The organism is Acidilobus aceticus (genome assembly GCF_055392325.1).
Window position 1 is genome coordinate 228,057 of record NZ_AP042407.1, and the last position, 221,420, is coordinate 449,476.

The 221,420-nt window shown below is 52.6% G+C and carries 243 protein-coding genes and 12 tRNA genes (2 of these 255 cut by a window edge); 103 read left to right on the forward strand and 152 right to left on the reverse strand.

The genetic code is table 11. The features are described 5' to 3' along the window. Together ACZ5OO_RS01145 and ACZ5OO_RS01150 are read right to left on the reverse strand one after the other, a co-directional pair. On the reverse strand, positions 1 to 82 hold the 5' portion of the coding sequence (locus tag ACZ5OO_RS01145) for a 50S ribosomal protein L37e (protein WP_464078541.1). Its footprint begins 77 nt before the window's first position; only the first 82 of its 159 coding nucleotides appear in the window; the start codon lies at positions 80 to 82; its stop codon lies beyond the left edge, outside the window. Positions 83 to 126: 44 nt separating this feature from the next. Continuing rightward, a complete protein-coding gene (locus tag ACZ5OO_RS01150; protein WP_013266838.1) occupies positions 127 to 363 on the reverse strand; it encodes an LSm family protein in 237 nt (78 codons plus the stop codon). Positions 364 to 504: 141 nt separating this feature from the next. Here ACZ5OO_RS01150 and ACZ5OO_RS01155 point away from each other — a divergent pair. Beyond that, positions 505 to 580: transfer RNA gene (locus ACZ5OO_RS01155), tRNA-Arg, on the forward strand. 13 nt (positions 581 to 593) lie between these two features. Here the strand turns inward: ACZ5OO_RS01155 and ACZ5OO_RS01160 are convergent. The 3 genes from ACZ5OO_RS01160 to ACZ5OO_RS01170 are packed head-to-tail and all read right to left on the reverse strand — an operon-like array spanning position 594 to position 5,424. Next, positions 594 to 2,768 carry a DEAD/DEAH box helicase gene (locus ACZ5OO_RS01160; protein WP_464078333.1) on the reverse strand — a complete coding sequence of 725 codons (2,175 nt, stop codon included), beginning with the start codon at positions 2,766 to 2,768 and terminating at the stop codon, positions 594 to 596. A gap of 11 nt (positions 2,769 to 2,779) precedes the next feature. After that, positions 2,780 to 4,867 carry a minichromosome maintenance protein MCM gene (gene mcm, locus ACZ5OO_RS01165; protein WP_013266840.1) on the reverse strand — a complete coding sequence of 696 codons (2,088 nt, stop codon included), beginning with the start codon at positions 4,865 to 4,867 and terminating at the stop codon, positions 2,780 to 2,782. Beyond that, positions 4,864 to 5,424, reverse strand: a complete 561-nt coding sequence (locus ACZ5OO_RS01170) for a DNA replication complex GINS family protein (RefSeq protein WP_013266841.1) — start codon at positions 5,422 to 5,424, stop codon at positions 4,864 to 4,866. The genes mcm and ACZ5OO_RS01170 overlap by 4 nt, the downstream gene beginning before the upstream one ends. A gap of 125 nt (positions 5,425 to 5,549) precedes the next feature. Here ACZ5OO_RS01170 and ACZ5OO_RS01175 point away from each other — a divergent pair, with 125 nt between their 5' ends. After that, a complete protein-coding gene (locus ACZ5OO_RS01175; RefSeq protein WP_013266842.1) occupies positions 5,550 to 6,539 on the forward strand; it encodes a replication factor C small subunit in 990 nt (329 codons plus the stop codon). Then, complete coding sequence (locus ACZ5OO_RS01180) at positions 6,536 to 7,990, forward strand: replication factor C large subunit (protein ID WP_013266843.1); 1,455 nt, start codon at positions 6,536 to 6,538, stop codon at positions 7,988 to 7,990. Before ACZ5OO_RS01175 ends, ACZ5OO_RS01180 begins: the two co-directional genes overlap by 4 nt. 4 nt (positions 7,991 to 7,994) lie before the next feature. Here the strand turns inward: ACZ5OO_RS01180 and ACZ5OO_RS01185 are convergent, their stop codons facing one another. Then, positions 7,995 to 9,515: a class I adenylate-forming enzyme family protein gene (locus tag ACZ5OO_RS01185; protein WP_464078334.1), complete on the reverse strand. Its 1,521-nt coding sequence runs from the start codon at positions 9,513 to 9,515 to the stop codon at positions 7,995 to 7,997. A 119-nt stretch (positions 9,516 to 9,634) separates the two neighbouring features. On the opposite strand from ACZ5OO_RS01185, the gene ACZ5OO_RS01190 reads away from it, so the two are divergent. Next, positions 9,635 to 10,900: a mandelate racemase/muconate lactonizing enzyme family protein gene (locus ACZ5OO_RS01190; RefSeq protein ID WP_464078335.1), complete on the forward strand. Its 1,266-nt coding sequence runs from the start codon at positions 9,635 to 9,637 to the stop codon at positions 10,898 to 10,900. 211 nt (positions 10,901 to 11,111) lie between these two features. Here the strand turns inward: ACZ5OO_RS01190 and ACZ5OO_RS01195 are convergent. Continuing rightward, a tRNA-His gene (locus ACZ5OO_RS01195) sits at positions 11,112 to 11,185 on the reverse strand. A 289-nt stretch (positions 11,186 to 11,474) separates the two neighbouring features. Between ACZ5OO_RS01195 and ACZ5OO_RS01200 the strand changes: the two genes are divergently transcribed. From ACZ5OO_RS01200 to ACZ5OO_RS01220, 5 genes are all read left to right on the forward strand, one after another. Next, positions 11,475 to 12,854, forward strand: a complete 1,380-nt coding sequence (locus ACZ5OO_RS01200; RefSeq protein ID WP_464078542.1) for an RtcB family protein — start codon at positions 11,475 to 11,477, stop codon at positions 12,852 to 12,854. Positions 12,855 to 12,958: 104 nt separating this feature from the next. Further along, on the forward strand, positions 12,959 to 13,330 hold the full coding sequence (locus ACZ5OO_RS01205) for a PadR family transcriptional regulator (RefSeq protein WP_148217154.1): 372 nt from the start codon (positions 12,959 to 12,961) through the stop codon (positions 13,328 to 13,330). A gap of 35 nt (positions 13,331 to 13,365) precedes the next feature. Beyond that, on the forward strand, positions 13,366 to 14,652 hold the full coding sequence (locus ACZ5OO_RS01210) for a M20 family metallopeptidase (protein WP_464078336.1): 1,287 nt from the start codon (positions 13,366 to 13,368) through the stop codon (positions 14,650 to 14,652). A 202-nt stretch (positions 14,653 to 14,854) separates the two neighbouring features. After that, positions 14,855 to 15,442, forward strand: coding sequence for a peroxiredoxin (locus ACZ5OO_RS01215; RefSeq protein WP_013266849.1), 588 nt, complete (start codon positions 14,855 to 14,857; stop codon positions 15,440 to 15,442). Positions 15,443 to 15,593: 151 nt separating this feature from the next. Beyond that, positions 15,594 to 16,508, forward strand: coding sequence for an Mrp/NBP35 family ATP-binding protein (locus ACZ5OO_RS01220; protein WP_048812997.1), 915 nt, complete (start codon positions 15,594 to 15,596; stop codon positions 16,506 to 16,508). Between the two features lie 51 nt (positions 16,509 to 16,559). Here the strand turns inward: ACZ5OO_RS01220 and ACZ5OO_RS01225 are convergent, their stop codons facing one another. From ACZ5OO_RS01225 to ACZ5OO_RS01235, 3 genes are read right to left on the reverse strand one after another with little or no spacing between them, the layout of a single operon-like run. After that, positions 16,560 to 16,787, reverse strand: a complete 228-nt coding sequence (locus ACZ5OO_RS01225) for a 50S ribosomal protein L23 (RefSeq protein ID WP_048812998.1) — start codon at positions 16,785 to 16,787, stop codon at positions 16,560 to 16,562. 35 nt (positions 16,788 to 16,822) lie between these two features. Beyond that, complete coding sequence (gene rpl4p, locus ACZ5OO_RS01230; RefSeq protein ID WP_013266852.1) at positions 16,823 to 17,653, reverse strand: 50S ribosomal protein L4; 831 nt, start codon at positions 17,651 to 17,653, stop codon at positions 16,823 to 16,825. A gap of 4 nt (positions 17,654 to 17,657) precedes the next feature. Then, entirely contained in the window at positions 17,658 to 18,647 is a 990-nt protein-coding gene (locus ACZ5OO_RS01235; RefSeq protein WP_464078337.1) for a 50S ribosomal protein L3, read from the reverse strand. A gap of 205 nt (positions 18,648 to 18,852) precedes the next feature. Here ACZ5OO_RS01235 and ACZ5OO_RS01240 point away from each other — a divergent pair, with 205 nt between their 5' ends. From ACZ5OO_RS01240 to ACZ5OO_RS01260, 5 genes are all read left to right on the forward strand, one after another. Further along, complete coding sequence (locus ACZ5OO_RS01240) at positions 18,853 to 19,518, forward strand: HAD family hydrolase (RefSeq protein ID WP_464078338.1); 666 nt, start codon at positions 18,853 to 18,855, stop codon at positions 19,516 to 19,518. Between the two features lie 74 nt (positions 19,519 to 19,592). Continuing rightward, the gene (locus ACZ5OO_RS01245) at positions 19,593 to 19,970 is read left to right on the forward strand and encodes a hypothetical protein (RefSeq protein ID WP_464078339.1); all 378 of its coding nucleotides are present in this window, start codon (positions 19,593 to 19,595) and stop codon (positions 19,968 to 19,970) included. 76 nt (positions 19,971 to 20,046) lie between these two features. Next, complete coding sequence (locus ACZ5OO_RS01250; RefSeq protein WP_464078340.1) at positions 20,047 to 20,595, forward strand: macro domain-containing protein; 549 nt, start codon at positions 20,047 to 20,049, stop codon at positions 20,593 to 20,595. A 117-nt stretch (positions 20,596 to 20,712) separates the two neighbouring features. Next, the gene (locus ACZ5OO_RS01255; protein ID WP_013266857.1) at positions 20,713 to 21,534 is read left to right on the forward strand and encodes an ABC transporter ATP-binding protein; all 822 of its coding nucleotides are present in this window, start codon (positions 20,713 to 20,715) and stop codon (positions 21,532 to 21,534) included. A 2-nt stretch (positions 21,535 to 21,536) separates the two neighbouring features. Continuing rightward, entirely contained in the window at positions 21,537 to 23,165 is a 1,629-nt protein-coding gene (locus ACZ5OO_RS01260; protein ID WP_464078341.1) for an ABC transporter permease subunit, read from the forward strand. Here ACZ5OO_RS01260 and ACZ5OO_RS01265 read toward each other — a convergent pair. Next, positions 23,162 to 24,088 carry a zinc-binding dehydrogenase gene (locus ACZ5OO_RS01265; RefSeq protein WP_013266859.1) on the reverse strand — a complete coding sequence of 309 codons (927 nt, stop codon included), beginning with the start codon at positions 24,086 to 24,088 and terminating at the stop codon, positions 23,162 to 23,164. The genes ACZ5OO_RS01260 and ACZ5OO_RS01265 overlap by 4 nt on opposite strands. 107 nt (positions 24,089 to 24,195) lie before the next feature. On the opposite strand from ACZ5OO_RS01265, the gene ACZ5OO_RS01270 reads away from it, so the two are divergent. The 3 genes from ACZ5OO_RS01270 to ACZ5OO_RS01280 all read left to right on the forward strand — a co-directional run bounded on the left by ACZ5OO_RS01270 (position 24,196) and on the right by ACZ5OO_RS01280 (position 25,682). Next, a tRNA-Met gene (locus tag ACZ5OO_RS01270) sits at positions 24,196 to 24,269 on the forward strand. Between the two features lie 98 nt (positions 24,270 to 24,367). Then, on the forward strand, positions 24,368 to 25,225 hold the full coding sequence (locus ACZ5OO_RS01275) for an NAD(P)-dependent oxidoreductase (RefSeq protein ID WP_013266860.1): 858 nt from the start codon (positions 24,368 to 24,370) through the stop codon (positions 25,223 to 25,225). Between the two features lie 73 nt (positions 25,226 to 25,298). Further along, positions 25,299 to 25,682 carry a RidA family protein gene (locus ACZ5OO_RS01280; RefSeq protein ID WP_464078342.1) on the forward strand — a complete coding sequence of 128 codons (384 nt, stop codon included), beginning with the start codon at positions 25,299 to 25,301 and terminating at the stop codon, positions 25,680 to 25,682. 4 nt (positions 25,683 to 25,686) lie between these two features. On the opposite strand, the gene ACZ5OO_RS01285 is transcribed toward ACZ5OO_RS01280, so the two are convergent. The 4 genes from ACZ5OO_RS01285 to amrA are packed head-to-tail and all read right to left on the reverse strand — an operon-like array spanning position 25,687 to position 27,864. Next, positions 25,687 to 26,430: a DUF357 domain-containing protein gene (locus ACZ5OO_RS01285; protein WP_083774052.1), complete on the reverse strand. Its 744-nt coding sequence runs from the start codon at positions 26,428 to 26,430 to the stop codon at positions 25,687 to 25,689. 5 nt (positions 26,431 to 26,435) lie between these two features. Beyond that, positions 26,436 to 26,954, reverse strand: coding sequence for a transcription elongation factor Spt5 (locus ACZ5OO_RS01290; protein ID WP_013266863.1), 519 nt, complete (start codon positions 26,952 to 26,954; stop codon positions 26,436 to 26,438). 9 nt (positions 26,955 to 26,963) lie between these two features. Further along, positions 26,964 to 27,143 (reverse strand): protein translocase SEC61 complex subunit gamma, encoded by a 180-nt coding sequence (locus tag ACZ5OO_RS01295; protein WP_013266864.1) that lies wholly within the window; start codon positions 27,141 to 27,143, stop codon positions 26,964 to 26,966. Between the two features lie 34 nt (positions 27,144 to 27,177). Further along, the gene (amrA, locus tag ACZ5OO_RS01300; RefSeq protein WP_148217155.1) at positions 27,178 to 27,864 is read right to left on the reverse strand and encodes an AmmeMemoRadiSam system protein A; all 687 of its coding nucleotides are present in this window, start codon (positions 27,862 to 27,864) and stop codon (positions 27,178 to 27,180) included. A 153-nt stretch (positions 27,865 to 28,017) separates the two neighbouring features. Here amrA and ACZ5OO_RS01305 point away from each other — a divergent pair, with 153 nt between their 5' ends. Continuing rightward, on the forward strand, positions 28,018 to 28,275 hold the full coding sequence (locus ACZ5OO_RS01305) for a hypothetical protein (protein WP_148217156.1): 258 nt from the start codon (positions 28,018 to 28,020) through the stop codon (positions 28,273 to 28,275). Here ACZ5OO_RS01305 and ACZ5OO_RS01310 read toward each other — a convergent pair. After that, positions 28,247 to 29,056 carry an endonuclease V gene (locus ACZ5OO_RS01310; RefSeq protein ID WP_013266867.1) on the reverse strand — a complete coding sequence of 270 codons (810 nt, stop codon included), beginning with the start codon at positions 29,054 to 29,056 and terminating at the stop codon, positions 28,247 to 28,249. The two genes, ACZ5OO_RS01305 and ACZ5OO_RS01310, sit on opposite strands and share 29 nt — an antisense overlap. Next, positions 29,043 to 29,666 (reverse strand): Ntn hydrolase family protein, encoded by a 624-nt coding sequence (locus ACZ5OO_RS01315; protein WP_013266868.1) that lies wholly within the window; start codon positions 29,664 to 29,666, stop codon positions 29,043 to 29,045. Before ACZ5OO_RS01315 ends, ACZ5OO_RS01310 begins: the two co-directional genes overlap by 14 nt. Before the next feature lie 134 nt (positions 29,667 to 29,800). Here ACZ5OO_RS01315 and ACZ5OO_RS01320 point away from each other — a divergent pair, with 134 nt between their 5' ends. Together ACZ5OO_RS01320 and ACZ5OO_RS01325 are read left to right on the forward strand one after the other, a co-directional pair. Next, the gene (locus ACZ5OO_RS01320) at positions 29,801 to 30,601 is read left to right on the forward strand and encodes a hypothetical protein (RefSeq protein ID WP_013266869.1); all 801 of its coding nucleotides are present in this window, start codon (positions 29,801 to 29,803) and stop codon (positions 30,599 to 30,601) included. Positions 30,602 to 30,660: 59 nt separating this feature from the next. Continuing rightward, on the forward strand, positions 30,661 to 31,818 hold the full coding sequence (locus tag ACZ5OO_RS01325; protein WP_013266870.1) for an ATP-binding protein: 1,158 nt from the start codon (positions 30,661 to 30,663) through the stop codon (positions 31,816 to 31,818). A 3-nt stretch (positions 31,819 to 31,821) separates the two neighbouring features. Here ACZ5OO_RS01325 and ACZ5OO_RS01330 read toward each other — a convergent pair whose 3' ends face one another. From ACZ5OO_RS01330 to ACZ5OO_RS01350, 5 genes are read right to left on the reverse strand one after another with little or no spacing between them, the layout of a single operon-like run. Continuing rightward, positions 31,822 to 32,700 carry a class I SAM-dependent methyltransferase gene (locus tag ACZ5OO_RS01330; protein ID WP_013266871.1) on the reverse strand — a complete coding sequence of 293 codons (879 nt, stop codon included), beginning with the start codon at positions 32,698 to 32,700 and terminating at the stop codon, positions 31,822 to 31,824. Then, positions 32,700 to 34,256, reverse strand: a complete 1,557-nt coding sequence (locus ACZ5OO_RS01335; protein WP_464078343.1) for a helicase HerA domain-containing protein — start codon at positions 34,254 to 34,256, stop codon at positions 32,700 to 32,702. The genes ACZ5OO_RS01330 and ACZ5OO_RS01335 overlap by 1 nt, the downstream gene beginning before the upstream one ends. A gap of 13 nt (positions 34,257 to 34,269) precedes the next feature. Further along, positions 34,270 to 35,478: a DNA double-strand break repair nuclease NurA gene (locus ACZ5OO_RS01340; RefSeq protein WP_013266873.1), complete on the reverse strand. Its 1,209-nt coding sequence runs from the start codon at positions 35,476 to 35,478 to the stop codon at positions 34,270 to 34,272. A gap of 1 nt (position 35,479) precedes the next feature. After that, on the reverse strand, positions 35,480 to 38,218 hold the full coding sequence (locus tag ACZ5OO_RS01345) for an AAA family ATPase (protein WP_013266874.1): 2,739 nt from the start codon (positions 38,216 to 38,218) through the stop codon (positions 35,480 to 35,482). Further along, entirely contained in the window at positions 38,215 to 39,447 is a 1,233-nt protein-coding gene (locus ACZ5OO_RS01350) for a metallophosphoesterase family protein (RefSeq protein WP_013266875.1), read from the reverse strand. The genes ACZ5OO_RS01345 and ACZ5OO_RS01350 overlap by 4 nt, the downstream gene beginning before the upstream one ends. A gap of 175 nt (positions 39,448 to 39,622) precedes the next feature. On the opposite strand from ACZ5OO_RS01350, the gene ACZ5OO_RS01355 reads away from it, so the two are divergent. Further along, a complete protein-coding gene (locus ACZ5OO_RS01355; protein ID WP_148217157.1) occupies positions 39,623 to 40,318 on the forward strand; it encodes an orotidine 5'-phosphate decarboxylase / HUMPS family protein in 696 nt (231 codons plus the stop codon). A gap of 1 nt (position 40,319) precedes the next feature. Beyond that, complete coding sequence (locus ACZ5OO_RS01360) at positions 40,320 to 40,616, forward strand: hypothetical protein (protein ID WP_013266877.1); 297 nt, start codon at positions 40,320 to 40,322, stop codon at positions 40,614 to 40,616. Here ACZ5OO_RS01360 and ACZ5OO_RS01365 read toward each other — a convergent pair. Both ACZ5OO_RS01365 and ACZ5OO_RS01370 read right to left on the reverse strand, forming a co-directional pair. After that, positions 40,585 to 41,493, reverse strand: a complete 909-nt coding sequence (locus ACZ5OO_RS01365; protein WP_013266878.1) for an MBL fold metallo-hydrolase — start codon at positions 41,491 to 41,493, stop codon at positions 40,585 to 40,587. The genes ACZ5OO_RS01360 and ACZ5OO_RS01365 overlap by 32 nt on opposite strands. A 145-nt stretch (positions 41,494 to 41,638) precedes the next feature. After that, on the reverse strand, positions 41,639 to 42,127 hold the full coding sequence (locus ACZ5OO_RS01370) for an OB-fold nucleic acid binding domain-containing protein (RefSeq protein WP_013266879.1): 489 nt from the start codon (positions 42,125 to 42,127) through the stop codon (positions 41,639 to 41,641). 242 nt (positions 42,128 to 42,369) lie between these two features. Between ACZ5OO_RS01370 and ACZ5OO_RS01375 the strand changes: the two genes are divergently transcribed. Then, on the forward strand, positions 42,370 to 42,939 hold the full coding sequence (locus ACZ5OO_RS01375; protein ID WP_013266880.1) for a ParB N-terminal domain-containing protein: 570 nt from the start codon (positions 42,370 to 42,372) through the stop codon (positions 42,937 to 42,939). Between the two features lie 16 nt (positions 42,940 to 42,955). On the opposite strand, the gene ACZ5OO_RS01380 is transcribed toward ACZ5OO_RS01375, so the two are convergent. The 12 genes from ACZ5OO_RS01380 to ACZ5OO_RS01435 form a co-directional block, all read right to left on the reverse strand. Continuing rightward, entirely contained in the window at positions 42,956 to 43,390 is a 435-nt protein-coding gene (locus ACZ5OO_RS01380) for a CBS domain-containing protein (RefSeq protein WP_148217158.1), read from the reverse strand. Between the two features lie 90 nt (positions 43,391 to 43,480). Further along, positions 43,481 to 44,005 (reverse strand): Mut7-C RNAse domain-containing protein, encoded by a 525-nt coding sequence (locus ACZ5OO_RS01385; protein WP_013266882.1) that lies wholly within the window; start codon positions 44,003 to 44,005, stop codon positions 43,481 to 43,483. 89 nt (positions 44,006 to 44,094) lie between these two features. After that, complete coding sequence (locus tag ACZ5OO_RS01390; protein WP_013266883.1) at positions 44,095 to 44,778, reverse strand: phosphatase PAP2 family protein; 684 nt, start codon at positions 44,776 to 44,778, stop codon at positions 44,095 to 44,097. A gap of 74 nt (positions 44,779 to 44,852) precedes the next feature. After that, positions 44,853 to 45,758: a dihydroorotate dehydrogenase PyrD gene (gene pyrD, locus ACZ5OO_RS01395; protein WP_013266884.1), complete on the reverse strand. Its 906-nt coding sequence runs from the start codon at positions 45,756 to 45,758 to the stop codon at positions 44,853 to 44,855. After that, positions 45,748 to 47,085 (reverse strand): dihydroorotase, encoded by a 1,338-nt coding sequence (pyrC, locus tag ACZ5OO_RS01400; protein ID WP_013266885.1) that lies wholly within the window; start codon positions 47,083 to 47,085, stop codon positions 45,748 to 45,750. Before pyrC ends, pyrD begins: the two co-directional genes overlap by 11 nt. Next, entirely contained in the window at positions 47,013 to 47,510 is a 498-nt protein-coding gene (pyrI, locus tag ACZ5OO_RS01405) for an aspartate carbamoyltransferase regulatory subunit (RefSeq protein WP_048812819.1), read from the reverse strand. Before pyrI ends, pyrC begins: the two co-directional genes overlap by 73 nt. Then, complete coding sequence (gene pyrB / locus ACZ5OO_RS01410) at positions 47,507 to 48,442, reverse strand: aspartate carbamoyltransferase (protein ID WP_048812820.1); 936 nt, start codon at positions 48,440 to 48,442, stop codon at positions 47,507 to 47,509. The genes pyrI and pyrB overlap by 4 nt, the downstream gene beginning before the upstream one ends. Positions 48,443 to 48,634: 192 nt before the next feature. Then, entirely contained in the window at positions 48,635 to 49,237 is a 603-nt protein-coding gene (locus ACZ5OO_RS01415) for an orotate phosphoribosyltransferase (protein ID WP_013266888.1), read from the reverse strand. After that, positions 49,234 to 49,917, reverse strand: coding sequence for an orotidine-5'-phosphate decarboxylase (pyrF, locus tag ACZ5OO_RS01420; protein ID WP_013266889.1), 684 nt, complete (start codon positions 49,915 to 49,917; stop codon positions 49,234 to 49,236). The genes ACZ5OO_RS01415 and pyrF overlap by 4 nt, the downstream gene beginning before the upstream one ends. A 32-nt stretch (positions 49,918 to 49,949) precedes the next feature. Next, positions 49,950 to 50,918, reverse strand: a complete 969-nt coding sequence (locus ACZ5OO_RS01425; RefSeq protein WP_464078344.1) for an NAD-dependent epimerase/dehydratase family protein — start codon at positions 50,916 to 50,918, stop codon at positions 49,950 to 49,952. 43 nt (positions 50,919 to 50,961) lie between these two features. Then, positions 50,962 to 52,074 carry an o-succinylbenzoate synthase gene (menC, locus tag ACZ5OO_RS01430; protein WP_013266891.1) on the reverse strand — a complete coding sequence of 371 codons (1,113 nt, stop codon included), beginning with the start codon at positions 52,072 to 52,074 and terminating at the stop codon, positions 50,962 to 50,964. Beyond that, a complete protein-coding gene (locus ACZ5OO_RS01435; protein WP_464078345.1) occupies positions 52,065 to 52,913 on the reverse strand; it encodes a hypothetical protein in 849 nt (282 codons plus the stop codon). Before ACZ5OO_RS01435 ends, menC begins: the two co-directional genes overlap by 10 nt. A 125-nt stretch (positions 52,914 to 53,038) precedes the next feature. On the opposite strand from ACZ5OO_RS01435, the gene ACZ5OO_RS01440 reads away from it, so the two are divergent. Both ACZ5OO_RS01440 and mfnA read left to right on the forward strand, forming a co-directional pair. Further along, on the forward strand, positions 53,039 to 54,028 hold the full coding sequence (locus ACZ5OO_RS01440) for an aldo/keto reductase (RefSeq protein ID WP_013266893.1): 990 nt from the start codon (positions 53,039 to 53,041) through the stop codon (positions 54,026 to 54,028). 130 nt (positions 54,029 to 54,158) lie between these two features. Continuing rightward, on the forward strand, positions 54,159 to 55,274 hold the full coding sequence (mfnA, locus tag ACZ5OO_RS01445; protein ID WP_013266894.1) for a tyrosine decarboxylase MfnA: 1,116 nt from the start codon (positions 54,159 to 54,161) through the stop codon (positions 55,272 to 55,274). Between the two features lie 6 nt (positions 55,275 to 55,280). Here mfnA and ACZ5OO_RS01450 read toward each other — a convergent pair whose 3' ends face one another. Beyond that, positions 55,281 to 56,621: an NAD(P)-dependent malic enzyme gene (locus tag ACZ5OO_RS01450; RefSeq protein ID WP_013266895.1), complete on the reverse strand. Its 1,341-nt coding sequence runs from the start codon at positions 56,619 to 56,621 to the stop codon at positions 55,281 to 55,283. A 103-nt stretch (positions 56,622 to 56,724) separates the two neighbouring features. Continuing rightward, a complete protein-coding gene (locus ACZ5OO_RS01455; RefSeq protein WP_464078346.1) occupies positions 56,725 to 58,371 on the reverse strand; it encodes a cytosine permease in 1,647 nt (548 codons plus the stop codon). A 905-nt stretch (positions 58,372 to 59,276) separates the two neighbouring features. On the opposite strand from ACZ5OO_RS01455, the gene ACZ5OO_RS01460 reads away from it, so the two are divergent. From ACZ5OO_RS01460 to glcV, 5 genes are all read left to right on the forward strand, one after another. Further along, on the forward strand, positions 59,277 to 59,651 hold the full coding sequence (locus tag ACZ5OO_RS01460) for a cupin domain-containing protein (RefSeq protein WP_013266897.1): 375 nt from the start codon (positions 59,277 to 59,279) through the stop codon (positions 59,649 to 59,651). Between the two features lie 241 nt (positions 59,652 to 59,892). Beyond that, positions 59,893 to 61,491 (forward strand): glucose ABC transporter substrate-binding protein GlcS, encoded by a 1,599-nt coding sequence (gene glcS, locus ACZ5OO_RS01465; protein WP_013266898.1) that lies wholly within the window; start codon positions 59,893 to 59,895, stop codon positions 61,489 to 61,491. 189 nt (positions 61,492 to 61,680) lie between these two features. Then, complete coding sequence (glcT, locus tag ACZ5OO_RS01470) at positions 61,681 to 62,517, forward strand: glucose ABC transporter permease GlcT (RefSeq protein ID WP_238523591.1); 837 nt, start codon at positions 61,681 to 61,683, stop codon at positions 62,515 to 62,517. A gap of 4 nt (positions 62,518 to 62,521) precedes the next feature. Beyond that, positions 62,522 to 63,373 (forward strand): glucose ABC transporter permease GlcU, encoded by an 852-nt coding sequence (glcU, locus tag ACZ5OO_RS01475; protein WP_464078347.1) that lies wholly within the window; start codon positions 62,522 to 62,524, stop codon positions 63,371 to 63,373. Positions 63,374 to 63,376: 3 nt separating this feature from the next. After that, positions 63,377 to 64,492, forward strand: coding sequence for a glucose ABC transporter ATP-binding protein GlcV (gene glcV / locus ACZ5OO_RS01480; RefSeq protein ID WP_464078348.1), 1,116 nt, complete (start codon positions 63,377 to 63,379; stop codon positions 64,490 to 64,492). Between the two features lie 116 nt (positions 64,493 to 64,608). Here glcV and ACZ5OO_RS01485 read toward each other — a convergent pair whose 3' ends face one another. Continuing rightward, on the reverse strand, positions 64,609 to 65,448 hold the full coding sequence (locus ACZ5OO_RS01485) for a KaiC domain-containing protein (RefSeq protein ID WP_464078349.1): 840 nt from the start codon (positions 65,446 to 65,448) through the stop codon (positions 64,609 to 64,611). A gap of 21 nt (positions 65,449 to 65,469) precedes the next feature. After that, the gene (locus ACZ5OO_RS01490; RefSeq protein ID WP_464078350.1) at positions 65,470 to 65,892 is read right to left on the reverse strand and encodes an ASCH domain-containing protein; all 423 of its coding nucleotides are present in this window, start codon (positions 65,890 to 65,892) and stop codon (positions 65,470 to 65,472) included. Between the two features lie 426 nt (positions 65,893 to 66,318). On the opposite strand from ACZ5OO_RS01490, the gene ACZ5OO_RS01495 reads away from it, so the two are divergent. Further along, on the forward strand, positions 66,319 to 69,603 hold the full coding sequence (locus tag ACZ5OO_RS01495; protein ID WP_464078351.1) for a S53 family peptidase: 3,285 nt from the start codon (positions 66,319 to 66,321) through the stop codon (positions 69,601 to 69,603). Between the two features lie 58 nt (positions 69,604 to 69,661). Here the strand turns inward: ACZ5OO_RS01495 and ACZ5OO_RS01500 are convergent, their stop codons facing one another. After that, positions 69,662 to 70,285, reverse strand: a complete 624-nt coding sequence (locus tag ACZ5OO_RS01500) for a hypothetical protein (protein ID WP_464078352.1) — start codon at positions 70,283 to 70,285, stop codon at positions 69,662 to 69,664. Beyond that, a complete protein-coding gene (trxA, locus tag ACZ5OO_RS01505) occupies positions 70,285 to 70,734 on the reverse strand; it encodes a thioredoxin (protein WP_464078353.1) in 450 nt (149 codons plus the stop codon). The genes ACZ5OO_RS01500 and trxA overlap by 1 nt, the downstream gene beginning before the upstream one ends. 230 nt (positions 70,735 to 70,964) lie before the next feature. Between trxA and speD (ACZ5OO_RS01510) the strand changes: the two genes are divergently transcribed. Continuing rightward, positions 70,965 to 71,414, forward strand: coding sequence for an adenosylmethionine decarboxylase (gene speD, locus ACZ5OO_RS01510; RefSeq protein ID WP_013266907.1), 450 nt, complete (start codon positions 70,965 to 70,967; stop codon positions 71,412 to 71,414). Between the two features lie 75 nt (positions 71,415 to 71,489). Here the strand turns inward: speD (ACZ5OO_RS01510) and ACZ5OO_RS01515 are convergent, their stop codons facing one another. From ACZ5OO_RS01515 to ACZ5OO_RS01530, 4 genes are read right to left on the reverse strand one after another with little or no spacing between them, the layout of a single operon-like run. After that, positions 71,490 to 72,224: an MBL fold metallo-hydrolase gene (locus ACZ5OO_RS01515; protein ID WP_083774056.1), complete on the reverse strand. Its 735-nt coding sequence runs from the start codon at positions 72,222 to 72,224 to the stop codon at positions 71,490 to 71,492. A 58-nt stretch (positions 72,225 to 72,282) separates the two neighbouring features. Then, entirely contained in the window at positions 72,283 to 72,642 is a 360-nt protein-coding gene (gene pth2 / locus ACZ5OO_RS01520) for a peptidyl-tRNA hydrolase Pth2 (RefSeq protein WP_013266909.1), read from the reverse strand. 8 nt (positions 72,643 to 72,650) lie between these two features. Then, positions 72,651 to 73,502, reverse strand: coding sequence for a hypothetical protein (locus tag ACZ5OO_RS01525; protein ID WP_013266910.1), 852 nt, complete (start codon positions 73,500 to 73,502; stop codon positions 72,651 to 72,653). After that, entirely contained in the window at positions 73,489 to 74,313 is an 825-nt protein-coding gene (locus ACZ5OO_RS01530; protein WP_048812825.1) for an S-methyl-5'-thioadenosine phosphorylase, read from the reverse strand. The genes ACZ5OO_RS01525 and ACZ5OO_RS01530 overlap by 14 nt, the downstream gene beginning before the upstream one ends. A gap of 73 nt (positions 74,314 to 74,386) precedes the next feature. Here ACZ5OO_RS01530 and ACZ5OO_RS01535 point away from each other — a divergent pair, with 73 nt between their 5' ends. Together ACZ5OO_RS01535 and ACZ5OO_RS01540 are read left to right on the forward strand one after the other, a co-directional pair. Then, the gene (locus tag ACZ5OO_RS01535; RefSeq protein WP_013266912.1) at positions 74,387 to 74,863 is read left to right on the forward strand and encodes a MogA/MoaB family molybdenum cofactor biosynthesis protein; all 477 of its coding nucleotides are present in this window, start codon (positions 74,387 to 74,389) and stop codon (positions 74,861 to 74,863) included. Between the two features lie 165 nt (positions 74,864 to 75,028). Further along, a complete protein-coding gene (locus ACZ5OO_RS01540) occupies positions 75,029 to 76,069 on the forward strand; it encodes a hypothetical protein (RefSeq protein WP_464078354.1) in 1,041 nt (346 codons plus the stop codon). 21 nt (positions 76,070 to 76,090) lie between these two features. On the opposite strand, the gene ACZ5OO_RS01545 is transcribed toward ACZ5OO_RS01540, so the two are convergent. Next, positions 76,091 to 78,067: an AMP-binding protein gene (locus tag ACZ5OO_RS01545; RefSeq protein ID WP_464078355.1), complete on the reverse strand. Its 1,977-nt coding sequence runs from the start codon at positions 78,065 to 78,067 to the stop codon at positions 76,091 to 76,093. 237 nt (positions 78,068 to 78,304) lie between these two features. On the opposite strand from ACZ5OO_RS01545, the gene ACZ5OO_RS01550 reads away from it, so the two are divergent. From ACZ5OO_RS01550 to ACZ5OO_RS01560, 3 genes are all read left to right on the forward strand, one after another. Continuing rightward, positions 78,305 to 79,306, forward strand: coding sequence for a pyridoxal-phosphate dependent enzyme (locus tag ACZ5OO_RS01550; RefSeq protein ID WP_464078356.1), 1,002 nt, complete (start codon positions 78,305 to 78,307; stop codon positions 79,304 to 79,306). 64 nt (positions 79,307 to 79,370) lie between these two features. Then, positions 79,371 to 79,883, forward strand: coding sequence for a DUF2258 domain-containing protein (locus ACZ5OO_RS01555; RefSeq protein WP_013266916.1), 513 nt, complete (start codon positions 79,371 to 79,373; stop codon positions 79,881 to 79,883). Positions 79,884 to 80,005: 122 nt separating this feature from the next. Beyond that, on the forward strand, positions 80,006 to 80,380 hold the full coding sequence (locus tag ACZ5OO_RS01560) for a NifB/NifX family molybdenum-iron cluster-binding protein (RefSeq protein WP_464078357.1): 375 nt from the start codon (positions 80,006 to 80,008) through the stop codon (positions 80,378 to 80,380). 40 nt (positions 80,381 to 80,420) lie between these two features. Here ACZ5OO_RS01560 and speD (ACZ5OO_RS01565) read toward each other — a convergent pair whose 3' ends face one another. Then, positions 80,421 to 80,804, reverse strand: a complete 384-nt coding sequence (gene speD, locus ACZ5OO_RS01565) for an adenosylmethionine decarboxylase (protein ID WP_013266918.1) — start codon at positions 80,802 to 80,804, stop codon at positions 80,421 to 80,423. A 90-nt stretch (positions 80,805 to 80,894) separates the two neighbouring features. On the opposite strand from speD (ACZ5OO_RS01565), the gene ACZ5OO_RS01570 reads away from it, so the two are divergent. Then, positions 80,895 to 81,092 (forward strand): hypothetical protein, encoded by a 198-nt coding sequence (locus ACZ5OO_RS01570; RefSeq protein WP_420805098.1) that lies wholly within the window; start codon positions 80,895 to 80,897, stop codon positions 81,090 to 81,092. Between the two features lie 24 nt (positions 81,093 to 81,116). Here the strand turns inward: ACZ5OO_RS01570 and rpsB are convergent, their stop codons facing one another. From rpsB to ACZ5OO_RS01625, 11 genes are all read right to left on the reverse strand, one after another. Beyond that, on the reverse strand, positions 81,117 to 81,836 hold the full coding sequence (rpsB, locus tag ACZ5OO_RS01575; protein ID WP_013266920.1) for a 30S ribosomal protein S2: 720 nt from the start codon (positions 81,834 to 81,836) through the stop codon (positions 81,117 to 81,119). Continuing rightward, the gene (locus ACZ5OO_RS01580; RefSeq protein ID WP_048812829.1) at positions 81,833 to 82,072 is read right to left on the reverse strand and encodes a DNA-directed RNA polymerase subunit N; all 240 of its coding nucleotides are present in this window, start codon (positions 82,070 to 82,072) and stop codon (positions 81,833 to 81,835) included. Before ACZ5OO_RS01580 ends, rpsB begins: the two co-directional genes overlap by 4 nt. A gap of 7 nt (positions 82,073 to 82,079) precedes the next feature. Continuing rightward, positions 82,080 to 82,571 (reverse strand): 30S ribosomal protein S9, encoded by a 492-nt coding sequence (locus ACZ5OO_RS01585; protein WP_048813007.1) that lies wholly within the window; start codon positions 82,569 to 82,571, stop codon positions 82,080 to 82,082. 8 nt (positions 82,572 to 82,579) lie between these two features. Next, positions 82,580 to 83,035 (reverse strand): 50S ribosomal protein L13, encoded by a 456-nt coding sequence (rplM, locus tag ACZ5OO_RS01590; protein WP_148217163.1) that lies wholly within the window; start codon positions 83,033 to 83,035, stop codon positions 82,580 to 82,582. An 11-nt stretch (positions 83,036 to 83,046) separates the two neighbouring features. Then, entirely contained in the window at positions 83,047 to 83,403 is a 357-nt protein-coding gene (locus ACZ5OO_RS01595; protein WP_013266924.1) for a 50S ribosomal protein L18e, read from the reverse strand. Continuing rightward, positions 83,400 to 84,263, reverse strand: coding sequence for a DNA-directed RNA polymerase subunit D (locus ACZ5OO_RS01600; protein WP_013266925.1), 864 nt, complete (start codon positions 84,261 to 84,263; stop codon positions 83,400 to 83,402). Before ACZ5OO_RS01600 ends, ACZ5OO_RS01595 begins: the two co-directional genes overlap by 4 nt. 209 nt (positions 84,264 to 84,472) lie before the next feature. Next, entirely contained in the window at positions 84,473 to 84,868 is a 396-nt protein-coding gene (locus tag ACZ5OO_RS01605) for a 30S ribosomal protein S11 (protein WP_013266926.1), read from the reverse strand. Further along, on the reverse strand, positions 84,849 to 85,382 hold the full coding sequence (locus ACZ5OO_RS01610) for a 30S ribosomal protein S4 (protein WP_013266927.1): 534 nt from the start codon (positions 85,380 to 85,382) through the stop codon (positions 84,849 to 84,851). The genes ACZ5OO_RS01605 and ACZ5OO_RS01610 overlap by 20 nt, the downstream gene beginning before the upstream one ends. Next, positions 85,360 to 85,881, reverse strand: a complete 522-nt coding sequence (locus ACZ5OO_RS01615) for a 30S ribosomal protein S13 (protein ID WP_013266928.1) — start codon at positions 85,879 to 85,881, stop codon at positions 85,360 to 85,362. The genes ACZ5OO_RS01610 and ACZ5OO_RS01615 overlap by 23 nt, the downstream gene beginning before the upstream one ends. A gap of 12 nt (positions 85,882 to 85,893) precedes the next feature. After that, positions 85,894 to 86,277, reverse strand: coding sequence for a 50S ribosomal protein L7Ae (rpl7ae, locus tag ACZ5OO_RS01620; protein ID WP_013266929.1), 384 nt, complete (start codon positions 86,275 to 86,277; stop codon positions 85,894 to 85,896). Between the two features lie 201 nt (positions 86,278 to 86,478). Beyond that, positions 86,479 to 88,701 carry a sodium-translocating pyrophosphatase gene (locus ACZ5OO_RS01625; RefSeq protein ID WP_464078358.1) on the reverse strand — a complete coding sequence of 741 codons (2,223 nt, stop codon included), beginning with the start codon at positions 88,699 to 88,701 and terminating at the stop codon, positions 86,479 to 86,481. A 309-nt stretch (positions 88,702 to 89,010) separates the two neighbouring features. Between ACZ5OO_RS01625 and ACZ5OO_RS01630 the strand changes: the two genes are divergently transcribed. After that, entirely contained in the window at positions 89,011 to 89,757 is a 747-nt protein-coding gene (locus ACZ5OO_RS01630) for a hypothetical protein (RefSeq protein WP_148217164.1), read from the forward strand. A 66-nt stretch (positions 89,758 to 89,823) separates the two neighbouring features. Then, positions 89,824 to 90,804 (forward strand): aldo/keto reductase, encoded by a 981-nt coding sequence (locus tag ACZ5OO_RS01635; protein ID WP_013266932.1) that lies wholly within the window; start codon positions 89,824 to 89,826, stop codon positions 90,802 to 90,804. Between the two features lies 1 nt (position 90,805). Here the strand turns inward: ACZ5OO_RS01635 and ACZ5OO_RS01640 are convergent. From ACZ5OO_RS01640 to ACZ5OO_RS01655, 4 genes are all read right to left on the reverse strand, one after another. Beyond that, a tRNA-Ala gene (locus ACZ5OO_RS01640) sits at positions 90,806 to 90,878 on the reverse strand. A gap of 177 nt (positions 90,879 to 91,055) precedes the next feature. Beyond that, positions 91,056 to 91,523, reverse strand: coding sequence for a hypothetical protein (locus ACZ5OO_RS01645; protein ID WP_013266933.1), 468 nt, complete (start codon positions 91,521 to 91,523; stop codon positions 91,056 to 91,058). 5 nt (positions 91,524 to 91,528) lie between these two features. After that, positions 91,529 to 91,948 carry a hypothetical protein gene (locus ACZ5OO_RS01650; protein ID WP_013266934.1) on the reverse strand — a complete coding sequence of 140 codons (420 nt, stop codon included), beginning with the start codon at positions 91,946 to 91,948 and terminating at the stop codon, positions 91,529 to 91,531. Further along, entirely contained in the window at positions 91,949 to 92,203 is a 255-nt protein-coding gene (locus tag ACZ5OO_RS01655) for a hypothetical protein (protein WP_013266935.1), read from the reverse strand. Positions 92,204 to 92,528: 325 nt separating this feature from the next. Here ACZ5OO_RS01655 and ACZ5OO_RS01660 point away from each other — a divergent pair, with 325 nt between their 5' ends. Beyond that, on the forward strand, positions 92,529 to 93,431 hold the full coding sequence (locus tag ACZ5OO_RS01660) for a protoheme IX farnesyltransferase (RefSeq protein WP_048812833.1): 903 nt from the start codon (positions 92,529 to 92,531) through the stop codon (positions 93,429 to 93,431). Here the strand turns inward: ACZ5OO_RS01660 and moaA are convergent. Then, positions 93,346 to 94,470 (reverse strand): GTP 3',8-cyclase MoaA, encoded by a 1,125-nt coding sequence (gene moaA, locus ACZ5OO_RS01665; RefSeq protein ID WP_148217166.1) that lies wholly within the window; start codon positions 94,468 to 94,470, stop codon positions 93,346 to 93,348. The two genes, ACZ5OO_RS01660 and moaA, sit on opposite strands and share 86 nt — an antisense overlap. A 91-nt stretch (positions 94,471 to 94,561) precedes the next feature. On the opposite strand from moaA, the gene ACZ5OO_RS01670 reads away from it, so the two are divergent. The 5 genes from ACZ5OO_RS01670 to ACZ5OO_RS01690 are packed head-to-tail and all read left to right on the forward strand — an operon-like array spanning position 94,562 to position 99,424. After that, complete coding sequence (locus ACZ5OO_RS01670; RefSeq protein WP_464078359.1) at positions 94,562 to 95,512, forward strand: hypothetical protein; 951 nt, start codon at positions 94,562 to 94,564, stop codon at positions 95,510 to 95,512. Between the two features lie 6 nt (positions 95,513 to 95,518). Next, a complete protein-coding gene (locus tag ACZ5OO_RS01675) occupies positions 95,519 to 96,838 on the forward strand; it encodes a glycerate kinase type-2 family protein (RefSeq protein ID WP_464078360.1) in 1,320 nt (439 codons plus the stop codon). Next, on the forward strand, positions 96,828 to 97,976 hold the full coding sequence (locus ACZ5OO_RS01680; protein WP_464078361.1) for a PUA domain-containing protein: 1,149 nt from the start codon (positions 96,828 to 96,830) through the stop codon (positions 97,974 to 97,976). Before ACZ5OO_RS01675 ends, ACZ5OO_RS01680 begins: the two co-directional genes overlap by 11 nt. Next, complete coding sequence (locus ACZ5OO_RS01685; protein WP_464078362.1) at positions 97,969 to 98,787, forward strand: class I SAM-dependent methyltransferase; 819 nt, start codon at positions 97,969 to 97,971, stop codon at positions 98,785 to 98,787. The genes ACZ5OO_RS01680 and ACZ5OO_RS01685 overlap by 8 nt, the downstream gene beginning before the upstream one ends. Next, positions 98,771 to 99,424, forward strand: coding sequence for a tRNA(Phe) 7-((3-amino-3-carboxypropyl)-4-demethylwyosine(37)-N(4))-methyltransferase (locus tag ACZ5OO_RS01690; RefSeq protein WP_464078363.1), 654 nt, complete (start codon positions 98,771 to 98,773; stop codon positions 99,422 to 99,424). The genes ACZ5OO_RS01685 and ACZ5OO_RS01690 overlap by 17 nt, the downstream gene beginning before the upstream one ends. Here the strand turns inward: ACZ5OO_RS01690 and ACZ5OO_RS01695 are convergent. Beyond that, the gene (locus ACZ5OO_RS01695; protein ID WP_013266941.1) at positions 99,321 to 100,346 is read right to left on the reverse strand and encodes a DNA primase large subunit; all 1,026 of its coding nucleotides are present in this window, start codon (positions 100,344 to 100,346) and stop codon (positions 99,321 to 99,323) included. The genes ACZ5OO_RS01690 and ACZ5OO_RS01695 overlap by 104 nt on opposite strands. Before the next feature lie 71 nt (positions 100,347 to 100,417). Here ACZ5OO_RS01695 and ACZ5OO_RS01700 point away from each other — a divergent pair, with 71 nt between their 5' ends. Beyond that, positions 100,418 to 101,806, forward strand: a complete 1,389-nt coding sequence (locus ACZ5OO_RS01700) for an MmgE/PrpD family protein (protein WP_464078364.1) — start codon at positions 100,418 to 100,420, stop codon at positions 101,804 to 101,806. Between the two features lie 53 nt (positions 101,807 to 101,859). On the opposite strand, the gene ACZ5OO_RS01705 is transcribed toward ACZ5OO_RS01700, so the two are convergent. After that, a complete protein-coding gene (locus ACZ5OO_RS01705; protein WP_464078365.1) occupies positions 101,860 to 103,101 on the reverse strand; it encodes a hypothetical protein in 1,242 nt (413 codons plus the stop codon). A 25-nt stretch (positions 103,102 to 103,126) separates the two neighbouring features. Between ACZ5OO_RS01705 and ACZ5OO_RS01710 the strand changes: the two genes are divergently transcribed. After that, positions 103,127 to 103,585, forward strand: coding sequence for a DUF120 domain-containing protein (locus ACZ5OO_RS01710; protein ID WP_013266944.1), 459 nt, complete (start codon positions 103,127 to 103,129; stop codon positions 103,583 to 103,585). Positions 103,586 to 103,861: 276 nt separating this feature from the next. Here the strand turns inward: ACZ5OO_RS01710 and ACZ5OO_RS01715 are convergent, their stop codons facing one another. Together ACZ5OO_RS01715 and ACZ5OO_RS01720 are read right to left on the reverse strand one after the other, a co-directional pair. Continuing rightward, positions 103,862 to 105,247 (reverse strand): FAD-dependent oxidoreductase, encoded by a 1,386-nt coding sequence (locus ACZ5OO_RS01715; protein WP_464078366.1) that lies wholly within the window; start codon positions 105,245 to 105,247, stop codon positions 103,862 to 103,864. An 84-nt stretch (positions 105,248 to 105,331) separates the two neighbouring features. Next, the gene (locus ACZ5OO_RS01720) at positions 105,332 to 105,718 is read right to left on the reverse strand and encodes a hypothetical protein (protein WP_464078367.1); all 387 of its coding nucleotides are present in this window, start codon (positions 105,716 to 105,718) and stop codon (positions 105,332 to 105,334) included. Positions 105,719 to 105,735: 17 nt separating this feature from the next. On the opposite strand from ACZ5OO_RS01720, the gene ACZ5OO_RS01725 reads away from it, so the two are divergent. Further along, complete coding sequence (locus tag ACZ5OO_RS01725) at positions 105,736 to 106,566, forward strand: D-aminoacyl-tRNA deacylase (RefSeq protein ID WP_013266947.1); 831 nt, start codon at positions 105,736 to 105,738, stop codon at positions 106,564 to 106,566. Between the two features lie 5 nt (positions 106,567 to 106,571). On the opposite strand, the gene ACZ5OO_RS01730 is transcribed toward ACZ5OO_RS01725, so the two are convergent. Then, a tRNA-Gln gene (locus ACZ5OO_RS01730) sits at positions 106,572 to 106,663 on the reverse strand. 156 nt (positions 106,664 to 106,819) lie between these two features. After that, a complete protein-coding gene (locus ACZ5OO_RS01735; RefSeq protein ID WP_464078368.1) occupies positions 106,820 to 108,838 on the reverse strand; it encodes a 3-hydroxyacyl-CoA dehydrogenase/enoyl-CoA hydratase family protein in 2,019 nt (672 codons plus the stop codon). Positions 108,839 to 108,951: 113 nt separating this feature from the next. Between ACZ5OO_RS01735 and ACZ5OO_RS01740 the strand changes: the two genes are divergently transcribed. Then, positions 108,952 to 109,218 carry a hypothetical protein gene (locus tag ACZ5OO_RS01740; RefSeq protein WP_013266949.1) on the forward strand — a complete coding sequence of 89 codons (267 nt, stop codon included), beginning with the start codon at positions 108,952 to 108,954 and terminating at the stop codon, positions 109,216 to 109,218. Positions 109,219 to 109,285: 67 nt separating this feature from the next. On the opposite strand, the gene ACZ5OO_RS01745 is transcribed toward ACZ5OO_RS01740, so the two are convergent. The 3 genes from ACZ5OO_RS01745 to ACZ5OO_RS01755 all read right to left on the reverse strand — a co-directional run bounded on the left by ACZ5OO_RS01745 (position 109,286) and on the right by ACZ5OO_RS01755 (position 110,466). Beyond that, positions 109,286 to 109,471 carry a chromatin protein Cren7 gene (locus tag ACZ5OO_RS01745; protein WP_013266950.1) on the reverse strand — a complete coding sequence of 62 codons (186 nt, stop codon included), beginning with the start codon at positions 109,469 to 109,471 and terminating at the stop codon, positions 109,286 to 109,288. A gap of 196 nt (positions 109,472 to 109,667) precedes the next feature. Beyond that, positions 109,668 to 110,225 carry a hypothetical protein gene (locus tag ACZ5OO_RS01750; RefSeq protein ID WP_148217169.1) on the reverse strand — a complete coding sequence of 186 codons (558 nt, stop codon included), beginning with the start codon at positions 110,223 to 110,225 and terminating at the stop codon, positions 109,668 to 109,670. 138 nt (positions 110,226 to 110,363) lie between these two features. Continuing rightward, positions 110,364 to 110,466 (reverse strand) — tRNA-Lys (locus tag ACZ5OO_RS01755). A 201-nt stretch (positions 110,467 to 110,667) separates the two neighbouring features. Here ACZ5OO_RS01755 and ACZ5OO_RS01760 point away from each other — a divergent pair. From ACZ5OO_RS01760 to hmgA, 4 genes are read left to right on the forward strand one after another with little or no spacing between them, the layout of a single operon-like run. Then, the gene (locus tag ACZ5OO_RS01760; RefSeq protein ID WP_464078369.1) at positions 110,668 to 111,660 is read left to right on the forward strand and encodes a hydroxymethylglutaryl-CoA synthase; all 993 of its coding nucleotides are present in this window, start codon (positions 110,668 to 110,670) and stop codon (positions 111,658 to 111,660) included. An 11-nt stretch (positions 111,661 to 111,671) separates the two neighbouring features. Next, positions 111,672 to 112,817 (forward strand): thiolase family protein, encoded by a 1,146-nt coding sequence (locus tag ACZ5OO_RS01765; protein WP_464078370.1) that lies wholly within the window; start codon positions 111,672 to 111,674, stop codon positions 112,815 to 112,817. 1 nt (position 112,818) lies between these two features. Next, positions 112,819 to 113,238, forward strand: a complete 420-nt coding sequence (locus tag ACZ5OO_RS01770; RefSeq protein ID WP_013266954.1) for a Zn-ribbon domain-containing OB-fold protein — start codon at positions 112,819 to 112,821, stop codon at positions 113,236 to 113,238. Next, positions 113,231 to 114,481: a hydroxymethylglutaryl-CoA reductase (NADPH) gene (gene hmgA / locus ACZ5OO_RS01775; protein ID WP_464078371.1), complete on the forward strand. Its 1,251-nt coding sequence runs from the start codon at positions 113,231 to 113,233 to the stop codon at positions 114,479 to 114,481. Before ACZ5OO_RS01770 ends, hmgA begins: the two co-directional genes overlap by 8 nt. Here the strand turns inward: hmgA and ACZ5OO_RS01780 are convergent. Beyond that, a complete protein-coding gene (locus ACZ5OO_RS01780; RefSeq protein WP_464078372.1) occupies positions 114,478 to 115,356 on the reverse strand; it encodes an NAD(P)-dependent oxidoreductase in 879 nt (292 codons plus the stop codon). The genes hmgA and ACZ5OO_RS01780 overlap by 4 nt on opposite strands. A 60-nt stretch (positions 115,357 to 115,416) precedes the next feature. After that, positions 115,417 to 115,926, reverse strand: a complete 510-nt coding sequence (locus tag ACZ5OO_RS01785; protein ID WP_013266957.1) for a hypothetical protein — start codon at positions 115,924 to 115,926, stop codon at positions 115,417 to 115,419. A gap of 73 nt (positions 115,927 to 115,999) precedes the next feature. On the opposite strand from ACZ5OO_RS01785, the gene ACZ5OO_RS01790 reads away from it, so the two are divergent. After that, positions 116,000 to 116,362: a hypothetical protein gene (locus ACZ5OO_RS01790; protein WP_148217171.1), complete on the forward strand. Its 363-nt coding sequence runs from the start codon at positions 116,000 to 116,002 to the stop codon at positions 116,360 to 116,362. A gap of 386 nt (positions 116,363 to 116,748) precedes the next feature. After that, positions 116,749 to 117,987 (forward strand): acyl-CoA dehydrogenase family protein, encoded by a 1,239-nt coding sequence (locus tag ACZ5OO_RS01795; protein ID WP_464078373.1) that lies wholly within the window; start codon positions 116,749 to 116,751, stop codon positions 117,985 to 117,987. Here ACZ5OO_RS01795 and ACZ5OO_RS01800 read toward each other — a convergent pair. Beyond that, positions 117,984 to 119,099, reverse strand: coding sequence for an iron-containing alcohol dehydrogenase (locus ACZ5OO_RS01800; protein WP_464078374.1), 1,116 nt, complete (start codon positions 119,097 to 119,099; stop codon positions 117,984 to 117,986). The two genes, ACZ5OO_RS01795 and ACZ5OO_RS01800, sit on opposite strands and share 4 nt — an antisense overlap. Before the next feature lie 108 nt (positions 119,100 to 119,207). On the opposite strand from ACZ5OO_RS01800, the gene ACZ5OO_RS01805 reads away from it, so the two are divergent. The 3 genes from ACZ5OO_RS01805 (at position 119,208) to ACZ5OO_RS01815 (ending at position 120,597) form a co-directional block, all read left to right on the forward strand. After that, positions 119,208 to 119,286: transfer RNA gene (locus ACZ5OO_RS01805), tRNA-Gly, on the forward strand. Between the two features lie 125 nt (positions 119,287 to 119,411). Further along, positions 119,412 to 119,774, forward strand: coding sequence for a hypothetical protein (locus tag ACZ5OO_RS01810; RefSeq protein WP_464078375.1), 363 nt, complete (start codon positions 119,412 to 119,414; stop codon positions 119,772 to 119,774). A gap of 55 nt (positions 119,775 to 119,829) precedes the next feature. Continuing rightward, the gene (locus ACZ5OO_RS01815) at positions 119,830 to 120,597 is read left to right on the forward strand and encodes a phosphoglycerol geranylgeranyltransferase (RefSeq protein ID WP_013266962.1); all 768 of its coding nucleotides are present in this window, start codon (positions 119,830 to 119,832) and stop codon (positions 120,595 to 120,597) included. Here ACZ5OO_RS01815 and ACZ5OO_RS01820 read toward each other — a convergent pair. Continuing rightward, positions 120,563 to 120,847 (reverse strand): MazG nucleotide pyrophosphohydrolase domain-containing protein, encoded by a 285-nt coding sequence (locus ACZ5OO_RS01820; protein WP_013266963.1) that lies wholly within the window; start codon positions 120,845 to 120,847, stop codon positions 120,563 to 120,565. The genes ACZ5OO_RS01815 and ACZ5OO_RS01820 overlap by 35 nt on opposite strands. Before the next feature lie 57 nt (positions 120,848 to 120,904). Between ACZ5OO_RS01820 and ACZ5OO_RS01825 the strand changes: the two genes are divergently transcribed. Then, the gene (locus tag ACZ5OO_RS01825) at positions 120,905 to 121,093 is read left to right on the forward strand and encodes a preprotein translocase subunit Sec61beta (protein WP_013266964.1); all 189 of its coding nucleotides are present in this window, start codon (positions 120,905 to 120,907) and stop codon (positions 121,091 to 121,093) included. A 2-nt stretch (positions 121,094 to 121,095) separates the two neighbouring features. On the opposite strand, the gene ACZ5OO_RS01830 is transcribed toward ACZ5OO_RS01825, so the two are convergent. Continuing rightward, a complete protein-coding gene (locus tag ACZ5OO_RS01830) occupies positions 121,096 to 121,515 on the reverse strand; it encodes a hypothetical protein (protein WP_464078376.1) in 420 nt (139 codons plus the stop codon). 16 nt (positions 121,516 to 121,531) lie between these two features. After that, positions 121,532 to 122,254, reverse strand: coding sequence for a ribose 5-phosphate isomerase A (gene rpiA, locus ACZ5OO_RS01835; RefSeq protein WP_464078377.1), 723 nt, complete (start codon positions 122,252 to 122,254; stop codon positions 121,532 to 121,534). Positions 122,255 to 122,381: 127 nt separating this feature from the next. On the opposite strand from rpiA, the gene ACZ5OO_RS01840 reads away from it, so the two are divergent. Then, entirely contained in the window at positions 122,382 to 123,257 is an 876-nt protein-coding gene (locus ACZ5OO_RS01840) for a TatD family hydrolase (protein WP_464078378.1), read from the forward strand. Here ACZ5OO_RS01840 and ACZ5OO_RS01845 read toward each other — a convergent pair. The 7 genes from ACZ5OO_RS01845 to ACZ5OO_RS01875 form a co-directional block, all read right to left on the reverse strand. Beyond that, complete coding sequence (locus tag ACZ5OO_RS01845) at positions 123,254 to 124,615, reverse strand: vWA domain-containing protein (protein WP_048813012.1); 1,362 nt, start codon at positions 124,613 to 124,615, stop codon at positions 123,254 to 123,256. The two genes, ACZ5OO_RS01840 and ACZ5OO_RS01845, sit on opposite strands and share 4 nt — an antisense overlap. A gap of 12 nt (positions 124,616 to 124,627) precedes the next feature. Further along, on the reverse strand, positions 124,628 to 125,779 hold the full coding sequence (locus ACZ5OO_RS01850; RefSeq protein ID WP_013266969.1) for an AAA family ATPase: 1,152 nt from the start codon (positions 125,777 to 125,779) through the stop codon (positions 124,628 to 124,630). A gap of 155 nt (positions 125,780 to 125,934) precedes the next feature. Next, positions 125,935 to 126,852, reverse strand: coding sequence for a pyruvate synthase subunit PorB (porB, locus tag ACZ5OO_RS01855; RefSeq protein WP_013266970.1), 918 nt, complete (start codon positions 126,850 to 126,852; stop codon positions 125,935 to 125,937). Further along, positions 126,852 to 128,054: a transketolase C-terminal domain-containing protein gene (locus ACZ5OO_RS01860; protein WP_013266971.1), complete on the reverse strand. Its 1,203-nt coding sequence runs from the start codon at positions 128,052 to 128,054 to the stop codon at positions 126,852 to 126,854. Before ACZ5OO_RS01860 ends, porB begins: the two co-directional genes overlap by 1 nt. Continuing rightward, positions 128,051 to 128,314, reverse strand: a complete 264-nt coding sequence (locus tag ACZ5OO_RS01865) for a 4Fe-4S binding protein (RefSeq protein WP_013266972.1) — start codon at positions 128,312 to 128,314, stop codon at positions 128,051 to 128,053. The genes ACZ5OO_RS01860 and ACZ5OO_RS01865 overlap by 4 nt, the downstream gene beginning before the upstream one ends. Positions 128,315 to 128,458: 144 nt before the next feature. Continuing rightward, entirely contained in the window at positions 128,459 to 129,010 is a 552-nt protein-coding gene (locus tag ACZ5OO_RS01870) for a 2-oxoacid:acceptor oxidoreductase family protein (RefSeq protein ID WP_464078379.1), read from the reverse strand. A 405-nt stretch (positions 129,011 to 129,415) separates the two neighbouring features. After that, complete coding sequence (locus tag ACZ5OO_RS01875) at positions 129,416 to 130,729, reverse strand: TiaS agmantine-binding domain-containing protein (RefSeq protein ID WP_464078380.1); 1,314 nt, start codon at positions 130,727 to 130,729, stop codon at positions 129,416 to 129,418. 362 nt (positions 130,730 to 131,091) lie between these two features. Between ACZ5OO_RS01875 and ACZ5OO_RS01880 the strand changes: the two genes are divergently transcribed. The 3 genes from ACZ5OO_RS01880 (at position 131,092) to ACZ5OO_RS01890 (ending at position 135,199) form a co-directional block, all read left to right on the forward strand. Beyond that, entirely contained in the window at positions 131,092 to 132,462 is a 1,371-nt protein-coding gene (locus ACZ5OO_RS01880) for an MFS transporter (protein ID WP_464078381.1), read from the forward strand. Between the two features lie 93 nt (positions 132,463 to 132,555). Next, the gene (locus ACZ5OO_RS01885) at positions 132,556 to 132,978 is read left to right on the forward strand and encodes a hypothetical protein (protein ID WP_464078382.1); all 423 of its coding nucleotides are present in this window, start codon (positions 132,556 to 132,558) and stop codon (positions 132,976 to 132,978) included. Continuing rightward, a complete protein-coding gene (locus tag ACZ5OO_RS01890; protein WP_464078383.1) occupies positions 132,941 to 135,199 on the forward strand; it encodes a DEAD/DEAH box helicase in 2,259 nt (752 codons plus the stop codon). The genes ACZ5OO_RS01885 and ACZ5OO_RS01890 overlap by 38 nt, the downstream gene beginning before the upstream one ends. 2 nt (positions 135,200 to 135,201) lie before the next feature. Here ACZ5OO_RS01890 and ACZ5OO_RS01895 read toward each other — a convergent pair whose 3' ends face one another. Next, positions 135,202 to 136,533: an MFS transporter gene (locus tag ACZ5OO_RS01895; protein ID WP_464078384.1), complete on the reverse strand. Its 1,332-nt coding sequence runs from the start codon at positions 136,531 to 136,533 to the stop codon at positions 135,202 to 135,204. A gap of 283 nt (positions 136,534 to 136,816) precedes the next feature. On the opposite strand from ACZ5OO_RS01895, the gene cdd reads away from it, so the two are divergent. Then, on the forward strand, positions 136,817 to 137,236 hold the full coding sequence (gene cdd, locus ACZ5OO_RS01900; RefSeq protein WP_013266979.1) for a cytidine deaminase: 420 nt from the start codon (positions 136,817 to 136,819) through the stop codon (positions 137,234 to 137,236). On the opposite strand, the gene ACZ5OO_RS01905 is transcribed toward cdd, so the two are convergent. The 4 genes from ACZ5OO_RS01905 to ACZ5OO_RS01920 all read right to left on the reverse strand — a co-directional run bounded on the left by ACZ5OO_RS01905 (position 137,227) and on the right by ACZ5OO_RS01920 (position 140,563). Further along, the gene (locus ACZ5OO_RS01905; RefSeq protein WP_464078385.1) at positions 137,227 to 138,615 is read right to left on the reverse strand and encodes a dihydrolipoyl dehydrogenase; all 1,389 of its coding nucleotides are present in this window, start codon (positions 138,613 to 138,615) and stop codon (positions 137,227 to 137,229) included. The genes cdd and ACZ5OO_RS01905 overlap by 10 nt on opposite strands. Before the next feature lie 349 nt (positions 138,616 to 138,964). Continuing rightward, positions 138,965 to 139,038, reverse strand: a tRNA-Ile gene (locus tag ACZ5OO_RS01910). Positions 139,039 to 139,072: 34 nt separating this feature from the next. After that, complete coding sequence (locus ACZ5OO_RS01915) at positions 139,073 to 140,143, reverse strand: geranylgeranyl reductase family protein (protein WP_464078386.1); 1,071 nt, start codon at positions 140,141 to 140,143, stop codon at positions 139,073 to 139,075. A 171-nt stretch (positions 140,144 to 140,314) separates the two neighbouring features. Beyond that, positions 140,315 to 140,563 (reverse strand): Lrp/AsnC ligand binding domain-containing protein, encoded by a 249-nt coding sequence (locus ACZ5OO_RS01920; protein ID WP_013266982.1) that lies wholly within the window; start codon positions 140,561 to 140,563, stop codon positions 140,315 to 140,317. Between the two features lie 219 nt (positions 140,564 to 140,782). Here ACZ5OO_RS01920 and prs point away from each other — a divergent pair, with 219 nt between their 5' ends. Continuing rightward, positions 140,783 to 141,679 (forward strand): ribose-phosphate diphosphokinase, encoded by an 897-nt coding sequence (gene prs, locus ACZ5OO_RS01925; RefSeq protein ID WP_464078387.1) that lies wholly within the window; start codon positions 140,783 to 140,785, stop codon positions 141,677 to 141,679. Here the strand turns inward: prs and ACZ5OO_RS01930 are convergent. After that, positions 141,676 to 142,338 carry a phosphoribosyltransferase family protein gene (locus ACZ5OO_RS01930; protein ID WP_464078388.1) on the reverse strand — a complete coding sequence of 221 codons (663 nt, stop codon included), beginning with the start codon at positions 142,336 to 142,338 and terminating at the stop codon, positions 141,676 to 141,678. The genes prs and ACZ5OO_RS01930 overlap by 4 nt on opposite strands. A 121-nt stretch (positions 142,339 to 142,459) precedes the next feature. Here ACZ5OO_RS01930 and ACZ5OO_RS01935 point away from each other — a divergent pair, with 121 nt between their 5' ends. Genes ACZ5OO_RS01935 through ACZ5OO_RS01950 form a run of 4 tightly spaced genes read left to right on the forward strand, consistent with a single transcriptional unit; the run spans position 142,460 to position 145,507 of the window. Then, on the forward strand, positions 142,460 to 143,041 hold the full coding sequence (locus tag ACZ5OO_RS01935; RefSeq protein WP_464078389.1) for a DNA-directed RNA polymerase: 582 nt from the start codon (positions 142,460 to 142,462) through the stop codon (positions 143,039 to 143,041). After that, positions 143,038 to 143,406 (forward strand): methionine--tRNA ligase subunit beta, encoded by a 369-nt coding sequence (gene metG / locus ACZ5OO_RS01940; RefSeq protein WP_464078390.1) that lies wholly within the window; start codon positions 143,038 to 143,040, stop codon positions 143,404 to 143,406. Before ACZ5OO_RS01935 ends, metG begins: the two co-directional genes overlap by 4 nt. Positions 143,407 to 143,448: 42 nt before the next feature. Further along, positions 143,449 to 143,913 carry an RNA-binding protein gene (locus tag ACZ5OO_RS01945; protein WP_464078391.1) on the forward strand — a complete coding sequence of 155 codons (465 nt, stop codon included), beginning with the start codon at positions 143,449 to 143,451 and terminating at the stop codon, positions 143,911 to 143,913. Beyond that, complete coding sequence (locus ACZ5OO_RS01950) at positions 143,882 to 145,507, forward strand: DEAD/DEAH box helicase (protein WP_464078392.1); 1,626 nt, start codon at positions 143,882 to 143,884, stop codon at positions 145,505 to 145,507. The genes ACZ5OO_RS01945 and ACZ5OO_RS01950 overlap by 32 nt, the downstream gene beginning before the upstream one ends. Positions 145,508 to 145,511: 4 nt before the next feature. On the opposite strand, the gene sucD is transcribed toward ACZ5OO_RS01950, so the two are convergent. Both sucD and sucC read right to left on the reverse strand, forming a co-directional pair. Beyond that, positions 145,512 to 146,393: a succinate--CoA ligase subunit alpha gene (gene sucD / locus ACZ5OO_RS01955; RefSeq protein WP_013266989.1), complete on the reverse strand. Its 882-nt coding sequence runs from the start codon at positions 146,391 to 146,393 to the stop codon at positions 145,512 to 145,514. A 10-nt stretch (positions 146,394 to 146,403) separates the two neighbouring features. Next, a complete protein-coding gene (gene sucC / locus ACZ5OO_RS01960) occupies positions 146,404 to 147,540 on the reverse strand; it encodes an ADP-forming succinate--CoA ligase subunit beta (protein WP_048812840.1) in 1,137 nt (378 codons plus the stop codon). A 275-nt stretch (positions 147,541 to 147,815) separates the two neighbouring features. On the opposite strand from sucC, the gene ACZ5OO_RS01965 reads away from it, so the two are divergent. Both ACZ5OO_RS01965 and ACZ5OO_RS01970 read left to right on the forward strand, forming a co-directional pair. After that, positions 147,816 to 149,861 (forward strand): glycoside hydrolase family 13 protein, encoded by a 2,046-nt coding sequence (locus ACZ5OO_RS01965; RefSeq protein ID WP_158303794.1) that lies wholly within the window; start codon positions 147,816 to 147,818, stop codon positions 149,859 to 149,861. 85 nt (positions 149,862 to 149,946) lie between these two features. Next, positions 149,947 to 151,542: a glycogen/starch/alpha-glucan phosphorylase gene (locus tag ACZ5OO_RS01970; protein ID WP_013266992.1), complete on the forward strand. Its 1,596-nt coding sequence runs from the start codon at positions 149,947 to 149,949 to the stop codon at positions 151,540 to 151,542. Here the strand turns inward: ACZ5OO_RS01970 and ACZ5OO_RS01975 are convergent. Next, complete coding sequence (locus ACZ5OO_RS01975; protein WP_013266993.1) at positions 151,529 to 152,359, reverse strand: ABC transporter substrate-binding protein; 831 nt, start codon at positions 152,357 to 152,359, stop codon at positions 151,529 to 151,531. The two genes, ACZ5OO_RS01970 and ACZ5OO_RS01975, sit on opposite strands and share 14 nt — an antisense overlap. A gap of 138 nt (positions 152,360 to 152,497) precedes the next feature. Between ACZ5OO_RS01975 and ACZ5OO_RS01980 the strand changes: the two genes are divergently transcribed. The 6 genes from ACZ5OO_RS01980 to ACZ5OO_RS02005 all read left to right on the forward strand — a co-directional run bounded on the left by ACZ5OO_RS01980 (position 152,498) and on the right by ACZ5OO_RS02005 (position 157,068). Beyond that, the gene (locus tag ACZ5OO_RS01980; protein WP_464078393.1) at positions 152,498 to 154,198 is read left to right on the forward strand and encodes a methylmalonyl-CoA mutase family protein; all 1,701 of its coding nucleotides are present in this window, start codon (positions 152,498 to 152,500) and stop codon (positions 154,196 to 154,198) included. Beyond that, positions 154,176 to 154,619: a cobalamin B12-binding domain-containing protein gene (locus tag ACZ5OO_RS01985; protein ID WP_013266995.1), complete on the forward strand. Its 444-nt coding sequence runs from the start codon at positions 154,176 to 154,178 to the stop codon at positions 154,617 to 154,619. The genes ACZ5OO_RS01980 and ACZ5OO_RS01985 overlap by 23 nt, the downstream gene beginning before the upstream one ends. Before the next feature lie 16 nt (positions 154,620 to 154,635). Continuing rightward, a complete protein-coding gene (gene meaB, locus ACZ5OO_RS01990; RefSeq protein WP_048813013.1) occupies positions 154,636 to 155,625 on the forward strand; it encodes a methylmalonyl Co-A mutase-associated GTPase MeaB in 990 nt (329 codons plus the stop codon). Positions 155,626 to 155,754: 129 nt separating this feature from the next. Next, positions 155,755 to 156,138: a hypothetical protein gene (locus ACZ5OO_RS01995; RefSeq protein ID WP_148217177.1), complete on the forward strand. Its 384-nt coding sequence runs from the start codon at positions 155,755 to 155,757 to the stop codon at positions 156,136 to 156,138. 231 nt (positions 156,139 to 156,369) lie between these two features. Continuing rightward, entirely contained in the window at positions 156,370 to 156,621 is a 252-nt protein-coding gene (locus tag ACZ5OO_RS02000; protein WP_013266998.1) for a 30S ribosomal protein S28e, read from the forward strand. Positions 156,622 to 156,675: 54 nt separating this feature from the next. Then, entirely contained in the window at positions 156,676 to 157,068 is a 393-nt protein-coding gene (locus ACZ5OO_RS02005) for an Rpp14/Pop5 family protein (protein ID WP_158303795.1), read from the forward strand. Between the two features lie 52 nt (positions 157,069 to 157,120). Here the strand turns inward: ACZ5OO_RS02005 and ACZ5OO_RS02010 are convergent, their stop codons facing one another. After that, positions 157,121 to 158,344: a redox-regulated ATPase YchF gene (locus ACZ5OO_RS02010; protein ID WP_013267000.1), complete on the reverse strand. Its 1,224-nt coding sequence runs from the start codon at positions 158,342 to 158,344 to the stop codon at positions 157,121 to 157,123. A gap of 126 nt (positions 158,345 to 158,470) precedes the next feature. Continuing rightward, positions 158,471 to 158,953 carry a hypothetical protein gene (locus ACZ5OO_RS02015; RefSeq protein WP_013267001.1) on the reverse strand — a complete coding sequence of 161 codons (483 nt, stop codon included), beginning with the start codon at positions 158,951 to 158,953 and terminating at the stop codon, positions 158,471 to 158,473. A 305-nt stretch (positions 158,954 to 159,258) separates the two neighbouring features. On the opposite strand from ACZ5OO_RS02015, the gene ACZ5OO_RS02020 reads away from it, so the two are divergent. From ACZ5OO_RS02020 to ACZ5OO_RS02030, 3 genes are all read left to right on the forward strand, one after another. After that, positions 159,259 to 160,362 carry a glycosyltransferase family 39 protein gene (locus tag ACZ5OO_RS02020; protein ID WP_464078394.1) on the forward strand — a complete coding sequence of 368 codons (1,104 nt, stop codon included), beginning with the start codon at positions 159,259 to 159,261 and terminating at the stop codon, positions 160,360 to 160,362. A 73-nt stretch (positions 160,363 to 160,435) separates the two neighbouring features. Next, the gene (locus ACZ5OO_RS02025) at positions 160,436 to 160,852 is read left to right on the forward strand and encodes a hypothetical protein (RefSeq protein ID WP_048812843.1); all 417 of its coding nucleotides are present in this window, start codon (positions 160,436 to 160,438) and stop codon (positions 160,850 to 160,852) included. 704 nt (positions 160,853 to 161,556) lie between these two features. Continuing rightward, entirely contained in the window at positions 161,557 to 162,090 is a 534-nt protein-coding gene (locus tag ACZ5OO_RS02030; RefSeq protein ID WP_013267005.1) for a hypothetical protein, read from the forward strand. Here ACZ5OO_RS02030 and ACZ5OO_RS02035 read toward each other — a convergent pair. From ACZ5OO_RS02035 to ACZ5OO_RS02050, 4 genes are read right to left on the reverse strand one after another with little or no spacing between them, the layout of a single operon-like run. After that, the gene (locus tag ACZ5OO_RS02035; protein ID WP_464078395.1) at positions 162,076 to 162,414 is read right to left on the reverse strand and encodes a hypothetical protein; all 339 of its coding nucleotides are present in this window, start codon (positions 162,412 to 162,414) and stop codon (positions 162,076 to 162,078) included. The two genes, ACZ5OO_RS02030 and ACZ5OO_RS02035, sit on opposite strands and share 15 nt — an antisense overlap. Next, the gene (locus ACZ5OO_RS02040; protein WP_013267007.1) at positions 162,380 to 162,604 is read right to left on the reverse strand and encodes a hypothetical protein; all 225 of its coding nucleotides are present in this window, start codon (positions 162,602 to 162,604) and stop codon (positions 162,380 to 162,382) included. Before ACZ5OO_RS02040 ends, ACZ5OO_RS02035 begins: the two co-directional genes overlap by 35 nt. Positions 162,605 to 162,634: 30 nt before the next feature. Continuing rightward, positions 162,635 to 163,873, reverse strand: coding sequence for a bifunctional sugar-1-phosphate nucleotidylyltransferase/acetyltransferase (gene glmU, locus ACZ5OO_RS02045; protein WP_464078396.1), 1,239 nt, complete (start codon positions 163,871 to 163,873; stop codon positions 162,635 to 162,637). A gap of 6 nt (positions 163,874 to 163,879) precedes the next feature. Beyond that, positions 163,880 to 164,776, reverse strand: coding sequence for an MBL fold metallo-hydrolase (locus tag ACZ5OO_RS02050; RefSeq protein ID WP_464078397.1), 897 nt, complete (start codon positions 164,774 to 164,776; stop codon positions 163,880 to 163,882). 149 nt (positions 164,777 to 164,925) lie between these two features. Here ACZ5OO_RS02050 and ndk point away from each other — a divergent pair, with 149 nt between their 5' ends. Further along, positions 164,926 to 165,351: a nucleoside-diphosphate kinase gene (ndk, locus tag ACZ5OO_RS02055; protein ID WP_013267010.1), complete on the forward strand. Its 426-nt coding sequence runs from the start codon at positions 164,926 to 164,928 to the stop codon at positions 165,349 to 165,351. Positions 165,352 to 165,478: 127 nt separating this feature from the next. Here the strand turns inward: ndk and infB are convergent, their stop codons facing one another. The 10 genes from infB to ACZ5OO_RS02105 all read right to left on the reverse strand — a co-directional run bounded on the left by infB (position 165,479) and on the right by ACZ5OO_RS02105 (position 174,435). Next, positions 165,479 to 167,308, reverse strand: coding sequence for a translation initiation factor IF-2 (infB, locus tag ACZ5OO_RS02060; protein WP_013267011.1), 1,830 nt, complete (start codon positions 167,306 to 167,308; stop codon positions 165,479 to 165,481). Positions 167,309 to 167,436: 128 nt separating this feature from the next. After that, positions 167,437 to 168,147, reverse strand: coding sequence for a nucleotidyltransferase family protein (locus tag ACZ5OO_RS02065; RefSeq protein WP_464078398.1), 711 nt, complete (start codon positions 168,145 to 168,147; stop codon positions 167,437 to 167,439). Positions 168,148 to 168,178: 31 nt separating this feature from the next. Continuing rightward, positions 168,179 to 168,250 (reverse strand) — tRNA-Phe (locus ACZ5OO_RS02070). Between the two features lie 93 nt (positions 168,251 to 168,343). Beyond that, positions 168,344 to 168,760 (reverse strand): PIN domain-containing protein, encoded by a 417-nt coding sequence (locus ACZ5OO_RS02075; protein WP_013267013.1) that lies wholly within the window; start codon positions 168,758 to 168,760, stop codon positions 168,344 to 168,346. Continuing rightward, positions 168,757 to 170,031: a translation initiation factor IF-2 subunit gamma gene (locus tag ACZ5OO_RS02080; protein ID WP_013267014.1), complete on the reverse strand. Its 1,275-nt coding sequence runs from the start codon at positions 170,029 to 170,031 to the stop codon at positions 168,757 to 168,759. Before ACZ5OO_RS02080 ends, ACZ5OO_RS02075 begins: the two co-directional genes overlap by 4 nt. Before the next feature lie 107 nt (positions 170,032 to 170,138). Next, complete coding sequence (locus ACZ5OO_RS02085) at positions 170,139 to 170,870, reverse strand: 30S ribosomal protein S6e (RefSeq protein WP_148217179.1); 732 nt, start codon at positions 170,868 to 170,870, stop codon at positions 170,139 to 170,141. 80 nt (positions 170,871 to 170,950) lie between these two features. Next, positions 170,951 to 172,234 carry an alkaline phosphatase family protein gene (locus ACZ5OO_RS02090; protein WP_013267016.1) on the reverse strand — a complete coding sequence of 428 codons (1,284 nt, stop codon included), beginning with the start codon at positions 172,232 to 172,234 and terminating at the stop codon, positions 170,951 to 170,953. A gap of 105 nt (positions 172,235 to 172,339) precedes the next feature. Then, positions 172,340 to 172,627 carry a KEOPS complex subunit Pcc1 gene (locus ACZ5OO_RS02095; RefSeq protein ID WP_083774070.1) on the reverse strand — a complete coding sequence of 96 codons (288 nt, stop codon included), beginning with the start codon at positions 172,625 to 172,627 and terminating at the stop codon, positions 172,340 to 172,342. Further along, on the reverse strand, positions 172,603 to 173,889 hold the full coding sequence (locus ACZ5OO_RS02100) for a hypothetical protein (protein WP_013267018.1): 1,287 nt from the start codon (positions 173,887 to 173,889) through the stop codon (positions 172,603 to 172,605). The genes ACZ5OO_RS02095 and ACZ5OO_RS02100 overlap by 25 nt, the downstream gene beginning before the upstream one ends. 87 nt (positions 173,890 to 173,976) lie before the next feature. Beyond that, positions 173,977 to 174,435, reverse strand: a complete 459-nt coding sequence (locus ACZ5OO_RS02105) for a 30S ribosomal protein S15 (RefSeq protein WP_013267019.1) — start codon at positions 174,433 to 174,435, stop codon at positions 173,977 to 173,979. A gap of 115 nt (positions 174,436 to 174,550) precedes the next feature. Here ACZ5OO_RS02105 and ACZ5OO_RS02110 point away from each other — a divergent pair, with 115 nt between their 5' ends. Beyond that, positions 174,551 to 175,222, forward strand: a complete 672-nt coding sequence (locus tag ACZ5OO_RS02110; protein WP_013267020.1) for a 30S ribosomal protein S3ae — start codon at positions 174,551 to 174,553, stop codon at positions 175,220 to 175,222. Positions 175,223 to 175,313: 91 nt separating this feature from the next. Here ACZ5OO_RS02110 and ACZ5OO_RS02115 read toward each other — a convergent pair whose 3' ends face one another. From ACZ5OO_RS02115 to ACZ5OO_RS02140, 6 genes are all read right to left on the reverse strand, one after another. Beyond that, on the reverse strand, positions 175,314 to 175,604 hold the full coding sequence (locus ACZ5OO_RS02115) for a transcription elongation factor, S-II like-protein (protein WP_013267021.1): 291 nt from the start codon (positions 175,602 to 175,604) through the stop codon (positions 175,314 to 175,316). A 116-nt stretch (positions 175,605 to 175,720) separates the two neighbouring features. Continuing rightward, complete coding sequence (gene amrS / locus ACZ5OO_RS02120) at positions 175,721 to 176,809, reverse strand: AmmeMemoRadiSam system radical SAM enzyme (RefSeq protein ID WP_013267022.1); 1,089 nt, start codon at positions 176,807 to 176,809, stop codon at positions 175,721 to 175,723. Continuing rightward, positions 176,809 to 177,684 (reverse strand): hypothetical protein, encoded by an 876-nt coding sequence (locus ACZ5OO_RS02125; protein ID WP_048812846.1) that lies wholly within the window; start codon positions 177,682 to 177,684, stop codon positions 176,809 to 176,811. Before ACZ5OO_RS02125 ends, amrS begins: the two co-directional genes overlap by 1 nt. 147 nt (positions 177,685 to 177,831) lie before the next feature. Further along, complete coding sequence (locus tag ACZ5OO_RS02130) at positions 177,832 to 178,464, reverse strand: translin family protein (protein ID WP_013267024.1); 633 nt, start codon at positions 178,462 to 178,464, stop codon at positions 177,832 to 177,834. Positions 178,465 to 178,506: 42 nt separating this feature from the next. Continuing rightward, positions 178,507 to 178,599: transfer RNA gene (locus ACZ5OO_RS02135), tRNA-Ile, on the reverse strand. A gap of 44 nt (positions 178,600 to 178,643) precedes the next feature. Then, positions 178,644 to 179,264 carry a hypothetical protein gene (locus ACZ5OO_RS02140; protein WP_464078399.1) on the reverse strand — a complete coding sequence of 207 codons (621 nt, stop codon included), beginning with the start codon at positions 179,262 to 179,264 and terminating at the stop codon, positions 178,644 to 178,646. A gap of 119 nt (positions 179,265 to 179,383) precedes the next feature. Here ACZ5OO_RS02140 and ACZ5OO_RS02145 point away from each other — a divergent pair, with 119 nt between their 5' ends. Continuing rightward, entirely contained in the window at positions 179,384 to 179,557 is a 174-nt protein-coding gene (locus tag ACZ5OO_RS02145) for a 50S ribosomal protein L40e (protein WP_013267026.1), read from the forward strand. A 177-nt stretch (positions 179,558 to 179,734) separates the two neighbouring features. Here the strand turns inward: ACZ5OO_RS02145 and ACZ5OO_RS02150 are convergent, their stop codons facing one another. Then, positions 179,735 to 180,022 (reverse strand): 30S ribosomal protein S26e, encoded by a 288-nt coding sequence (locus tag ACZ5OO_RS02150; protein ID WP_013267027.1) that lies wholly within the window; start codon positions 180,020 to 180,022, stop codon positions 179,735 to 179,737. A gap of 232 nt (positions 180,023 to 180,254) precedes the next feature. Here ACZ5OO_RS02150 and rpl18a point away from each other — a divergent pair, with 232 nt between their 5' ends. The 3 genes from rpl18a to ftsY are packed head-to-tail and all read left to right on the forward strand — an operon-like array spanning position 180,255 to position 181,901. Continuing rightward, positions 180,255 to 180,521 (forward strand): 50S ribosomal protein L18Ae, encoded by a 267-nt coding sequence (gene rpl18a / locus ACZ5OO_RS02155; protein ID WP_013267028.1) that lies wholly within the window; start codon positions 180,255 to 180,257, stop codon positions 180,519 to 180,521. A 3-nt stretch (positions 180,522 to 180,524) separates the two neighbouring features. After that, the gene (gene pfdA, locus ACZ5OO_RS02160) at positions 180,525 to 180,980 is read left to right on the forward strand and encodes a prefoldin subunit alpha (protein ID WP_083774072.1); all 456 of its coding nucleotides are present in this window, start codon (positions 180,525 to 180,527) and stop codon (positions 180,978 to 180,980) included. Between the two features lie 6 nt (positions 180,981 to 180,986). After that, positions 180,987 to 181,901 carry a signal recognition particle-docking protein FtsY gene (ftsY, locus tag ACZ5OO_RS02165; protein ID WP_013267030.1) on the forward strand — a complete coding sequence of 305 codons (915 nt, stop codon included), beginning with the start codon at positions 180,987 to 180,989 and terminating at the stop codon, positions 181,899 to 181,901. On the opposite strand, the gene ACZ5OO_RS02170 is transcribed toward ftsY, so the two are convergent. From ACZ5OO_RS02170 to ACZ5OO_RS02190, 5 genes are all read right to left on the reverse strand, one after another. Further along, positions 181,898 to 182,737, reverse strand: coding sequence for a CBS domain-containing protein (locus ACZ5OO_RS02170; protein ID WP_048812847.1), 840 nt, complete (start codon positions 182,735 to 182,737; stop codon positions 181,898 to 181,900). The two genes, ftsY and ACZ5OO_RS02170, sit on opposite strands and share 4 nt — an antisense overlap. Positions 182,738 to 182,766: 29 nt before the next feature. Beyond that, positions 182,767 to 183,747, reverse strand: coding sequence for a CBS domain-containing protein (locus ACZ5OO_RS02175; protein WP_238523595.1), 981 nt, complete (start codon positions 183,745 to 183,747; stop codon positions 182,767 to 182,769). A 7-nt stretch (positions 183,748 to 183,754) separates the two neighbouring features. Next, positions 183,755 to 184,603: a CBS domain-containing protein gene (locus ACZ5OO_RS02180; protein ID WP_464078400.1), complete on the reverse strand. Its 849-nt coding sequence runs from the start codon at positions 184,601 to 184,603 to the stop codon at positions 183,755 to 183,757. 143 nt (positions 184,604 to 184,746) lie between these two features. Continuing rightward, entirely contained in the window at positions 184,747 to 185,592 is an 846-nt protein-coding gene (locus ACZ5OO_RS02185; RefSeq protein ID WP_013267034.1) for a hypothetical protein, read from the reverse strand. A gap of 80 nt (positions 185,593 to 185,672) precedes the next feature. Further along, the gene (locus ACZ5OO_RS02190) at positions 185,673 to 185,873 is read right to left on the reverse strand and encodes a hypothetical protein (RefSeq protein ID WP_158303796.1); all 201 of its coding nucleotides are present in this window, start codon (positions 185,871 to 185,873) and stop codon (positions 185,673 to 185,675) included. 216 nt (positions 185,874 to 186,089) lie between these two features. Between ACZ5OO_RS02190 and spt4 the strand changes: the two genes are divergently transcribed. Both spt4 and ACZ5OO_RS02200 read left to right on the forward strand, forming a co-directional pair. Further along, on the forward strand, positions 186,090 to 186,320 hold the full coding sequence (gene spt4, locus ACZ5OO_RS02195) for a transcription elongation factor subunit Spt4 (protein WP_202965443.1): 231 nt from the start codon (positions 186,090 to 186,092) through the stop codon (positions 186,318 to 186,320). Between the two features lie 79 nt (positions 186,321 to 186,399). Then, positions 186,400 to 186,870: a GTP-dependent dephospho-CoA kinase family protein gene (locus ACZ5OO_RS02200; protein WP_013267037.1), complete on the forward strand. Its 471-nt coding sequence runs from the start codon at positions 186,400 to 186,402 to the stop codon at positions 186,868 to 186,870. Between the two features lie 53 nt (positions 186,871 to 186,923). Here the strand turns inward: ACZ5OO_RS02200 and ACZ5OO_RS02205 are convergent, their stop codons facing one another. Then, positions 186,924 to 187,121 (reverse strand): hypothetical protein, encoded by a 198-nt coding sequence (locus tag ACZ5OO_RS02205; RefSeq protein ID WP_048813017.1) that lies wholly within the window; start codon positions 187,119 to 187,121, stop codon positions 186,924 to 186,926. Positions 187,122 to 187,339: 218 nt separating this feature from the next. Then, a tRNA-Pro gene (locus tag ACZ5OO_RS02210) sits at positions 187,340 to 187,445 on the reverse strand. A gap of 377 nt (positions 187,446 to 187,822) precedes the next feature. On the opposite strand from ACZ5OO_RS02210, the gene ACZ5OO_RS02215 reads away from it, so the two are divergent. Beyond that, entirely contained in the window at positions 187,823 to 188,164 is a 342-nt protein-coding gene (locus ACZ5OO_RS02215; RefSeq protein ID WP_013267039.1) for a hypothetical protein, read from the forward strand. Positions 188,165 to 188,177: 13 nt separating this feature from the next. On the opposite strand, the gene ACZ5OO_RS02220 is transcribed toward ACZ5OO_RS02215, so the two are convergent. From ACZ5OO_RS02220 to thpR, 3 genes are read right to left on the reverse strand one after another with little or no spacing between them, the layout of a single operon-like run. After that, complete coding sequence (locus ACZ5OO_RS02220; RefSeq protein WP_013267040.1) at positions 188,178 to 188,882, reverse strand: serine/threonine protein kinase; 705 nt, start codon at positions 188,880 to 188,882, stop codon at positions 188,178 to 188,180. Between the two features lie 47 nt (positions 188,883 to 188,929). Beyond that, positions 188,930 to 190,303 (reverse strand): CCA tRNA nucleotidyltransferase, encoded by a 1,374-nt coding sequence (gene cca, locus ACZ5OO_RS02225; protein WP_464078401.1) that lies wholly within the window; start codon positions 190,301 to 190,303, stop codon positions 188,930 to 188,932. Further along, positions 190,300 to 190,881: an RNA 2',3'-cyclic phosphodiesterase gene (gene thpR, locus ACZ5OO_RS02230; RefSeq protein WP_202965444.1), complete on the reverse strand. Its 582-nt coding sequence runs from the start codon at positions 190,879 to 190,881 to the stop codon at positions 190,300 to 190,302. Before thpR ends, cca begins: the two co-directional genes overlap by 4 nt. A gap of 56 nt (positions 190,882 to 190,937) precedes the next feature. Between thpR and ACZ5OO_RS02235 the strand changes: the two genes are divergently transcribed. From ACZ5OO_RS02235 to ACZ5OO_RS02245, 3 genes are read left to right on the forward strand one after another with little or no spacing between them, the layout of a single operon-like run. Then, positions 190,938 to 191,312, forward strand: coding sequence for a DNA-binding protein (locus tag ACZ5OO_RS02235; RefSeq protein ID WP_013267043.1), 375 nt, complete (start codon positions 190,938 to 190,940; stop codon positions 191,310 to 191,312). Between the two features lie 10 nt (positions 191,313 to 191,322). Then, positions 191,323 to 191,478, forward strand: coding sequence for a 50S ribosomal protein L39e (locus ACZ5OO_RS02240; RefSeq protein WP_013267044.1), 156 nt, complete (start codon positions 191,323 to 191,325; stop codon positions 191,476 to 191,478). 11 nt (positions 191,479 to 191,489) lie between these two features. Then, positions 191,490 to 191,810: a 50S ribosomal protein L31e gene (locus ACZ5OO_RS02245; RefSeq protein WP_464078402.1), complete on the forward strand. Its 321-nt coding sequence runs from the start codon at positions 191,490 to 191,492 to the stop codon at positions 191,808 to 191,810. 59 nt (positions 191,811 to 191,869) lie between these two features. Here ACZ5OO_RS02245 and ACZ5OO_RS02250 read toward each other — a convergent pair whose 3' ends face one another. The 3 genes from ACZ5OO_RS02250 to priX form a co-directional block, all read right to left on the reverse strand. After that, positions 191,870 to 192,550 carry a translation initiation factor IF-6 gene (locus ACZ5OO_RS02250; RefSeq protein WP_013267046.1) on the reverse strand — a complete coding sequence of 227 codons (681 nt, stop codon included), beginning with the start codon at positions 192,548 to 192,550 and terminating at the stop codon, positions 191,870 to 191,872. Between the two features lie 76 nt (positions 192,551 to 192,626). After that, positions 192,627 to 192,737: transfer RNA gene (locus ACZ5OO_RS02255), tRNA-Gln, on the reverse strand. Between the two features lie 154 nt (positions 192,738 to 192,891). Beyond that, positions 192,892 to 193,374: a DNA primase noncatalytic subunit PriX gene (gene priX, locus ACZ5OO_RS02260; protein WP_464078403.1), complete on the reverse strand. Its 483-nt coding sequence runs from the start codon at positions 193,372 to 193,374 to the stop codon at positions 192,892 to 192,894. A gap of 514 nt (positions 193,375 to 193,888) precedes the next feature. Between priX and thyX the strand changes: the two genes are divergently transcribed. Beyond that, positions 193,889 to 194,890, forward strand: coding sequence for an FAD-dependent thymidylate synthase (gene thyX / locus ACZ5OO_RS02265; protein WP_013267048.1), 1,002 nt, complete (start codon positions 193,889 to 193,891; stop codon positions 194,888 to 194,890). On the opposite strand, the gene ACZ5OO_RS02270 is transcribed toward thyX, so the two are convergent. The 3 genes from ACZ5OO_RS02270 to ACZ5OO_RS02280 form a co-directional block, all read right to left on the reverse strand. Continuing rightward, the gene (locus tag ACZ5OO_RS02270; protein ID WP_048812849.1) at positions 194,801 to 195,469 is read right to left on the reverse strand and encodes an RNase P subunit p30 family protein; all 669 of its coding nucleotides are present in this window, start codon (positions 195,467 to 195,469) and stop codon (positions 194,801 to 194,803) included. The two genes, thyX and ACZ5OO_RS02270, sit on opposite strands and share 90 nt — an antisense overlap. Beyond that, positions 195,466 to 195,894 (reverse strand): RNA-binding domain-containing protein, encoded by a 429-nt coding sequence (locus ACZ5OO_RS02275; RefSeq protein WP_083774077.1) that lies wholly within the window; start codon positions 195,892 to 195,894, stop codon positions 195,466 to 195,468. The genes ACZ5OO_RS02270 and ACZ5OO_RS02275 overlap by 4 nt, the downstream gene beginning before the upstream one ends. Before the next feature lie 68 nt (positions 195,895 to 195,962). Further along, the gene (locus ACZ5OO_RS02280; RefSeq protein WP_048813019.1) at positions 195,963 to 196,625 is read right to left on the reverse strand and encodes a 50S ribosomal protein L15e; all 663 of its coding nucleotides are present in this window, start codon (positions 196,623 to 196,625) and stop codon (positions 195,963 to 195,965) included. Positions 196,626 to 196,824: 199 nt separating this feature from the next. On the opposite strand from ACZ5OO_RS02280, the gene ACZ5OO_RS02285 reads away from it, so the two are divergent. After that, the gene (locus tag ACZ5OO_RS02285; RefSeq protein WP_464078404.1) at positions 196,825 to 197,115 is read left to right on the forward strand and encodes a hypothetical protein; all 291 of its coding nucleotides are present in this window, start codon (positions 196,825 to 196,827) and stop codon (positions 197,113 to 197,115) included. On the opposite strand, the gene ACZ5OO_RS02290 is transcribed toward ACZ5OO_RS02285, so the two are convergent. From ACZ5OO_RS02290 to ACZ5OO_RS02345, 12 genes are all read right to left on the reverse strand, one after another. Next, entirely contained in the window at positions 197,116 to 197,391 is a 276-nt protein-coding gene (locus ACZ5OO_RS02290) for a KEOPS complex subunit Pcc1 (protein WP_464078543.1), read from the reverse strand. 22 nt (positions 197,392 to 197,413) lie between these two features. Continuing rightward, entirely contained in the window at positions 197,414 to 198,001 is a 588-nt protein-coding gene (locus tag ACZ5OO_RS02295; RefSeq protein WP_013267052.1) for a Brix domain-containing protein, read from the reverse strand. A gap of 7 nt (positions 198,002 to 198,008) precedes the next feature. Continuing rightward, the gene (locus tag ACZ5OO_RS02300; protein ID WP_048812851.1) at positions 198,009 to 198,281 is read right to left on the reverse strand and encodes a 50S ribosomal protein L37ae; all 273 of its coding nucleotides are present in this window, start codon (positions 198,279 to 198,281) and stop codon (positions 198,009 to 198,011) included. A 6-nt stretch (positions 198,282 to 198,287) separates the two neighbouring features. Beyond that, complete coding sequence (rrp42, locus tag ACZ5OO_RS02305) at positions 198,288 to 199,130, reverse strand: exosome complex protein Rrp42 (RefSeq protein ID WP_464078405.1); 843 nt, start codon at positions 199,128 to 199,130, stop codon at positions 198,288 to 198,290. After that, complete coding sequence (gene rrp41 / locus ACZ5OO_RS02310; RefSeq protein ID WP_464078406.1) at positions 199,127 to 199,855, reverse strand: exosome complex exonuclease Rrp41; 729 nt, start codon at positions 199,853 to 199,855, stop codon at positions 199,127 to 199,129. Before rrp41 ends, rrp42 begins: the two co-directional genes overlap by 4 nt. 4 nt (positions 199,856 to 199,859) lie before the next feature. Next, positions 199,860 to 200,564 (reverse strand): exosome complex RNA-binding protein Rrp4, encoded by a 705-nt coding sequence (gene rrp4 / locus ACZ5OO_RS02315; RefSeq protein WP_013267056.1) that lies wholly within the window; start codon positions 200,562 to 200,564, stop codon positions 199,860 to 199,862. Then, positions 200,561 to 201,265 (reverse strand): ribosome assembly factor SBDS, encoded by a 705-nt coding sequence (locus tag ACZ5OO_RS02320; RefSeq protein WP_013267057.1) that lies wholly within the window; start codon positions 201,263 to 201,265, stop codon positions 200,561 to 200,563. The genes rrp4 and ACZ5OO_RS02320 overlap by 4 nt, the downstream gene beginning before the upstream one ends. Positions 201,266 to 201,365: 100 nt before the next feature. Further along, the gene (gene psmA / locus ACZ5OO_RS02325) at positions 201,366 to 202,139 is read right to left on the reverse strand and encodes an archaeal proteasome endopeptidase complex subunit alpha (protein WP_013267058.1); all 774 of its coding nucleotides are present in this window, start codon (positions 202,137 to 202,139) and stop codon (positions 201,366 to 201,368) included. Positions 202,140 to 202,352: 213 nt separating this feature from the next. After that, complete coding sequence (locus ACZ5OO_RS02330) at positions 202,353 to 202,544, reverse strand: 50S ribosomal protein L24e (protein WP_013267059.1); 192 nt, start codon at positions 202,542 to 202,544, stop codon at positions 202,353 to 202,355. Between the two features lie 41 nt (positions 202,545 to 202,585). Then, complete coding sequence (locus ACZ5OO_RS02335; RefSeq protein ID WP_013267060.1) at positions 202,586 to 203,407, reverse strand: cation diffusion facilitator family transporter; 822 nt, start codon at positions 203,405 to 203,407, stop codon at positions 202,586 to 202,588. Between the two features lie 123 nt (positions 203,408 to 203,530). After that, positions 203,531 to 204,730: a cytochrome ubiquinol oxidase subunit I gene (locus ACZ5OO_RS02340; RefSeq protein ID WP_013267061.1), complete on the reverse strand. Its 1,200-nt coding sequence runs from the start codon at positions 204,728 to 204,730 to the stop codon at positions 203,531 to 203,533. An 8-nt stretch (positions 204,731 to 204,738) separates the two neighbouring features. Then, entirely contained in the window at positions 204,739 to 206,427 is a 1,689-nt protein-coding gene (locus ACZ5OO_RS02345; protein ID WP_238523597.1) for a cytochrome ubiquinol oxidase subunit I, read from the reverse strand. A gap of 480 nt (positions 206,428 to 206,907) precedes the next feature. On the opposite strand from ACZ5OO_RS02345, the gene ACZ5OO_RS02350 reads away from it, so the two are divergent. Further along, a complete protein-coding gene (locus ACZ5OO_RS02350; RefSeq protein WP_013267063.1) occupies positions 206,908 to 207,390 on the forward strand; it encodes a hypothetical protein in 483 nt (160 codons plus the stop codon). A 57-nt stretch (positions 207,391 to 207,447) separates the two neighbouring features. On the opposite strand, the gene ACZ5OO_RS02355 is transcribed toward ACZ5OO_RS02350, so the two are convergent. Further along, positions 207,448 to 207,780 (reverse strand): hypothetical protein, encoded by a 333-nt coding sequence (locus ACZ5OO_RS02355; protein WP_013267064.1) that lies wholly within the window; start codon positions 207,778 to 207,780, stop codon positions 207,448 to 207,450. 149 nt (positions 207,781 to 207,929) lie between these two features. On the opposite strand from ACZ5OO_RS02355, the gene leuS reads away from it, so the two are divergent. From leuS to ACZ5OO_RS02375, 4 genes are all read left to right on the forward strand, one after another. Beyond that, the gene (gene leuS, locus ACZ5OO_RS02360) at positions 207,930 to 210,827 is read left to right on the forward strand and encodes a leucine--tRNA ligase (protein ID WP_420805099.1); all 2,898 of its coding nucleotides are present in this window, start codon (positions 207,930 to 207,932) and stop codon (positions 210,825 to 210,827) included. Positions 210,828 to 210,897: 70 nt separating this feature from the next. Further along, positions 210,898 to 211,431 carry an HD domain-containing protein gene (locus tag ACZ5OO_RS02365; RefSeq protein ID WP_013267066.1) on the forward strand — a complete coding sequence of 178 codons (534 nt, stop codon included), beginning with the start codon at positions 210,898 to 210,900 and terminating at the stop codon, positions 211,429 to 211,431. Positions 211,432 to 211,553: 122 nt separating this feature from the next. After that, complete coding sequence (locus ACZ5OO_RS02370; RefSeq protein WP_083774081.1) at positions 211,554 to 212,684, forward strand: DUF763 domain-containing protein; 1,131 nt, start codon at positions 211,554 to 211,556, stop codon at positions 212,682 to 212,684. Beyond that, entirely contained in the window at positions 212,681 to 213,274 is a 594-nt protein-coding gene (locus ACZ5OO_RS02375; protein WP_013267068.1) for a metallophosphoesterase family protein, read from the forward strand. Before ACZ5OO_RS02370 ends, ACZ5OO_RS02375 begins: the two co-directional genes overlap by 4 nt. Positions 213,275 to 213,279: 5 nt before the next feature. Here ACZ5OO_RS02375 and ACZ5OO_RS02380 read toward each other — a convergent pair whose 3' ends face one another. Beyond that, positions 213,280 to 213,690 (reverse strand): secondary thiamine-phosphate synthase enzyme YjbQ, encoded by a 411-nt coding sequence (locus tag ACZ5OO_RS02380; RefSeq protein ID WP_013267069.1) that lies wholly within the window; start codon positions 213,688 to 213,690, stop codon positions 213,280 to 213,282. 101 nt (positions 213,691 to 213,791) lie between these two features. Between ACZ5OO_RS02380 and ACZ5OO_RS02385 the strand changes: the two genes are divergently transcribed. Next, positions 213,792 to 214,409 carry a dihydrofolate reductase family protein gene (locus tag ACZ5OO_RS02385; RefSeq protein WP_464078407.1) on the forward strand — a complete coding sequence of 206 codons (618 nt, stop codon included), beginning with the start codon at positions 213,792 to 213,794 and terminating at the stop codon, positions 214,407 to 214,409. A gap of 91 nt (positions 214,410 to 214,500) precedes the next feature. Here the strand turns inward: ACZ5OO_RS02385 and tes are convergent, their stop codons facing one another. From tes to ACZ5OO_RS02405, 4 genes are all read right to left on the reverse strand, one after another. Beyond that, positions 214,501 to 216,276, reverse strand: a complete 1,776-nt coding sequence (gene tes / locus ACZ5OO_RS02390) for a tetraether lipid synthase Tes (protein ID WP_013267071.1) — start codon at positions 216,274 to 216,276, stop codon at positions 214,501 to 214,503. A 200-nt stretch (positions 216,277 to 216,476) separates the two neighbouring features. Further along, complete coding sequence (locus ACZ5OO_RS02395) at positions 216,477 to 216,902, reverse strand: thioredoxin family protein (protein WP_013267072.1); 426 nt, start codon at positions 216,900 to 216,902, stop codon at positions 216,477 to 216,479. A 51-nt stretch (positions 216,903 to 216,953) separates the two neighbouring features. Then, positions 216,954 to 218,366 (reverse strand): phosphohexomutase domain-containing protein, encoded by a 1,413-nt coding sequence (locus ACZ5OO_RS02400; RefSeq protein ID WP_464078408.1) that lies wholly within the window; start codon positions 218,364 to 218,366, stop codon positions 216,954 to 216,956. A gap of 291 nt (positions 218,367 to 218,657) precedes the next feature. Further along, positions 218,658 to 218,909, reverse strand: coding sequence for a hypothetical protein (locus ACZ5OO_RS02405; protein WP_048813020.1), 252 nt, complete (start codon positions 218,907 to 218,909; stop codon positions 218,658 to 218,660). A 177-nt stretch (positions 218,910 to 219,086) separates the two neighbouring features. Between ACZ5OO_RS02405 and ACZ5OO_RS02410 the strand changes: the two genes are divergently transcribed. Together ACZ5OO_RS02410 and ACZ5OO_RS02415 are read left to right on the forward strand one after the other, a co-directional pair. Continuing rightward, on the forward strand, positions 219,087 to 220,295 hold the full coding sequence (locus ACZ5OO_RS02410) for a nicotinate phosphoribosyltransferase (protein ID WP_013267075.1): 1,209 nt from the start codon (positions 219,087 to 219,089) through the stop codon (positions 220,293 to 220,295). 15 nt (positions 220,296 to 220,310) lie between these two features. Beyond that, a protein-coding gene (locus ACZ5OO_RS02415; RefSeq protein WP_013267076.1) for a hypothetical protein crosses the window boundary here: on the forward strand, positions 220,311 to 221,420 show its 5' portion. 375 nt of this gene lie beyond the right edge of the window; the window shows 1,110 of its 1,485 coding nt (coding positions 1–1,110); the start codon lies at positions 220,311 to 220,313; its stop codon lies off the right edge, out of view.

Consider the following 221,420-nt stretch of genomic DNA (forward strand, 5'->3'; position numbering starts at 1 on the left):
AGGCGGCGCAGTAGCCCTTAGCTACGTTAAACGCCCTCCTCCCGCACCTCCTGCACACTATGTGCGTGTACCCCCTTCCCATCTTGCCAAACGAGGCCGTTCCCTTGACCACTGCCAATCACCTTTTCACTTAACCGGGCTTATGGCTACTATGCTGTCGCCCCTGACTAGCACCGTGCCGAGGCTTCTCGAGCCCCTCTCTGTAAGCTCCTCCGCGTTCTCAAGCACCAGGTTCAGGTGCTGGTCAAAGCTCTTCAGCACTCCCTTGACGCCCTCGCCTCCCTTGAGCTTGACGTAGACGCTGGCGTTCAGGTACTCATTCATTACCTTGAAAGTGTTCGTCCTCTCTGCCTGATTTGCCATGTACTTTCACCTGCAGTGGCTGGGCCCCAAGGAGTTAAAAGCGTGCGTGAGGTTATGTGATATAAGGGCGGTCGACCTCCATTATAAGGAGGGCTTTCCAACAACCCTTATTTTAACCCGCCCTAGATACAGGGAACTGAAGGGCCCGTAGCCCAGCCAGGATCAGGGCGCCAGCCTGCGGAGCTGGAGGTCCCGGGTTCAAGTCCCGGCGGGCCCGTAGCCCGCTTAAACTAGGCCGCGAACCTGTCAAGGCCTACGCCCTCGTGGCCTCTTCCCTTGATTGAGGCGGCCTCCTCCTTCCTCCCGAAGAACTCAAGTATAGAGGCCACGGTCGCGGGGCCTATGCCTGGAATCCTCAACAGCTCCTGAGGGCTTGCGGTTGCCAGGGACTCGAGGGTCTTGAAGCCGGCGTTATAGAGCCTCCTAGCCCTGACCCTCCCGACGCCGGGTATCTCCACGAGCTGCAGCAGCTCGGGCTTGACGCCCTCCTCTATGCGCTTTGACAGAAGCCTCAGCTTCTCTGAGACCTCCTCAGGGAGCCCTGCCGCGGGGGCCACCTCGGCCAGAGAGCTGGCTATCCACTTCGCCGTGTCGATTATCGAGGCGACGTCGCCTGGACCAACATCATAGGTCTCAGCAATTTTGTCGTCTGGAACCTCCTCTATCCAGTCGAGGAGGGCCAGAGTGGTCTTGAGAGCTGCCACGCTGTCCGGGTCGTCCCAGTCAACTATGTCTATTAAGGTTGGCACCCTGTCTACCGCCATGTCCATTATCTTCTCGCTCTCGGAGCTCCTGACGGGTAGCAGGTTCATGTCAGGCATGGAGGAGATTATATAGATGAGGCCCTCGGTTGTGAACTTGCCGTTAAACCTCTTTGCAAGCTTAACTAGCTTGGGCACGCTCGCTGGGTCGAGGTAAGTCCTTGAGACCACGTAGCCCAGGTGAGTAGCCTTAAGCTTCCCGTTAGTTTCCTCTACGAGACCCCAGGCTACTAGGTCGTCAAGCGATATCCTGAGGATCTGGCTCAGCTTCTCCTCGCCCCTCTGCACGTAGTAAAGGGTCTTCCTGTGCAGCTCCAGCAGTGACCCGAAGTCGTTGGCTATGCCTGAGGCCACGGCACCAAGGGCTGAGTGCCTGACCCCCCTGACACCGTAAAGCCTGCTCTCGAGCCTCTCCGGCTTAGCCTTTATGTACTCCTCCATGAGCTCCCTGACGCTCCTTGGCCTTGAGGCCACTATGATTGCCTCGCCGTAGGGGTCAAGGCCTGGCCTGCCCGCCCTGCCGGCGAACTGCTTATACTCAAAGACCTTTATGTCGCGTGGAACGCCGTAACTTTCGTCATACCTCTCCACCTCAGCAATGACCACCCTCCTGGCGGGGAGGTTAACCCCGGCCGCCAGCGTTGGCGTGGCAAATATGGCAGCTAAGGCCCCATCCCTGAACGCGTCCTCTATTAAAGTCCTCTGCTCGTTTGAAAGCCCGGCATGATGATATGAGACCCCTGACATTATGAGCTCCGCTATCTCCTCCCTGAGGAGCCTGGGACCTTCCGTCGCCAGTATCTTAGCGGCATACTCCCTGGCCTTTCCCTGGTTGAACTTGAGGAGGTTCCTTGGAAGCCTGGCGGCCATCTTGGCCAGCTGGACGGCCCTTCTCCTTGACTGGACGAAGACGAGCGTCTGGCCGCCCTGCCTGCTCTCGTCAACCACAAGGTTTATGCTGGGGTTGGCGCTCACTTCCTCCACCTTCCTCTTACTGCCATCTGAAAAGTGTATGACGCCGTCCTTGTAGACTCCCTCGTTCAGGGGCACCGGCCTCCAGTTGCACTTCACCAGCTTAGCCCCTATCCAGTTGGCTATCTCGTCGACATTTGATACCGTGGCGCTCAGCGCCACGACCTGGACACCCCTTGACCTATAGAGGACCTTGGAGAGGAGGGTCTCGATTATCGGCCCCCTCTTTTCATCATCCACATAGTGTATCTCATCAACAACTAGCGAGCCCATCTTATCAATAATGGAGGGGCTGTTCCTTATGATGGAGTCCAGCTTCTCGTAGGTGGTTATTATAACGTCGTTCCTGTTTACAATAATCTCGTCGTTCACGTTTAAGTCCCCTATGCTTATGCCCACCTTAAGGTTCAGCTTCGTGAGGGCCTCCCTGAACTCCCTGTACTTCTCAGTAGCTATGCTCCTCAGGGGCGCGGTGTAGAAGGACTTCGCGCCCTTTAGGGCCGCGGAGGCCAGGGCCACCATAGCTATGAAGGTCTTCCCCGAGGCCGTGGGTGATGAGACCAGGAGGCTCCGGCCGTCCTCAACGCCTGCCTCAATGGCAGCCCTTTGTGGTGGGTAGAGCTCCTTGTAGCCCAGTATTTGCATCAGCCTCTCGGCGACCTTTGCTGACAAAGTCCCTCACGTTAAACCTCCTTGTAGCAGTTGGACCTAATTTCTGCTATCTGGCCCTGCCTGTTCATGGCCCTTATGGTCTCCTCGACCTTGTCTGGCGCGGCCTTCGTCTGCGACGTGACCTCCTTTATTATATCGTCGAGCTTAACGCAGGGCCTGCCGTCCTCCCTGAGCCTCTTTATGGTGTCAACTATGACGGTCATGAGCTTCCTGGTGTGGAAGCTGGCGCCAGTCGCTATCATTGAGTAATCTATGAAGCCGGACTCCACGTCAAGGCCCACGCTGCCTAGGAACGACAGCATAAGCCTCACGGCCTCCTCGGCATCCTCGGCGTCTACCCTGTCCTTGAGCGCCATCCTGGCATGGGCCTCCGAGAGCCTCACGAGGGCCTCAAGCTGCCTTGCAGTGACCGGCACGGGCGTCTGGCCCTCGTTGCCGTACTTTGAGGCGGAGGACCTCATCGTGACGAAGAACGACTCTATTATAGACTTTGCCTCCTCGGTCAGCTTAGGCCTTGAGTACCTCTTGGCATATATTATGTACTTCTTAAGTAGCTGCGGGTCTATCTCAGGCACATACTTGGAATAGTCGCTGTGAACGTCCAGTATGTACCTCGCCAGCCTCCTGTCATGCTCCATGGCCATAACGTCCTTTACTACAAATATCAGGTCGAACCTTGAGAGCACGGTGGGCGGCAGGTTGACGTTGTCTATGAAGCTCCTCTGGGGATCGTAAAGCCCATACTTGGGGTTGCCAGCTGCAAGGACGGCGGCCCTGGCGTTTAGCCTGGCCACTATGCCTGCCTTTGATATGCTCACCGACTGCTGCTCCATGGCCTCATGTATCGAGGCCCTGTCCTCAGGCCTCATCTTATCAAACTCGTCTATCACGGCAAGGCCCCCGTCGGCTAACACCATGGCGCCCGCCTCCAGGAAGTACTCACTGGTCTTCGGATCCTTCAGGACTGCGGCGGTCAGCCCAGCGGCCGTCGAGCCCTTGCCGCTGGTGTAGACGGACCTGGGGGCTATCCTGGCCGCCGACTGCAGGAGCTGGCTCTTGGCGACTCCTGGGTCTCCGACAAACAGTACATGTATGTCGCCCCTTATCCTGGTGCCGTCAGGAGCTACCTTGGGCACCCCTCCGAAGAGCTGGAGCGCTATGGCCTCCTTGAGGTCCCAGTGGCCATATATTGTGGGCGCTACGCTCGCTATGATCTTCTCCCTTATCCAGGGGTCCTTGGAGAGCTCAAGTATCTTCTCCTCGTCGTCCCTAGTTATAGCTACCTCTTCGAGCACCTTCTCGGAGACCCTGAGGCTGTTGGCCTCTATCTTCAGCTCAAAGTAAGGCGCCTTGTCGTTTCCCGCTGCAGGGCTGGGCCTCACTATGCCTACCACGGTGACCAGGTCCCCTGGCCTAGCCATGTCAACTAGGTCCTCCGTAAGCTCCACCGTCACGCTCCTTGGCATCTGACCTCCTGGGACGTCCTCGGGCCTCTCCTGGAGCGTTATCTCCTGCCAGTCTACATAGACAGACTTGTCACGCAGGAGCACGAACCTGCCGCCGGCCTCCCCGCAGACCGGGCACTGAAGAGGCCTATCTATCTTATCCTCGAGGTACTCGTCCTCCTCATAGGGCCACTGGAACTCAGCGTTGCAGCCCTCCTTTTCGTGCCGGTAGACTGCCTTGATCATCTTGCTCCTGACGGGCCTCATCCTGGTTATTATGCCCTCCACCTGAATCAGCTTGTTCATATACTGGGTCTTGATGTCCCTGATCTTGGTGGTCTCGTAAAGCCCCTGCACCCTCACGTGGAGCTTCCCTTTACGCTTGGCAAACTCCGCGTCCTCGCCGGTCACAAGCTCCAGGAGGGCCTCGTCGAACTCCTTCAGCACCTTCTGCGGCTCATCTATGAGCATGTTGGCAAGGTCCGTGTTGTACCTGTAAAGGTCCTGAAAGTCAACGAGCAGGCTGCCCAGGTCAAGGTTTATCATCCTGTGCAGCCTGTCCATGTACTTCAGGCCCTCGACGCTTCTGAAGTTCCTGATAAAGTCCTTAAACTTCTCCCCTATGCTCAGCTGCTCCTGCTCAGCGGCGCTCAACCGCTGCTCACCCCCATGAGGGACTGAATGTAGTTCTTCCACGAGTTGAAGGCGTTCTTGAGCTGCGTGTAGATGAGCACCTCCTCAGGAGTCATGTTGGGGACCTCCTCGTCTCCCATATCAGTTTGGGCGAGCCTCACTATCTTGGAGAGCCTCAGCTGGGAGAGCTCTATCACGTTCTTTTCGCTGACGTCCTTGTCATTTATCAGCATGTGCGAAGGCGACCTCTTTATAGCCTCATCAAGGGACCTTATGAACTCGCCAACCGCAACGTAGAAGTCGGATGGCAGCTGGGCAAGGTGAGAGCCGCTGGCGGACCTCCTCTCCTTGTAGTGGTAGTTGTTTATGTAGTTAACGTCTACCTCCTCCTTAGGTTTGGCGTAGCCCTCCTTCGAGAGCACCTCAGCTATCCACCTGGGCACCTCGACCTCGTCCCCCTTCTTCGCCTGAAGGGGGCCGTCAGGCAGGGGTATGGTGCAGTCGTTCAATATCATGACCTTTATCGGCCTCAGCATGCCATCAAGGCTCAGCAGCTGCAGCCTCTCCTCAAGCTTCACAGTGTCGCCCTAACCTAACTCTGCCGGCGAGAACCAATAAGGCCAGAGGGCCCCCGCTCAGGGCTTGACTGCAAGCCACCTTATTAGCCCAGGCCACAACAATAGTTAACGCGGGGCTCAATAGCTTGAGCACAGCCATAGAGGAGCTTCTGTGGACTGAGAAGTACAGGCCTAGGAGCCTGAAGGAGATAGTGAACCAGAAGGAGATAGTTGAAAGGCTCTCCAAGTTCGTCGCGGAGAAGAACATGCCCCACCTGCTCTTCGCCGGCCCGCCGGGCACCGGGAAGACCACCGCGGCCCATGCGCTAGCGCATGACCTCTACGGCGACAACTACACTCAGTACATGCTGGAGCTGAACGCCAGCGACGAGAGGGGAATAGACACTATAAGGGAGAAGGTAAAGGAGTTCGCCAGGAGCAAGACCCCGCCAGACATACCGTTCAAGATAGTGCTCCTTGACGAGGCTGACAACATGACAGCTGACGCGCAGCAGGCCCTCAGGAGGCTCATGGAACTCTACAGCGCCAACACAAGGTTCATACTCGCCGCCAACTTCCCGTCAAAGATAATAGATCCCATACAGAGCAGGTGCGCATTCTTCAGGTTCACCCCGCTCGGCAAGGATGATGTGGTGGGAAGGCTCAGGTATATAGCGGAAAAGGAGAACGTCAAATACGACGAAGACGCGCTGGAGGCCATCTACGACATATCTGAGGGTGACATGAGGAAGGCAATAAACATACTTCAGACGGCGGCCTCCTTAGGCAAGGTCGACGTTGACTCCGTATATAAAGTAGTTGGTATGGCGAGGCCTAAGGACATAAGGGAGATGGTCGAGGAGGCGCTTAAGGGCGACTTCACGGGCGCCAGGGAGCTCCTCAGGAAGGTGATGATAGAGTACGGCCTCAGCGGCGAGGACGTCGTTAGGCAGATACACCGTGAGCTTTTCAGCAACGACCTCAAGATACCCGAGGAGCTCAGGGTTATGATAGCTGACTACCTCGGGGAAATTCACTACAGGATAGTAGAGGGGAGCGATGACGACATACAGCTCAGCGCGTTCCTGGCTTGGCTGGCAATGATGAGCAAGCGGGTGGGGGCCGCAACGACATGAGCCTTCAGCAGCGAATTCCATGGATAATAAAGTACAGGCCCAAGAGCGTCAACGATGTAGTAGACCAGGAGGAGGCTAAGAGCCAGTTCCTCACCTGGCTCGAGGCGTGGCTCAAGGGGAGGCCCCCAGAGAAGAGGGCGGCCCTGCTTTATGGCCCCCCGGGCGTCGGAAAGACTAGCCTTGTTGAGGCGGCGGCGCATGACTATAAGCTTGAGGTGCTGGAGCTGAACGCCAGCGACTACAGGAGGGCCGAGGACATAAGGAGAACTGTTGGCGTTGCCGCCTTCAGGAGGCCCCTGACCGGGAGACTAATGATAATACTCATGGACGAGGTTGATGGCATAAGCGCCAAGGGGGACGCCGGAGGCCTTGACGAGCTTCTAAGGATAATACCAAACGCGCAGAACCCCATAGTGCTTACCGCGAACGACCCGTGGAAGGACCAGCTCAGGCCCCTAAGGGAAGTGACGCTCATGATAGAGTTCAAGAACCTCTCCACTGGCAACGTAGTATCGCTTCTCCAGAACATATGCGACAGGGAGCACATAGAGTGTGACCGCGAGGCGCTGAGGTACATAGCCGACAAGAACGCGGGGGACGTGAGGGCCTGCGTCAACGACCTTGAGGCTGTCGCAGAGGGCTATGGGAAGGTCACTATGGAGCTTGCCAGGGCCCTCGTCAGGGGGAGGGACAAGAGCATCGACCTCTGGAGGACCCTTAATGACGTCTTTTATGCCAAGGCCGGGTGGATGGCCAAGAAGGCCGTGACCAACTCTGAGGAGGACTATGAGACCATTATGGCCTGGCTTAACGACAACATTCAAAATAAGTACGGGGACCCGGAGGATGCATTCAGGGCCTGGGACGCCCTCTCGAGGGCAAGCCTCTTCCTCTCCAGGGCTAAGGCCGGCAACTGGGACTTCCTCTCGTATGTCTTTGACCTGATGGGGCCGGGCGTCGCGATGGCGAGACAGGTGGAGCAGTCGCCCCTGAGGAACAGGTATCAGTACCCATCGAGGATAACGCTTATGGCTAAGCTTAAGGACATCAGGAGCGTTAGGGACTCCATAGCAGAGAGGTTAGCCTCAAGGCTCCACATATCAACGTCTACGTTTAAGGAGGACGTCCTACCTTACCTCTTCATAATATTTAGGCAGGGGGACCTGAACATGGCCGGAGGCCTCGTGGTGGGCTACGGCCTAACAGAGTCCGAAGTGCAGTACCTGGCTGGCCCCAGGAGCAGGGACGTGCTGAAGTCAGCCGATGCGGTCCGCGAAGCTCTCAGGAAGGGCTCTGAGGTAAAGGCAGCCGAGGGGAAGGGGCCCCAGGGCCAGCCAAGGCAGGCCGAGAGAGGCAGTAAAGGCCAGCTGACGCTTGACATGTTTGGGTTGGGTTCAAGTTCCCCCAGACCCTCGGACGATAAAGGCAAGAGGGGAAGGACCCGTAAGTGAGCCCTTATAGCTTATCTACAAAGTATATCTTATGCAACTTCTTGTAGAACGCCACTTGACTGTTAACAAAGTCCAGAAGGTCCTTCTCCGTGACGCTTGCGCCGGGCCTGAGAACGACCTTGGCCACAGGCTTCTCGCCAACCGCTGGGTCCCTCTCTCCATAGACATATGCCTGCTGGACGTCTGGGTGCCTCATGAGAACCGCCTCAAGATCTCTTGGAAATATAGGGTAAGCCTTATACTTTATCATCCTTTTCCTCACGCCCCCGAAGTAAAGCAGCCCCCTCTCGTCAATGCTCATAAGGTCCCCTGTCCTTAGCCACCCGTTGTAGAACGCTTTGCTCGTCTCCTCAGGGTCCTCGTAGGCCTCCATCAGCCATGGCGCCTTGGCCAGCAGCTCCCCTGTCTCTCCTGGGCCCTTCTCCTCGGTCGGGTTGTCGGGGTTCACTATCATTATGTCAACGCCTGCTATGGGGGCGCCCACGGTACCTTTGACCTCCCCGACAGTGGTAGGCTGATAGGTGAGGACCCAGGACTCCGTCATTCCGTAGAACTGCACGAGCGGAGCGCCGAAGGCGCTGCGGAAACCCTCCTGAGTCTCAGGCCTTAGGGGAGCGCCGCCCGAGAGCCCGAGCCTCACGCCAGGGGGAGCGCCGCGACTCTTCGCAGCCTCTACCAAGGAGTCATGCATTGTGGGGGCTCCCGATATGAAGTTTATGCCGTAAATCCTTATGGCCTCTAGCGCTGCAACGTCGCTCCACCTCTGCATAAGGACAACGGAGCCCCTGAGGTAAAGGGGCGTCAGCGTGCTGACCTGAAGGCCCAGCACGTGGGTCATAGGCGCCACTACGATGGACACTGGCCTGAAGTCCAGCTTCATCGAGTCGGCCAGGGCCTTGACCGCTGTTGAGAGGGCGCGGTGAGTGTGATAGACCTGCATTGTACGTCCTGCGATGCCTGCGTAATACATCACTAAAGATCTTGAGCTGGACTTCACGTCATCGCCGTAGATCTCGTCACTCCTTATAACGTCGCTCATGGTGTGCACTTTGACCTCGCCCTCCTTAGGCTGCCCATCAACTACAAGCACCTCTTCGACGCCTGCCCTGGCCATAGTCTTCTGCTCCCTTTCATAGAATTGTTGCGAGACCACACCAACCTTAATTCCCCTGCCCCTCAGCTGCTCATAAAGGTCTTCAGATATAGTCAAGGGGTCGACTAGCACAGAAATGGCGCTAGACCTCCATATCCCGAGCAGGCCCGCTAAAGCCTCTATCCTATTATTCGCCGCGAAGAGCACCTGATCCCCTTCATTAACGCCAAGCGACCTCAGAAAGCCTGCGACCTTAGCTGAGGCTCTCCTGAGGGCCCCCCACGTGTAGCAGGAGCCCGTCTCAAGCTGCAGGGCGGCGCACTCGCCCTCGTGGCCTCTCCACACATTGTCAAGGAGCGAGTGTATAGGCTCCTCTACAGGCTCCAGCTCGGGAAGGCCTCCCTCAAAGAGCCTTATCCATATCTTTTCCACTTAAATCCCACCAAAGTAAGAAAGCTGTGGCTCTTAAATCCCTGTAGCCCTTGGCTATCTAGTATCTGCTATGCGTATATACTGCCCTTTTCTAGACTAATACCGCGGGGCATCCTAATTTGAAAGAGCTCAGGATAACAAAGGTAACCTCGTTTACTGTGCAGGCAAACTTTGAGTGGACCTTTGTAAGGGTCTACTCCGGGGACCTTTACGGCACCGGGGAGGCGGGCCCTACGCCTGGCGCCTCGGCGATAGCTAATACGCTCGGCAGCGTAATAGTTGGCGAGGACGCATTTAAAGTAAACAGGATCCTCCAGAAACTTAGGTGGGCCACGCTCTACGCCGGCACGTCAGCATATCACATAATATCAGCCATAGATATGGCCATCTACGACCTAATTGGCAAGTACCTCAACCTGCCGGTCTATGCCCTGCTTGGCGGCGATAGGACAGAGATACCAGTGTACGTGGATGCTCACGGAGGCAAGGGCCTTGAGGCCATGAACTCAGCGCTCATGCCTGTTGAGCCCCCATGGATTTCGCAGGCCAATGTGGAGAAGGGCAGGATAAAGGAGCCAAGCCCGGTTCACGGCAGGCTCACCGCTGAGGCGTGGACTTCAGACTACACTCCTGAGGCTTACGCGTCAAGAGCAAGAGAGCTGAAGGCGGAGGGCTGGAAGGCCATAAAGTTTGACCTGGACGTGCCGACGCCCCACTCAGACCCTGTCAGACTAAGGAGCGGAAGGCTCAGCCAAGCCGAGGTACAGTACCTTGCGGCGCTGGCCGAGGCCGTCAGGGACGCCGTGGGTTACGACGTAGATATCATGTTTGACCTTCACTGGCGTTACGACCTCAACACGGGCATCGCCCTGTGCAGGGCTCTTGAAAGCGTTAAGCCCAGGTGGGTCGAGGACCCGACGCCGGCGGTCACCACGTTAACTAACCTTGACGAGCTAAGGATGATCACCTCCCGCTGCAACGTCCCCATAGAGGTTGGGGAGAACCTCTACACGTACTACCAGTTCAAGGACCTTCTCGGCACAGGGGTCAGCGTGTGGGCCCCTGACCCAGCTAAAGCCGGAGGTATAACGGAGCTGCGGAGGATAGAGGAGCTGGCGTCGCTCTATGATATAGAGGTCTCACCTCATAACATAGGCTCCCCCATAGCAACTATGGCCGCGGCCCACGCAGCGTCCGTTAGTAACACCTTTGGGGCTCTTGAGTTTCATGGACATGACTTGCCGTTCTGGAACGACCTAGTCAAGAGCAAGAAGAGGATAATAGATGCCAGTAGGAGCGCCATAGTTTTGACTGACGAGCCGGGCCTCGGTGTAGAACTCGACGAGGAAGTCGCCGCAAGGCTGTGGCCTGGGTTCGAGCTCTAGCGGCCAAGGCGGCGATTGAGTTAGTCTTTTTTATTTCTTGAGCCTTAGATCATTATGGGCGGCGCATGAGGACCCTGGCATGTCCTGAGGTGATGAGGATTACGAACCCCCGACCTGACGCCGCCCATAAGGTGAAATCAACCTACATGGCAGTATTGCACTCTACCATTATTATGATAATAAATTAAAAGCACTATGCTAAGGGCGAAGGGGCCCGGGCCGGGATTTGAACCCGGGACCTCCGGGTCCACAGCCCGGCGCTCTAGCCAGCTGAGCTACCCGGGCCACAGGGCCCACGCCCTCAGCTCATCGGCACGCTGCCTCAGGCCGGGCCCCTCCACGCCTACCTGTGACTGTTGACTCTATTTACCCTTTTCCTCCTATGACGAGCTATCCCCCACTAGGTGCAGCGCGAAGGCTATACAGCATGAACTTACTATGTCCTGAATTCCAAACAGCTAGGCTAAAAGGGCCCTCGTCACCTCTGATCCTGGGTGAAGACTAGTTGCCAGAGGTGCCCTTGAAGAGGGTTGACAAGAACACATGGATCATCGACAAGGGCTTCAAGGGCTGCATGAGGGTCCCAGCGATAATATACGCTGATGACCTGCTCGTCCAGAAGATGCAGCAGGACCTCACGCTGGTTCAGGCAGCTAACGTGGCCTGCCTCCAGGGGATACAGCAGTACAGCATAGTAATGCCTGACGGCCACCAGGGCTACGGCTTCCCCATAGGCGGCGTCGCCGCTATGGACATTGAGGAGAATGGTGTCATAAGCCCTGGGGGAGTAGGCTATGACATAAACTGCGGGGTCCGCCTCATAAGGACTGACCTCACAGTTAACGACGTTAAGCCCAAGATAAAGGACCTCATAAATGCCATCTATGAGAACGTGCCGAGCGGGCTGGGCAGCACTGGCAAGCTGAAGCTCAGCTTCCAGGAGCTTAACAGGGTCCTCGACGAGGGGGTTAGGTGGGCCGTCGAGAAGGGCTATGGCTGGGATGAGGACATAGAGAGAATTGAGGAGCGCGGCAGCTGGAAGCTTGCCGACTCAAGCAAGGTGAGTGACACTGCCAGGAGAAGGGGCGCCAGCGAGCTTGGCACCCTGGGAAGTGGGAATCACTTCCTCGAGGTCCAGGTGGTTGACAAGGTGTATGATGAGAGGCTGGCCAAGGCCTTCGGCCTCTTCGAAGGACAGGTGACAGTAATGATACACACCGGCAGCAGGGGGCTCGGCCACCAGATAGCGAGCGACTACCTGCAGATCATGGAGAGGGCCATGAGGAAGTACGGCACGATGCCGCCGGACAGGGAGCTGGCCAGCATACCATACAATACGCCCGAGGCCCAGGACTACGTCAAGGCTATGGCGGCTGGGGCTAACTATGCCTGGACCAACAGGCAGATAATAACTCACTGGGTCAGGGAGAGCTTCCAGCAGGTGTTTAAGGTCGACCCGGAGAAGCTCGGGATGCACCTGGTCTACGACGTGGCCCACAACATAGCTAAGATAGAGGAGTACGACATAAACGGAAAGAGGAGGAAGGTAGTGGTGCACAGGAAGGGCGCCACGAGGGCGTTCCCGCCGGGGAGCCCTGAGATACCGAGCATATACAGGGATTATGGGCAGCCCGTGCTGATACCTGGCAGCATGGGCACCGCGAGCTACGTGCTAGCCGGCGTTGAGACTGGAGTGAAGACCTGGTTCACTGCACCCCACGGGGCTGGGAGGTGGATGAGCAGATCTGGGGCTAAGAGGGAGAAGACCTACAGGGAGGTAGTTCAAGAGATGGAGAGCAAGGGCATATACCTCAAGGCAAGCAACGTGGCCACGGTAATAGAGGAGATGCCTGAAGCCTACAAGGATGTTGACAGGGTCGCGCAGGTGGCCCACGACGTCGGCATTGGAAGGCTCGTGGCCAGGCTTCGGCCCCTGGGCGTCACCAAGGGCTGACAAACGCCTTTTGAGCATCTACATGTTAAGGAACCAGGCCTGTATGGTGTACTGTATTTTACTTTCTCCTCTAACAGCTACCTGAAAAGAGCCCGGTGCTGGACATGAAAGGGGGTCTGCTGAGGGGGCTCGCCACATTTATGATATTAGCTGAGCTCGCCGAGAGGCCGAAGTGTGGCTACGAAATAGGCAAGGATATATCGCAGAAGGTGGGAGGCAAGCTTCCTCCTGGCTACGTATACGTGATGCTCAGCATGCTGGAGAAAAAAGGCCTCGTGGAGAGCAGCCCCATAGGCGAGAGGAAGAAGGAGTACAGGATAACGGAGAAGGGAATAGACTTCCTCATAGAACATGAGCAACACATAGATAAAGTAATAGCGCTGCTGAGGGAGGTAGAGGGCGTTGCCAGGTCGCTGAGGTACTCAAGGCTGCAGAAAAGCGGTGGGCTGCGCGAGGGCGAGCCTAGCCAAAGCTAATTAACCTCATATGCAGTTGAAGCCTGGGGCTATATATGAACGTAGAAAGCCTTAGCATGAGGTTAGCTAAGCTAACCTCTGACATGATAAGAATTGACACCTCCAACCCTCCTGGCCACACGAGGGAGTTCGTGAACTTCCTTGTAGACTACCTGCAGCTTCAGGGCTTCAGCCCTGATACTGTTGAGATAGCTGAAGGCAAGCCAAACCTAATAGTTAAGGTTGGCTCGGGGTCGCCGACGCTGATACTCAACGGTCACATGGACGTGGTGCCTGCCGGCGACAAGGGGAAGTGGACCAAGGCCGACCCCTTCTCCGGGGAGATCAAGGACGACAAGGTTTACGGGAGGGGCGCCACTGACATGAAGGGCGGACTGGCTGTAATAGTAGCACTATTCTCTGATGTGGCAAAACTTATAGAGGACAGGGGAGCGGGCTCCCTTACGTTAGTGGCCAGCGCTGACGAAGAGGTTGGAGGCGCCAATGGACTGGGGGCCCTCGTCTCCAGAAAAGTTGTCACGGGGGACGCAGCGATAATAGCTGAGCCGTCAGGCGTCGAGACGATCTCCATAGGAGAGAAGGGGCTCTGTCAAATATCGCTGACAGTTAAGGGCAGGTCCGCCCATGGCAGCATGCCCATCCTTGGCGATAACGCCATAACAAAGTCGCTTGACGTCATAGAGCTGCTTTCACAGGCCATAGACTCCTACAATTCTAAGATAGAGCCGCCTAAGGATCTTGAGGAAATGCTTGAGAGCTCTATAGACGTCCTGGTTGAGGAGGCCAGCAAGTCACAAGTTAAGATATCAAGGAGCGAGGCGGAGTACGTGCTTAAGAAGATAACCTTCAACCCAGGCGTCATGCACTGCGGCACAAAGATCAATGTAGTGCCCGACAGGTGTGACGTTGAAATAGATACAAGGCTGCCGCTTGGGGTCAAGGGCGGCGGCGAGCGCACGGCCTGTGAGCTCCTGCTCGAGGACATAAGAAGCATACTCCTGGAAAACCTGCCGCCTGACAGCTTTGAGCTCGGAATTCTTAACAGCAGCGAGCCTAACTACACGGATCCTAACAGCGGCATAGTTAAGGTAATCTCTAATTCTATTGAAAGGGTCCTTGGCGTTAAGCCTAAGTACCGCATAGAGACAGGCGCCACCGACGGCCGCTATTTGAGGTATGTCGGCGTGCCTGTGGCGATCTACGGCCCTGGCGAGCCGTTCTTAGCGCACGCCTATAATGAATACGTAAAGATCGAAGATTTAGAGAAGGCCTATAGGGTCCTCAGGGATGCCGTGCTATCATTTTTCAACGTGAGCGAGTGAAAGGGCCGTTTTTGGCTTAAACCCTTCCAAAGTGCAGTATATCGTCAAACTCGGCTATCGTCATTTGAGACCTCCACAGCAGTTTCTACGACGTTTCCGATGTGGTATAACATCTTAGCACCTTACTCTAAAGTTTTTCGATAGACTTTCTTAATAGAAACATTTTTAAACTAGCAAACGCCTCTGACACCTGCGTGAGAACATGATAGAGGTTGGTTCACCTGCGCCTGACTTCACGGCAAACGCCTACTTCCCTGCAGAGAACAGGGTTGGCAAGCTGAGCCTACATGACTTCAAGGGCAAGTGGGTCGTTTTAACGTTCCATCCAGGCGACTTCACTTTTGTCTGCGCCACGGACCTTGAGGCCTTCCAGGCGTACTACGATAAGTTCAAGGCTAACAACGCCGAGGTCCTAGCGGTCAGCACGGACAGCGTCTACTCGCACAAGGTCTGGGTCGAGACAAGCCCAAGAGTTAAGGGTGTCAAGTTCCCGCTGGTCGAGGATATAAACAAGCAGATATCCACTGCCTACGGCTTCCTTAACACGGCCACCGGCATGACAAGGAGAGGAACGGTCATAATAGACCCTGACGGAATAGTTCAGTACATATCAGTGTTTAACGATAGGCTTGGAAAGGACGTGCCGCATATCTACAACGCCTTCATTAACTTGAAGTACCTCTACGAGCACCCGCCAACACCAACGGAGTTCGACATAGTGAGCGCCAACAAGGGAGAGGGCTCCCAGGTACTCCACATAAGGATACCGGACAGCATAGGGAAGCTGTGAAGATAACTATTTTAACTTTATTTTAGTTTTATATTTATTTCAAGTTATTTTTCCTTATCTAACTAACGTTTAATTCCCGTGACCTCAGAGAAGCAGAAGGGAGATTACTTTGGCTGAGAGCCCTGACGAGGGCGAGAAGAAGGGTCTCAGGATGTCACTTCCCCAGAAGTCGTCGCCCTCAGCGGCGCCTGGAGGAGGCCAGAGCTACAGGGAGATCGCGGAGCGCATGAAGCAGGTCCAGGAGGAGCAGAGGCTTGTAGTTAAACGAATGAAGGAGATCCCTTACAAGGTAGCCATACTGAGCAGCAAGGGAGGCGTTGGAAAGTCATTCGTAACCGCCAATCTAGCCATGGCATTGGCAACCATGGGTAAAGTTGTTGGTGTCCTAGATGCGGACTTCCACGGTCCCAGCATGCCAATGATGTTGGGCCTGAGGAACGTCAGAGGCCTCCTGGCCAGGGAGGATGGTAGCATAGTTCCTGCGGTTAACGTATATGGCGTTAGGCTCGTCTCCGTGGGTCTCATGCTTCCGAGCGACGATGCCCCAGTGATCTGGAGGGGGAGCATAAAGACAACAGCAATAAGGCAGCTTTTGGCCTACACCGATTGGGAGGGAGCTCAGTACCTTCTCATAGACCTGCCGCCCGGCACGGGCGACGAGCAGCTCACCATAGCCCAAACTATACCTGGACTCACAGGCTTCCTGCTCGTCACGATACCCAGCGAGGTCTCTAAGATAGTTGTTAAGAAGGCTGCGGCGTTCGCTGAGAAGCTGAACGTGCCGCTGCTCGGCATCGTGGAGAACATGAGCTACTTCAAGTGCCCAGACGGCAGCATACAGTACATATTTGGCAAGGGAGCAGCCGAGGAGATAGCTAAGGAGTACAACATACCGTTCTTAGGGCAGATACCTCTGGACCCGCATATACGGGAAGCTAATGACAACGGGGAGCCGTTCTTCCTTGAGTACCCTGACTCGGAAGCCGCAAAGTCATTCCTAGACATAGCTAAGAAGTTCATAGATGTAGTCGAGAAGGGCAACAGGACTCAAGCACAGAGTTCTTAAAGCGTGTAACTCTCGCCCCTATCCCTTATGTATCATACATAAAGGAAGGGATCATATGAGGCCTAGCTTGGCGGCCACGTCGGAAGCTTTATATTCACTTGAAAGCCTCACGTAGGCCTTTTTCTCACCAGTAGGAGTTATCAGCGTGTTCACCGACTGCACCTTAACGCCGAAGAGCGACTCTACAGCCCTCTTTATCTCTGGCTTGTTTGCATCGCGGGCCACTATCAGCACCAGCGTGTTGGCCTTCTCCATGAGGCTCATAGCCTTCTCGCTCATTACAGCCCTAAGTATTATCTCCCTTGAGTTTGAGCTCACGATAATTCACCTCCTACCTTAAATCTCTCAGCAAGCGCGTTAAGCGCGTTTGATGTTATAACTGTGAGCCTGCCAGGCTCGCCTCCTGGGGCCAGCTCAAGCACGCTCACGAGCTGAGGCTCCACTACGTCAACTCCTGGGAACCCTCTCACTGACCTGGCGAAGGGGGAGTCTATATCGTCCACTATGAAGAGTATGCTGACCGGCGTTACGTACCTCCTGCCGCGCATCTTGCCCTTTCCAGCCCTTATCCTAGTTCCCTCATAGGCCCTCTCTATGTCCGAGTAGACCCCTATCTTGCTCAGCAACTCCCTTGCATCCGACGTCCTCTTTACGGCCTCCGACACTGAAGAGTCTAATATTATTGGCGTCGCGGTTGCGGAGAACACGTGCCCCCTGTCCCTAACAAGCTCTGGGATAGCGGTCGCGGCCAGGGCGCTCATGGTGCCAAGTATCCTCTCTGTCCTGTTGACGTCCTCCTTTATCTTCTTCTCCACGGTGGGCGGGAAGGCCCTCCTGCCCCCTCTCACGAACGGGGCAAGCCTTGCCCTAGTGGAGCCCCTAATCCTCGGAACCCTGGCAAGACCGTGGTGAATTCCAAGGCTTACTGCGGTCGTCCTCTTGCCAGCCATGGGATCCCTTCCCTTGGGCTGCAGGGCGGCGGTGAACTCGCTCATGAAGACCCTGTGTATGAGGTCCCTCCTGACGGGTACCCTGAAGACGTCCGGCAGCTGGACCTCCCCGGCCTCCTTGCCCTCAGCGTCATACTTAGGCACAGATATGGGCGGATTCATGTAGAGCAAGAACCCAAGGCTTACCCTGCTCATGACATTACACCCCCTGCTTGCTCTGTAGGCTCACAAACGTTATAGTTGGCTTGACGACGCCAAGCTTTAGGTACCACCTAGGCGGCCTCACGGGGTACCTCATAACTATAGGCCTCTTGACCGCGCCTGGTATGGTGCCCTCCAGGACCACCAACGTGCTCCTGGGTATACCGTAGTGTAGGAAGCCGCCAGCTGGAGTGTATGCAGCCCAATCATCTGTTATGTCAAGTATCCTCTTGTTGTACTCCGTCCTCCTGTGGAAGCCCAGCTGTCCTGGGTTTGGTATCTCCCACCAGGTGCCCTTGCCGTGGCTCCTGGCCCCTATGCCCCTGGCCTTCTTCCTGTGCTTGTGCCACCTTGGCAGCACCTTAACGCCGAACCTCTTAACATCTCCCTGGAATCCCTTGCCCTTGGTTACGGCGATGACATCCACCATGAGGCCTGGCTGAAAGACTTCGCCCACAGAGAGCGTCTTGCCAAGTATTGAGGTAGCGTAGTCAAAGGCTGCTTTAACGTCGCTGCCTGGAGAGGCAACTTTAACCTCCAGCAGGTCAGGCGACTTCTTACTGAGCCCACCAGTTAGCTTGGGCTGTGTTGCCACCAGGACTCTAACCTCTTTGATATCGCTTAGCGAGGCCTCAAGCCTCTTAAGCATAGACTGCGTGTCGAAGGCCCCGATAGCGCTTATCCTTCTCTCGAGCTCGAGATCAAGCGGGGGCCTTGCCCAGGCCTCACCTACGGTGTAAAGTCCCCTGTTCTCATCGTAGCCATAGCCTCTCACTGCAAGCACGAAGATGGGCGGGGCCTCAAGCACAGTTATGGGTCTGAATACCTCCTTGCCAAAGGTTGGCGAGCCCTGCCTGTTATCCACTATGAATGCATGAGTCATGCCGGCCTTGTACCCAATGAAGCCCAGCAGCGTCGGCTTCTGCGCGCTAACCTCAGGCCAACTGCTGACGCTTGGCACGAACTCCGATGAGCGCTTCCTCGGCATAAATCCTAGGCTGCCACGTCTTGGCGCTGACTTTTTACGATGCCCCACTCCTTAGCACCTCGCTACATCAGCCTCGTATAGGCTGGGGGCTGGCATTTTAAAGGTTGAGCCTCCAGCAAAGCTTTCTTAGAGGCCCTTGTCCAGCAGCCGCGGGGCCGAGCATTTTAGATGCTAGGCGTCTAAGGCCCTCTGGGGAGTCGCGGGCTTGAGCACAAAGTCAGGCGTCTTCGACCTTGACGGCACGCTGGCAAGTACAGCGAGCGCGCACCTAGCGTCATGGATAAGGGCCCTTCAGGCATTAGGCGTTAACAACGTGACCATAGATGAGAGGCAGCTCTTAGGAAGGAGGGCTACGGAAATAGCGTCCATAATACTGAGCTCTCTCAAGCCTACCAACTTGAGGGTGACTGCTGAGGAGCTAATAGCTCTAAAGACTAAGTTCTTTGAGCAGGTCGTTAAAGTGAGCGTAAAGCCCATGCCTTGCGCTATTGAGCTGACTTCTGCTGTTAGGAAGTTCGGTGGAAAGGTTATCGTAGTCACTTCCTCGCTCAGCGCGTCGGCAAGTCTAATACTAGGCGCCATCGGCATTAAGCCCGACGTTCTGATAACGGGCGATGAAGTTGAAAGGGGCAAGCCCGACCCAGAGCCCGTACTTAAGGCGCTCTCACAGGCCGGCCTAGCCCCCTCTGAGGTATTTGCCGTGGGCGACACCATTAATGACGTCGAAGCCTATTGGAGGAGCGGCATAAGGGACATATACCTAGTGAAAGGCGATGTGCCTATGCATTATGAAGATGAACTAGTCGCCAGGTTTGGCGCTAAAAAAGTAGAGAGCCTCTGTGACATTCTTAATGTCGAGTACCCTCATTAACTGCTCTTACAAAATCGGTGTCCGACGCCTTAGTGGCCATCTAAGAATTTAAAGCTCTGCTTTCCACAGCTACCTTGAGATGTAAGGACTTGAGGATAGCGATATTCTATGGAGGACAGGACTTTGCCCTGCAGCCCCTAAGTAGGGCTGAAGTTCTGGGCATAATAGATGAGGAGCAGAAGGTGGTGGAGCAATACGAGAACCCTGCCCCGGAGATGGGAAGCCAGGCAGCAATTGAAGGCCTGATAGAGCTGGGAGCAAAGGCAGTCATAGTCAGGGATGACACCCTGAGCCAGAGCGAGTACAAGGCGTTGAAGGGCCAGGTAAAGTTCATGCCAACCCAACTGGGAAACCTCTACGACGTGCTTGAGCACCTGGAGGAGGTAAAGCAAGGGGCAAAGGACCAGCTTGAGGGCCTGGAGCAGGGCGAGAGCGCTCAGCAGGAAAGCTGAATCCAGCGTCAGCTCGGGTTTCTCTAAGCGTTGATAGCTTTTTAGATGGCCCTTCCTATAGACTTTAGGGAGGGCCTTGCTCGCTGTCAGGTATGGCCAGGTCACAGTTATAGTCAAGCTTGGCGATATAACTGATGAAGAAGCTGACGCAATAGTTAACCCGGCCAACTCCTACCTAATAATGGGTGGCGGCGTTGCAGGCGCTATAAGGCGAAAGGGCGGCAAGGTGATAGAGGATGAAGCTATATCCAAGGCTCCTGTCGACATAGGGGATGCCGTGGCTACCACCGCGGGCAAACTCAAGGCTAAGTATGTAATACACGCGCCCACAATGAAGGAGCCAGCTTCGCCCACCAATGAGACCAACGTGAGGCTTGCCACCAGGGCAGCACTTAAGGTTGCGAGGCAGCTTAACGTCAACAGCATAGCCTTCCCCGGGATGGGCACCGGGGTGGGAGGAGTCCCGTTCACGGTGGCTGCAAACGCCATGGTTGACGAAATAAAGAAGTTTATTGATGTAAACGGCCCGCCGCCCTTTAAGATAGTTCTCGTGGCAATAGATGAGGGCCTCTATGAGGCGTTCTCTGCGGCGGTAAGCTCTTACCTAGGCTCTAGGGGCATTTAATGCAGATCCTTAAAGACCTTGGAAAGGACGTCTCTACGGCGTTTCCATCCTACCATTTAGGGATACCCAACACTGTTGAAGAATTAATAACCCTGAAGCCAGGTGTCAGATCGATCAATGATTAGGTGGGGTGGATACGTTGGAAGAACGAGTTCCCTAGAGGCCGTCGCCCCAAGCGCTGCTGCCGGCCCCGTGCTAGAAGCCGAGGACATATCGTTCTCATATAATAACTATAAGGTCCTTGACCATGTAAACCTAGAAGTTGATGAAAATAACTTCGTAGTAATAGTGGGACCCTCAGGTGCCGGCAAGTCGACGCTGCTGAGGATATTGGGGGGTTTCATAAAACCCTCGAGCGGCAGGGTCCTCCTCATGAATGAGGAGGTAACGAGGCCCACTCCTAAGATAATGATGGTCCACCAATCCATAGTTACTTTCCCATGGATGACGGTGCTTGACAACGTCCTCATGGGCACCGAGGTCAGGCACCTGCCCAAAGACGTAGCGAGGCAGGTAGCCCTCCAGATGATAGAAGTCGTCGGTCTGAAGGGCTTTGAGCACTTTTACCCCAAGGAACTGAGCGGGGGCATGAGACAGAGGGTCGCCATAGCGAGGGCGCTGGCGGCCGATCCCATAGTGCTCCTCATGGATGAGCCCTTCTCCCACCTGGACGAGCTCACTGCGGAGTCGCTAAGGAGGGAGGTCTATAATATGTTATTTAACGTGAACACGCCGCTCAAGGGTGTAGTTATGGTAACTCATAACCTTGCAGAGGCCGTAGAGCTGGCAGACGTAGTCTACATTTTGAACGGGAGGCCTGCGACGATAACTGGCAAGGTTAAGATAAACCTGCCGAGACCCAGAAACCCGAGGGATCCAGAGTTCATGAACTACACCGACGTACTTTACGATTATATAGCCGAGTACAGAGGGGCGTGATTATGAGCTATGCTAACATCTACGTTACTATTGCCCTCGCAATACTCGCTACCACCGGCAGGGTCTTCCTGACAATAGGGCTCTCCATAGTAACTGGCTGGCTCCTTGGATACTTAGCCATTAAGAGCAGGGCCTTTGAGAGCGTCTATGTCGGCCTTAGCGAAGTCCTGGAGTCCGTTCCTGTGATATCATTCTTCCCAGTGGTGTTGATCTTCTTCGTTGACAGGATCGGGGGTTACATAGGCGTCGAGCTGGCCGTCGATTTCCTTGTATTCACGGCTGTGGTGTGGAACATATGGATGGGCATCTACCAGGCGTTCAAAACGTTGCCACTCCCAATGCTAGAGGTAGCTGAGAACCTAAGGTATGGCTTTATAGCCAAGATGAGGAGGCTTTACATACCTTTTTCTATGCCCCGCATAGCAGCCAACCTAATTCCTAGCTTCGCTGACGCGTACTTTTACATAACTGTGAGCGAGGTGTTCTCTATAGGGGCAACTAGCTACCACGTGTTTGGCATAGGGTCCCTGATAGCCAAATTCATGAATGAGGGCATGCTTAATTGCGTCTACTACTCCCTCCTAGGCCTCGCCATGCTTATTGCTGGCGTAATCTTTGCCTTAAGGAACTTTGCCAACTGGGCAGTAGCAAAGTACGGGCTGGACACGCCGCCTAGGTCCGCTCATCCAGGGGTCAGGACCAGGTGGAGGTCCCTGAGCAGATTCTACGCGGCCGCCAGGCCGCTGCGCGTGATAACAACCGTCACCTCCAGGCCTGTTAGGGCGGTACCTTTACGGAGAGTTGAAAGGATACAGCTATCTGAAAGGCAGCTTGACTGGGCCCTCAGGATCGTCGGCGCGGTGCTGCTATTGCTTATAATTTATGGCGCTGCGAAGGCAGCGCTGTCGGTAAAGCCAAGTACTTGGAACTACCTTCTCTCCAATACATGGCCTATAATTGTCGGCCTAGCCTATGACTACGCGAGAGTGGCCGTAATCACGTTGATATCGTTTGCAGTTGCCGTCTTCGTAGGTTACTACCTGGCCTTCCACAGGAGGGCGGAGGCGGTCTTCATACCGCTGATTCAGTCCCTCTCAGCGCTGCCAGCTCCAGCCTACTTCCCCTTGCTCTTCCTTGCAACCAGCGCCATACTCTACAGGGCGTTTGGAGGCTTTACCAACGAGCTCTACGTCCTGTTCCTTGGCTTTGTAAGCACGTTCTACTACATATTCTACGCGTACTGGATGGGCATTAAGGCGGTCCCACATGAAGTTGTAGAGCTCATGGACAACCTAAACATGGGCTTCTTCAAGAGGCTGCGCAAGATACTGATTCCTGGAACCCTACCATACATAGTCACTGGGCTGACGTCGACAATAGACAGCGCCTGGGGAGGACTTATGATTGGGGAGTACTGGCCTGACATCATAGGCGATAAAACGCTCGAGGTGTCACATGGAATACTGAAGATACTTGACGTGGCCACCAATGAAGGTAACATAGCGCTCGCGGCCTACGCTTCCCTGATATTCGGCATAGTTGTAGTGGCCTTCGCCCTTTTGTTCACCAGGCACCTGCTTGAGATTTCAAGGAGAAAATACGTCATAGAGGAGTCCATATACGCTGCCTAGGGCTTAAGCACCGCCCTGCCCAGGGCTTTTCCATTCAGAATGTCGCTGTACGCCAGGTTCACATCATCAAGTCTGTAAGCTTTATAAAAGGGCTTTACCAGGCCTTCGCCTATGAGTTTCACTGCCTCCTCGTACTCAGACTTTGTGTAAGCCGATGTGCCGCTTATCTTAAGCTCCCTCATGACTAGCAGCGCCGGCCTCTCTATCGAGATGGGCTCTCCAGTGACGTTCCCCACTAGAACCAGTTCGCCTCCGCGCCTTAGGCTTCTCATGCTCTCGTTTATCAGCGGCGCGCCGACTATTTCAAAGACATAGTCCACTCTTCCCAGGCTTCTGTAGAAGGAGAGGTCCGTTACGACAGATACGCCCAAGCCCTCCAGGACGTGCGCCTTCTCCTTGGACCTCACGTACGCTATTACGTTGGCATGAAGAACATTAGAGAGGTACTGGACCCCATGTATGCCAACGCCGCCGCTGGCGCCTGTGACGAGGACCCTGTCGCCTGGTCTAACGCCTACCACCCTGGATGCGTGAATCAGGGTGGCCACGCCGCAGGTGGCGGCAGCGTATTTGTCGAACTCCTCGTCAGGGAGCCTAACTATGTTTGACCTAGGCGCTGCCATCAGCTCCGCGTATCCACCCGGCCTTCTCTCGCCCAGGGGGAGGAACTCCTCTGAGCCAGGGTCCGCAGGATAAACTCCCACTGGCTCTCCATCCTCGGTAACACCGAACACCTCATGGCCTAGCACCAGAGGAGGCTTCAAGTTCCTGAAGCCGCCGCGCCACACCACTATATCTCTACCGCACACGCCCACCGACTTGACCTTCACTATAACGTCGTTCCCTTCAGCATTGATGTCAACATAATCTATATCAAACTGTCTGCCAAATTCCCTTAATATAGCAGCCCTCGCTCTTACCACCGCGCGCCCCTAGATAATTTAAGTAGTCAAAGCAGTAGATATCGCATAAGCTTATAAGCTGCATAGATGGCCTGTTGCTAAAAGGGCAAAGGGAGGCGGGGTAGGGCAGCGGGGTAGGGCAGCCTGGTAGCCCGCGGGGCTCATAACCCCGAGGTCGGTGGTTCAAATCCACCCCCCGCTATAACCCTTTGCCCGTTGCGCTCCTCTGGCCTGGGTTGCCTACAGGCTTACCGACTAGGCGTTTATTCTCGAGGACGCAGGTTCAGAGACGGTGGAGCCTTGACCAGGGTCTCAGTTATAGGCCTTGGAAGAATGGGTAGGGGGATAGCCAGGAGGCTCTCGTCTAGGGGGTATGAGGTATTCGGATATGACGTTATGACCTCGGCATACTCATACCTTAAGGACCTGCAGAACTTCAAGTCATTGAGCAGCCCTGCCGACGCCTCGGAAAGCGACTTCGTGCTTCTTTCCCTTCCAGGAGGCTCCGAGCTCCTAGCAATTCTGCCCCAGCTTAAAGGCCTTGAAGGCGTTGCCATAAATCTGACCACCATAGGCCTTGAGGAGTCCAGGAAGGCCAAGTCATTGGCTGAAGATCTTGGGCTTAAGTATATCACTGCCATGATGGAGGGAGGTCCAACGAATGCCGAGGCAGGAACTCTGGTACTTTACGTTGGTGGTAATAGGGGCCTCTACGAGGCTTCGAAACAGGTGCTGAGCGACATGGGACAGCATATATATGTGGGAAGCGACGAGTCGGCCGTAGCCCTCAAGCTCATAAGCACGCTAATACTTATGGCTAACACGGTGGTCCTCGCTGAGGCGGCCTCAGCGCTGAAGAACCTGGGCGCACCGCCAGACGACATTGTTAAGGCGCTCTCCATGGGAGGCGCCGACTCCGCGCAGCTCAGGTCAAGGCTACCGCTCATGTTAAAGGGCTCCTATAAGGAGCTCTTCTCGATAGAGCTAGGCAGCTATGTGGCTGAGGAGGCGCTTAAGGCCCTTAAGGAGCTGGGCTCCACGTTCACCCCGGTCCTGGCCGAGGTAAGCGAGGTGCTGGCGGCGGCTAAGCAGAGGGGCCTGGGCAAGAGTGACATCTCTGAGGTTGAGGAGCTCTACAGGCTCCTTTCCCTGAAGTAAGCCTTTGCCACTAAGCCGCCCGCATTCCTGAACCTTTTATATTAGTTGGCATCGTTTAGGCTGGGGCTTTGGCATGAAGGAGGCAGTGTTTACCGAGAGGGCTCCAAGGCCCATAGGGCCTTACAGTCAGGCAATAATAGCTGGAGACCTTATCTTCGTGTCAGGCCAGATACCGATAGACCCTTCCACAGGCCGTATAGTGAGCGATGACTTCAAGGAGCAAGTAAGGAGGGCCCTGGAGAACGTTAAGGCCATTCTGGAGGCCGGCGGTTCCTCCCTCGACGACGTCGTGAAGGTGACCGTATACCTCAAGGACCCCTCTAGGTTCCAGGACTTTAACCAGATCTACTCAGAGTACTTCAAGGGGTCCTTCCCAGCCAGGACTACAGTCTTCGTTAACGACCTTCCAGCGGGGGCCCAAATAGAGGTCGACGTAATAGCCGCCAGGCACACCTGAAGGGTTATTTGCCATTTTCTCCCTGCTGTATCAGCACTTTACAGGCCCTCTTTATTATATCCGTTGACCCCCTTAGACCTCCTGAGAACTCCCTCTTAGACTCAAACCTTATTACGGTTGGCCTTTTGCCCGTTCTCCTCTCCACCTCGGCCGCAAGCCACTCCTCATCCATAGCCTGGTCTGGGCCAAGCACTATGTAGTCAGGCTTTATGTCCTCTATAGGCTTCAGGTAGTCCTTCTCGTCGCCCAGCACAGCCTTATAGACGAACTTTATGGAGCTCAGTATCTGCAGCCTTGACTGCTCGTCAAGTACAGTTGGCCTTCCCTTGTCTCTCTGCGCGTTGAAGTCCCTTGCAACTATAACATAGAGCTTGCCCAGCCTTGAGGCGAAGCTAAGCAGCTGTAGGTGGCCGGGGTGCAGGATGTCAAAGGTTCCAGCCACGACAACCTTTTTGGAGTCAACGGGGGGTGAGGGCCAGCTGAAGTCAAGTATGCCTAGGAACCTAAGTGAATCCAATAGGCCTTCCGCATATGATACGGAAACCAACGCTGTCGCAGGGTCGCCCTTAGCAAGGTAGTACTCGGCATCATTTACATAGGCGGACACGTTCTCTAATATGGCGCTTGCCCCAGGTAAGGTGCTAGGACCTAGGCGGCTCAGCTTCTCCTCAGCCGCGCGGACAGCCTCCCTGATTCCAGCCAGGTACTTTTCTACCCTGCTGCTAAGGTCCTCGTTAGCTGCAGCGATTTAGCTCACCCGCCCTGCTCCTCCTGGCCTTCACGTTCCTTGCCCACCGGCTTCACCTGGTCTATTGGTATGGTGACTATTATCTTAGAGTCGCCCTCCAACAGGTTAACGTCGACCTCGCCCTTCCTGACCTCTATTATCCTGCCCCTCATGCCTTTAAACGGCCCGCCTATGACCTGAATTACGTCGCCCTTTGCTATAGGCTCCGCAGCTGCTGGCGGCTTCACCAGTTTAAGTATATCGTCAACCGACACCATAGTTGGTCTCCTCCTCTTTATGTTTCTTACGCCTCTTATGAGGTAGTAGAGGTCCTTAACATCACCTACCTCGACGAAGACCACTCCCTTTAAGTCGGGCGAGTAAACGATGCTCCTCACGTCAAGCTGAAGGGTTCTGGCTCTCTCGCCAAGGACTGCCACAACTCGTTCTTCGTAGCCCCCTGTCACGTAGATCGCATAAAACCTGCTGCCCTGGGCAGCGCCTCCCCCTTGCTGCGGCGCACCCGAGCCTGCCTGGGATGACATAGTAACACCTCAGCTCAGAAGTATGACATATATCAGGTGTATAATGTATGCTATGGCGCCCACCAGTAGCATGCCAAGAAGTGTTAGCCTTGTCAACAGCCCGAACTCCTCATCGTCAGGCTTTCTCGAGAGCAACAGTATCCTCTTCCACGAGGCCACGTGGTTCTGAAGCTTTTCCTTTAAGCTCACGGCGCCCGCCTTCGATACTAGGTGAGGCCAAAGTTTAAGTGCTCTGCGTCAGCAGTCCCCTAGCCTCAAGGGCTTTCCTGTACTCCTCGACCAGGTTCCTCCGCACAACCCTGCCCTTCGGCTTCTCCTCAAGCCATGCGGCAGTCCTGAACCTGTAGACCTTGACCTTTTCATCGTACCAGCAGTCAGGCCAGAGGCCGGCCTTTATGCACGTCTCGGAGAGGAACGTCTCGACGTCCCACATGTTCTCGACGGGGACCTCTGGCAGCAGGAGGCCGCGGTAGAACCCCCTCTCAACTACGAGCCCATCCCTGCCTATGGTCACGAAGGCCTTGCGTCCCTCGGGCGTGCGCGGGGCCTCCTCGAGCTTTGATAGGATGGAGACCTCGAAAGTCACGCTATCGAGCTCGCTCCTCTCCATGGGCATGAACCTGGGGTCGTTAAAGGCGGCCTCCACCGCGACCTCTATGACGGACCTCACCAAGGGCTTAATGGGCTCTATAAAGCCTATGCACCCCCTTAAACTCCTTGCCTCACCCTCGTATGTCTCTATGGTAACGAAGGCCGCCCCAGGCCTCAGGAGCAGGGGGTCCAGTCCCTGAGGGGTTGGCATGAGAGCCCTGTTCTCAAAGTAGTATTCAACGCTTTTCCTTGCTATCCTAACGAGCTCCTCTCCTAAAGCGTCGCTAACCTCGTCAGGATCCACGGGCTGCTGGCTCACGTTACTTCGCCTCCTGGGGCTAACGGCCAGCAAAGCTTAAATAGCAAAGCGTGAGCCTAAACGCGTTTCGCGCCCTTAAGCTCAGGGACTTAAGAATAAAATCTCGGCAAGCCAGTGGCACTCGGAGCTAAGCTAAGTCGCGGTGAAAGCGATATGCAGAGCTCAGAAATTGAAGTGTTGTGCCCAAGGTGCAAGGTCCCCATGAATTTTTACTCAAGGACTGAAAGGACCTCCAGGACTGATGGAACCGAGATCAACATAGTCAGGTATTACAAGTGCCCAGTGTGTGGCAAGACCATAATCGACGAGGAGCTGCTTGTCAGGCAGACCGCAGAGGGGGCTAAGATAACGGTGAAGCACAACGGACTGAAGAAAACTGCCATCATAAGGGAGGTGTCCCGCGCGGATTAAGCGAAGCTCTTCTTGCCACTTCGGCGAAGTTTTTGAAGGCGGTAATCTCCTTAAGATCGCATGCCTTCACTTTAACCTCTGGAGGCTCTTTACCCCTCAACATCGACCTCAGGTCCTTACTTATGGCGTCCGCCGCCTGGAGCGGGTAGGGGAGCCTGAGGCCATCTACGAGAAGGGACCTAACTACATCTACGCTATACTTAAGGCCCACCAGGTTCCCTGGACTTACATAGATGCGGGATCCTGTAGGGGCCCTTAGTACAGCGCCTACAGCGGCATCGCCTATGTAGATACAAGTCCCATAGTCGCACGGGACCTCCCGACCGTAGAGGAGCCCCTTTGCCACGCCTACGGAGGGGAGCCTCAACGCCACGCCCAGATGGGAGGCTATGCCAAAGCCTCTTGGATGGGCTATACCATGACCGTCAACCAGCAGGAGATCCACGCCTCTTCCGCTGGTGGCCTTTATGAGGGCTGGCGTCATTAGCTCCAGCTCCCTGAAGGCCAAGAGCCCGGGGACGTACGGAATGCAAACGGGCCCGTAGGCATAGTAGCATTCAACGGATCTTGATGTGACGTCAACTACCAGGGCTGCCGCGACCCCAAAGGTGCTGCCCTGGCCCCAGTAGGCCGCATCGACAGCGGCCAGGGTCCTGGGAGGCGCTATATCTTTACCGAGCCTCAGAAGGCCCTTAAGCTTCAGCTGGTCGTCCCTAGCGATGCTGTAACTGAAGCTCGACCTAACTCCAAGGCAGGCCTTCTCCCACTCAGGACTCCTCAACAACCCTCAGCCTTAGGCTCTTCTCCTTCACGGCGCCGCTCGTAGATATGGAGATAACGTCTATGCCATCGCCTGTTGAGGCGTCCCTCTCCATCGATATCCTTAGTGCGCCTACAGCTACCTGCTCTGCCTGATCGAGGGACAAAGCATCATTGTACTGATCCTCCAGGAAGCCGAGCGCTGTGGTGGCGCCGCTTCCGACGGCCATATACTTGTCCTCAGAGACGGAGCCTAAGGAGTCGAGGGTGTAGATCTTGGGCTGCCCATCCCTGTCTATGCCGCCTACGAGGGCCTCTATTATGAATGGGAGCATCTTATATGAGTAAAGTATGCCTGACAGCAGCTTCGATATGGCGTAGAGGCTCATGGTCCTCTCCTCTGTGAGCTCATAGTACTTGCTCTCAGCCGTAAGGTATCTAAGTATGGCGCCTACGTCGGCGTAAAGGCCGCTCATTGCTATTGCAGCCCTGTTGTTTATCAGGAACACCTTCTTCGCGTTCCTGCTCATAACAAAGGAGCCGTAGGCCATCCTCTTGTCGGTGGCCAGCACAACTCCGTCCTTGGCCTTAACGCCAACAGCCGTCCCTTGTTCGATCTCGTAAGCTGACACGGGTCTCCACCAGTTGAGGGTCAGTATAAGGGGAATTTAAAAGAGGCGCGTAATAACTTCAGCCCAATCAGTAATACTTGCCCTCCTGAGCTAACACCTACCCTCCTCTAAGGGTTCCTGGGAGGCTGAGCGAGTTGCCAGGAATTGCGGATGTAATAAGAAAAGCGTTCGGCTGGGGGCTTAGCAGGGATAACGATAGCCCTGGGGACCTCTTCAACCAGGGGGAGGGAATTAACTATGACGAGATACTTGCGCAGCTTAACATAGTCAAATCCGAAGTAGACAGGTTTAAGCTGAAGATACTTAATGACATAAACACCTACCACGCTAAACTGGTAAGCGCGATAAAGGCCCACGACAATGAGGGCATAGAGCTCAGCGCGTCGGAGCTAGTCATAAAGAAGAGGGTCTATAAACTGATAGCCACGTATGGGCACCTGATAGGTGTGGCCATAGAGAGAATAAACGACGCCAGGACCGTGGAGTCCATAGTTAAGGCCGTGGCGCCGCTCCAGTACGCTATGAGCGCCATAAGCAACTACCTCTCAGGTCTGGCGCCAGACGCCTCTGCGTCCCTGGCGTCCGTGTTTGAGTCGACAGAGAGCGTGATAAGGAAGGTCAACATGATAAGCAGCATGCTGCCAGAGGGCAGAAGCATAGCCATGCTTGACGACGAGACTAAGAGGGTGATAGCCGAGGCCATGAAGGAGGCCCAGGAGGAGACTGAGAAGCTGACGCCGGAGGTGCCCAAGTCTGTCAACCCTGAGGTGCTCGAGGGGAAGCTCGTTGAGTACATAAGGGCCTCCGGAGGAGTTATCAGGATATCAAAGGCGGCCGAGTACCTGGGAGTATCCCCTGAGGTAGTGAAGGACCTGCTGGCAAGGCTTCAGGCTAAGGGCGTGCTCAAAGTTGAAAGCGTGGCCCAAACGACGTGAAGCCTCACACCCTTAATATGATCTAATAATAATAGCTTAGGGAAGCGGAGGCGACCACCATGTCGTGGAGCCCAGTGCAGATGCTAGAGAACATGGCTAAGAAGAAGATAGAAGAGGCTCTGACTGCCGAGAAGGAGAAGGACTACGCCACGGCTGCCGACAAGTATAAAAAGGCCCTAGAGGCGCTCGAGGAGATACTCAGAAACTACCCTGATCACCCCCTCATAGGCGTCTACAGGAGGATGTATTACGACGTGAGCTCAAGGCTCAAGTACATCGAGTCTAAGGGAGCGCAGCCCCTGAGCGAGGGGGATGACATAGTTAAGGTTGACCTTAAGGGCGAGGCCAACAGTGATGATAATGAACCGCCCGAGTTCGTGCTCAGGGAGAGACCTAAGGTCTCCTTCAATGACATAGCAGGCCTTGACGATGCCAAGAGAGCCATAAGGGAGGCCATAATTTACCCCATAACGAAGCCCGAGCTATTCCCGCTTGGATGGCCCAGGGGCATACTCCTGTATGGCCCGCCTGGCACCGGCAAGACTATGCTGGCCGCGGCGGTGGCCAGCGAGGTTGCGGGGGAGTTCCTCTACGTTGACGCTGCCAGCATTATGAGCAAGTGGCTTGGGGAGGGTGAGAAGAACGTCAAGAAGCTCTTTGACTACGCTAGGTCCAGGGCCAAAGGAGGCGTACCCGTCATAATATTCATTGATGAGGTTGACGCCCTTTTTGGAGTCCATGCCAACGAGGTAGGAGGAGAGGTTAGGGTAAGGAACCAGTTCCTCAAGGAAATGGACGGCCTTCAGGACAAGGGTGAGAAGCTGCACGTATATGTCATTGCGGCCACCAACAAGCCCTGGGACCTCGATGAGCCATTCATCAGGAGGTTCCAGAAGAGGATATACGTTGGACTCCCTGACTTCAACGCCAGGAAGAGGCTTCTTGAGATGTTGCTTTCCAAGCTTCCAGCCGGAACTGATGTAGATATTGACGAGCTGGCAAGAAAGCTTGAAGGCTACTCAGGAAGTGACATAAAGGACCTGGTGCAGGACGCCTACATGAGGACTGTAAGGGAGTACTTTGAAAATAAGCTAAAGGACCTCAGGCCGGTGAACATGGCGGACTTCGAGGAGTCCATGAAGAACAGGAGGCCCAGCGTTGACGAGAAAATGCTTAAGGCCTATGAGGCCTGGAGTGAGAAGTTCAAGGCAGTCTAAACGTCACCAGGGCCTCTCGCCGACAACCCCCATAACGTCACCCAGGTACCTCAGCTTCTCAAAGCCTACGGACTTGAGGTTCCTCATAACTCCTGCATAAAGGCTTCGCCCCCTGGCTCTTCCCGGCTCCCCCGTGTAGTGAAATATCCTTCCGTCTGGCCTGAGCAACTCAAAGAACCTGGCGTAGAGGCGACTGGAGTAAAGACATCCTGTTTCACCGGTCAGCCTGGGCGGATCATGAATTATAACATCAAAGGGTCCCTCGATATAGTTGACTACTTCACAGGCGTCGCCGCGTATAATCGTTATATCCTTGAAGTCCCTAAGCCGAAAGCTCCACGGGTTTCTCTCAGCAATCCAGAGCACCTCTTCCCTGAGCTCCACACTGATGACCTTAGCTCCCGCCTTGAGGGCCTCAGCGGCGGTGTAGCCTAAGCCCGTGCCTATCTCGAGGACCTTGTCCCCTCTTCTCACGCCAGCGGCCTTTACCTTAAGTTCGGCATCCCTTAGGGGCGTGGTGCCGGAGATCCTGTGCATGTGTATGCCGTTGATTTCCAGGGTTGGAGCGCCGCCCTCCAAGGGCACCAGCTTGTAGTATGACGTGGGCGTCCTGAGCTCCACCTCGTAGAAGTTACCGTCAGGCAGCACTGCGAGTATAGACCTCCTTCTTGAATGAGCCCTTAACAGACTTCTAGCGACTTCATATGTAACGCCATTAAAATCAATAGCTATAAAATCGCCGTCATATGAAGCTAGAGCCTCGCCGAGGCCAACATTTACCTTGACCCTCGATGCCCTGCCCTCAGCTATTGCAAGGCTTTCCCACGGCGCTAACAGGAGGCAGTTGCAGGGCCTGAACTCAAAAACCTCCAGCGATGGCATTAAGTTAGCTCACCGATGATATCGTTTATATCATCATTGTTACTGCTGCTAGAGCTCTTCCATTCCTTCACAAGGTCCAGGTCTCCTCCCCCTTTCTTACAGGGCTCCCCCTCGCAGACGCACGGATCTATCTTAACTACCGCTGGCAACCTAACCATACTGCCTATAACTATGGCCTCGCCTGGGTTAAGGCTGGGCAGCATGTTGGCCAGGTCCTCGCTTAGCTCCTCGCTGGCCTCCTGCACATACTTTATGTCCTGAGGCTCAACCATCCTAAGTATTATCTTGTTGTTAGTCTGGCTCAATACGTCGGGGTCCACGTTCCTAGGCCTCTGGCTCACTATTACAAGCCCTATGCCGAACTTCCTTCCCTCCCTCGCTATCCTGGCGGCCCAGTACTTAGTTAGTGTTGAGTCCCTCGCCGGTATGAGGACGTGCGCCTCCTCTATGACAGTGACTACCGGGCTTGGGTAACCCCTCTTCCCGCCGCTGTGCTTCCACGCCTTCCTCTCGGCCAGGAGTCTCCTGAGGTAATGACTAACTATCGCGTCAGCTCCCAGCTCGTCGAGCTCGCTCAAGTCAAAGACGTTGAGCATGCCGGGCTTTATGATTTCCTTAAGCTCAAGGGGGACGGACTTACTTAGGATATCGCCGTAGTAGTCCTGAAGGTCGCTGAGCCTGTTCAGCACACCAACGGCTGGGTCTGAGTTACCTCTATCGCGGGCCCTAGAGACCTCCTTCGTGAGCTCCTCGATTAGATCGTCCGAGCTGGTCTTACCCGCGTAATAGTTATCTATTACCGTGCTCCAGGCCTCCCTGAGGACCCTGAGCTGATTGGTGGCGTTATCCGGTATCCTGGTCAGCTCCACCAGCTCGTTGAAGGACAGCCTGGCTGGATTTATCGCGGGCCTGGCTGTGTAGTTGGCCCTTGGGCCAAGCTTAAGGTCCCCGTACTCCCCATGCATGTCAAATATTACTACGGTCGCTGAGAGCTCATCGACTAGTCTCCTAGTTAAGACGCAGACAGTGTTGCTCTTGCCTCCGCCGGTGACTGCAAGTATCGCCAGGTGCCTCGTGAGCTTGTTAACGTCTATGCCGTAGCTTATGCCGTCATTTATGAGCGACCCTATCCTCAGCCAGTTACCCCCATTGCCCTGGAATACCTTTTCCAGGACCTCCCGGGGAGTCTCGTAGACCTCAGTGCCAGGCCTTGGGGGCACCTTGGGTAATGAAATGCTGCCCCTCAGCAGGTCCTCCTCATAGCTTAGCCACCGCACCGTCCCCTTTATGTAAGTTGGCGAGACCGCTGGGCTTTGCTTCAGTATCTGAACTAACCCATCAACGGACTCCGGGCTCGTGACGTCCTCGGGAAGCAGCCTGTTGCCTGAAGACACCGACTCAACGATGCCAAAGAGGCACCCGTCCGGCGACTCAGCCAAAACGTAGGTGCCCGTGTGGGGCACCCTGTCCTCTGCAAAGAGCACCTGGCTCGAGCGCGGGGTGCTCTCACCGACTATCCAGCCCAGCCTCTTGCCGTCTGAACACGGATAGCTCACGCCGACTCACCTCCTAAACCCTGAGGACGCTCCTACTCTCGGGGACCAGGTCGAGGCTGACAGCCCTGAGCGCGGCGTCCATTTCAGCCGAGGTGACCCTCGCCTTTGAGTCTGCCATGAGAAGCGGCAGCGGATACCCTTCGGCCGTAAGCGGGAGCGCTGAAAGCTTGGAGAGGGCTTCCCTAAGCACCTGTTCGTAGCTCTGAGCCCTGCGGTCGTAGACCACTTCAACCTTAAAGATGTAGCCTCCGCGCCTCAGCCTTACAAAGGCCGTCACCACGGAGAGCCTGTTCTCGTAAAACTCCCTGAGGTCGCCGACGTCAGGGTACATGCTCCGCCCGCTCTCCTTCAGGCCAAAGTAATCATAGATGCTGTTGTAAACGTTTGCAACGGTGTAGCCTGGCTCCAGGTTCCCCTTAGCCCTTAGGGCGCCCTCTATTACGTGAATGTCGGGAAGGCTCCTGTTGCAGAAGCTCGTCGACCTGCTGGTCTTAACCACGAAAACTGGTATGGAGTTCTGGGACCACGCCTTCTCAACTACGCTCTTAAAGAGATACAGCCTCTCAAGGTTTTCCATGGCTAAAACTGAGTAAATGATCTTCCTCCCGTTGCCCGAGTTAAGGTCTAGGCCGCCCTGGGCCGCGAGCCTCAGGAGGGCCCTTGCCGTGAGGGGCCTCCTTGAGGCGTTACTTATGATGTCAAGCACGCACTCCACGTCAGGCTCCGTGCACGTGCCCTGAGTAAGGCCTTTCAGGGCCTCGGAACGGTTGACGAGCACCCTTGCCGCCAGCTCGAGGCTCTCGCCCCAAGTAACTTCGGTGCCCACCCTTCCCCACCGCATCGGCGGGGTCCCGTCAAACAAAGCTATGCCTCCCCTCGCGGCGCTCTTGGCTGAGACGTCCAGCTCCAGGACTTGCCTGTAAAGCCTTAGCCTCTGCCCAGGCTCCAGGCCCTGCGGCACCACTAGGCCAACAAACCCCTCCTGGACGCTATTAAATTGACCATTATCGCTGAAGCTAGCCCCCCACGCCTTCACGGCAAAGAGAGTGTAGGTCCTTAGCTTCCTGTCGCCCTGGCCTCCGTCCTCGACCGAGTATGCGACGGGCCCCTTGGAGGGCTCTGGCAGGCTACGCCACTCGAAGTCGCAGGCCTCAGGGGCGCCGCTTACCAAGCTCCTTATAATATCCCTGAGCTCAAGGGCGTCGGCCACCACGCTGCTCATATTAATCACCCTCGCACTTGACCGTAGAAACGCCGTCGGGGCCCTTCTCCACGGAGCACACCTTGTCTACGTTATCAACTAGGTCCATGTGGTGAGTTATCACTATGAGCTGCTGCAGCCCTCCCTCCTCAGTGAGCTTGCCAAGCACGTCGACCAGCGCCCTTCTTCTCTCGTCGTCAAGCATGTCTGTGGGCTCGTCCAGCAGCAGGAACCCTATGTTGGAGTGCATCATCCTGTTGAGGGCGAGCACGTAAGCCAACGCTATTACTATCTGTTCGCCTCCGCTAAGGCTTGCTATTGGCCTTTCACGGCCCTGCCTGTCAACGACTACGAAGTAAAACGCGTCCTCGGTCTCCTTAACCTCGACCCTTGCGTAGTCCAGCCCGAAGACCCTGAATATCTCGTTCATCTCATTCTCAAGGCTCACCAAAGCCCTCCTGTAGAGGGTCCTCTCAAGCCTCTCAAGCGCCTCGACGGCCCCAAGGGCTGCGTCGAGCTTATCTAACGCCTTAGACAGCGACTGCTCCTCCTCGTAAGCCTTGTCTGCCTCCTTCTTGGCCTGCTCAATGCGCGAGCTTACGGAGGCCAGCTGCGCGCTTAACTTGGTGTAGGCGTTCCTCAGCTCATTCAGCTTTGACCTCTCAGCCTCGCAGGCCGTAGCCTGTGATTTGAGGGACTCCAGCTTTGCCCTGACCTCGCCTATCCTTGACTCAAGCAGCGCCTTCTCCGAGGCTAGGTCGCCCAGGCGGGACTTCACTATGTTAAGCTGCTCTAGCAGCGATGGAAGCTCTGCAACCCTCCTGGCAGCGTCTTCTATGACATTCTTCGCCCTCTCATAGCTGGGGGCCCCTGTGGCCTCAAGCAGCTTCTTAATTGCAATGTCCCTGGCGTCCGTCTTGGCTTTAAGCTCGCTGGCCAGGCTTTCATACCTGCCCCTCAGCTCCTTCGCGGCTTCAGCGTCCTTGACTCCGAGCGACAGGAGCCTGTTCTTTGCAGAAACATAAGCCGAGTACTCCCCCTCTAAGCTCTTGAGCTCGTCCTTTACCTCCTTTTCCTCCCTAGTCACCTCTTCAAGCTCTCTCTTTATGGACTCCACGTCTACGATCTTGACCCTAGCGAGTGAATTCATCAAGCGTTCAAGCTGGGCCTCCAGCACCTGAACGGTGCGAACCCTGTCCTCAAGCTCTGAGATGGAGCTGCTGACCTTTTCAAGCTCCTCTGAGACGGCTCTCTCCTCGGTGGCGAGCCCCTTCCTCTCATTGTCAAAGTGCTTCAGCAGCTCCTCCTTCCTCTCCGGCGAGAGGGGTGAGCCGCAGACGGGGCACCTGGCCTCACCGCTGGTGCCCAGGACTTTAACTATATCATTAAGCTGCAGGGCCCTTTGCCTCACTGATCCAAGCCTGGCCTCAAGCTCTTGCTGTTTCCTACGAAGCGACTCGAGGTCGTTTGCGAGCTTCGCAACGCTCTGCCGTAGCGACTCTAAGCCCTCTGGCGAGGCTGATATAGAGGCTCCAACCAGGGAACCTAGCCGCTTAATGATGTCATCCACCTGTGACCTGAGTAGGTTAACCTGGGACACGGCGGCCTCCGCGCTGCTCAAGGACTTCGCGAGCTCCATCTCCCTCCTGCGCAGCACGTCCTCAAGCTTTGTCCTGAGCTCCGTGTACCGTCTATAGCCGTTCTCGTACCGCTCAACGTCGCTTAACGCGTCGACCGCAGACCTTAACGCGGTTAAGTCCCTGTAAATGCCTGCTATCTCAGCGTTAAGCGAGTCCACCTCTTTGACCTGGGGCTCCAGCGAGGCCAGCCCCTTAGCCTTCTCTGCCTCTTGAACCCTGCGCTCAAGCTCTCTCGACTTGAGCTCCAGCTCCTCGGCCTCCCTCGACTTACCGGCCAGCTGCTGCTCAAACTCTTTCAGCTGCCGCTCAAGTTCTGGTATAGCGCCGAGTGGACTGCAGAGCTCATTTACCTTAGCCTCGCGCTCCTTAACTTCCGCCTCCAGCCTCTCTACTTCCCCCTTAAGCTTACCGAGCTCCTCCTCAAGGGCCCTGAGCTCAGAGAGCCTCTCCTGCCTGACCTTCCTGACGCTCTGAAGCATCATGGCGACCTCGGACCTTCTCCTTGGACCTACCTCAACAGAGACTATCGTTGTGCCGTCGCTTCTGGAGGCCCTTATAGCGTGCGACCTTATGTTCTCTGCCGCGGACCTGAGCTGAGGTATCCCTATAGCCGTCTCCACGAGCTCCCTAAGCCTTTTGCTCTCCTCGCGGGCAAGTATCGACGCTATCTCTTCAAGGCCGCCCTGCTTTATGATCACGGCGGAGTCTATGAAGCCCTTGTAGTCGTTAACTCCGTGAAGGCCGAGGACCTTGGCCATCTCTTCCCTGTAGTCTGACGCCGTGCTCGCGACAAGCTTGCCATCTACAGTGAGCCTATAGCCTGATGTGGCTGAGTCCTGCCTGCGCTTCTCTATACTCGCGATGGCTTTGACCTCGCTCCCTGAATCTATATCCTTGAGCACTAGCTCGACAGCGGCTTTGGAAATACCTGTCCTGACGAGGTTGGATAGCTTTCCCCTCCACCCATTTGTTGTGAGGGCGTAGTAAATGGCCTCGAACATGCTTGTCTTGCCGGCGCCGTTCTGGCCGACTATGGCTATGCTGCCCCTGGGCAGCTCGATCTTGGTGTCCTTATGGCTGAGGAAGTCCTTCAGGGTCAGCTTACTTATTATGTAAGTCATGAGGCGCTCAGCCTCCTAAGGATCTCAAGCGACTTGGGCCACGACGCCAGCTTCTCGAGGGCCGAGTCTACGGCGTCCTCCTCGCCTTCAGCTGCTGCCGCCGCTAGCTCCAGCACCACCTTAGCCGTGAACTCGTCGTTCCCCACTATTTCCTGTAGCATCTTAACTATGTCAATGCTTGTCTTCGCCTCGCCCCTGGGCAAGCTTGCACTTTCATCGACAGCCCTCGTAACGTGAGGTATGACTATTAAGTTGAGTTCCTTGGCTATCCTGTTGGCCTCCGCCTCTATCAGCCTCGTTGGAATTCCTGGAAGCGCCGTTATGTCAAGGTGAACCAAGGGCTGGGAGTTGGGGCTCTTCATAACCTTCGATATAGCGCCCTTCAAGTCGTAGTATACGGAGCCTGGCTCCTTTATTGTGACAGGTATTACATAGTGCTCCCTCACAGTCACAGGAACCTCGCTGACTGTCGCCTCATCAGAGGAGAGGTCCACCAGGAGCGGGCCCCTCTTATGCGTCTCCCTGGCCTCCTTTATGTCAAGCGGGTACAGGGACCCAGGGTAGGCATACCACAGGTTTCCGTCGGCGAACTTCTCATAGTTTATTTCCCTCTTGTGTATATGGCCTAGGGCTACGTAGTTGACCCTAGGGAAGGACCTTACTGAGGTGACGGTCTCGTCAGCGAAGGGGAACACAGGGTCAACAGGCATGTGAGCTACAAAGACGGACTTAATGCCGTCCCTCCTCAGCTCCCTAGCGCGGGAGTCATAGAAGGGGCTCAGCCTGCTGTAGATTTTCCTCTTTTCATCTATGCTCACCTTAGAGAACGGGTACACCATAAATGCCACTCCATTTAACTTAACTGTAGTGAGGTCCACTAACTGAGGTTCAGTTAGATTGCCTGCTCCCAAGAGAGCGGGGGCGTAGAAGCCCTCTATTGCTTCAGACATCAACGACAGGAGGCTGTGCTCTCTCCTCCCCGGCGTATCATGTTCCCCATGAGCTGCTACAACCTTTATGCCGTGAGATACGAAATTCTTTATCAGCCTAAGCGCCCTCACAAGCGTAGTGTTGTCGGGATGCGGCGCATCAAAGAGGTCGCCGGATATAACGAGAACCTCCGCGTGATCCCTTCTCACGGCCTCTAAAGACTCTTCGAAGGCCCTGAATATGTCCTCGTATATTATCCGCTCGCCGTATTTCTTAGCGCCAAGATGTATATCTGACATGTGTGCCAGCAGCAACTGCTAAGACCCCGACCTGACCCCAGGCTTCACTTAGCTGTAATACCCTAAATCTCTAAGCTTTTCGCCCTTAGGCCTCACACGCTATATAAGCTCAGCGAAAAAGCCTGCGTTGCCGCTTCAATCAGGCTATAATCCCGTGTTCCTCCGTGAAAGGCAGGTGCGGGGCTTGGGAAGCCTAGTTGAGAGGCTAAGGGAGTGCGGCCACCTGCTCCAGGTAGCCCTTGACTTCACAGACCTTAGGGATGCCGTGAGGATAGGTTCGCTCACGTCACTAGGACCTGCGGTGATACTTGAGGCTGGGACGCCCCTCATAAAGTCCGAGGGCATGAAAAGCGTTGACATACTTAGGTCGCTCCCTGGGAGACATCTCGTGATGGCAGACACAAAGACTGCAGACGTGGGCGGCCTTGAGGCCAAGCTGGCCTTTGAGCACGGCGCTGACGCTATGAGCGTCCTGGCGGCCAGCAGCGAGGAGACCATTAAGGAGGCCGTCAGAGAGGCTGAGTCCGTTGGGAAGGACGTCTACGTTGACTTGATAGGCTTCACGGAACTAGACTCATGGCTTAAGAAGGCCAAAGGCGCAGGCGCCCACGTTGCTGTGATACACATAGGCATTGACGTTCAGAGGGCCCTAGGCATAACCGCAGCGCAGGCCACCGATATAGTGAGGAGAGCCAAGGATGTCTTCGGAGGGCCGGTGGCAGTCGCAGGCGGCATAAAGCCTTCAGATGTTAGCGCCCTGGCCTCGGCCGGCGCTGACATAATAATTATAGGCTCCGCAATAACTAAGTCCTCAGACCCAGCGGCCGCAGCTAAGGCCGCCCTTGATGGATTAAGGCCAAGGTGCCAGTAGCATGGACGACGTGAAATTAATTGTCAAAGAGTCCATCAAGGAGTATAACAGGTACAGGTCCCCTGAGGCAATTGCCAGGCTCGTTACCAGGAAGGGCGACACCTACTACGTCAAGTTTGACGGAAGCTACTGCGAGACCTGCGGCCTTTACGACTGGATCGACGACCTGAGGTACGTAATGCTTGAGAAGGGCCTTAATGTTGAGATAGAGAAGCTCAAGGAGCCCGAGGGGCCTGAGGGGAGCGTCAGGGTAGCCGCGTTTAGGGTCAAGCAGTTGAGGGCTTCGCAGAGGCCCTAAAGCTCAGCCCCCTTTCACCGACTTCAACTTCTACTGCGTTCTCATCCCTGAGGCACCTTATATAGCCCTTGACCGTGGCCTCCAGCAGCATCAGAACGTCAGGCGTTAACTCAGAGTACTTGAACTTCTTTAACAGCGCAACAAGTATGTCCTCTATGGTAGCCGATTTTGACATGACGTTTAGGATTACTTCCTTAGCTTCCTCTATCCTTCTGATATTAGCCTCTATGAAGGGGCCTGCGTCGGACGCCTTAATTAAAGGGCCATGTGAAGGCACTATAAAGTCGACCCTGCCCTCAAGCTTCTCTATAGTGCTTAGGCTTCCCTCCGCGGCGCAGGGCATCCTGTGATATGGGACGCCGTACTTCTCAAGTACCCTGTCACCGAAGAGCGCATCTGCCACGTAGAAGACTCCGTCTGGGGTTATAGCGCCCACCTGGCCGTCCGTGTGGCCCGGCAGCCTCACGAGCTTAAGGGGGCCGTAGCTGTCGCGCTCAGGGGGGATCTCCACATCAACCCTGATCGGGGGGCCATGGAACGTAAGGAGCTTGTCAGCTGGATTAACTGGGTAGCCGAACGTCATTACTACCCTGAGCTCTGGATTTTTTGCTATGGGAGCGTCGAGACTGCTCATGGCTACTTCGTCAACCTGCAGCTCTCCTAAGGCGGATAAGTGGTCGCTGTGATAGTGGGTGACAAGGACCGACTTCCTCCCTGCCCCGAGCTTCTCCAGGTCCCTCCTAAGCGCCCTTGGCCTGTCCTCCCCTTGGCCGGGATCAACTATGTAGACCGTTCCCGTCTCCCTATCAGTATAGAATAACGTCGCGGGGCTCCCCTTCTCTAAGAACGTGGAGCCCTTGATAGTGCTAAGAGTCAAGGCCTTCTCTCCTCCTTTTCCCTACAGCACACGCGTTAAAAACAATCATTTGTAGCCTTTGGCCAACATCGTTAAAGACATGTGCACGAAAAACTGTGCGAAGCAACTAAAACAGTTAAAGAAAGGCCTTAGAGTGCTTTAGTCCTTAGAACTCCTCCTCCCCGCCTTCCTCGTTACTCTCTTCGTTCCTTGGAGGCCTTCTACCTCCAAAACTGCGGCGACCTCCGAACCTCCTTGAACCTCCTCTCGGTGGCCTATACCCCGTAGACTGAGCCTTTGGCGTGTTCTCTGGGATTTCCTCAGCCTTTGGCACCTCGCCGTCATCTATCTTTTCTATGGACCCCCTGCTGCCTATGTTGAGCTGTACCTGTCCCTTGAAGCTTGTGGTCCACGCGCCTTTCAGCTCTACGGCGTCGCCCTCGTTAAGCTTGCCCGCCTGTTGCCCCCACGCGGTGAGCTTTATTCTGCCCGTCTCGTCGCCTACTACGGCCTCGCTTATCGTTCTGTCTCCTCTCTGCGTGTGTATGGTCTTTGGAGGCTCAACACTCAAAACACGAACCTTTATGTCTATATTATCCTCACCCTCGCGAAGGCTAGAAACCTTGCGAGGGGACTCTCCACCCTCTCCCGACACTTCACACACTCTCGCTAGTTACGCGCCCTCTCCTGTTTCCAGGAAAGGGCCAAGAACGGCTGGCCTAGCGGGGTTTATAAGCATACCTGCTCCTTTGAAAGCCCCTGAGCTAGCCTGACAAATGCTTATTTTCCTATTTTTCACTGGTGCCCCAGGTGCGGAGCTGATGAGCCTTTGCTGCTGGGAGGGCGCTTAAGGTAAGCATAGCCTCGGTTGGAGTAGATCTTATAAGGCCCCATGAAATGTTCATTCCTGAGCGCGTTGATGAGGTCCTGAAGAGCGTAACAAGGAGCATGGTCATGGCCAAGCCCTTAGTAGTTGCCGCAGATTCATGGATTTTAGTTGATGGCGCCCACAGGTTAGAGGCGCTGAAGAGGCTTGGTGCCCGTTACGCGCCCGCCGTTATTATAGATTATAACTCTGATGAAGTAAAATTGCTCGGATGGGTGAGGAGCTATTCATATAGTAGCGAGGCGCTTAACGAGCTTCGCAGGCTAGCTGCTATATCGAAGCGTAGGAATCGTCACGATGGCTCCGTTATGATATGGCTTGAGGGGCTGGACTCGTACTACGACATTAAGAAGTTCGAGTCCCTGGGCTTTACCCTAAGAGGCGTCTCGACGTCTACAAGGTCGCTCGCGGGCCTCATAGTGATACCTCCCCCGCCTACCAAGGACCTTGTGGTTAGGGCCGCCATGTCTGGGGAGCTCCTGCCGCCCAAGGCAACCCGCCACATAACAGCAGCCAAGAACATAATTCTCCCAACGTCTCTCAGAAGGATAATTCATGATGGCAGGGAGTGGCCTTGGTAAGTCACGAAAGCTCCCTTCAGCGTTTCTCTACCTGGGACTGCAGCACGTACACTAAGGTTATGTAGTGCGGCGCTAACCTTATTATGTCCCTCTTAGAGATCATGCCAACCGGCTTCATGTTGTTCCTGGAGAGGACCGGAAGATGCCCTATGTTGTGAGTCCCCATGAGCTCAGCGGCCTCCTTGACCGTATAGTCCTCAAGCACGAAGTAGGGGTTCTTCGTCATTATGTTGCCCACGGGCACGTTACGGGATAGCCCCTTAGCAACCACCTCCCTCACTATGTCGGTCTTAGTAACTATACCTATGAGGTTGTCACTGTCATCAACTATAATGAGGGAGCCTACGCCTTTGTCCATCATTATCTGAGCTGCCTCGTTAACAGGCGTTATAGGGGTAACCTTAACTGGCGGGGTGTGCATTATGTCCCTGACCAAGGGCTCTGTGGCCATAGCGTCCACCAGATCCCTTTGGCTCCCTGCCAGTTAAAATGTAATGGTAAGCTAAATACCAAGCACTAACAGCTTTCTATATTTAGCTACTTAAGGACTTTTCTCGTCGTTTTCACTTATGACCTTGCTGCTCTGAACCAGCATCCGGGCATCGTTGACTATTTTCCTTATGTTATTCCAGTGGCCGCCCTCCCAGTATACATGACCGCACTTAACACACACGTAAAACTTGCCATACCTAGCTAAGGCTCCTGGAGGAACGCGGCCCCTTATAATATTCTTGTCAGTGACCTCCCTCAGGGGCCCATTGCATATTGGGCACCTGCTTATCGAGGGGTCAGCCCTGAGCTCTATGAGTCCCTCACTGGCAAGCCTGGCAAGGTTTCTAGCTACGTCTACTTCGGGAAGAAGAACGGCCTTTAGCTTCAGCTTTTCAGCCCTTCTGTGGAGGCCCTTGTCGCTAGTGATTATTATCCTACCAGTCCTTGCAGCTATGCTTAGTATCTGAGCATCATTATATGACTTGGAGTAAAGCGTGTCGTATCCCATCATTCGCAGCCACTTGGCTAGGGTGCCCAGCATCGCGTCAACTATGAACTTGTTGCTTTGCTGCATTGCCCGTGGCCTCTCTGGGTGTGCGCCGGTGAAGCCTTATATCTCATCTAAGGCGGGAAGCGAAGTTCATGGTATAGCTCCTTAAGGCTTCACTGCCTTAGCCTCAAAAAGCTAAGACGGCCAAGCGTGGCGTTGTAAAGGGGCACCCATAGCCTCTCGCCAATGCCGTCAACTAAGAGGCTTGACCACACGCCCACCACAATGCCGCCCACTATGTCCCACAGCCAGTGAACCTGCAGAAGGAGCCTAGTGAACATTATCACTGCGGCATAAAGTATCACGACATAGCTGAGCCCCCTCCTTCTCATTGATGGCGTTGCCGTAAAGTAATATGCGAGAACCGTAACCCTCACGGTATGCCCTGAGGGGAACCCATAGTAGTCCGCGTTCAACAGGTTGCCCAGAAGTCCAAAGTAAATGAATGGCTCGTGGGGACGCGGCTCCATTATGTACGCCTTAAGTATAGCCGTCACTATCATTGAGAAGATGACGGCGACCGCGAATGACGTTAATCTCTTTGATGCGCTCTTATGGACCCCCACGTCAAAAAAGTAGGCTATAGCTGTGAGCACGGCGAACACCTCTAAGCTCGCAGTGTAGGAGATCCCCTCCACTATCACTTGCCTGTCAGGCCCTATGTTCCTGAGCACGACCTGGTTTATGATGTCTATGCCATCAACTCCTCTCAGAAGCTCCAGAACTAGGACTACCACAAGGGCTGCTGAAGCTATAAGGAAAGCCCTGAGGTTAGCATGACGTTCGCCTGAGCCCATCAACCTTCACTCAAGGTCCTGTAAACTCTCAAACGCTATTAAATGCCGTTCTGAGCCTTGGCTGACTCCCTGAGTCACTGGCGGGCGGCTGCCCCCACCATATCCGTCAGCGACTTGAAGCCCATGTAGTTCATGTAATCAGCTATGCCTCTCTTTATCTCACCTATTACTTGAAGGCCCCTCCTTACGAGCCCTGAGCCCACCTGAACAGCCTTCGCCCCAGCCAGGATAAGCTCTACAGCGTCCTCCCAGCGCTCCACGCCGCCAGCGCCAAATATGTCAGGCCTAAGCTCCCTGTAGACCTCGTAAACGGCTCTTACGGCTATTGGGTGAATTGCTGGGCCGGAGAGGCCCCCAATTCCATGACCAAGAGCAGGCCTTAGGCTGTAAACGTCTATCCTCATAGCTCTTACGGTATTTATCAGCGTGAGCCCTTTAGCGCCGGCCTCAAGCGAAGCCTCTGCCGTCTCGACCATCTTATCAGAGATGCCAAGCTTAGCTATTACCGGTATCTTGACTGTCGAAGCCACGGCGCTTACGACCTTCCTGCTCATCACGGGATCCATACCTATGTCTAGGCCCATCTTCTCAACGTGAGGGCAACTCAGGTTAAGCTCTACCGCGGCAGCTCCGGCCTCCTCAGCGACAGCGGCGACCTTAGCGAAGTCCTCTGGAAGAGAGCCAGCGACGCTGACTATTATGGGGATTCCAAGCCCTGCGAGCGCCCTCATGTGATCCCGTAAGCCCTCTATGCCCGGGTTCGCCAAACCTACGGCATTCAACGAGCCCATGTCTAAGTGAATCACCCTTGGCATAGGGTAAGGCTGCCTTGGGGAGGGAGTGTAAGACTTCGTAACTAGCGCGCTGACGCCTGATCTCCCTATAGCGAGGAGGCCGTCAAGGCTCTCGCCCATGATGCCGCTGGCGTTCAGAACCGGGTGCTGCAGCTCTAGGCCTGCCACCCTTACCTCAAGGTTCAACCTCTCCCCTCCTGCTGAAAGGGTTAAGCGCTGTGGGCTTAAGAGTGACCTCCATCTCTTCGGCGGCGAGCTGACCTCCGATAAAGACCGCCCTAGGGGCTGCCGCGAGCTCCTCCATAAAGGCGTGGCCATAAGGCGCTTTACTGTAGGTCGACAGAAACCTTGAGGGGCTCTCGCTGACCACGACTAAGTTGCCCCTGTAACCTACCTCGATAAGGCCGTAACGGGCTCCAAGGCCTAATATCTTGGCGGGGCCAGAAGTTAACAACCTCAGGAACTCAGACCTACTTAGCGCGTGGGCCCTGACGAGCCTGTAAAGCAACCAAGGCCACAGGCCAAGCCAGGGTATCCCCGCCGGGCAGTGAGGCCACGCAGACTTCTCGCCCAGCGAGTGCGGCGCGTGGTCACTTGCAAGGGCGTCGAAGAGCCCCTCAGTAAGGGCCTTCATCATTAAAGTCCTTGTGATCGGGTCCCTGAGCGGAGGATTAACTCTGAAGTAGCAGCCTCCTAACGTGTAGTCATAGAGTAAGTAGTGCGGAGTTGTGTCGACGCTGAAGCCCATGCTCTTGGCCAACCTTAAGGTGCCCGGGCATGACACGTGAGTTATGTGAACTTTGGCCGCGGCTTCAGAGAGGTAATAAAGGCTCGCCCCCTCCATCCAGCAGCCCCTCAACTCCCCCCTCTCATAGTTGTCCTCGTCCCATACTCTGTCTGCCTCGGGAAGCTCGGGGTGGACTACAGCAAGCACGTTACTCAGCCCAAGTATCTTCCTAACGCTGCTCCACCTCTTCATAATATCTTCTGGGAAAATCTTGAAGCCAGCAACCGCAAGGTTCAATATCTTCGTTATGAGTTCGGGCGAGTCAGGGACGCCAGCATAAACAGCGTAGTCTACAAAGGATTTTTCGGCAAGCTCGTTAAGCTTGAGCCCTATGGCCTCAGGGGTTGAAAGTCTTGGCTTAGTGTTAGGCATGTCTGCCACAAGAGTTATGCCTGAGGAAAGCGCCGCCCTGGTGCCAGTCGCCTCGTCTTCCTTATATGATAGCTCGAGGCCCCTTAAGTGAACGTGTATGTCCACCAGGCCCGGCGCTATGTATTCGCCCTCGCCCTCGTAGGAGTATACTTTATCCCCCCTTGGCGTCTTAGATATGGAGTTTATGAAACCGTTGCTGCCTATGTTAACGCAGCCACTGCCCAGGAAGCCTCGTGAGTCGATTAGTTTGCCGCAAACTGATACGACGTTCTCGTAATCCTTCAGCTTCGCCCACCACCGACAAGCTGCTCTATAACATCGTTTTCTCCTATTTCTGTGCCGCAGTAATGGCACTTGAGCCTGAGGGGTGACCCGCTGACCAACAGGAACCTGCTGCTTATGGGCTCCCCGGGCTTCCTTGATATACAAGTAGGGTTAGGACACCTTAGCACGCCCTCTATTACTTTAGGTACCTCGACCTTCCTCTTTTCAACTACATTGTAGTCCTTAATTATGTTTATTGTGGCCTCTGGCGCCACCAGGGAAATCTTCATGAGGTCCTCTATCCTTGGATAGTAACCTTCTAGTTTCACTATGTCCTTTTTCTTCATTCTAGCGCTATCAACGTTCATAACTACTGCCACCCTGAAGCCTTCGTTTCCAGTTATTCCAAGTATCTTGAGCACTACGAGGGCCCTGCCGGCTGGTATGTGATCTATGACTGTGCCCTCCCTTATCTTGCTCACCAGCAGCACTTTCCTCTGGCCTTCCCCGCTCAACTTGCTTCACCCCCTAAGATCAGGTTAAGGAGAGCCATCCTAAGGGGCACTCCAAGGCTTGCCTGCAGGAAGTAGGCCTGGTAGCTAGTGCTATCCACATCAGCTGCCAGCTCGTCAACCCTAGGCAGGGGGTGCAACACCTTGGCGCTGCCCTTAGCGTAGGCCTCCAGTAGCCTCCTTGTAATTCTATAGCTGCCGCGGACCTTCTCATACTCCTGAGGATCTGGGAACCTCTCCCTCTGTATTCTCGTAACATATATCACGTCCGCCCTGGAAAGTCCCTCCTCAAGCTTAACGTACTCAAGCCTCAGCCCCCTGGACTCAACGTCCCTCCTTACCTCATCCCTTAGCTGAAGCTGTGGCGGCGCTGACAACATAACTGAGGCTGGCTTAAACAGGGAAAGTGCCCTCAGGAGGCTTGCGACAGTCCTTGCATACTTGAGGTCTCCTACTATGAGGTAGTTAAGGCCATCAACGCTCCCGAAGAGCTCCCTCACGGTATAAAGATCTAACATGGCCTGAGTTGGGTGGTGCTGGCTTCCATCACCTCCGTTAATTACTGGAACCCTTGCAACCTCGGCGGCTAGAGCAGCCGCGCCTTCATATTTGTGCCTAATCACTATTAGGTCTGCGTAGCCATCCAACATCCTAATGGTGTCAACAAAGCTTTCTCCTTTGGCTACGCTGGTAGCCTCCTCGGCGGAGAAGCCTATAACGTCAGCTCCAAGCCTCTTGGCTGCCGCTTCGAAGCTGAGCCTCGTTCTAGTAGATGGCTCAAAGAACGCCGTGGCTATTATTTTCCCTTCGAGGGTTCTAGTCACTCTGCCAGAGGAGAGCTGACGACGCATCTTGTCAGCCTCCTCAAAAAGAATCTCCAGGTCCTCCCTTGTGAAGTCCCTTGGGTCTATTACGTCACGACCGCGCCAGGGCAAAATGCCCACAAAAAGCGAGGTAGCCTGAACTTTAAAGTGTTTATAGCCTTATCTAATAGCCTGAGGAAACTACGACACATCCTAGTTAGACAACGCTACATTGATTAGCTATACAAAGCTATCTTGATCTTAATCTGCCTTACTTAATTTTGAATTCAGTCTAAATGACTGTGAATATCGCTCTGAAGCCCTTTACGTAGTCCCCCAAAGTTCGCCGGCTAAAGAGTTTAGCTGTTCATCGCTTATCATGCCAAGCCTTCTGGCCTCTTCAAGTATGCTCCTTAGCGTGGTCACTGAGAGCAACTTGACTCCCATGCTTTCCAGGGACCTTCTGGCCCCCTGTTCGCGGTCAACGATTACAGCCCCAATTACCTCCCTAGCCCCGTGAGACCTGAGAACGCTGACGCCAAAGGAGAGGCTGCTGCCTGTGGTAGCCACGTCGTCTATCAGCAACGCTGTCACGCCTTTGACTTCGGCTCCTTCAAGGTCCCTCTCGGTTCCATGCCCCTTGGGCTGACGGATGTAAGCCAAGGGAAGTCCTAAGCTGAGGGCAACGGCGGTAGCCCACGGCACTCCTCCGGTTGCGACCCCCACCACAGCGCAGTTCCCGCATTCCCCCACGTCCTCTATGACCATGTGGGCCAGCTCTAATGATATTATCCTAAAGGCCTCAGGATACCCTATGACCTTCCTAAGGTCTATATAGACATGACTTACCCTGCCGGAGGTGAGTCTAAACTCGCCAAAGAGCACGGCACCAGTGTTGAGCAGAAGCCTCTCTATGGTGCCGCTCATCTGCGGCACCTCATTAGGGCCTCCTCCTGTTCGAGGGCTATGAGCTCCACGGCCTTCTTAGGATCCGGGCTCTCCGTTATGCTCCTCCCTATGATTTCGTAGTCGGCTCCGGCGCAGATCGCATCCCCGGGCCTTGCTCCCTGAGTGCCGACGCCAGGAGCAAGTATCTTCACGTCAGCACCGAGGGCATTCCTTACAAGCGATATTATGTCAGGCCTTGTTGCTGGGGCCACGACTCCCCATGGGTTCGCTTTCTTCACCACATCCATAATAGAGTCCAGGTTCCTGTCATAGAGCTCACGCGACCCTTCGTGGCTCATTGAGGCCACAAGTATTAGCTTTATGTTCCACTCCTTAAGTTTCTCGGAGACCTTGTCAAGGGCGCCTTTGTAGCCTACAAAGGAGTGGGCGATGACAGCGTCGACATAATCCTTCACCAGCGAGACCACCCTGACCATTATATCACCTATGTCAGCAAGCTTAAGGTCTGCTATTAGCAGGCCGTTTCTAATTCTTGACCTGGCTGCTGCGAGTGACTCAAGGCCGCATTGTATAATGAAGGGGATGCCAACCTTGAAACCAACTACCTCATCCCCTAGGTCAGTCATAATCTTTACTAGACCTTGACAGCTGCCAAGCACGGGGCCATCTATGGCAACGATTATGGGGCTTGCCTTCAACTAAACCCTCCTATCAACAGGCAACGGGAGTTTTAAGCGTGAGCGGACCCTGAGGCCCACTCCATGAACTTAGAGACGGCCTCTTCCAGCGGCGTAAACTTAAAGTCGCTCAAGTACCTGCTGGAGTACTTGTAGTTGCTTGAAAGCATGCGGTACATCATCTTAAACGGCGATGAGGGCACAGCCGCGGCGAGCCTGATCGCCCACCTGGCGCTCACCGCGTGGCAGTCCTTCCTGAGCATCCTGCAGATCGTTTGACCCACGTCACTTATATCGACGTCGAAGGGCCAGTTGGCGTAGACCCACTTTCCATCAAAGGCGCCTGAGCCAGCCATAGCAAGTATCCTGGCCAGGTCCCCTGAGTACACCATGTTCCTCGAACCAAATCTCAGCGTAAGTCCGCGCTTTGCAGCCCACAGCGTTACCTTCCACTGGACCTCGTAGCCCCAGGGACCGAAGACCAGGGATGGCCTAACTATGGACCACTTGCCGCCCAGCCTCGTGCCCTCCGAGACGAGGAGCCTCTCGCCCTCAGCTTTCGTAACCTCATAAGGGGTCCTGTGAATGAACACCTTAGGGTTCAGGTGCTCATCCTCCTCCTCAACGAGGGACCCCCTCGGCACCCCCCTCAGCTCGGCCGCCACCGCCGTGGAGCTTACGTAAACAACCCTTGCACTGGCCTGAGACGCGGCCTGGACCACTTGCCTGAGGAGGCCTACGTGAGCTTCCTCGAACTCCCTGTAGCTCCCACTGATCTTGCCAGCTATATGGTAGTACACGTCCCCTCCCAGTTTACTTAAGGCCTCAGGTGTTATGGAGTCAAGTACAACCGTGTCTACGCCCATCTTGCTTAAGTCATTTGAGAGGTCTGGCCTTCGCTTCACGGAGGACCTCCTGGCCACCACTACAACTTCATGACTTCCTTTGAGCTCAGCGGCTAAGTTTATGCCCACAAAGCCCACGCCGCCTACAAGCACATGCCTCACGGCAACTTCACACATTAGAAAAAGGCCAGGTTTAAGTTAAAATTATATGCAAGTATAACTAAAATGACGTTTGGTAGAGCCTTTTGGCTGTCCTGCGCACCTGGTCCTCAAGCACTTCAACTCCTATGCCACTTCTCGTAGGTGCTGATATGGTGCCGTCCCTGTTAAGCTCCCAGGGAGGTTCTACTATGTCGTTTTCATAATACCTGGAGCTCGCACTTACGTCATTAGGGTATTTGACACCCTCTAGCGTTGCCGCCGCCACCAGGTGCCCCCTGCCCACGCCGGTCTCAAGCATGCCGCCTATCCATATGGGCCTTCCCAGCTGCCTATACCAGAAGTCATGGATCCTCATGGTCTCGCCGAGGCCTCCTACCCTGGCAGGCTTCACATTTATTATCATGGCCGAGCCAAGCTGGTAGGCCTTCCTAGCGTCGTCTAGGTCTGTGATGCTCTCGTCAAGGCATATGGGCGTCCTTATTCTCCTGGCCAGCTCAGCGTGATCCACGAGATCCCTCCAGCCCAGGGGCTGCTCTATCATGAGCAGGTTGTACTCGTCCAGCCTCCTGAAGACCTCTACGTCGCTTAGGCTGAAGGAGGCGTTTGCGTCGACCTGAAGGGGTAAGTTAGCCCCAAAGGTCTCCCTTAGCTTCTTGACTGGGGCCACATCATAGCCCGGCTTTATCTTTATCTTTATCCTCGCATAGCCCTGCTGAAGATAGCTGTCAACGACCTTTACCAGTTCCTGCAGCGAGGGCTGTATACCGACGCTGACGCCGCTCACTATTTTGTCCCTGACCCCTCCTATGTACTTCCATAGCGGTAGCCCCTCAAGCTTGGCGGCGAGGTCCCACAGAGCCATCTCGACGCCAGCCTTGGCCATGTTGTGGCCCCTTATCCTGCTTGCTAAAGCGGTGAAGTTCCTTGGGGTTATGTCGCCCTTCAGCTGCGGCAGAATGAAGTCCCTTATTACATGCCACGCGGTCTCGTTGGTCTCATAGCTATACCACGGGCCTGAGTCCGCTACCACCTCGCCCCAGCCAACCTCGCCTCCCTTCTCTTCAACACGGACCAGAATAGCGGGCCTCTCCTCCGTCCTCCCAAAGCTTGTCTCAAAGGGGGACTTTAACTTAACCCAGATCTCTATGAGTTCAACTTTCCTTAGCTCCACGGTCTCACCCCATCAAGGACCTCGCCCAGGCTCTCCCTCACCATTATCACGTAGCCGTGCCCATACTTGTCCCATGTGAAGTCCGAGGCTACGTAGCCCTCGCCCAAATATTTAAGGTAGGCCTGTCTCGTGACCTCCCTCCACCTGGAGGCGAGCTCCCTGTTCACGGAGTTCAGGGCAGATACTGAGTAAGGAAGCCCTATGGCAACCGCCGCTGGGCTTCTGCTAAGGTCCGGTCCCTTGGGCTCCTCACTCCCCCTTGGACCAACTGGGACAACAGCCACGTGAGCCCCCAACTCGACCAGCTCCTCAAGGGAGGGGGTCCTCGCGACACTGGATATCTTGTTGATAACATTCTTGCTGTCGAGGTACCACTCAGCCACGGCCCTGTCCGTCTCGAGGCCAGCGTTTATTGAGTCGTGAAGATAACCATAGTACCTGACCTTGTACTTTGTGAAAATGGCTCCAAGCTTGCCAAGGTTGAAGTGCGCGTTAAGGCTCTGCAGCGGGTCAAAGGTCCACTTTATGAGCCTGACCCCCGCGGCTAGAACTTCCCTCCTCTGGGCAAGCTTGAGGCTGGTGCCTAAGCCGCTGTACTTCCTCTCGCTTACCACGCCCGTCATGTGACTGTAGAAATAAGGCCCCTCGGGAGTCTCTACAAACCAGCCCAATGAAAAGCCCACAAGCCTGTCCCCATCGAAGGCCCCCAGGACTAGGCCACCGTTATCAACCATGGCTTTAAGCATGTGGAGCGGCACAGCCTCGCACTGCGACCTATCCATTCCCCAGGCGGAGAGCTGAACCTCGACTACTTGAGACAGCTCCAAAGGATCACTCAACTTCCTGATCTCGATCATTAAGTCCCCCAAATATATGCTGCTTCAGGGTAAAATTTGATTTGCGACAAAAGCTCAGACTCTTAGCCTTTCGGTAAGCCCTCAAGACCTGCGAGAGCTGAAACGCCATGATATACGTGAAGCTCGGCAAAGGAGGCCCTAAGGTTAGCGCTATAGGCCTTGGCTTCTGGGAGATAGGTTCAACCTCGTGGAGGGGCAGCGAGGAGGTCTCCGTTAATATAGTTAGAGCCGCCGTTAACAATGGCATCAGCTTCTTCGACACCGCCGAGGTCTATGGAATGGGGAGGAGCGAGCGGTCCCTGGGCAACGCAGTAAAGACCCTTGGGCTCAGGCCTGATGATATAGTGGTAGCCACGAAGGTCGCAGGCTTCAGGCCGTTAAGGTGGCTTGTGGCCAAGGCTGCAGAGGCGTCCGCCAGAAGGCTTGGCCTAAGGCCGTCCCTGCTTCAGCTTCACTGGCCGCCCCCAGCGTGGGTGCCCCTCTGCGAGCCGCTGAGGGGGCTTGAGGACGCAGCTAAGAGGGGGCTGACGGAGTTCATAGGGGTCTCCAACTTCCCCGGGCACATGCTTGAGGAGGCGGCGAGCTGCCTCAGGTCAGCTGAGATAGTAAGCGACCAGGTGGAGTATAGCCTTGCCTTCAGGACTCCCGAGCTTGACGTCTTCAGGACTGCGGAAAAGCTGGGCATTGGTATCATAGCCTACTCGCCGCTGGCCAAGGGAGCTCTCGCGGGCGCCGCCGCAACCAGGCGCATTCAAAGGATGGACCCAAGGTTCAGGGCAGCCTCCCGGGACCTAGAGCTTCAGGAGGCTCTGACCAAGGTAGCTGCGTCCCATGGAGTTACAAAGGCGCAGGTAGCCCTCTCATGGATAGTCGGCAAGGGCGCCGTCCCTATACCTGGCACCACTAAGCCTGAGAGGGTCGCCGAGCTTGCAGGCTCAGCTGAGTTAAGGCTAGCTGATGATGAGCTCTCGCTCCTTGACAAGGCGAGCTCTAAGTATGTAAGCGTGTGGGGCAGAGGCTACTCAAACCTTAGGGCGCTCAGGTTTATACCGTGCGGGCTCCAGTACCTAGGAGTTAAAGTTATGGGAGGCGCATAATACTTTGAGGCGCACTGCGTCGAAGCCCAGACGCGAGACAGGCCCTACAACTGGGCCATCCCTGCAACTGGCTGTGGCCTGGTAGCTTAGCGATAAAAAACGAAGGGCCTACCCTCTTCAAGGGAAAACCGTGAAGCTGGAGGACATAATGTCGAGGCTTGCCGAAGTGGCCAGGTCGGTGCCCATCCACTACAGGGACGGGATACTGGGCTCCATGACTACTCCTCCTCACCCGCTAGCTAAGGCAGCCTTTGACATGTTCCAGGGACTCAATGTAAATGACGAGGAGCTCTACAGGCCCCTCAGGGAGCTGGAGGAGGAGGCCATAAAGGAGCTCGGAAGCTACCTTGGCGGCAGCAGGTGCACGGGCTACATAACCAGCGGCGGCAGCGAATCCAACCTGGCGGCCCTTTACCTTGCGAGGGAACACGGCTTTAACAACGTCTACTACACGGCCGCCGCGCACCACTCTATAACTAAGGCCGCCTACCTGCTCAGAATGAGGCCTGTTGAAGTTAAAATGAAGGAGTACCGGATGGACCCGGCCTCCCTCAGGTCCCTCTGCAAGGCGAACGGCCCAGGCGTTGTAGTAGTTACTGTAGGCACCACGTCCGTGGGCACAATAGACCCCGTGGAGGAGGTCTCTGACGTTGCAGCTGAGTGCGACTCCATAGTTCACGTCGATGCTGCCCTGGGCGGCCTTGTGGCTCCCTTCGTTTACCCCAACAGAAAGCTCGGGTTCCAAAACGGGCCAGTCATGAGCGCCACACTTGATCCCCACAAACTTGGGCTTGCCCCACTGCCCGCCGGCGGCCTGATAGTTAGGGACGAGCATTGGTTTAAGCCCCTCGACTTCAAGGCAGAATATTATCCTGCGGGACACCAGGTGGGCCTCTTTGGGACCAGGAGCGGGGGGCCTGTGGCGGCCACCTGGGCCATCGTAAAGTACATGGGCCGTGACGGCTATGCCGCGCAGGCCCATGAACTCATGGAGAGAACCAGGTACTTACTGAATGAAGTTAAAGGTTTAGGGCTCGAGACGCCCGTGGACCCTGAAGTACCGGTTGTGTGTATAGAGCATGCCGGCGATGACTACTTAATGAGATCGCTCGCCAAGGAAGGGGTCTACGTCTACAAATGCGGCCTGGTGCCCGGCATAAGGGTTGTTGTAATGCCCCACGTAACTAAGGCCCTCCTGGATAAGTTTGTGTCATTACTCAGAGAGGTGCTATCTCAACAGCGTTAACAAAGCTCACATAGGCATCGTTATTAGGCCCTTATCAAGCAGCGCGTTTATCTTCTGCCTCACGGTCCCTATTATCTCGGTCGCCCTCTCGAGCTCCTCCCTGTAAGTGGTAGTCCTCCTGGCGACCCCCTCCTCAACCGCCTTAACCGCGACCGCTGCGGCGACCCTGGGGTAGACCTCCCACTCCTCCATGGTGGGCAGTATCCTGTCCTCGCCTATGCCCCCCCTCTCCTCGGCGAACTTAGCGAGCTCGACGGCCGCGGCTATGGCCATGGTGTCGGTTATGGTCCTCGCCCTCACGTCCAGCACCCCCCTGAAGACCGCCGGGAAGACGAGGCTGTTGTTGACCTGGTTAGGGAAGTCGCTCCTTCCCGTGGCCACCACCCTGGCCCCGGCCCTCCTGGCCTCCGATGGCCATATCTCGGGCACCGGGTTCGCCAGGGCGAACACAACGGCGTCCCTGTTCATCCTCGAGACCCACTCAGGCCTTATGACCCCTGGGCCAGGGGCCGACGCCGCGACAACTACGTCAGCCCCCTCGAAGGCCTTCTCGATGGGCGAGTCTGGAGGCAGGCCCCCGCCCCTCGTCTCTATGGCTATCTGGTACTGGTATGGATCTGTGAGCATGAGCTTGTCTATGTCCTTCATCTCAGGGTGGAGGACACCATTTTTATCGACCGCAACTATATGGTTGGGCTTAACGCCCATGTACTTCAATAGCCTGTAGAACGCTGTATTAGCCGCGCCGACCCCAAAAATCACTATCCTGACGTCCTGGAGCTTCTTGCCAACAACCTTAAGCGCGTTGATGAGGCCTGCCAGGATTGCTGTTGCCGTCCCCTGCTGGTCGTCGTGCCACACCGGTATCTGGAGCTTCGACCTGGCCTCGTCCAGTATGGTGAAGCACTTGGGCTTCTCTATGTCCTCAAGGTTTATGCCGCCGAAGGAGGGCTCTATGGCCTCTAGGAACCTCACGAAGTCCTCAGCCTTTGAGAACCTGTGCACTATGGGCACGGCGTCGACGCCCCCAAGGTACTTGAAGAGCAGCGCCTTGCCCTCCATCACCGGGTAGGCGGCCTCGGGGCCGACCTTGCCGAGGCCCAGAACCCTGGTGCCGTCGCTCACGACGGCTATCGTGTTCCACCTGGAGGTGAGCTCGAAGGAGAGGTCGGGGTCTGAACTTATGAGCCTGCTCACGGCAGCGACGCCTGGGGTGTACCAGACCGCGAGGTCCTTGAGGCCCCTCACGGGCACCTTCGGCAGGACCTCTATCTTGCCGCCGTAGAACCTGTGCATGTTGATGCTGAGCGAGTACCACTCCTCTGTAGCCGGCTCTCCCTCTGACACTCTGGCCACGCTCGCGCTAGCGCGGGCCTGAGCCCTTAACACGCTTTTCAATAAAACTGGTAGAATCAAGCTATAACATTACTTTGCTATCCTTAACAAAAGGTTAGTTACTCTCCACCATGAATATCCTCCTAGTGTACGGGCTCAGGTAGCCCCTTAGCAGGCCGCCGCTAAGCTGCGGCTGATACTTTGGAATAACCCAGTACTTCATGAGCGGCAGGTATATCAGCCCTGAGACCGTGAAGGAGAGCAACCATGAGCTGTTGAAGAGGACCTGGTGGTAGGGCAGAGGAGCGTATATGAGCACGGTCACTATCAGGAAGGTAATGACAGCCGCTGGGTTTATGCCGTGCCAGTACCTATAGATTCCGTCGCTCTTAAACACGTCAGCCAGATCAAGCTTGAACCTCCTTACTACAGCGTAGTCAAATATTATCACGCCCTCTATGCCTCCAAGGAGACCGCCGTATGTCAGCAGCCAGTTAGTTATGTAACTGTAAGCGTTGCCATAATAGCTCCACGCGCCTATGCCAACGGCTATCGCGATAAGCGCTAGGGACCCCTTAAACCAGCTCATGTGCTTTGGGAACGTGTTGGCTATATCATATGCGGGACCGACGGCGTTGGCAAAGGCATTAACCAAGAACGTGGCCAACATTATGGATATTAGGACGAAGTAGCCAAGGGGCCTCGTCATGTAGAGGGCCGTTAGGACTATGGGGTCCCATATTACCTTGCCATAGAGCTCGTAGGCCGCCGCGGTGGTCATCACGGAGAAGGCCGCCACGGCAAGCATTAGGAACGGCATGGTTAGCTGTCCATAGGTCTGGGAGCTCTGCGACCTTGCAAACCTAGTGTAGTCCGGCATTGTAAGCGCCATAGTTGCCCAGAAGGCTATGTTAGCGTTAAGGAATGCCAGGAAGCCCAGCCAGGTGAAGTGGCCCTGACCCGATATGGCTGACAGGTTAACGGACCACCCAGCCGCGCTCATGAAGTAAACCCATAGGCTCACGAAGGCGATCATAACTATGGGCCCTCCTACCCTCGCAAGCCACCTGAGGGCGGGCTGCGACTTCACTATAGGCGATAGGTAGAATACCAACATCTGCGCCGCTATAACAATCACAAACGTGGCCCAGAATATGCTTGGGAAGTCCTTTGCCAGCACGAATGGGTAGTTCTGGAAGTGAGCCACGGTGTAGGCTATCGTCGAGGTCCTGCCCGTGTATATGGCGTAAAGCGCTGTGGCGGCCTCAGCTATTATGTAGCTCTCTATCCCCCACCACCCTGCCCCTATCACTGCCCTCACCCAGCTTGGGAACATAGCGCCGTAGGTTCCCCACCTGGTCCTGGTGAGCTGCGGCTCAGCTATGCCATACCTTGCCCCTCCGTGGGACTGTATTATCATAGGAATGACCACTATTAGGTTCCCTAGGAACACCGTAAATATGGCCTGAAGTGGCGTTAGGCCCAGGAGCAGTCCTATGCTGGCTAAAGTCCATGATGGCACTATGAAGGCCATCGACACCCATATCAGGAAGTAAGTCAGCGCCCCCCACGTTCTCCTGGATATAGGCACTGGATGTATGTCAGGGTTCCAAAGGAACTTCTCTTCGGGAAAGCCAGCCGTGAGCTCCACCTGGCCCTTGGTGGGGTCGTAACGAGTTATGGACAGCGGAGTGAGGCCGGACGAGCCTGACTTGGAAGAGTCCGATGGCCCGAAGCCTGGGCCTCCCAGTTTCCGCGCCAAAATGCCTTCTCTCGCCTGTGAGGCTACCCACTTATAAGGGTTACTCAGCTTGGGCCGCAGCCTTCCAGGCCTTAAAGGCCTGCCGCGGTACGACGACTTGCAATATTCATAGCCGCTGCTGAGCGCAACTGGTCCACCTATCGATGAACTTACCAGGAGGCTTAGAGGTCGGTACAGCATATCTGCAAAGGCCTGTGGACCGCCATTTTACTCTAAAAAATATTTAGAAAGTTAGTGCACAGTTGCGGGGCTTCCATCTAGCTGTTACAGCCTCAGAGGGCAGGCGACGCCTAAGGTAGGTGTTACCTGTGGACTCCCCTGGAACCCCGAAAGCCGGCAGGTAACACCGGCCTAGCGGGCCCTTCATGAAGCTCCGTCCTTTGAGCTGTATAGCGCCGCTGGGGAAGCCTTCTCAATCAAGGCGCCGGTGTTACCTTCCGGGAGCCAACGCTACATGGGGGCGCCGGAGGGGCCTCGGCCTCCTTGGGACAAAGGAGGCTCCATCAGCCAGGTTAACTTTTTGCTAGCAATTTTAATTTAGAGTTAACGCGCACTTAACTCCGCCCCCCTCATTTGCTGCACTTGGTTTAACTGGAGTTAACTGCGCCCACTTGACGGAGCGGTTAACCTATGAGGCCGGCCGCCCCCGCTTGAGGGCGCGCGGCCTATGGCCGACCTTGGGGTTGCAGGGGAGGGGCAGGGCCGCGGACGCCCTGCAAGGGTGCACAGCTGTGAAGACCGGTTGACCGGCCCGTAGAGCGACCGGTGCACGGGCCTGATAGCTATCATGTTAGGCAAAAGCTCCCTGCGGCCAGCGTTGACCACAGTTCCAGTCACAAGGATTCCTGCAAGGCGTGAGCTTAAGCTTATTTGCGCGGGCCGCAGCCCTACATGCCAGGGATAGCATGAAGTTCGGCAACTATGCAGATGTGCCCCCGCAGGACGTTTCAGCCCTATTGCCGGGCACCAGCGGCGTTACAGTGCAGTGGCTCGTCAGTAAAGCTGACGGCTCTGATAAGATAGCGCTAAGGAGGTTTGTGGTGAAGCCGCACGGAGTCATGCCGTATCACAGGCACAAGTATGTGGAGGCGGTGTATATAATTAAGGGAACCCTCAAAGTTACTATAAATGGCGTCACTAAGGTGTTGAAGGCTGGCGACTTCTTCTACACGGGCCCCTACGAGCCTCACAGCATAGAAAATCCATCAGATGAGGAGTCGGTGTTTATCTGCGCTATAAGCTACGAAGATGATATGAGCCTTCAGCCCGTTAACGCGTGAGGCCCTTGCTCCTCAACGCCTGAAGGTTAACAGAAAACTAGCTTAGCTTTATTATAATTAAAATGACTGTTATTAAAAAGCTGTATTACATAAACACTTTTGAGCTGTTCGGTTTAACTATTGCTATTCTATTATTCTCCTTAATATTTATGCTAAAAATAACCTGTTGAAATCCATGTAGACTCTTCATCATAGGATAAAAACTGCCCAATTCTCCAGGTCTCAGCTGAGGTGTAGCATATTGCACACCAACAGGCGTTCTATAAGTGGTACAACTATTGCGATAATAGTCATAGTGATTGTAATAATCGCTGCAGTAGGTGGATACGCTGCATATCTTGCCACGAAACATCATGTGACCACTACAACTACACCTACGACGACAACGACCACTACAACTACTACGACGACACCTATTACTACGACGACAACTTCTGTCACATCGATAACCTTCTACACCTGGTGGGCAACTGAGGGCTACATAGCGCTAAAGCACTTCATACCGGTGTTCCAGAGCGACAACCCGCCCTACACGGTCTCGCTTGAAGTGATACCTGGAGCTGGAGGCACCAACGCTAAGTTCACGATAGCTGGCATGATGGAGGCTGGCAAGCCTCCTGCAGCCTTCCAGGTGCACTTCGGGCCTGAGATGGCCTCCTATGCGCTCATAACGTCTCCCAATGACTTCGTTAACTTCACTTCAATAGCCCAGAAGATGGGCCTGTGGACAGGCGCCGTAACTGAGGCCCTGCTCTCAGGAACTTTTAACGGAAGCATGCTCTCAATGCCGGTCAACGTGCACAGGGGAGCGCTGCTCTACATCAACATGAAGGTGCTCAGGCAGTACAACCTGCCGCTGCCAACAAACATGAGCACGCTCATCTACGACACCGTTCAGCTGGCCGAGCACGGCGTCACCCCGTGGATGGTGCCAGGCGCGGACGGCGGCTGGGACCAGCTCAACCTCTGGGAGGACATATTCCTGTCACTCGCCATACAGAAGTATGGCCTTGCTGGCGGCGCCAGGCTCTACAACGAGTTCGTCTACGGAACCATAGACCTCTCCAACGCTTCAGTGCAGCAGCTCGTTAACGAGACGGACTCGCTCTTCGTGAACTTCACCTCCTACGACTACCCCGGCTGGCAGAGCCTGACGTGGACCGAGGGCCTCAGCGACCTGATAGAGGGCAAGGCCGTGTTCCAGGCTAACGGAGACTGGCTAACCAACTACGCCTATGACTACTACAACGTTACCACCTACCCTGCTATCGAGCCATACATAAGCTGGCCTAACGTGACTGTCGTGGTTGAGCCGTTCCCAGGCACGAACGGCACCTACGCGTTGGTCATAGACTCCGTGGGCGTGCCTAAGCCATATCCGACCACCTCTGCAGGAGTGAAGCTAGCAACCTTCTGGGCCTCATATGTGGGCCAGGAGGCCTGGACGAAGTGGAAGGCCACCACCTACTGGAAGAATGCCACTGACTACTTCAACACGCCGGAGCAGTGGTGGAGCCACGAACAGCTGGTCAGCACCCCAGCGGACCAGTTCGTCTACCAGCTGTCTGACGGCGGGCTCTTCGACGATGTCTTCGGGAGCTGGATCTCGCAGGTGCTAGCGCTCCAGGAGAGCGGCTCGGCATACATACCGGCATACAACGCGCAGCTGGCGTCGCTTGTTCACAGCGAGTGCGAGGACTGGCTGGCCGCTGCTAAGATAGGCCTTGGATACCTGGGCATAGCTGGCCAGCCGTTCGCCGGCTACGTGCCGCCGTGGGTAATAGTGCCAGGGTACTACTTCAACTCCAGCTACGCGTGCCCAACATATACCCTGCCATAACCCACTAGTAATGAACTAGTTTTGGTTTTTGATTCCACACCTTTTCTTTTAACGTATTTAAGTCGCTGTAGTTAGAACTGTATACGAAAAGAGGTGAATGAATATATGGGCAACAAGGAAACTAACGTGAACACTATTAAGAGGGCCAGGCGACTAAGGCTGAGATCCAGTTCCGTACAGTTAGCCTTGATGGCGCTTCCTACGCTGTTCTTCGGCGCCCTGCTCATATATATAGTAGTCTGGAACGTTGTTCTATCCCTGCAAAACTGGTCACTGCTAAACAGCAGACACACCTTCGTTGGCTTCGCCACCTATGAAGCCATATTCAAGAGCCTTTTCTTCAGGATAGCCATTTATCATTCAACTATATTCTCCCTTGGACTTGTAGCTATAGGTGACCTAGCCGGCCTGCTCCTCGCTGGCCTCCTCTACTTCTTGCCCAACACGCAGCGCAGCCTATACCTCTCCATATTCCTGTACCCACTGGCCATATCGATGGCCACCAATGGCCTTATATGGGACTGGCTTTTCAACCCTGAGCTTGGTTTTGGGTGGATAACCTCCCACCTGGGTTTACCGCCGGTTAACCCGCTAGCAACAGCCACCTCGACAACCCTATCTATGTTTCTGGTAGAGTTCTGGGCCTACACGGGGCTCGCGGTGCTATTCTATTTAGCGTCATTTATGAGCATAGATAAGTCTATAGTGGAGGCTGCAAAGATAGACGGCGCGGGAGGCTTTAAGATACTCTTCAGGGTCCTTCTTCCAAACTCAATGAATGGCTTTATAGTCGCCACTGCGCTGCTGTTCCTGTTCTCCTTCAGGATGTTTAGCCTGCCCTTCGTGATAGGGGGTGGCCCAACTAACCTGGACCTCATGACTCTTGTAGAATACGTCTACTACGAGTTCTACACTGAATTCTTCAGCCAGTCAGCTGCGGCCTCAACGCTTATAACGCTGATAGCCGCTGCGGTGGTAATACCGTATGCACTTTTTGGTATAAAGAAGTGGATTATGAGGGGGTGAAAACATGGCATCCTATAGGACTAGGCTGCTCAAGTATGCCCTGCTTCAGCTGGCGGGAGGCCTTGTAGTAATATTTTGGCTCATGCCCCTCTATGCAATGCTTATAGACGGCTTTAAGACGAACTTCGAAGCTACGGTTACCTCAGTGTTCCAGCCGCCAATGCACTTCACGCTTTCAGCCTACATGACCGTCTGGGACAGCATGAAGAAACCCCTCATCAATAGCGTCATAGTTGTTATCCCTGTTACTGTGCTCTCGGGCATACTTGGTGAGATGGGGGCATACTTCTTCTACTCACTTGGTGAAAGGCATCCAATAGTTAGCAACACGGGGTTCTCAATAATTTCACTTGCCACGTTTATACCAGTGGAGTCGACGCTGCTTCCACTCCTCCTGCTCGAGGCCCACAGCAGCATGCTGAACACCTACTGGGGAGTAATATTCGCGAACCTGCTGTTCTACATACCGACCGCCGCGCTGCTCATGTCGATATTCCTGCCCTCCGTGCCCAGGTACCTAATAGAGGCTGCAAGAATTGATGACGCCAGCCAGTGGACCATATTCTGGAAGGTCGTGTTCCCGCTGGCGCTGCCAGGCTTCCTCTCAACCGTGATATTCGTGTTCATAATGTCATGGAATAACTTCTTCCTGCCGCTGGTGCTTACGACTACGCCATCTATGAGGATGGTTCCTGTGGAGGAGAGGTTCTTCACTGGAGGCTATGGAACTATCTACAATGAGACCTACGCCGCCGCGGTGCTTGCTTCAATAGTTCCGCTGGCCGTGTTCATAGCTCTAGGAAGGTATTTCATACGCGGCCTAGCAGCGCTGGGAGGGGGAGCAAAGGGGGTCTGAGCCATGGCCTCGGTCAGGGTCGAAAACTTAAAGAAGATCTTCAGGAGAGGCAAAATAGAGGTTCGTGCCGTTGACGGAATAACCATAACAATACCTGACGGCCAGGCCTTTGGCGTTCTGGGGCCCAGCGGCCACGGCAAGACCACGTTCCTAAGGCTAATAGCCGGGCTCGAGGTGCCCACTGACGGCACCATTTACTTTGATGACGAGCTGGTCTCAGCCCCTGGAAGAATAGTAGTGGAGCCGGAGCACAGGGGCATAGCAATGGTATTCCAGCTCTGGGCGCTCTACCCTAACATGACAGTCTACGATAACATAGCGTTTCCGCTCCGTAACGCCAAGGTGCCAAAGAGCGAGATAGATAAGAAGGTCAAGGAAATAGCGGAGGAGCTGGGCCTCACCAAGGTCCTTAACCATTATCCAAGGGAGCTCTCGGGAGGGCAGATGCAGAGGACCGCCATAGCCAGGGCACTGGTGAAGAACCCTAGGCTGCTCCTAATGGATGAGCCCTTCAGCAACCTGGACGCGGCAGTGAGGGACAGCGCCAGGGCCCTTGTCAGGAAGATACAGAGGGAGAGGAAGTTGACCACTATAATAGTATCTCACGACCCGGCAGACATTTTCTCTATAGCCGAGGTTGCTGGCGTCATAATTAACGGCAAGTTCGCGCAGGTCTCGTCCCCTACTGACATCTACGACAACCCTGCTAACGAAGTGGTTGCTAAGCTTGGAGGTGACATAAACATAGTGAACGTCACAGTCTCCGGCGGCTTCATCTACTTATCCAGCTCGGTCAAGGTACCCTCGCCAAACCCCAAGCTTGAAGGTAAGTATAGGCTTGGCGTAAGGCCTGAGGATGTGATACTTAGTGACAGCACTGACGCGCCTGGGATGACGTTTGCTGGGAAGGTTAAGGTCAAAGTGTCAAGTTACGTGGCCGGCGTCTTCAGGACCGTGGTCTCGCCTATAGACGACGATTCCGTAGAACTCATGGTCAATATGGGCGGCTACGTAGAACCTGGATCCGAGAAGAACCTGCTCATAAGGACCCAGAAGATAAAGCTCTTTGATGAAAACGGCGAGAACGTGACCTTAAGCGCCTTAAAGGCCAACAGCTGAGTTTTAAGCTTATTAAACGCTTCCATTAAGGTAGAACGCGGAAACCGTGATGACACGACGGTAAGCTGAGCCTCGGGCTGTGAAGACCGTTCACCCTTGCTGAGAACCGCTTTTGTTTACTCCTCATACTCTTCCTTATTGCTTACGCTCTCAGAGCTCTCGGAGAGGGACCTCCTCATCTCCTCGACCTCCTCCTTTGGGAGCTCGACTATGGATATTGAGTTAGGCGCGACCTTGAGGTATTTGTCCCACATGACTACTATGCCCTCATCCGTTATCTCCATAGGGTGCCTTACCATGGATATCTTAGAGTCCCTCATCTTCCAAACTATTATTGAACGGTAAAGCTTGCCCTCTATCTCATCCAAGTCCAGCCTTATTATACCGTCAACCGCGTGTTCAACGCCAGGGCCTCCGAAGCCCCTCTCACCTACAGAGACCTGGCTCACGAAGAATGCCGTGCAGCCTAGGCCGGAGACGACCCTCTTCAGTATCATTACTATGTTCCTGGCAACTGCGGGCTTAGAGAGGTACAGGGTACTTACAGAGTCTATCACGACCCTCTTGGCCTTGATGTCCTTAATGGCCTGTCTGACAACGTCCACAAGCTCTGAGACGTTGTCAAGGTCCTTTACTATGTACTTCTCCCTCTGGGCGGCCGACCCTATGCCCGTGGTGAAGGCATCTACTATGGCAAAGGTCCCTTTCCTCTCATATTCATCGATGTTCCAGTTGAAGTGCCTGAAGCTCCTCCTGACAGAGCTCGGGTGCTCCTCAAGGGCCACATAAACTCCAGGCTCCCCCCTGATAAGGCCGTTGTATATGAACTGCTGGGCCATTATGGACTTGCCAGTGCCGGGACCTCCAGACACCATGACGACGTTCCTCTCGGGTATGCCCCCGTAAAGTATCTCATCAAGGCCTGGTATGTACGTCCTGACCCTTGGCGTTACCATCCAACACCACCTATTACATCTTTATCGCCTTTCGGCCCTTTTAATCTGACTTTGCAAGCTCGTCCTGTTTACATCAACGCCACGTGTAGATATTCTGCCCCTGGGAGCTCCGTGGTTCCCACCAACTTCAGACCCCTCGATGGCCCTTACAAGGGAGAACCTTATGATAGTTATGTCATCCTCTAGCATGAAGTCTCCATATATCGACCTAAGCTCCCTAAAGAGCTCCGCCAGACCACTAAACCCGTCGAGCTCTGCGTCTTCATCGGTCAGGTCCTTTACCTTCTTATGTATGACCTCCTCCACTCGGACCACTGCAACAGGCCTGCCCGAGCTGACGACCTTAAGGTACCTGCCCCTCACCTGAAGGTTACCAAGCCTTATGGTACTGGTCTTCCTTCCACTAAGTATGAGCTTTAAGTACTTCTTTTTTACAGTAAGCATGCTTAAGCTCCTGGCCAACTTATACTCTCTCCCGCCGCTGTAGCGTGCCCAGCCCCTGCCAATAAATTCTAACTGCGGAAACGTAAAAGGTGGCCCTGCATGATGCCTTGACAGCTCCCTAGGCGCCTCCGACAGAGCTTTCAGCGCGTTAACAATGAGCTACAGCAGTCTATTTATTTCCGAGAAACACTATTTTAACATAATCTTAAATACTACGGTATGCATCTCTGATACCAGACACGTAAAGGGTGTGGCCTTATGAAAGGAGGGAAGCTAGTTGGCTTAACTATACTCCTACTAATGCTAATCTCGTTTACATCAGTATTGTCCTGGACCCCTTCAGCTAGGGCCCTAGAGCCTAGCGCAAACTACTATGGACCCCAGCTTAACGGCAGCGTGATAGGACCGCTCAGCCCCAATTATTTAGTGAGCCTATCAGTGCTCATACCGCCGAGAAACCTCAACGAGCTGATGTTAATAGCCCAGGAGGTTGCTGAGCATCAGGCCAAGCCGCTGTCGAGGAGCGAGGTGCTCCAGCTCTTTGCGCCCTCGCAGCAGGAGTTTAACAGCATCGAAAACTTCCTTGAAGAGAACGGCTTCGTAGTGACCTACGTAAGTCCTGACAGGCTCTCTCTGATGGTCCAGGCGCCTGCCTCCGTAGTTGAAAAGGTGTTCGGAGTTCAACTTGACCTTTACCAGGGGCCTAACGGGGAGGTTTACTATGCGCCTGCGGGCATGCCCAGGATACCAGAGGCGCTTCAGGGAACCCTGATACTGGGCCTCACTAACAGGACTGCCTTCAAGCCGCAATACGTTGTTGCCGGCAGGATAAGCCACTACACGTTTATACCTGCAAACTCAAGCCTGCCAGCGCCCCTACAGGTAGCGTCGTCATACACCTACTATACGCCAGCCGACTTCGAGGGCGCGTACAACGTGACGAATTTGATTCCCTATAGCCAGAACGCATCAGTCGCCATAATAGACGCCTACGGCGACCCCCTGATCTACCAGGACGTGGCAGAGTTCGACCAGATGTTTAACCTGCCACCGGCCAACCTGACGGTCATACCCATAGGCCCCTACCACCCGTCGCTTGGCCTACTAACGGGCTGGTACATAGAGACCGCTTTAGATGTTGAGGCAGCGCAGAGCATGGCTCCCTTCGCCCACATATATCTGGTCATCGCATCTAACAATGGAAACGCGCTCTTTGAGGCCGTAGATTATGTCGTAAGCACCGACCTAGCTGACGCGGTCTCCATGAGCTGGGGGGCGCCTGAGAACCTCTTCGCAGAGTCAGGAGTTTATACCACCTACCCAGCCTTCATATTGAACTACCCGTTCGCCGACTACTACTTCGCCCTTGGCGCCGCCGAGGGCATAAGCTTCTTCGCCTCCTCAGGTGACGAGGGCGCCTTCGACGCCACCCCGACAACCTATGGGGCCGTGCTGTTCCCATCCTCATCACCGTTTGTAACCGCGGTGGGAGGCACCAGCCTCTACGTTAACGTCACATCAGGCTCCATAGAGTTCCTTAACTCTACTGGCACCTACGGCTACGAGACAGCATGGTCTGTGAGCCCGCTCTACGGCTCCAGCGAGGTGGCCTCAACCGGAGGGTTCTCAAGCCTGTTCCCCAAGCCCTGGTATCAGTACGGCGTCGTTAACGGCACGTTCAGGACGACGCCTGACGTGGCCGCTGACGCTAACCCATACACGGGTTTCGTGGAGGTAGTAACTGGACAGATGATGGTTATCGGAGGCACTAGCCTTGCCTCACCCCTCTGGGCCGGCATAACTGCTGATATAGACGGCTACCTAGGAATGAAGCTGGGCCTCATTAACCCACTGCTTTACAGCATCTATAAGAATAAGACGCTGTATAATATGGCTTTCCACCAGATAACCTTCGGCTACAACGGCAAATACCTGGCGCACGCCGGCTACAACCTGGTCACAGGGCTTGGCTCTCCAAACGCTGGCCTCCTGGCTTACGCCATTAAGTATGAGCTGACGCACTTCCCGTCGCTCAAGGTGGCAGTGACAACCTACGAGCCTGGGGCTGAGTACTCATGGTACTTCTATAACTCCACGTTCGAGGTGGTGGCAGCAATATACTACCCTAACGGGACGCCTGTGACAAGCGGCAAGTTCAACGCGTATGTCTTCACTACTGAGGGACTTGGTGAGGAGGTTCCGCTTCAGTTTAACGGCACCTACTGGGTAGGGGAAGTTTATGTCAAGCCCGGGCTGCCGCCCAACGTGTGGACTGTGCTCGTTAATGGCACCTCTGCGGGCATTAGCGGCACTGGCGCCACTGACGTCTACATAGGCACCGGCATAACAATCATAGAGCCCGTCCCCTACCCATACGCGCCTGCTATACCGGTTAATGAACCGTTCCAGGTTGAGGTCTACGCAACTTATCCCAACGGAACACCAGTCACTTCACCCTCAATTACAGCTGCCTTCTACCACAACGGTATCAATTACTTCAACGCTACCCTGCTGCCGGTTAACGTGACTGAGTACCCAGGACTCTATGAGGGCACGGCCTTACTGCCTTACCCGGAGCCGCAGGGCGCTTACATAGTGTATATTTACACCACGGCTGCTAATGGAGCCGTGGACGGTGACGCATATGAGTATGTTTACTTCGGAGAGCAGATCATAAATGCGTATGTCATTACTCCTCTCAACGACGGCACCCCAAGCGTCTCGCCGGGCCAGACACTATTATTCCTAGCCATGGTCTCTGACCCGTTCGGGTTTGGTTACTTCACCAGCAGTGTGTTTGTAGACATCTATAACCTCAATGGAACCCTCGTCGCCCAGGTACCCCTGCAGCCGGCGCCTTCGCCACTGCTCTACTACCAGATAGGGTACTTCGTTGTACCGAGCAACATGCCCCCAGGATGGTATAACGCCGTCTTTGTCAGCGAGGAGAACACGAGCACTGGGCCGCTCTTTGGCTACTTCAACCAGTCCTTCTACGTGGCCCCCACGCAGCTTAGCGGAGATATAATTACGGCGGCGTATTCTATAGAGGGCGTGTGGCTGAACGTCTACACCTCCATAGACTACCCCAACGGAACACCAGTGACCCAGGGGACCTTCCTTGCCACCCTTGTGCCTACCCAGGACCTCTATAACGTAATGCTACTAGGGTTTGAGGTCGGCATACCGCTGCAGTACAACAGCTCCTTGGGAATGTGGGTCGGGAAGGTGTATATTCCGTCGGTCTACACCTCGTACCTCTTGTCGCCCTACGTAGGCGAAGGACTTTACAGCCTGGCAGGTCCATGGACCCTGGTGATCAGCGGCGAGGACGCCAATGCGATGAACCTGTATCCCATCAGCTATAACATAACTGTTGCGCCGTTTGCCGCACCTATAGACGGTGAAGGCCTGTTAGCCTACGTGGAGTCGCACTCGGCTGAAGAAATCTCAACACTGTCAACAATGGCGAGTAATACGGAGAGCGTCAAAGGGGCGAAGTCCTCGACAACTGCTCTACTATCTGGCTCGGCAAACGTGCAGGAGGCCACTGAGATCAACATGCTTAATCTCATGGATGCGCTCAAGGTGGCCCAGACCACCACAACAAAGGCCGCAGCCTCCTCTGCGCCGGCGGAATACTATGTAATAGCTAGCGTTGTTGCGGCAGCGCTGGTGGTGGGCATACTGATAGGAAGGAGGTCAGCATAAACTAAGTCTTTTGACTAAAAGTCCCTTTATCTTTTTTATCTTTTCTTTTTATTGGCTGCTAAAAATACGAGGCCGAGCCCTTAACCATAGACCTGAATACCTGGCCTATTTCCCACAGCTTTACCGTCTCATGCTCGTTAGGCCTTGGCCTGCTGGCAAGGTAAACGCCGTATGGATCATACCCCTCCTGGGACTTAGGGCCATAGGGAGAGAACAGTATGAACTCGTCAGCCTCCAGCACGACCTTCCTTACTGCCGCGTCTATGGCGGCATATAGTGAGCACACGTCTGACTTGGAGATCCTCTCCAAGGCTGTTATAGCAGCTATTACTGGGCCTGACTCCAAGGCCTCCAGTATTGCGTCGCGCACGGCATTTATCTCCTCCTCAGCGCTCACTGTAACGTCCATTGGAAAGCTAGGCTTACCGTAGGTAGGGTTTGTTAAAGGTATGTTGATTACCGTCGCGCTGGTCTCGGTAAGCAGGGGCACCTCTGGCACGGAGGTAAGGAAGCCCTGCACGCGAGTCTCTTTACCAGTGAGGACCGTCAGCCACGCTGATGGAGGGTTCTGAACTGTCGTGTTCTCAGTGACGCCCCTAAAGGTCGTGTCCAGCAGCGTCAGGAGGTTCCTGGCGTTGCACTTCATGAAGTACTTATATGTGAGCGAGTCAATCCCTAGCATCAGAGCTTTGACTCTAGCCATTGTACCCTCTCCTCCAACACCTCCTCTGGGACTGCGCCAACAACTCTATCAACCTCCTGGCCATCTAGGAAGAACATTATTGTTGGCAGACTCATCACGTAGTACTTAGAGGCAGTCTCAGGGCTTGCATCGGCGTTAACCCTGGCAAAAGCTATCCTCTTATGCTGAAGAGCTAGGTCATCTATTATAGGCGCCACGAGAAAGCATGGCGCACACCACGGAGCCCAGAAGTCAACCACCACTGCCTTGTGGGAAGCTATGAACTCGTCAAATGATGAGTCATTAAGTTCCGCCACAGGGGGTTCCTGGCTGCCGTTGCCGCTGCTAGAATCTCCCTCGGTGCTCTGAGAGGAAAGCTTAGCGAGGAGCTCCTCTTTCTTTTTCTGGAGAATTCTCCTGAGCTCCTCATCATCATTTTCTGCTGACATGCTTCAAGCCCAAAAAGCTTATAAGGTTAAGCTGGAATTAAAAAGGGTTACTTAATATATTATATGAAAGGTTTTTTAATTTCTAAAATGACAAAAAATTATATGTAAAAACAAGAATGGTATTTTTAATAGCCTAAATCCACGTTTGTTATCCTTCTCCTCCCGCAGAATAGCTTATTAAGCACACTTGATTAAAAGTACCAGGCCCTAAGGAGGGCATGAACTGAAAAGTGTCAAGTAGTCCCAGTACGGAGGTCTCAAGGGATTATATAGTAGGTAAACATGTTTTTGGAAGCCTATACGGTATACCACCAGAGATAGCAGAGGACGAAAATCTAGTACGTCAGGCAGTGCTTGACGCAGTCAAGGCCGCCAACGCCACCCTAATAGAGATAATGAGCTGGAAGATAGGCGGCCACAAGGGAGGAGTCTCTGTAATAGCGCTGGTGAACGAAAGCCACATTGTGGTGCACACCTGGACAGAGTACCGTTATGCAACTGTTGATGCCTACACATGCGGCGAGCACACAAAGCCTGAGAAGGCATTTGAAGTTATAGTTGAAAGGCTAAAGCCTGAGTACTATACCTATAACTATGCTGACAGGACTCAGTTCCCAGCCTCGAGTCCCGTGACCATCGTACGTAAAAGGGAGAGCAAGAGCATCGCTATCACGCCCTAATTGATTCTGCGGTAGATTTGAAGTCAAAGGCTGAAGGAATTTTTGTCTATACGGTCAGCCTTAGCTGCTCACAAGTTATAGGTCTAGAGGCAAGACTACCTTGTCGCCAACAGATGCCTGTAGCACCTTCATGCCCAGCCTTGAGGATTCCAACTTCACTGGATCGCCGCTGCAATGAAGTGGAACGATAACTTTAACCCCCAGCATCTTCAATGCCTCGGCCTCCAGCCTTACCTTATCTGGAGTTGCCCAGGCCAGGTGAAGGCCCCCTACCACGGCGTAGGGGGTCAAAGAGAGGTCGTACAGGACCTTGCTTACCATACGTGATGGCCCAGGATGAGAGCACCCCAAGAGGCTCACTGCCCTGTTACCGTCAAGATTTATTATGAGGGACTGCTCATAAGGAGGACCATATTGCTGCGACGTTATAAAGGCAGCCTTGGCCGCTCGGGTTCCAGTCATCAGTCTCTTTACATTGAGTCCTAGGTCCTCTGCGCTCTTAAGTAGTCTCCAGTTGACGCCGGCCGGCATGTATACTGGGGCGTCGTCTTTAAGCAGCTGTTTAAGTGCCGAAAGCCCTCCCACATGATCCATGTGTTCATGAGATATGACCGCGAAGTCTAAAGACTTATTCCCTATGCCTACGAGCTCGGAGTTCCTGCGAAGCGTCTGAGGGCTCTGCCCGGCGTCGAAGACCCCTCTCCACTCCTCAGTCTCAAGAAGCAGGGAGAGCCCATACTCGGCGACAAAGGGCGGCCTTGCCTGTTGGTCTACAAGCAAAGTTATCCTAAGCCAGGGGACAGATTCCACTTTACCCCCGTATTTTTACGAAAGCCTTCAAGCCGTTTATGCCTATGTGGCATTAGCGTCAGTACAGCTTAAGCTTCCCCGTTATTTTGTCAACCAGCTCAGCCGGCGCGGGACCTACGGCCACGGCGGTTTTAGTTCCAGGGGGCAGTTGAGTAAGGCCAGCGTCCTCTATCATGGACGCCGGTAGGCCGGCCGCCCTAGCCTCCTCATAGACTCTGTTCAGCTCGCCTTCACTTTCAACCCTAAGCACCACCTTCTTCTGCCCCTGCGACAGCCAGGAGTCTAGCCAACGCGACCACTCAGAATTGTTGCTCCTTATTATTGAGAGCACCGCCTCGCAGGCGGCGTGAGCCGCCTGGGCCGCCGCCTTGCCCTTTCCCATCTGGAGGTCTCTTCTAAGCACTATGGCCTGTTTCATGTCCTGAGTCAAATGACCTTACCTCCTATCAGTGCCGCCGCAATTGAGGCGTAAAGGTTGGCCGTGACCGGGTCCACATTAAATAAGAGCTTGACTATCTTTAGGTTAGCTAGCTTCATGGAAAGCTCCACATCCTTATAATCATGCTCTTCCACGCTGCTTACAATCTCAACTACAGGGCCGGTAATTCTGCTAAACGAGGTAGCCTCGTCTAACAGCAGCATTGCCTCGCATCTTTCAGCCGCTACACTACAGAGGTACCTGGCGCTAGGCTCCATGATGGGTCCATAAACAGTCGCGAACTTCTGGAACTTCGAGGCCTCCTCAGCCTGCTGCCCGTATTTTTCACTTATCCATGAGAAGGAGGAGTCAACATCAGCAACCTCGGCCTTTAACCTGTCACCCCTTGGTCCCTTCATCTCTGAGGACCAGAGAGCTGAGGCGACTATCATAGTCAACAACGGCGCCTGAGAGGGCAGCAGTATCCTGCTGATCTCCTCATGCCTAGACAACATGGCCTCCAACACGTCATCTAACTGAGGGGCTATAAAGTAGGTAGTTATGCCCATGAGGGCTGCTTCCTCGGCGGCCCTCACGGCCCTGCTGTCCTTAGGCCCCAAGGAAAACACTAAGACCTCGTTTACGTCCCTGTACGGCATTATGAGCGTCGAGGCCTCTGTTGGGCCCGCTAAAGTTACGTCAAAGCCTGATGATAGCATGGAAATATATAGGGACTTTGCTGCAGAGATCGCACTATGTGAGGATATCAGAAGAGTCCCATCTACAATCTTGGGCTTCAAAAGCCTCTTAGCGGCCTCTATAGAGCTCCTCACCTGGGGCTCAAGTTCACTGTATCGCATTTTGAAGCGCCCTGCAGCAGCTGCAGCGCGACTCGTCAGGTGAGCCCGCGAGGCGGGGTATTACGTCATACAGGACCTTTCTGGCCTTCTCCGTGTTCTCCTCCATGACCCTCGCCACCTCCGCGGCCGTCACAGGGTGCTCCGCCCAAACATCATAATCTGTTACGGTGGCAAGGGTAGCGTAGCATAGCTCCGCCTCGCAGGCCAAGTTAACCTCAGGCACCAGGGTCATGCCTATGATGTCCGCCTTGAACACGTCCCTCCAGACCCTGCTCTCCGCCCTAGTCGAGAAGCGCGGGCCCTCTATGCACACATAGGTGGCCCCCCTGTGCACCCTGTAGCCCAGCTTGACCGCGCTGTTGTAAAGCTCATCAACCAGGTGCTTGCAGAAGGGGTCTGCCATGCTGACGTGAACCGTCACGGGCCCATCGAAGAAGGTATATTTCCTGCCCTTGGTCATATCTATGAACTGTTCTGGCAGCACTATGTCTCCAGGCTTCATCTCCTCCCTTAGGCTGCCCACTGCCGAGACGCTTATGACCCACTTGACCCCAAGGGCCTTCAGGGCCCATATGTTTGCCCTGTAGTTAACCATGTGAGGCGGATACCTGTGTCCCTTTCCGTGCCTCGGCAGGAAGGCCACCTTGACGCCGGCCACCTCTCCTACAGTTATATAATCGCTTGGCTCGCCGTATGGCGTGTTAACCTTGACCTCAACAGGGTTGCTTAGTATCCCAGCCTCGTAGAGGCCCGAGCCGCCTATGACGCCGACCTGCGCCCTTATCCCTGGAGGCGAGATTATTTCCATCATTTCAAAGCCCCCTTGTAAGTGCATGGATTAACATTTTAAGTTTAACAAAGGACCCCTAGGCTGGGAGGCCGTCATGGTGAACTTTAGCCTTGTGGTAACAAGCGACCATGTATATAGGGGCGAGAAGGCTGACGAGGTGACGCCGCTAGTTAAGGAGAGGCTTGCGAAAGAGGGACATCAGCTAATCTATAGCGTAGTGGTGCCAAATAACCCTGACATCATCAAATCTGCAGTCCTTGACGCGGCATCGCGAGCGGACGTTGTTCTAGTTAGCGGCGGCACAGGGCCCTCGCCCAGGGATATATCCTATGACGTGGTTAAGGAACTAGCGTCCAAGGAGCTCCCAGGCTTTGGCGAGCTGTTCAGGTTCAAGAGCCTCGAGAGCGTGGGCTCTGGAGTCATACTTACCAGGGCGTCCGCCTTCGTTTTAGGGCGCTCCCTTGTGGTGGTCGTGCCTGGAAGCCCCTCGGCGATGGGCATAGCCCTTGAGATACTTATGCCAATAGTCAATCACGCAGTGGAGCAGATACATGGGGAGCCTCACCATTAGATGTTCACTTATAAGTTGGCCAGACTTCCCGAAGGTTTTTGCCTAAAGGTTTAGCAATAGCCTTTAAGGCATTAGATGAGAGTAAAGATCTGGGAAGGCTCGGAGATGCAGTATCAGAAGCTCGTAAGGGCCCTACAGGCTAGTTCAAGGGCGTTGATATATATTATGATAGCCGGCCTCTTGGTGTCGCTATACATAGTCACGGTGGGTTTGAAGATATTGCACGGAGTTATAATGTTTAGCTTAGTCGTGCCGCTTCTCATAACGGCCGTCGCCGGTCCGTATGTAGTCTCAGGCCTAAGAGCGTCGGCCAAAGCAGAGGCCTGGCTGTTATTCTCTATAGCAGCGGAGTGGCTAATTTTGGTTGCATCTATCATGACCCTACAGCTTAAGTCTTACCTTTACCTTGGGCTCTCTCTGGTAATCTTCTCCATATCTCCCATCTGGGGCGCGGCATTAACAGGCCTAAAAAGTGACGTGAAGCTCTCATACCTTATTTTGGGAACCGCGTTTCTTATCAGTGGGCTTACGCTTATGCTGCTAAAGTTGTCAGTTTTCCATGCGGCGCTCGCATTGCTCACCCTCCTAGGCCTTGGCGCTATTTATGCCGTAACATACCACTCGCTGCCTGCTACCTTTGAAGAGAGACAGGGCCTCGCGTGGGGACTGCTGCTGGAGCTGCTGTTAATAGCAGAGGCGTTGAGCCTCCTCGCGGTAGGTTATAAGCCCTTCCTCTTAATATCAGGTGCGACGGATGTCATCTCGCTGCCCGCGTTGGGGCTAACTAAGCTGCGAAAGTTCGTAGCTGTTGCTAAGGCATCCAAGAACCCTGTGGCCCGGGCTGGAGAGCTGTACTTCGTCGACGGTCATATTTTCTCTGCTGTGTTTCTGATCATCACAGGCTTAGTAACTCTCCTGGGAGGTCTAGGCCTCGACGTGCCCACGCTCGTACTCATACACCTGTTAGCACTCGGTGTACTGGTTATGTTCGTCCTTATACACGCGCCTCTCATGTTGCCAGTTATATTGAGGTGGCCCTCGGCAAGGAGATATAACTTAACACCATATGTTCTTGAGTCAGTGGCCGCTGTCGTATGGCCTGTTAACCCTCACGTGGCGTTCTTCTTCCTTGGGCTTTCCATAGTGTTCCTAGTGTTAATAGTTAAACCGACAAAGGAGCCCCTGCCGCTGAGCCTTATAAAATGAGGGCTAAGCGCTAAAAGGTCGTTAGCTGCTCTCCTTCATAGCCGCCCTGAACTGCTCTATGGCCCTTCTTATCTCTTCAACCTCGCTCTCGTCCTCAAGGGTTGAAAGGTCTCCAAGGGGCTCATTAAGGTAAACGGCCCTTATAACCCTCCTCATTATCTTTCCGCTCCTAGTCTTAGGAAGAGCCTTCACTATCTCTATGGTCTTGAAGACAGCTATAGGACCATAAACCTTCTTCACGTGATCCATTAGCTCCTTCTTCAGCTCCTCGCTTGGCTTGTAGCCCTCCTTAAGCACCACGAAGCCCACGGCCACCTGGCCCCTAGTGGGATCAGGTACCCCTATCACGGCAGCCTCTGCCACGGCCGGGTGAGAGACCAGCGCGCTCTCAAGCTCAAAGGTCCCTATGCGGTGCGCGGATATCTTGATCACGTCATCGGCTCTCCCGAGGAACCATATGTAGCCGTCCTCATCGACCATGGCAGCGTCGCCTGAGTAGATGAGGCCCTTAAGCTGGGGTCTTGCCTCCCAGTAGGACTTAAGGTACCACTGGTAGTCCTGCCACAGCTCAGACGTGTAACCGGGGAATGGGTACTTCATTACAAAGACTCCCTTCTCGCCAGGCTTGGCAGGCTGCCCCGTCTCCTCGTTAGCCACATATCCTACAATTCCAGGCAGCGGTATGCCAGCGCTGCCAGGCTTTATAGGTATCATTTGGATCCCATATGGGTTGCCAACCACTGGGCCTCCAGTCTCGGTCTGCCAGTAATGGTCTATAACTGGGACCCTGCCCTCAAGCACGTCATACATGAGCCAGCGAAGCGGCTCGGGGTTCAGCGGCTCGCCCGCGCTGAAGACCACCTTTAAGCTTGACAGGTCGTGCTTCTTTGCGTACTCGGCACCATACTTGCTGAGCAGCCTAATTCCAGTCGGTGATATCCAGAGCTTGGTGACACCATTGCGCTCTATGACGTCCCACCACATGTCCGGCCTCGGATAATCGGGCGTACCATCATATACTATGCTGGTTGCGCCGAATATGGGCACGCCCCAAACCATGTAGCTAACCCCTGCCTGCCAACCCACGTCACTTGTTATGAACCACGTGTCCTCGGACCTGAGGTCATAAATCCACCTGCCCATGGTAACCACATGCACCTGGAACGGCCCATGCTTGTGGACCACTGGCTTGGGCTTAGCTGTGGTGCCCGACGTAGGGGTTATTAGCAGTGGTTCGTTGGACTCAAGCCACTCGACGTCAGAGGAGCCTTGCTTGCTCATCTCAAGGAACTCGTCAAAGTAAAGGTCGCGGCCCTTAGCCATAGGCGCCTCCTTCTCCGTGTACTCTGACCTGAAAACTACGACCTTCTCCACGGGCGACTTTTCAACAGACTTTATGGCGTCGTCTACAACGCTCTTTAATTCTATCAGCTTACCCCTCCTCATGTTGAAGTCCTGGGTAAAGACCACCTTTGCGCCGGTCAGCATTATACGATCCCTCAGGCTGCCTGCAGAGAAGCCTGCATATACTGAAGACGCTATAGCGCCTATCCTAGCCGCAGCGTGCAACACGGCTATGGCTTCAACCCTTGTAGGCATGTAGAGGAGCACCCTGTCGCCTTTTCTAATGCCAAGGGCCCTCATGGCAGCGGCATACTTTAGCACCATAGACCTGTACTGAGCAAACGTGTAGGCCTTCGTTATGCCTAGTTCTGCGTTTTCGTATATGTATATGGCTTTGTTGCCAAAGCCCTTCTCCACAGGAAAATCTATGTGACTGTACTCTGCATTAGTCACACCGCCCACGAACCACCTGTAGGGCTTCCCTGGCTCCCACTCGAACGTCTTATCCCACAATCTCTTCCAGTAAATTAGGTTTGTCTCCTCCCTCGCAACAGAGTCCCAGAAGCTAACCGGGTCCTTCTCCGCGAGCGATTTAAGGTAAGAGACTTGGGGAGGTATGAGTATAGGCTTGCCTCCAAAGCCTTCCGCAGACATGTTCTTACCTATTCCCTTAATTGTGGGATTAGCTTAAAAATAAGCACACATCACTGTATATAATTTGAGACTACATTAACCTCTATCAGAGCTCTCTTTTTATTTGGTCAGGAGTAGCTATAGGGGTCTGCCTTGAAATGCGAGTCTTATTGCCCACGCTGTGGGTTCGCCAGTGATGACATGTCACTGATGACCTGCCCACGCTGTGGGTTCGCCATGGTTTATAGGTGCCACGACGTGAAGTTCAAGATAAGGCCTAACTATGCAAACATGTGGAGGTACTCGGAAATGCTAGCAATAAGGCCTCCTCAGGTAGTAAGCTATGGCGAGGGCCTCACCCCCATAGTTAAAGTTAACGGTGTCCTGTGCAAGCTGGAGAACAGAAACCCCACTGGGACCTATGCAGATAGAGCTTCGTCCGTTATAGTGAGTGCTTTGCGCCGCAAAACCTACAGAGTGAAGTACGAAAGCGACTTTGCCTACTCGCTTGCGTTTTATGCAAAACTTGCGGGCTCCGAGGTATCAGTCATAGCTGAGCCCAAGGAGCTCGATCCACAGGATATCATCGGAATAGCGTCCCTTGGAGGCTCCCTGGAGTTCAGGGGAAAGCCAGAGCTACAGTACGAGAACCCTCTAAGCGTTGAAGGTCTGAAGACTATAGCTTTTGAGCTCGTCGAGAGCTCGCCAAATGCTGAGAGAGTTTATGTGCCATCATCGTCTGGCCTCTTAGCGTTCTCCATAGCTGAGGGCTTAAATGAGCTCGAAGGGGCCCCGCCTATGGAGGTTACAGCTGTTGTGGTGAAGGGTAGCCCCCTGCCGTCATTTCTGGGATTCTCGAGGACCATTAAGATCGTTGAGATAGAGCCTGAAGAGGTTATAAATGGCCTGGTAAGGTTAGCTAGAAGAGGTTTTTACATCAAGTTCCTGGCAGCCTCTGCTTATGCCTACGCGTCTACCGAGGAAAGGGGCGTGGCGCTGATAAGTGGAGGGATTAGAAAACCTCAGCTAAAGAGACCGAAGTCCCTCGAGGGGGCCTCGCTCAAGAGAAGAATACTTGACGTGCTATCGCGCGGCGGGGACTTAAGCGCCTACGAAATATGGAAAGAGATGCCACAGTTCACATTGAGGGGCGTGTACTCAGCTCTCAAGTCACTTGAGGCTGAGGGAAGTATATGCGCACGTTATAAGATGAGAGGAAGAAGAAAGATAAGGATCTATGAGCTTTGCGGGCCAGACTAACCTGGTGCAGCTTTATCAAGAAACTCTGCTAAAATTTAAGAGTTCTTAGCGTATTAATAAAATAGTGGTGAGCCCCGTGAGCGCCCAGAACCCTTCCTCGGACGAGAGCGTCTCCAGAGATCTCGAGAGAGCTGAAGAGTATGAGGTGACCGTAGCCGGAGGCTCTGTGCTAGGCGCCAACAGGTATCAAATAAGCACTGGCGTCATAATAGCCGCTAGGTATGCTGACAAGCTTAGAAGGGTAGCGCTTGTGGCCCTCGGAAAATATATACCAAAGGACGTCATCATAAGGGACATAGCCCAGCTTAACAAGGACCTTTACCACGAGATCGTAGAGAAGAGGAAGCTCGGGAAGCTCGACCTAGTAAGAATAACCGTAACGCTTCATTATGACGAGAATGAGAAGAGACTAGTATTTGACGACATAAAGATATCGGCCTTCGTCAATGAGGACGAGTGCAAGCAAGCCTATGAAAAGGAGCTCGAGGACCTCAGAAGGCAAGTCCAAGAACTGTCCGAAGAGAATAACAAGCTTAAGGAAAGCCTTAATAAGATTAAGGAAATAATACAGGCCTAGGCGTCTATCAAGGATCTCTGAATTTTTCCGCAGAACAGACACGGGCTGCTGCACTCGCAGGACCTTATATTAAGTACAATGCTTTTAAACCCATATCGCTTATCCGAAATAGGTGAAGCCCCTTGAAGGTAGCTGTACCGACGGACGACTGCAAGAGCATGTCGTTCCATGGGCCCAGGTCAGGCCTCTTCCTAGTTGTTTATATTAATAAGGATGGTAAGACAGAGGATGTCGAATGCCGCAAGGTTAATGCGGAGCACCCTCATAACGAGAGCGATAATCACCATGAAGAGCACGAGACAGGCCCCGAGCATGCCAGGTGGCACCTGGCCGTTTTGGAGACCTTAAAGGATGTTGACGTTGTAATAGCGATGCATATGGGCCCCACATTAGTTCAGGCGCTGAGGTCCCTAGGCAAGACCGTGGTGCTCGGGGTCAGGATTGATAATATTGACGACCTAGGCACCATTTTACGAGACAAGGGACTATTATCGTAATCAGAGATCAAATAAAAGGTCTCTTGCGAATCCAGAGCCCCTATTCCAGACTTCTGTCCGCGGAGCCCATAATTATATCCTCGGGCTCCAGCGCTTTAACTATATAATTGAATGCCTTGAGAGGATCGCTGTGAGGCCCACAGCTGTAGACGTCAACTGTGGCGAACCTGTATTCAGGCCAAGTATGTATGGTTATATGGCTCTCGAGCACTATTGCAACAGCGCTCACGCCCTCGCCTATCTTCCACGACTTAACGTCCAATATTGTCATCCTGCCGACCCTGCCTGCCTCGCGCAACAGCTCCTCAATAGCCTGGGGATCCCTTAGAATTTCATCGTTGCGGCATCCCTTTAGGTTCCCATAAACGTGGCGGCCGATGACCTTAGGCGTATTCTCAAGCAGCTCCTCTTCTATGTTCTGCACACCCCCCACCCCCTATTTAAGGGTCCATACGCTATATTAACCCCCCTATCCTTTTAAGCGTTACCCCCACCCCTCTCACTGGTTCAAAAGGTGCCCACTTTGGAGGATCTACATTCAAGGACCCCTCATGAGCTCATAGACCTTGTGCTAATAAGGCTTGAACTCATAGAGAAGACCGCCAGTGAAATGGCCAAGGACGAGAAAAGCGCAGGCAAGCTCCTGGCTATAGTTCAGGAGACAGAGAGTATAAGGGAACTCCTGGCGGTGTTAAGGGATAAGTGCCGATAAGAAAAACGCGCAGATGCGCAGGGACTAAGCCGTGCCAGAGCCCTCAGCCACTTTACCTGCCATGAAGTCTTCATAAGTGAAGGAGGGCTCCTGGCCTGGCTGGAGTAGGCCCCTGTTCCTCATTATTTCCCTCGTGAGGAGCCAATAGACAAGGGCCAAGCTCCTCCTGCCCTTGTTATTGGCAGGTATGATTAAGTCTACATCTTCTACCCTGCTGTCCGTGTCTGCAAGCGCCACCACGGGTACTCCTATCTTCGAGGCCTCCACCACTGCCTGCCTGTCAGTCCTGGTGTCGGTAACTACAACGACCTCAGGCTCCACGTATATGTCCAGCTTCGGGTTAGTGAATATGCCTGGCACTATCCTGCCAACCACAGGCTTGCAGCCTATCTTTTCACACATGGCAGTGACGGGCCTCTGGCCATAGATTCTAGTGGCCACCACGGCTATCTTTGACGGGTCAAAGCTTGCCAGGAAGCGGCCCGCTATCCTTATCCTCTCATCTATCTTCTTCACGTCAAGCAGGTAGAAGCCATCAGGCAGCACCTTATAAACGAACTGCCTCATGTACTTTGTGCATATTTGGGTCCCATAAACGACGCCAGCCTTCTTGTAGAGGTCGGAGGAGACCAGCAGGCCCTGCTCCTCAGCCTCACTTATCTGTTGCCCCTCAACTGACCTCTCCTCGGCCTCCTCCCTCTCAGCCTCAGGGTTAGGCTCTTCCTGCTTCTGTTCATCACTCACTGGAGGTCACCCCTTCCCTCAACCCTTAGTCTATTCACCCTCACAGCGCTGTAGCTGGCCACCTGCTCTATATAAACAACGCTGGTGTAGAGGGTCCTTCTGCAGCAATACCTATAGACTCCCAGGTCGTCAAGCACCTTGCTTGGGTCCTCTCCAGCCTCAACCCTCCTACGGAACTCCTCCCAAAGGTGACCTAAGGGCGCACCGCAGGTCATGCACCTGACAGGGGGAAGCAAGCTCGGGTCACCTGTACGATGTCTGCCATCCCCTCCTCGCGCTGTACCTCATGTACTTCTCGGGCTCCGTCCTCCTCTGGTCGCCGGCCAGCATAGTCCTGTCGTACTCCGTGAAGAGGTTCCTGAGCTTCTGCGCTATCGCCTTGCTCTGCTCGCAGTTGTCCTTACTGACAACGCACTTGTCGAAGAAGTCAACGAGCCCCCTAGCTATTGCCATCCTTACGGCGTCTGCCTGGCCCATAAAGCCTCCTCCGCGTACGCTGACATCTATATCTACTAGCCTAACTACTGCATCACCGGCTATGATGAGGGGCTCCATCATCTTAAGTCTTGCCACCTCAACAGGCCACGTCTCTACAGGGACTCCATTGACCTTCACGCGTCCCTGGCCGGGCCTTATGTAGGCCCTGGCTATGGCGGTCTTTCTCTTGCCCACGGATATTATAACGTTGTTCTCGGCCTGAGCCTGCTTGGGCTGCGCGGTACCCTGCTCAGACATGGGCTCACTCACCTGCTCCAGCCGAGTTGCCTGGCTATATCTGCTAGTGTGGCATACTTTGACTTTGTGAGCTTCTCCACAGTCATATTGCTTGGGAGCTTTGTTGTATTCTTACCGGCAAGCTCCTTAGGCACTCCCACATAGACCCTCAGCCTAGAGTACGCCTCCTTGCCTTTGTCGTTCTTCGGCAGCATGCCCCTTACCGCCTTCCTAACTAGCATCTGAGGGCTCCTGGCCCTCTTGGGCCTCCACTTCTCGGAGAGGTGCACCTTGACCCCAAGTATTGTCCTTCTATAGAAGTAGACGAGCCTGACGGGGTCACCGCTCACAGCGACCTTGTCTGCATTTACTATAGTTACCCTTTTGCCGCTGAGGAGCTGCTTGGCCACATAGGTGGCAAGCCTGCCTAGTATGGCGCCGCTTCCGTCAATTATTAGCTCCTCCCGAGCCGCCTGCTGGCTCAACCGTGAACACCTCACACCAGTACCTTAACCTTGGTGTAGTCCTGCACCTCATTCACGGCGTCCCTGAGGGTTAAAATTCTTCCTCCCGCAGATGTTATTTGCTGCGCGGCCTTAGCCGAGAACGTGAAAGCTGCGACCGTGACCTTTTTATTTAACTTCCCCGTGCCTAACACCTTGCCGGGCACTATTATAAAGTCCCCATCTGACGCGTACCTGTTTATCTTGCTTAGGTTTACCTGAGGGCGCCTCCTGGCTGGTCTGCTCAGGAGCTCGGCAACTCTTCCCCAGACGGGCTTCTCCCTAGCCTTGGACCTAAGCAGCCTGAGAGTTTCAATCATAGTCTCATTTGTAGTCACTACCCTCCTCATTTGGGTCCTACCTCCTCCACAACCTGCGCCTCCTCAAGCTCCTTTAACAGCTTATCTGCCTTCCTTGCGAGACAGTTTGTGGCCTCCCATATAATCCTTGCGGGTTCAAGGGCTCCAGTGGACTCCACCGTTAAGTAAAGCTTTGAGGGATCGTAGACGACCTTTATGGCGCCCTTACAGCTCTCCTCCTCACAGTACCTTAAGGCGCTGGTGTTGACTTTATAGTTCAGCTCCAGCCGGCCAGCGCTACCGCCCTTAATGGCTCCAACAAGGTCCTGGTAGGCCGAGATGCACTCCAGGCATTCAGATGTTACTTTTGATGGGTCATACTCGACGTGCACTGAGTACCTGAGGACCGCTACTGAGGCCGGGCTCCACTTGCCGTGTTCGTAGCCCCTGCCTAGCCTTGCGTATCCGACTAAATGAATTCTTTGCCCGGGCGCCAGGTACACTATGGGCGTCTCAGGATAGATAGGCCTTATGTCAGGGTCTGAGAACTTTAGGTCTGATGCCTTTACATAGACGCCGCTGGCGGCGTCCTGAGGGACCTCATACTCCAGGTACACCTGGGCAAAACAGTGAGAGTCGTTCTCGCTAGCGTTAGAGCACTCCTCAGGTGAGCCATACTTCCTGAGGGCTTCGTCAGACCTAAGGACCAAGAGTCCAAGCCTGTGAGCTATTATTTCGTCGTAGACGCTACTCTCATTGTCATAAAAGTACACGAAATCGACCGCCATGGTAGGGACTTCTGAGAGCGCAAGCCTCCTGAGAGCGTTGCCATAGGCCACAGGGAAGCCCTCCATAGACACGGTTATCCTGCTGTTGCCGAGCTCCACTATGCTAACCTTCTGGTCCTGCATCAGCTGTTCCCACAACGGCTAGGATAGGTTTCAGTTATAAGTTGTAGGTAGTTCCGATGCAATTGAGACCAAACCGCCGTAGCGCAGCCCGAGGGCTAAACTCCCTGGGCTTTTAGTGCGGCCTCTCGTGACAGAGGGGCTAACGCAGCCCTGATAAAAGAGGCAAAAGTGCAAAGGTGTAAGGCCATGTAAAAATGCGAGTAATTGGTTCAGACCCTCCTTCCCCTTCTTCCTCCAGGCCTCCTTGTGGTGTCGTGAGGTATAGGGGTCACGTCCTCTATCCTTCCTACAACAAAGCCCGCCCTAGCGAGCGCCCTTATGGCGGCCTGGGCTCCAGGTCCTGGGGTCTTGGGACCGTGGCCCCCTGGGGCTCTGACCTTGATGTGTATGGCTGTTATTCCTCTGTCCATGGCCGTCTGCGCGGCCCTGGCGGCTCCAAGCATGGCTGCATACGGGGATGGCTTCTCGCGGTCAGCTTTAACTACCATACCGCCCGATATCCTTGCTGCCGTCTCAGCGCCGCTCATGTCAGTTATGTGAATAATTGTGTTGTTAAAGCTACTGTATATGTGAGCTACTCCCCACTTAAGCTCCCTGAGCGACATCCTGCTCACCACCGGACTGCTGCGCGCTCGCCCTTAGCGGGCTTCCTGGGGCTATTTCTATTCTATCCTCCTCATCACGTGGGACGATGTAGCCTGGGCTCGTGACTCTCCTGCCGTTGATAGCTATATGCCCATGAGTTACCAGCTGCCTTGCCTGATAAATAGTCTTTGCTAGCCCCTTCCTGTAAACCAGCGTCTGAAGCCTCCTCTCAAGCACGTTCTCCGCTGTAAGCCCAAGCACGTCGTCCAGCACCGCGTCCTTGCCCACGAGTCCCATCCTGTACAGCGTGTCCAGTAAGTTCTTAGCTGCTATAGACCTCTCCTGCTCTGGCAGGGCCAGGAGGGACCTTGCCCTCAGCCTGAAGTTCCTCACTATAGACTCAGCTATCCAGACCTCCCTCTTGTTCCTAAGCCCATACTTACCTATCAGCTCTAGCTCGTGCTGAAGCCTGTCCTTTATCCAGGGGTGACCTGGGGTCAACCACTTATGTCTACTTTTCTTGGGATCCCCCACTGCTGCTCACCTTACCCCCTTCACCACCAGCTCCTGGGACGGCCGCGGCCCTCTTAACGCCTACAGTCATTCCGGTCCTTCCAGTGGTGTGGGTCTTCTGGCCCCTGACTTTATATCCTAACTTGTGCCTAACCCCGCGCCAGGATCCTATCTTTATCTCCCTGTCTATGTCACGCCTTGCAACGAATATCAGTTCAGCGCCTACTAAGTGTTTGTCCTGGCCGCTCTCATAATCCTTCCTTCTGTTATAAAGCCAGGAAGGCAGGCTGAGGCGCGTTAGGTCGTTAACCGCGTCCTCCAGCCTCTTTATGACGTCAGGCTGAAGGTAGCCTATGCGGGCCGTGGGGTCTATTCCGAGCTTTCTAGCTATGGCAAGGGCGGTAGCGTAGCCTATGCCCTTTATTCTAGAGAGTCCGTAGATTACAGTGTCTTCCCCTGGTATGTCCGTGTTTGCAATCCTTACAACCTGTGTAAAGGACGTTGACTCCCTCTTGGACATGCCCTAGTTACCTCACTTACCTGACTTAGACCTGAGCTCCTTTACCCTGTCTATTACTTTCTTTAGATCCTCGCCCGCCTCACCGGGATCTACTATCGCCACGCTGGCGGCCGCCACGTCTATCTTGACTGCCTCACCAAGCCTCTTCTTGCTGGGGACGTAGACGAAGGGTATCTTCTTGCTGTCACATAGAAGCGGCAGGTGCTCGACTATCTCAGGTGGATCAACATCAGTAGCTATCACCACTAGCTTTGCCGTACCACGCTCTACCGCCTTGGTGGTCTCGTTAGTGCCCTTCTTTACCTTGCCAGTTTCCCTTGCCTTAGTTACAAGCTTATACACGTCCTCCGCTAGATCGTCCGGCACCTCAAACAGCACGTAGCTGGGCTTAGACATAGACCCTCATCCTCCTCCTAGCGTCGCTACGAATTCACCGCTGAGACGGGTTTAAAAGAATAACTAGCCTTTAATAAGTCGAAAGTAACCCATGGCCCTTAACTTGCGGGAGGTCTTCAAAGGAAGGCCTCTAGTCATTAAAAGGAAGGAGAACATGTTCGTTTTGATTATATTAATTAACTTCAAGATAGCTTAGATCTATTACAACGCAAGGAGTCCATGCACTAACATCCATACACCTAGGCTTGCGTTGGCGGCAACTATCATGGGCGCGAAGACCACCGAGAGAGTGTTAAGAACCTTTATTAATGGGTTCATCGATGGACCTGTGGTGTCCTTGAAGGGATCTCCCACGGTGTCACCAACCACTGCGGCTTTATGCGCATCGCTGCCCTTGCCTCCAAGCTTTGGATCAAGCCCGGCCTCTATGTATTTCTTAGCATTGTCCCAGGCGCCCCCAGCGTTAGCCATTAGCAAAGCCCTTGGAACGCCAACCAATATAGCGCCCATGATAAGCCCTGCTATGGCCTGCCATCCAAGCAGGAGGCCGGCGGCAACAGGCGCTATTATGGCCACCAGCACTGGCATCATGAACTCCTGTAAGGCCCTTCTTGTAGCTATGTCTACAACCCTGGCGTAGTCGGGCTTCTCCTTCCACTCCATTATGCCTGGCCTCTCTCTGAACTGCCTCCTTATCTCCTCGACTATCTCCATCGCGGTCTTTCCTACAGCTCCAAGGGTTCTGCTGGCAAGCACATAAACTACTACGGCACCTATCAGTGCGCCGATGAGCACGTTAGGATTAATCACGCTTATGCCATTTAACAGGTCAACGGGGTCCGCTACATACTTCCCTGCAACGCTTATAACTTCAAATATGAAGCCTATGAACAGGACCAGCGCTGCCATAGCGGCGCTGCTTATGGCGTATCCCTTGGTTGTCGCCTTAGTGGTGTTTCCCACGGCATCAAGAACGTCAAGCCTGTCCCTCACCTCCTCCGGCAGGCTCGCCATCTCGGCCACGCCAGCAGCGTTGTCGCTGACCGGTCCGAAGGAGTCAGCAGTTATTATTATGCCGGCCACCGACAGCAGGCCTACGGAGGCAAGGGCCGTCCCATATATGCCGGCGAGGAAGCCTGAGTATCCGCTGAGGACGCTGCTAGACACCAGCGAGCTGAAGGCGAAGTACCCGAGGGCGTAGGTCAGGCCCAGCACGAACGCTATTAGTAGAATTACAGGTATGGCGCTTATTAGGCCATAAGCGTAGCCTGTAACTATTACGGTAGCGGGGCTTATTAGGGCCTGATTGGCTATATCCTTGACTGGTTTGTATGTGTAGTGCGTGTAGTAGCCGGTAAGCGCAAGCACCAGGGGGGCCACCACCGCCCCCAGGGAGGCCGCCAGCGGGGCTACCAGGGCCACCTTAAGGCCTAGGTTACCGAGCAGCGCCACACTGACTATGAAGAAGAGCGCTATGGATATCGCTATGGTCTCATATATGTCGATCGATATCGCAGTGAGGGGGTGCTGGGATCCCTTCAGCCTCAGTATCGAGATCCCGACGAAGGTCGCTATCAGGGCCAGGGCGCCGTAAAGCAATGGCAGCACGACGAGCTGTGGGTATGTGGCTGACCAACCCATTATCCATGAAAGGAATATGGCACCTGTCACTATGACTATGTATGACTCGAAGACGTCGGCGGCCATGCCAGCCACATCGCCTACGTTATCGCCCACGTTGTCGGCTATAACTCCGGGGTTCCTTGGGTCGTCCTCAGGTATGCCCTTCTCCACCTTGCCTACAAGGTCAGCGCCGAGGTCCGCAGCCTTGGTGTAAATGCCCCCACCTACCCTCATGAAGAGGGTGACGAGGCTGGCGCCGAAGGCCATAGATACTAGGGCCAGAGCCCATGAGCTTGGTATTATTGAAGTGAAGCCCATGTAGAGGGCGCTTATAAGGAACAGCGCAATACCTGCAAGTGAAAGCCCCATTACAGCGCCGGCACGCCAGGCCACCCTGAGCGAGGCGAAGGCGCTGTTCCTGGCGGCCATTGCGGCCCTTGAGGCAGACCTAGTAGTCACGTACATGCCTATGTAGCCTGCGGCCATAGAGCCTAAAGCGCCAACTATGAACGCTGCAGCGGACGACCCTCCTAACGTGTAGCTGTGATTAACTGCCGAGATGCCTATACCTATTATTATTGCCAGCGCCACCAGCACTATGGAGAGAGTCCTATACTGTCGGAACAAGTAGGCCTTGGCGCCGCTCGCAATAGCATCAGATATGAACTTGATGTTCTCAGGCCCTGGGTCTTGGGAGAGCACCCACCTGGCAAGCCAAATAGCTATAACTATGCTTACGAAGCCCACCACTGCGCTAACAGAGGCTATCAATAAGTCTATTTTCATGCATGACGACACCATGCATATTAAGAAAATGAAAGTAGGGGGTTAAAAACTTTCTTAACTCACCATTAATACACACATTCTCTTATACAGTTTCTAGGATTCGCGTCTCCAGTTGCTTGCTCGCCTTTATCTTTTTCTCGGCAAGCTGTAACTACGAGGCGGCATCAGGTAAGGCCTGCAGCCTCAGAGCCACTGTCAGAGGGCAGAATGTAATATTTTCCTGGGGCCTACAGCATAAGGGTGAGAGGGCTGCTCTCCACGGTCAAAAGGTCTTTAATGCTTACGCTATCAGCTCCCATTAAGCCTGGGGCCGTCCACAGGCTTATGCCTGATAGCGACTTTGAGAGGAGGCTATACGAGGTCGTGGAGGTGGTTCCATACATAGATGAGGCCTACAAAAGGTCCCAGCTTGTTGCCGAAGGGAGGCTCTCCTCAAAGGACCTAGGGCTAGGCGCAATAATTGGCAAAGCGCTAAGATCGGCCTTTGACGCAAGCGGCGAGCTTCCCCTTGTGGGCCTTTGGAGCGCCGCCGTGGTAGCTGGGGCCGTGGAAGGCTACTCGGAGTCCGCCAACCTGAAAATGCCTGATAACCTTAAAGTTGTAACCACCAGGCTGCTCTATGGCAGCTCTCTGTATGACGTTGAAGCGTTCATAGAATCTCTGAGCGATGTAGGCGACTCTGACCTGCTTCAGTTCCTTGAGAATAATGGAATATCCCCGAGCAACGTGCAGCTTAGGGCCCCTACCCTTGGCGATCTCTTCGAAATAGCTCAGGGGCTCGACAGGGGATTTATGATAAACGCTAAAGGCGTTGAACAGCTTATAGGACTAGTTAAGCTCTTTGACGAAGTAAAAGGCGTCATAGCCGGTATTGTTAAGGTTTATATGCAGCTCGCCAGTGAAGTCGTCAAAGGCTCGGGCATTGCTTTAACCTCCAGGTCCCTGGACCCTGGCCTCCTTCTTAAACTTGATAAAGCCCTAGTCCAAGACAGGGCTACGCTTAATAGAGTTCTTGGCGGCGTGTTCCTTACTTCATATATCTATGGCACTACCAAAGGGTTAGCAATCTAAGAGCTCACCGTCGCGTAAGTACAAGAAATTAATGCCGCGCCCTGAGACGGCCCTTAATGACGATCCATGAACTATAGGAGGCTCCCGAACGGCCTAGAGGTTTCCGAGCTGGGCGTCGGCGTTTGGTCACTTGTCACTGACGAGTGGGGCGCCGATACCAGCATAGCAGAGGATATCATTAAGGAGGCCCTAAACCTAGGCATAAACTTTTTTGACACGGCGGATGTTTATGGCAGAGGCAGAGGGGAGGAGATCCTTCACAGATCTCTAGGTCCAAAGATAAGTAACGTCGTTATTTTAACAAAGATAGGCCTTGACTTTTACGGATGTGGCGGCGTAAAACCCAACTTCAACGTAGATTACCTTAGAGTGGCGCTATCCAGGTCCCTCGAAAGGCTCGGAGTTGGATACGTTGACATACTTATGCTACATAACCCTGTCATGAATGTAATTAAGAGCCGTGATGTCTTCGAGTTTTTGAGGGAAGTCAAGAGGAGCGGTGAGGCAAAGATGGTAGGTGTCGCGCTGGGGCCCACGCTAGGCTGGGGCGAGGAGGGCAAGGCCGCCGTTTACATGGGTTACGAGGCGCTTGAGCACATATTCAACGCAATTGAGCAGCTTCCAGGGCTTGAGCTGCTCAAATTTGACGGCGTTGCTCAGTTCATCAGGGTGCCACACGCCTCAGACGTGCTCGACGAGGAGAGGTGGCCCCTGAAGCAAAGTCCAAGCCTTCACAGAAGCCTTAAGAGCTACTCATGGATTCAGCGCGCTTTGGCTGAATCGAAGGGTCTAGAAGATATTGCTAACAGAGCGGGGCTTAAGCTTTATGAGCTAGCCCTAAAGTATGTCCTTGCATATGAAAACGTGAGCTCTGTTCTGCCTAACATAACTTCAAGGCATGACCTTCAAAGGTTTGTAAACGCCGTGGAAAAGCCGCCTCTGGATAAGAGCGCAGTTGAGGAGGTGCTCTCCTATTGGAAGTCGCACCTTCTTGACTTAAACTATGAAAGTATTAACGAGACCGACAGGTTTAAACGGCAAGAGTAGGTGGACCGGCCGGGATTTGAACCCGGGACCTCCGCCGTGCGAGGGCGGCGCTCTTCCAGCTGAGCTACCGGCCCACTTGCCGGTCCACCCAGCTACTCTTGATTAGGACATCTTATAAACGTTAGCGCACCAAAATCAAACTATATCGTGATGAAGCCCTGCGCTCTCGAAGGTCTCAACTTACTACGCTCGACCTCGAGCTCTTTCGTCAGTTGTGTCCATTTACCGGCATTGCATTAGGTTGCGTAGGCCTAACTGCTGTGGTAAAGGAAGTATTCCGCAAACGGCAATATTGCAAGGGGAAGCGAAATAGCCAGGAGAAACGCAAGTATCAGGGGGTAAATGCCTATAGATACGTACACCGTTTCATAGGCGGTTAGCTCAAGGGATATCCTTATGTAGCCTCCAGGCATAATGTAGTTAACAAGATACACTATTACTAATACCCCCAAGAGGGAGTCCAAGGACTTTAGGAAGGGACTTATTACTTCATCTTTAAATATTCTGCTGGCCACCGCCAGGGCTTCAAAGATGGCTACGTATGTTATTACTATGCCCTCCGGATACGCACTAGTTAGGTAGCTTAGGTAGCCTTCCACGCCGGCTTGATGAATTATAAAACCCAAGATAAAGGGAACCAAGAACATATAAAGTATCACGTAAAGGAGTCCATCAATGACGCCTTTAAGCGCCTCTATCGTCGCCTCCCTTAAGTTCATTGACGTCACCCTCCGTTGAGCTTTGCCTTGAGGCTTAGAGTGATGGGATATATACCATAAATATTTCCGCTAAGTACAAACGTTACGGAGGAGGCGTTCTCCAGGTAACCCAAAGGTATGCACGCGTAGAAGCTTTCTCCTTGTGATAAAGCGGCCTTGGCCACAGTTATGTTAATCTCGTCGCCGTTGGCCAGGGCAAGAGATAGTCTAAAGTATGCCGGATAAAGAGGCGCGGCTCCATTATATGTAACCGTAAGCTTCTCTGAGCTCTTATTGCAGGGAGGCGCCCCTGTCATAGGCGATGCCGTTATGTTCAACAGGCCTTTTTGTGACGTGGCAGAGTATACGAAATCTACTAAGGGATAGGCCATCACAAAGACTATTACAAGACCTGTTATTATAAACATAGCCCTAAGGCTAACCATTTACTTGCTTCCCCTCAGGAGTTCGACGCCCTTACCAAGTATTATTGAGCCTGCAGCTAATGCTATGCTAAGGAAGACGACCATTATTAGAATGACTATTATCAAGTCTGCATATGCGCCCAGAGCCCCAAGGGTAGAGTTAGCCGAGGCGCTGGTCTGAAGATAGCTCAAAGCGCCGCCAAATGTAGACTTGAACTTTTCTACGTTTTGCACAGAAAGGTAGGCCGCCACTGCGAAGTAAAACACTGTGAGCATCAAGGCCAGACCCACGCCTACAAGACCCAGGCCTAGTCCTTTATTTTGACTGCCTTCAGTTGATGATCCCATTTAAATTCCCCGAGTAGCTTTGTTAGCATTATTTAAAAAGGTTTATTTATCTGCAAGGCCGCTGACGTGAAGCTAAAGGACTTCATAACGTTTTAAGAGACATAGCCCTAGGAGGTCACTAAAACTTAAGCTAACGATCCACGTCTTTAGTGTTAACGCACCCCCAGCTCCTACTGCAACTCTTAGGCGCAAATACAGGTATTGACAGACATTATTTAATATGTACCGTAACATCAGTTCTCAAGGGCCAAGCATGAGCATCTTATCAAAAACAAGGTATGTAATTGAGATGATGAAGCCTCCTCAGCTAGGGCTACTGACATTTACAGCCTACAGCGCTTACTTTGCGGCTGGGGGCTCCCTCGATGCCATCAAGCTGCTATTACTTGCCATAACATCACTTGGCTCCATAGGCGGCATAACAGCCCTTAACATGGTCCTGGAAGCTGATATAGACTCTGTAATGGATAGAACCAGAAAGAGGCCCATACCGTCTGGTAAGCTCAGCCACCGCGAAGGTCTTGCGGCGTCACTGGCCATGATAGCGATAGGGGCGGCCGCCGCCCTGGCCCTTAACTTCTACGTGCTACTAGCAGTTCTGCTGGCGTTCCTCTTCGATATACCAGTTTACACTATACTACTGAAGAGAAGGAGCCCCCTGAACATAATCTTTGGTGGCATCGCTGGCGTCATGCAAGTATTAGGGGGGTGGGCCGCCGCCGCCGGCAGCTATAGCTTAGCCGCCCTTTTCCTTGCCCTGGCAGTCTTAGCATGGATACCAATGCACATATGGTTCATAGTGTACTATTATTATGACGACTACAGAAGGGCAAGGATACCCATGTACCCTGTCGTCGCGTCGCCCAGGAAGGTTTCAGCAGTTGTAATAGGGTTCTTAGCCGTGATGTTAGCCAGCATGTGGCTCTACTGGGCTGTAACCTCCAAGGGGCTGCTGGGCGACATTCTGCTCACGCCGTTAACTGGCATGGCCGCCTACAAGATCTACAGGTTTTCCAGCTCGCCTAGTAAAGAGGCCGCTAAATCTATATTCATACTTGCCAATCCAACTCTCATAGTTGCTTTCCTGTTTGCTCCCCTAGCGGTACCTCACGCGGCAGCGCCGTTGGCCCAGCTGGGGTCGTTGCCATTGACATAACCTTCTTAGGCAATGCAAGCCTACCGGCGACATTATAGGAAGTTAGGGTGTGGCCATCGCCGCCAAGAGGCCACATGTAGAAGGGCTTCCTTAACTGATTGACCTTAATTAGGGCCTTTACCACGCCATCTATGGCCTCCTCTTTAGTCCTCGCCTCCCTGAGCACTCTAAGTATGTTGACGCCTGGGCCCATGTAATTTATGCAGGGAGTCAGACGGCCGTCCGAGAGCAGCCTAACTCTCCGGCAACCGGCGCAGAAGAGTGGATTATTGAACGGCTTTACAACCTCCACCGTGACGCCGTTCTTAAGAATATAGATGGGTCTATTATGAAGGGGCCTCAGCACCACCTTGCTGCTGTACTCCTTAAGCTTGGACTCCAGATAGGATAAGTCAACGTGCATATCTTTGAAGACTCTAAGGCCTTCGTTTACAGGCTGAAGCTCTATCAGCTGAACTGCTACTCCCCTGCTAGAGGCGAAATCTATAATGTCCCACACGTCGTTAACGTTAACTTTGGTTACCGTGACGTTCACTTTTACCTTAAGTCCTACATCCAAGGCTCTCTCTATGCCATCAATTACGCGATCAAGGCCGTCAACCCCAGTTATTATCTTATAATGTTCCCTGTCAAGCGAGTGAAGAGATACGTTAACCCTTCTCAGACCTGAATCGTAGAGGGCCTTAGCGTAGGCGGAGAGGAGGTAACCGTTAGTCGTCATCGATATGTCCGCATCAGGACCTGACGCATCCCTTATGTTAGATATTATGGAAGCTATGTCGCTCCTCACCAGCGGTTCCCCGCCAGTTATTTTGAATGCCCTTATACCGAGTCTGCCGGCCGCAGCGGCCACTACATAGTAATCATCTGACTTGAGCTGAGGCGGGCTGGTTCCTATTCTGGCGGGACCACCAGAGGGGTCACCCTCTATGTGGCAGAAGAAGCACCTGTAGTTGCACTCCCTCGTCACGGCTATTCTAAGGTTGTCAAGCGGCCTGCCATAGGCATCGCTGACATGCGCACCCAAGGCTAGTCCCATTAATCTTAAATCATTGGAGGTTAAATTCAGGAACACGAGCGAGCTCCATCAGGGCACCAAAACTGTTACAGTGTATTAAAGTCCCGGCGCTGTGAGCACTCTTAGGGCTAGGGCCTTGTTAACTGGAGTGATAGCCTCCCTTGTGTCAGCTGACATGAACAGGGCGCAAGAGTTAGCCGGTTCCATAGCAAAACTTAATGATAAGGGGCATCTTCTCATGTACTACAAGAGGCTCTCTGAGGAAAAACTCTTATCCATAATAGTGCCCACAGAATACCCAGCCACGATCATCAATGCGGCTATATCCATGTCCCTAGCCGATATAGGCGTTGTGGTTACAGGGTATGAAATGGATTGGAGGGATGGAGAGCTTCTAACGCTTGTTGATGCCTCATCTTCGCAGCTTGGATTGGCGGCGGCTGACTCTAAAGAGAGTATAGAGAAGTTGGTAAATAGCAGCGGCCTGAGGCTTAGCACGCTGAGCACATCAGACTTTGCTGTATCCCTATTAACACATGGAGAGAAACTGTCGTCTCATGATGAAGGCTATGTATTCATAGACCGGGCGTTCCTAGTCAAGGGTGTCGGGCCTGTCATCCTTGGCTACACTAAAATGAACGTCTATGTACATGATAAGCTTTATGCAGTGCCCATAAACAAACAGATTGAAATAAAAAGCATAGAGGTGCTTGATGAGGAAATGGACTCTGTGGGGCCTGGCGTCAGAATAGGTTTTGCCGTCAAAGGAGCCGAAGTTGACGAACTTAAGGAAGTCTATGCTCTGGTGCCCGACCTGTCTAAAACTGTCAATAAACTAACCCTAAGAGTAAAGGCGTATCCTTGGACTGAGGTGCCGAGTTCCGGGACATTACATGTAGTGGGCGGAGGGACGGCCGTGATGGCAAACATAGATAGGTACGATAATGGTTCTATAGAGCTCTCTCTATCCAAACCCCTTCCATTACTTGACAAGTACCTGTTGGTCAACGTGAATGCAAAACAAAAGCGCTCAAGGGTGCTTGGCTATCTATTCCCTGGATGATATACTATGAGGCCTGCGCAGCTCAAGGAGAAAATTATAAACGTTTCATTAAATTCCTCTTCACTTTACAGCAAGGTCAAGTCTAAGGCCCGTGAACTTGCAGAGTTCCTAAAAGAAGGCTACTTAGTCATATCCATGGGCAAAGCGTCCATGACCATGTTCAAGGGCTTCATTGACGGCAGCGGCCTAGAGCCTATTGAAGGCCTTATAGTAAAGCCTAGGGGCCTTGGCTATGACGTCGCCCTCGATAAAATAGATGTCATTGAGGCGGGCCATCCGTTGCCTGATGAGGGTAGCCTGAGGGCCGGGGAGAAGGCCCTAACGATAGCCAGGAGGGCCGGGGAGCTCGAAAGGCCTTTAGTGGTCCTAGTGTCAGGCGGAGGCTCAGCAATGGTCGAAAGCCCCATTGAAGGCGTTAGCCTCGAAGACTTAGTAACTATTAACAGGCTCCTCCTAAACTCCGGGGCCTCCATATCGGAGATAAATGTAGTAAGGAGACACCTCTCAAGGGTCAAGGGGGGAGGCCTGGTCAAGGCATCTGGCAACGTTGAAGTCTATGGCCTCTACGCCAGCGATGTTCCAGGGGATTTCCTAGAGGACATAGCCTCGGGGCCTACGGCGCCTGACCCTACGACGTTTCACGACGCACTAGAAGTCATGAAAAGATATGAGCTATTAGATCGGGCCCCAGAGGGCGTTGTCAAAGTCCTTCGAAAAGGCGAGGAGGGAGCCCTTGAGGAGACCTTAAAGCCTGGAGATCCGCGACTTAGAAGGGTAACTAACGTAATAGTTGCCAGTGCCTTTGATGTAGTAAATGGCGTGGCTAAAGCTCTCTCTGAGGAGGGCTACAATACCATTATATTGACGACGACGGCCCAGGGAGAGTCAAGGGAAGTAGGTAAGTTCCTGGCATCAATAACATTTGATATCATTAGGAAAGGTGTGCCGTTGAGGCCGCCGGCAGCCATAGTAGCCGGCGGCGAAACGAGCGTCAGCGTTAAAGGTCACGGCCTTGGAGGAAGGAACCAGGAGCTTGCGCTCTCTTGGGCTCTTGAGCTGAGGAGGCTTGGCATACGCGGAGATGATGCCTTAATGATAGCGCTGGCAACAGACGGAATAGATGGTCCTACGGACGCTGCTGGCGCAGCCATAACTCCTGGCTCTATAGACCTAATGTATAGGTCTGGCGTAAACCCTGTAAAGGCGCTGATTGAGAACGACAGTTACCACGCCCTGGCCAGTGTGGATGCGCTTATAAAGACAGGGCCCACTGGGTCTAACCTTAATAACGTCATCGTGATCCTAGTGAGCGGCCATGAGCATTGAGAGTTTAATCTATGATCAAGGTTTACTTGAATCGTTAGGTGCCATCTCAAGGAGAGGTGTAAGAAGTCTCCTCGAGTCTCTTCTAAGACCTCCCAGGAGGTTTTACCTGAGGGTCGACACGCTCAAAGCTGACACCACGACGATGTTAGATCTGCTTTCCGCCAGCGGCACTAGGTTCTATGTTGATGAGCAGCTCCCTTACGCCATCTGGATAGACGTGAAGGGTCCGTTTAAGGTGGACCTTCACGATAAGGTAGTGGTCGCTGATAAGAAGTCCGCCGAGTCGGTCTACGTAGGCAGCGACCTATATGGACCTGGCGTACTTAGGGCTGAGAGGGTCAAGGCAGGTGATGAGGTCACTATAGTCACTGTCGACGGCAGGCCTGTGGCGGAGGGCGTAGCCATAATGGACGGCAAAGAAATGGCCGAGCACAAGAAAGGCGTCGCAGTTAAAGTTACAAAGTCCGTCTACGCCACCCCTAAGGTCAGGGAGCTCCCGGGCTTCAACGAAGGCCTCATCTACAGCCAGAGCCTGCCAAGCATGTGGGCCGTTGCCATAGCATCGCCATCGCCGGGGGAGACGATTATTGACTTTAACGCCGCTCCTGGGGGCAAAACTAGCCTGGCAGCACAACTTGCCGGCAGAAAGTCAAGAATTATAGCAATAGATCGCGCAAGCAAGGTAGAGAAGCTCAGGGATAACCTCATCAGGCTTGGCGCTGACTGGGTCAATGTAGTAGGTGGTGACTCCAGGAGGGCCTCGTCGCTGCTTAATATGGAAGGTAAGGCCGACTTAGTGCTCATAGACCCTCCATGTACAAACCTGGGCGTAATCCCTAAGCTATATGATACCAAGAGGCTCGCCGATGCGGTAGTCCTTTCGAGGTATCAAAGGCAGTTCATAAGCGAGGCTTGGAAGGTGCTCAAACCTGGGGGGAGGCTTGTATATTCAACTTGCACCCTCACGGACGTTGAAAACGAGGCCAATGTCCTCTTTGCTATGGAGCTGGGCTTTGAGGTAACCAAGCCTTATCCAATGCCGAGAGAAGCTAGCTACAACGGGTTAGGCCTGAGGTTTTCGCCTGAGGACGGCCATCCAGGCTTCTTCATTTCGCTGATGGTGAAACCCTATGCCTGATGAAAACGTCAGGTTTAAAGTCGAGGTGATCGGTGACATAGCTATTATCAAGCCACCTCACGGAGCGAAGCCTGACCTAGAGCTAGCCAGAAGATATGGTGAGGAGCTCTTAAAGAGCCCAAGCATTAAGTCTGCGTGGCTTGCTGAAGGGCCGGTCGAAGGGCCCTACAAGGTGAGGAGCAACCTCGTGTATCTGGCTGGGGAGAGGAGGACGGAGACCATTTACAGAGAGCATGGATGCAGCTTCAAGGTAGACATAGCTAAGGACTTCATAACTCCCAGGCTAAGCTACGAACACCTGAGGGTCGCCAAACTTGTAAGGAGCGGAGAGATCATAGTGAACATGTTCGCTGGCGTCGGGATATTTTCGATAATAATAGCCAGGCACTCTGACGCAAAGCTTGTTCACAGCATAGATATTAATCCAGACGCCTTTGAAAAAATGGTAGAGAACGTCAGGCTCAACAAGGTTGAGGGGAGAGTTTTACCCTACCTTGGGGACGCCGCAAATGTTGTAGAGGAGAGGCTCAGGGGCGTCGCCAACAGAGTTCTTATGCCGCTGCCCGATCTGGCCATACCTTACTTTAAGTACGCCGTGGACGCCATAGATCGTGAGGGCTACGTTCACGTTTACCTCCATGTGCACGCAAGCAAAGGCGAAGACCCGGAGGAAAACGCAAGGAAGCTCTTTGCCGAGCATATAAGAAACTCCGAAAAAATCAGCTGGAGCTTTGAGGCCTCACGCATAGTAAGGATGGTAGGACCCCGCTTTTATCAGGTGGTGCTGGATGTCTATGTCAAAAAACCATGAGCTTCGTAGGACGCTCCTTGAGGAGAGGCTGATAGGATACCTAGACCCCTGCGCTGAGAGCTATCTGATGAAGTTAAACGGTCCTTTTATCAGGACTACCAGTAGTTGCACAGGCCGGATAACCATTGTTGAGGGCGAGTGGCACTGGCTCAGGGACTCAGCCAGGATTGTGTTTAAGACTCACTCAAAGATAAGCGTGTATCAGTTGGCCTCCGCGCTTGCTAAGCCCTTTGACAACCTTTGGCTTAAGGTAACGGGTCCCATAATACACGCCAGAGTTTATGGCGTTGAGACCGTGAGACAGCTTATGCTGGCGGCCAGAGAGGCCGGCTTCAAGCACAGCGGCATAATGTACATAGATGCTGATGGAAAGGAGTTCGTTGTAGAGATGCTCAGCGCCGTGCAGCTCTCCATGCCGCTTAGGTCTCAGGGCCTCTGGATAGTTAGGCCCGACTCGCTGAGCTCTATAGTTGACATGGCTAACAGCGCGCTGGAGGAGGGCTGGAGGAGGCTTGCCAGGCTATCTGAGCTGGCTATGAAGGTACAGGCTTCTTTAGTTTCGCAAGGTTCCTCCTATATGCAAGGAGAGGATGAGAAGCGCCGCAATCCGTCGGACAAAGGCCCTTGCTCTTCATAAACTTACAGCTATAGGTCTTGTACGTGGACCCGAGGCCCGCCTCTATTAAGCTCCTGGCCAAAGCTTCTCCAGCTCCAGGGCTCAGCTTAAGTAACCTGGCCAGCTCATCCCCTATCGTCTTATAATCAACCCCAAGGGACGCTAAGAATGAGATATAGGCGTATATTTCCTCGTCAGTCTCTGCTTTCTCCTTAAGCTTTAACATACACGGCGGAAAGGCCTCAACGTTAGGCCCCTCCTGGCTAACAGACACCTTAGAGTCCTTTGCATTTAATGCGATGAGCGCCTCCTGGGTCAGCAGCAGCGGCTTGTAGTCCTCAGAGCGCACGGCATCTATTACTTTATAGATGGCCTTCTCAGATGCAAGCGATAAGAATTCCCTCAGGGTCTCCTCATCTATAAAGACGAGGCCGCCCTTCACCATTGAGTTTACCAGGGACCACCTTTCGTGGGGTACAGGGACTACAATCTTAAGGTAATCTGATATAGGGACTGCGTATCTTAGAAGTTTATAGTTTATCTTGCCATTCCTTAGCTGTGACCACGGTATCTTTACGTGGGCAAGGGTCACGTTGACTCCAAGCCTTTTTGCTAGCATGAGAAGCGTTTCCTCATCCTCCCCTTTGAGGAACTCCATGGCCCTCCTAGCCTCGGACCTTGAGAACATCTCCTCAAGCCTCTTTGAGTTGGCCGCTGCGGCCGCCGCGGCCGCTAGATAAAAGGACGCCACCTCTTCCTCAGTATTGACCCCACGGAAAACCCTTACCTTGCCCTCCCTTACTGCATCAAGGAGCCTTGTCTTGGCTAGCTCAAAGACCTTTTGATCCTCAGCCAGGTCCTTGAGTGAGACCTGGTAGCCGTAGGCCTCTGACAGGTACCTTTTGGCATCCACTATGAAGGGGTACTTTGAGTACGTGAGCAAGGCGGCTCTTCGTAACAGGTGTCTTCGTCAGACATTAATAAGGGTAAAGAGCCCTCACCTGTGGTGGTAACGTGAAGGACTTAGCCTCTCGCATAGCGAAGTGGGCCGTTGACCTTAACTTTAACAGGCTTCCAACTGAGGTTATAGAGGAGGCTAAGAAGAGAATAGCGGATACCTTAGGCGTCGCCCTTGGTGCCTTCAATGAGACCCCGCCCAGCATAGCTAGGTGGATCGCGCAGTCATCAGCTAGCTCTAGGCTGCCTGCCACAATATGGGGAACAAAGTTCATGGGGCCCGCGGACCATGTTACCTTTGCCAACGGCTGCGCTGCCAGATACTTCGATTTCAACGACACCTACCTCTCTCGCGAGGCCCTTCACCCGAGCGACAACATAGCCCCAGTTATGGCAGCCGCCGAAATTGCGGAGGCTGACGGACGTAAGGTTATAGAGGGAATAGTAGCAGCATATGAGGTCACGGCCAGGCTGGCGGATGCATATAGCGTCAGGAACAGGGGCTGGGACCACGTGCTCTACATAGCGATAGCCTCAGCCGTAGGCGCGGGCAAGGTGCTTGACCTTGACGAGGACAAGATGACCCAAGCAATAAACTTGGCCACGGTTAACGCCGCCGCCCTTAGGCAGACGAGGGCTGGGGAGCTGAGCATGTGGAAGGGGTGCGCTGCTGCTAACGCGGCGCGTAACGGCCTCTTTGCGGCTCTCCTGGCCTGGCGCGGCATGACAGGTCCCTCGCCAATATTCAGCGGTGAGTTTGGCCTCTTCAAGGTGGCCCTGGGTGGCGACACCTTCGACATACCAAAGATGGGGGGAGAGGGCAACGAGAGCTACAAGCTCCTTCAAACGAGCATAAAGTACTGGCCTGTAGAGTACCACGCCATGAGCGCTGTTGAAGCTGCTCTTAAGATAAGGCAGGAGGCAGGCTCTATAGGCCCAGACGATGTGGAATCCGTTAACGTTGAAACCTTCACTGTCGGATATAACATAATAGTTAAGGACCCTGAAAAGTGGGACCCAAGGACCAGGGAGACTGCAGATCACAGCATGCCTTATATAATAGCTGCCGCGCTGCTGGATGGCAAGGTTTGGCTGGACACCTTTAGGCCTGAGAGGTACTTAGCTGATGACGTAAGGAAGGTGCTTAAGGTAATGAAGGTCTCCATAAGTCCAGAGAGCGACAAGCTGTATCCTGAGGGCATAAGGAACTCTATAACAGTGAAGTTAAAGGACGGCCGCACCTTCACAGGGACCTCAATATATCCGCCAGGCCACTATAAGAACCCGCTGAGCAAGGAGGGCGTTGAGTCTAAGTTTAAGTCTCTAGTGGGAAGCTCCGTGCCAAGCAGTAACATGGATGTTGGCCTAAGGACCATCTGGAGCTTTGAGAGGTGCTCAAATGTAAGCCTAGCCTTAAGACTCCTTTCTCGTGCTGACCAGATGTGAGCAGTACTGGCTTTAAAAATACATACTTTTCTTAATCAACGTGAAGGAGATCCTCACTTTCTCTTAACTTGCCTTCTTCCAATACCGCCGGGGCTCAGAAGATATGCGCCTCCAAGAACACCTATGACAACCCCAACGACAAACATGCCACCTGCCAATATGCCTCCCCTTCTAGCCAAATGAGCGTAATAGCCCTCTGCGTTCTCTGCTATGGAGAGCTGCTTCCCATAATAATACAACTTAGCGCTAAGGTTATTGACCTCCTGCGTAAGGTTTCTGACGCTGTTATTCAGAAGCGAGAGCTCCGTGTTAAGCGAGGAAACCACCCCATCTACGTTCATTGACTGAGGTACCTTGCCCTCTATTCCTGGATATAGGGCCTCGGCAGCCTCCAGGGAGCCTACGGAGGCCAGCTCGAACGGATTAAAACCCACAGCAAATAAATTAAGGCTTACGTTAAAGTTGTCGCCCGGCTCCAGGACAGGCGTTCTTATGAAAGTGATAATATATGCCTGCGACTCATTTATTCCGAATAACTTGCCCTCAAGGAATTCCACTGAGGATGGATGGTCTACAGAGCTTATGCCTAAAGCCGCTGTTGGCGACGAGTTGCTAGAATATGCTGCTAACGCCGTTAATACAAGACCTGAGACCTCCGAGTTATTGGAGAGAGTTAAAACTTCGAAGCTCCCGTTTGACGCGTTTTCAAGCTGCGCTGCTGCAGTCCAGGTACCTGTCAGGCCGGCAGCACCTGCGCCGTAAGCTAAGTAGGCAAATGCAGGCTTGCCCCCCATGTTGGTGACTGATATAAGGACTCTCATATAGGGTTCAAGCCTGCTAAACGTCATATAAACTACTATATCGAATGGATATGTAATGTCACTTGCAGGGACCAGCTTTAAAGTCTCGGAGTTGTTGGTGCTTTGCACCACAGTGGCCAGCCACGTAGTTGACGTCAGGTTACCTGGAAGTGGGACTTCCGTTGAGTTTGGACTAGATATCGATATCAAGGGGCTTGGTACTTGCGTATTGCCTGTGGGAATTATTGGAAGTAATGAAGAGGAGGTAATATTTACAAGCCATGAAGAAGCCCTCAAGCCGTTGTGCAGATTAAGCTCTATATAATAAAACAGGTTACTCGCAGTAAGAGTTCCATTAGCGGCGCTCAAGGAGGACACGCTAAAAGGTAGCTGCGCAAAGGCGTGAGACTGCAAAGAGATTATGAAGATGCCAGCAACAAACAGCATAATTATCAAGGGAGCCATAATTTTCGCAGCAAGCCTCCTCGCATTCAATGCCTAATGGCACCTTAGGTGAAGCATGTTCCAAGGGACTTTAAAAATTATTGAGACCTTCCCTCTTTACTGTGATGAGAAGTTGAAGGTAGACATTAAAGCTAAAGTGTTCAGCGGCCTAGGCGAAGGCGAGTTCTTCGTCAACCTATATGCAAAGAACATAAGGAAGGCTTTGGGTTTTTCTCCCTTTCCGGGGACCCTTAACCTTAAAGTGGAGGAGCCTTACGTAAGCGCGCTCGCTACCGCATTAAACAGGGCAGACCCCATAATGATAGATCCTCCTCTGGTCCCTGGCATGAGACTTGGAAGAGTACTAGCTTACCCTGCGCTCCTAAACTACACGATTAAAGTGTTCATAGTGAGACCTGAAATAACTGTGTATAAGAATGATGTTATAGAACTCGTAGCAGAGATTAAACTTAGAGATCTCCTAAACCTAACGGATGGTTCAGAGGTGACAGTAACCATAGAAGTGCCCGAGTAATAGATCCAAATTCACTTTATGATCAGTGCCTTATTAAGATCACGAGTTAACGTTAACTGCCGTGCGTGGATCTTCGCCGTACGGATATGGTTCCTTATATCGCCTAAGACTTACACTGAATGCGCCATTAGTCCTTTTTATCATAAATTCTTAGACCAATGCCTTTTAATATGGCATTTAGAAAAGAACAGCATTAGAAGCTACAGCAGACAATGGCAGTAAAGGCTTCCGTTAAGTCTACTGCCAGCCAAGGAATATCTTAACCTACGCAATGCTTTACCATGGCCTCTCACCAAAGGTCCTCATGAGAAGTCTGGCCGCTATTACCAAGGGATCCCACACGGGCGATAGCAGAGGCTGATAACCATAATCTGCGTTGAACAGATCCCACACGGTGCCTCCCCTAGTCAGCAGCGAGGCCACTACATTTATCCTCCAGAAGGCGGTCTCGTCAAAGCCCACTGCCTGTGCGCCAAGCAGTCTCCCAGTCTTTTCGTCAGCCACCACTTTAAGTGATATCTTGCTACCCCCTGGTATGTAGTGGGCCTTTGTGCCGGCCTCCAGGGACACCTCCACTGGCTTAAAGCCGACCTTAGAGGCTTCGGACGCGCTTAAGCCCGTCCTCGCCGCTACGACGTCAAATACCTTAAAAGCAGAGGTACCAACGCTTCCAAGGAATACCGAGTCCACGCCTCCCAGGTTACTGCCAGTGACGTGCCCCATCTTGTTAGCTATCTGAGCAAAAGGCCTCCAGACCAGCTGTCCAGTTACAAGGTCCTTATGCTCAGTTACGTCACCAGCTGCGTAGACGTCAGGATTGCTGGTAAGGGTTCTCTCATCAATTATGATGCCGCCGCTCTGGCCGAGTTTAAGGCCTAGCTGCTTGGCTAGCTCGTTGTTAGGCTCTATGCCGACACCAACAACAAACATATCGCCCTGATAAGTGCCCTTACTTGTGACGACCTCGGTGGCCGTGCTATTTATTATATTGAATCTTTCAACGGCCGCGCCAGTTACCACCTCCACGCCCTTAGACCTTATGTTGTCCTCTACAATCTTAGCCAGCTCAGGGTCGAGCATCCTTGGGGCCACCTGTCCCAGGGCCTCTATTATTGTGACTTTAAGCCCCAGCTTGGCCAAGTTGTCGGCCATCTCTAGGCCTAGATAGCCAGCACCTATGACTACAGCCCTCTTGCCCGGTCCCAGGGACCTTGCGTAGTCCCTTATCTGTTGGCCTGACTCCATGTGCACTATATAGAACACGTTCCTGGCCCCCCTTATCTCAGGCCAAAGCTTAGGCGCCTTGGACCTAGCGCCTGTGGCTAGAACAAGCTTGTCCCACTCAAGGCTTTCCTTAGTTCCAGTGCTGTTATCCACATATGTAAGCTTCTTAGAGTCAGGGTCAACCTCAATAACTGTCTTGTTGAGCCTAAGATCTATCCCCCTCTTAGTAAACTCGCTTGGAGGATAATATAGTAGCTCATCGAGATCCTTAACCTCACCGCCAACTAGGTAAGGCAGCCCGCAGAACGCAAAACTTACCCACCTGCTAGAGTCTATAACTATCACGTCATTCGAAGGCTTAAGCCTTTTAGCCCTCGAAGCCGCCGACATTCCGGCGGCCCCAGAACCTATAATCACTATTCTACTCAAAGCGTTCACCGAACAATCTATATTAAGGGCTAGGATTTAAAGCGGTGTACTTAGGAACCACTTCACCCCCGTGAGGACCTCCTTAAAGGTTTATTATTCCTGAGAGAGCAGGACGCCGCCACCTGTTGACTTGCCTATCTCAAGAATCAACCCAGAGATCGCGACTAACTCGCCAGGCTCACCTTCTACAGTCACCGTTATGGAGCTATGAGACCTCAAAGGTTCCCCTATGCCCTCAGGAAGGAGTGCAAGGACTTTAACAAAGGTACCCCTGCATGAGGCCACAATCCATGAGGGGCCAACCGTCATTATGCAGTTGGCTCTCTCTAAGCCCCTCCTTATGGCCTCAAGCCCTCTAATGATTAGACTTGGTTCTTCATATATTATGTTAAAAGTGACCTTTGACGCGCTCATTAGCAGTTCCGCCCAACGTAGTAGACTATGGGAAAACCTTATTTTTATGCTGTACAATTCCCTCATCTAAGAAGGCGCCGCGCATGCTCTCAGTTGTGTTCTCATTAAAGGACCCTGTAGGCGTCAGGGCATCGGAAATTTTGATAAACCTCATCAATGCCAAGCCCGCAGCGTGCCCTGCAGCTTCCATTTGTTATAAGGCTGAGAACGCGGTGATAGCGGGCTTTGATGTCGATCAGACGGAGTTCGAGTTCCTTGACAAGACGCCTGAGCCCAGCGCAGACGCTGCAATAGTTCTATCAAGGCATGAGTCGGAGAGCGGTAAGAAGTCGCTCACGGTGCATTTCACGGGAAACCCGACAGCTAAGGCCCTGTTTGGGGGCAGGCCGGCCGAGCTTTCCTTCGCGCCGGCCCACCTGGCTAAGCCTCTTCTACAGAGGTACTACTACCATGCCAGGGAGCTGGGCCTGCTGGAGGCTTACGCCATATCTCTTGAGGCAACTCACCACGGTCCTACCACTAACAGGAAGCCGCTTGCCTTTATAGAAATTGGCAGCACGGCTAAAGAGTGGAACGACGAGCTGGCCCTAAAGGCCATGGCTAACGCTGTGGCAGACGTTTTACAGTCCTCTAACGCTATTCAGGGATGTAGCCCAGTCCTAGGGCTTGGTTCCACCCACTACCCAGCAAGGTTCACGGAGCTTGAGCTCTCGTCAGAGGTGTGCATGGGCCACATACTTTCAAAGCACGTCCTAGGCGAGCTGGCCCCTGGAGCCCTGAGGCAGGCCGTAGAGAAATCACTTCCCAACGGCGCCCGCTCTGCTTTGATAGAAAAGAAGGGAGCTAGCTCATCCGTAAGAAAAGCATTAATAGATGAGCTCAACTCCATGAACGTCAAGGTACAGCTTATATGAAAAGTTGGTAGCCGGGCGGGGATTCGAACCCCGGTCACGGGGGGTCCTCCCTTTGAGGTCCAAGGCCCCGCATCCTGGGCCGCTAGACGACCCGGCTGCCTCACCCGGCCATCTAAATAGATGCGCGGCCTCCTTTTAAACGAAATGCTGGCCTAGTATCAAGGCATGACCACTAAAAGGAGAGTTAGGCTTTGTCTCAAGTCAGCAACGCCATTAAAATATAGTTTTTATGTCATAGTTTTAATGGAAAGGCTCACTCCCCTTTAAATGATGGCTTCCTCTTTTCCAGAAACGCCGAAACCCCCTCAACGACGTCTTTAGTGCTGAAAAGCAGGCCAAAGAGCTGAGACTCAAGGGCCAGGCCAGCCCATATATTGGACTCAAGGCCCATTTCTACGGCTAGCTTAGCGGCCAGCAGAGCTAACGGGGGCTTCTCCGCAAGCTTAAGCGCGAGGCTCCTGGCCTCCTGTTCAAGTCTTTCTGGTGGCACCACGTAGTCAACTAATCCCAGTTCCTTGGCATCCTTGGCGGACACCATGTCGCCAGTGAATATCAGCAGTTTTGCTGAGCTCCTTCCAACCAGCCTGGGAAGCCTCTGGGTTCCGCCCGCGCCAGGTATGAAGCCTAAGTTTATCTCAGGCTGGCCAAGCATTGCGGTCTCCGCGGCTATCCTTACGTCCCCGCTCATTGCTATCTCAAGGCCGCCTCCCAGGGTGTAACCGTTTATGGCTACAATGATGGGCTTCGTGTAGTATTCCATCTTAAGCGTGAGCTCCTGGAACTTCCTTGAAAATATGGCGGCCTGTATGGGAGTTATCCCTGCAAAGCCAGTTATGTCGGCCCCGGCGCTGAACGCTCTGCCTGAACCTGTTAATATGACCACTCTGACGTCTGGGTTCTGCTCTATTTCATCGAGCGTCTGGGACAGCTCGTTAATCATGTCAACATTAATTGCGTTCAGCTTGTTTGGCCTGTTGAGTATTATCCACGCTATGGGCTTCTCGTACCTTACTATAAGGGTGCTCTTGGCCACCTCCTCGTAGTGGCCATACTCGTAGAAGCCCTTGCCGGTCTTGACTCCCAGGGTCCCCTGGGAGACCATCTGCGTGAGCAGGGGCTCGGGAGAGTACTCGGGGCCTATGTCCTGCTTCAGCTGGTTAAGCGTGGCAACTATGGAATCTATGCCGTACTGGTCCGCCAGCTCAAAGACACCTTTAGGCCACCCAAGCCCCAGCTTGACAGCCTTATCTATGTCTTCTTTTGTAGCTATGCCGTTCTCAAGCAGCCAGGCGGCCTCATTCACAGCGCTGGCTATGAGCGTCACTGGATCCACCTTGCCTGCTAGGTCCTTAGGTATCTGGGGCCTCACGTAGGCTCCAGGCTTGGGGTACTCGTAGAAGCCCTTGCCGGTCTTCATGCCAAGGGTGTTAGCCTTATACATCTGTTCGAAGAGCGGGCATGGAGTCTGCTTGAACCCCCTCTGGGTCATAGCTACAGCTATCAGGTAGAAGACGTCTATGCCGCTGTAGTCCGCCAGCTCGAAGGCCCCCATTGGGAATCCCAGGGAGAACCTGACCGTTGAGTCAACCTCCAGCACCGAGGCCCTGCCCTTGGCCACTAGCCAGCAGGCGGTGTTGAGGAACCTTGCCAGTATCCTATTAACTATAAAGCCCGGCACGTCCTTATTGACGACCACCGGCTGCTTCCCTATCCTCTTAGCAAGGTCCACGACGCTCTGGACTACGTCATCAGAGGTCCTCTCCCCCTTTATGATCTCTATTAATGGCATCAATGGTGGCGGGTTGAAGAAGTGCATACCCACCACCAGCTCCGGCGACGATGTAGCTGACGCTATCTCAGTTATGGGCAGGCTGCTGGTATTGGTGGCCATTATAATCTTGCCCTTCCTGTGTTGATCTACAAACCTGAATAACGCCTGCTTCGCGTCAAGCTTCTCAGTTATAGCCTCTATCATCATGTCTGCCTGCGAGGCGACGGCAGCCAAGTCATTACTGAAACTCCCGTCAGGGTTGACGCTTATAACAGCTGTTATTCTTGACATCACGGAGTCTACGCTTTCCTTCAGCTGCCCCTTCTCGGCCAGTTTCGAGAGGCTCCACCTAATTTTGTCCATTGCCGAGTCAAGTATCTGCCTATTTACATCCGCTAAGAAAACATTGTAACCCGCTATGGCAAAGACTTCAGCTATTCCATGACCCATCGTGCCAGCTCCAACAACCAGAACTTGCTTCACGTCATTCGCTGAGACCATCAAGTGTCCCTGATAGATAGTTTAAACCCTAATATTAAATGAGTTAAATTTAGGGACACATATAACAAAAAGGTTATAAGGCTGCTTAAATCTGAGCCCCTAGGTGAACCTAAATGAGCGAGTACCTCTCTCAGGTCAGAGAGATGCTCTCTAAGGACGCCGGCAAGTACAACATAAAGGTCGAGAACAAGGGTAAGAACGCCCTCTCGATAACTCGCGAGGGCTCTGAGCTCATGAGCATCCGTGACGCCGACGACAACGTGGAGCTGACGTTCAGGGGACAGAAGTACACTTATGATAAGTGGTATACAAAGCCACAACACCTTGTTCAGGTAATAATAAATGTTCTAAATGCCAACACGCAGCAGAACGACGCTTAACGAACAGAGTCAAAAACAAAAGAAAACGTTTTATTAACTTCTGCATTTGTCCCTAACGTCCAGCCAGTTACTTAGCTGGGTAGTCGTCAGGGACCTTAGCCCTGAAGAACTTGCCGCTCTCAGGGCTCTTGAAGAGGCCTATCTTGACGCCCTTCCTAGTCTTAGGCGCCAGAGTCCAGACCTTTATGGGCGAGAGCTCTACCTCCTTGCCCGTAGTTGGATCCTTTACCTTTACAGCCGGGAGCTTGGACATCTACCACACACCTCCCTTGGTCTCGTGCTGTATTGTTTTCAACCTAAGCTATTAAGTGTTATTGGAGCAACTTAAAATAAATTAAGGAGCTATGCTAAAGAACTTTAAAAGTATTATTAAAGGTTTCCTTTAATAGTAGTGGGACCATCTGTCGTGATGCGCCCGTTAGTCGCCTGAGCTCCAGAGCGGTAAACCACTAGAAAATCTTAATGAGAAGCGCTAAAAAGAACAACAGAGTTGCAACGCCCAACAATGAATCTAAGATCTTGGCTAGATTTGCGGGCACCTTAGAAGCCAGCGTTCCTATGGCTGGCATGACTAGCGAGGACGCGGCGGAGAACGCTAACAGGATGAACGCGCCTTCATAAGTTCCTGAAGCTATTGCCATAACTAGCACCAGCAGCTTCGATGGAGTTATCGCTAATGCTCCCTGAGCCAGACCGCTTCCACTAGCTGATATCTCCATTTCTTTGCCCATCAATGATGAGTAGAGCAACATCACCGCAAATATCATACCAACCATATACCCTATTATCTCGATAACGCTTATGAAGCCCAGCCTCAGGCCAGCCTCTATAACAGCAAGAGCTAAGGGAACCGAGAGCAGAAGAAACCCGATCCCGTGAAGCGCACCAAAGTAGAGCACGTCTCTACGAGATCTCATCAACCTCATAGCAACTATGTGATCTGGCTCCGCGGCGTGCTCCGCTCCCATAGCTGCCGCTATTGCCATCTCCTCCCAGTAGCTGTACACTAAGCCCTCCCCCTCTGCTATGAACTCTCTTAAAAAGCGCCTGCCCTTGTGAGAATTTCATTACTCCAAAGCGTTTTGAAACGCTGCAGGCCGAGGCCTAAAGTAGATGTTGCGAAGTCAAGGAGCCCTTCAGGGCTGTGGCGGGCCCGCCGGGATTCGAACCCGGGACTTCCGCCCGCGGCTAGGCGTCGCGGCCTACGGGTTAAGAGCCCGCCGCTCTACCTGGCTGAGCTACGGGCCCACAGCCAGGAGGCATAGAGCAAGGAGACCCGCTTAAGAATCTTTATGAGAAAGCCTGTTTAGACAGCTGTCTATAGAGCTACGGTCAAGTGTCTATATGCTTTTTAACCCGTAGGGCAAGGGTCCCACGGTGCTATTCGTGTCAGGACCTAGAGCGGGCATACATGGCTGGGGGGCTTACATCCCAGCCTATAGGCTTCCCATGAGTGAGATAGCGAGGATCTGGGGCTGGCACCCAGAGCAGTATAAGGGGCTGGCCGTGGAGGAGAAGGCTGTTGCTGGCCCCGACGAGGACTCCACTACAATGGGTTATGAGGCGGCCAGGAACGCCATAGCCAGGGCTCAAATAAAGCCCAGCGAAATACAGTCAGTGTTCTTTGGAACGGAGTCCAAACCATACGCTGTCAAGCCCAGCGCCACCATAATTGCCGAGGCCCTTGGTATAACTCCATATACTATGGCAAGCGACCTTGAGTTCGCCTGCAGGGCCGCGAGCGAGGGCATGAGAGCCCTGCAAGGGATGGTCGCCTCAGGCCTCATAAAGTATGGCCTTGTGATTGGCAGCGACACAGCGCAGGCAAATCCAGGCGACGTGTTGGAGTTCACAGCTGCAAGCGGCGCCGCGGCCTTTGTTATAGGCCCCGAGAGGGGCTCAGCGGCCATAATTGAGGACTCCGTTACCTTTGTGACGGACACCCCTGACTTCTGGAGGAGGGCTCAGGAGCCCTACCCCCTTCACGGCGAGGGTTTCACAGGCGAACCGGCCTACTTCTATCATATAGAGAATGCCGTTAAGGCCCTCTTCGAGAGGACCGGCCTGAGGCCCAACGACTTCAAATATGCCATATTCCATCAGCCCAACGGCAAGTTCCCAGTTAAGGTTGGCACAGACCTGGGCTTTACTATGGATCAGCTCAAGGAAGGCCTGGTGACGCCTATGATAGGGAACACTTACAATGCCAGCGCGCTTCTAGGCCTTGCGAAGGTACTCGATAAAGCTAAGCCAGGGGACAGGATACTCCTGGCGCCCTTTGGCAGCGGCGCCGGCAGCGACGCGTATTCTATAGTGGTCACGGACTCCATCGAGGAGAGGAAGGCCCTGGCACCCACCGTTGAACAGTATCTTGCACGCAAGGTGGTGATCGACTACGGCTTCTACTCAAAGAGCAGGGGCATCATCTTTACAATTAAGTAGGGGGTGAGACTATGGCCTCGTACATAGAAGGCGTTGGAATGGTAAAGGTTGAGAGGCATTATGAGAAGGACCTCTATCAGCTGGCTGCGGAGGCGGCCTTCAACGCAATTGACCAGGCTGGAGGCGCCTCGGGAATAGACTACATAGTTGTGTCTAACGCGCTCAGCAGTGTGCAGGACGAGCAGCTCGACCTTGGGGGCTACATCGCCCTAAGTTTAGGGCTCAGGGGCGTCAGAGCCCTGAAGGTGGAGGCTGGCGAAGCCTCAGGTTTAGCTGCAGTTGCCGTGGCGCACTCTCTAATAGAGTCCAACGTAGCTGACAAAGTTTTAGTCGTGGGCGTTGAAAAGGTTACGGAGTTCCAGAGCTCAAAGACTTACAGACATCTGCAAATGGTATTTGACGCCAACAGTAGGTCCTTCTATAACGTGGGCTTCGCTGCTGACGCTGCCATGCTTACTAGAATTTACATGGACACATACAACGTCGACCGCGACCTGTTATCCTACTGGCCCGCACTAATGCATAACAACGCCAAGGAGAACCCCTATGCAATGCTTAACTTCGCCATAAAGCCGGATAGGGTGTCCAAGTCGCAGGTTATGGCAGACCCCATAACTCTGCTCGACAGCTACCCCTTAGGCGACGGCGCAGCGGCCCTGCTGCTCTCCAGCAAGGACTCGTCCAAGAGCCCAATGGCCAAAATAACCGCCGTTGAGTCAGCCTCAGGCCTTGGATCCCTGGAGCTGGTGGACGACCCACTCATAATAGACAGCCTGGCCGAGGCCTACAGGAGGCTTCAGAACATCGCATCAACTGATGGCGTTGACGTTATAGAGCTCCACGACTCGTTTACTATAATGGGGCTGCTCACCCTCGAAACCATAGGATTAGCGCCCCGCGGCAAGGCTGCAGAGCTAGTTGCCAATGGCAGGTTCTCCGCGGGTGGTGAGGGGCCAGTTGTGAACCCCAGCGGAGGCCTCAAGGCTAGGGGGCACCCCATAGGGGCCACCGGCGTCTACCAGGTGGCCGAGGTAGCCCTGCAGGTCGCTGGCAAGTTCCCAGGACTGCAGGTGAGGGGGGCAAGGAAGGGACTGGCTGTCTCAATCAACGGCGTGGGCTCCAACTCTTATGTTGCGCTTGTGGAGGGGGTGGAGTGAGATGTCCATGGATCTCTCGGTTCCTAGGTACTGGAGGATGAAGCTCTCCCTTTACAGGCTCCAGGGGGCCAAGTGCAAGGCCTGCGGCCGCGTGCACTTCCCTCCAAGGCAGGCATGCCCATACTGCGGCAGCCGCGACCTAGAGCTCGTGGACCTGCCAAAGAGGGGCAGGCTAATTTCATACACTGCAGTCTATGCTATTCCTGAGGGCGCCAAAGAGTACTCGCCGGTGTACGTGGGGCTAATAGACCTTGGAGCCGCTAAGGTCGTGGCTGAGCTAACCGACGTCACTGACCCTTCAAAGCTCAAGAAAGGCCTAGAGGTTGAGGCCGTGTTGAGGAGGACCAGGGTAGACAGGGAAGCAGGACTAATATACTATGCACTGAAGTTCAGGCCCTCCATGGGTGTACCTGATGTCTAACGAGGAGCTGAGCTCCAAAGTTGAAGAGGCCCTTTCCAAGCTCGAGTCCGGGGAGCTCAGCTTCAGCAAGCTTGACTCCTTTCTTGGTAACCCTAACTTAGCGGCCCTCGTCAGAAGGCTGTTCCTTGAAAGAAAGTACAAAGTGAGGCTGACCTCCATAGCGTCAACAGTCATAGACTTCGTTGGGGTTGTTGGGCATAATATAGAGAACCCCATAGGCGCGGCACAGATACCTCTTGGCGTTGTTGGGCCCCTCAAAGTGCAGGGAGACTATGCAAGAGGGGAATTCTATGTACCTATGGCCACTACTGAGGGGGCGCTTGTAGCTGGAGTTAATAGAGGTGTCAAGGCAGTAACTATGAGCGGAGGCGTCAGGTCGAAGGTTTTATATGATGGCATGACAAGGGCGCCAATAATATGGACTCCGAGCGTAGTCGAAGCCCAGTCCCTGGCGTCCTGGATAAAGGGTAACATAGGCGCCTTAAGGGAGGAGGTTAAGAAGGTCACCCGCCATGGCGAGCTCGCTGATGTGCAGACTTACATCGTAGGTAACATCCTGTGGCCGAGGTTCGTGTTCAGGACGGGCGACGCCATGGGTATGAACATCGCAACCATAGCATCCGATTTGCTCTGTAGCTATATAGATGAGCACTACAAGGGTGAGCATCGCTGTCTCAGCGTCAGTGGCAACCTGTGCAGTGATAAGAAGCCAAGCAGCATAAACAGGCTTTTGGGAAGAGGCAAGTACGTGGTCTCAGAGGCCATAGTCAAGGGCGACGTGCTAAGGGACCTCATGAGGACTACGCCGGAGAGCGTGGACTTCATAAACAAATCAAAGAACCTTCTTGGCAACGCGGTGGCTGGAAGCCCCAGCTTTAATGGCCATGTTGCCAACATAATAGCGGCGATATTCATAGCCACAGGCCAAGATGTGGCGCAAGTCGTTGAAAGCAGCATGGCCTACACTTGGACCGAGGTCAGGGGTAACGACCTCTACATATCGGTTACCCTTCCCAGCCTTGAGGTAGGCACCGTCGGCGGCGGCACCTGGCTTCCAACACAGCGGGAGGCCCTGGAGCTCCTGGGAGTGGCCGGCGGCGGGAACCCCCCAGGAGTTAACGCACTTAAGCTGGCAGAAATAGTCGCGGCCGTCGCCTTGGCCGGCGAGCTCAACCTCCTGGCTTCCCAGGTTACTGGGGAGCTCGCAAAGGCACATGAAAGGCTAGGAAGGGGCCGCGGCTAACGTTGTTGGGAGAGCTTTCTGTAGAACTCAGCTATCGCTGAGACGTCAAAGTCCCCTAGTCCTAGCCCCTCGGACATCCTAAACATATTGGATGCTAGGGATGTCAGGGGCACCGGCACTCCCAGCTTCTGCGCCTCCCTGATCATGATCTCTGTGTCCTTCCTCATGTGCTTAAGGGCGAACTGCACGCTGTAATCAGAGTTCAGCATTTTAGGCAGCTTAAGCGAGCTGCTGGGCGACCTGGTGCCGCTGATGTTAAGAAATAGATCTATTATCTGGTCTGGCGAGAGCCCTGCCCTCAAGGCGAAGTTTATCGCCTCCGCGAGGCCGTTCATAAATATGGCAAATATCATGTTTCCGGCCAACTTCATGTAAAGCCCCATGCCGTTAGGCCCCACGTAAACTACCCTGCCGCTGGTGGCGCTCAGTATAGGCTCGACCTCCGCATAGCGATCCTTCGGCCCTCCTACAAGAACGGTGATCCTCTTCTGCTCGACGTCTACAGACGTGCCCATCATGGGCGCATCAAACATCGCCCCTCCGACGTTACTAACCTCTTTAGCCAACGAGACGCTGGTGGTGGGGGATATGGTTGACATATCTATGAGCACCTTGCCTCTGAGGTGGGGCAGCAGGTTGCCGACCACGGCACTTACAGCATTATCGTCAGAGAGCACGGTAATTATGTAGTCTACCCTATCTGCGAGATCTGATGGCGTCGCGAATACCTCGACCTGGGGATACGACCTGCGAAAGTCCTCGGCCCTGGCCCTTGTCCTGTTGTAAACTCCGGTGAGGAGGCCAGCCTTGGCCAGGTTAGCCGCTACCCTATAACCCATAACACCTAGGCCTATGACGCCTACCCTAGCCATCATTAACCCGGTGCATCCTCGGCCCATAGTAATAAAAGGCTTATCTTAGTAAAGCCTCAAGGTCTAGCACTTAATACCCTGGGAACGGGCGCATTGACTTAGGGAACCCGCTAAGGTCTTCACCTTTGGCAGAAGCTTCCTTATGGCCTGGAGGATTAACTGGGAGTCCTTAGCGAGCTGCTCCTGGGTGAGCTGACCGCTTATTGTAGAGCTCCAGAGCCTGGCCCTGTAGGAAGTCTGATCTATTTGGACGCTGAAGTTCTTTGTGCTCACAAGGAAGGTGTCGGATCCCCTAACTATTGATAGAGCGTTGCTGCCCACCTTCCATATCTTAAGCAGGCCAGCGTCGTTCATGTAGAAGGTCTCGCCACAGCTGGCGGAGCAGAGAGAGGCCTCGTTGAGCTGAGTGCAGCCTCCTTTGGCCGACGCCAGGCACTCCACATATCTTGCTACCTGGTCCACAGCGCTGTTAAGCTCCATGATTTCAGATATCATGGAAGACACTTGCAGTGACGCGGCCCCTTTCCTGGACGTCCTTGATATCTCTTCAAGTTTGCTGAGCGGGGAGCTCAATATTTACACCTTGCACTGGGTAGTGCTGACTCACTTTTAAAGTCTACCAGGGAAGCTCTGACTTGGATAAATGATGAGCTGCCGCTGCCACGGTAAAGAGGGCCTTGAGCTCATACTATGTCTAGCGCCTCCCCCAGGGGATCACGAGGTATCAATTGATATAGGTAAGGGACGTGAAGTCATCATTAACTCTACAGGCATCTATGTTAGGGCGATAGTCAGCGATGATTACCTTCCTTTCATAAGGACTACATCCTTGGCAGTGAGCGAGATCACGCTGAAAAAGTTTGGCCTTAAATATGAGGACCTTCTCTGCAAGACCGTTAGGGGTCTCCTTGAAGCCTCCAATCATGGATCGGAGACTGCCGCAGCGCTGGTAAAGGAATGCAACGACATGATAACCTCGATACTTTCTAACTGCGGTGAAGGTGACTAGGGTTCGGCCTTCGTCGTGACTAACGGTCACCTTTAATGACTGTTAGTCGCTCGGCCTCGTCACCCCTGTCCTGCTCCCCGCGCAGTCTACGGGAGCGGCTCACCTGCCACTCCCCTCGAGGACATGGGGGCTTCACTGGGCGCCTTCCTCCACCTCGCGACTGCTCGTAGACTTCACGGCGGCGCCCCCTTCTACATCATTAGAGGCAACAGCAGAGCACGTAAAATTCACGGTTTATCAGAAGCCGCTGACGACGGCACACGGCACCGGCCTACTTGATTGCATTAAGGGGATTAGAGGTAGTTAAAATAACGGGCAGTTACGTAGATGTGTTACAGGCAGCCAACTTGGCAACACTTAATATTTTCCTCTCCTAGGCTATCCCGGTGAATGCGTTGGACTTCGAGCTATCTCAGGATGAGAGGCTGTTTAAGCAGTCGGTCCACGAGTTCCTCTCCAAGGAACTGGCGCCTATATGGAGTGACATGGACGCCAAGAAAATGATACCTACGGACCTTATCCATAGAATGGGTGAGCAGGGCCTCTTTGCAATCCCGGTGCCGGAGCAGTACGGGGGGCAGGGAGGCAGCTTCCTGCTGGCAGCGTTGGCTGTTGAGGAGGTGGCTTACAATGACCCTGCCGTGGCCACAGCTGTCTTTACACTGCTTAACAATGCGTGGCCATACATACTTTACCTTTACGGTAACGAGGAGGTGAAACAGGAGATACTGCCCCTGGTGGGCAGAGGCAGGGCGTTCTTTGGCATAGCCTCCACGGAACCGACCGGCGGCAGCGACGTTGCAGGGGAGCGAACGTCGGCTGTTAAGGACGCCAATGGCATCTACAGGGTTTCAGGGGAGAAAGTTTACATAAGCGGCGTCAGAGAAGCCATGGAACAGCTGGACCTGGGCTCCTGGTACCTGATAGCCCGCACCTCGCCCGAGCCTGGCCACAGGGCCCTCACAGGATTTGCCTTCATAGGCAACTACAGAGGTAAGAGGCCAGAAGGCTTTGAGTACTCGATACTCAATACCATAGGAAGGCACGCCATATCAACGGGTACTCTCAAGTTCAACGGAACCCCTGTGGAGAGCAGATACATGATCGGCCAGGAGGGAAGGGGGTTCTACATAGCCATGGAGGGCTTCTCGCTGGCCAGGGTTCTCGTCAGCGCGGCTAACATAGGTGCTGCCCAGTGGGCCTTGGAGACCGCAATCAGCTATGCCAGGGAGCGTAAACTCTTTGGTGACAAGCCCATAGCCTCCTACCAGGGCGTCAGCTTCCCAATAGCTGAGGTGGCCTCAAAGCTGGAGGCTGCCAGGCTACTCGTCTACAAGGCCGCACAGGTGGCTGACAGAATTTACATAAAGAAGGAGGCGGGCCTAAGACCTCACGACCTTGACTACTGGGCCTCCGCCGCCAAGATAGAGGCCGTTGAGACTGCCCTAAATGCTGCTGAGGTCCTAATGAAGACCTACGGCGCGCTGGCCTACACTGAGGAGGCTAACGTGTTCAGGAACCTCCTGGGCGTGCTGTCGTACTTCGTGGGAGCTGAGGGGACGCAGAACATAATGAGGTACATAGTGGCGAGGGAGCTCATAGGAAAGGACTACGTTAAAGGCTAAATCATAGACGTTAGGAGCTCCGTCAACTTTTGCTCGTCAAGGTTTACCCTTCCAAGCCTAGTCCTAAGCCTCTCAGCTACTATTGGATTACTGAAGGCCCTCCTTACGGCCTCCCTCACTATGTCCCTACCTATGCCATAGTAGCCTAGCCTCCTGTTAAACCCGACGGACTCCGCGAACTTTTCAAGTATATTGCCGGCGGTTTCCGCCGTTATGTTCCCAGAGGGCTCCAGTATTCTCAGAAGCCTTGTAGATATATCAGGGGAGGCGGAATGTATTATCGGCGCCAAGGCGGGCCCTATTATCGCCAGGCCGCACCCGTGGGGCAGCGATGGCACTAGGCCACTCAATATGTTCTCTATCTGGTGTACTATGTTTGTCGGGCTGAGGTCTATAGCGACGCCCGATATCATTGATGAGTACATGAGCCAGTACCTGGGCGACTCATCCTTAGGGTTAGCCACTGCCAGGGGCAAGTTCTCAACAATCCTCCTTATAGACTCCTCGGCCAAAGCCCAGACCAGCGGCGAGCTTCCGACTGTTGTGGCAGCCTCATAAGCGTGGTAGAGCGCGTCGAAAGTAGTACAAAGCACCTGCTCCATGGGCATAGAGATGGTGTACCTTGGATCGTCAAAGGCCGCCTTAGGGTAGCAGACCTCGTTGCCAAGCTTGTCGCCCCTGGTGACGTCAGTCATATTGGCGTAGCGGTTTACCTCGGACCCAGTTCCGTGAGTTAGGTTCACCGCGTAAACTGGTAAACATGTCTGGGCGCGCCGCTTGCCGTAAAGGTAATCCAAGGCCGTGCCGCCATTAGCAACTATGGCCGAGGCTACCTTAGCGGTGTCTATTGTACTTCCTCCGCCTATCGCTATTAGGGCCTCAGCCCCGAAGTCCTTAACGTACTTCGCCAGCTCATCTGCAAGTGATGAAGGTGGGTTGGCCACAACCCTGTCAAATATAGAATATTCTACTCCGTTATCCCTCAATATGGCAATGACGTCATCGAGCGCTCCGCTGGCCTTGGCCGCAATCCTACCTGTTACTATAATGACCTTCCTGACGCCTTTAACGTAGCTTCTCAGCGACTCCTCGGAGCTGGGTCCGAAGTGCACCTTTGTGCAGCTGTAAGTCCATTCGAAAGGCTTTAGGGGCAATACTCTCACCGCGCACTAAGATAGAAGCTAGCTTAAAAAAGGGGAGCTATAGGTTACTCAACTGGTGCGGCGGTAGTCTAGCTTGGACTAGGACGCCGGCCTGCCACGCCGGAGGTCCCGGGTTCGAGTCCCGGCCGCCGCACCATTTGTTTTAGCCAGGAGAACCACCCCGTTTACGCCAGGTCGTTGAAGCCCAGAAGGGATCCACTACCTTATGGGGTTCAACTATCTTACATGTGAAGAGGTTTAGCTTCAGCGAGCTATTTAACTTTGTCAAAGAGCAAGGCTAGGCGGGTGGCTAGGGTGGCGAGGAGGAGGAAGAGAAGAATTAAACAAGTCAAAAGAGTGAGGAAGCCTTCAAGGTACTTCCAGTGCCCTCGCTGCGGCGCTATGACGCTGACTGTGGACTTCAAAAAGTTGGACTCAGCTAATGAGAAGCTAGCGATAGCTAGATGTGGTACATGCCACCTGTACTGCGAGCTCAGGGTCCCGATAACTCTTGACAAGGTTGACGTGTATAACAAAATATCTGACCTAGCCTATGAAAACCGCCTAGACGAATGCTCGCGTCCAACATCTGAGGAGGATAGCGAAGGCGAGGAGGAGGGTAGCGAGGAGGGAGAGGAGGAATAACATTTAAAATTTAGGAACTACTTAATCTCTCAAGCCGACTCAGAGGAAGGGAGCTTTGAAGATAGGAAAGGTCCTAAGGATGCTGCTCTCAGAGAGGGATGAGAAGGGTAAGATACACCTGACCCTCATAGACCCTGAGAAGACCTCGCCCGAGGAGGCCGAAAGAATAGCGATGACAGCGGCGGACGCGGGCTCCACGGCGATTCTAATAGGGGGCTCCTTAGGTATCTTTGAGCCTCTACTCTCGGAGGTGGTCAGGGCTGTCAAGAAGTCAGGGCTTCCTGTAATACTGTTCCCTGGAAACATCAACGGTTTAACGCCACACGCTGACGCCGTACTGTTCATGACCCTCATGAATAGCGATGACCCATATTATGTTACGGGGGTTCAGGCCCAGGCGGCCCCCATAGTGTTAAGGATGGGCATAGAGCCCATCCCAACCGCTTACATAATAGTTGGCTATGGCGGCGCCGCAGGCTACATAGGCAGGGCTAGACCTATACCCTACGAGAGGAGCGACATACTGGCCGCCTACGCTCTGGCAAGCGCTATGATGGGGGCCTCGCTAATCTACCTCGAGGCTGGCAGCGGCGCCCCGCGGCCTATACCGCCCAGCTCTGTTAGGGTTGTTAAGTCCGTGCTTAACTCGGCTGGCTTTGATGGTCTCCTGATAGTTGGCGGCGGCATTAACTCGCCCGAGGTCGCTGCAGCTATAGCCGAGGCTGGAGCTGATGGCATAGTTAATGGTACCCTTGTTGAGAAGGATCCGCGCTCGCTGTATGACATGGTTAACTCTTTACGCCTTCGCAACAGCCGGCCTTAGCAAGCTCTTGCCCATATTTGCCCCGCAGCGCCTCCTCGACATCTATGTCAAGTAGATTAGCTATGCTTATGGCCCACGCTATGACATCTGCAAGCTCCTCCGAGATGCCTGACTTATCCCTCTTCAACAGGGCCTCGCCAAGCTCCCCAACCTCTTCTACAAACCACGCAAAAGTTGGAAAGAGGCCCCTCTCGCTGTCCCTGTTGAAATACTCGTCCTTCATGGCCCTCTGAACACACCTAAGCTCCAAGGGCTCGCCCCAAGTTAGGTTAAATAACGCTGGCTAACATTAAGGGCGCGAGGCCCTATGCCTGATAAGAAAAAGAGCGCCTCAAGCAGCAAGAAGAGGAAGGAATCAGGACCACTGGCCGCGGCTGGCCTCGTGGCCTTCTACGAGAACTATAAGTCTAAGATTGAGATCTCGCCTACCTCACTCGTTATCATATCTGCCGTAATAGCGGCAGCCGTCATCATAGCCAGGATGGTAGTTCACTAACCTCAGGAAGTGCTTTTTTGAACATTGCTATATAAAATCCTCCTTAAGGTGACGCTCTGCCCTAAGGTCAGCACCTCATTCACTATTTTAAGCATATCATCTATAGGCAGGCCTTCTAAGCTATGAGGCTTACCGCCCCTCCTCAAAGCCTTACTGAACGCTATTACGTGTGTACACCCAAACTCATCCTCGCTGAGCAACCTCCTCTGAAATCCCTCACAGCTGCAGTATATCGGCTTCACATCAACGCTTCTGGACGTGCGCTCCCTGGGGGCTGCCGGAACTATGAGGTGGTCACCGTGAGCACCCATGTAAACCCACAGCTCAAGTCTTCCGGATCTAATTTTAACGTACCTTTGTGAAGTCTCCTCCTCGGTTATGCTGGACTCCCATGACTTAGGATAACTCCTAAGCAGCGCCATAGACTCTATGGCTTGCTCAGCGTCGTAGAGCGGAGGCCTTGGTCTTCCTTGTAACCCTGAGAACTTCATACCTGCAGTCCCTCCTGCCCACCACCACATAGTCTGCCATTCCAAGGAAGAGCCCTGTGTCGACTATGCCAGGTATATTATGCAGCTTCATGTCAAAGTCTCCTGGGTCCTCTATGGGCCCTGTGTATAAGTCAACTATCATGCCCCTCCAGTCACTTATTAGTGGACCCACCTTACCGCTGCCCTCCCTGGGGACCACCTTAAATCCCATTGACCTGAGCTCGCTGGCAACCATAGGGTAAGCCTCTGGGACCACCTCTAACGGCAGGGGTCCCCTGGAGCCCAGCTTTTCAACAAGCTTGTCCTCGCCCACAACAAATATGCTGACCCTGCTGAAGAATGCCAACATTTTCTCTCCCAACAGCGCCCCTCCCCGGCCCTTTATCATATCGCCGCTTAACGTGACCTCGTCGGCTCCGTCTATGTAAACGTCTATTAAGGCGTCGCCGGCTGGGTAATATATGACGTCCACGCCTTCGCCGCTGAGGGAGAGGGCCGTTGATAAGCTGGAGCTCACCACCCTCTTGCCCCTAAGCAGGCCGGAGGCTCTCACGAGAAACTCCTTAACAGTGGTTCCTGTGCCAATGCCTACTAAGGAAGCACGCGCAATGAACTCTTTAGCAACCTCGACGGCACCGGCCGCCGCGGCTTCCTTCGGGTCGCAGCTCACTTAAGCTCACCCAAAGATTTTCAGAGCTAGCTGTTAATGTAAGGTTAAAGCCACGCTAAAAGTTTACACCGGACAGGCTATTAAACATAATACTTCAGGAGCAGCATCTAGTTTAGGTACCTTGAATATGAGTGCCAACGAGAGCTCCAAGGTATCCATAGCTGACGCTCACTCACACATCAATGCTGTCAGGGGCCTCAGCGCAAATGAGTTTGCAGAGGCTTTCCGTAAAGCTAATGGATGGTTCGTGGCCCTTGTTGGAGTATCGCCTTGGGACTATGGCGCTATGCCTCCCAGCCTGAGGGACGCCTATCTAAAGTCCGTGGATATACACGTCAAAACTTGCTCAGAAATGCGCTCTAAGGGAGTTTCCGTAGCCTGCATAGACGGCTTCTACCCTGGCGACGTTGATAAGCTTCTATCCATGGGGCTAAAGCCGTCTGAAGTCCTGAATCTTGGCAGAGAAGTCCTGCAGTACGAGTTGACGCTATGTAGGAATGGTCTCCTTGATGGAATAGGAGAGGTGGGGAGACAGCATTATAAAGCGATGCCCCTCAGCCTTTTGGTGTCAGAGCTGTTAATGGAGGAGGCCATTAAGGCTGGCTCTGAGGAGGACTGCGTAATTCACCTTCACTTGGAGGACATAGGTCCTGACACCGTACTCTTGACACATGAGGTGATAAAGAGGCTCAACGTGAAACCGTCGAGCAAGATAATATTCCATCATGCCCGTCCCGATATGATTCCCGCGGCCTCCTCCCTTGGGTACTCTGCCACCGTTTTCGGAAGGAAGGAGGTACTGAGGGCTGCCGTCGCCTTGAAAGCCTGGGGCTTTATGGTAGAAAGCGACTTTCCGGGAGTTATGTTAAACGGTGCTGTCACTCCATGGTCGCTTGCAGAGGTTGAAGTAGGGTTGCTAAGGGACTCCCTGGCCACGGAGGAGTTCCTATATAAGGTCAACATAGACAATATTGTAAAAAGCTATGGCGTTTCCCCACCTTAGCTGAAGTCTATAACTTCTAGGGCTTCCTTACGCTCGAGTTTGCGCACCGTCAGATACCTGTACGAGACCTGCTGTAGGAAAGTGTTGTGCCCCTGTATCATGACTGAGTGGAGGTGTGCATTGACCTTCTTTAACATGCGCTGGAGGACCTCAGGGCTAAGCCGGTCCTCGCCGTCAGTAATCAATATTATGTCGCTTGGCCTGTCCTTGCCCCCCAACTTCATCTTGTCAATGTCATCAACCGCTGATGAGACGGCCCTAGTTATGTCGGTTCCTCCGCCGGCCTTCACCCTTGCAAGATAAGAGAGCAGCCTTAACACGTCGTTGGGCTTTGAGTTACTTCTCACTACCATCGAGCTATAGGGTATGGAATCGAAGAACCTAACTATAAACGTCCTACCCTCGTCCATGGATTTCTTGAAGAGGGCCACGGCAACTGCCCTGGCCCAGTCTATCTTAGAGCCTACCATGCTGCCGCTCTTATCAAGGAGCACGTAGATGGGCCCCCTGGAGGCTGGCAGCTCCTTCTCGTAAAGTAGCAGCTTGCCGTTGGCCAGGTCCGCATAAAAGAGGTCAGCGGGGAGCGCGAGCTGGCTGTAGTGAATTCTCTCTACGTCGCCCCCGTACTCAAGCCCTGAGACCCAGCCCTTAGAGAACTTGGTGGTGTTCCTGCCCTTTACTGAGGGCAGCTTGAAGCCCTCAATTTTCTCAAGTATCCTAGCGACGTCCGTCTCCCTTGCAAGCCTTAACACCAGCTCGGCGGAGCTCTCAAGGGAGAAGACGCTCCCCTTGCCTGCGCCTAGCCTCTCGGCCGTCATCTTTATTTTCTTTGCCATCTCGGAGTCCTTCATCGCGGCCTCGGCAGCCTTCTGAACCGCCTCCTGGATGTTAGGGGGTCCTGACTCAGGCCCCTCCTGCTCCTGCTGTTCCTGCTGCTCCTGCGACTTGTTGCCTCCGCCTGAGCCCTCAGGAGGCGGAAGGAGCCTGTTCAGCCTCTCTATGAATGACGCAGAGGCTACTATGCTAGTTAGGGTGTCCGCCGTAGTGTAGATCTTGGATTTCCAAAGGCTCTCACTCTTCACCATAGATGAGACTATAGATCTCCTGAAGCTCATGTCCTTATCATCGGTCTCGCTCTGCTCTGGTATCAGAGGCACAGGCAAGTAGTACGTGTAAAAGACGTCGACGGCCAGAGCCGCTGATATCCTCTGATCGAGGTCCTTCTCTGCTATTTTCTTAGCTACAGAGAGGACCTTCTCCCCACGGTAAAGTTTTATCTCATCTATTAAGCCTACCTCTGGGTGGACGCTCATTGGGGGCCGTTTCTCACGATCTTTCCTCTCCTTGTCCTCGCTCATCATCCTCACTCTTCACATGTTTAACTTTATCATGATTTCCTGCGTCAGATTCTCTATCATCTCGTCAACCTCCTCAGCCTTCTTCCTGACCTCCTCATCTTCGACGTCCTGTACGAGGCTTTGTATCTTGCCTTTTGCTACCTTTAAGTTCTTGTATATGTCCAGGAGCCTTGGGTCGAATGCCTCAAGCTCCTTTATTGACTTCTCGGCGTTCTTAACGTTGTTAGCTATCTCGTCAAGCTCGCGCAGTATCCTCTCCTTGGTCTTGAGCTCCTCCACCAATATGGTGTTCACCTTGTCAAAATCGTCTATGTCCTTGGGCACGGTATACCTGAGCACTATGAGGTCCGACTCTGTGGCCTGCATTCTGCCCTCGAGCATCGCGTGGGCCGCTATGGCCTTCAATATCTTGCCCTTTCTCCTGTCGCTTATATGAAGCTCCTTCTCATTCATAATCATGAAGAGCCTTATCAGCTTGCTCTTTACGGGACTTAGGTCAACCTTAAACATGAGGTTGTTGATGGCCCTGAGGTCATCCATTGTCATAACTTTAGGGGCTGACTGCGAGATCCCCATTTCGAGCTTCCACGCGGCATCAAGGAGGCTGTCCCATGACTCCTCATCCAGCGGCCTGACGCTCTGCCTGAAGAGGAACCTGTCGTACAGGGCCTCGAGTTCGGGCTCCTCGGGAACCCTGTTGGACGCTCCTACGAGGGTCCAAAGCGGTACCTTTATCTCGGTATAGCCATCATATAGGACTCTTTCCTGCATTATGCTGAGTATGCTGTTGAGCACGGCGCTGTTGGCATTAAATATCTCGTCCAGGAACGCTATCTCAGCCTCCGGCAGCTTTCCAGCCGTTATCCTCCTATAAACTCCCTGCCTGAGCGACTTTATGTCAAGTGGTCCGAAGAGCTCACTGGGCTCTGTAAACTTTGTCAGGAGGTACTTGAAGAACCTGGCATTAAGAAGGTCAGCGGACCTCCTTGCTATGGCGCTCTTAGCCGTGCCTGGCTCCCCTATGAGCACCACGTGCTCGCCCGTCATGAGGGCCAGCGTTATTACTAGCGACTCCTCGTGCCTGCCCACGAATGGTGCCTCAAGCTCGGTAAGAAACTGCGAGGCCAGCTTCATTAACTCCTCAGGCTGCCGTTGGGTTGACACCCACGTAACACCTATGCTCAGCTACCTAGATAGTAATTGGAGGTGAAAAACCTGCACTCCTAGCAGGCTTCTGAATACCAAAATTTTCTAACTAGGCACTGACCGTTAATAAAAACGTGGAGTGGCATAAAGGGGTTAAAACAAAGGTGGAGGCCTCACTTTAGTGCCTGAGGGCCGTACTTCTCCAGCATCTCTATCCAGCGCCACATGGCGTCAATCTCTTCCTGCAGGCCCTTGAGCTTCTCCGGGTCCTTAAGCACGGGCTGGAACCTGCCCTGAAGCTTTAGGTACTCTGCAAGGGGCGCCCTCTTCTGTGGGTTCCTATACATGCCGCTGTAGGAGCTCAGCCTGAACTTGCCGTTCTCATACTCGAACAGGGGGAAGACCCCTGTCTGAACCGCCAGCTGGGCTATCTTAGCGGTAAGCCCTGGGTCGAACCTCCACCCTATCGGGCATGGCGCGTGTAGGTGTATGTACTTGAAGCCCTTTATTGAGGCTGCCTTCCTAAGCTTCTCTATAAAGTCCTGCGGGTAGCCGACGCTGGCGGTGGCCACGTAAGGCACGTTGTGGGCTATCATTATGAAGGGCAGGGGCTTCTTCTTCTCGGTCTTTCCTGCGTAGGTTGTGGTAGTCCATGCACCGTATGGCGTTAGGCCGCTCCTCTGAATGCCGGTGTTCATATAAGCCTCGTTGTCTACGCATATGTAAATTATGTTGTCATTGCGCTCGGCGGCCCCACTCATGGACTGGAACCCTATGTCGGCGGTTCCACCGTCGCCGGCCCAGACAACTACGTTATAGTTCTTGCCCATCATCTCGAAAGCAGCTTCCATGCCAGCTGCAGAGCTCGCCGCTGAGGCGAAGACTATGTTGAGCACTGGGAAGTTTATGCCGCTCTTAGGCACTATTCCCTGGATGACGCTGCTACAGCCAGCGGGTATCACTAGCACCACGTTGTCCCCAAGCGCCATCTTAACGTATCTTAGCCCCATGGTCTCGGGGCAGCCAGGGCACGCGGCGTTCCCTGGCATCCCGTACCTTCTCCTGGGAAGGTCGGCCAGCCTTATGGGCATCAGAGGCCCACCTCCTTACCTACCTGGGCATACTTCTTAGGCAGCATCCACCTCTGCGGTTCATACACGAGGCCCACCTCCTCAACCCTGCCTACGAAATCCATAACCTCAGACATTATGTCATCAGGCCTCACGTCGACGCCTCCAAGTCCCGCTATGACGCCTCTCATGGACACCTTGGTTCCGTACAGCGTTGCCGCCGTGTCGCTGAAGAGCTGCCCATAGCTTCCAAATGAGACGCTCCTGTCAAACACTATTACCCCCTTCTTGTTGGACAGCTTATCCCTGAGGTCCTCCTCAGGCCATGGCCTGACAAACCTGATCCTCGCGACGCCCGCCCTGACTCCCTTGTCCCTCAGCATGTCAGCGGCCTTCTTAGCGTCGCCGGCCCAGCTGCCCGTTATTACTATCACGTAATCCGCGTCGTCGCAGCGGTAGCACTCCACCAGTCCGCCGTAAGACCTTCCAAAGGCCTTTCCATACTCAAGGTCAACCTCACTTATAACCTGCTTGGCCGCCTTCATGGCCGCCTGTATGGAGTACCTCATCATGAAGTAGTCCTCGTCCGACGCTATGTTGCCCATTACCACGTTGCTCTCAGGCGTGATCACGTAGGGCTGCCTCCTCGGCGGCAACCAGTTGTCGACCTCCTCCTGTGAAGGTATGTCTACGGGGGCCACTGTGTGGGATAATATGAAGCCGTCAAGTGTGACGATCATGGGAAGGTATACCCTGGGGTCCTCGCTTATCCTGAAGGCCTGCAGCGTCAGGTCAAACGCCTCCTGGTTCTCCTGGGCCACAGATATTATCCACCCGGTGTCCCTCTGATCCATGACGTCGCTGTGCTCAACATGGATGTTCCACGGCGGCCCTATGGCCCTGGCCGCCACAGCCATAACGACCGGTATCCTGGCCCCTGCGGTCCACCAGAGCACCTCATGCATATACAGGAGCCCATGACTTGAAGTTGCCGTGAAAGCCCTGGCCCCTGCTGCCGCCGCTCCTAGGGTGGCTGCTAAGGCGCTGTGCTCGCTCTCCACCCTTATCATCTTAGCCTCAAGCTCGCCTTTGTCCACCATCTCGGCGAGCTTCTCAACCATGGTTGTCTGAGGAGTTATCGGGTAAGCCGCTATTACCTCGACCCTAGCCAGCTTCACAGCTTCAGAGACCGCATGGTTGCCTGTCAGAGCCTTCATTGTCATGCCCTCTCACTCCCTAGCGATGGTTCAGGTACCATCTCTATCGCGTGCGTTGGGCATGCCTGAGCGCAGATGCCGCACCCCTTGCAATAGTCATAGTCCACATAAACATAGTCGTCCTCCCTCCTTAGTATTGTGTCCTCGGGGCAGTAGAGCCAGCAGAAGAGGCACTTAATGCACTTATCCAAATGCACCACCGGCCGCTCAGTCCTCCAGAGGCCTGTCTTGCCTGAGGACCCCTCGGCCGGGTATGATATTGGCACCGCCCAATACGTGCGGGGTTTCTCTACTAGCGCCTCCGTCGCAGACACCCCTTCCTAATGTACCCATTACTGAATACCAAACTCTACTGTAAATAAGCTTTATATGTACTGGGTAAGATTATTTTGTTAAGCCCACTTTTAAAATTAGCATTGCGTTATCTCTTCGAAAGCCTTTACTGCTGCGTCGCTGTTAGCTTTAGCTAGGGCTGGAGAGCTGAAGTACTCGCTTATGGCCTTTACCACGGAATCTATGCTAACAACGCCGCTGGCCTTGGCCAGAGCGCCCACCATTGCAGTGTTAACCGTTGGCCACCCGCTGACCACAAGGTTCAGGTCCTTAGCAATCCTAGTTGCGTTGACGCAGAAGGTCCTGAACTTAGGGAAGGGGCTTGTGTTAACCGGGGAGTTTAACACTACGATGCCTTCAGGCTTCAGGCCCTCCGTAACGTCTACCAGCTTCAGAAGCTCATAATCAAGGACTACCACTATGTCAGGTTCTACGACGGTGCTGTGCACCTGAATAGGCTTATCAGAGATCCTCGCATAGACGCGGACAGGGGCGCCCCTCCTCTCGGCCCCGAACTCGGGTATTGCCTGGGCCCACTTGCCCTCAAAGAGCGCTGCCCTTGCAAGTATGGTAGCTGCGGTTACTGCGCCCTGCCCTCCCCTGCCATGAAATCTAAGCTCTGTATACATTCTTTCGCCCAGCTACTAAAGGCTCCTGATCTTTTTTAGCGTTGTTGCTAAGCCGGCCAGCGGGAGGGGCTCCAGAGGAAACGGAGGGGTGTATTTAAGGCCTGGGCTCTTGGACTAGCTGGGCCACCCCTCTGTTTCCTGTGAAGATGAGACACGGCCTCTTTCGTGGATCGTTCCCTCACTATTTGTCTTCTCGAGGCATTAGATGTAATTTAAAAACATAAAAATAATATTAATAAATATTGTTATAAAAACATATTATACAAACCGAATACTTTTCATCAACAAAGAACTCAGAGGACCTCCGCCCTGCGACCCCTACGCGCTGCAATAGAAGTTGAGGGGCGACTGTGCCATAGGCGCCTCCAGAGGAAACAGAGGGGTGTATACTGGGGAGTTAACACATCAGTAGACCCTCAGAACATCGCTGACGTTAATAGTAACTGGAAGCCTGTCCATCGTTGGCAACCTAGCTCCGACTGGGGATAGGTGCCTGGCCCTGCCGATCTTATAATAATAGCTGCCGGGCAGCAGCTCCCTCTCGACGACGAGTGATTGCTTGTGACCGCTTGATCTCAGGCCACACCTGGGGCACCGATATCCCTTGCCTCTCCCCAGGCTCTCCATTCGTGCTCCACACCTAGGACAGCGAGGGGGGACCTGCACGCGGCGTTGGGCCACGCCGACGACCTTCATAGCCTCGACAGAGATGGTCAGTTTTCCCCGGGGCGAGTATGGCCTAACGCCTCCGGCTATGATAATGACGTCCCCTGGATAGAGCAGCTCTGCAGCCCTGGCCAAGGGACCCGAGTCCTCATAGAAGGCAGCGTCATACGAGTTCATCCCGTCGCTGACTTCAACTATAACATGCCCCCCAGGAAGCTTAAGCGGAGGGGACCTAACGGTTACTGTAATGTTCACGGAGCGATATATCCTAGGCTCCTGGGCCTGCAGGTGAACCCCCGTGTGCTGGTTCGACCTGTAAAGTACTGCGAAGTGGGGCCTCTCGCACAGGGCCTCGTCAAACCTCCAGAGCTCCCCAGGGTCCGTGCCCCTGAAGCCGGCCAGCACGGGGTCAGGGCCGCCAGGGGCCGCGCTTGTAGTGCCCTCGTCGATCTCTAGGTTGTTCAGCGTGCTACTGCTCTGGCCTTCTAGGTAAGCCACTTTGTCGGAGTAAACGCACCTCCTGCTCCCCCAGTTCTCCGGCCTTCTGTAAAAGGTCAGCTCAAAGGTGTAAGGCTCGCCGGGGGAGAGGGCCGCTAAAGAGGAGGCAGCCCCTATCACTCCCCTGCCGCCACGCCATAACGCTCCATACTTGCTGAGGCTCTCGGTGGCTACGTCAAGTGTAACGACGTCAGAGAGGGCCTTGCGGTAAAGCCATCTAAGTCGCTCCGACTCCCAGGGCCTCCCGGGGGCCACCACTAGGCCTGGCGACTTACCAGGAAGGGGAGGACGGGGCTCCGTGTACTCCTCTATTATGGACCACAGAGTTTCCATGAGCTCCTTAGGGTCACCGTCATAAAGAAGCCTGAGCACCGTGGCGGCGTTGCCCCTGGTCCTCCACGGTATGTTTGGGTTAAGCCTAACTAGGAGCGGGTAGTCGGCCAAGAGCGCCCTGTTGCCAAGCTCCTTAAGTATCAGCCCAGTCAGGTGCGTTGTGCAGCCCCCATATTGGCTATCGGTGTCGTCTATGGCAACGCTGAGCAGCTGATGCTCCAACTTTGCGGCCCTCCCTGAATGGGACCAGCAAAGGTTAAGAAGGAGCCTTTAAATCAGGCCCGTTAAAGCGTCAGCCTACGTAGTTACGCGTCTATATGACTTCAACAGCTATAACAACTATCGAAGGTCCAGAAACGCTGGCAACGCATAAATCAAAACAAGCCTATTAAGGTTAGCTTAGAAGTGGCTGGCCGCCTTAGTAAGGCTGCAGAGGTAACTGAGCCATGTTAGGGCAGCAATAACAACAGAACAGTTACGGGTCCTTTTAACACCCTAGGTCGACTATTTTTACTTAACTAAGTTAATTTTCAAGTAGCCAGAAACCACGCAGCTTATAAGGACTCTTTCACAGACCACTTTTGGTGCCTGGCTTGAGCATAAAGGGCTCGCAACAGTGGCTGGCCTTCGCGGCCCTGTCCATAGGCATGATAGTTTATGGACTAGCGGAGAGCTACGGCCCTGTCAGCGTGGCAAGCAACGTAGTGCCCAGCTCCTACAGCTGGCTTGGCTATAGCTTACCGTACATATTTGGCGGGCTGGGAGCTATATTCGCTGGGATCACGCTTGACAGGTTAGGAAGGAGAAGAGCATTTCTGCTGACATCAGCGGTATTAATAGTTGGGCTGCTACTTTACGTTCCCGTCTACTTCTTTAACGTGGACAACCTGGCGCTGCTGATAGCCTCAATGGCCCTGGTGGGCATGGCTGCCATAGGCCTCGAAAGTCCCGTGCTCACGGCCATAGCTGAGAGCTACGACCCGGCCAGGAGAAGCAAGCTGCTGGTCCTAGCCCCTAACTTCGGTAATCTGGGCGTGGCGCTGGCCTTCGTGCCGCTGCTTCTGTTCCACGGCAACGCCGCTTCAACCATGAACGAGAGGCTGGCCCTCATGCTCATGTACATAGCGCCTGTGGCGGCTTTCATTATTGCGTGGATAGGCCTCTCAGAGAGCCTTCCATGGAGGGCCGCGAAGGAGGGAGCCTTGGACCTTAAGAGCGCGTGGAAGGCCGTTGATGGGGGCTCCGCTGCGCCGGTAGTCCCTACGACCGGCATAGGGCTCAGGTTTGCAACTCTCCTGGCCCTAGGCATATCGCAGGACGTGGCCTTCGTGTACATAACCTATGGGATAACCTATGCTTACTTCTCATCTTCGCAGTTCGCCGGCATGAGCGTAACAACGCTGGTACCGCTTCTGGGAGGCTTCATAATGACCGTTGTTGGCATCATAGCGGCGTTTGCGATAACGCCTAAGGCCGAAAGGAGGACCTTTGCCACGCTTTCATTTGGCCTTCAGCTAGCCATGTGGATAGTGCTGGCTGCTATGGCTTATGTCTATCATCTAGCCTTCACTCTGCCGCTCTTAATAGCATTTGCTGCCACGTTCATACCGGTGGAGTTGACCTGGGCCGCCAGGGCCCTGCTGGAGCCTGAGCTGTTCCCAACCAACAAGAGGGGCCTCTACGTGTCAGCCGTCAGGGCCCTCGTGTGGATACTCACGGGCGTAATAACTGGGGTCCTCGCACTGCCGTACGTTAGTAGCAGCTTCGTTCTAGGCGCCTCAATAATGACAGCCATGGCATTCCTCGGCATCGGCGGCGCCATCATATGGAGGCTCTTCGGTTTCGAAACTGCTAACAGGAGCCTAGTTGGTCTCGACCTAAGCCACCTAGCCCCTATAACGGGAAGCGCCTCTGATCCTTCCTCTGATCCTTCAAAGGACAGGAACGTCCATTAAGCAAAAACACCCCCTTCTTATGGCCCCTAAAAGGCGGTCGGAGAGGCTACCCTAATAGCCCTTTGTCACAGCTGTCCGACCAGGAGCTGAGGCTTGGAGCTTCCAGTTGAGCTCACTAAGAGCCGCAGGGGTTTACACGTAAAGAGAACCGTAGTTGTTGTGATTAGTAGGCAGAACCAACGTGTTATCGCAGAACCCCAGAGGCCTGGCAAGGGAACTTACAGCAGGGGCAAGGCAGGTTACGTTGAAGTCAAGCTCAGCCACGGTGAGTATGCGGTGGTGGCCTCGCTTATCATGGGGCCCAGAAAGAGAGTTAAGGGATCATTCACAGTGTATGACGAGAGCGGCGCCGAGAGGCTTAGAGTCAAATATGAGAGGTTCAAGCTGAGGCTGTCCAGGGGATCCCCGGAGCTCTCCTGGGTCGTCGACGCCGCTGTGGGGGCTCTAGGTCTGGACAAGTTTGTGAGGCGCAGGAACTATGGAAAGCGTGGAGAGGCTAGAAGAGCTTCTCAGTAAGGCTGTTAGAGGTAACAACGGAAAGGTCATTTACCTATATCATGAGACTGAGGGTGAACCTGAACCGGGCCCCTCAGTTGCAGACCTTGGACTTCCTGAGGAGCTTGTTAGGTCCCTGGAAGCCCGAGGCATAGCCAGGCTCTACAGGTTCCAGTGGGATGCCATATCAAGGATAAGGCAGGGCAAGGACACTATAATAGTGGCTGGCACGGGAACAGGCAAGACCGAGGCCTTTATGATACCCCTCATAGAGAGGGCGCTCAAGAGCAGAGGGGAGAGGTTCCTGTTAGTTTACCCCACCAAAGCACTTGCCAGGGACCAGGCCAGAAGGCTTTCCTCACTGCTCTCGGGCGTCGGCTTAAGGTATGCTGTGCTCGACGGCGACACGCCCTCAGCGGAGCGCAGAGCAATATACGAGGATCCCCCATCGTTCATAATCACGAACCCTGACATGATACACATAGGTTTGGCCGAGTCCAAAGACTTCAGGGAACTTGTGTCTGGGATAAGCGCAGCCGTGTTTGATGAGATGCACGTGTACCAGGGCGTGCTGGGCTCTCACGTCAAGTGGGTCATATACAGGCTTTCTCAGGCAGCTGGCGCGCTGCAGCTGGTGGGGGCGGGGGCCACTATAGGCAACCCGGGTGACCTGGGGACTAAGCTCTTCTCTAGGCAGGACGTGGAGGTAGTCGAAGGCCCCAGGAGGCGTAGGGGGGAGGCGGTTCACGCGTTCGTCGACTATGGCAGGCTCAGCAGGTGGTCCTTCGCGGCCTACTTAATAGCCTCCCTGGCCTCGGAGGGCCTCAAGGTTTTGGGCTTTACTGACTCGCAACAGATGGCCGAGCTGGTGGCAAGGATCATTAAGAGGAACTATAACGTCAGCGCGGAGGTCCACAGGGCGGGGCTCCCGGCCGAGCACAGGAGGAAAGTTGAGCGTGAGTTTGCGGAGGGCTCCCTTAATGCCGTCGTGGCGACGTCAACCCTGGAGCTCGGCATAGACATAGGCGACCTGGACGCCGTGGTCATGGCGTCCCTTCCGAAGAGCTACTCGAGCTACGTTCAGCGCGCCGGCAGGGCGGGCAGGAGGGGAAGGCCAGGGCTCGTGGCGACGCTTATGGGGGACGACCCTATAGAGGCCTACTACGCCTCGAGGCCTCAGGAGTTCTTCTCAAGGGAGCCAGACCCTGGCTACATAGAGCCAGGCAACACCGAGGTGACGAAGCTACACCTCGTGGCACTGGCAATGCAGAGGGGCGCCCTGAGAAGGAGCTCCCTGCCCGGGGAACTCCAGGTCCCCATAACATGGGCTGCCGACAAGGGGCTTCTAAGCCTAAAGGGAGACATAATAATGCCCCAGTGGAGGTCCGCCCGCGAGTTTCTGGCATCACATGGCTTGAGATCCACGGGTCCCATGGTAAAGATAGTCCTCAACAACAAGGTGGTGGGCGAGAGGGAAATGCCCATGGCGCTTTACGACTTACATCCGGGAGCGCTGTACTACCACGCAGGGCAGCCGCTGCTCTCGTCAAGGCTCGACCTCAGCTCTATGAAGGCCTACACGGTAAAGCTTTCAGAGAACGTCAACTTTTACACGAAACCCCTGTACAGCATAGATATACTTGAAGTCAGGGCTGAGAGCTCCACCAACTACGGGCCCGTGGCTGCCGCCTATGGGGACGTCCACGTTCAAGTTTCAGTGACGGGGTATGTGATTAAGGATGAGCTCAGCGGCGCTACGCTCAACGAGGTAGAGTATGAAAGCCCCATAACTTGGGACTACTGGACCAAGGGGGTGGCTCTGAGGTACCCGCTGCTGGATTTTGACACGCTAGAGTCGTCGCTCAGTGCCTATCACGCGTTGGAGCACGTGCTCATAGCAGCCTCAAGGCCTGTCGTGGGGGCCAGTGATACAGACTTAAGCGGCGTCAGTTACCCCACAGGCCACATAGTTATCTATGACTCCCACGTAGGAGGTAACGGCGCCTCCAGGCTAGTCTACGAGAGACTGCTTAAGATACAGGAGATAGCAAAGAGCATAGTTTCATCGTGCACCTGTGAGGATGGGTGCCCCCGCTGCGTCTACTCGCCGTACTGTGGTAACAATAATAGGTACCTCTCGAGGCACGGCGCGCTGAAGGTTCTCAACAGCCTTACATTAGCAGAGAAGGGGAAGCTGGAAGTTGACGAGATATTAAGGTGGCGTAAGCTTAAGGCGGCCTGAAGTTAACCAGAATGGTGCGGCACGGGTACTGGGGACTCAACAACTAGCTTTTCCTTGCTGGCCTCCTCGAGGGGCACCATCTTGGTCTCGGGTATGAAGGCGGCAGTTATTATCATAGCTACGACACTGACAACGGCCAGTAGGCCAAAGATGAACGCTAGCCCTAGGCTGCTGCCCAGGGAGGCCTTTATCAGTGGGAACGCAAACGTCGTTATTGCTGCACCCGCCTTACCTGCGGCGGCCGAGATCCCATGGCCTGTAGATCTATATCTGACCGGGTAGACCTCCGCTGGCAGTATGAATGTAGTGGTGTTTGGCCCCAGGTTAAGTGCGGTGAACGAGAGCCCGAAGAAGGCATAGAGCAGGTAGCTGTTTACGCTTATGAACTTCATGTAGTAGAGCGCCATGGGGATGTAGATGGCTGTCACTATGGCGAACCCAATTAGCTGAAGGGGCTTCCTGCCAAGCCTGTCGACAAGCGCTGCTGCAGCGAAGTAGCCAGGTATCCCTATTAGCAGGGGTACGCCGGCCCTCAGGACAGAGGCGGTCAAGCTCTTTGTAGGCAGCAGCGATGAAGTCACGTAGGACGAGAACACGCCGGTGCCGTAGAGCGCCATGTCCATAAACGTCCATGGCAGTGTGGTGCCTATAAGCAGGGGCCAGTACTCCCTGAAGAACTCAGAGATGGGCGTGCGCTGCGCCTTTGCCTTGGCGACCTCGCCGTCAGAGCCTAGGACTAGCCTGAGGCCCCTCCTGGCTTCGCTGGCGTCACCTTTTACAAGCAGGGAGTACCTGGGCGTCTCGGGCACGTGCCTTCTGAAGTAGACAACGAAGGCGGGGGGTATCGCCCCTACAAAGGCCACCACCCTCCAGGCCATGCCTGCAGGCAGGTATGCGGCCGCCAGGAGGCCCGTGATCACCGCTGTGGCTATGCCAAATCCCTGCATTGAGAAGACGAGTGCAACGCTCTTGCCCCTGCTAGAAGTGGGCGCGTACTCACTTGCTATGGTGGCTGAGGCCGGGTAATCGCCGCCTATGCCTAGGCCCATGATGGTCCTAGTGGCCAACAACATTGTGAAGTTGGTTGAGAAAGCGCTGAGTACAGCTCCAGCGGCAAGTATGCCTGCCTCTATTCCATATATCTTCTTCCTTCCAAGAAGGTCCAGAAGCCTCCCAAAGAGCAGCTGACCTACGATTGCTGAGAATATGGCTGAGGAGGCTAGCAGTGACTCCTGCACGCTAGTGAGGTGCCACAGGGGCGTCAGGAAGAGCAGCATTATGTTGATATTGAAGAGGTCGTAGGCATCCGTGAAGAAACCCATTCCGGAGATCAAGACGACTTTGAGGAGGCCCATGGTAAACCTTCCTTTGTCAAGAAGACTGAATGGGGAGCCCTTCGCGCTATTGCCTAATTGTTTTCCGTCGGACACCAGCTCACCGAATAGCCCCGTGCTACTTATCCTATTTAAGCAATTCTATACTATATGCAGAGTTCTATAGAATTCTATAGATAATATATATGCTATGTTGTAATAATTGAGACTATAGGAACTATGGGGAGCGATGTTGAGAAGCTCTTTAGGCGAACGGTCGGAACTTATAAAGGGTGTTTAGTCCATGAGCGCGCCCGAGGACCTGTTAAAGGAGGCCAGAGAGACGATAGACAGGGCTTATGCGCCCTACTCCGGCTATCGGGTGGCCTCGGCCGTAAGGGCAGGCTCTGGAGCCATTTATAGTGGCGTTAACATAGAGAACGCGAGCTATGGACTAAGCATGTGCGCCGAGAGGGTTGCTATATTCAAGGCTGTAAGCAGCGGGGAGAGAAAAGTGAAGGAAGTCCTAGTCATGGTAGAGAGGGGGGAGCCAGCCCCTCCCTGCGGGGCGTGCCTGCAGGTGATAGCTGAGTTTGGCGATGACGACACAATAATATACTCGTTCTCAAAGGAGGGAAATAAGTTAAAGGTTTGGAGGCTCTCGGAGCTGTTGCCTCACAGGTTCTCAAAAGAGTTCTTAGGGATCAAAGAGGGTCAGAAGTAGGGCCTCAGGGCATAGTTTATAGACTCGAACGTCAGCGGGTGAGGCCCTGCCACCCATGCTAGGTTCTTGGCGGTCAGGTTGTTCTCTATAGCTGCCGCAAACACAGCGCTCAGCTCAGCGGCATCGTGGGCGTAGGCCTCAAAGCCCAGTATCCTGAGGGACTCCCTTTCGAGCAGTATCTTCATCCAGCCCTCCCTGTGGCCCACGATCTCTGACTGGGCGTCGTGCTTAAGCGAGTAGTTGACCACCTCGTACTGTATCCCCAGAGCCTTCAGCTCGTCCTCCGTGTAGCCAACCATGGCAATCTCAGGGTATGTGAATATAGTATATGGCACCGAGTGGTAGTTAAACCTGTAGACCTCCTTACCGGTAAGTATGTTCTTTGCCACAATGACGCTCTCCTTAACTGCGGCGTGGAAGAGCATGGCCTTGCCAGTGACGTCGCCAGCGGCATACACGTTAGGCAAGGTAGTCCTGAGGCCAGGCGTCACCTGCACGCCGGTCTTGTCGACTTTAAGCCCCTGGCTCTCGAGCGCTTCCAGCCCATAGCCCCTGGTCCTGGGCCTCCTCCCCACCGCCATTAGTACCTCTTCCGCTTCAACTTCAACCTCCTTGCCGTCGGCGCTCTTAGCCTTAAGCACCTTATATTCTCCCCTCTTCTCGATGCTCTGGGCTGGGCTCCTGAGGTACACATCAACGCCTGCCTCCTTCATGCGCTGCATTGCGGCCTCTGAGAGCTCCGGAGGCATGTTAGGCAGAAGCCTGTCCATCATCTCCACAATTGATACGTGAGTACCAAGCCTGCTCAGCATGTCAGCTACCTCAACCCCTATGTAGCCGCCACCTACTATTGCCAGGGACTTTGGCAGGTGACCCATCGTCTTCTGGTAGGCGAAGAGCGCGTCGCTAGTGATGGCAAGCTCCTTACCAGGGATTGGTATTATCACGTGCTCCGCCCCAGCACCTATGACGAGCCTCTTAGTTTCGACCTCAAAGGTTCCCTCCTCAGTGTCCACCTTAACCTTGTTAGGTCCAAGTATTGTGGCCCAGCCCTTAGCAAAGGATAGGTTAGGCTCATGCTCTTTTATTTCCTCCATGTGGTGTTCGTACCTGATCCTCTGGACCTCCTCCTTGGCCTTCACGACCTCCTGCCATATCTGCTCGGGGTCTATCCTATTCGTGGTCGAGGTGTACTCCAGGATCTTTGTTCTTACAGTCTTTGATGGTATGCAGCCTGCGTAGAGGCAGTCGCCCCCCAGGTTGCCCTTCTCGTCAACCATGAGCACCGAGAGCCCTGCCTCCGCCAGCTCGAATGCCCCAGGATAAGAGGCGCCACCACCGCCTATGAATACCACGTCAACCTTCTCTGGAAGCTTCATAGGCACCGCCGTCAAAAGGAGAGAGCTGTATACAGCTGCTTAAAAGCCTATTTTAAGGTCTTCAGTTCACCCATTAGCTGAATATATTTTACTTATCTATAAGTTTTTCTAGTAGGAAAAGAGCTAAATATGCGCAGTTACTTAAAAGGGCAGCTCAGGGGATAGTCGCACATCATTATTCAGAGTCGCTCCACCGTCCTCATCGCTGCCACTTATTGAGCTGTGGCTTGCACTCTTTTACTCTTACGTAACCTTTACCGTTGAGATAATGATCATCTGTTGGCCAAGGGTTAGGCTGTGGCTGAACGTAGAAGAGCTCCGTGGGCTTTACTAAAACCTCAGGGGGCTATGGGCCCGCGGGGGTTTGAACCCCGGACCACCCGGTTATGAGCCGGGCGCTCTACCTGGCTGAGCTACGGGCCCTCACGGTAGAGCCTTCCTGCGCTAACTTTAAAGCTTATCTTTTATCCTCTCGCCTCGCGAGCATGGAAGCTATGGCTTGAGGGGCAGCCCTCAGAAAGTCGTCTAGGCCAAGCTCTTGCCTGACGTAAAGGTCCCAGGCCCATTTAGGCATATTCCTCAGGAGGCCCTCAGCCAAGGGAGATCTGTAACTGGCCCTAGTTAGAAGCCGTGATAGCACAGCTGAACTTAAAAGACTGGATATGCCTTCAGAATATTTCTTAAGGATGGAGGTACGGTCTTCAATGCCATAACTTGATATTGCACCGACTAACGCTTCCGCAGAAACTATGGAGGGCCTGTTGCCCTCGCCGCTCCATGCCATTACAAGGCCTGCGGCCTCGCCTACGTTAATAATGTCGCCGGTGCTGAGCGAGGGGTTAGTGAACACGTTTATGGGTGCGCCCTTAACTTCCAAAACATCAAAGTTCTGGCTTATCTTTTCTTTAATGTAACCTCGGACCAAGCCCTCTAGGTGGACGGCGTCATAAAGCCCGACAAAGCCAGCGCCTACGTTTATTAAGTGGCCGCTGTCATCATAAGGGAATACCCAATAAAGGCCTCCTGAAGAGGGCCTAAAGTCAAGGATTGCCTCCTCAGAGCTCCACGCGGGTACCTTAGCTATAACCCTTAGTGCAAGGACTTCCGATGAAAGAGGCAGGTTGTAGGGCCCCCTTGAATCTATGGTCAGGGCCCCTCGCTCGCCATTCCACGGCCTCCTTATTATATCAACACCGTTATCCAGGGCTGACCTCCTGAGCGACATTATAAGTCGGGGCTTGTCTATTATGGCCCACCTGGAGTTTCCGCTCATGTTGGTCGTGGTTATGTATTTACCCTCAACAAAAACGTGGACAAAGTTTACTATGGTCTTTATGACATCATAGGCCTTGGCTAGCCTTAATGGCAGCTCCTCGAGTGTCAGCTGCTCGCCGCATGGCTTAACGTAAGAAGGCTCTACGGGTTCAAAGGCCGTCACCTTAAAGCCTCTTTCGGCAAGCCTTAGTGAGAGCAGGGAGCCGGCGAGTCCTAAACCGGCGATCACTACGTCGCCTGTAAGCTTTCTCAAGGGAGGTCACGCTCTTTACAAGATCTTGTACTGCCGACCCTTAATTCCGCAGACAAATACTCTTTTTAAGGATGTAAACCCAGGCAACAGGATTTAAGTATAGTCGCTGCCAACAACTAGCGCTTAACAAAATATTATATGAAGGCATGGGGTGAACAGGACTCATTCCTTTTAGCTTCTCTCCTTTCCAACGACTATTATGCTGGTAAGCGTGCTCTTTACTCCGTTAAGCTTCCTTATCTTGTCAGTTATCAGCGACCTGAGCTTATCCATGTTCTCCGCTTCCACAAAGGCCACAAGATCGTGAATGCCGTACACCATGTAGACTTTCTTGACCTCATCTATCTTAAGAAGCTCATTAAATATGTCATTCTCCTTGCCGACGTCCGTGTTTATCATAACGATGGCCTGTGCGCCCATATACAGTCCCCAAACCACTTTATATTATCTAAGGCTCTGCCGAATATAACCTTTAGTGGCTCATTAGGCATAATGGTTTTACGTTAGGGAAAGTGCTAGCTTATAAAAAGTCCCGCTTAACTTTCTCGTTAGGCTGACATGTAATACACGTCCTTGAGGGTTCGCTTTAACTTATAGAGCTAAATTCCTAAGACTCAAAGAAGCTCAAGGGCGCGGGCCTTGTATGCAGTAGTGTCAGGCCCAGATGAGGTGTCTAGGGCTTTCGCTAAGTCGTTGGCTAACTCGATAAATGGGTCCCTGTGTGAGCCCCAATACAAGGAGTTCCCTGATGGAGAGCAGTATATTAGAGTTACATGCGATGTTAAGGGCGTGGACGCGATATATGTCAAGACCATGATACCCAGGCAGGACTCGTCAGTGGTGGCCAGCCTGCTGGCGGCTGACTCGCTTAAGGCTTCTGGGGCTAACAGGGTCATACTGGTAGCTCCCTATCTTGCATATGCCAGGCAAGACAGGCAGTTTCTTCAGGGGGAGCCGGTCAGCGTAAGGTCTGTGCTGAGAGCCCTCTGGTCAGCCGGGTTTACCCACATAGCTACAGTGGAGGTCCATAAAGCCGAAAGCCTAAGGCAGTTCCCTGGCGTCGCACTTAACGTGAGGCCCTATTCTTACATGGCTGACATACTTGGGATAAGCGGCCCTAACTACGTGGTCCTGTCGCCTGACCTTGGAGCCCTTGAAAGGGCAAAATCGCTCGCGGAGCACCTGGGAACATCTTATGATTACATTGAAAAGCAAAGGGATAGAGTCACAGGCGAGATCACCATGAGACCAAAGCAGTTGGACGTAGCTGGCAAGGACGTGATAATAGTGGACGACATCATTAGCACAGGAGGCACGGTGGCAAAGGCTGCAGAAATGCTTAAGGAGCAGGGCGCCAGGAACATAATTGTTATGGTTGCGCACGCCGTCTTAGCTCAGGGAGCCGAAGAGAGGCTTAGGTCTGCAGGCATAACCCAGGTTTATGCTGCTAACACCACGCCGGCTCAGAGCAGCATCGTCAAACAAGTTGACGTGGCGCCGCTAGTAGCTAAAGAGCTATCCAAAGCCTTAGCTTAACCCCTTATTTCTAACAGGGCCTCCGAGTTCTCGGCAACCTTCCAGTCAGTTCCCACGGCCACCACTACGACTGTTCCAACGAGCTTAGCCCCGGCCCTCCTGACAAGCTCGGCCAGGGCCCTGAGCGTGTGGCCATGTATGCTAAAGTCGTCAACTATTAGGACCCTGGAGTCCTTGGGAAGCTCCCTCTTAGTCACGTAGAACACCGTGTAGGAGGCGGGCCCGGAGAGGTACATGGCCTCAAGTATGGGTTCCTCCGAGGGCGGCCTCTGCTTTCTGGCGACCACTATGGGCACGTTAGCTGCTAGGCCTATGGCGGTGGCCAGGCTTATGCCCCCGGCCTCGGGCGTCAGCACGCACGTGAAGGTCTTGTCAAACCTCTTTACAACGTATTCAGAGACCAGCGTTAAGGCCATGGGGTCAAGCGTTACGCCGGTTATGTTGTAAAAGCCGTTATACACCTTTATGGCCTTGGCCACAATGCTTGTGATGACTTCCCTCGAGAGGAGGGAGTCCACGATTTTCTTAGCGTTGCCCTCGGAGGGCAGCGTACTGCCATTGATGTAACGTGACAGCATGGGAGACGGTAAGCCCGTTATCTTAGACAGGTCAGTGAGCTGAAAGAAGGCCCTGGCTGCCCTAAGGAGCTTGACAGACATGTACCTGAGCTCGTTAAAGTTAAAGTCGCTCAGATCTAGACCCCAGTACCTGTTAGCCTTGTGAGAGCTTAAAGGCCTCCCGATTTCTGAGTGGAGAGGAGCTAAGAACAGGTGGGCGCAGTTGTACGCCGAGTATACGCTTTACGAGTGGGTTGGGGTGAGGCCTGAGTTAGCCTACAGCGGTGAGATAAAGCAGGCAGTGCTTCAGTCGCTTCGAGAGGAGCTTGAGGGCCAAGTGGATGAGACAATGGGTATTATAATATCTGTGATAGACGCTGACGTAGAGGGTGATGGTGTGCTTCTGCCTAACGACCCCCAGATTTACTTCCCCGTCAGGTACAGGGTCCTGAGCTTTGAGCCCCTGCTCCAGGAGGTCGACAAAGGCATAGTCAGCGACGCAAGGGAGTTCGGCGCCTTTGTGAGCCTCGGGCCTACTGACGGCTTTGTACACAGGACCCAGCTAATGGACGAGGACGCCGACTTCATACAGGAGACCAGGAGCTTCAAGGGCCGCGAGAGCGGCAGGGTAGTTGGAGTTAATGACATAGTCAGGGTGAGGATAACTCAGGTCAGCAAGGCCTCGAGGAGGATGGCAGCGGTTAGAATCGGCCTAACTATGAGGCAGCCTTACCTTGGTAAGGAGGAGTGGTATGCGGAGAAGCAGCAAGTTGCTGGAGGGGGCGAGGGGGGTGAAGCCTCTTGAGCCAGGAGGGCCAGTCGCAGGGTCGAACAGGTGACAACATTATTGATTACTCCGAGTTCGCAAAGGTAGACCTGAGGGTTGGCAAGGTTTTGTCTGCAGAGCCGGTAGCTAATAGCAGGAAGCTGATAAGGCTCACTGTTGACCTTGGATCAGAGCAGAGGCAGATACTCGCCGGGCTGCTTAAGTGGTATAAGCCTGAAGACCTGGTGGGTAAGTATGTAATAGTTGTAGCTAACCTTAAGCCTAAGCAGATGGCAGGGTTGACGAGCCAGGGCATGCTGTTGGCGGCTCCGTGCGGGGACTCGGAGAAGCCGGTTATACTTACCGTGGCCGAGCCTGTCCAGCCCGGCTCAAAGGTCTGTTAGTGACTTTTGACTTCCAGGCACCGTTAGCTCAGGGGGCTGGCTATGAAGAGGGTTTTAAGAGGGGACTCCTTTGAAGGGGATGACCTAGAACCCACGCCAGGAGCTGGCCCCCTCTGCCTGGAGGAGCTGTTTACAAGCCTTAGCAGAGACGATGTCTACGAGCTGTTCTCACAGCTGGTCTCAAGCGAGGTAAACTACGTTGACGTGCTAATTCACTCTGATGACAACAGAGAAATTTACGCCAGGTGCTTCGTGTCCCTTACATGCCTCGAGGTCCTAAAGGTAGTGGTGAGGCTCTGTGAAAATGAAGCTCGCCTAGACGCCATCAATTTGCCTGAGGTGGACGCAGCCAGCTTGGAGGGTGACTGCGTCGAGCTTATATCAAGGCCTGACCCCCCTATAAAGATAAGGAACCTCCTGAGAAAGCTAGGTGTAGGAGAGCCCAGCGAGGTGCAGGGCTATAGGTTACTAAAGGATGATCAAGTTGGAGATCCCACCGAGGTTTAAGGTGCGCGGCTGGCTCAGCGACGAGGACTTTCAGAGGATCCTCGAGTTCTCTAAATACGTGGGCCGCGACAGAGGGTTCTCCATATTTGAGTTGAGCGATGAGAAGGCCAAGGAGTCAGGCCTAGGCCCTGTTGACATATTAAGGGAGCTGGAGGAGCTCAAGGACTCCATTCCCCAACAGGACCTGGAAACATTGAGGGAGTACCTGAGGAGAAAGGGCACGGTTAAGATAGGTCTCAACTCTAGCAGCGAGGTCGTAATATCCAGCGAGCTCATGCTGAAACCATACCTGCAGGAGTATCTTGCGCAGCTTAAGTACAGCAAAGAGCTAAGAAGCTACATAGCCAAGCCTTACCTATACTATGACCTTGTCAGGCACTTGAACAGTAAGGGGGTAATAGTTGATGATAAGATAGGGCTACTGGAGAGGGCTAAGCTGCCCAGGCAGGTAAAGTTCGTGGGCCAGCTAAGGCCTTATCAGCAGGAGGCTCTTGACGCCTGGTCAAAGAACAACAACAGGGGGGTAATAGTCCTGCCGACAGGCGCGGGCAAAACGGTGGTGGCCATAGCTGCCATAGCAGCAGCCAATGTGAAGACCCTCATAGTGGCCTACACTAAAGAGCACGTGAAGCAATGGAGCGACGCCATAAGGAGGTTCACAGATGCCGGTGGCCTGCTGGGGGCGTTCTATGGAGACGAGAAGTCCATAGGCGATATAACAGTGACCACCTACCAGACAGCATATAGGTATGTGAGGCAGCTGTCCCCGAGGTTTGCCCTGGTAATTTTTGACGAGGCTCATCACCTACCGGCTGACAAGTTTAAGGCAATAGCGGAGTACATGTTGGCCCCATATCGCATGGGGCTTTCCGCCACAGCAGTCAGGGAGGATAACAAACAGGAGGAGGTGTTCCCGCTGGTAGGAGGCATAGTTTATCAGAAGAGCGCGTCCGAGTTAATGCAGGAGGGTTTCCTGGCGCCCTACGTGATAAGGAGAGTCACGGTCAAGCTCGCGCCGGAGGAGCAGAAGCTATACGATGAACTGAGGAAGCGGTACGCCTCATTCGCTATGGGAAGGACTTTCCAAGAGGTCCTTGAGGCTGCAAAGAAGGGCGAGCAGAACGCCATACAGGCCCTGAGGGTCAGGGCCCAGATGCAGTCTATAGTGCAGGAGAGCAGAAGCAAGCTGGACAAGGTAGTTGATATTGCAAAGCAGGAGCTGAATAAGGGCTCCAAGATAATAATATTCACGCAGTATAAGAGGCAGGCCGAGGAGCTTGCTCAGAGGCTCGGTGCGCTCCTCATACATGGAGGCCTTGAGAGGGAGGCCAGGGACAGGGCCCTTGACGAGTTTAAGAAACTTAAGAGCGGCGTGCTCGTGGTTACCACAGTAGGCGATGAGGGCCTTGACATACCTGACGCCAACGTTGGGATACTCGTCTCTGGAACTGGCTCTAGGAGGCAGTTCATACAGAGGCTTGGCAGGCTGTTAAGGCCTATGCCTGGCAAGACTGCAGTGCTATACGAGGTTGTGGCAAGCGGCACCAGCGAGGTTGTGCAATCAAAGAAAAGGAGGGAAGCAGTTGGGGACTAATGATTTAGGCTCTCTTGAGGGCCTCGCTCACAAGCTTAGGAATCTCATAGGGCGTTATGGCCACCCTTACCCCAGCGTCCTCCAGCGCGGCAACTTTGTCTTTGTAGGCCCCAGTGCCAAGCATTATTATGGCGCCTGCGTGGCCCATTCTCTTGCCCTCGGGCGCTGTGCGGCCGGCTATGAACGCTACTATGGGCTTCCTTATCTTGCCTTCCTTGACCATCTTGGCCACCCTTTCCTCAGCGTCGCCGCCTATCTCGCCCACCATAACTATAGCCTTAGTCTGCGGGTCTCTCTCGAACATCTCGGCTACCTCTGGGAACGTGAGCCCAGTTATGGGGTCACCGCCAACTCCTATCACCGTTGACTGCCCTAGGCCGGCCTTGGAGAGGAAGTAGCTCACCTCATAGGTGAGGGTACCGCTTCTAGACATCACTCCAACGGGCCCTGGCGTGAAGACGTTGGCTGGCATTATGCCAACCTTGGTCTTGCCTGGATTTATTATGCCTGGGCAGTTGGGCCCTATTATTATGGAGCCCTTCTCCTTGGCGTAATTGACGAATGCCATGGCGTCGTGTATGGGTATGTGCTCAGTTATGACTACTATGGTCTTAATGCCGGCATCTATGGCCTCAAAGACGGCGTCAGCGGCAAACTTAGCTGGCACGAATATTATTGACGTGTTGGCGTCAGGGTGCGCCTTCACCGCCTCATCCATGGTATCATAAACCGGCACGCCTTCAACAGTAGTGCCTCCCTTGCCTGGGGTCACGCCGGCGACTACCTTGGTGCCATACTGAAGCATTAGCCTTGTGTGGAATGAACCCTCCCTGCCAGTTATGCCCTGTACGATTACTTTAGTGTTCTCGTCAACTATTATGCCCATCCCCATCACCTCACAGGTTCTTAAGCGCCTGAAGCGCCTCCAGCGGGTCACTGTATGGCGTTATGCCCACTTCCTTAAGAATCTCCCTTCCCTGCTCCTCGTTGGTCCCAGTTAACCTCACAACTAGGGGCTTGGCCTTGTTGCCCAGGTCCTTGAGCGCCATTACTATGCCCCTGGCAACTTCGTCGGCCCTAGTTATGCCTCCGAATATGTTTATGAACACCTTCTTGACCTTGGGGTCACTCATAACGAACTCAACGGCATCCCTTATGTGCTCAGCCTCAGCTCCCCCTCCTACGTCAAGGAAGTCGGCAGGCTTCATTCCAAACTCGTAGACGAGGTCCATGGTGGTCATAGTGAGCCCTGCCCCGTTTCCGATAACCCCGACATCACCGTCAAGTTCCACGTAGGCAAGGTCCTTCTCTCTGGCCGCTATCTCCCTCTCGCTGAGCTCTCCGAGCCTCTCCTTCTCGGTGGCGGCGTACTCCGTGTGCCTGAAGAGGCTATTGTCGTCGATTATTATCCTGAGGTCGAGGGGCAGAACCTTGTCTGGCAGAAGCGCCAACGGGTTGCTCTCGGCGAGCTCAGCGTCATAGTCCATAAATGCCCTGTACAGCGCCTGCAGGAAGTTCTCAAAGCTTGAAAGTGCTTTGCCTGTGAGGCCAAGCTGCTTGCCCAGTATTCTGGCCTCATAATTTCTTAGTCCCTTGTATGGGTCCACGTAGTACTTTATTATGGCCTCGGGGTGCTCCCTAGCGACCTCCTCAAGATCCATGCCACCGTACTTGCTTACCAGCACGAGGGGCTTCCTCTCGGCCCTATCAAGCACTATTCCAGCGTAGAGCTCCGCATCATGCTTTATGGCCTGCTCTATAAGCAGGATAGAGGGCTTTATTCCCTTGATTGGAGTCTTGAAGAGCTGCTGGGACACCGAGACGGCCTCGTCAACGTTATTTACAAGCTTTATTCCGCCGGCCTTGCCCCTTCCGGCAACCAGGACCTGCGCCTTAACGGCCAGTGGAGGGGTTAGGCCCGAGCTTTCTATGGCCTTCCTTATATCGTCACCCTCGCGCACTACGACGCCCTTCGGCGTTTCGATGCCGTACTTCCTTATGATCTCCTTAGCCTCATACTCAAACAGCTTCACAGGCCCACCCACGCCTCCCAGTCTCAGGATTAATTAATAAGCTCTGAAGAGACCCCTTCTAGCGTTTCGGAAAGTCGTTGGCGAAATGAAAGGCAAGCCTTGCCTTTTGGGCGGGAGGAGGGTCAGCGCTGCTGTCAGCGGACACTCAAGAGTAGACAGCAATTAACTTTATGCTAACTCAGAGCCCACAGCTACCCTTATTTACATGGAGCAAGCTAGACCGTAACGTAAATATGGAACGCCTAAAGGCGCAGGCCGGTGTTGAAGCCATGTATATGAGCGTCAGGCCACGGCTAGGCAAGGACAGGTATGGTGAGCCAGACCTTATCTTCAGCTATCCGTGGCCTGAGGTGGCCGCGGGAAAGCACATATACTTGGTGTCAGAGTTCACGTCATACTTCCCGGGCAGAGTTGAGCTGAAGAGGAAAGGCAATAGGGGAGTTGCGCGGGTACCCGTCAGGGAAGGACTTTATCATTATGCGTTTGTCGACAGCCTTTACAGAGTCTACACGGACTATGAGAACCCAAGAGCCGCTGAGGTGGATCTAGGCCTAAACATGGGAAGAGTGATGGCCAGCGTGGCCGAGGCAGGACTTAAGGAAATCAGGGATGCCATTTCTGAGGGCGGGCTTCACGGTAACCTTATACTGCACGACGAAAGGTGGCCAGGTTACCTCTCGGGCTATGGAGGAATCACTGCTGTGAGGGTTTTTACTGTGCGGGAAGAGGTGGACTCCGTAACACTGCTGGCTCTCGTGGAAGGATCATGGAAGCCCTTTGAAGCGGAACTGGCCTTAAGGGACTCCTACAGGGACTACTACGAGGCGAGAGTCCCCGGAAGAGTCGAGGCATACTACTTCTTGCTTTCAGTCGACGGCAAGAAATTGCCTTTCGGGTTTGATGGTCTGGGATCAAGGGAGCCATGGATGGCAGAAAGCGGCTACTACAGTGATACTATACCATGGTACCTGGGCACTTCATATTATCTTGTGTTTCCGGACAGCTTCGCGGGCTATAGGGAGGATTTTGTTAAGCTAAAAACAAGGCCCAGGGAGCGCATAGGAGGCAACCTTAAAGGGCTTGCAGAGAAGCTCAGTTACATAAAATCCGTCGGGTTCGAAGCCATATACTTAACTCCCATATATGTCTCTAACAGCTATCATCGCTATGACGTTATAGACCAACATCGCGTAGATCCATCGCTGGGCGGCGAGGAAGCCTTAGAGGACTTAGTGAAGGAGTCCCATAGGCTTGGAATTAAGGTGGTTTTGGACCTAGTGGTACATCACACGTCTCCCTGCTCTAAGGAGTTTTCTGACGCTTTGAAGGGGTGGAAGAGCTCGGTTTACTGGAACTGGTACAGATTCCTTGTGGACTCAAAGGATGAGGTGGCCCACGATGCAGAGCTGCTCGAGAGGTACGTTGATTCTGGCTGTAGGAGCTTCCCTGAGGAACTTCGCTCTAAGGACCCGTTCTATGAGACCTTTGCAAAGCTGTGGGGAATGCCAAAGCTAAACCATCAAAACAGAGCCGTCCTGGACGAGCTCTGCAGGGTAGTAAGCGACTGGGTGGCAAGAGGCATAGATGGCTTTCGCATAGATGTAGCGCACGGGCTTCCCGACGACGCTATGAAATACCTGTACGAGTGCATAGTGAACAGGAGGTCTGAGTCGCCGGTTATAATGGAAATAATGGGTGAGCTCTCTGCATTCCCCATGGGAATAATTTCGAACTCCGCTATGAACTACGAGGCCAGGGGCCCTATACTGAGCTTCTTCAGGGGCGAGATGACGGCCTTCGAGCTCTCGGAAAAGCTCAATAGGCAGTACCTTAGGTTGCCCCTACATGTTGCCAACGCGCTCTATAACCTGCTGGGCAGCCACGACACGCCTCGCGTAATGGACATATTAGGCTCTAAGGATCTCGTCGCCAGAGCTTTAGTTCTAACGGCCCTCATGTACGGTTCCTTCAGCGCCTACTATGGCGATGAGGTTGGGCTCAGGGGAGGCAAGGATCCTGACAACAGGCTTCCAATGCCATGGGATGAGAGCCTGTGGGACAAGGACCTTCTCGACTTAGTTAGGAAGCTCATAGCCCTTCGGAAAGCATCTAAGGCCTTGAGGTATGGCTACTTTAAGGCGAGCCCCTTAGGTTCCGACGCTATTTATGTAGAAAGGACCTACGGAGGGGAAACAATAATGGGTTACGTAACTCGCCGTGCCGTAGAGCTGTCCTCGCTAGTAGAGTGTGGGGAAATACTGCTGGAGGGCGGCTTAAGGAACAATTATCTGGACGGATTCGTTCTGTGCAGAGCTAAGTGAAGTGTCGCCCAATTAAGATTCTCTAATTGCGGCTCTAACGATATAAATATTATTTGCCAGGAGCCCTGCTCCTGCAGGTGAAAATATGGCAAAGGACGTGATAGTCTCCGTCACGCCGGAAATAGCGCTGGACGAGCTGTATAGCTACGCTGGAGGTCTAGGAGTTCTTGAGGGGGACAAGTTTTACGCTATGGCAAGGAGAGGCGCTAAATATTACGTAATAACGCTTCTCTATAGGCATGGGTACATTGACTATACCTTTGAGGAGGACAACACTCCTGTGCCCAGGGAGCAGGAGCAGCCCATCGAGCTTGAGACCCTGCTAAGGCCAGAGAAGGAGTTTGTAGTGAAGGTGAAGGGAAACAACGTAATAGCAAGGCCTTGGATCTATGATAGGGGTAAAGCTAAAGTAGTGTTCATGGAGGCGGTGTGCCCTGAATGGGCGAGGAGGTACAGCGAGCAGGCTTACATAGAAAACTGTTTTGAGGAGAACATCTACAAATACATATTCTTAGCCAAGGCTGCCGCCACCTACATCAGGGACTACATAGGTCTCGACAATGTAAGGAACATAGACCTGCAGGAGGCATATACGGTGCTGGTCATGTTGGCTTTGCCCGAGTTTAAGCAGTACCGCTTCATAACTCACACGCCAGGACCCTGGGGGCACCCCGTGTACCCTACAGCGGTCCTAGGCGAGGAGTTCGGCTTTGGCAGTCCAGATCCATACGTCATATTAACCAAGGTAGGCATGGAGCGCGCAGTGGTAACTTACGCCGTCTCAGCAAAGCATGAGGAGATAACGAAGAAAACGTTCAAGGAGTACTCCGAGAAGATATCCCATATAACCAACGGTGTCGACGTTGAGAGGTGGCAGCACCCCGCACTGAAGCAGCTGATAGCATCTAAGGGCCTTGATAACTTAGCAGAGGATGACGTGTGGCAGGCCCACGCTCAGGCTAAGAAGGACTTCATTAACATGATAAAGGCTTACAAGGACATAGGCGATAAGTACCTGGACAAGCCTGTTATAGTGTGGCTTAGAAGGAACACGCGCTACAAGAGGCCCTACTTCATAGCCAGATTCATAGAAGAGAACGGTTTAAGCGACGTGCTCTTCGTGGTTGGCGGTAAGGCGCATCCAAGGGACACGGATGGCCTTATGTACATGAAGGAATTCCACAGGCTCTCAAAGCAGTTCCCAAACGTGGTACACATATACGACTACGACGTAGTTAAAGCTAAGGTTCTTCAGGCAGGGGCTGACATACAGACCTTCACCCCCTTCTCAGGATGGGAGGCGAGCGGCACCAGCTTCATGAAGTCCCTTGCAAATGCCATACCGGTGGTAGCTTCCAAGGATGGCGCTGTAGTGGAGGTTGTTCAACATGGAGTCAACGGATGGCTCTTTGGGGAGGACCTTAGAGACCTTATAAACATCTACACGGATCCAAAGGCGCAGGAAATTGATGAAAAGGATTACGAGGAGTTCTCCAAGTATCTCAACGAGGCTATAAACATATATGGGAGCGAGAAGTACAAGTCAATGGCCCTCTCCGCACTAAAGACGTCATATAAGTTCGTTGACATAAACAGGACCCTTAACGAGTTCTACTTTAAGGAAGAGCAAGCAAAGACTTCACAGACGATAAGTAAGGAGGAAAAGGCTAGCCCCTCTTGATTACCCTTAGGACCTTTTCAACCATATCATTTAGCGCGGAGAAGAAGCTAGGACCGTAGTGCGCCAAACTGTCGTAGTCAAGTATAACTATGTGATTCTCCTTAACAGCCCTAAGACTGTCAAGGCCCCTGGAGGCCAGCCTTCTGGCCACTTTTTCTGGCGTCGCGTTCTCTCCCAACTTCTGTTCGTAGACTACTACATCAGGGTCAAAGCTTTTAATAGCATCGGCGTCTGGGTTAACTATGTAGGGGATCCTGCTCATTGAAAATGGGTGTTCAGCCCCGAGGAAGTCAAAGGCGTCACCTATATAGCTGTGGGCCCCTACGCTCACGGGCCCTCCCAGGTCTATCTCATAGTAGAGCTTTACGCCCTTTAGAGCGCCTTTAAGGCTTATGAACTTACTGACCAGGCTTGATGCGAGGTCCCTGGCCCGTGGAAGTTCTCCAACCACTATGCCTGTTACAATAATATTATCAAGTATCCCATACATGCTGACTGGAAGTGGAATAGGGTACACTACGTAGCCTTTGGACTCCAGTTCAGAGATCTTATCCCTCTGGGCACCCGTGGTCACGAGCACTAGGTCAGGGCTTAGCTTCTGGAGCAGCTGATAATTTATGTTCAGGTAGGCACCGACCCTGGGCTTCTTGGAGACCTCTGGCGGCTTATCACAGAAGAAGCTTACGCCAACAACTCTGTCCTCAGCTCCTAGTAGGTAGAGGGTCTCCGTTATAGCGGGAGAGAGGCTGACGATCCTCGATGGCCTCTCTGGCACCTCAACCTCTTTTCCCAGGATTTCAGAGAATAACTTTACCATATGGCCCCCCTTTTCTTGAGCCCCCAGATGTTTATAGGGTTAACTTAAATGCAGTAGTTATGTTCGTGTAGGTTTAGTTAAGCCCTTTAGATTACCTATAAAAACTTTGTAATAGGTTATACCTTTGGGTGCTCTGCATTGGGTGCAACGTTCAATAATGACGAAATTAAGAAGATAAGCGATAAGGCCTCAGAGTGGCGGAGAACCACCTTACAGCAGTGGCTTCAGAGGCTTCCTGAGAGGCAGCAGGAATTTACTACACTGAGCGACATACCGATTAAAGAGGTCTACACTCCAGCCGACATACCTAACTTCGATTATATGGAAAAGCTTGGCCTGCCGGGCGAGTACCCCTTCACCAGGGGAATACATGCGACTATGTACAGGGCGCGCCTTTGGACGATGAGGATGTTCAGCGGCTATGGCAGCCCTGAGGACACTAACAAGAGACTTAAGTTCCTTATAGAGCATGGTGAGACAGGCCTAAGCTTAGCCTTTGATTATCCAACCCTTGTAGGCATAGATCCCGATGATCCTATGGCAGAGGGTGAGGTGGGCATCGTTGGTGTCAGCGTTCCAACCATAGTTGACATGGAGGTGGTCTTTGATGGCATAGACATGGGCAAGGTTACAACTAACATGACTATAAACCCGCCGGCGCCGGTGCTCCTCTCATTTTATGTGGCAGTTGCAGAGAAGCAGGGCGTGCCTTACTCTCGGATAGGGGGCACGACGCAGAATGACCCCCTGAAGGAATTCATGGCGCAGAAGAGCTACGTCTTCCCTCCAGAGCCCGCGGTCAAAGTGGCCATGGACCTAATAGAGTGGAGCGTCAAGAATCTCCCTAAGTGGAACCCGATAAGCATAAGCGGCTATCATATAAGGGAGGCTGGAGCCACCGCGGTTCAGGAGCTGGCCTTCACGCTGGCCGACGGCATAGAGTACGTGAGGCAGCTCAAGAACAGAGGCCTCGACGTTGACTTCTTTGCGCCTAGGCTCAGCTTCTTCTTTGACGCGCACATAAACTTCTTTGAAGAGATCGCCAAGTTCCGCGCGGCAAGGAGAATGTGGGCCAAGATTATGAGGGACTGGTTTGGCGCCAAGAACCCCAGGAGCTGGTGGCTCAGGTTCCACACACAGACCGCAGGCGTCTCGCTGACGGCCCAGCAGCCGTGGAATAACATAGTAAGGACGGCCATAGAGGCGCTCGCCGCCGTGCTAGGAGGCACTCAGAGCCTACACACCAACAGTTTCGACGAGCCGTTCAGGGTTCCAAGCGAGTTCGCGGCGAAGATTGCCCTTAGGACCCAGCAGATAATAGCCTATGAGACGGGGGTGGCGGATACTATAGATCCACTTGCGGGAAGCTACTATGTGGAGTGGCTAACGGATGAAATAGAGGAGAGGGCCTGGAAGTATATTGACAAGATAGAGAGCATGGGAGGCATGCTGGAGGCCGTCAAGAAGGGCTTCCCGCAGAGGGAAATAGCTGATGCCGCATATAAGTTCCAGAAGGACGTGGAGGAGGGAAGGAGGTTCATAGTAGGCGTTAATATATTTACAGAGAACGAGGTAGAAGACGTCAGGAAGGTGCCGCTCCTGGAGTTTGACCAGCAGGAGATAGAGAAGAAGCAGAAGCAGAGGATAGCGCAGGTGAGATCCATGAGGGACCAGCAAAGGTGGTCGAGAGCCCTAGACGAGCTTAGAAAGGCCGCCGAAAAAGGTGAGAACATAATGCCCTATATACTTAACGCGGTGAAGGCTTATGCAACCTTAGGCGAGATAATGAACACCCTCAAGGAGGTGTATGGAGTCTATGTCGAGCCTCCAATATACTGAGGAGAGGCCTTACAAAGTAATAGTGGCTAAGCTTGGCCTCGACGGCCACGACAGAGGGGCCAAGGTTATAGCAAGAGCCCTCAAGGACGCTGGCTTTGAGGTGGTTTACACGGGGATAAGACAGACCCCTGAGCAAGTCGCAAGGGCAGCCATAGAGGAGGACGCTGATGTAATAGGCGTTAGCATACTCAGCGGGGCTCATGTGCACCACGTCAGGCTGCTCATAGAGAAGCTAAAAGAGCTAGGAGGTGAAGATATACCCGTCGTGGTCGGAGGCACTATACCTATAGTTGATGTAGACGAGCTTAAGAGGCTAGGCGTCAAGGAGGTGTTCCTGCCGGGCGAGAGCCTAAGCAAGATGGCTGAAATAATAAGGGAGCTCGCAGCTAAGAAGCGTCAGTTGGAGGCTTTAATGGGGTGACAAAACCTTGGCCGCGGTGGAAAGGGAGGCGCTGGAACAGCTTCTCGAGAGCGCTTCTAAGGGCAACCTGAGGAGCATAGGTAGGTTCCTGACACTCATGGAGAACCCCTACAAGCTGCCGTCAGAGATCTTCGACTCCATAGCCCGTATGGCCGGCAAGGCCCACGTCATTGGGATCACTGGCATACCAGGGGCCGGTAAGAGCACCCTAATATCGAAGCTTATCATAGAGTTCAGGAGACGGGGCTACAAGGTTGCAGTCATAGCAATAGACCCCAGCTCTCCGCTTACAGGCGGCGCCCTGTTGGGCGATAGACTTAGGATGCAGGAGAGGGCTGAAGATCCAGGCATCTTCATAAGGAGCGTCTCCACGAGGGGGCTGAAGGGAGGCCTTAGCCTGGCAGCCCTCTCAATGATAGAGGCCTTGGACGCCTTAGGATATGATAAGATAATTATAGAGACTGTAGGGGTCGGCCAGTCAGAAACTGATGTCATGAACACCGTTCATACCGTTGTAGTAGTTACGATGCCTGGCGTTGGAGATGATATACAGGCGCTAAAGGCCGGAGTTATGGAGATAGGCGACATATATGTGCTCAACAAAAGCGATATGCCGGGCGCCCAGGAGGCTTTCGAATATCTTTCGTTCGCTATAGACAAGGGGGAGTTAGGCCAGCAGAACCCTGGGTGGAAGCCACGACTCCTGAGGGCGAGCGCAGTGATGGGGTCAGGGATAGCGGACATAGCCAGCGCGATAGAGGACCACATGAGTTACCTGAGGAGTAACGGTATGGTAAATGAAAAAGTTGTGGCGAGAAGGCTCACACTGGTGAGGCTTATGGCTGAGCGGATGCTTGCCGACGAGGTTCAGAAAGCGCTCCAGGCTAGAATAAAGGAGGTCAGAGAGAGGGTAATAAATATCAACAGTATACTCGAGGTAGCCTCTGAGCTCGCACGCGATGCTTGCAGCTCTTTAAGTAACGCCTCCGAGCCTCCCAGGAGATAAGCTGCAGTTACTCGTTATATCATTATTTAAGCAATTGCCTCCCAGCTGATCTTAACATCAAAATCCTCTGAGTATCACGGAGCCTGAACCTCAATAAGTCCTAAGCAGGTAATCTTCCCTGGGTCGAGGATGAGCATCTTGAGGGCTACCTATGTGCAGGGTGTGATAGAAGAGAGGCTATCGGCTGCAGCCAAGATACGGGGCTCCCTTTCAACTAACGTCGTCAGCGCCTATGACTTTAAGCAGTTACAGTCCAACCTTCTCTCGTACGTGAGCGCTCTGAAGTCACTATTGATAACGGTACCCAGGGATTCCCTGGGAGACAATTACCTGCTCTTGTACCGTAGAGTAAGCGGGCTAGAGCCTCTTGTGTTGAGAGCAACTGACGTGCCTCAACTTCTAAAATATGTTGACTTGGCCGACGACATTTTCGTTGATATAATTAACTCGCTCTTCAAGGCAGGCATAATAACGGAACCTAGCGCCTCTGCGCTTGTTGGAAGCAAGGGTTAGGGAACCCCAGGTTTATATTATAACCCTTGGTGCGCAGCAAAACGCTTTCGTTTCTCACGATAGTCTTTAAAAATATATTGTTGCGGGCTTTTGATAGAGTAGAAATGACCTACGCTACTTGGTTATGTTTCAGCATAACATAATAGTTTTATTTAAAAGATTCCAAGCCTGTGCTAGCCTGAGTGATGAGAGCTTAAAATCACCTGAATAATCTACTGTGTGGGAGCACCTATGAGCTCAGCAGGCGGCGCTCAGCAGGCCTCTGCAACAACAGAGGAGATAGGGTTCCCAGCCGAGGTTATACAGATAATAGGGAGAACGGGTGTTGCTGGCGAGGTAACTCAGGTAAGAGTTAGAATACTTGAGGGTAAAGACAAGGGTAGGATTATAACAAGGAACGTCATGGGCTCTGTGAGGGTGGGGGATATAATAATATTGAGGGAGACTGAAAGGGAGGCCAGGAAGCTCACGAAGAAGAGGTGAAAACTAATAAACTTAGACATAGTAGCTTCCATACTGTTTTCGGCTGTAACTTCCTTGCTCGTCTCGCTGGTAGTTGCTAGAGCCTCTAAGCGTACCCTCGTAGTCTTTGCTCAGAGAAACAAGAAGTCCGGAGGTCGCGTAAGGAGAAGATACGTGGTGTTTGAGGTGGCCACCGTGGCCGAGATACAGGAGAGCGACCTAAGGGCTGCCATAGAGAACAAGTTTAAGGATATTTTCGGGCTAGAGGGCCTAACGCTGTCAGGGCTTAGGCTTATTATGTATGATCCAAAACTTAGGAGAGGCATCATAAGAGTTAGGTCTAACTATTTTGATCAACTAATGGCTACCCTGGGCTTTGTAAGAAGCATAAATAACTATAGGGTGTTTTTATATCCTCTAGCTACAAGCGGCACCATAAGGAGGGCCTTGAAGAAGCTTCGGTCCTGAGAGGCCTAAGAGATGTGAGGACAGAGAACTAATAATTATATCCCATCATATATTAGCCTTTAGCTCCGGCCGCTACTATCTTAATTACATCATCATCGTTGAGTCTATAGTCGGCGCCCACCCTTTGCTTTGTCTTGGCGTTTATTGCGTAAAGAAAAGTCTCTCCTAAGTCTGTGTGTATCCTGTAGGCTAGCTCCCTAGCAGTAGTACCTTTGGGCACTAACAGTACGTCAGGAAGCACCCTGCCGCTCTTATCAGTGTACTTGTTAAAATCTTCAACAGGATACGTTGCTATAAGCTTCAGCACATCAAACAGCGCCGTGTTTATAGCTTGTATGACGCCGGTGCCTCCGTATCTGCTAAACAGCTCTCTTATCATATCGACGGCCCTCTGGGTTCTCTGGTCCAGAACCCCCTTGACTTTGAAGTTCGAGTCGCCAGGTAGGTACTCTACAAGGCCCTGCTTTGATAACTTCCTTAGCAGAAGTTCAGCCAGTGCGCTTGTGGGCACTACTGGCACGTCAGGGAATGTTTGTTTAAGTCTCTCCACATTCTTCTCGGAACCCGGTATGTCAACCTTATTAGCAACTATTACCATAGGCTTGGTCATCTTTCTCAGGGTCACCACGAGCTCCCTCAGCTGGTCGTCGCCCAGCTTGGGCAGCTCGGTGTCGCTTATCTTTAACGCCTCCAGGGCCGCCTCTACCTGAGCTTTAGTTATCCCAAAGCCCGATACTCGCTGGGAGAAGGCACCAACGGGATCCCTCAGGGCTCCTACTGAGGCCAGTTTTGTAAATTTATCCCAATCACTTTTAATGGACTCATACATCCACTCATCCAGCTCGAACATAACGAACTTGACTTCCTCCACAGGGTCGTAGGCGCCAGGTCCCACCTGAACGCCCTCCGCAGTAGTTGAGCCGCTAGCATCAACAACTAAAAGAAAGACGTCGGACCTGCGTAAGTCGTCCAGGAACTTATTGCCAAGTCCCTTGCCTTCATGGGCTCCAGGTATGAGCCCTGCAACGTCCATTAGCTTAACAGGTATGTAGCGATACCCCATAATACATGCGCTGTTGGAGGCGTCGCACTTAGGCAGGCCAAGCTCCACGTGAACGCACTTCTTCCTTGCGTAGCCTATTCCTACGTTTGGCTCTATGGTAACAAAGGGCCTGTTCTCAATGGGGACTTCTATTCCAGTGGCGGCTGAGAAGAACGACGACTTGCCTACGTTGGTTTTGCCGACTATGCCGATTAGCGTGTTAGTTGGCTCCATATACCGTCATCTGCCACGTTGTTAATATATATAAGGCACTTAAACGTTTTTAGAATGAAAGGCTTCATTTGATTTCATCAAAACTAGGAATTTACTAAGAGATATCATTTTAACGCTAACAGGGCATCAGGCCTTAGAAAGCTCCGTTCCTTCGGGATTCTTAGGGAGGCTTGGCTTCATCTTAGACAAGTCCTCAATAGCATTCTTGCAGGCCTCTGACACCTCAGGGCACTGGGAGCCATAGGTATTTGCGGCCTTTGTAAGAAGCTCCATGAGCACGCCCCGGACGAACTCCCAGGCACCAGGGGTGTCTTTAAGCTCGCCAAAGGTAAGCTCCACAAGGCCTCTCCACTCAGGACTAGTCAGATACTTGGCGATATTACGAGGGTCCCCTCCATATATGCTGAAATTATATTTTATCTCGCCATTGCTCAGGCCCTTCTTTATATCTAGCAGAGCCGATGTTATCTTTTGGAGAACCTGTTTGCTCTCTTCTTGATTTTTAGCCTGTAGCTCCGCCCTGCCATTGCTTATATTGACCATGGCCAGCGCTAAGGCTGGATTAGCTATATGCCTAAGGAAGTCTATGTTAACCTTGCACTCACTCACGGCCTCTACCCTTCTAATGCTTGGTAGTCGTAACTTTATAGCCTACGCTAACTAACCGTTAAACTCATGAGATATGAGATAACTACTTTTTGTTTATTATGAACAAGTTAGGTGTTTCGCTTAAGGCTTATTGATTTTCGCGCGAGGATAAGCTTTTGGAGATTATGAAGTGACGACTCCTATGAAAGACTAAAAGCTCTTGAAGAGAGAAATGAGCGGGACACAGTTTGAGCTCAGGCAAATCTGCTGCAGATGAAGCCTTCCTTAGCAGGAGGCCCAGTAAGAAGCTCACGCTGGCAATATTCTTGGGTGGTCTGATAATAATAGCTCTGGCTTCTTATCGTATCGCCATGAAAACCTCTTGGTACGCCTCCCATGTCCAAGGAGGAGGTTATGATAACGCATATGTCAGCGATGAAATATATTACGTCGATGCTGCAAGGAGAATTCTTGTAAACGTATTTGGATATCATGGAAGGCTCTTTCCATATAGCGGTGAAACCGCGTCTAATTACTATAACTTTGAGCATCCCCCGCTGGGCAAGTACATAATAGCGCTCTCTATGGCGCTTCTAGGAGATAAGCCATTTAATTGGCGGGTGCCAAGTATAATCATGGCATCCCTTATTCCGCTGATAATATACATTGGGTTAGCGTGGGGCAAGGACCTCAGGTGGATAGCTATAGGCGCTATAGCTGGGCTTGCAGCGTCTGCAGATCACATACTAATTGCTATGGGCTCTGTTGCTATGCTTGACATATACGCGGCGTTTTTCTTATCTTTGGCTGTTGTGAGCGCCTTCAGGGAGCATTATTATCTATCGGCAGTATTTGAGGGCCTTGCATGGGCTTCTAAAGAGACGGCGCTGCCAGGGCTTCTGGCCCTGCTTATTTTAGTAATCTCCCGCAGCCCTAACAGATCGGGCGTCTTGAAGTTCCTAAAGATATTCGCTATAGTTATTGGGATATTTATAATTACCTATATTCCTCTATTCATTCACTTCGGAGTTATATATGTAATTCAAGAGACATTAGGAGGCTATAAATGGGATCTGGTAAGCCGCCCTCCAGGGCCGCCTACCAGTACGCCAAGCGGCTGGTTCTTCAATGTTGATCCCTTCGTGCTCTCCTATTCTCCATTACTTGCAGCGTCGATGACTATACAGCTGGAGCTTGTGGCGCTCGTGGCGGCCATAGCGCTGTTCGTGGTAGGCGTCTTAAGGGAAAGGGCCCTCATAAGGGCTGGTAGCACGTTCTTCGTCGCAGAGTTCGTGGGCCTCTGGGCCGTCTATATAGCCGGTAACCATACGCTTTACAGCTTTTACTCCGTAGTCTTTACCCCTGCAATGGCGGTCACTTTGGCCGAGGTCCTGGACATATTATCTAGTAAAGTAAAAATATTTAAATAAAAATTCTATATATGGTATGTGTTACTGTTTATATACTCTCGGAGACTATAAGAAGATAAGAGGCGACCGGCCAATGGTAAATCCTAGCGCTATCAAACGCGAGCCGCTGATACAAAGAGTGAGAGCTAAGGTGCTGAGCGAATACGATAACATGAGAATGCAGCTCGTCAATGAAGGAGGTCTGCTAGTGACCACGGCATTGGACGACTCTGACGTTGAGAAGCTGGTGCTACTAGCGCTGGAGGAGGCAAAGTCACCTGTAAGCTGGAGGGAGCTGAAGGCTATTTTCCAGGGCATAGTAGGGGAGGACAGGCTGAGAAGGATACTGGGAAGCCTTAAGGCTAGAAACGTAGTTGCAGAGCTGACGCACACCAGATACAGTCTTCCAAATTATGTGCCGGAACTTGAGATGAATAAGGTAAAGAACCCGCTAGTGTTTAGGAATGCCAACGAGGATCAAGAGAATTTATATGAAGACAATAGCAACTAAGAACTTTATTTTGCTATTACGGGCTTAACGTGGTAATGGCCTAGGCCGAACTTTGGGCCAGCGAAGCTTCTAGCCGTGGAGGAACATCTCATGGGCAGGGCGCATTAAAAAGCGATGCTTTTGGTTAATGTAAAGAGAGAAAGTTCTTTTAGCCCGCCTTCTAAGCTAAAAAGGTTTTAACGTGTTATGGAGGCTGGGTGCGAGGCACGGGCCTCGAACATAAGCTTTGCGAGATTTGCGGGGCCTCCGAGGCGCGATACAGATGTAAGATCTGCGGCAGAGAGGCCTGTGAGAAGCATTTTGATAAAGAGAGAGGGATCTGTGCGGTATGTGAGGGCTCTCTCTGCGAGCTGTGCCGTCAGAGGCCATCAATAACGTTCTGCCCCGTATGTGGAAGACTGGTGTGTTATGAAGATAGTGTTCAGATCGATGAAGTAAGGAGAGTTTGTAAGGAATGCTATGCTAAGGGGCTTGTAGGCTCTTACTTCAGTGGGTCCAAGATTAACATGACTTATGTCGGCGGCGCTCTCAAGTTAGCCAGAAGGATTATAGAGTTATCATAACTGGGCGTTTACCCATGAGAGGCCCGAAAGAGCCGTTAGAGAGGTAAGAGATATAGTTAAAGCCTCTCACCGCAAAGAAGACCTATTGGGGGCCATAAGTTAATGTCACAGGAACCTAGAACCTCTTTACATATAGAGAGCATGAGGCTTAACCTCGATGGTAGGGTTTACGAAAACCCTCACATGATAGTTGTCGGCCTTAAGAAGCTCACCGGTGAGATATCCTTCGGCATAGTTAAGATTGATGGCGAGTTTGACGCGCTTCCTCAGGCCAGCTCCTCAGAGGACGTGGTTGAGGTCTCCTCAGGCGGAACCTTTGAGTCAGATGTCTCAGGCTCAGGGGTCATCAGCTTAAACGAGCTTGAAGATGGGTATATAATAGAGTTCAGCAAGGTTACCATAAAGTTCGACGTTGATGAGACCACTGGGAAGGTAAGCATAAAGGTGCCCAGGGTAGGTATACTTAAGGCTTCAAAGCTCTTACTTGACGTCGGTGGTAACGTGTCAATCAACCTGATAGTGAGTCCCTTCGTCGTGGGCGCGATAACCCTTTCCAATGATGGCAAGATAAAGATCACTGCAGGCGACGAGGTTAGGATAACCAGCGAGCTTGAGGACAGCAGCGTTGGTGGGTCCAAGCAGCTGCAGGTTCAGAGGGCGTCAGGAAGGGCCTGACCTGGGCTTTGCGATAAGCATCTTGGCCTTACTTATTATGACATCTGCAGCCTCCCTAGGATTATTGGCTAACACGTAGAGGCCTCGCGGTGAGTATATGGCTTCCTCACAGCCGCTTACCTCATCAGTGAGCTTTACCAATATAAGGTCGGTATACCTCGGTTGTAAGAACACGAGCCTCACTACGTTATCATCTAGTTCGACGTAACTTTCAAGGCAGTCGCCCACATCTTCGGGCTCAGAACACCTGTAGCCTAGATCCCTGATCTCCTTAACAACCTCCCGCGCCTCAGCTGCTATCTTCTTCATCTTCTCCCTCGACATCTATTTCCACCTCCTCTTGGCTGTGAGGCGTGTACTCAACGCACTTAGGCATCTGTCCGCCCTCAACTGTGACGTCAAGATTGTATCTTGCTATAAATGAGCAGAGGGTGTCCCATGGAATTACAGCCTTCTGGCCCAACTCCGTTTCAATGAATGCAAGGTTACCTCTCTTGGTCACCCTGGCCTTCAAGCTTCTCCTGCCCTAACAGTACTTTGACCTCTAGCACCTAAAGACCTCTCTACTCTTCACATCCCTTCTGACGACGCAGCCAGGATATATTATTGCATAGGAACCTACCTTAACTCCGGGCATAAGCGACACATTAATCCCTGTCTGGGAGTGGCCACCCATTATTGCGCCGAGCTTCTGGAGGCCCGTGTCAACTAGTTGATCTTTAACTGACATTTTGATGGAATTATGATCAAATCGCAGGTTAGCCGTTATGGTGCCGGCACCTAGGTTGACATCTTCACCTATTACGCTGTCTCCGACGTAATTAAAGTGGGGCGCCCTGGCATACTCCATGAGCACAGAGCCCTTGAGCTCAACAGCGTATCCTGCCTTGGAGCTCTCCAACAGCACGGTCTCCGGCCTGATGTGGGTGGAGGGCCCCACCTTGACGTTGTCCCCGATGTAAACCGGGCCCTCTATAACGGTATAGGGGCCTACCTCAGATCCTTCCCCGATGTAAACCGGGCCCTCTATAACGGCTGTGCTATGAATTTCGCCCTTCACGATCTGCCCCTTTAGTTCTCTGAGGGCCCTTCTGTTAGCTAGCAGGTAATCCCATGGCCTGCCTACATCAAGCCAATCATCTACATCTATGGAAACTGTGTTAACATCATTCTTGCTGGCGAGCACGTTTATGGCATCTGTGACTTCAAATTCCCCCCTGGGCGAAGGCCTTATTCTACGCAGATATTCAATGAAGTCGTAGTCCACGGAAAGGGCACCCGAGTAAACCAAGTCACTTTTAACCTCCTCCTTGGGGGGCTTCTCAACGACGCCCGTTAGCTTGCCCTCGCTTATTTTTACAACGCCATAGTTCCAGGGTTCTTTGGCTTTTGCTGTCAGCACCGTGTAGGGCCTCATAGAAGATATTACATCATAAGCCCTCTCCGAGAGGAAAAGGTCTCCATAAACTATAAGGTATTTGTCTGGGCCTCCAAACTCCATGGCAACCCTTATGGCGTCCCCTGTGCCACGCTCTTCACCTTGGTCTACAAAACTAATCTTAAAGTTTAGGTTCCCTGCGCACTTAGTTATGGCTTTAGATATTACGTCCTTCATGTATGAGGCTACAATAATAACCTCGTCCGGGCTAATGCGGTTGGCAAAAAGCCTTAGGTGCCGACAGAGCAGCGGTTCACCTAGTATGGGTAGCAGAGGCTTGGGCCTGGTCTCGGTAAGCGGCTGGAGCCTAGTTCCTTTGCCAGCGGCTAAGATCACTAGCTTCACGGCTCGCTACCCTTTGGCCCTTATAAGCCAGGGCGAGCCGTCGGTTTTTAATTCTGCCACGCCGAGCTGCTGCAGCGAAATGGCGTAACCTAGAAGGCTCCTGGCGCCTATCCATCTAACCACAGGACTAGCCTCAGGATAAAGCACGTCTAAGTAATCCTTCAGGGGCCTCCACTGCCCGTCAAGGGAGGAGGCCAGTTTGATCATCTTCTCAACTTTGCTCCTGAAGAGCTCCGAGAGCCATTGGGCTGCCTGCTCCCTGGTAACTTCTGGGCCATGACCGGGGTGGGCCACGCGCCAGTTATCGATGGCAAGAAGCTTTAGCATAGAGCTCATGTAATCTGGCACGCTGAGCAATGTGAGGCCTTCGCCAGGATTTATAGAGTCGCCAACGAAGGCGTGTTCTCCTACTATATAACATACATGGTCGTCAGAATGGCCGGGGCATTCTACAGCATTAACATAACCTGATCTCACTGGGTCGCACGATTTTATGTCAACCAGCTGGTCCCTTCTTTTAGAGAAGTGCTCGAGCACGGTAACGGTGTTGCCCAGGGATCTCTGAGCAACCGCTTCGAATTCCGCAGGCACCGCGCCAAAAGCGCTTTTCAGCGCCCGGAAGCCTTCATACGTGGGAGGCTCCTTGGATATATAATTGATGGTTCTTGAGGAAGCGCAGATAACAGCGTCAAGGTCCGATCTTACTAGGCCCAGCACATGATCCCAGTGCCAGTGCGTCAACAGAACGTAGTCTATGTCATACGACTTTAAGTCCGGTATAGGTGACGATCCACCGTCTATGAGCAAACTATACTTACTAGTTATCACAAGGTAACTGTTAGCAGGTCTATCAAGTGGGGCGCTCCACGTCTCAAACTTTATCAGCTCTTTTACCTCTTCCATCACTCCTCTCGTATATTGGCAACGAAGGCGCATTAATAGGTTAGATCTAGGGGGATGCTTAATGCAAGGAATCTTAGATCGTTTTTACGCTTTGAAGCCAGTTTAGCGTTTTAATCCGTCTCATTTACGACCCCGTGTAGGGGTGCGAAATGACCGTTGAGAGGACCCTAGTGCTAGTTAAACCTGATGGCGTCAGGAGAGGCCTAATAGGCGAGGTTATCTCACGCTTTGAGCGAAAGGGCCTTAAGATCGTAGCTATGAAGATGCTACGGCTGTCCCGTGAGAAGGCCATGGAGTTTTACTCTGTACATAAGGATAAGCCCTTCTTCAAAGACTTGGTGGACTTTATGACTAGCGGCCCAATAGTGGCAATGATACTGGAAGGGGACTCTGTGATCTCTGTGGTCAGGCAGATGATAGGTTCTACTGATGGCAGAAAGGCGCAGCCGGGCACCATAAGGGGTGACTTCGCTCTGTCAGTGCAGGAGAACGTAGTGCATGCCAGTGACTCACCAGAAAGCTTCGAAAGGGAGTCCAAGGTTATATTTAGCGATGAGGATTATGTTAACTACTAACAGCTTCATAATTTAGTCATTTTAGGTAATCCATAGGTTTTGGGCCAAAGGTTAATTACAAAATCTATGAGAGAAAGGACCTAAATGATTGCCAAGGGATGTTAAGGGGCTGCTCATCAGTTAAAGCCTAGGATCCTAGCCTGTTTAGGACTACTACATACTCCTTTTGACCTAGCTTTTTCTTTAGTTCTGCTATCTCCTTTAGGACTATAACTTCATCGTCACTTATGAATTTCCTGAAATCAGTCAATAACTTAATTGCGTGGTCAACAGGCACGTCAGTGTAGACTATGTCGCCCTCATCTATTTGTCTGCCCACCATTACCTTGCCCTCTATTGAGATCGCTACCCTCGCGCCCGTCCTAACTACATCGAGGCTTTTGTCATTATCTTTTATGGCAAGGACTCTGCCCACCTCCCTTCCCTTGGAGCTGATCAAGGGATATCCTGGCCTTACGACACCGCCTAGTACCTCTATCCCTACTATCACAGGGTCACTCCTTCTGAAGACAAAGCCGGGCAGTATCATGAATTTACCAGGTCTGACCAGCTGGTTTAGCTGCGCATTTATCTCTTCTTCCTTTAGCCTTTCGCGCCACTCGGTGTACTGGTCCAGCAGGTGATATATTATATTATCAGAGAATATCTTAACCCCGCTTCTGGCGGCCTCCTGCTCCGCCTCAGGTAAAACCTTCACGTTAAATGCAAGTATGACTCCAAGGCTTTTGTCAGCCTTGGCGGTTAGGCTGGCCTCTAGCACGTCATTCTTGCTCACGTTGCCCACATCAGCTGACTTGACTGGCACGTTGAGCCTTCTAAGGGCTTCCAGTAAAGCCTCCAAGGTTCCCAGCGTGTCAGCCTTAACTATTACTCCAACGTTGTCACCCTTAAATATGAGCTCCTTAACCTCGCCCCTAAGCTTCTCTGCTATCTCTTTGGCTTCGTCAGGGCTCGTAGCTACGTAAAGTGAAGATCCGGCCAAAGCGTCGTCAAGTCCCGAGGCCGCTATCCTTACGCCTGCGGCAGCCTGAACCTCCGGGACTGACACAAACTTAACGCCCTTCGCTCTCATGTCACTCAGCGGCGCTGGCATCAGGAGCGACCTTACAGTCGTTATTATTGGTCCGTTTTTACCATTAAGGACTATGGTGTCGCCCTCCTTAATGACTCCATCGTAAATAATGGCATCTACCACTGTTCCAAGGCCAGGTATTTCCTTTACTTCAAGTATTGAGCCCTTAGCAGGCCCCTCAGCGTACTGTAGCCTCTTCTTAAGGTACTGCTGCGTGAGGCCCGCAAGCACGGCCAAAAGGTCCGGTATGCCCTCTCCTGTTTTGGCGGAGACGGGCACTACAGCCACGGTCTTGGTGAAATCCTTGATCCTAGTAAAGAGGTCGGCGCTGAAGCCCTGCTCTGACAGGCTTAGGACTATTTTACCATATATGACTTCCTCGAGGTTTCTCTTGGCTTCCTCGCTCTGCCTCTCGTATGATATTATAAATGGCTCGTCTGGGTATGAGGTCCAACCAGGTATTCTGTCGATTTTGTTAGCAGCGACTAGGAAGGGCACTTTGCGAGACCGCAGCAGGTCGAGGCTTTCGTAGGTCTGATTCTGAAAGCCCTTGGTAACGTCGACTACTAGAATCGCAAAATCAGCTACGCTGCCCCCTCTTTTTCTTAAGTTTGAGAACAGCTCGTGCCCGGGGGTATCTATGAAGAGGAGGCCCGGTATCGACAGCTTGATTGGTATAAGTTTCCTGAGAGGCTCCGCCAGCTTCTCTATGACGTCGGCTGGAACTATGCTTGCTCCTATGTGCTGAGTTATGCCTCCCGCCTCCTTGGCAGCAACGGCCGTGCTTCTGATTTTATCGAGAAGGCTGGTCTTACCATGGTCAACGTGGCCCAGGACCACCACTATGGGCTGTCTTAGCTTAGGCTGCTGCGACTGCGTTGACATGTCTCTTCCCTAGTTAGGTTAGCTAGGTCCTGCCGTTAAGAACTGTTAGTAGCTAAACCTAAAGTGAGAGCGGTTACCCTTAAAGGTCACGCGCTCGCTTAGTCGTATAAAAGAGGCCGTAACTCCGCTTAAATCAAAGGCGTTGCCTGTAAGTCTACAGATGCCTCCTCGAGATCCTTGTAGGTGTCAATGCTCTTCCAGTAGTTTTTCGTCAACTCATACTTAACAGCTATGAGCTTGCTCTCAGCAGCAAGCCTAGGGAACGCGGTTCTCTCTATATCACCCCTGTCCGGCAGGTACTCAACTATAGAGGATCTCATTACGTAAACTCCTGCATTTATCCAGTAGTTGCCTATGATTGGTTTCTCCTTGAAGCTGATAACGTGGTTAGAGTTGTCCGTCTCAACAATCCCATAGGGACTTCTAAGCTGCACTAGCGCCATGGCTGCTACGGCCTGAGGGTCTCCTTTAAGACTATCAAAGAGAGGCTCCACATCTATATTGGTTATGATGTCCCCATTCACTACAATGAAAAACTCCTGTGACGAGTAAATCAGCCTTGCGTTCTTTATAGCGCCTCCTGTGCCAAGAGGCTCGTCTTCTATGACATATGATACCGATACTCCAAGCTTTGATCCGCTGCCCAGGGACTCTATTATCTTCTCCTTGCGGTAGCCGGCTAATACCACGAAGTCGGTTATACCGTGTTTTTTGAGCCACTCTATCTGCCACACAATTATAGGCTTTCCGGCGACTTCGACCAGCGGTTTTGGCTTGTCATCAGTGAGAGGGCGAAGCCTCTTTCCATAACCCCCTGCTAATATCAGTGCAACCGTCATCAGCTTACACCTTAATTATTAACATTAAAGGTGCCGCCGGCGGGACTTGAACCCGCGACCACCCGGTCTTCAGCCGGGCGCTCTCCCGCTGAGCTACGGCGGCACCGCAATTTGTGCCTGTAGTGGCGACTTTTAAGCTCTTACATGGTTCACGTTCAGTTGGTGACGGCTTGAGTCAAGGCTATTCTAGGTTCAATTAGAGAAGTAAATCCCATGATAAGCCTAGCCTTTTCCCACGATTTCTCAAGGACATGTAAGGTATAGCGGCTTCTCTTAACTTCCTTTGAAGCTCCTTGTCGAGGGTTGCAACCACCACAAGCTCATCCTCACTCTTAAGACTCTTTGCAAGGCTTACGATGGACTCATCACCATCTGCAATGTCTGTAGGAACTACTTTGATTTTAAGCCTTCTAATTATTTCGAGCGAGGCTCTGGCTATTCTTGAAAGTTCATCGTTATGCTTAGACATCTCGTTAAGCTCTTCTATTATTGAGTTAGTTGTTATTAAAGAATACTTCGCGTTCAAGACCTCATCTATCATGGAGGGAGCAACCGTTCCCTTAGAAATCTCAATTATAAAGTTGGTGTCAAGTATGACCTTGACTTCCCTCAAACTTTGGCTAGCCCCCAGCCTATAAGGCGCCATCTGCCTGCCACGCGCCTGCTTATGGCAATTCTAACGTTCTTCCACGCAGCCACAGGCCTCCTAAGCCTAACCGTTACGACGTCCTTTGTAGATGATATAACGTCCCCCAGCGTGAGGGCCGGGCCTACGGCCAATAGAAGGGGTTCACCCTTGGTTATTGGTTCTACCCTGACGCTCTCCTTCATACCTACGACGGTCTCAAAGAGGTGGTGCTCTATGCTGAGCGTATCAAATACCTCAGGCATATTATCAGCCCTGCCAACTACATTGCCAGCCAGGTTGTCCGCCTTTGTAACGGATGGGTCCAGCTTGGTGCCCACCGCTACTAGGCCCCCTGGTTTAGCTTCTTTGACTGGGTACTTACCAAAGTAGAGGCTTGTGACCTCGGTCTGTATGGGCTCATATCTTATCTTGGCGCCTTCCTTCACCTGTAGTCCTGGGCGAATCTCTATCTCGTCACCCACCTTTAGGGTACCCGTTACCAGCGATCCTCCTAGGACACCGCCCACTAGCTCACTTGGGGGGGTGCCTGGTCTATTTACGTCAAAGCTCCTGATTACATACATCAGTGGAGGGCTGGAGAGGTCCCTCTCAGGCGTAGGTATGTACGCCTGTATTGCCGCCAGAAGCGCATCTATGTTGACCCTCTTCAGGGCGCTCACGGGGATAATTGGGGCATCCTCGGCCCAGGTGCCTTCAAGGAACTTCTTGATCTCCTTGTAGCTCTCGTGCGCCCTCTCGGGTGAGACTACGTCTACTTTGTTTTGGACCACTATGAGATTTTTGATCCCAAGTATTGAGAGCGCAAGGAAGTGCTCCTTTGTCTGAGGCTGAGGTGCTGGCTCGTTGGCGGCAACCACAAGTATAGCTCCATCCATGAGAGCTGCTCCTGAAAGCATAGTGGCCATAAGTATCTCATGGCCAGGGGCGTCTACAAATGACACCCTCCTGAGCAGCTTGGGCTTGGCGCCTGGGTTGCACTCGCACACGGGCTCTGTAGAGAACTTCTCTGGGAACTCGCAGCCCTCGCACTCCCAGATCTCGCCATCAGCATAGCCAAGCTTTATAGTCATACCTCTCTTTATCTCCTCGCTGTGCCTCATAGTCCAAACTCCTGTCAGGGCCTGGACTAACGTGGTCTTACCATGATCTACGTGACCCACAACCCCCACGTTAATTTCTGGTTGTGGCCTCTCCTCATCTTCACGCTTGACTTCGGTGGCGCTCTCCTCCGACAAGCTTTATAGCACCACCTTATCTATCTTTGCACTCCCTTTTAAGCTAAGGTGCCTTTGTTAAAGGTCGCACAAAACAGCTTACGACATAGCAGCTCTTAAAAGGCCTCTCACTGTTGCACGGCCGCCTTCTGCTCTGCACGTCTGACTATTATTATATTAAGCTGCGCCAGCGAGGTCTTTCTTCTCTCGGCTCTAGGGTCTGGAACCCTGTTGCCGCGAACGGTCTTCTTTCTCCTCTCACCCTCCTTCTGGGGATGGAACCCTGGAGGGCCGCTGAGCACTATCTTTCTTCTTACAGACCCTGGAAGTCCTGGGTGCATAGGAAATCCTGAGGCGTCAGTGCCGCCGGTTATTCTCATCGTTATGCCAGGCATGCCTATAAGCACGCCATCAAACTCATCGCCTATCTTAAGGCCTGCAAGCCTTATGGCCACATCGTCAGGGACTGCTATCTGCCAGGCCTTAGCCTTAAAGACGTAGGCCTCAGCTTCGTCGCTCCCGGCCGCCTCACTGACTAGGGCCTTGTGGGCCCACACCTCATTCTCGGGCACCGAGTCATCAATTATGACCTTAGCTGGCACGTTAGTTTTACTGCCCTCGGACCTGAAAGATAAGGTTACCACGCCGACCTCATCGAGGCCAAGCTTCTGCGCCAGCTTGGAGCTCATTTTAACCTTCGGAAGCTCCGTTCTCTCAACTTCCTTAGTCTTCTTCATAGAGTCCGTGTAAGCTATGCTTTCATCGTCTATTCCCTTAACCTTAACCTTGAGTTCGAGCCCCTTTGCAGAGGGATCCGAAATCACTATCCTTAGTGGGGGCCGCTCCTCTCTTCCTGGCACCCTTAGCACACCCCAGCTTTGTTCGAACTAAAACGACCTCACTGCAAATTTTAAGCAATAATGAGTCGCCGCAGAGGACCTTAAGGCATCCCAATGGACTTCATAATTTTTAAGGCAGTGGGCACTATGAGCGTTCCGCTGCTGAGCACCCCGAGCGATCCCCTGGAACAGGTGACCTCGTCAAATTTGCTATGACCTTCCTTTATAGATGGGTTGGAGAACATTATTGGTACTGGATCGTCGCTATGACTCTTAAGGTACCAGGGGGTTGAGTGATCAGAGGTCACTATAATTAGGGCGTCATCAAGGTTTATAGAGCTGAGGAGGCGCGAGAAGAAGTGTTTGTCTATAAGCTCTATAGAGGCCCTCTTAGCCTCATAGTTACCATCATGACCTGGCTCATCTGGGCCCTTTAAATGAATGTAGAACGCGTCAAACTTATCTAAGTTGTTTATAACCAGGTCCGCCTCCTCCCTAAGTATCTGCTCCTTGCTTTTGCCTTCAGTCTCGTAGTGCAGGTCATGTAAGCCGAAGGTTATTGCAATACCCCTCTCCACTGGCATCTCAGTTACGCTGGCAAAGTTGAGGCCGTGAAGGTCGCTTATCCTAGGCGCCTTTGGCAGGCTGTCCCCGGCGTCCCTTGAAAGCACGGCGTTAGCGGGCAGCTTGCCTGCCCTCCTTCTGGCCTCATTGACTGGGTGCTTGTCTAGCGTGTTTATGGCCTTCTCCGTGAACTCATTAAGCAGCTCGGCCGCCTTAACGGCGCCTTTGTCGGAGGGGTCAAGGGCCTTGCTCTTAAGGACATAAGGCTCAAAGCTCTGCCTGGCTTTACTTATGAGCCCCTCCCTCTCGTAAGCAGGGTCAGTGTTGCTTATGTTGGCGCTGAGCTTTATTTCATCATGGCTTAGCACGAGAACTCCACGATGCGCTACAGTGTGGACGAAGTGCGCTACTCCATGTCCATAATCTAGCCTCATGCCATCTATGGCTTTAGCTAATTCCTTGCCCTCGGCGTCAGATACGTTGCGGCCAGCCCTGCGGTCTATTATTCTCATCGTGGTTGGATCTACAGTTGCTAGATCAGATCTCAGTGCGACTTCGCCTTCCTTGAATGCTATTCCAGCACCCACGGCCTCGAGGGGGCCACGGCCCGTGTAGTACTTGTGCGGGTCATAGCCAAGTATGCTTATAACCGCTTCATCGCTCTCCGGCGCAATGCCCTTGCCTACAGTGTAGACGAGCCCGCAGACGGCATTTGATGCCAGCCTGTCTATGTTTGGCTTAAATGCCGTTCCAAGAGAGCTCTTGGGCGCGTTAAGGCCATCAGCGGCTCCGTCAAGGACCACATAAATTAGCTTCTTCACCAACCTAGGTCCCCCTTTCACTGAGGTGGAGGTAGCTAAAACCTTTCCTTATGCGCTAAAGACTCATGAAGTGTATAATGGTTGCACGCGGCGACAAGTAGATCGCTACCTTGTAAATTTAGAAGCCTTCGCCAGGGAATCTATGGCTGCCTTCATGTTAATAATGAGGTCATCAAAGGTGTTTCTTAGCGTCAGTATCTTTGCGGGGTCCTCAGCCGGTGAAACCTCTATGTTGCAGACGAGAGTCTCATCATCAACAGGCTCGCAGGCTATCTTAAGATCCTTCGGAGCCCTTATGTTATCGGGCTGTAAGGCTCTGGCCACGGCGACCATATCAACATCATTGCGCGACACTATAATTTGCAAACTTACTGATGCTGGCGAGGAATCCATATCCTTACGCCCCTGGGCTCTGCCCCCTCCAGCGAGGTCAGCTTACTAACTCCTATATAACCAAAGGCCTCATAAACCTGCGGCAATGAGATGAGAAGCCCATCGTCGCTCTCAACTGCAAGGAGCGAGCGTGGATCTATATACCCAAGCAGCTTCAAGGCTCTCCAGAGTAACTGAAGAGGCGCAGAAGGGCTGACGTCCTTAATGGAGTAGACCTTGAAGCCCGATATGTAACCTTCGTCAACAAGTTTAACATTATCGACTATATCGGTTATCGTGTTAGCCACAAGGTTTAGTTGGGAAGACGCCTGGGGGTATTCCTCATCATAGTTGGAAGCCAAAGACGCGGCTGCTTGAAGTCCCCAGGTCTCACTAGAGAGCTCTACTAGGTTAAGCGCTTCTCTTGGGTCGTTTATAATTAGCTTCTCCGATGCAAGATAATTGCCTCCAACGAACTCTGTGACGTCAAAAGGCCTTTTTACAACATCTTTAAGGTATGTTAAGATGGTTTTTGCGAGCGCGTTAAGCTCATCTACATCCATCATAGAGGCCCTCTTTCTTGCTAGGCCTCCGAGGCCACTTGACTCGAACAGAACCATGCATTGTTCCTTGTTACCTGTGAGCCCCTTGTAGAACGGATCTAAAGTAACTTGAAGCGAGTCGCAGACATCAAGCAGGTGAGCCCTGTAACTCTTTACAGAGGTTAGCATAAAGAGGGAGACCTTATCATCGTTCGCCAGAGCTGAGGCTAATATTTTATCTAGACCTGCCATGTGCCCTGCGACATCTATGTACCTGCTGGCATATGTAGATGAAATTGAGAGGACAGCGTATTCGGGCTCAATAGCGGTCTCATTGGCGCTCTTTAAGGCCATATAGGTGCATGCGCCGACGCTGCCCTCGCAGGATATATATGAGGCGTTGAGCGGTGGAGGCTCATTGATGCCCGAGGAAATAGCTACCACGGAATCCCTCGTGGTCTCGTTGGTGTAGCCTAAGGGTGACTGAAATCCAAGCAGAAGAGTAGGCTCGTAAATAGCCGTAGGAGGCTTAGGCGACACTGACGCGGAGACCGTGAAGCTCTTCTTGTTGAGAACAGAGAAGGCTATCAGTAGAGCCACTATAGATTCCGAGCTTGTTGCCGAGACTATCCTTAAGAAGCCCTCCTCAGAGGCCGCCTTAATGAGATTTTTAAGCGCGGAACCGGCAGAGGCTAACGACTTATCCAAGTTTTGCCCTGGCTCTATCTTTATTGCTAGCACCCTTCAATCACCGCTTGGTCGCTATATTATTAGCAAAGGCGTTAAATATAGCCAGAGAGCCTACACTGTGGTTACAAAGAGCTTAGGCTACGAGGAGCCTGCGACCAAGAGTCTGGCCCTCTCTGGGTCATACTCCCAGTCAGACGGCAGCTTGCCTACCTCCTTATAGTACCTCACAAGCCTCCTTATCCTTGACTCTACGAGTATCAAGCCACGCTTGCTGTCAAAGTCCTTGGGATGCTCCTGGAGGTGCCTCCTTAGGTTTACCGCCCTCTTCATGAGGTTGAAGAGGTCCTCAGGTATCTTGGGCTCAAGGCCTCTCTCCTTTAGCACGTCAGTTATGTTCTTGCCAAGTATGGGCTTCACTAGCGGGACTCCAAACTGATCCCTAAGTATTAAGCCTATCTGACTTGGCGTGTACCCCTTCTGCGCCAGCTGCTCAATTATGGTCTCTATCTCGTCAGGCGTGAGAGACAGCCATGACGGAGGCCTCGGGTGAGCGGGCCTTGTGGAGTGTGATTGACCCTTCCTGCTCTTCTTGTGCATTCGCTCATCCCAGCCTCCTGGAACCCATACTGGATTTAAACCTTTATTCGGCACCCTGCAGCTGACATGAACATTTTATAATCCCTAACGGTGAGAGGTTCTGGGAGGAGCGGTAATGCCAAGGCCAAAAGTGGCTACAAGGGAGAGCTGGAGGATAAAGAAGTGGTATGATGTAGTGGCACCCGAGTCCCTCGGAGGCATGGTAATAGCCTCTGTTCCAGCACTGGACCCCTCTTACCTGCCGGGAAGAACGGTAGAGATAACACTTTACGACATAACTGGCGATTTCACGCATGTTAACACCAAGCTAAAGTTCCAAATATACGGCGTTGATGGGACTACCGCAAAGACTTTCGTTAAGGGCGTAGAACTTATGAGAGATTACCTAAGAAGCCTTACAAGGAGGAAGAGCAGTAAGATAGCTCTCATACATAAGCTTACAACCAAAGACGGTGTAACGGTGAGAGTAACTGCAGTAACGTGGACCCAGTTTAGGTGCAAAAGCAGTCAGAAGCGCTCTATAAGGCTTCTCATGAAGGAAGTGCTTGAAAGCAAGGTACCTCAGATGACATTTGACGACTTCGTCAAGGCCGCCGTGTTCAGCGACCAGGAGGGCAGCCTGGCGCAAGAAATAACGGCGAGAGTGAGAAAGATATGCTCTATAAGGAAAGTCGAGATAGCTAAGGTAAAGGTTCTCACACCACCCTCTTACGCTACCTCGATAGCAGCTGTGCCAACGGCTCAGCAGGCCGTGAAGGCAGGCCAGCAAAGCGCCGTAGTTTCTTAAGCCTAAGCAATATCAGCGCTCTTCTGGTCATAGAGCTATGAAAAAGTGGACAGGCCTAGAAGAATGTGGCTAACGTCTGTATATTTCTCATTCACGAGGTCTGATCCCCATATTCGCCCATTTCATCGAGCACAAGCTCGTAATAATCTTCTTTGGCCTGCTCTAGCTCCTCTTTGCTCTCCTCTTTGTTCTGCTGAACCTCCTTACTAACGACGGTAGTCGTCAGCACCTTCTTCTCGTCAGCCTTGGAGGCACCCTTGTAATCCCTCTCGCTTGACTTGTCAAGCGCCATTTCATAACCGCACCTGGTGCACTTAAGTATGGTCTTATCCCCCTTCTTAACTGGAACCATGACGCCTCCACATCTGGGACAGAACTTCATACTTCTCACTCCTAGGCTCTCACAGGCCTAAGAAAAGAACCCTGTAGAGCTAATATTGTTTTCTGCGGACTTTCGGGTCGGATCAGGAAAACACCAGGGAGATGGCATATTAAGGCTCACATTAGTGGTATAGAGGCTGCTCCAGCTTTATTTCTAAAGGCGCCAACTATATCAATCTTGGCCCCACACCTGGGACATCTGTTGTCCTTGGTAAGACGCCACGCGGTTACATAAAAGCCATACCTTTCTATCACGGGGTAGCCGCAGCTGGGGCAATAAGTATGTTCCAGTGGATGACCGGGTACGTTGCCTATATAGACATACTTGAGGCCCTCCTCTTTGGCTGCCTTGGCCAACCTCTCAAGCGTCTTGACAGGAGTGCTTTCAAGGTCTATCATCTTATACTCAGGGTAAAACTTTAGTAAGTGGAAGGGCACCCGGTCGCCTAGGTTATCGACTATCCATCTCGCAAGCTTCCTTATGTCGTCCTCGTTATCACCGTACTTTGGGACCACAAGGTTCGTGATCTCAATCCATATACCTTTCTCTTTCATGGCCTTAAGGGTCTCAAATATCGGCTCAGGGTCCGGCACTCCCATGAACTTCCTATAGAACTCTTTGTTGCCGCCGCCCTTGAAGTCCACTGTGGCGGCATCCATGTAACTTCCGATCTCATCCACAGCCTCAGGCGTCATGTAGCCATTGGTGACCATAGTGTTGAAGAGGCCAAACTTTTTGGCGCGGACAGCCACGTCATACATGTACTCATACATTATTGTTGGCTCATTATAGGTGTATGAGATACCGTCAGCGCCAACATTGATGGCATCTCTGACAACATCATCAGGGGAGCGGTACTCGCCGTAAAGGCCCTTCTCAAGCCTGCTCTGGCTTATCTCCCAGTTCTGGCAGAACTGGCAGTAGAAGTCGCAGCCAACGGTGGATATGCTTAGCACCTCACTCCCTGGGTTAAAGTGGCTCAGAGGCTTCTTCTCTATGGGATCCAGATTATAAGCCGTGAGGAGCCCGTACACGTAGGTGTAAAGCCTTCCATCTAGGTTCCTCCTAACGCCACAGGCGCCCCACCTCCCTGGCGCTATTAGGCAGCGCCTGTGGCAGAGGTTGCACTTGACCCAGCCCTTCCTGTCTGCAAGGGGCTCCCAGAACTTAGCTTCCCTCAGGTTAGGCTTCTGCTCGTTGTTCATTATATGATCACCGCTCTAGGGTCGTACCACCTAGTTCCTCCACCGCTTAGAGCTAGTAGCTGGGCGGAGGTTTTCTTTGATATTACATAATGAAACGGAAGTTCAAAGCCACATTTCCAGCACCTGGTTCCATCCTTTAGCTCAAGCGACCTGAGCGCGCTGCCCTCCCTATAGGCCACAGGGCTCCCACATCTTGGGCAATAGGTGTTTAGCTGCTCATAGAGATCTACGTGGACATATGTGTAGGGATTAACCCTAAGCAGGCTGTTATAGAGGTATCTAACAGCGCCACCGCCTTCATGCTCGAGCAAATGTACGTGAAGTGGAAAGCCGTAGCTTGCGGTTACCTCCGCCTCCCCGAGCACGTCCTCAACCCTAGGCCTTTCCAGGTACGTGTTTACCTCAACCCATTGACCGAGCTCCTTTGCGAGCCTGAGGGTTCTATCAAGGTCGAGCCCGCTGTAGGTATAACCGCTGTGGCAGTGCTTCAGGTAATCTATTGCAAGAAAGTCCAAGCCTTCCAGAGTTTCCAGTGATGGCGTCTTAATGCCGACCTTAAGTTCACGACTTCTTATATCTTTAGTCAACTCGCCAAGTTCCTTCATGGGCTTAATTACATCGAAGACAAGCCCTGATACCTTCCACCTCTCTGCAACCTTTAAGATGTCTTGGCTGTTAAGGCTCTTCAGGGAAGGGCCTTCTGCAGAGAGCCTGTAGACTTCACCGAGATCGCTAAAATTGTCGCAGTTTTCCGCGGAATATGAAGTCTTGGAGAAAACTACCACCCTCATAACGGACCCGCCGCTTAATATATGGAAAAGGGGTATTGCCTCAGCAGCCGCATATCCTAGGCTAGCCACTTCTAGTCTAGTCATGTGCCTTCATGAAAAACTTAGGCTAAGGGGACTTAAATCGGCTCTTAAAAGAGGGTCATAAGGAAACTGAACCTTCTCCCCGCCCCTTCCGGGGGCGGGACTTGTCGTTCTTTTTGTCATCAGAAGAAGGAGTCTTGGTTTTGTAAGTTAGACCCTTCTAGCCTCAGCTAATGCTCTTTTAAGTTCTTCTCTAGACTGGATGTCAACCAGAATCGCTTTAGTGTCGTCTATAAGGCTTCTTGCAACGTCGACCTTATGTCTAACTCCGGGAAGCACGGAATCAGGATAGTCGAGAGATCTCATCGAAGTATATATGGCCTCCATGATTTCTAAGAGCTTCCATGCAAGATCAATGTCGCCTTGTCTTAACTTTTCAAGCGCGAGCCTTCTAAGTTCTCCAACCACATCACCTAGCCCCTGCAGATAAGGCACTGGATGTACTTTGAGTTCCTCAAAGCTGGGAACTTTACCTTCGACTACTATAGAGTAAAAGAGTTTGGCCTCCACGTACTCACTTACTGCATTATATACTAGTCCAGAGTACGCAAGCTCAGGATGGGCGGAGGAAAGGTCAAGCATTCTTCTGGTGAGATCCTCGCACTTGTCCAGATTTTCCTTAGCTTTGGCTATATCACCCTGATGTAGGTAGGTAATGCTCCAGCCGCTGTACCTTATGACATCTCTTGACGTTTTGACTATCTCTTCTCTGTCCGAGTCTAACGATTTAAGGAACCTGTCGGCGCTTTCAACAACCGAAGGTATCATATCCTTCACATCCATTGCGAGCACCCCCAAGCAGGAGGCCTCAGGCCTTTTATGTGATGGGCCCGGGGGGATTTGAACCCCCGACCGCCCGGTCTCTGACATACCTGGCTGATATCAGCCGGGCGCTCCACCGAGCTGAGCTACGGGCCCTTCGGAGACCAGGTGGCTATTGAGTTTTAAAAAGATTAGTAGCGTCACTGGGGCGGCAAGGAAAGCTTCAGCAGGTTTGCATGCTCATCGGTTATGTCTATTTCCATGTACTTGGCTAGCGACACGCTGCCATCAGGGGCTACATTAACTGTGTGGAAGAAGAACTTCTTTGAGTTCGCGTCTGCAGTGAATAGCCTGATCTCCTTCAGCGACCTCAGGTACTCCCTCAGGTCTGGGTCAGACGTTATGGTCGAGAACTGCTTGGTAGCCAGCCATGCCCTGACGTGTATTAGGAGCGACCCTCTATAATTGGCTGACCTGAGCGACTTTAGCGTCTGCAGGACCATCTTAGCAACGTCGCTCATCCTCTGCTCCCCGCCAAAGGCTATGTAGACGGCCTCCGCGCCCCATGCAACTATCCTCTTGGCAACGTCATCCATGTTGTCTGTATAGTCAAAGAAGGCGACCTTGCCGGGGCCGTAGCCATAGGTGTCTAGGTACGCAGTTGCGGCCGCCGCAGCTATGGACTCGCATATTCTGTCAGGGTAAGGTATAACTGCAATTCTGTTGAAGCCCTTGAAGAGCCCTATGCCCACTAACCTGCCCGTGAGGGCCCTTAAATACGCCTCCTCACCTATGGAAAGTTTGCCCGAACTTGCGTACATATGTATTGCGCCACTAATTAGAATGCATTTTCTGCTATAAAAATTTTTAGGTTAATTAAGGCTCTATAACGCTTAAAAACCTATTGGATGAAAGGTAAGATCTGCAGGAGGTACTGAGCATGCCAGTAACTGACCCAGAGCTGGTTAAGATCGTCCAGGATAGGGTGTTCAATGTACTTATATGCAGGAAGTGCGGTGCTCATAACCCTCCGGGCGCCACTAAGTGCAGGAGGTGCCATAGTAAGGATCTGAGGCCTAAGAGGAAGGAGCTGGCTAAGGTAAAGGCCGCCTAACGCCCTTATTAGAGGTAAAGATAAAATAGTTAGTCGCCTCGGCTTTATGATTGTTATTCTATAGCGTCGGCTCCTGCTACATTACGTTAAAATTACTTGAGTGAAGAAAGGGGCTTTAGCAAGTACTGAAAGATATCCTTGCGCAGCCCTCTTTAGGTAGTTTATTTTAGGCCAGGTTTAGATTAAGTTCAGTCTTGGCTTTCTTTCGTCTTCAGGCCTTATCTTAACTAGGCCATAGTGTATGGCACAACTTATGCAGTAGCACTTGGTGACCGGGTACCTAGGTATTATAGCTCCCTTCTTTTCAAGTTCTGCGGCAAGCTGTGGGTCGACGGGAGAGTAATTCCTTGTGACGCAGATAGCCTTATCCTCAGGAACAAGCCTTCCGCAGTTGTCGCACTGAATCATCTTAGATTTGCCCTTATCGCCTTTTCTTCTTCCTCTGCTCTCCCTTTTCTTTGGCATAAGTTAAGCACCTCATATCTGCTGCGACCCTGCGTTATTAAGTTATTTTGAAGCGGAGCAAGACCTTCTCGAAGAAGTTGTGCGCCTCTTAGCACTGCTGTTTGTGAGTTCACTGGCTCAACCCGACAGTGCCGATAAGAGACCATGCTATCACATCCCATTGCCAATGCATTTGAGGCGGCAGTACGCTTTTATTTCAGGTAAGTTCTAACTGGCTGAGAGGGGCTTACTCATGAGCAGCGACACGAGGCCGAAGGTATACCTGGTAGAGGGCCAGATGATGCTATCTCATGATAAGTTCCCGGAATGGCATAAATTTAAGGTATTTGTAAGATCAGTCAAGGAAAGGGATGCTCTCGAAAGAGTCTACTCAGAGCTAGGGAGCAGGCATAAGCTGAAGAGGTATCATATAAGGATTCTCAGTGTGAAGGAAATTCCCTTAGAACAGGTGACAGATGCACATATACTCTCCCTAGCAGAGGCTACCAGGGTGAAGTAAAGTTTGGCTGAGCAGCAAAAGCGCGTCGTGACACTTGACGACCTAGTGGCTCAGCTAGACGCAATAAGGGCCGAAGTTTCAAACTTAAGGGACCTCCTCACTCAGCTGGTAGCTCAGAGGGACTCAGTCACCAGGACCAAGGAAGGCCTTGACGCGATAGCCAGGTCCCCTGAGGGCTCCCCAGTGCTCTTCCCGTTGAGCAGCGGCTACGAGGCCCTGGTAGAGGCAACGCCAAGCGACAGAAATAAGGTGATAATTCATCTTGGGGCGGACATATACGCAAAGCTTGATGTAACCGAGGGCCTTAAGGTTCTGAGCGAGCGGGAGGGCGAGCTTAACAAGTTAATAAATGAGGTGAGCCAGAGGCTCGCCCAGCTGGAGTCCCTGGAGGCCCAATATGAAAGCGTGATCCAGCAGGCCGTGGCCTCAGCCCAGCAGGGCAGGACCAGGCAGGGTTGAGCCGTTGTGTTCGATAAGCTGAGAAGCGCGTTGAAGGGCTTCGCGGCATCTATAAAGGAGGCTGTTGAGAAGAAAGAACTGAGCGAGAAAGACCTGGAAACCCCCTTGGAGGAGCTTATGATTAACCTCGTCGAAGCGGACGTAGCCTATGATGTTGCAGAATCCATAGTCATGGAGCTTAGGACTAAGCTTATTGGAAGTAAGGTACCAAGAGGCATCAATGTAGAGGATTACGTCTTAAATTCTCTTAAGAGCTACATAGCTACGTTATTCAGCAACGGCATCGACCTAGTGTCCGAGGCTAAGAGGAAGTGCAGCTCAGGGCTGCCCTACGTGATAACGTTCTTCGGAGTAAATGGAGTTGGAAAAACGACAACTATTGCAAAGGTAGCCTACATGCTAAAAAGCTCGGGGCTGACTCCAGTTATAGCTGCCGCTGATACCTTCAGGGCAGGGGCCCAGGAACAGCTGAGAACGCATGCTGAGAGGCTAGGGGTTGCATTTATAGGTGGCAGCTACGGCGCTGATCCTGCAAGCGTGGCCTACAACGCCATAAATTATGCTAAGAATAGAAGGGTGTGCGCTGTTCTAATCGACACGGCCGGCAGGATGCACGTAGATGCCGATCTAATGTCCGAACTTAAGAAGATAGTCAGGGTAGCTAATCCTGACCTGAGAGTACTGGTGGTCGATTCCCTTACAGGTAACGACGCTGTTGAACAGGCAAAGAGCTTTAACGAGAACGTGGGCATCGACGCTATAATACTCACCAAGTTGGACGCGGACCTAAAGGGGGGCGTAGCCATATCTGTTGCAGCAACCACCAAGAAACCCGTGATTTACGTAGGTGTAGGGCAAAACTACAGCGACCTAAGGCCTTTCAGCCCAAATTATATAATTAGTGCGATATTTGGTAATTAAAGAACTCTGGCTGCCAGTTGCACTATGTCTTGCTTGGTAACTATTCCAATTAACTTTCCTGCATCGTCGATCACGGGTACGCAGCCTATTCTTTCAGCTGACATAGACCTTGCAACTGCTGCGGAATCCTCATCGCCCTTGGCCGTTATAAGCTCCTTTGACATTATATCCTCGGCTACTGGCACTAAGTAACTCCTAAGGCTCACTATCTTATCCTTGAGTGGGTCTACGACCTTGTTTTTTATATACCTGTCCTTGCCCCTGGCCATGAAGAGGGCCGACGGCATATAGGCAAAGGCTAGGTCCTTCTTAGAGACCACGCCTATGGGCCTTCCGTCGCTGTCCACAATTACTACTTTGCGCACTGGGCTCGACTCTATCAGCTTTGCTAAGTAATATATGCTATGGGTAGGGCTGGCCTTAGGGAAGTCCGTTCTCATGATGTCCAGGACCTTTAGTTTGCCCTCGTACCTATCTCCATAGGCTCTTACTACATCTGTGCGGGTGATTATACCCGCAAGCTTTCCATCCTTATCAACTACTGGAAGCCCACCTACTTTGTGTCTCATCATGAGCGAGGCCGCAGTTCTAAGGCTCTTGTTTTGATCTATGGTTATTATATTCTTGCTCATAGCCTCGGAGACCTTTATGTCATCGAGGGGTCTATAATAATTCGAGCCGTAGAGCGAGTCTATGATATCGGTCATGGTTATAACTCCAACAGGCTTCTCTGACTCATTTACAACGACAAGCCTCCCTATGTCTTTCTTGAGCATCAGATTTCTGGCATGAGCAAGCGTATCGTTAGGTTTTACGACATAGACTGGACTGCTCATATAAGTGGAGACTCTCGGAGCCACATGCCTCACCTCAAGGCAATTGAGATAAGTACATCCCTCTCTGTAACTATACCCTTAACTTCGTTATTCTGATCTACAACTATGAGGCTGTTGGTGTTACGGGCATTCATCAGTGAAGCCGCCTCTGCAATATCAGCGTCTTCGTTAATAGTGGCGACGTCCTTGCTCATAATTTCTGAAACCCTGGTGGAGAGCACGTCTTCTATGTCATAGCTAGATAGCTTCTCAAAAGCCTCGTGAGATCCAAAGTATGAGATAAAGTCCATAGCGCTTACAACGCCAACCAGGTAGGAGCCGTCCGAGGAGAGCACAGGTATCCTCCTGAATCCATATAAAGACATCAGCTGCGCAGCCCTCTTAAGAGAGTCGGTTTCAAATGCCGCAACTAAGCTGGTTGTCATAACATCCTTTACTTTGACATTGACATCTTTGTTTACAAGGTATCTTACTAGGTCATGTTCTGTAACTACTCCGTAAGGCGTGCCATCGCTTAAAATTATAGGTACGAGGCCTATACCATTGAGCACCATTATCCTAAGGACCTCTGAGAGCTTTGACGAGGTGGTAGCATAAAGAGGTGTCGGGTTCATAAGGCTTTCAACGCTCTCGGACCTCAACGCGCTAAATACGTCCCTCTTATGACGTTGCTCTACTATAGAGTAAAGCTTCCCTCCTCCCAGGTAATTCACGATGTCAGTTGCCATAATGGTGCCCCTCAGCTTGTTACTTGAATCGACGACCACTAGCCCCCTCACTCTCTTTGAATACATAAGCTCCAGGGCCTCTAGTATTGTGCTAGTGAAGGTTATAGATATGGCGGGCTTTGACGCTATCGAAATGATGTCGCCCTCCTTTTCCTTGACCCTCTGGCTCCAGTTAGGCTCGGAGTCAGCTCTAAGATATTTAGTGCCTTCCCACCTGCGAACTCCCACTGTAGACACTACCTTGGCGCTCCTCGATAGTCTGAGATTGTTCTGTCTGTTCACTTTTATCTCACCTCGTCACCAGCCTGGCTATGTCTTCTCTATCAATGATGCCTACTAGTTTAAGTTCCTTACTGGAATTAACTATGGGGATCCTTCCGTAGCCGTGCCTTGACATTAGGCTCACGACTTCGTAGACTGTGGACCAAGGGAACAGATAAATGGGTCCCCGCGTCATAACGTCCTTAACGCGAGGCCCCCGTGATGCTCCAGCCTCGCTCTCAAGGTGTATTCTGCTGTAACCTTTGCTAACTAGGTCATACTGCGTTATCATACCTACGAGCCTCCCATTGGAATCAACTACTGGGAGACCCGCATACCTAAGCTCCCGCATCTTATTCCATATCTTAGAGATGAATTCATCCTCTTCAGCGGCGACGGGTCCCTTAGTCATGTAATTCTCAATCACAAGATCTTTAAGGTCATCCTTACAATAGTTGGCTGCCAGCGAGATCAGGTCATCAAATGTAAAGAAGCCGAGGAAGCGGCCATCAAGGCCAACTATTGGTGATGCCCACTCATCAGCCTTTATCATAAGGGACACTGCCTCCTTAACAGACTGGTCGGGCCTTAAAGTAACTAGAGGTTGCTCGGCCAGGGAACCAGCCACGGCCTCAGTTTTGGAGGACGCCACAGTGAGTATGGTGCCCCTAGTTATGATGCCAAGCAATCTGCCATCATTGTCGACTACAGCAACGCTCCTAACGGCTTCCTCCCGCACGATCCTTCTTACTTCTGAGAGCTTCGTCTGTGGGTTTACTGAAATCTTGGAGGAACGGCCTAAATCAATAACGTTCAATATCTTAAGTTCGCCTATCTTGCCTAATGAGGAACTTTTTTTCTTTGCGTCTGATAGCACAAGCTGTCCCCAATATTTTGTGGCTTTTAAAGGATTTAAATTGTAATAACTAGAGTTGCACGGCGCGCCAATTAACAATAAGTCATAAAGTGTTAGTTTAGGTTTTGCGCCACTTTCGGGACCTCTAGTCTTGGCCCAATAACTCAGAACTCTGTTACAGTCTCGCTCGGTGAGACTTTCCTGCACTCTTGAGGATTACGGTCGCAAAAATCCATGAGAGAAACAACTTTTACTTCGATGCCAAGTTTGTTCTTTAAGAACTCTTTAAGTTTGTTCTCAGACCCCATCACTACAACGACCCCGGCCAGAGAGGCTTGCCTAACTCTGACGACATCTATGAGCGATGAGAGCTGGAAGAGCTTATTTCCATCTACGAGAACTATGACTACCCTGCCTTTGCGTGGGACGCATTCCTTAGGGAAGATCAGCGAGTCGTAGTAATCCTGCGCAACTTTATAGTTTTTGACTATTATATGGCGTGAGTAGGGGGTGCTTGAAGGGGCGCATAACCTGCAGTGAAACGCGTCAGAGAGCATGGCCCCAAAGGCTGTTGAATACCCGTCCTTGCCGGTCACTATAGCGCTTACCTTTTCACCCTTGAACAGTTCCATGGCCTTAAGCTCAGCCAGCGTCATTATACCAGGGTTGCTGAGTATCTGCCACGGTTCATCGCTGTCTTGTAGGGACTTCTTTATGGCTTCATCTATGAGCCCCTCCCTCTCTATCTTTTGGAGTAGCTTCTCCGCCGTCACCCTCTCTGGGACGCTCCTGAGAGAGACATAACGCCAAAGTATTTGCGCTGAGACCCCGAGTCTGCTTTCGAGTTCCTTAAAGGAATAGAAGTGCTTAAGGGCGCTTAGCACCTTGAACAGGAGGAACTTGAGGTTACTGTCGCCATTTACCATCTGTGTATACTCCTGCTGCGGGGTGCTGGCGTCATGCAAGGGTCCTGCAGTATCCTTAGAGCCGCTTTCCCTGCCGCCCTCCATAGGCTCTCTAACTCTCGTTAAGCTTTACGCCTGTTATGTTTAAAAGGCTGGCGCTTCTGAAAAACTTGAGATATATAATCTTAGAACTCCTCTTCCTCTTCTCCCTCTTCCTCTCCCTCCTCGCTCTCTTCGCCGCCCTCTTCCTCTCCCCAGTCCTCCTCTTCCTCTCCCTCCTCGTCGCCTACGTATTCTTCGTCCCACCCTTCCTCCTCTTCGCTTTCCTCAGGCTCTTCAGTCTCTTCCTCTCCCTCCTCGTCTTCGAATTCTATATCCTTGGGCACGTGCATTCACCTCGGCACTTTTTGATTGCTCTTTGTGTGAAATTATATAAGTGTCTACTTGTGAGATACTACGGTATGGGTAACTCTAAACATAAAATAATAGCAATACATGATAATGTGTAGTGAGCGGACTTGTCAGGAGAATTTATAAGGTGTTTTTGAAGGTAACTAGCCTTTTAAGCAGCTACTATAACCTCACTTAACAAGGAGAGCAAAGTGCCTGTTAGGGCGCCAACAAAGAGAATGCCTTACAAGGCATGCAAAAACTGCGGCGCGCTGGTCCCTAGGGACTCAGACGTATGCCCTGTGTGTGGTGGGACAGCCTTCGTTGATGACTGGGACGGAGTAGTAGTGGTATTAGATAATTCAGAGCTTGCCGCGAGACTAAAGTTTGCAAAGAAGGGCATGTTTGCGCTCAAGGTGTCAGGCTCCTATGTGTTCAAGTAGGAGAACTGCCGGCGCGCTAATAAGTTACGTCATACCAACTCCTGCAAGGATCGACTTCTCTAGCCCAAGAGGGGTTCTCGTGAGCGGGCAGCTTAGGCGTATTGTAGAGATGCAAGACTGGGTTAAAGTAATATGCCTTGGTGACGTGGTGTCGGCCTACTGCATGGAAAGCGCCAGGCTTCCCGACGTGATAGTCTTTGATGGCAAGACCCAGCGCGCTGAGAGTAAATTTGTCAAGGAAGACCTGCTCAGGGGCATGGGCTTCGGCTTAGTTGAAGTAAGCAATCCCCCAGGCGGCCTCAGCGTTGAAGCTATGGAGACCTTATGCGACGCCATAAACAGTTACAACGGCAGAATCGCCATTAAAGTAAACGGTGAGGAGGACATGCTCACTCTCGCAGCGCTTTCCTGCGCGCCTGCCAACAGTCTTATAATTTATGGGATACCAAATAGAGGTGCCGCAGTTGTAGTGACAAATACCATAATATCGCATGAGGTGCAGACCAGATTGCTTAGACTCGTCCCCTCAAGCATTATGGTCCAAGCTTAGGCTAGACGATAACCTTTAGTTGAAGCTCGTGGGGTCTGCACTAAAACCATCGGCTAGCCGGTGTAGTTTCTCAGAAGCCACGAAGGGACGTTTTTAACGAGCTCATAGGCCTCTTCCCAACCGTTTAGTGACAGCTCGCTGGCCAGCTGCTCTAGCGTCATATTAGTCTTGACGTATTTTCTAAGCAGCTTTATCACTTCGTCAGTAAGCTCTATCTCCTTATCATCAATCTTAACTTTGGGCCTCTCCATATAGCCTCCCAGCATCCTTCAGGTTGTTAGGTTTAAAAGTATTGAGCGCTTCAGGCTGAGCCGGCAAAGGTTTTGCAGTGATATACCTCTTATTGAGGCTTAATGTTGAGGTACAGATATTACCGGACGGCTTCATTTAACCTCATAGCTCAATTATTAATTATAAGACAACTTTCATGCCAATTCAATAAGAGCGCTTATAGAGTCTTTGAAGAGAGTGGTGGGGCCGCGGGGATTTGAACCCCGGACCACCAGCGATCTAGGCGGCCTGGCATGGGGGTCCGCTCCCCAGGCTGGCATCCTACCAGGCTAGACGACGGCCCCACCATACCTCACACTGAAGCTCTATGGGTTTAAAACTGTTAACCAGGTCTTTGCCTGAAGTGCAAGCTCTTGGTAGATAACAGGACTTATGAGTATGATAGCGCATTACCTTTAAAATATTTACTGAAATTGGAATAGACATAGCTATATCAATAACATAGGATTTCAACTTCTTAAGATTTCATAAAAGCTGTGTAAAAGTATACCTTGTCATAATATTATTTCAGAGGTGTTTTATGTAATAGCATTTAATGGCTTTCAACTTACTAGTCGCATGCTCTATCACGATCCTTTGGAAAAAGCCGACGCTGAGAGACCTCGATTTCTATTAATGTAACTTCAGGGCAGGTATTACTTAGGAAGCCCGGTGGGGACTTATGGAGAGCCTCAGAGGAGGGGTTGGTAGAATAATTATAAGATGTCATAATTGCGGCACCATCCTTTACAGGTACGCTATAGGAGATAAGAGCGATAGAAACAAATTTAATGGACCGCCACTTCCTAAGAAGGCCCTTAGCGGCTTCGATGGCATGACGTGCCCCGTATGCGGGGCTAGGCTATCGCCAAAGCCTGTAAGCATCAGGTTTCATTCAATGGAAGAATTTGGAAATCTATATATAGAGGATGAATATAAGCTTCTGCTGAGAAGCTCCTTGCCCGGCGGCCTGCTTCCCGCGCAGCACCCTGCAGGCAGCACTGTTGATATAGAGGATGAGTGAGTTTTGAAAGGGTTTATTGTAAACTCTTACTATTTTTTATGTTATTTTTCACTGAATTTATGATGAAGTCTTCTACCTCGGTATACTCCCGAAAGCTACAATCAGCCTCATATGCTCTGAGCAGTTCACGTATATGTTTAGAAACGCTGCCGTGGAACCTTATGAGAAAGAAACTTGCTACCTTGTTTACGTTACCACAGCCATGGGAGGTGGATTCAAGATCCACTATTAAGGCATTGTTTAGATTCAACGGATCAGGGTACATTACGTTACTCAAGGGCCTGTTTAGCTCTGCATGAAGTAGGCCGGCCAAATCTAGCGCTCTCGCAGCCCTTAGGGCCCCCCTGACAGCGGCAGCTAAGTTATCTATGTTGTATATGTGTGCAAAGTATAGGTTTATCACCTGCTTTAATGTAGTTGAACCTACGTAATCCATTAGTATCATGTTGTCGGTGTACCCATAAACCATGGGAGTCGCTCCATAGCGGGAGCTCAGAATAAGCTTTCTGGCCTCATCAGACAAACTTGTCCTCTTGCTGTCAGTCCTTTTGATCTTAAGCGCTCTTGGAGCGCCATCCGCTAAAACTTTCACCACTATCCCGGCATGACCTTTACCTAATACCCTAAGTCCCTTTAAGATAAAGTCAAGCCTTGTGGGGCCCTCTAGGCATATCCTGTCAACTCCCAGCGAGGAAGCCTCAGATATGAGCCTGTTCACCTCACAGTCCGCAGTTGCATTAGGATAGCAAAACAGGAGTCTTGCTGCTAAGGAGCAGAGGGGGACACTAACCATGCAGGCATCGATGCCAGTTCCTTGCGAATCCATTCCTTAAGCCCCCAGTCAGTCAGCCTGACGTCCCTTACATCATCAGATACCATAACTTTACAGTCCCTGGTGCCCTCGGGAAGGGGCGCCTGCTTGATAGCGAGATCTAGGAAAAACTCTATGTCTGGGCGGTTAAGCCTTTTTACGCTCATTAACTCCCCCTCGCCTATCCAGATGCCATCATTAATTCTGTTAGCTATGAAGTCCTCTATATAGTCTACGTTAATGAACGGCTTAGGGCCTTCTATAACATCTAAACTGTTTAGCCGTAGCGTGTTAACTAGGAAACCTACTGCAGCTTTAGACTGCTCGTCGGTGAAAAACGAGTGTTTAATTAACTTAAACCCATACTTGGTCAGCAAAGTAGCTATGGACCTTGACGCTCTTGCAAGCCTTCCCCACACATCGCCTGGGGGGTAGTTTGCATAGTCGCCCTCGCAGATCACTATTGCCACTGGAATACCATACTTTATGCTAGCATATTTGGTGAAAATGTGGAAGAACTCCTTCCGGGGCCTCTTAAGGTAAAGCTTGGCTGCGACCACCGCAGTTGAGAGCTTCTCCAGGGTTACTGCGGCGGCGGCATTCCTTGCGGGGTCAACAGGGTCTACGACTATTAATGGCGAGTCAGGGTAGCGCCTAGAAAGCAGGTTCTTATTGCCAACATTCTCAGGGTCCACATAGACAGGAGGTTTCCAGCTAGAGATGGCCTGAAGGGCTCCCTCAAAGCTGCCATAGGTTATTATCAGAAGCTCCGTGAGGTAGCCTGAGAAGCCACCTATGTGCGCCTCAGCTCCGTAGACCCCCACGCCCTTAAAGAAGGACTTGAGCAGCCTCACTTCATCGGCGCCGCCCTTGTCAAGTCTAGATATCACATACCGAGTATGAAATGGGGTTCTGCTGACCCCCATCAGGTTTCCCGTAGGCTTCTCCCTGTAAACCGCTGGCACGACGTCTGCCTCAATTCCCATTAAGGATACGGTAACGTAGGGGTGCTCGCTATACTTTACTATGGTTGGAAGGCCCTTCAGGGAGTCCTCGAGCAGCTCTCTTCCTTTGCTCTTTATCCACTCGTCGCTGGCACCCTTAAGTAGGACAAAAATATCCAGCTCCCAGTGGTCTGCAAGCAGCGTACCCTTTGCGAAACTGCCCTCTGGCTCTATAATAAAGTCAAGGCCTCTCTCACTAAGCTTGGCCTGTAAGTGTGACCTAATCACTTCATAGAAACTAGAGAGGGTCCTTAACTGAAGTGGCGTGGGCCTTAGCCTCTCCAGGACCTCCTCTTCAAGCTGCCGATGAGCATTAGGGCTCATTCAACGTGGGCCTCCGCTATGGTCTCATAGATGGGGCCTCTTGGCGTCAAAATGCTCTTCTTAAGTCTAACGGCGTTAACCACCATCTCGCCAACCTCGTATGAGGAGTGTTCTAGTACGAACTTAGCGACTTCTGGGTTCGAGCGCTCCTTGAGTCTTGCTATAGTTATATGCGGTGTAAACTCCTCGCCACTCTCGTATTTAATGCCAGTATCCTTAAGTAGTTTATCCAGCTGATCCCTTATTGACTTAAGCTCATCGAAGCCCTGGACTATGCCGACCCAGATCACCCTCGCTAAGTTTGGCGAGGGGAAGGCGCCTACTCCGGAGAGCTTCAAAGTAAAAGGCTTAAACCTCAGCTTAGGCAGCACGCCAGACCTTATGTCGCTGACCGCAGAGTCCGGTATTTCCCCGAGGAACCTAAGAGTTATGTGAAAGTTCTCTGGCTCCACGAGCTTCATCCTGACCCTCGTTGACTCCAGCTCCTGCTCCAGCTCCTTAAGCTTGCTGACTAGCTCTGGCCTATCTATGTCAACTGCTATGAAGGCCCTCAACGCCGCTCCCTTGGGCTGTGGCACTTGCCCCCTTAAGATGTTTTATTAGGTCTCTGGGCCAAAGTTTTTTGGGATCGGCAGTGAGCGGGTACGGAGACTACGACGACTCAGACGAGTATGATGATGAGGAGCTTGAGGAGATCAAGAGGAGGAAGCTCGAGGAGCTAAGGAGGCAGGCGGAGGCCCAGAGGAGGCAGCAGGAGGAGGCAGCTAAACGCGAGGCAGAGCTAATGGCGATCTTAAGAGCTATACTTGATCCCGAAGCCTTAAATAGGATAAACAACCTCAAGCTCGTGAAGCCCGAGCTCGCAGATGCCGCCGTTCAGACTATAATATCACTAGTGCAGGCAGGAAGGCTCGTACCTCCGGTAAACGATGATACCGTGAAAAACATTTTAATACAGCTAGATAGCAGGTCTCGTAGGGAATACGAGATAAAGTTCAAGTGGAAGTGAGGGAGGTTCCATGTCAAGGCATAAGCCTCTCGCCAGGAAGTTGCGCTTGGCCAAGGCGTTCAAGAGCAACCAGCCGGTGCCTGCGTGGGTAATAGTAAAAACTTTAAGGAAGTTTACATTAAATCCTAGAAGAAGACACTGGAGGGTATCAAAGCTGAAGGTGTGAGGTGAGTGGTCATGGAGCCTGGAGAGGCCTTCGTATACAGTTTCAATCTAAGCAGAGTCTACTATGGTCGCAGATCAAACAGGGCCAAGAGAGCAGTGGACCTGTTGAGGTCTCTGGTGGCCAGACATGCCAAGGTCTCACCGGAGTCAGTAAAGATACTTGATGATGTCAATAATTACATTTGGAGCCGGGGCATACAAAGGCCACCAAGAAGAGTCAAGGTATTAGTAAGGGTTGTTAAAGACGAGGAAGGGAACGTGAAGGCCCTAGTTGAGATGGCCAATAAGAAGCTAAGGCCGGGCAAGATCGAACTCAAGGAGAAGAGCCAGTAAGACCTAGATAAACCTTTTCTAAACTGGGGCTAAATAATCTTGGATATACAGGATTTTGGTTAAAGCCCTGAAAAGACCATCTGTATTCTCGCTATCTCAGGGCCGCTGGTGTTGGCACCTACTATTGCCCCTCTGTTGTTAACAACTAGGCCTGTCTTAATAAAAGACACCCCAAAGTTTATAGTGCCTGTCTTGAACGGCACCTTAAATAAATCCTTCAGGAACTCAAGCTCGTCATCGCCGGTGTCAGGGTGGGAGAGCCCTCCTATGTCAGTCACCGCTATGACTGCGCCAACCGTGCTTATGCCTGATATAGCTCTCTTTGCCACTTCCACGCCAAGTACATCCGAGATAAGCTTAGTCGTACTGTTATCAAGGCCGGGGTACACTAGCGCTCCATGGCTGTTGGCTGCCACCAAGTTACCTATTGCGTTGTTAGACGAAGGAACGACACCTATGTTCATGGAGTTCCCTAAAGCTTCCTTGAGCGTTTGGAGCTCTCCTTCAGTTATAGTGCTCGGCACCAGGAGACCGTTGTTATTGCCAGCCACAAGAACTCCTATTAGCCTGGTTCCCATAATTGTCACTTCATAAACGTCGACGCCAAGTACATCCTCTATTAGCTGTTTATCCTTCTGTTCCATGTCTGGGGGTACGAGGGCTATCTTATCATTGGCGAATATGTACACTCCTACGTTACTGTTACCAAACACCTGCATCTTGGCTACATTGAAAGTCAAAGCTCTCCCTCTTCATTTTTCTAACAGAAGGCCTCATGGTTAAAAGGTTAATCAAAGCGTCATATGAGCAACTATGTGGTAGCCGGGCGGGGATTCGAACCCCGGTCACGGGGGCTCTCCCGGCCTCCGCAATCTAGCGGCCAGCGCGTCCAGAGCCCCGCATCCTTGGCCGCTAGACGACCCGGCTACCCATACAGAGATCCTTCGTTTTGGGTTTAAAAGGATTGTAGGCCTAGGGTTGTAAGGATGGCCCTTGATATAATTGTGACTGTAGAGCCATGATATCAGTAAGGCTAAAGCAACCTACGACAGTGTAGCCCCTTCATTTGATAGCGCAAAGTCTACGACCTAGTAGCACTTAGGGTGTCAACTTGCCCTTTGCCGCTCTCGCTGATCAGTTTAAGCACTGTATTATAGAGATCTGGGTCCTTTTCCTTTAGCTTTTCGAGGCTCCACGGTTTCCAGCCTCCGGACTTAACTTTACTTACAACATTCCTAATCCAGGAATCGTATACCTTGCTGCAGTTGCCAAAATTTTTGCAGCTTCTCTCAAGGAAACCTCTTATCTCGTTTACAGCATCTGCCTCGTTTAGGCCTTTTACATTGGCTAAATATCTTGAAAGAACGTAAAGTATGAGCCTATGTCTCCCATCTGGAACTCCTGTGCTCAGCACGCTTTCTATCCATGAAAAGTCGCCCCTGCTCTTAACAGCGGTGACACTGCACATGTTTACATTTGGGCACATGGTCCTGAGAACGCTCTCAGCTATTTGAGGGCATTCCGCCGGCGACTCTTCGCACCTCTGAGCGGCTTCGGCAAACACAGAGATAGCCCTTTCACCGTCGAATCTATGAAGAGTCCCGCCTTAAGTAGTGTAGACCCTAGCGTCAGGGTTCGACCTTCGTCGTGACTAACGGTCACCTTTAATGACTGTTAGTCGCTCGACCTCATCACCCCTCTCCCCTCCCCGCGCCTAGGTTAGGAGTCTGCCTCCCAGCCACGAGGCGGGGAGTTTCACTGGGCGCCTTCCTCCACCTCGCGACTGCTCGTAGACTTCACGGCGGCGCCCCCTTCTACATCATTAGAGGCAACAGCAGAGCACGTAAAATTCACGGTTTATCAGAAGCCGCTGACGACGGCACACGGCACCGGCCTACTTGATTGCATTAAGGGGGATTAGAGGTAGTTAAAATAACGGGCAGTTACGTAAAATACGCTATAGGCTAAGCCTATGTAAAAGGCGCCTTTAAGGCCTTTTAAAACAACTTCAGGAGCAGACATGTCAAGAGGCCTGTTGGTTTAAAACTGTAGCCACTCAACGAGTTATTTGGGGCGCTTTGGAGGCCCTACAAATAAGCCTTGGCATAACAGTGAGACTGGTTCAGTACACCCCTGACGCGCCTAGGATAGTTGCCGCGGCCTCAAAGATGAGCACGTCAAGGAAGGGTTCCCCTGAACTCCTGAAGATAGACGAGAGCGAGGTCGAGACATGGATAAGGGAGACTCTAAAGAGGGGCCACCTGAGCCCCTGGGAGCACTCAAGCTACACGTTCATAGTTGAGGGCTGCTCCAGGGTCTGCTCTCATCAGCTTGTGAGGCACAGGATAGCAAGCTTTACGCAGCAGAGCATGAGGTACACCGAGGCCTCACTAAGGGAGATGGCCCTGACGGCAGCCTCAAAGCTTGGTCTCGAATGTCCCCAGAGGCCCAAGGGCGAGAGGGCAAGGGAAGTCTACGCCTGCTACTCAGAGTCCCTCAGGCGGGCGGCGGAGGGACTGTCTCTGGAGGAGATGGTAAGGCTGGCCTCAACAGCCTACGTCATACCTCCCTCGCTAAGCGATGAGAAGAGGCTTGAGGCTTACGCGAGAGGCCTGCTGCTGGCGACCTCCACCTACTATAGGCTGCTTTCAACAGGCGCCCCGAAGGAGGACTCAAGGTTTATCATACCCATGGCTGTGAGGACTAAGCTGACGTTCACAATGAATGGGAGGGAGCTCGTGGCCTCATTCCTGCCCCTCAGGATGTGCACCCATGCCCAGTGGGAGATAAGGCATGTGGCCTGGCTGACTTGGTCCGAGCTCATGAAGGTTCACCCTCAGCTCTTCAAGTACGCTGGGCCTAGCTGCGTGCTGCTTAACAATGGCCAACTGGAGGATCCAGCAGGCCTTGAGGACTACCTATCAGGTAAGACAAGGTTCGTCATAGCTAAATGCCCTGAGCTTGTGCCGAACAAGAACATACCAAGCTGCTTACTGTTTGCCTCCCGTTCCCTGAGCGGGAACCCCCTCGAGCCTGAGTCCTCTGCGGGAGAGGACGAAACCGGGGGAGCTAGTGAGTGAAGAAAATGCATACTCCCTAGGAATTCCAAGGCTTGAGAGCAGGCCAATGATCTCAAGGGGGTGCCAGAGCTCATAAGGGCTTTCGGCGTCGCTGACTACTACAGACCTTAGCCCAACCCTATAGCATCTTATCAGTACTTCGTAGAGGAAGCTCAGCCATCTTTCATCGCTAATTAGCGGTCTGAGCGGTATCTCAACGGCGCCGCCGCCCCTCTGAAGCAGTAAGTTAAGCGTTTCTTTATCAGGGCGAACTGGAGTCCCTGGCGCAAATCTTATCATGTCGACTCTCTCGTTCTTAGCTGCCTCCCTATATTTGCGAAAGTCTAGCGGAACTACCGACACTAGGGTTTTACTATCAACTTTTCTCAGCAGGCTGTCAAGGTCGGTGTTGCTATCAACCTCGAAGGTCACCCTCCTCACCATTGTTACCTTAGAGAGGCCCTCTAAACTGCCATGACTATATTCTGCGCGCTCTTCGACTCCAATAACCTTAAAGCCAAGGTTAGAGGCTCTCTCTACAAGCTCCTCCGGCTCCTTAGCTAACTTAATGGAAAGATCCGCAAATATGCTGTGCGTCACTTCTTTAGGCCCTCTATTTCACTCCTGAGCTCCTCAATCAGCTGCTCTCTTGATTCTCTGAAAAATCTAACTCTAACCTTTATTACATCATCGGAGTCGGAGAGCACAACCTTGCCTAGGTAGGCCTTCTGCTTATCAAATCTCAGGTGCAGTGAGCCCTCCTTGTCCACTCTCTCCTCCAATGATGATAACAGGAACCTTCTGTCGGGCTCCGTCAGCATCGAGATCATCCTGTTAAAAGCCTCTTCAGCTTCCTCCTTTTCCTTCGAGGTCGAGACTACCGTTATAGGATTGCCAAAGTATCCTCTGAGCTCCTCTACAACTATGTTAGAGGAGCCTATCAAGTTGTGCAGTGCACGAATAACCTTTTCTTCATTCTCAGTGGCATGGACATAAACTCTGGCTTCTAACGATCTGACGCGCAATTAACTTCACCGCGCTCTAAGGTTAAATTATGACAGGGCTTAGTTCGGGAGTTTAATAATTCTTTGGCTTATTTGTTATCACTCTTAGTGTGGGGCACTATTAGCCTTGCCCCCCTGCTAGCCTCATGCTTAGCCTTTCTGGCCCTCTCCCTAGCTTTCTTCTTCCACTTCTGTATATGGGTTCCTCCAAGCCCTCTGCTGCTCAGCAGGCCCCTGGCCTTCTTCCCAGCCGCTGTAAGTCCTCTGAAGGGCCTTCCCCTAGCGCTGGCACTGATAGCAACCCACTTAAGCTGGGGGTCAGACTTTATGGTAGGCGCATTGGGGTCTACCATTATTACCTCAAACCACTTATGTTGGCCGTCCTCGGCCAGGTAGTAGCTTCCAAGGACCACTAGGTTGGGGTAAGCTCTCTGCGCCTTCTCCTCCGCGACTTGCTGTAGGCTCTTAGCTAAGGTATAGCCCTCTACGCCCATTCTCTTCGGCCTTCTGCCAGAGTCAGGCCTTACCTTCCTCTGCCCTCCCTTTCTGACCCTTACCCTGACTACTACAAAGCCCTGCTTTGCCTTATATCCTATGGCACGGGCCCTGTCGAGCCTCAGGGGTTTATCAACGCGGACTATTGTAGGCTCATCCCTCCACTCTATTAGCCTCTCCCTCATCAGTTTGCCGTGATCGCCGTCATAGGGTCTCTTCCACGCTTCAGCTATGTAGTGGTATAGTCCATAGGCCACAGCCTGCAGCCTCCTACTCACTTGCTGCAGGCTTGGGTTTTTAAGCTGACAGCATCCCCGGCAACCTGCTTTGACATGAGGGAAATCATGGAACTCAGGACAACCGTTTGCTAAGGTTCGTCCGGTTAACATCTTCCCAGGGGTCTTATATATGGAGATTTTAGTCTTAGCTTTTCCACATAGAAAGGCGGTCTGAGGGATGAAGCTAGATAAGCTTTTGCAGTTTGTTTCAGGAAATCCTATGTATAAGGTTAACTTAATGGAGGGCGCCGTAGAGCTTATAGCAACCACCCCGAGTATTGGTGAGGCAGCCTCCGATACTGAGGCGCAGCCCGCGGAGTCTCGACGCATGATCATAATGTTTAAAGTGAACCAGGATAACGAAGTGATACCAATAGAAGCTTATGTCGAGGAGGGCGATAGGAGAAGGCCCCTCTCAATTGACGAAGTAAAGTGGTGGCTCGAAGTTTTAGAAGCCTTGACAGGCTAATCACTTTATATGGCCTTTAATATCTTTCTGATGAGGGGTCGAAGCCCTGGATGTCCAAGGTCTCTCATGCCCGCCTGGCGATAAGCTTCTTACAACGGAGTAGGAGGCATGGACTAAATAAAGGTATGAGTTCACAATAGCCCTCAAGTCACCCAAATCATCAGAAGTCACAGATATTTTAAGGCAGTTATCCTTAACTTCTACATTAATGTTGCCCTTTCTTGGAGTGCCCGGCTGAGAGGCCTCTGCAATTAAGGCCCTATATATTGCAGTTATGCCATTAAGTTCCCCGCAGAGCTCAAGCTTGGCCTTTGCGAGACCCGTCTGGAACCACCACCCTTAACAGGGGCCCAAAGATGGCGTTAGTTTTAAGCTTTCGTGGCGCTATGGTTACTTGATCCCCATCTAAGGAAACTTCGAGGTAATCCGTGTCAGGCCTTTCAGTAGCTCTGAGCTGAAAGGCGTCGGCCAGCAGCTTTGTTATGTAAATCGTGGTCTCATCTTTACTGGAACTTACCACCTCTCTGCACTGCCCAGCGTCCCTCCGGCCCAGCTCCCTCCTCAGCTTAACCCCAGCTATCTTTAGTCTTCCAATCTCAACAAGGTTCTCCTCAGAGGGAGAATATACCACTATCAGGCCCGGGTTGCCCCTCCACTCATTTATTATAACAACGCGTTTAAATCCATTGGCGACGGCTATGCTGTTGAGGTCTCTTAACGACTCATGGCCCCTTGTAAACCTAACAACTCCATATATGGCGGACTCCAGATCCTTTATGAGGGCGCGAGTCCTCCTGCTGGGCCTTCTGCTGCTGGTGAGCAGTGTTGTAAATTCAGAGGCCCTCCCCGACAGTCTCCTTACGAGCCTTAGGGGCCTCTCGCTCAAAAACCCCTCACATCCCTGACGTTGAGTAGTATGGAGGCAGGTAGGTGGCTACCTCAGTGCGCGGCACATAAGCCCCTCCTGCCCACACCCTGCCACACTTGGCGCACTTCCATACCCCTGTCGAAATCCTCTTGAGGGTGCCTACACTTCCACAGAATGGGCACGTGTGGTCCGCGTACCTCTTCTCGAGAACCGCTTTGACCCTCTTCCTCAGCGTAGAGCCATACCTAGCACCATATCTTCCCGTTATCCCCACTGACTTGGTGTGGCTATAGACCACAGGGCCTCACCCTTGGCTGCCGCCGCTCTGAAGCGCCTGGTCTAGCAATTTAAAGTAAACTTGTGAGGCATTTCTTGAAATATCGATGACCTTGAGCAGCTCGTCCCTGGTGTAACCCCCCATGCCGCTCTTCTGCATGCCTACTATAGTCCCCTGCTCATCAAATGCTATAACCATTCTGCTATCTGCTAGCAACTCTTCATCTATGTTGGGGTCTATTAGTATGTAGTCGCCCACCTTCACGCTCGTGACTAGCGCGACGCGCCTATTTAGCTTAAGCGGGGTCCCCTTCTCCCTGTTTATTATTATTTCCCCTGATTCCGTTTCCTCGTACTCAGGGACCTTAGTGTTCATTAGCGCAGCCATAACTCCCAACATGCTAGCGTCGAAGTAGTTGCCATCATAGTCGAGCACGTAGACGTCTATCCAAAGGACCCAGGCCTTCTCACCAGGCCTTATCACAAGGGAGCTCAGGTCTATAGCCTTGGGATCTCTTAAGCTTCTATCTATAACCCTCGACAGCTCGACAGCGTTTTCATCAGGAGGTCCTGGCTCAAACGTAGGCGAAGCCACTGGGGTCAGCTCAGAGTTAACCTGAAGGACCCCCTCATTTGGCGTATCCCTATACGGGATTCCTACTTCTAATTTGACACCGACAAGCACCTGCGTGTTGCCAAGTTTGACCCACGCCGATCCGTCAGCCTTATCTATTACGCCTACCTGTATTGAGAGGTTCCTAGGCGTAGCGAAATCACGCTGGTCGCTCCTCACGCCCTTCTTGTAAAGGCTAATTAGGCTCTTACTCCTGATCTTTGACACTATAGGTACCCTGTATGGCGTGTAGCTCACTCCACATCGACCTCCTCTATGGAGCTCCTTAGGGTCTGCTTTTCCTTTTCAACTAGCTCGCTTATAGCTTTAAGTGCCATATCAAGGCCCTTTTGTGTCTCCTCCACAGTCATAACGCCGTTGAGCTGGAACAGCGTTATCAGACCCAGGTCAGGCGCAGCCACTATAGGCATATCGGCCTCACCAAAGTTATCCTCAGGCTCGTTAAGATCTAGCACTACAACGTTGTCTACCTTGCCGATGGCAACTCCGGCTACCAAGGCCCTCATAGGTATGCCGGCGTCAGCGAGGGCTAACGAGGCTGCGGTCGCGCTGGCCGTCCTGGTGCCTCCGTCGGATTGGAGCACTTCTACATAGACCTCTATTACAGTGCGTGGGAAGAGTTCCGTTATTACGACGGGCTCTAAGGCCTCCCTTAGAACCTTAGAGATCTCCACTTCTCTTCTGGTCGGTACAGGGCTCTTGCGCTCCTCCGTAGAGAAGGGAGCCATGTGATATCTGACGAACAATGACGCCCTGTCAGGCAATACAGTGTATTTTTGTAAAGGCTCCCTGGGTCCATAAACAGCTGCTAAGACTTTAGTTTTACCATAGGAAACTATGGCCGATCCGTCGGCGTTGCTTAAGACGCCAACTTTCATATCTACGGGCCTCATCTCGTCAGGTAACCTTCCGTCAAGCCTTCTGCCGTTTTCGTCGAAGAACTTAGCTGGCCTTACGTGCATCCTCTCAGACCCCCCTAACCCTTCTCTCCTCCTCTATAAACTGCTTCACCCTGGCCGTGAGACCTGTCGTGTGGGACTGAGTCTCAATCATCTTTATGGCCTCGGCCACTATTTCCTGAAGGATCTCGTTCTGGCAAGTTATATGCACTCTTCCGTTTACCGCGACAAAGACATCGCAGCCGCTGGCGCTCTTTATAGTCTCTATCATTGAGCCCTTTTTGCCTATTATCCTTGGCACCTTAACTGGCCTCACGGTAACCACAGTGCCCTCTGTAATCCTCCCCAAGCCCTTGTCCTGAACCGTAAGGGCAGGGCTCCTCACTCTATCAAAGGCAACGATTCTTGCCTTAACGTAGTCACCTATTTTTAGGTATGTAAACGGATCGTCGGGAACTTGGCCTCCCTGCTTGACCCCGAAGAAGTCCTGGATGCTGAGCGTGGCCTGGTAAGGCGAGTTTATGTCGAGGAACCAGTTGGCGGCAGCGTGAGAAGTCACTAGGCCAATTACTATATCGCCCTCATTGGGGAAGTAAAAGCCCTTCAGCGGCACGAAGGAAGCGCCCTCATCCTTTATATCTAATAGTCCGGCGACTGCAGCTCTCTTCTCTCCGTTATAATCAAAGAGGTAAATGTTCTGGGCCTGCTTGATTCCCTCTACCTTATCCCCCGGCAGCACTAACACCTTTTTAACCTTCTCCTCTTGGCTCACTGCGAGCTCACCTTCACGTTAATCTGCGCCTGTCCTCTCGTGAGGCCCTGGATCTTATCTATAACTTCAAGCTGCATGCCCGCTGGTATCTCGAGCTCCACCTTGAGGCTGCCGTCATCAAGCCACGTGGTTTTCTTCACGTCACCTAGCCTCTTAACCTCACCTATAGCTCTCCCGGCAAACTCAGGGGGTATAGTAACCTCAACTAAGGCCCTTGCAATCTTTATGGGAATAACCGTGGCCATTTTCTTAATGGCTTCCAGCGCCTGCTGCTCCACAGGCCTGAAGGGGTCTACCCCTATCCTTAACTCCTCGAAGAGGTTCTCTATCCTCTGCTCAGGTATTGGAGAGCCGCTCTTAGGGTCAACGGCGTTCCTGGCGATATATGTTATTATCTGCCTCCTCTTCATCTCAATGATCTTCCTCCTCTCCTCCTCAGTTATTTGAATTTGCCCTTCCTTGAGTATGCGCTCAGCAATGGAGTTAATATCATCCGTACCGAAGGCCTTCTTGATGGCCTCTGGGCTGGCCTTCAACCCCTTTCTAACATCCTTGTAGACAGTGTCGGACCAGAGCACATCTGATATAGATACCTTTTCTCCTTCCTTGAACTTAAAGGCCTCGTCGGGCTTCACCAGGATCTCAAAGTGCTGCCCCTTTATATCAATCCAGGCAATTACGTAGTCCTGCTTTTTAGGCAAAATCTCGCCCCAGCAGCTTTCGATCCATAAGTGCAAGAAGCTTTAATAGCTATAAAAGGCTTAAGCAAGAACCTAATGGCAACGGGCATCCATATTATGCTTATGAGGATAACATCTCGCCCCTGCTGGACTTCACTATCTCCTTGATAACGTCGCGACCTACCTTGTTAAAAGTCCTTTCCTTAGTATCAATATAAGCTACCTCTACATATTCATCAAAGGCGTTCGCCAAGTCCTCCTTCTTCTCGTCGGAGGAGGCGACCCTTCCCTTGAACAGCGCTATGATAGCCAGTTTTATGGCATCGTCAAGGCTGAGATCCTTCTTGTAGTTCTTCTCCAGGTAGCTGTTGGCGGCGTCACCTCCAAGGCCTATAGCTATAGCGTAGTAACTGAAGTACTGACCTCCCGGTTCCGTCCTAAAAAGCCTCGGAGTTCCGTCGGAGTCCACGCCGCCAAATACTAGCGCAACGCCGAAGGGCCTAACGCCGCCATGTTGTGTGTAAAGCTGCTTTAGGTCGGCCACGGACTTAACTACGTACTCGGTGCTCGGCGCTTCTCCATACGTCAACCTGTGCCTGACTGCTACGAGCCTGGCATAGTCTATCAGGACCCTTCCATCACTGCCCATGCCAGCGAAGGTTACGCCTATGTGGTCGTCGACCTTATAGATCTTCTCTATACCATTAAGGTCCAGGAGCGGCGTTATCTTTCTCTTCTCAGCAGCTAAAATTACACCGCTGTCTGTTAGCACGCCTAGGCTTGTCCAGCCTTTCCTAACAGCCTCAAAGGCATATCTTACCTGATAGAGCTCCCCGTCGGGAGAAAATATGGTGATTGCACGATCGTAGGCAGACGGAGGCGCGGCCATAGCCATTCTCTATACCCCAGCAGTCCGGTAGGCACGCATTTTTAAGTATCTATTGGTAACTTCCTCTAGATATCGCTTCAGTTAAAGGCTCCTTGGCTATTATTTAGCGGTGCGGCATCACTATGGCATAATAGGTTACATCATTTAAGCAATAACCCTGGTTGTCCGCGTTTTAAGTTCATAAGCAAGGGAGTCGCGATAGCTTCATTAATGGGGATCTTAGGCTAATGACTTAAGAACCCAGGGCCTGGCCCACTTGAGCTTTCTCGGGTTACGCTTTAGTTTAATGGCGCTCTTAAAGCACTTACTGCTGCAATACCAGAGTATTTCCCCTCTTTCACTGACATACATTTTACCTGTGCCTGGCTCTATGGGCCTACCGCAGAATGCGCAAGTCATTTCCTTAGGCATAGCCGCACCCGCACTGACTGAGGAAAGGTCCCTTTAAAAGTTTAGGCCCGCTCAGGCTCAATGTGGACCACCAGTTTGACGTTATATTTTTCCAGGGCCATAATCTCTATCTTATCAGCAAGCTCATGTGCTGCTTCCACGCTTTCCGTGGGAGGGGCCTCTATTATCACATAGCCAGCTACGTAGTTGTCCCCGACGCTCCTGAGCTTAAGATCCTTGACCTTAACTCCCATGGAGCTTATATCCTTGGTAAGTCCTTCAGATACGCTCCTGGGAGGAGCTGGCCCGGTAACCTTGTAAAGTATGGCTTTTGAGTTAGTTATTACCTGGTAGGCCAGGTAAATTAGCATAGCCGCAGCCCCGAGCCTGTCTATTTCAAATGACACATAATGGGCCAGCGGCAGGACAGCCAGAGCCACAAGGCTCTCAGCTATCTCACTGGTAGTCACATTAGAGTATGTTACGAACTGCTCGCCAAGCCTTCTTACTGTTATAACGCTGACCGTGTAGAGCCCGGCCACTATTAGCGGCACCAGCCAGGCCATGCCAGCCACTGAGTAACGGGAGGGGTTAAGCACCTCGTCAACTCCAAGCCCAAGTATGAAGGCGTACACGAGAAGCGTCAGCACTGAGGCGCTCAGCGAGTAACCAGCGTGGCCAAACGGGTGATCTAAGTCCTCGGGCTCGAGCTCTTTCCTGTAAAAGTAGGCATTAGATATGATTACCACTAGATTGGCTATGCAGGTGAGACCGTTGATAACAAGCAGCCGGCTGTGAAAGGCCACTCCTCCTACTGTGTTAAGCACGGAAGCTAAAGCGGCAGCTGTTATAGATATCATCAATATTCTCTTGGCCTCGTCCATCACGCTCACCGCTCCTTGTATCGGATATTCGAGAGGCAGTTTTAAGCCTGCCTTCGTTCACTGCCATAAAACAGCCAGCGGAAAAAAGCCGAGTTGTTTTTAGTCGCAGCTAATTGATTAAGGTTATTTAGAAGAACCCTTAAAGAAGACTACATAAATGAACACTATTATGACCACTATCATTATGGCCATCATAAAGCTTGTGAAGAACTGGCCAAACGACGCTGCGGCCAGAGTGTTATAATTAGTAAGGTTATTGTAAGCCGCTATAAACGTGCCCCACGGCTTCGGGAGGGACGCGGCCTGTGTAGCGTTAAGCGACGCTATAAATCTTGGGAACTGAGAGAACGCGTTGAGCATCTCGCCGGCCTCTATAGTTCCTAGGGCTGCGGCCCCTCCAATGACGGACCAGAAGGCCACATGCCTGGAGAGCAGGTTGCCTCTAAACGCGGCATAAGCTATGTATACGAGAGCTATGAACTGCAGGGCAACCAGGGCTAGGTGCAAAACAAATATCCAAGTGAAGTTATAAGCGGCGTCGCCTCCGATAGTAACTCCAAATCCTACCATTATGTTGTTGAACTTGTAGGGAACGCCCGTGAGCGACATAAGGTAGGCGAACATGAGCGGAACCATAAGCAGGAGGCCTACCAACGATGGTATGAAGAACTTTCTCAGCGCGGCCTCAAAATAGGCTTTCTCGTTGTCCGGGTGCTTCAAATAAGCTATAGCAAAGCCAGCCATTATTGCTATCATCGTCGCCGTCAGTGCGCCCACTATGCTTGAGAGGTAAAGCGGCCAGAACGTCGGGTTGGAGTAGGCCTCAGCGACGTTGAGCGAGGGCCCCGACTGAGTGAAGTAAAGGCCCACCGGCTTGTTAAGGAACGCAAATACCCCCCTGAAGCCGAACGGTATGAGGAGTGCGGACGCGGCCATTAGGAAGCCTATGAAGTTGTGAGTCCTTGGCGACCACCTGTCCCAGCCGTACCAGTACGTTATGAGTGAGAAGAAGTTCAGCGCTACCATAGCTATGGCTATTGCAAACGGAACTATGGCCACGGTTCCTATTACTAAGGTGGCGAACGGGTAATAGGAGAAGAGGAACACGGTAAATGCTGTCCCGAAGACGCCGGCTATGCCGTACGTTGCCGCATAGTACTTCATGAGCCTTCTTGCCATGCTTACCGTGAGCTGGTCGCCATGTTTCATGCCAAGGTAATTAAGGAGCGGTATCAGGACAGCAAGGCCTATGACCAGGTTTACCATAACTATATGTATGCCGAAGTTGAAGGCCAGCCAGAATATGGAGCTGTAGAACATCATCTCACCCCTTAATACGTCACCTCATCAAGGACCTCCCTCTTGGAGGGCACCCAGAGGAACCTGTAAACAGCGTAGACCAGCGCGGCGCCTATAACTATGTAGAATACGCTGAAGAGGGCCTCGCCCCAGGCCGGTGGGACGTTAACCGTAATCGTGTCGCTCAGCGTCATCATGCCGTAGACCACCCATGGTAGTCTTCCCATCTCCCTGGCGGCCCAGCCCATGTAGCTTGAGAGCTGTGCTAGCACGGCAGCTGGAACAAGGAGGTAGAGCCAGAACCTGGGTATCCTGTCAGCCCTGTGGAATGCTATGTAACCAGTTAGTATCAGAGCGTAGACGCCTAATGCTATGCCAAAAACTACCATGGCGTAGTATGCGTAGTCTACTATTAGCGGCGGCAGGTAAGTCGAAGTGCCGGGCACTCCTAATGTTGGCGAGAGGTTGCCCCAGCCGCTGTAGTGCGTCATAAGGTAGCCATAGTTTGGCAGGTGCGCGCTTAAGGTGCCATAGGCCAGGAGCTTCTCTATGGGTCCCGTGTGGAGCAGCTCAGCTATAGAGGTGAAGCCTGGGACGCCTAGACCTTCAAAGGCGGCGAACTTCTCAGGCTGGTAATGTGCCACAGCTACGCCCATCTCGTGACCAGCTATGAGGCCCTGGTATATGATCACTATGAGTGAGAAGACCACTGAGAACTTGAACGCCTTGAGCAGGTACTCCTTATACCTCTTATCCTTGACGCTCAGCAGCCTGGTCCCGAAGCCGGCCATTGCAGTGAAGCCTGATACCGTTAGGCCGGCACCTATGGAGTGCATCACTGAAGGGGCAAAGTCGGGGCTCTCAAACAGGTACAGGTATATGTTGTAGTACCTTACAGTGGAGTCCATTATTGAGTTGACTACGTTGAGCACCGGTACAGCAGCCAGCCCTGGGTCATTTAAGGCGCTCGGCTTCAGCACAAGCTTTAGTATGCTCTGGTTTAATGTGTAGCCCGCAAACGACTCGTAGACGAGCCTGTCTACTATAGTAACCGGCACGGCAGCTATAACGCCATCGCTGGTGGTGCCCATTATCTGGACGTGAAGTGACTGGAGAGTCGTTACGTTCAGCAGCGACGCTATGCTGTTAGGTATCACAAGGGTCAGCTTTGGATAGCCCTCGGCGTAAAGCCACTGGCCGGTAGTTGCATTATAGTCAGGTATTAAGCCAGTGGGTATCTGCATGTAGGCGTTTGCAGCGACTATCATGGCGCCTGAGTACCATGGACCCACAAACGCGAAGAAGGTTAGGACTAGCCTGGCCTTAGGCGACAGCTTGTCCCAGCCATACCACAGCATGTAAATGACCAGGACCTCCATGATAAACGCGAAGACCTCGGCGTACATCGGGAAGTAGAGCCACTTTCCAACGGCTGTGAGGACCCTGGGCCACACGGTTATGAGGCCGAACTCCACCAGGGTGCCCGTGGCAGCCCCTACGGCGAAGACTAGCGCTGTGCCCTTAACGAGGACCTTAGCTATCCTCATCCAGTCAGGGTCCTTTGTCTTAAAGTATATGAGCTCCGCTATGAAGGCCATGAACGGGAGACCTAGGACATACTGGAGGATTCCCCAGTGTATACCTATGCCGACGATCGACATGCCCCTGGTGCTCCACGAGCCGTAGTCCACGAGCTGTTGCCATACGTTGATGCCGGACACCTCGCACCGCCAGTTTTAAATTCTAAGTATATGCGTCCTTTATAAAAATGTTTCACCTAGTACGTTATAACGTATATAATGTTATTTATTTTGATAAATATATGATCAATTATCAAAAACGTTGAGAGACTAACGCCGCTTTAGGTGTAACCTAAGGGAGGAACTGCCAGAGGTCCGATGGACTAGGATTCATCATTGGGGGCGCCCTCCGCTGTCCGGGTTCTACTCTTCATCCTATTGTTTAGGCGCAGGTGGAGGGCTTAAACTTCTTCTCGTAGGAACTCACATGGTCCTTAAGCTGGAACGAGCCTACAGCAGTAACCTTTAAGTTAAATTGGCCAGAGCCAGGCAAGTTCTTAACTTCCAGTGGACGCGCCTTTTAAGCTGAGGCCACGGGTATATTAGGCGTCAAGGTTGGTGTATCAGCCTCCTTCCAAAAAGGGAGGCCTTTACCTTACTCTTTCTCCAGAGGTGCGTGCTATGTCTAGCGACGTAGAGACTAACTCGCAGCCTGCTGCCGCGGAACTTTATCTGGAGGATATAAAGGGGATAGCTGATGAGGTCGCCAGGCTTCTCTTCATAGCGGGGTCTACTAGAGGTAGCGCCGCGGCCCAGCTGTCCGTTTATGCCTCACTTCTTTATGATGAGCTGATAGCTAAGGTTAACCTGAGGGATCACGTCGATGGAATAATTAACCTCACTGGCGAGCCCCTCTCCAGTGCCGCCGACGTCGTTGACTGCATGGGCTATAGGGCTGTAGCATCGCTCCTCGTAGCTGCATCTAAGGCCTTGGAGGGTGAAAGCCTGGAAGCCTACAGAAGAGACCTGGAGCTCTTCGCCGACTGTATGGGCTGGCTAGTGTCGCCGCAGAAAATGCTCAGCGACGAGCAGAGGGGGGCAGCCGTGTTAGTGTCATTTGCTGCGGCTATAAACAAGTGGCTTGAGGAGCTGGCCTCATCTTAGGAATATGGTGTGGACAGGGCTAATATTATGGACTAATCTAAAGGGCCATGGTCTTCATCATTCTTCCTCGTAGAGCCTAATGGTTATTTCAGCTTTAACCTTCTGTGACGAGAAGGGCGGCGTCTCCTTGCCTAAATCGATTGCGATACTGACTGGGTTGCCCAGGTCGTCAGTGAACCTCACCTCGGCTATGTAGGTCTGCTCAGGCCCTCCCGACTCCATCATCTTCATTATGGACTCGTAAAGCCTTGATATAGCCATCTGGAAGGATGCGGGGCTCGCCAGGTCGTCAGGCTTAAGGCTTATCATGGCAATGTTTTTAAGCGCCTTGCCTACTTTTGCCTCGGCCTGCACATGCCTTACTATCTCAGCTCTCTCCTCCCCGCTCATCTCTTACTACCACTGGGGCTGTCACAGCTGGGCTTATTATATGTGTTAAGCTCGTTGAAAACCTTAAGGTTCTCTTGAGTTATAGCCTGGTTTAAGCCGCAAGCGGGCAACAGCTTTTAAGTTAGGGTCTTAGGTAATGCCCAGAGAAGGTGGAGCGGTTGACGCTAATAACAAACGTAAGAGCGGCTGAAAGATTAAAGTCTATAGAGGATAAGTGGCAGGCCGAGTGGAGCAGAGCTAAGGTCTATGAAGCTAATGTCAATCCATCAAAGCCTAAGTTCTTCGTCACATTTCCGTTTCCGTACATGAATGGCTTACCTCACCTGGGCAGCGCGTTCACTATACTCAGGGTTGACATAACGGCAAGGTATAAGAGGATGAGGGGCTACAACGTCCTCTTTCCTCAGGGCTGGCATGCCACGGGAGGTCCAATAGTAGCCGCCGCCCGCAGGCTCAGCGAAGGCGACGCGAAGATACTGAATGAGCTTAAGTCCATGGGAGTGTCCGAATCCATGATACCGCAGTTTAAGGACCCCGCAACGTGGGTCAGGTACTTCACTCAGGAGTGGAAGAAGGACCTCATGAGGTATGGTCTTAGCATAGATTGGAGGAGGGAGTTCTTCACTACAAGTCTTAACCCTTACTTCAGCAAGTTCGTCGAGTGGCAGTACCTTAAGCTGCGAGACCTGGGCTATATAAGGAAGGGGGAGCACCCCGTAGTCTGGTGTCCCCACGAGAAGAAAGTCGTAGGCGACCACGATAGGCCTGATGAGTATGTAGGCATAGGTCCTGTTGAGGCTACCATAGTGCTGTTCAAGCAGGTGGACGGCGACGCCTACTTAGCCACCCTAACATACAGGCCTGAGACCATATTTGGCGTGACTAACCTGTGGGTTAATCCTGCCTCTGAATATGCGCTGGCAGAGGTCGACGGAAGGAGAGTTATACTCAACGAGTATATGGCTGAGGAGCTGGCGGATCAGAGGCACGAGGTTAAGATTATAGGTAGGGTTTCCGCCCGCGAGCTCATAGGAGTCAAAGTCATAGTGCCCTTGACAAACGCAGTGGTGCCTGTCCTGCCGGCCACATTTGTCGTGCCAGACGAGGGCACTGGACTCGTCATGAGCGTTCCGGCACACGCCCCCTATGACTACGTCGCACTGATGGACCTAAAGAAGATGAACGAGGACGCGTTAAGAGAGTATGGCATAGACCCATCAGAAGTTCGCTCAATAAGGGTCAAGAAGATAATAGAGACGCCTGGGCTTAAGGGGATACCAGCAGAGAGCATAGTATCTAAGCTTGGCGCTAAGAGCCAAGAGGACAGGGACCTTCTCGAGAAGGCAACTAAGGACCTCTACTCAAGGGAGTACTACATGGGTGTAATGAAAGGCGAGGTGGGAAGCTACGAGGGACTTAAAGTTATAGAGGCCAGGCCAGCCATAGAGAGCGAGCTCGTTAAACTAGGCCACGCGATCAAGGTCTACACCCTTCCCTCTAAGGTCTACTGCAGGTGCGGCGCCAGGACCCACGTTAAGTTCGTCGAGAACCAGTGGTTCCTCACCTACAGTGACGAGGGGTGGAAGCTGAGGACTAAGAAGCTGCTCTCTAACATGAACATCTACCCTCCGCACCTTAAGTCAGACTTCATGCAGCTCGTCGACTGGCTCAAGGACTGGGCGTGCACTCATCAGAACGAGCTGGGCACGCCGCTGCCTTGGGATAAGGACTGGGTCATAGAGAGCCTCAGCGACTCTACAATATACATGGCCTACTACACCATAGACTATTTGCTGCAGGGCAAGGTAAACCCTGAACAGCTTAAGCCTGAGTTCTTCGACTACGTATTCCTTGGCAAGGGATCAGCCGAGGAAGTATCAAAGTCCACGGGGCTGCCCCTGGAGCTCATAGAGGCAGCGAGGAGGGAGTTCACCTACTGGTACCCGGTAGACCTTAGGATAAGCGGCAAGGACCTGATGCAGAACCATCTGCTGTTCTTCATGTACCATCATGCAGCAATATTTGATGAGAGCCTCTGGCCCCGCGGCATAGGAATAAACGGCTGGGTTCTGATAAACGGCGCCAAGATGAGCAAGTCAACTGGGAATTTTATAACACTACGTCAAATGCTCAATGAGGCTGGGGCTGACGCCACGCGCATTGCAGAGGTGTTAGCTGGCGCGGACGGCGGACTGGATGACGCTAACTTCACCTTGCGTGACGTGGACACCGCGCTCTCAGACCTAGTTGATTGGCTTGACTTCGTCAAGGATAACTACGGGAAGGGCAGGGATGAGAGGTTAGCTATAGACGACTGGTTTGAGAGCACGCTGAACTCGACCGTTAAGAGGGTAACTGAGAGCATGGAGCAGCTGAAGTTCAAGACCGCCTTTACTTTGGCCTTCTACGAGCTGCAGAACAAGTTCAGGTGGTACCTTAAGAGGGCTGGGACGCCTAACAGGGACCTGCTGAAGAAGTACATCGAATACGTTACCTTGATGCTGGCCCCATTCGCCCCTCACACAGCTGAGGAGGCTTGGCATGTTACAGGCCACACCACATTTGTCGTCACGGAAAAGTGGCCTGAATACGATGAGAGGCTGATAAGGGATGACGTTGAAACAGCGGAGAGGATAGTAGAGGTTCTGTTAAATGATATAAGGGACATCGTAGGCCTCCTAGGTGCAGCCAAGAGCGTCACAGTTACCGTGGCGACGGAGTGGAAGTACGCAGTTCTCAGCGACCTCAAGAGGGCAGTGGACGCTGGCAAACCATTAAAGGAAGCCGTTAAAGATGTCATGGGGAAAGATTATGGCGTGCCCCGCCAGGAGCTGTCAAAAGTGTTGCAGAGCGTGCTCAGAAGCCCAGAGGTGCTAGAGTTGCTGGTCTCAAGGGACGTGGAGCTTAAAGCCCTGGCCGAGGCCAGGGACTTCCTTTCAAGGGAGCTAGGGGGGATTGAAATAAGAATTGAGAAGGAGGAAGAGGGCACCTCACCGAGGAAAAGCAACGCCCTGCCAGGTAAGCCAGCCATATATGTTTCTAAGTGATAAACTTGCCTAGTCGCACAGGCTTAACTCAAAATAAATTCGTGATCAACGAACATATGCGTGACCCAGGATGAGACTGCCCGATGTAATAGTAGCCCTGAACTCGCTCTCAAGGACCGGCTGGATGTTAAGGGGGGTCCCATCTTCATTGGCTGAAAGCGTCTCTCAGCACTCGTTCGCCTCAGCGCTCATAGCGGCGGAAGTGGCCTCTTCAGCGGGCCTCGACCCCTTTAAGGCGGCGTTCATAGCGTTAGTTCATGACATAGGCGAATCGGTTATAGGCGATATATCAAGGAGTGCAGACATTAAGGAGGAAAAGGAGGCAGCCGAAAGGAGAGCCATAGAAGGCCTAGAGATCAGCAGCCTTATAAAAGCCTCTGCCATAGAATACTCGGAAGGAAAGACCCCTGAGGCCCAGGCGGCTAAGGTGGGGGACCTGGTCTCAACTATGCTTCAGGGTCGCTACTATGAAGCCCTTGGCTTTAAGGTATCCGACATAGTTACTTCTTCATGTAAAGAAGCTAAAGACGCAATAGCTAAGCTGTCTAACGGTTCGAAGATCTTGGAAACCCTTAGCCGCAACGGCATTGAGCTAAACTGCTGACTGCGCAAATTGAGCCTGACGGCTATGTTTTGTATTACATGGTTTTGTATTATATGGCGCAAAACTAATCCGAAGTCCAAAACAATTAAGGTTCTCTGGACAACCTTTTACGGGGCCAACGGTTGACAGGCGCCGCCGACCTTCCATTACATGATGGGCACGTACCCCCTTGGATGCTAAAGGTTATGAAGTCCCTTACAGAGAACATAGTTAAGGTTATCGTTGATGAAAGAGGACCTGATGGTCTAGTGAGAGCCTTGGCTGACCCCTTCTGGTTTCAGGCATTTAACAACGTCATTGGAATGGACTGGGATAGCAGTGGGAGCACAACCGTGGTTGTAACGCTGCTTAAGGAGATCAGTTGGTCCAACGAGCTGGGTTTTCTAGTACTTGGCGGTAAGGGCAAGAGGATGCTGCAGGTGAAGGAAGAGGCTGAAAAGGCTGAGAGGTTGCTGGGAGTAAACTCTGAGGAGGCCTTTACGTTTAGTAAGGTAGCCGCCCGCGCAGCCTCGACGTTCTTGCAGGACGGCTATGAAACATACGTGCATGCGCTGGTGCTCACAGGCAAGGGGCCTCAGCTTGTAATTCAACAGGGTATGAACTTAAGGACACGGATGGCAAGGCGGTATCATATAGATAGGGCTTCTGTAGAGGAGCCTTTCTCTGGCGTCGCAGGATATCGCAGCAATATAACGCTCAACGCGACTGCAAAGGAGAGCAGAGCCGCTAGGAAAGCTTACCTTGATATAATTGCCGAGGGCAAAGAGAGACTTCTAAGGCTACTGGCCCAGAGCAACGCTGCTCTGGGAGCGCCTAACCTCCTAAGGTACATTGAGGGGGAAGTCAAGGCACCGGAACCAAAGGCCTATTATAAGCCAGTCGTGCCCTCAAGGCAGCTGCTTAGATCACTTGACATAATCTATAGGAACCCGCCTCAGAACGAGGAAGACTTAGCTACCGTGGAAGGCCTTGGGCCCACCATGGTGAGGGCCTTGGCCCTCATAGCTGATATAATATATTCTGTGCCAACCTCGGAGAGGGACCCAGTCACTTTGTCAATGGACCCCTTCGCTTACGCTTATGCAATTGGAGGCAAGGATGGGGTTCCATACCCATTTGACAGGAAAGTTGCCGAGGAAGCCATAGAGTACCTGGCAAGGGCCATAGAGGAGTCAGCGTTGGGGAACGCGCAAAGGCTAAGGGCCATGGCTAGGCTAAGGCAGTACCTGGCCAGATACGGTGTGGTACTATGATAATTGCTCATGTCTCCGACATACATTGCAACCATGAGATCTTTAAGAATTTTTTGTCCTCTGAGAAGTTTGACCTCCTGGTGGCCTCTGGGGACTTCGAGTGCGTGGAGACCGCCGAGCTCCTGGCGTCCTGCTGTCCAGGGAAGGCGCTGGCTGTGACTGGTAACCTGGACGACCCCTCCATAAGGAGAACTTTGGACAGAGGGGGCGTTCTAGTGGACGGCAGGCTCGTTAGGGTGCAGGGCCTCAATATAGCGGGAGTAGGAGGCATAGACTTTAGGAGCGATATAATGAAGCTGAGGAGGACAGTAAGCGAGGGCGAGGCTATAGACGTGCTAGTAACTCATTACCCACCTAAGGGCGTACTGGACCTGGCATATATAGGGGCTCATATAGGACTGCCGGAGATAGGACTTCTGGTAAAGGAGCTGAAGCCGAAGATACACCTCTTCGGTCATGTGCATGAGTCCCCGGGAGCAGAGTTTAACGATGCAACGCTCTCAGTAAATCCAGGGCCTCTGAGCATGGGTAAATACGCAATCATCACTCTAGGTGAAGGACCACCACGGGTTGAGCTGAAGGCTCTTTAGTCGCGTCACTCCCCGATAAACGTCAGCTCTAGATGCCTCGTCCTTGGGCCATCCATTTCGACGAGGAGCACCCTTTGCCAACGACCTAGCTTAGGGCTGCCATTTATTACAGCGAGGCACCTGGAGTTGCCTATGAATGAGGCTGCTATGTGCGCATGAGCGTTGTTATCTATTAGGTTATGCTTCCATGGTCCTCCTGGTTCAAAGAGCCTCTTTACGGCGGTAAGTATATCATCCATGAGTCCCGTCTCGGCCTCATTTATAGTGACGGCTGCCGTCGTGTGAGGCACCGATATCATGAGAAGGCCGTTTGTTACGTTGTTCCTATAAAGAAATTCCCTGACCCTATCAGTTACGTCTATTACATCAAACCTGTCTCTGGTTCTAACATCCAGCGTCTCGTTAATGAATTTCAATGCTCACCCCGTACCATATATGGCCTTCGATTTTATTAAAAGCTAGGGCACATGAACCGTTAGGGGATCAGGTGAGGCCCTATACCATAATATTTTCAACTATGAGCGTTGACGGGCGTATAGCCACAGAGGAAGGCTTTTCAAGGCTTAGTTGTGACGAAGATTTCAAAATTCAACATGAACTAAGGGCATGGTCAGACGCAGTTTTAGTGGGCGCCAATACGGCGATAAAGGACAATCCTTCCCTGACGGTCAGGAAGGCCGTTGGTAAAAACCCATTAAGGGTCGTGGTGGACGCATCACTTAAGGTGCCCCCCACTCTTGACATGTTTTCGATTCCTGGAAAAGGCGTTATAATAACCACGGAAGATCACAATGGTGAGGAGCTGGCTAAGTATAAGGAGAGAGGCATAGTAATAATAAGGGCTGGCGTAGGGCCTGAGGTTGATCTGAGAACCGCTGTGCGCGCCCTGTTTGAAATGGGCGTAAGAAGGTTAATGATAGAGGGCGGAGGAACTACTAGTTACAGGTTTCTGAAGGAGGGCCTTGTAGACGAGCTCTGGATCACGCTTTCACCTATAGTGTTCGGCTCTGGCACAAGTATAATTAATGGCGAGAGGAGCCTGCTTCAGGACCTCTACTTGAGGGAACTCAAGGTACTATGTGGTGGCTGGGTTCACTTAAGGTACAAGGTCATTAAAAGGGAGAAAGAGGTCTAGGCCAGGTATAAATAAACGAAGCACGTGACGGCCGCGCCAACGTAGGTAGCCAAAAGAGTAAACTTTATCATGAGAGGCCTTTGGGTAGGTTTTAATAAATTAGGCCTTTATATGTTTCATAGTAGAGCGGGTCCTTCTTTATCCTTAGTATGTATTTGGATCTGTTGTACTTCTCTCCTGGGTTGAAGCCCTCCATCTTGTTTACCTGTAGGTCCATCTTCTTGTACTTAGCCTGTATATAGTCCCTGTAGAGGCTCTCCATCACATTGAAAGTGCAGAAGGGCACCACCCTGCCGTCAGGCATGGTGTAGTGTATGTTGCACCTCCTGACCCTCTCCACATCGTAGTTGTAGAGGTCCATGAAGTGCATCATGCCTATGAACAGCATCCTGTAGTGCAGCTCTCCCAGGGCGTCATAGTTCCTCCTTATCAGGACACTAGTAAGCAGCTTGGAGAAGCTGAGCTCCTTCGGCATCCTCTCCTTGTCGGTGAACTTCCTGAGATCTATGACTCCCTTAAGCAACGCCAACTTCTTGAACTTCGAGTCCTCTATGTTAAACCTCTCCTCATCAAGGAACTCTATGAAGCCCTCTATGTCGAAGAAGTTCCCTAGCGGAACGAACTTGGTTGGCACGCCATCAGGTCCTCTCTCAACGAAGACGTAGTTAGCGGCGCCGCACATGGGGTGATTGGCCATGCAGAACTGCTCGCTGCCAACTGATGCCTCTACGAACTTAGCAAACTTGGCGGCCACGGGTATTGGGTACCAGGTATCTGCGGGTATCTGGCCGTCGGTCTGCTCCTCTATGCCATTTATGGCGTCAGCTATGGTTACCCTCATCCTTTCCCTTTCGCTTCTCTTTAGCTGCCCGCTTAGGCTCACGGGCTGGAAGTTGACGGCCCTTACGATGTCCATGTGCTTGCCTGCAAACTTAAGTATGAGGCCCATCTCGTTAAAGTTGGCGTTCTTGATAAGCGTCGGGACTAGGACCACGCTTGTCATGCCTGACTTCCTGAAGACCTCAAATATGAAGGGCACCTCCCAGTGGTTCTTGGGGTTAGCCTTCGGGGTTACGCCGTCAAAGCTCATGTAGACGGTGTTTACGCCCGCCTCCCTGAGCGTCCTCGCGTAGTTTATGGCCGCCTCTGGGTCGTTGAAGTACATCTCGGCGAACTTAATTCCTGCTGTGTTAAGCTGTATGTGCCTTACCCCCTCCTCCCTCAGCATCTTTATGATTTCTGGTAAATCCTCCCTCAGGGTTGGCTCGCCGCCGGTTATCTGGATTGCCATGGTGAAGCCCTGCTTCTTTATCTGCCTAACCTGGTACCTCAGCAGCTCTATGGATGGCTCGTAAACATAACCTGCCTTCTCTGCATAGAAAAAGCAGTAGTAGCAGCTCAGGTTGCACCTGTTCGTCACTACCAGGTTTACGAGTGCTGAGTGGTTCTCATGCATTGAACACAGGCCACAGTTATACGGGCATGGCGACGTAAGGGCAACATAAGCCTTCACATGGCCCGCTCCTTTGCCGCTCTCCTCGTACTTCATCATTTTGTAGTAGATCTTGGCATCTCCGTAGTAAAGCTCCTCAAACTCGCCGTGCTCTGGACAGACCTTCCTTATGTAGATCTTGCCGCCCCTCTCTATGACCCTTGCTGGCAGGAGCCTCATGCAGACTGGGCAGAGGCTCGTAGTGTAGTTTACATGCTTTTCACCTTCCCTCAACTCAGGGAGAGGCCCACCTATCGGAATCCTCTTATCAGCTATTTCTACAAATACTTCATTACCTTCCTTAACAAGCCTGCCAGGGGCAGGCAGGGTAGGCGGCCCCTCTACGCGGGCTCTTGATACTTCAGTTACAGCCAATTATGTTACCTCCTGAGATTATTTTACGGGGACGTCAGTTATTTAAGCCTGTATAAGTATCCGTAGGGCCACGCCTAATGTAGCCTAAGTATCGGTATAGTTGGAGTATAGTTGGCAATCTCTCAAATCGATGGCTAACGCGCAGCGACAGCGGCTTTGCGAGACCCGTTTCAGGGACAGTTAAGACCAGTCCTCAGGAACTATTTGGAGGCTCTTCCAACGTACGTGCTCATCCTTCTCTTGAGCTCGTCTTTACCTACCTGGCCTACTATGGTATCAACTACTTTGCCGTCAGCTATTATTAGTATTGAAGGTATGTGCCTTACCTGGTACTTATCTGCAACGGAATAAGCGGCGTCCACGTCAACTTTGCCGAAGGCGACTCCGGGCACCAGCAGCTCTGTCGCCACGTCCTTGAAGGTCTTATAAAAGTTTATGCAGGGGCCGCACCACTCAGCTGTAAAATAAAGGAACACTATCCTGTTCTCCTTAAGTAGCGAGTCAAGGTTTGTGGAGCTGACATCTATTATGAACTCCTTCAATACCTTCTCCAGGTAAAGGGCCCTTTCCTCCAGCTTTTCTGAGAGGTCAATCCAGGGGTTAGCCTCCTTTTCTTCGCCGTTCAACGCTTGCACCTAGTCGTCTGCTGAGCAGGGCCCCTTTAAAAGTGAAAGCAGCTATATCATGCTTATTGCCTCCTCGATGTTGGCTAAACCTATGTTAAGCTCTTGCGCTGAACTTAAAGCTATGGATTTAATTTTGTCAACTATTTCTTTAAGTCTTGCAGGCCTCGTCGCCTGGGCATAAACTCTTACCTTGCTCTCAGTGCCGCTTTTTCTAACAAGTATCCAGCTTCCGTCCTCACCCTCAACTCTAACGCCGTCCAGCGTGAGCAGGTTAACTACCTTGGCTCCAATGGCCTCTTCTATGTGGTGCGAGAGGCCCGTGTATAGGAGATCTTTGTCGTGTTCCTCCCTCACTACAAAGGAGAGCCTCGCACTAGGGTATGAGGGCAGGGATAACACCAGTTCATTTATTGAGGCGCCGCTTCTCATCGTTTCGTCAACTATCAGGAGCGCCTGGTAGATGCCATCAGGCCAGGGCCCCCAGGCCGGATCTATAAGCTTCCAAGGTTCGGCGGCCATCAGGGTGTTGCTTGTCATATACTCGTGCAACCTCCCGAGCGGGGCCCTGACGATTCTGCCTCCCATTTTTTCCACCACCTGCTGAACCTCGTAACCAACATCTACTGAGACGACTATGTCGCCCTTCTTATCCATTAACTTACGGCGGGCTAGCATGGCAATTACGAGGTCCTGTTTGACAAAGCCGAGCCCCCTCACCAGCAGCGCCAGCCTGTCAGCATCACCATCATGGGCAAGCAGCATCTCGGCCCCTGAGCTTTCAAGCATTGGCTGGATAGAAGCCATCACGTCAGGCCTGGGCTCTGGAAGCCTGCCAGGAAACGTCCCATCCAGGTTACAGTTTATGCTTACAATCTTTTCAATGCCAGCTTCCCTCAACAGCTTTGGGGTCACTATGCTTGCAGCCCCGTTGGCGCAGTCGACTAGCACCTTGGGCTTCTCAAGCCTTTTCCAGCTATTAGCATCTATAAATTCTAAGGCATCGTTTATGTACGAATCGACGGCGTAGGTTTCCATGGTAAAGGATCCTACCTTGTCCCAAGAGATCTCGTGAACGGATCCAAGGTTATTTTCAATGGACTCCTCCTCACTCCTAAAGAGCTCCATGCCATCCTTTTTCAGCAGCTTTATACCGTTATCAATGGGAGGATTATGGCTAGCAGATATTGACGCGCCAAGGGAGGATCGGGAGCGCTTGACCTCATGGGCTATTACTGGTAATGGCGCTATGCCTATAAGGATGGTATCAAGCCCCCCAGCCATAAAGCCTGAGGCGGCAGCCAGCGAGAGCAAAGGGCTCGTCAGTCTTGAGTCATGGCCAACCACAGCGCTTCCCTTAGAGCCGGCTATTATTTTAGCGGCGGTCAGCGAGATGTCGTATATGAGCCTAGGATTCACCTTCTCTGGGAACGGCCCCCTGGCTCCAGCTGTCCCGAACAGCGGCAACTAGTTCACCTTCAGCGCTCTACTGCTACGATGGTTAATATTAATATTTTATAACAAGGTGCTTCACGGGGAAGCCCCTATTACGCAACACTGGTGCTGTGATGTGGCGCGTTCTGTCAGAAGAGGAGACTCATTGAGCAATCACAATAATAGCTGTCCTGGATCGCTTATGCCTTAATACAGGCGCAAGCCAACGTGATGCCAGGGTCTCTTAGCTGCCAGAGCCTTGGCACAAAAGTTCTTCTAACGACATCTTTACTAATGATATTCTTTAATAATCAGGCCATGAACTCAGCTTCCTCCCCTGAGAGGTATGGCAGGGCACTTGGCAAGGCCTAGGAGGTCACCTATCTGCTTAGGCTTAATGCACACTACTCCGGTATCCTCATCAACTTCTACAACAAAATCCCTGCCCCACCTCTCAATAACGTACTTCTTAATGTAAAGGTTCAGGGGCAGTGTGTAGTACTCGTACTCATAGACTTTACCGTCAACCTCTTTCTTGCCTTTTATCTTTCTCGCTTCAACAGCCCTAACCTTCATTTTGCTCGCCTCTATTTTCTTCATTAGGAGAACTGACCTAGATAAGCTTTTGTTAAAACGCGCAGTAGCTAGCCTTGGCCTTGCTATTTTAATGGATTATGGCGATTAAGTTTTGAGCTGGTCAAAGATTCCTTAAGCATTGTCCTAGGGAACTTTAAAATCGCTAACATGATCTAAATGAGGGGGCGAAGCGTAGTGCCCAGGGAGCCAAGCATATTTGTTGCCACCAAGGAGGAGATAACAAGCGGTGAGGCAAGCGACATATATTTCAAGCGCACTCAGGAAGTCCTAAGATTCGCTAACCTGAGCGATGTGAAGGTCAGAATGGAGGTTCACTTGTATAGCAACCCTCCTGAGGGTGACTGGGCGGTTTACGCGGGGTTGGAGGAGGCTCTAGCAATACTTAAGGGCAAGCCTTTCACTGTTTACTCCGTTCCCGAGGGAACAGTTTTCAGGAGAAAGACGCCGCTTATGCTCATAGAGGCTCCATATGAGGCCTTTGCCCCCTTTGAGGCGCCAGTCCTTGGGGTTCTAAGATTTGAGAGCAGCATAGCTACTAAGTCAGCCAGAATACGCGTTGCGGCCGGCGACAAGCTATACCTGTTCTTTGGGTTAAGAGCCTTACACCCTGCGGTGTTTCCGGCTGCCGACAGGGCCGCCTTCATAGGCGGGGCAGATTCGGTGAGCGGCATACTCTCAGAGAAGTACCTAGGGCTCACGCCCCAGGGCACCATGCCTCACGCCTTAATAATAACTGTGGGGGACCAGAAGAAGGCGTGGCAGCTCTTTGCAGAGCTTTACGGCGATAAGATAAACATAGTGGCGCTGGCAGACACCTTTGATGACGAGAGAATGGAGGCCCTCACGGCGGCCGAGCTGCTTAAGGAAAAGCTGTGGGGCGTAAGGCTAGACACGCCCTCCAGCAGGAGGGGTAACATGCATGACATTGTAGAGGAGGTCAAGTGGACGCTTAGGCTGCACGGCTACGACAATGTTAAGGTTATTGTCAGTGGGGGGCTTGATGAGCAAGAGATAACGGGACTCCGCGACGTGGCAGACGGCTTTGGAGTAGGAACAAGCGTAGCCATGCCTAAGAGCGTCGACCTTAGTATGGATATCGTTGAGGTTGACAGGGGTAACGGATGGGAGCCTATTTCGAAGAGGGGCAAGATGCCAGGGGCTAAGATGGTTTACTCCTGCGGCGCATTGAAACACCACGTGGTACCGTGGAGTGCAGAGCCCCCTACATGCGATGATAGCAGGAGGGCGGCTCCCCTGCTGGTTAAGTACTTAGACAATGGAAAGCTCGTGCGCGATCTGCCATCACTTGACGAAATAAGGTCTTACGTTATATCTCAGCTTAAGGAGCTTAAGCTGCTCCAATGACGGTGCTTTAACGCCTTGAGCCGCACTCCAACAAGGCTGATATTTGGAAGGATAGTACTTTATGGCGCAGCCCTTGTTCTAAATATCGCTGTAAGCATACTGCTGGCCAGAAGGTTAAGCGACGTAGACTACGCCGCATATCAATATGCGACGAAGAGAATAATAACCTATGCAACGATACCTATAGGCCTCTTTGGAGTTTGGATGTATAGGTACCTGGTTACCAGGAGAAGGGGGTCCTTTGCGGCAGGACTTGCGCTCTCTCTTCTGAGCGGCCTCATGGGCATAGTTCTGGGCTTCGCGTTAGAGTATGTAGAGGCAAAGGTGGGCTTTCTGGTAGCTGTGGCTGCCGGAGTCGCTGTAATGATGCAATCTGTGATGGGCGGTATAACTACCATGATGGATGCGGTGAGGCCCCTCAGGCTGGGCCTCCTCCTGCTGATCTATAGATTGCTTTACTCGTTGCTGATAATTTTGGCCCTCTACGTTGAGGTTCCCTCGCTTCTTCAAGTCTTTATAGCCACATCAATATCGATATCGATAGCTACGGCTCTTGGGTTCAGGTGGCTTTACGAGGCTCTGGGAAGGGAGGCCCTTGAATCGCCTTGGAACACTTTAAATGAATGGGCTAGGACCTCAAGGCCTCTGATAATAGCCTACGTCACAGGGTTTGTGGCATCATTAGATGCAACAATAGCATATCCACTTGCGGGCCCCAACGTGGTTGCAGCCTTCTTCATAGCGGCTGCAGTGGCCACTTTGGTGAGAGAGTCGTCAAACACCGGACTAAGGTATCTTCATGCATACGTACTTACAACTAGTGATGTGGCCGGCGGCCTGAGAATGGCATTCTTGGTTACCATGCTCGCAGCTCCGCTCTTGATATATGCTGCTGTTCACCCTCTATACATCATTTACGTGTTTAACTATAAGTATTCGTGGGCCTCCATGGCCTTAGCTATTTTTATGATAACGGCCATCATTGAAATAGTCAACGCTGGACTGTCTAACATTGTTATGGGATCAATAAGTGAGGTTGGAGAGGAAAGCTTACCCAAGTTTGAGAGGCTTAACATTATGGCTTCGGTGCCCTCTCTAATTTATGTTGTTGTGCTGACAGCCGCG

What these genes read in the sequence shown, in the direction of transcription:
- ACZ5OO_RS01200 (WP_464078542.1), top strand. Translation starts at nt 11,475, where the DNA reads ATGAGGGTCCCAGCGATAATATACGCTGATGACCTGCTCGTCCAGAAG.
- glcT (WP_238523591.1), top strand. Translation starts at nt 61,681, where the DNA reads ATGGCGCTTCCTACGCTGTTCTTCGGCGCCCTGCTCATATATATAGTA.
- ACZ5OO_RS01535 (WP_013266912.1), top strand. Translation starts at nt 74,387, where the DNA reads ATGGTGAACTTTAGCCTTGTGGTAACAAGCGACCATGTATATAGGGGC.
- ACZ5OO_RS02065 (WP_464078398.1), bottom strand. Translation starts at nt 168,147, where the DNA reads ATGACGGTTGCACTGATATTAGCAGGGGGTTATGGAAAGAGGCTTCGC.
- ACZ5OO_RS02385 (WP_464078407.1), top strand. Translation starts at nt 213,792, where the DNA reads ATGAGCGTTGACGGGCGTATAGCCACAGAGGAAGGCTTTTCAAGGCTT.
- ACZ5OO_RS01995 (WP_148217177.1), top strand. Translation starts at nt 155,755, where the DNA reads ATGAGCATCTTGAGGGCTACCTATGTGCAGGGTGTGATAGAAGAGAGG.
- ACZ5OO_RS02050 (WP_464078397.1), bottom strand. Translation starts at nt 164,776, where the DNA reads ATGGAAGAGGTAAAAGAGCTGATAAAGTTTGAGACGTGGAGCGCCCCA.
- ACZ5OO_RS02125 (WP_048812846.1), bottom strand. Translation starts at nt 177,684, where the DNA reads ATGACTAGACTAGAAGTGGCTAGCCTAGGATATGCGGCTGCTGAGGCA.
- ACZ5OO_RS01330 (WP_013266871.1), bottom strand. Translation starts at nt 32,700, where the DNA reads ATGCCATCGCTGGAGGTTTTTGAGTTCAGGCCCTGCAACTGCCTCCTG.
- ACZ5OO_RS01205 (WP_148217154.1), top strand. Translation starts at nt 12,959, where the DNA reads ATGAAAGGGGGTCTGCTGAGGGGGCTCGCCACATTTATGATATTAGCT.
- ACZ5OO_RS01350 (WP_013266875.1), bottom strand. Translation starts at nt 39,447, where the DNA reads ATGTCAGATATACATCTTGGCGCTAAGAAATACGGCGAGCGGATAATA.
- ndk (WP_013267010.1), top strand. Translation starts at nt 164,926, where the DNA reads ATGACCGTTGAGAGGACCCTAGTGCTAGTTAAACCTGATGGCGTCAGG.
- ACZ5OO_RS01905 (WP_464078385.1), bottom strand. Translation starts at nt 138,615, where the DNA reads ATGAAGCTTCCAGAGAAGGTTGACGTGGTATTCATAGGCGGTGGTGGC.
- ACZ5OO_RS01280 (WP_464078342.1), top strand. Translation starts at nt 25,299, where the DNA reads ATGAAGGAGGCAGTGTTTACCGAGAGGGCTCCAAGGCCCATAGGGCCT.
- ACZ5OO_RS02035 (WP_464078395.1), bottom strand. Translation starts at nt 162,414, where the DNA reads ATGTCGAGGGAGAAGATGAAGAAGATAGCAGCTGAGGCGCGGGAGGTT.
- ACZ5OO_RS01920 (WP_013266982.1), bottom strand. Translation starts at nt 140,563, where the DNA reads ATGGGCGCACAGGCCATCGTTATGATAAACACGGACGTCGGCAAGGAG.
- ACZ5OO_RS01595 (WP_013266924.1), bottom strand. Translation starts at nt 83,403, where the DNA reads ATGAGGAGGGTAGTGACTACAAATGAGACTATGATTGAAACTCTCAGG.
- ACZ5OO_RS02030 (WP_013267005.1), top strand. Translation starts at nt 161,557, where the DNA reads ATGAGGCTTAACCTCGATGGTAGGGTTTACGAAAACCCTCACATGATA.
- ACZ5OO_RS01970 (WP_013266992.1), top strand. Translation starts at nt 149,947, where the DNA reads ATGGCAAAGGACGTGATAGTCTCCGTCACGCCGGAAATAGCGCTGGAC.
- ACZ5OO_RS01985 (WP_013266995.1), top strand. Translation starts at nt 154,176, where the DNA reads ATGTCGAGCCTCCAATATACTGAGGAGAGGCCTTACAAAGTAATAGTG.
- rrp41 (WP_464078406.1), bottom strand. Translation starts at nt 199,855, where the DNA reads ATGCACGTAAGGCCAGCTAAGTTCTTCGACGAAAACGGCAGAAGGCTT.
- glcU (WP_464078347.1), top strand. Translation starts at nt 62,522, where the DNA reads ATGGCATCCTATAGGACTAGGCTGCTCAAGTATGCCCTGCTTCAGCTG.
- ACZ5OO_RS01540 (WP_464078354.1), top strand. Translation starts at nt 75,029, where the DNA reads ATGATAGCCGGCCTCTTGGTGTCGCTATACATAGTCACGGTGGGTTTG.
- rpl4p (WP_013266852.1), bottom strand. Translation starts at nt 17,653, where the DNA reads ATGAGCAGGGTAAGCCTTGGGTTCTTGCTCTACATGAATCCGCCCATA.
- ACZ5OO_RS02205 (WP_048813017.1), bottom strand. Translation starts at nt 187,121, where the DNA reads ATGGAGAGGCCCAAAGTTAAGATTGATGATAAGGAGATAGAGCTTACT.
- ACZ5OO_RS02245 (WP_464078402.1), top strand. Translation starts at nt 191,490, where the DNA reads ATGGAGCCTGGAGAGGCCTTCGTATACAGTTTCAATCTAAGCAGAGTC.
- ACZ5OO_RS02355 (WP_013267064.1), bottom strand. Translation starts at nt 207,780, where the DNA reads ATGAGCGGGGAGGAGAGAGCTGAGATAGTAAGGCATGTGCAGGCCGAG.
- ACZ5OO_RS02330 (WP_013267059.1), bottom strand. Translation starts at nt 202,544, where the DNA reads ATGCCTAAGGAAATGACTTGCGCATTCTGCGGTAGGCCCATAGAGCCA.
- ACZ5OO_RS01660 (WP_048812833.1), top strand. Translation starts at nt 92,529, where the DNA reads ATGAGCATCTTATCAAAAACAAGGTATGTAATTGAGATGATGAAGCCT.
- ACZ5OO_RS02010 (WP_013267000.1), bottom strand. Translation starts at nt 158,344, where the DNA reads ATGGAGCCAACTAACACGCTAATCGGCATAGTCGGCAAAACCAACGTA.
- ACZ5OO_RS01685 (WP_464078362.1), top strand. Translation starts at nt 97,969, where the DNA reads ATGCCTGATGAAAACGTCAGGTTTAAAGTCGAGGTGATCGGTGACATA.
- cdd (WP_013266979.1), top strand. Translation starts at nt 136,817, where the DNA reads ATGAGCGCGCCCGAGGACCTGTTAAAGGAGGCCAGAGAGACGATAGAC.
- ACZ5OO_RS02170 (WP_048812847.1), bottom strand. Translation starts at nt 182,737, where the DNA reads ATGAGCAGTCCAGTCTATGTCGTAAAACCTAACGATACGCTTGCTCAT.
- ACZ5OO_RS01490 (WP_464078350.1), bottom strand. Translation starts at nt 65,892, where the DNA reads ATGCTTACTGTAAAAAAGAAGTACTTAAAGCTCATACTTAGTGGAAGG.
- ACZ5OO_RS01625 (WP_464078358.1), bottom strand. Translation starts at nt 88,701, where the DNA reads ATGGTGTCGTCATGCATGAAAATAGACTTATTGATAGCCTCTGTTAGC.
- infB (WP_013267011.1), bottom strand. Translation starts at nt 167,308, where the DNA reads ATGTCAACGCAGTCGCAGCAGCCTAAGCTAAGACAGCCCATAGTGGTG.
- ACZ5OO_RS01830 (WP_464078376.1), bottom strand. Translation starts at nt 121,515, where the DNA reads ATGGCGCTGCTTAGGAGTTATCCTAAGTCATGGGAGTCCAGCATAACC.
- ACZ5OO_RS01530 (WP_048812825.1), bottom strand. Translation starts at nt 74,313, where the DNA reads ATGATGGAAATAATCTCGCCTCCAGGGATAAGGGCGCAGGTCGGCGTC.
- ACZ5OO_RS01305 (WP_148217156.1), top strand. Translation starts at nt 28,018, where the DNA reads ATGCAGAGCTCAGAAATTGAAGTGTTGTGCCCAAGGTGCAAGGTCCCC.
- ACZ5OO_RS01460 (WP_013266897.1), top strand. Translation starts at nt 59,277, where the DNA reads ATGAAGTTCGGCAACTATGCAGATGTGCCCCCGCAGGACGTTTCAGCC.
- ACZ5OO_RS01860 (WP_013266971.1), bottom strand. Translation starts at nt 128,054, where the DNA reads ATGACAATGAAGGCTCTGACAGGCAACCATGCGGTCTCTGAAGCTGTG.
- rpl7ae (WP_013266929.1), bottom strand. Translation starts at nt 86,277, where the DNA reads ATGTCTAAGCCCAGCTACGTGCTGTTTGAGGTGCCGGACGATCTAGCG.
- ACZ5OO_RS02105 (WP_013267019.1), bottom strand. Translation starts at nt 174,435, where the DNA reads ATGCACAAGAAGAGCAGGAAGGGTCAATCACACTCCACAAGGCCCGCT.
- ACZ5OO_RS01390 (WP_013266883.1), bottom strand. Translation starts at nt 44,778, where the DNA reads ATGGGCTCAGGCGAACGTCATGCTAACCTCAGGGCTTTCCTTATAGCT.
- ACZ5OO_RS02150 (WP_013267027.1), bottom strand. Translation starts at nt 180,022, where the DNA reads ATGCCAAAGAAAAGGGAGAGCAGAGGAAGAAGAAAAGGCGATAAGGGC.
- ACZ5OO_RS01255 (WP_013266857.1), top strand. Translation starts at nt 20,713, where the DNA reads ATGATTAGGTGGGGTGGATACGTTGGAAGAACGAGTTCCCTAGAGGCC.
- ACZ5OO_RS01585 (WP_048813007.1), bottom strand. Translation starts at nt 82,571, where the DNA reads ATGTCTGAGCAGGGTACCGCGCAGCCCAAGCAGGCTCAGGCCGAGAAC.
- ACZ5OO_RS01645 (WP_013266933.1), bottom strand. Translation starts at nt 91,523, where the DNA reads ATGAACTTAAGGGAGGCGACGATAGAGGCGCTTAAAGGCGTCATTGAT.
- ACZ5OO_RS01930 (WP_464078388.1), bottom strand. Translation starts at nt 142,338, where the DNA reads ATGTCTGTCAAGCTCCTTAGGGCAGCCAGGGCCTTCTTTCAGCTCACT.
- ACZ5OO_RS01740 (WP_013266949.1), top strand. Translation starts at nt 108,952, where the DNA reads ATGAGCGAGTACCTCTCTCAGGTCAGAGAGATGCTCTCTAAGGACGCC.
- ACZ5OO_RS02340 (WP_013267061.1), bottom strand. Translation starts at nt 204,730, where the DNA reads ATGATGTTCTACAGCTCCATATTCTGGCTGGCCTTCAACTTCGGCATA.
- ACZ5OO_RS02350 (WP_013267063.1), top strand. Translation starts at nt 206,908, where the DNA reads ATGTCTAGCGACGTAGAGACTAACTCGCAGCCTGCTGCCGCGGAACTT.
- ACZ5OO_RS02375 (WP_013267068.1), top strand. Translation starts at nt 212,681, where the DNA reads ATGATAATTGCTCATGTCTCCGACATACATTGCAACCATGAGATCTTT.
- ACZ5OO_RS01840 (WP_464078378.1), top strand. Translation starts at nt 122,382, where the DNA reads ATGAGTGCCAACGAGAGCTCCAAGGTATCCATAGCTGACGCTCACTCA.
- ACZ5OO_RS01725 (WP_013266947.1), top strand. Translation starts at nt 105,736, where the DNA reads ATGCTCTCAGTTGTGTTCTCATTAAAGGACCCTGTAGGCGTCAGGGCA.
- ACZ5OO_RS01325 (WP_013266870.1), top strand. Translation starts at nt 30,661, where the DNA reads ATGTCGTGGAGCCCAGTGCAGATGCTAGAGAACATGGCTAAGAAGAAG.
- ACZ5OO_RS02410 (WP_013267075.1), top strand. Translation starts at nt 219,087, where the DNA reads ATGAGGGGGCGAAGCGTAGTGCCCAGGGAGCCAAGCATATTTGTTGCC.
- ACZ5OO_RS01180 (WP_013266843.1), top strand. Translation starts at nt 6,536, where the DNA reads ATGAGCCTTCAGCAGCGAATTCCATGGATAATAAAGTACAGGCCCAAG.
- ACZ5OO_RS01415 (WP_013266888.1), bottom strand. Translation starts at nt 49,237, where the DNA reads ATGAGCGGCACCATAGAGAGGCTTCTGCTCAACACTGGTGCCGTGCTC.
- ACZ5OO_RS01260 (WP_464078341.1), top strand. Translation starts at nt 21,537, where the DNA reads ATGAGCTATGCTAACATCTACGTTACTATTGCCCTCGCAATACTCGCT.
- ACZ5OO_RS02130 (WP_013267024.1), bottom strand. Translation starts at nt 178,464, where the DNA reads ATGGATGTGAAGGATATGATACCTTCGGTTGTTGAAAGCGCCGACAGG.
- ACZ5OO_RS01760 (WP_464078369.1), top strand. Translation starts at nt 110,668, where the DNA reads ATGAGTGAGATAGCGAGGATCTGGGGCTGGCACCCAGAGCAGTATAAG.
- ACZ5OO_RS01615 (WP_013266928.1), bottom strand. Translation starts at nt 85,881, where the DNA reads ATGTCCAAGAGGGAGTCAACGTCCTTTACACAGGTTGTAAGGATTGCA.
- ACZ5OO_RS01765 (WP_464078370.1), top strand. Translation starts at nt 111,672, where the DNA reads ATGGCCTCGTACATAGAAGGCGTTGGAATGGTAAAGGTTGAGAGGCAT.
- ACZ5OO_RS01710 (WP_013266944.1), top strand. Translation starts at nt 103,127, where the DNA reads ATGTTCCAAGGGACTTTAAAAATTATTGAGACCTTCCCTCTTTACTGT.
- ACZ5OO_RS01210 (WP_464078336.1), top strand. Translation starts at nt 13,366, where the DNA reads ATGAACGTAGAAAGCCTTAGCATGAGGTTAGCTAAGCTAACCTCTGAC.
- ACZ5OO_RS01225 (WP_048812998.1), bottom strand. Translation starts at nt 16,787, where the DNA reads ATGAGCGAGAAGGCTATGAGCCTCATGGAGAAGGCCAACACGCTGGTG.
- ACZ5OO_RS02140 (WP_464078399.1), bottom strand. Translation starts at nt 179,264, where the DNA reads ATGTACGCAAGTTCGGGCAAACTTTCCATAGGTGAGGAGGCGTATTTA.
- ACZ5OO_RS01890 (WP_464078383.1), top strand. Translation starts at nt 132,941, where the DNA reads ATGGAAAGCGTGGAGAGGCTAGAAGAGCTTCTCAGTAAGGCTGTTAGA.
- ACZ5OO_RS01500 (WP_464078352.1), bottom strand. Translation starts at nt 70,285, where the DNA reads ATGCTAGGGATTGACTCGCTCACATATAAGTACTTCATGAAGTGCAAC.
- ACZ5OO_RS01680 (WP_464078361.1), top strand. Translation starts at nt 96,828, where the DNA reads ATGAGCATTGAGAGTTTAATCTATGATCAAGGTTTACTTGAATCGTTA.
- ACZ5OO_RS01345 (WP_013266874.1), bottom strand. Translation starts at nt 38,218, where the DNA reads ATGACTTACATAATAAGTAAGCTGACCCTGAAGGACTTCCTCAGCCAT.
- ACZ5OO_RS01215 (WP_013266849.1), top strand. Translation starts at nt 14,855, where the DNA reads ATGATAGAGGTTGGTTCACCTGCGCCTGACTTCACGGCAAACGCCTAC.
- ACZ5OO_RS02405 (WP_048813020.1), bottom strand. Translation starts at nt 218,909, where the DNA reads ATGAAGGTTAGGGCTGTTGAAGCGAGAAAGATAAAAGGCAAGAAAGAG.
- ACZ5OO_RS02115 (WP_013267021.1), bottom strand. Translation starts at nt 175,604, where the DNA reads ATGAAGTTCTGTCCCAGATGTGGAGGCGTCATGGTTCCAGTTAAGAAG.
- amrS (WP_013267022.1), bottom strand. Translation starts at nt 176,809, where the DNA reads ATGAACAACGAGCAGAAGCCTAACCTGAGGGAAGCTAAGTTCTGGGAG.
- porB (WP_013266970.1), bottom strand. Translation starts at nt 126,852, where the DNA reads ATGCCCATAAGGCTGGCCGACCTTCCCAGGAGAAGGTACGGGATGCCA.
- ACZ5OO_RS01425 (WP_464078344.1), bottom strand. Translation starts at nt 50,918, where the DNA reads ATGTGTGAAGTTGCCGTGAGGCATGTGCTTGTAGGCGGCGTGGGCTTT.
- ACZ5OO_RS02335 (WP_013267060.1), bottom strand. Translation starts at nt 203,407, where the DNA reads ATGGACGAGGCCAAGAGAATATTGATGATATCTATAACAGCTGCCGCT.
- ACZ5OO_RS01845 (WP_048813012.1), bottom strand. Translation starts at nt 124,615, where the DNA reads ATGAGCGAGGACAAGGAGAGGAAAGATCGTGAGAAACGGCCCCCAATG.
- ACZ5OO_RS01525 (WP_013266910.1), bottom strand. Translation starts at nt 73,502, where the DNA reads ATGCGATACAGTGAACTTGAGCCCCAGGTGAGGAGCTCTATAGAGGCC.
- ACZ5OO_RS01950 (WP_464078392.1), top strand. Translation starts at nt 143,882, where the DNA reads ATGATCAAGTTGGAGATCCCACCGAGGTTTAAGGTGCGCGGCTGGCTC.
- ACZ5OO_RS01375 (WP_013266880.1), top strand. Translation starts at nt 42,370, where the DNA reads ATGTTCATTCCTGAGCGCGTTGATGAGGTCCTGAAGAGCGTAACAAGG.
- ACZ5OO_RS02215 (WP_013267039.1), top strand. Translation starts at nt 187,823, where the DNA reads ATGGAGAGCCTCAGAGGAGGGGTTGGTAGAATAATTATAAGATGTCAT.
- ACZ5OO_RS01360 (WP_013266877.1), top strand. Translation starts at nt 40,320, where the DNA reads ATGGACGACGTGAAATTAATTGTCAAAGAGTCCATCAAGGAGTATAAC.
- ACZ5OO_RS02000 (WP_013266998.1), top strand. Translation starts at nt 156,370, where the DNA reads ATGAGCTCAGCAGGCGGCGCTCAGCAGGCCTCTGCAACAACAGAGGAG.
- hmgA (WP_464078371.1), top strand. Translation starts at nt 113,231, where the DNA reads ATGTCTAACGAGGAGCTGAGCTCCAAAGTTGAAGAGGCCCTTTCCAAG.
- ACZ5OO_RS01290 (WP_013266863.1), bottom strand. Translation starts at nt 26,954, where the DNA reads ATGTCATCCCAGGCAGGCTCGGGTGCGCCGCAGCAAGGGGGAGGCGCT.
- ACZ5OO_RS01150 (WP_013266838.1), bottom strand. Translation starts at nt 363, where the DNA reads ATGGCAAATCAGGCAGAGAGGACGAACACTTTCAAGGTAATGAATGAG.
- ACZ5OO_RS01340 (WP_013266873.1), bottom strand. Translation starts at nt 35,478, where the DNA reads ATGAGCAGCGTGGTGGCCGACGCCCTTGAGCTCAGGGATATTATAAGG.
- pth2 (WP_013266909.1), bottom strand. Translation starts at nt 72,642, where the DNA reads ATGAAACAGGCCATAGTGCTTAGAAGAGACCTCCAGATGGGAAAGGGC.
- ACZ5OO_RS01770 (WP_013266954.1), top strand. Translation starts at nt 112,819, where the DNA reads ATGTCCATGGATCTCTCGGTTCCTAGGTACTGGAGGATGAAGCTCTCC.
- ACZ5OO_RS01630 (WP_148217164.1), top strand. Translation starts at nt 89,011, where the DNA reads ATGCCTGATAGCGACTTTGAGAGGAGGCTATACGAGGTCGTGGAGGTG.
- ACZ5OO_RS01235 (WP_464078337.1), bottom strand. Translation starts at nt 18,647, where the DNA reads ATGCCGAGGAAGCGCTCATCGGAGTTCGTGCCAAGCGTCAGCAGTTGG.
- ACZ5OO_RS01780 (WP_464078372.1), bottom strand. Translation starts at nt 115,356, where the DNA reads ATGATGGCTAGGGTAGGCGTCATAGGCCTAGGTGTTATGGGTTATAGG.
- ACZ5OO_RS02145 (WP_013267026.1), top strand. Translation starts at nt 179,384, where the DNA reads ATGCCAGTAACTGACCCAGAGCTGGTTAAGATCGTCCAGGATAGGGTG.
- ACZ5OO_RS01690 (WP_464078363.1), top strand. Translation starts at nt 98,771, where the DNA reads ATGTCAAAAAACCATGAGCTTCGTAGGACGCTCCTTGAGGAGAGGCTG.
- ACZ5OO_RS01380 (WP_148217158.1), bottom strand. Translation starts at nt 43,390, where the DNA reads ATGGCCACAGAGCCCTTGGTCAGGGACATAATGCACACCCCGCCAGTT.
- moaA (WP_148217166.1), bottom strand. Translation starts at nt 94,470, where the DNA reads ATGGGACTAGCCTTGGGTGCGCATGTCAGCGATGCCTATGGCAGGCCG.
- glcV (WP_464078348.1), top strand. Translation starts at nt 63,377, where the DNA reads ATGGCCTCGGTCAGGGTCGAAAACTTAAAGAAGATCTTCAGGAGAGGC.
- rpl18a (WP_013267028.1), top strand. Translation starts at nt 180,255, where the DNA reads ATGAGCAGCGACACGAGGCCGAAGGTATACCTGGTAGAGGGCCAGATG.
- ACZ5OO_RS01825 (WP_013266964.1), top strand. Translation starts at nt 120,905, where the DNA reads ATGCCTGATAAGAAAAAGAGCGCCTCAAGCAGCAAGAAGAGGAAGGAA.
- ACZ5OO_RS01385 (WP_013266882.1), bottom strand. Translation starts at nt 44,005, where the DNA reads ATGCAGCAAAGCAACAAGTTCATAGTTGACGCGATGCTGGGCACCCTA.
- ACZ5OO_RS01485 (WP_464078349.1), bottom strand. Translation starts at nt 65,448, where the DNA reads ATGGTAACGCCAAGGGTCAGGACGTACATACCAGGCCTTGATGAGATA.
- sucD (WP_013266989.1), bottom strand. Translation starts at nt 146,393, where the DNA reads ATGGGCATAATAGTTGACGAGAACACTAAAGTAATCGTACAGGGCATA.
- ACZ5OO_RS01650 (WP_013266934.1), bottom strand. Translation starts at nt 91,948, where the DNA reads ATGGTTAGCCTTAGGGCTATGTTTATAATAACAGGTCTTGTAATAGTC.
- trxA (WP_464078353.1), bottom strand. Translation starts at nt 70,734, where the DNA reads ATGTCAGCAGAAAATGATGATGAGGAGCTCAGGAGAATTCTCCAGAAA.
- ACZ5OO_RS02365 (WP_013267066.1), top strand. Translation starts at nt 210,898, where the DNA reads ATGAGACTGCCCGATGTAATAGTAGCCCTGAACTCGCTCTCAAGGACC.
- ACZ5OO_RS01600 (WP_013266925.1), bottom strand. Translation starts at nt 84,263, where the DNA reads ATGCAGGACCAGAAGGTTAGCATAGTGGAGCTCGGCAACAGCAGGATA.
- ACZ5OO_RS01440 (WP_013266893.1), top strand. Translation starts at nt 53,039, where the DNA reads ATGATATACGTGAAGCTCGGCAAAGGAGGCCCTAAGGTTAGCGCTATA.
- ACZ5OO_RS01675 (WP_464078360.1), top strand. Translation starts at nt 95,519, where the DNA reads ATGAGGCCTGCGCAGCTCAAGGAGAAAATTATAAACGTTTCATTAAAT.
- ACZ5OO_RS01655 (WP_013266935.1), bottom strand. Translation starts at nt 92,203, where the DNA reads ATGCTCACAGTGTTTTACTTCGCAGTGGCGGCCTACCTTTCTGTGCAA.
- ACZ5OO_RS01220 (WP_048812997.1), top strand. Translation starts at nt 15,594, where the DNA reads ATGTCACTTCCCCAGAAGTCGTCGCCCTCAGCGGCGCCTGGAGGAGGC.
- ACZ5OO_RS01870 (WP_464078379.1), bottom strand. Translation starts at nt 129,010, where the DNA reads ATGTATACAGAGCTTAGATTTCATGGCAGGGGAGGGCAGGGCGCAGTA.
- ACZ5OO_RS01790 (WP_148217171.1), top strand. Translation starts at nt 116,000, where the DNA reads ATGAGCTGCCGCTGCCACGGTAAAGAGGGCCTTGAGCTCATACTATGT.
- ACZ5OO_RS01735 (WP_464078368.1), bottom strand. Translation starts at nt 108,838, where the DNA reads ATGGTCTCAGCGAATGACGTGAAGCAAGTTCTGGTTGTTGGAGCTGGC.
- ACZ5OO_RS01945 (WP_464078391.1), top strand. Translation starts at nt 143,449, where the DNA reads ATGAAGAGGGTTTTAAGAGGGGACTCCTTTGAAGGGGATGACCTAGAA.
- ACZ5OO_RS01720 (WP_464078367.1), bottom strand. Translation starts at nt 105,718, where the DNA reads ATGAGGGAATTGTACAGCATAAAAATAAGGTTTTCCCATAGTCTACTA.
- ACZ5OO_RS01635 (WP_013266932.1), top strand. Translation starts at nt 89,824, where the DNA reads ATGAACTATAGGAGGCTCCCGAACGGCCTAGAGGTTTCCGAGCTGGGC.
- ACZ5OO_RS01605 (WP_013266926.1), bottom strand. Translation starts at nt 84,868, where the DNA reads ATGTCGCTCAGGGAGCTTAAGTGGGGAGTAGCTCACATATACAGTAGC.
- ACZ5OO_RS02110 (WP_013267020.1), top strand. Translation starts at nt 174,551, where the DNA reads ATGCCAAGGCCAAAAGTGGCTACAAGGGAGAGCTGGAGGATAAAGAAG.
- ACZ5OO_RS02240 (WP_013267044.1), top strand. Translation starts at nt 191,323, where the DNA reads ATGTCAAGGCATAAGCCTCTCGCCAGGAAGTTGCGCTTGGCCAAGGCG.
- cca (WP_464078401.1), bottom strand. Translation starts at nt 190,303, where the DNA reads ATGAGCCCTAATGCTCATCGGCAGCTTGAAGAGGAGGTCCTGGAGAGG.
- ACZ5OO_RS01745 (WP_013266950.1), bottom strand. Translation starts at nt 109,471, where the DNA reads ATGTCCAAGCTCCCGGCTGTAAAGGTAAAGGATCCAACTACGGGCAAG.
- ACZ5OO_RS02095 (WP_083774070.1), bottom strand. Translation starts at nt 172,627, where the DNA reads ATGGATTCCTCGCCAGCATCAGTAAGTTTGCAAATTATAGTGTCGCGC.
- ACZ5OO_RS02185 (WP_013267034.1), bottom strand. Translation starts at nt 185,592, where the DNA reads ATGGAGGGCGGCAGGGAAAGCGGCTCTAAGGATACTGCAGGACCCTTG.
- ACZ5OO_RS01975 (WP_013266993.1), bottom strand. Translation starts at nt 152,359, where the DNA reads ATGGTAAAGTTATTCTCTGAAATCCTGGGAAAAGAGGTTGAGGTGCCA.
- psmA (WP_013267058.1), bottom strand. Translation starts at nt 202,139, where the DNA reads ATGGCTATGGCCGCGCCTCCGTCTGCCTACGATCGTGCAATCACCATA.
- ACZ5OO_RS01545 (WP_464078355.1), bottom strand. Translation starts at nt 78,067, where the DNA reads ATGTCTGCGGAAGGCTTTGGAGGCAAGCCTATACTCATACCTCCCCAA.
- ACZ5OO_RS02025 (WP_048812843.1), top strand. Translation starts at nt 160,436, where the DNA reads ATGGTAAATCCTAGCGCTATCAAACGCGAGCCGCTGATACAAAGAGTG.
- ACZ5OO_RS01965 (WP_158303794.1), top strand. Translation starts at nt 147,816, where the DNA reads ATGAGCGTCAGGCCACGGCTAGGCAAGGACAGGTATGGTGAGCCAGAC.
- ACZ5OO_RS02285 (WP_464078404.1), top strand. Translation starts at nt 196,825, where the DNA reads ATGAAGCTAGATAAGCTTTTGCAGTTTGTTTCAGGAAATCCTATGTAT.